This window comes from Pedobacter sp. L105 (genome assembly GCF_009765875.1).
Classification (GTDB): domain Bacteria; phylum Bacteroidota; class Bacteroidia; order Sphingobacteriales; family Sphingobacteriaceae; genus Pedobacter.
In genome coordinates this window covers 325,700-556,385 of sequence record NZ_LMUP01000009.1, presented here as the reverse complement: position 1 = coordinate 556,385, position 230,686 = coordinate 325,700, and the positions used below count along the sequence as shown (strand labels likewise).

Genomic DNA, 230,686 nt, shown 5'->3' with positions numbered 1-230,686 from the left:
CTTTTTACCAGCTGCTAACCATACTTTTGCCTCAGGTCATTCGGGCGAAAGGAACGTTTTCTATCCTCACAGAAGAATCAGACGACCCCGGAATTTAACATAGATAACATTATAACTTAATTATGAAACACATCCTTCATTTAAAATCAAGCATACAAGGTGCAACATCGTACAGCATCAAGCTGGGTCAGGCTATAGTCGAAAAAATTCAGGACAAATATCCGGGCAGTACAATAGAAGAATTAAACCTTGTTGATATTGAAATTCCGCACCTTAACCCTGCTGTTCTCCGTACATTTTTTATTCCCGGAGATCAGCTGACTGAAGAAGAAAAAGAGTCTATTCGCTTTTCAGATGAAGTAGTTAAACAGCTATTGGCAGCAGACATCATCGTCATTGGTGCGCCACTTTATAACTTTACCATTCATACAGCGTTAAAGGCCTGGATTGATCATATTACAAGGGCTGGAATAACTTTTGGTTACGGCGAAAATGGCCCTGTTGGAAAGGTAACAGGAAAAAAAGTTTATGTTGCCATGTCTTCTGGCGGTGTTTATTCAGAGGGCCCGGGTAAAGCCAACGACTTTGTTGCACCTTATTTAAAGGCTTTCCTTGGGTTTTTAGGTATGACGGATCTGACAGTATTCCGTGCTGAAGGATTAAAAGTGCCCGGTGTACAGGAACAGGCTATGCAGAAAGCAATTAACAGCATAAAGATTGAATAAAATCTTTATAGATCGTTTCACCCTATTTTGCAAACAGATAATTTCCCATAGTCACTTCAAAAAAACGGACAGCTCAAGAGGCTGTCCGTTTCTTAAATTCATAAGACCGTAATTAACGGGACTAGTGAGCAGTCTGCCCACCATCAATAATAGTTACGGAACCGTTCATAAAGGATGCCTGTGGTGAGCAAAGGAACAATACCGGATAGGCAATCTCTTCAGGTTCTGCCGGACGAGCCATTGGACTATTGGCCATCAGCGCACTCTTTATTGCCGGATCTGCCAGCCAGCGCTCTGTCATCGGAGTTCTGATTAAACCGGGAGCAATTGCATTGATCCTGATATTTTGGCTTGCATAATCAAGTGCTGCAGATTTTGTCAACCCAACTACACCGTGTTTTGCTGCTGCATAGGGTGCCATACCAGGATCAGCTACTACTCCTGCCACAGAGGCAGTATTAACTATCGCACCGCCGCCCGAAGCCAGCATAGCAGCAATTTCATATTTCATACACAAGAATACACCTTTCAAATCAACGGCAATGGTTTTATCAAAATCAGCTTCTTCCATTTCGGCAAATTTAGCCGTAGGCGGAAGGATACCCGCATTATTGAATGCCATATCTATCCTGCCGAAGTTTTTTACGGCTATGCTGATAAAGTTCTGGACAGATTCGGAGTTTGTAACATCTGTTTTTATAAAAATGGCTTTGCCACCAGCTTTTTCTATCAAGCCAACTGTTTCTTCTGCTGCAGGACTCACATCCCCAATTACCACCTGTGCCCCATTCCTGGCAAAGGCAATTGCAGTAGCCCTACCAATTCCTGTAGCCGCTCCTGTAATTACGACTATCTTCCCTTCGTAACTAAATTTTATTGTTTCCATATATAAATCTGAATTTAACACAGGTAATGCTGTGCATCAGTTGTTTCCAACCGAAACTAACACAGCAAAATTAGGAGTTTGACAGTCGCAAAAATGGTCATATCCAGCCTTTTCGTGATACTTTTAAGATCGAATATGAAGCATTCTGAACTCTTTTGGGGTCAGCTGACTATGATTTTTGAAAAATTTAACAAAGTTAGTGGCTTCATCATAGCCCAAATCGGAAGCAATTTCTTTGATACTTAAGTTAGAATATAACAATTGTCTTTTAGCTTCCAGCAAGATCCTTTCCAAAATGAACTGTTTTGGAGTTATCCCAAGTATCTCTATCGTCGCCAGGCCTAGTCTTTTTTCTGTAAGCAGCATTTGCCCCGCATAAAATACGACATTCTTCTGCACCCTAAATCCCTTCTCCAATAAACTACGAAAAGTTTTTACATAAACCAGACTACTGTTTAGCACCGGTTCAAACCCGTCCGTGGTTATTTTGTTCCTTTCCGAAACCAACAGCAACCCATAAAGAAGATGACGCAGGATATCAGCCCGCAGCACGTGGCTTTCTCCACCAAGCTCTTGATCCATCATAGCCACAAAAGAAGAAAATGCTTTTTCCTGATCACCAAGCTGAATAATGGAATAGGGAAACAGATTATGAAACAATACGTTATTTTCCAGATAAGCCGCATCCTTTTCAGTTCTGTCAAAGAAGCTTTTGTGAAAAACAATCACCTTTCCCTCCTGGTCTTTCCTTGTATCAAATCGTTGTATGGTATCCTCATTAAGAAACAGAACAGTATTTGCAGGCGTTTCTACCTCAATGAAATCAACAATATGTTTAGTATTTCCCTTTTGAAACCAAATAATGGTATAGAAATCTGTGCGATGAAAAGAGGTGATAACCTCCCCAACAGTAGCATATAAATCACTTAATTGATGTACCTCCAGCCCGCTTACCAGCCTTTGCCCAAGTTTAAAATTAATTATAGAGGAACTTTTCATATGATGTTACTAATTGGGTGGCTATTTTAACTCCATGACATCCCACTCACTTAAACTAAGATATTTTAACATATTCTGTTGGCCTGATACCGGTGAAACTCATGAAAACATTACTAAACGTACTGGGACTTTCATAACCGACTTTAGCAGCAACAATGTTGACATTCATGTAAAAGATTATTTACTGTATATACCCCGGCTTCCTCAAAAAACTTTTCCTGCTCATCGGTCTGATCAAAATAGATTGTAAACATCACAATCTGAGAATTATTTGTCCATATTCTATGCGTAGTATGCTTTGTTATCCAGATGAAATGCTCTACCGGAAGAAAATAATGGTTATCATCGGTATAAATGTTTTGGGTGCCTTTTTGAGCATAAATAAATTGTCCTTTATGATGAGCATGAAAAGGGGTATCAATCTCACTTCTTTCTGAAGCAGAACAATAGGCACCAAACTTAAACGTATTGACATCTTCAAATTTTGAATACATAGATAACCGGTTAAAATCGAAAAATATTGACGATAATACGGTCTTAAAACATAGTAAAGGTACTAAATTTAGGATTGGCACGAATGAACAGATATTTGACCAAAGCTATCAAAACGTCATTGGTATTAGCTGGTAAATTTGCTTATTGAAAAGCAGGAACATTTATGTAGATAAAGCTTTTCATTCCCCTATTTTAAAATTAAAAATTACTGTTATGGAAGATTTCTTAGGTTCCCACTTTATTTACACTTACGCAAATGGATGGGAATATGAATTGTACGTTAAAAATGAAGATACGATTGACTATCTTATACAGAGTGGAATGGTTGCCGGACGGTGGGTCAAAGACCAGAAAGTTGATTTGGTTAAATTGACTAAAGGTGTTTTTAAAATTTCATGGACAGAACCAACTGGTACCGCTGTAAGTTTAAACTGGATGCCAGAAGAGAAAAAAATGCATGGTATAATTTTCTTTCCAAAATGGGTTCATGAACATCAAATGCTACCACTGCGAAGCTAAAATAAAGAACATTTTTAAGCCCGACCCGCAATAACCAGGGTATATATAATGGGGACAAATTATAAATTTAAAGTCCTTATCCTAGGCCTGGTTGTTGCGCAACATGGGCACTACCACCCATATAACGATGCTATGCGCAACTAATGAAAGTGCTGCCGTAAACACCAGTATCATCACTTTTTTCGTTGTACTGTCAAAATAGTCAAGAAAAGCAGAACGGCCGGAACCGCTGTAAAGTAGGGCGAGTGCAAAAACAAATAAACCCGTTATCCATAACGTTAAGTGAGAATAAAAATAACGTTTACGGGCAAGTTTGGATTGAGGAAAAGCAGTAAATAATAAGGCTACATGAGCAATAAAAAAGATAATACTGGCTAATATCAAAATGTAGAACATAGGCGTTTAATTTTTACAAATATAAAAACATCCTGATAATTCATAAAAATTCAGCTTAAAAATTGACAATTTCAACAATAAAGGTTGTCAGAGATAAACTTCCACTCTTTTTTTTTGGAATAGAATAATATTTAGTTAAAAGACTTCCTGAAAATGTTTGGTGATATATTCGCATAGCGTTTAAACAACTTGTTAAAAGACTGGGGGTGCTCGAACCCTAATTGATAAGCTATCTCCGCAATAGTTAGCCGGGTGGTACTTAAAATCATTTTGGCCTTTTCAACTAAGCGGTCATGGATTAACTGCTGCGCACTTTGCCCGGTTAAAGACTTCAGCATATCTGTCAGATATCTTGGTGAGACATGAAGATGTTCAGCTACCTCATGAACTGTTGGTATACCACCAAGCTGCTGCGTGAAACGGGCTTCAAGATAGCTATCCATCTGGCTGATCAGGTCATGATGGAGCGCTTTGCGGGTAAGAAATTGCCTGTTGTAAAAACGATTACTATAATTGAGTAACAATTCGATCTGGGAAACCAGCACATCCTGGCTAAACGTATCCATATTGTTCTCCAATTCGGCAGCGATATTTTCAAAGAGGCCGGTGAGTACTTTTTTCTCTTTTTCTGAAAGGAACAATGCTTCGTTTACGGCATAAGAGAAAAAACCATACTGATGGATATTCTTCCCCAACTGGTAATTCCTGATCAGGTCGGCATGAAAACATAAAGTGTAACCGTCCTCATAACAGCTTTCTTCGGAGGACATGGTTATCAATTGATTAGGCGCCAAAAATGCGAGTCCCCCTTCCTCAAAATCATAATGCCCTTGGCCATATTTTATCTGTCCGCCAAAATCCTCTTTAAAAGAAACTTTATAGAAATCCAGCAAAAAACTTCGTCCGGCGTTTGCACGGCTTACCCTGTCGTCATCGTATTTCACCAGCGCCACTAATGGATGCAGCGGTTTAGGCATACCCAGTTCCCGCATAAATGCGGAAATGCTTTTGAAGATAGCAGGTTGTGATTTATCTTTCATGATTTAGGCTAATTTAATGTTTATTTCGTGAGATTATTTGAATTACCACAGAGTGACTTCAACTTTATCCTGCCATTCGAAATTCCCTACTCTCTTCGCTATCAGCCACTGGTTATTCTCCCTAACATATTCATCCTGATAAACAGCACCTATGCAGGTCTTCATTTTTTCGCCATTTTCTATACCGATCAGGGTGACCATACAGTAGCACGTTATTCTTTGGCTACTGTAAGAACAATCTTACCCCGAATGTGCCCATGGGCAGCCCGCTCATGAGCTTTTTGAGCATCGGCAAGCGGAAAGGTACTGTCGATAGCCACACGCACTGTTCCATTATCGAGCAGTTTTGCCAGTTCCTCAAGCTGCGCACCATCTGAGCGCACTTGTGTCATCGACACCGTGATATCCAGCTTTTTGGCCTCCTCAGCGTCGGAAAAACCAAAAAACACCGGAAATAAAGCTCCTCCTGATTTTAACGAGCGTAAGAAACGACTAGTCTCGGCCCCCCCAAGCGTATCGAGTACCAGATCAGCATCGTTGATCATATCCTCAGGACGGTTTTTGGTATAATCGATAAATTCATCGGCGCCAAGATCCCGCAGAAAGGACTCATGGCCGCCGGATGCCACCGCGATGACATGCGCACCTTTCAATTTTGCCAGTTGAACAGCAAAGTGCCCTACTCCCCCTGCGGCACCGTTAATCATTACCTTCCTACCGTCCAGCGGTACCGGATGATGCATTTCGGGTTGAAGCGGGTTTGGGTGATTGTGACCAAGCTCAACCAGGAACTGCCATGCGGTAAGGATAGCCATTGGTACGGCAGCGGCATGGATGTGATCGATGCCATTAGGTTTTTGCGCCAGGTCTGACGCCGGCGCGGCTACATACTCGGCATAAGCAGCGCTCTCCCCATAACTGGGAAAGCGGATCATGCCAAAAACTTCGTCGCCAACGGAAAAGGATTTAACATCCGCAGCTATTGCCGCTACTACGCCTGATACATCTGTTCCCGGAATGGCTGGCAGGGGTATCTCTGGCCTCCAATCTGGGGGAAGCATCTTGTAACCTTCCCGTAAATACCAGTCAGGAGGATTAATGCCAACTGCGTGAACGCGAATAAGTACCTCTCCCGCTTTCAGTTCGGGAACCGGGGCTTTCTCGTAACGTAGTGTTTCAGGGCCTCCAAATTCGTGCAGCCTGATCGCATTCATTACCTTCGCACTTTTAATATTTTCAACTCTGTCTTCAAATTGTTTCATCTTTTTGTATTTTAATTAGCCAATGATATTCAGGGATCAATTTGATGGATAGCTAAAAATTAAATAGCCCTCTTTTTTATCAAATCACTCTCTTCTTGTAGCCCAAAGGTCAGTAAACAGCTAAACCAAAAGTTAGCCTATGCTGTAAAAGATGTAGCCAGAATCACAACAGATTACGATGAGTTGTCAATCATTAAACGAATAAATTCATTTAACTTTGATTATGGCAATGATTAATGACTTCGAAAATTACCTGCGGTCACAAGGCAGGCTCAGCGAAAGCGAAATTTCCATCATGGCTTCACTGGTCATTTCCCGAACGCTTAGTCGTCATGAATTTTTATTACACGAAGGGGAAGTATGCAGCATAAGGTCTTTATTGTGCATACCGTTGTCAGCCTATCGCCAGCAGATGCTCAGGCTCATTTCGGCCCCCTGGCATTTTTGCAGGCGTAGATATTTCTACCTCAAGTCAGTTGACAAGGCAACGTTTAGATTGGCATACAACTGGCCCGGGACTGATTGAGGACCTCGAACAGATAAAGTATTCATAACTGTGTCTCAGTTTTTCTATTATACAAACGCTTTAGCTGCATTAAAGATGCTAAAGCGTTTGTAGCTGGAGATTAACAGATAGAATTTATTTCAAGCTTAGTTTTTCCAGAATAATGACGACTATAAGGCCGGCTTCAGTCCTTCATATTTAACTGTCCAGCTGCCATCTTTAGGAAAACCCGGTGCTGCGCCTGTCGAGCCATCCCAGCCGGCGGCCATCATAGCCACAGCATACAGTAGTCCGCCATTACTTGGAAAATACGGAAAAGGAGAAACTCCCCCACCAGAAAGTCCGTGCTCATCCCAGGTAAAGCCTGGATAGTTTAATAAGAAGTCTACTGCCTTATCGGGGTGGCCCAGGCGCGCTGCAGACATAGCCAGCATAGGAAAATCCCAACCCCAGGTATAGTCAAATTTCCATTTATTTTCTACCGCAGTCAGCGTACTGTCCATTGTTTTCACATCCACTCCATCGCCAGGAAGCATACCATAGGCACCGATTAAAGCAGGATGTTCAAAATTGTAGACAGACCACATATGATAAATATTTTCCCAGGAAACATACTTGCCTTCCTCTTGCGGAAGCGCAGATAAGCCCGCCAGCACTTCTTCATACTTTTTATTTGGAGGTAAGCCCAACCGCTTATCCCACTCCAGGGCCAAACGTAAACCCGTACGCCAATAACTCAACTCAAACGTTGGATTGATTGTGGTTCGCGGGTTGGCATTTTCAGACACCACCTGTAGCGGATAACCTAAAATATAACGTTTTTCACGCTTGTTATATACAGGATAGGAAGCCATGAAATCAGCGGTTCGAAGAACTACGTCCTTCCATTTATCCAGCGTTTGTTTTGTTGGTTTACTCCTGTATTCCAGCTCCGCAAAAAAGATGGGATGAGGCTGCTGCCAGATCAGCAAAGGATTGATTTCATTGGGCCACTCCCATCGCTCATGATCGCCAAGTGTTTTTGGCCAGCGCACACCTGCATAACCTTGTTCCTTTGCTTTAGGTGCATAAAAATTCACATCGCTACGGTAGATGTGGGTTAATTTATCCATTTGAGGCAGTCTGCCCCAAAGTGCATAATGGGCTGCATGCCACCAGATCATCTCAAAGTGGTATTTACCATACCAGCCATTGTTAACCAGGCCGCTTTCCTGTGGAGGTAGCTGACCAGCTTCATTGACCTCCATTAAATATTCTGAAAGCACTATCCGGCGCTCCAGCTCTTTCCATCTCGTATCTTTACTTTGCGATAAGTCAATTGCCCCACCCGATTGCCAGAAGTCCTGCCATTTTTTTATACTGGCTGCTTTTGTACTTTCAAAGGTTACCGGCGGATTAGCGGTTTTATCGTTGTCAAATTCTAAAACTACTTCCAATGATTTTCTGCCCGTTGGCGCAAGCAGAAAGTCATGCGGTTTGCTATTAACGAGTTTTCCGCCGCCCTGCCAATTCAAGCGCACATTAAACTGCGTGCTGTCCAATTGCCGGTGAAACGATGCCTGCGAAGACGAGATCTGCGCCGTTGTTGTATGTTTGTCCGGACTATTAAAGTCGGCCCCGTTACTAAACTCTACGTTTGCAGCATAAGGAAATCTGAGCTCCAGCATCACCTGGCCATCGTTCAGATCTGACGCCTCAATTTTCACTGCTATAGCATCTCTGGAAGGATATCCTATGGTAGTAACTTTTATTTTTTTGCCATCTACCGTAAAATTACTCACCGCAATACCAGTCCATAAATCCAGGTTCTGAACAGGATCTTGTATTTCTTTTAAGGTGACCACCGATCCATCTTTTCTTTTGAATACAAACCCAAGCCTGCCAAGGTTTAACCTTTGAGGGTTTGCCCGCATCCATTGATATAAATCCTGCTCTTTTTCATTTTGAATGTCATAACGTACCTGGCGCCCTTGTGTATCCCATTCACGTCCTTTATATTGGTAAGGATCTGTACCTGCGGGCAGTTTAAATTTATGCCAGCCCCAGTTAGACATTGTATTGGCATCATCGTTAAAAGTTTGAAGCCCCGTAAAATCAAAGCCAAACGCAAATTGCCCGTTTCCAACCTGCGTTGGCCCTTTAGACTCTTTATCAGTAATATGCAGGTTATGACGGCTCACTAAAGCCTTCCGGTCTATTTTTTGGCATAATGCCGGTAATGATGCCCCAATTAGGATTGCTATCATCGCAAATGGCAGTAGCTTTACCATTAATGGTTTTGTTTTTCCGGTCCTTAGCATAAATCTCTTGATCATATTAATAGTTGTAAAAACGGATTGGTTAAATACCTAAGTAAAACTGCCATTTTGGTTTTAACAAACGTTAAGCCGGTCAATTCCAGTTTCCTTATCACTTATTCTCATGCCATTCAAATATCATTAACTTTAAGAGAATAATGAAGTTTTTAAACCTATTGCCTTTATTGGTAACGGGTATCTTTGCTACTACTTTATTTCCTGACTATTCATTCGCTGTTTTGCACTGGTTGCCGAAAGCACATTCACTTAGATAGTCAGCGAATTGTTATAAAATTACGTTATAATTTAACAGACTTGTAAGTTAACTTATCAAGCCTATCTTTGAATTATGAGACCAGTAGTAGTATTAGACAAAATTATGGATACGGCCGACAGGCTGTTCTATGGACAGGGCTTTAATCTAACAGGCATCAATCAAATTATTGAGGAAGCCGGCATTTCTAAGCCATCACTATACAATCACTTCAAATCGAAAAATGACTTGCTTCTTGCCTATATGGATCAGCTTTATGCCAAATGGTTTGCTGATTTAGATACCTATAGTGCCAATTTTGAATCTCCTTTAGAGAAAGTTATAGCTTTATTCGATTACCGGATCAACAGACAAATTACATCAGGATATAAAGGCTGCGCCTGGAATAAAATTGTGAATGAAGTTGCAACATCCGAGTTAGGAGTGTTTGAACGTGCGTCAAAATTTAAGAATGACTTAAGAATTCGAATTGTAAATCTTGTTGGTCAATTAAATCGTCCTATCGATAAACTCTTAAATGATGAAGAGTTGGTCGAGGTGATTTTCTCGGAACTGGAGTCAGGGGTCTTGATGTCTCATATTACAAAATCGAATGATTCACTGGAAAACGCTAAAAATATAGTTCGTAAACTGGTTTAAACAGATAGATACTTATAGTGGAATAATTTATTAATCTTTAAATTTTAAAAATATGCCGTTAATTACTGTAACCTCTTTAAAGGGTAGGACAAAAGAAGAAAAACAAAAAATCGGAGATGCAATTCAAAAGGCTTTGGCTGAAGCCGGCACTCCGGAGGCAGATCGTTTTCAACGTTTTTTTGACATGAACAAAGAAGATCTGATTTATGACAAATCTTACCCGGATATGGTTGAAGAACGATCCGATAAATTCATCATCATTGAAATAATATTCACCATAGGAAAAAGCGAAAAAATTAAAAGAAAGATCCTTACGACACTGAATTCAGAACTTGAAGCGCTATCAATTGCACAAAAAGACGTTTTGGTGATTTTTCAAGAGAATGCCTGGGTAACCTGGGACTATACTGGTGGACAAGTTTTACATGCGTAAATTGCCACTGAAATTGTACTTCCGCTATTCATAATTGGACCGCTTCCTACTTTGTAGCGGAGTAATCATTCAAAACCAATAATTCGACCGTGGGTCGAATTATTGGTTTTGAATATTAACCTGAACCGAAAGTTCGTAGGACCAGAATTTACAAGTTATCCAAAGTCTCGCCGTTTTATACCAGTAAGGGGAATTACAAATGAGTTACCTTTTCCCCTGATAAATACAAATACTCCTTCTCGTCATTGGCAAACACGATACTGTAATTAACCGCAATTTTATTCACTGTTGTCTTTTCTGGCTGAAGTGTAAATGTTCCGGTCTGTACCAATTTACCACTTTTTATACCTTGGCGATTAAAACGTGCTTGTTGCCATATTTTCATTAAAGGTTAACCCTGCTTTCCATGTTAGCTAATCCAAGTCTAGTCCAACTCTAGTCCAAGTTTACTGCATGTTTTTTTTTAATAAACATGGACTAGGGTTGGTAAGATGATCAAATAAATTTGGATTCACTAAGATTTAATATTAACTTAAACTATAACCAAACAATATGTAAAACTTAATAATTCATCATGAAAAACTTTAAGGGGAAGCATAATGAAAAATGGGCGCTCCCCGTATGCAATAACACCCCTATCCTTAGATCCTTATCAAAAAGGATCAACCAGAATAAACACTTTGTTTAAATATTAGCTTGTACAACATTTCGAAAGATCTAAAGATCACTTAAAATTCCTGCCCCCATAGAAAGCATCTTTAGCCGTTTTCATCCCATCTTCCCGCACTTGCGAACGTTTATTCTCCACTGGATAAGGCGAGGATATTATAACTGACTGCGATGAAGTAAGTACGGGTAAATCATCTGCTTCCCGCTGTATCAGTTTGCCAAGCATCTTAGTTAAATCCACACACTTACTTACAATAACATGTACCACCTCTTTTTCACGCTGCAAACGACCTTCAACCATCAATAATTTAGCATGCAAAATTTCTTTTCTATACTTTTCGAACAGCTTTTCAAAAACTACTAAATTAACAAAGCCTGTTTCATCTTCAATGGTGATAAAACAAACCCCGCCAGCAGTTCCGGGTCGCTGACGCACCAAGACCAATCCGGCAACTTTCACCAGTTGTCCGGCAGTTACATCCTGGTTGATTCCATGACAGGATAGCGCACGAAGCATTTCCAGCTGGCCCCGGATAAAACTTACCGGGTGCGCTTTGAGTGAAAGTCCTATAGCAGCATAGTCCTGTACCACATGTTCTCCTTTACTCATTAGCGGTAATTCCACCTGTGTTTCCAACACACTTTCCGAAGGCTGTCCCTTGAACAATTTTTCTGGCATATCCTGTAAGGCAGACACTTCCCAAAGCGCCTTCCTCCGGTCAAAACCCATCGAGCGAAAAGCATCCGCATCGGCCAAACGTTCCAATACAACCAATGATATACCCGCATCACGCAAGGCAGTAATACTCTGGTAACCTTCTCCACGGCCAGCTACCAAACTCTCTATCTCTCCCTCCCTCATTCCATTAACCTGTCTGAAACCTAAACGGACCGCAAAATACTTTCCGGATTTCTCTTCCAGTGAATTGTCCCATTTTGAATAATTTACATCCACCTCCCTTACTTCAACGTTATGCTTTTGTGCATCTATGACAATCTGCGCAGGCTGATAAAAACCCATTGGCATACTGTTTAACAAGGCGGTAGAAAATACATCAGGATAATAGTGCTTTAACCAGCAGGACACATAAACCAGTAAGGCAAAACTTGCCGCATGGCTTTCCGGAAATCCATAACTCCCAAACCCTTCCAGTTGTTTAAAAATTCGTTTTGCAAATTCAGGAGTATAACCTTTACTTACCATACCATCGACCAATTTTTTTTCATACTGGTTCACCAGTCCCTTAAACTTGAAGGTAGCCATACTGCGCCGTAAACCATCTGCTTCAGCTGGCGTAAAGCCAGCTGCGACAATTGCAATTTTCATGGCCTGCTCCTGGAAAAGGGGCACACCACATGTCCTGTGCAAAATTTCATATAGCTCCTTCGACGGATACTCAGTCGGCTCTTCTTTATTGCGCCGTCTTAGATAAGGGTGCACCATATCACCCTGTATAGGTCCCGGACGTACAATGGCCACTTCAATAACCAGGTCGTAAAAACACTCGGGCCGCAGCCTGGGCAACATGGCCATTTGCGCCCGGCTTTCAATCTGAAATACACCTAAGGTATCTGCTGCACTGATCATTTGATAAACTTCCTTATCGTCCTCCGGGATATTGGCTAAAGTAAAGTTCAATCCATAATGGTCGCGGCACAAATCAAAAGCCTTACGGATGCAGGTCAGCATGCCCAGGGCCAGAACATCTACCTTTAAAAATCCCAGGGCATCAATATCATCCTTGTTCCATTCAATATTTGTCCGGTCTGCCATTCGTGCATTCAGGATCGGACACAAATCACTCAGCTTGCCATTGGTCACTACAAATCCCCCGGTATGCTGCCCCAACTGTCTGGGAAACCCCATCATTTGAGCAGTCAAATTCAATGTCTTTTTCAAATGCGGATCATCAGGATTTAATCCCTGTTCCGTTAACCGCTTAGCATCAAACCATTCATCGGTATACTCCCAGAGTGAACCCGAAAGCCTGTCGATCGTATCTGCAGAAAGTCCCATTGCTTTACCCACATCCCGGAAAGCCCCTTTTTGGTGTTGCTGCGTAACTGTTGCAACGATTGCTGCCCGGTCTCTTCCATACTTGTTATAAACGTACTGCATGATTTCTTCACGCCGTTCATGTTCAAAGTCTACATCAATATCAGGAGGTTCATTTCTAACAGAGGAGATGAAACGTTCAAAAAGTAAATCAAACTTCATGGGGTTAACAGAGGTAATTCCCAGACAAAAGCAGATCGCTGAATTAGCAGCAGATCCCCGCCCCTGGCATAAAATCCCCCGGCTGCGCGCCTCACGGACAATATCCTCCACAAAAAGGAAGTAGTTCGCATAATCCATCTCTTTTACAAAGGCCATTTCATGGTTAACCATATTGATTACTTTCTCCGGGATGACTTCACCATAAAACTCATGGCCGCCCTTCCAGGTTAAGTACTCCAATTCTTCCAATGGGCTTCGCCCGCTTTTGTTAATTTCCTCCGGATAAACATATTTCAGTTCATCCAGCGAAAAAGTACAGGCCTCAGCAATCCGCAGGGCGTTTTTAATTGCTTCGGGATGATTGCGGAACAAGCGATATATCTCCGCTACCGGCTTTAAATAACGTTCAGCATTTTGGTGTAAGCGAAAACCGGCCTCCTGAACCGTACATTTCTCACGGACACAGGTTAGGACATCCTGCAACTCCCTTCGCGAAGGTTCATGATAATGCACATCACCTGTGGCTACAACAGGAATAGTAAAACGATCAGCAAGCTGGGAAACCCGAAAGATAAGCTTATCGTCGTTCCCCAGATAGGTACGGGTTGCGGCCAGGGAAAGCTGATTGCCCAGGGCCTCCCGATATTGGGCAATGGAGTCAATAAAAGAATCTTCAAACTCAAAACGCCGGTTTAGTGCGCCGGGCATTACTGCAGTAAACAAAATACCCTTTGCATGTTCATACACATCTGAACGGGAAATGTGACAGGATCCTTTTTCCGCACGCAGATTACCTTTGGTAAGCAATGCCGACAATCTGCCATAAGCCTCAATATTTGTAGGGTAAGCCAGCAGGCTCGGGCCATCCAGCAAATCCAGCCTGCAACCTGGAATCAAATTGATTTGTTTTTCACGGCAGGCCACATGCGCCCTTACTATGCCAGCCAGCGTATTGCGGTCTGTGATCGCTATTTTTTTATATCCTAAAGCAGCCGCCTGATCTACCAGTTCATTTGCATGGGAAGCCCCGCGCAGAAAACTAAAATTAGAGGTTACCTGCAATTCGCTGTATTCCATTTTTCTATTTCTTAAGCAAAAAAACCATGAATGAACCACTTATATTTCTGATTTTCGCCATAGTGCCCCGAACGAAATAACCAGTATCGTTGGCCTTTATCATCTTCCACCTGGTAATAATCCCTATGTTCTCCTTTATCCAGCCACCATTCCCGCTCTATACGTTCGGGTCCGTCGGCCTTAACTACAAAATGCTGTACCCCTTTATAAATAAAAAATTTGGGCGGATGATCCGGGATCAGGGCCATCACTTCTATCGGATCTGGCCGCCCAAGCAATTCTGTTGGGCGGGGCTTTTCCGTTTGCCATGACCTGGCCGGTTTTTCTGTAACGGAAACCGCCACCTGCAATGAACGCTCCGGCCAGTGATGTGCAGCTGGTAAATAACGGTGAATAACATCCAGTCCTACCTTGCCCGCCACCCTATCCAGTAAGCGGATTACACTTTGATCATCCAAACCCGGTTTTGCCGTCCACATGGCTTCCTGCGGCACTTCCGCGTCATCTACCCTGGGGGCATCCAGCACAAAAAGCTCAATCCCCAGCGCAGGCTTGATCTGGTCAATTTTTAATTGGAAAAGTTTAAACAAATGGCTTACGCTATGCGTAGCCCCGCTGGTGCCGATAGCTACCTGCACTACATGACCATCAATACGATATCCGGTCAGTATCCCCGTACGTAATCCCTTACCTTCAGCCTGTAAGCGCTTACATAGATTTTCCAGTAACCTGGTGATAGCAATCTCAATTCCTGTCCGCGTTTTGATCGGCTCTAAACAGGGTAACCTCTCCTGGAATGGCACAGGAACCTGTAAAGGCTGAAGTACTTCCTCTTCAGTACCTAACGCCTGGGCCAGTCGTAATAAAAAATCTTCACCAAAACGCCTGCGGAGTACTGAACGTGGCATGCCAATAAAACTTTTAATCTGGTAAAAACCGAGCTTCTGCAGTTTTATCAGTACAGGCTCTTCCAGCCGAAGCGCTTCGGGAATAAGAGAAAGTAAAGCTTCTGTATGACCGCCTTCAGGAATCAATGGCGTAATTTTACCAAACCGGGACACTGCCCAGGCAGCACCCGGCGTATCGGCAATAGCCAGTCTAACAGAGTAACCTTTACTTTTTAGCCTGGAAATAATTTCTTTAAGGTATTTCTTTTCGCCGCCCCAAAGGTGTGCGCAGCCGCTTACGTCCATCAACAATCCATCCTTTGCGTATTCATCAATGGCTACGATAGGTGAATACCGTACACACCACTCCCCAAGACCGCGGAGCAGTTTTAAAGAACGCCCAGGCTTGTCATCAAGCACCTCCAATCCCGGACAGATCGCTTTGGCATCTGCTGCCCGCATTCCTACCTCAACACCAAAACGCTGTGCTACTGAACTGATAGCGGTAATCAGCATTCGCCCATGGTCAGGCGCTGCAAAAACAAAAGGCACCTCCGCAAGTTCCGGGCGGCGTATAAGCTGCCAGTCTGCCAGAAGATGGCCAAACCATATGGAAACAAAACGTTTTTGCATAAAGTTATCCAATTTTACGATCCTGCCGCTCAGACCATATGCTTTCTTTTTTCAACGGGGCCACATCCACAAAAGCCTCTCCAGCCCATTCCAACACCCAGCTGCCGGGATTCCCATTACGGACTTTTAGTAAATCAACCTGCCAGCGAGGGAAACCCAGACCAGGCATACCTTCCTCAGCATTACTGGGCAATGGACTAATCTGCCATCGTGCAGCAGCAACGGTACTGGTCATTTTACGGGCATCCTTACGCAGGATAAAACCCGTCACTCCGCTTTCTTCTATGGCCAATTGTAATCTCCGCGATTCAATCAGGCTCAACTGGTTGCACTCAGCCACTACAGCGGCAAGCCCTTCACATTTAAGCGCCTCTTCCATGATCCATAGCACCTCTTTTTCTGTTTTCACATCTATAAAAATGACACGTTCAGGTGCTACATTGAATGTTCGTAAAGAAGCTGGAAACAAACGCCTTGACGTGCTGATCCATATACATGCAGCACCGCCCTCCATCAGCACGGCAAGCAATCCAGCAATGAAACCATCACTGGCCGCCGCATGCTCAGAATATACAGTAATGAATTCATGAATCGCCCGTTTGGGAAAAACCCCACCAGGAAAAGCATTTTCTATTACTCCAAGCCCTATCTGCCCGGTAGTAGCTACCGAAACAGGCTTATAACCCTGCCATAGCAGAATATCCTGCTTTAGCTTATACACCAATTCACTTTTCGTTTCCATAAGTTAAAGCTAAAAATAATTACTATTTTTTTTAGTAAATCTTTTTATACAACAAATATAAACTAATTTTGTTAGTATTTTAGGTCATTTAAATATTTGGAGTCGTTAAATCTTAGCAGGGCTTGATTAAATGCACAGCATTGACTAAGGTAATTGAATCATAAATAATTTATTATCAATTAAATACTGAGATGTATTTTAGGGAAGGCTGCAGATCAAGAATAATTTGTATTTCGCTTCAAGCTGAAAAAATAGATTAGCGTAAACACTATTAATGATGAAGAGCGTAATGTATTGAATTACTATTTAAAGCGAAGCAGCCAATTTTGCCATTGCATCATCATACTTAATATCTACATCTTTTGAGGGATAGAATTAATGCTCTTATTCCACAACAGGATGTGGATTATGCGAAAGTTTCAGCAAATATTTTAGATACCACCGGCTTGTTGTCTGGCAAGCCTTTCTTTATTTTTACCGCTTAGATATTTCCTTACTGGGATATCGTAAATTACCATGACCAGGTACGCAAATCCAACTAATAGGATTAGACTGGGTATAATAATAAGGGCTAACTGCATAGCGCCTGGCTTATGACTGGTATAATAGTTACCGAACATCCATAATACAGCATAATGTGTCATGTACAATGGATAAGAGATATTCCCGGAAAATACACAAAGCTTTTTTAAAGCAGGTGTTAACGTAGCCCCTGCACCCAAAGCTACCAGTAATGGAAAATAAAATAGGACTACTAAAAGTTCTGAGAACCAACTCCATTTTGGGAATGGCATAATGAAGGTCAGGAACAATAACACAGCCAGGCTAAAAAACCCCAGCTTGTTTTTGATGATCCAGTTGTAACGATAAATGAGCAATCCTGCTAAAAATGAATAGGATATCCTGGCGCATCCCTCCCAAAAGGTTGGACCGCTCCAGCCGCCCAGTAAATTTCCTGCGCGGTAAGCTACAAAGGAAATGGCCACCGCTGCAATGATAGTGAGCAACAGCAAAAAAACGCGGTTAACCCGATAAAGAACAAATCCGTAAACGATATTGGCAATATATTCCCAAAATAACGACCACGCCGGTGCATTGAAGCTGAACAGGTTAAAACCACGATCTTCCATCGCAGGTAAGGGAATAAGCAGTATGGAACAAAAGAAAGTCAAAATGATTTTACCGGTGCTATACAATTCGGGATGACCACCAAATGGGTCGAACAAAAATGCCAGCAGGCCTAATACCGATCCTGCTATAACCAGCGGCTGCAGTCTGATGATCCTTGCTATAAAAAACTGGAAAGTGCCCATTTTTGCCATACGATTATCATAGGCATATCCGATTACAAATCCCGAAAGGCAGAAGAAAAAATCGACAGCCAAAAAACCATGTCCTATAAAGTTCCTGCCATCATCGCCATATGCCCATTCCATAAAATGAAACGTTACAACAGTCAGGGCAGCAATGCCCCTTAATCCATCGAGAATTTCGAAATGCTGTTTTGGCGGAAGAATCGTCGCGGTAGTTTTGTTTGTATCCATCATAGCTGTTGCCGCAAGCTATCTAAATTATTGGTTCAAACAAAATTGGTTTTTTTTCAAAAGCTATTCGGAGCAGAAGCGAAATGAGTTGCTCAGGTTATAAACCAAAAATTCATATATTTATTTAAAATTTATTGGTTTTACATTTATAATTGAAAGTAAATATGAAATTTTTGTCACTTGAGCCGTTTATTCCATCGGGGAGCAATTTTGAAGGTTCAAAAGAATTTTTCCAGGAATTGGGTTTTCATATCAATTGGGAAGTAGCCGGTTATGTTGGTTTTCAACGTGACGAATGCCGTTTTATACTACAACAATTTGACAATGTAGAATTTGCCCAGAATTTTATGTTAAGCGTGAAAGTTGAGAATGTTGAAGAATTCAGGAATAGCATACTGGACAGCAAATTACCAGAGAAATACGGCATCCGCATTGGGCAGATTATTCAGCAACCTTATGGCATGGAAGTCAATGTAATTGATATTGCAGGAGTTTGCTGGCATTTCGTACAGCAGTAGAATTTTCACAAATACTGAGCATTAGCATAGTGCAGCCTATCAAATCAACCCTGCCCTATGCGCAAAGCCTACCAGCGCAACCCCGTTTGAAGCGCCTGTTTTATCCTGCATATTTTCCCGGTGTCTTTTTACTGTTTTCTCGGAAATATTTAACTTTTCAGCAATCATCTTGTTGCTAAATCCATCACTCATCAAGCAGAGAATCTCCCGCTCTCTTTTAGAGATAAGTGTATCCTCTTCATTGATATAAAACACTTTTCTGAACCTCAGTTGTTCTTCCTGCTCTCCGCTTTTTTCCAGCTTATGCACTGTTTGAATGATCCGTTTGTCTGTGTGAATATCTGTGATATCAACCAATATCCCTACACTGAACAATGGGTGGCCATGATCATCTGAAATGAAAAAGTTTTTCTGGAGAAACTCAACAAATCCTCCTTTTTTACCGCGCACTAAATAGGTATAGGAAAACACATATTCTCTATGCTCTTCTGATGGAATATGATCAAGAATAGCCAACCTGGCGGGAAAAATTTTACAATTGAACAGATCCAGATGCCGAGGATGGATAATTTCCAAGGTTTGTGCTAATCCATTTCTGGTAAAACACTCCGAAGAATAACCGGCAAAATTATCGGTCATGCTTAAGTAACACCTTTTCGTATAATCCAGAATATACGTGTAAGGCATATTGTTCCTAAAGAATGGATAGTTAACAAATGCTGAATTATATAAGCTGACAAGCGCTGAAACTTCCTTGTGCTCCATTTCTCCGGTTTCATGCAGTAATGAATCCAAATAATTTAACCAGGTTTTTATTTTGTTTGAGCGCATCAAAATTAATTGTTTTCTGACCCTATTCAAAAATGGGCATAAAGCCCCATTGCATGATATAAATTTATAAAATAGTTTCGATAATTAACATTTTTAAACAGAAATATTTAACAAATTATTTCAAATAAAAATAACACCTGAAGAAATAGTCTATAAAAAGCATTTTATATCGATTTAGCTATTCTCTTCTACTATAAAGCACAACAGACCGCCTTAAGTATTCACCTTAAAATTAAACCAGATATGTCTTTTAAAAACTCTTTTGACCGCCTCTTTATAAATACCAGCTTTTTTATTTCCCTGATCACCCTTAGCGTCTATTCGCAGGCACAAGAATTGTCGGTATTCAGATCAGTACACACAAGAGTTGGAATTAATACACTGGGGAGTTCCCCAGATAATAACCTATCCCCCAAACAAAATATTTTGAAAGGGAATTACGGCGCATCCACTGGTTTTGTATTTGAATCCGGCAAGATCTTTTATTTCCAGGAAAGCTACCGGGGAACAGAAATGAACTATGGTCTCGACTGGACCTTTGTTTCCCTGAATTACAATGAGATGAACCAATGGAACAAATACGGGAAATTAGCTGTTTCACAGGATTATGCGATCAGAGGTTCGAGGATCACTGCCGCAATTTCTTCTAAAGTTGGCCCGGTGATATCTTTTAATCCGATTGAAAAAGTAGTTGTTGATGTGCGTGCACAGCTTGCCCCTACCTTCAGGCTTTTTGACTTCAGCTATTATGCGAACACGGACACACCTGGCTCAGATTACTTTTCTTTTAAAAATTCGAAGCAGGCAAATAATGACGCTAATCCTGAATCTCTTAAAAACAGGGTTGGATTTGGACTTCAGGAAAATTTCGGGGTCACCATTCGCCGAAACATCATTGGCCTTTCTTTGGATTATATAACTGGAAAAGTGAAAGCCAATTATGAAGCCCGGGATAACAATGTAACTACAAATGGAAAGATAAAGATACCGGCACATCAATTACAAGCAAAAATTTCGGTCTTTTTCTAAATAGTGTTTTTAGAAAAACCGCTAAAAAAGAATTTGGTAATGAATCACTACTTTAAGCAGTTAAATAGCAATCATAAAGAAGATCGTTCAAACCTAAATTGACAGCAGTTATTAAAAGTCGCTTTAGTACAAATAACTGCGAGGAGAATTTTATGAACGATGAATAGATTAAAACATCTTTTGCTACTTTTCCCCTGCTGATCAACATCTAATTGATCTTTCACCAAATATAATTTATGCCTGAAATTACACTTTTGGATTACTTGTTATTGCCATTTTATTTATGGATGATTTATAAGATGGCCTATTATTACCGTGATCGATACTATCCTCAGGGTCATGCCTGCAGACCCTATTTTATACCCGGACTTACCGTAAAAATTGCTGGTGCCGTATTTATTGGCATGTTTTACAATTACTACTATGGCGGAGGCGACACCTTCAATTATCTTTTTCATTCACAGCTCATTAACTCTACCTTTTTGGAGTCTCCTGCTGCCTGGCTAAGGCTGATCACCCATCAGGCAGACGAAAGCAATGGCATTGATGCGAAGGCCTTATCAGCCATGTACTGGTATGACGATCCGGCTACCTACACCACCTCTTGCCTGGGGGCGATGATTGGAATTTTCTGCTTTACCAAATACCTGGTCATTAATATTTTTATTGCCGTCATTTCTTTTACAGGCATGTGGCTGATGTTCATCACCTTTGTGGGGCAGTACCAAAAGCTCATTAAATACATTGCCATAGCTGTTTTATTTATGCCAGGTCCTGTAGTTTGGGGATCCGGCTTATTTAAAGACAGCTTTTGCATGTTTTCCATTGGCTGCTTGATTTATTCCTTTTACATTCTTTTTGAAATCAGAAAGTTTAAAATATGGCTGATATTGTTGTCCCTGGTATCCATTGCTCTATTGGCATTAATTAAAGCTTATATATTGGTTGCCTTGTTCCCATTTTTATTGTTTAAGATCATATTGGTCTATAAAAAGAGAGCTGCTTTAAACCCCAGAAAAAGAGTGGCCTTTTATATAGGCTTTAGCCTCTTTTTATTAGTGGGGATATTTGTACTTAAAAAGTCAGTAGTGTACCTAACGGCTTTTAGTGCAGATAATGTGATGGAAACAGTGGTACGGCAAAAAGATTATCTGTTGCAGGTTTCACTGGACCAGGATGGCTCTGCCTATGATCTGGGAGATTTTGAACCATCCATAGGCGGAATGTCAAGAATGATTGTGCCAGCAGTGAACGTAGCCCTGTTCCGTCCTTATTTATGGGAATCCAGGAGCATTATCCAGTTGTTTAACGCAATGGAATCATTGGGTGTATTATTGTTAACCTTTTATCTGTTATTCAAAAGGAACATCTTTAAAACCCTTAAAAACATTTACCAGGATCCAAACCTTATACTCTGTTTTTTTTTCACATTGGTATTTGCTTTTTTTGTAGGCATATCCAGTTATAATTTCGGTACGCTTTCCCGCTACAAAATACCTTGTACACCATTTTACATGCTCTTTTTAATGATACTGATCTTTAAAGATAAGGCTGAAAAGGGGTTTAAACTTCAGGAAAAAAACTAAGCCATGAGAGTTTGAGCGGGTACAAGAAATATGCCCCCCCATTTACGCATGGCGTCTATTAAAGGTATATAGTTTTGGGTTAAAACCTTTTGAGTCATGGAAACAAGCTGCCAAGAACATAAAGGGAGAAATCATTCAAAATTCGGGGCATTATATTGCAGAAGACCAGTCAAAATTGCTTTTACATGTGTTAATTCCTTTTTTTAAAGTTTAAGCAAATCATGACATGCATTTGGCTCAATAGCTAAATCCATCAACATTTCAGTCATGTTGATGGATTCAGATCGCTTACACTTTCAAATAAGATGTCTACCAATAACTTATATCCAACCGCCTGACGCGTTAATGCGGTCTCCTGTTACCCATCCTGCCGCATCAGAAGCAAGGAATACAACAACTTTAGCTACATCGTCAGGTTGCCCTATACGGCCCAATGGTGTGATTGAAACAACATGTTTTTCCATCTCGCCTCCAAAAAAACCTGCACTATGAGCACCTTCTGTTTCGGTAGCACCGGGAGCAACAGTGTTTACGCGTATTTTACGGGCACCTAGTTCTTTAGCCAATCCTTTAGTTAACGCATCCAATGCAGACTTAGTTGCACTATAGAGACTGCTATTGGGTCCGGGATTTAAACTTGCACCAGAACTGATATTGATGATACTGCCGCCTGTTTCCGGAAAGTAATTTAAGGCCTGCTGTGTGGTGAGGATAGGTCCAAGTACGTTGGTATTAAACTGATTGTGAAAATCTTCCTCAGAGATCCCCTCGATTGGAGCAAATGTGAAAACCCCTGCATTGTTCACTACAATGTCAATGAAGCCATAAGTGTTTTTCGCTAATTCAAAAAGTCTTTTTACGTCTTCCAAATGAGCCACACTCCCCTGAACAGCGATGGCCTCACCGCCATCAGCGATAATTTCCGAAACAACACGATCTGCACCAGCCTGGCTGCTGGCGTAGTTTACCACCACTTTTACCCCTTCCGCTGCAAGCCCCTTAGCTATACCCGCGCCTATTCCTTTAGATGCACCTGTAACAATGGCTACTTTTCCCTTTAATTTTAAATCCATTTTATTTAATTTGAATATTTCTATGAATATTTAATAAATACCCCTTCGGGTACCTATCTATGCTTATTTTTACTAAAGCAATGTTCGGGATTGGTTGATAAATCCACGTGGCCAAATCTCACTTTGCTGTGGTAAAATCTGACCTGGATATGGCGTAACTTATCGAGGTTTAAAATTATATTTAGATTGCAACAAATATTTGCCATGATAGCTACGCCGAAAAAAATTCATATCAATACCATTACGGATTATCACAAACTAGCCGGGCTTCCTACACCAGGTCATCCCTTATTAAGCGTTATAAAATTCGAGGATTTAAAATTAAAGCCTGATAATCAGATCATTAGTATGATCCACAATTTTTATAGTATTGTGTTAAAAAGAGATAATAACAACACATGCAGGTATGGACAAAAGCAGGAAATAACACTTCATCAGGGAGGTTTGCACTTTATGTCACCGAAACAAGTGTTAACCATGGTAGTACATAGTCAGGAATATACTCCTATCGGATGGTTATTGCTCATCCACCCAGATTTTCTTTGGAATACTGCAATTGCGAAAAAAATTAAACAATACGAATTCTTCAGCTATGAAGTTAATGAGAGCCTGGCACTTTCTGTAGATGAAGAAACAACTGTGGTGAACATGATCAAAAATATAAACCAGGAAGTGGCAGATGGTATTGACCTACACAGCAAAGATGTAATTATAGCGCAGATTGAACTATTGCTAGCTTATTCAGAGCGGATTTATAAAAGACTATTCACTTCCGAAAAAAAGAATGAACATAGGATATTGGACCAGCTGGAGATTTTGATAGTTAAATATTTTAAAAGTAACGATCTGATAAAAAATGGAATTCCTACGATACAATATATCGCCGACCAATTACATATCTCTCCAAATTATTTAAGCCGCCTGCTTCAATCCATCACCGGACAGAGCACTAAAAATTATTTACACGACAAGTTAATTGAACTCGCGAAGGAAAAACTGTCTACGACTGAATTATCAGTATCAGAGATAGCCTACGAAATCGGCTTCAAAACTCCCCAATCTTTTAGCAAATTATTTAAAAACAAAACTAAGCTGACACCTTTGGAATTTCGTAAATCATTTAATTAAATATGTGGTCTGACCGATCTCACTTAAATTTTGATCGAATTAGTTATTTATAAAGCGCAATTTTTCAGCCTCCTTTTTAAAAAGGTTCACCTTATCTTCATCATGCTGAACATATTCAGTAATCGTTCCATCCTGGTGTTCCACTGTCATATTCCATCCTGTTGGTACTTCTTTTGGTTTTCTTAAGATCATTACATTTTTCTGTGCTGATAAATAAGCCTGGACCTCCACAATATCATCTACAATCATTGTAATTCTTGTCTTTTTTATATCAGGGAGGACTTCCCAAGTTTTGTTAGTTCCAGCTAACAACAATATACCCTCCAATTGTACTAAAGTTAAGTTTAGTTCTGTGTAATCAAACCTGATAAAGTAATCTTTGTGAAAGAGATCTTCATAAAATTCAACCACTGATGTTAACATGTCAGGGTTGAGGTATATCCGATGCAAGGTCTTTATTGTTTTCATCTCAATATATTATTTCAAGATTAGTATTTTTTGTTTAAAAACATATACCGGATAAATCTGTTTTAGGTATTACCAAATCAATAAGAATAAAACGGTCATGCAATGAAAAAGAATAGTAAATAACCCGATAATATGTTACAAAATTCATCCGCATTTAGCAGCTTTTCTGTAGACGATCTTCAAAAAGCAAAAGATTTTTATCAAAATATTCTTGGTCTTAAGGTAACCGATAACCCAATGGGCCTTATAGAACTACACATCTCAGGCTCCACTCCGGTGATGATTTATCCAAAGCCAAATCACGTTCCTGCCACTTTCACTGTATTGAATTTCCCTGTAGATGACATAGATGCAGCTGCTAAAGAACTGACTGAAAAAGGTGTCCATTTCCAGATTTACGACAAAGAAAATCTAAAAACAGATGAGAATGGAATATCAAGAGGCAATGGCGGACCGAATATCGCGTGGTTTACGGATCCTGCCGGCAATATGCTGTCTATACTAGAAAACAGATAATTTAATCCAGTAATATCAGATCTCGTATTTAAAGGTTGCAAATATAAGTCAACTGAGGTATCATATGATAAATGGCGGTGTACGGTACTGTTAGCACTCAATGATGGCCGCTAACGATATACTCTTTCCTTCCGGTGAAACTTGCCCAGTCACATCATAACCCTCTACAAATATGCCTGTAACCTGGCGCTGGTGGTTAAAGAGTGGCTGTTAAATATACTTCATCCAATAATTTCAAAAATCCCTGATCTCCCATTTCGGGCGAGACTTTTTTAAAGGTTTTACCTATGATATCCTTTTGGGCAGTCAATTGATAACATACTATTGAGGGTCCATGATGCGCACCTCAAACTTTACAAAAAACATTTTAGCTGTTATACTTCTGCTTTTATGTATGATAATTATTTTAGTGAAGCTTTACCAGACGCATATGGAACTGGACCGACTGATCAACAAAAAGAAAAACATAACAGCTGTACTGGTTTAAATTGAAATTAATTCTACCAGGGAATGTTGAATGCTTTAGTCAAGCCTGCATAAAGGATGGGTGGGCACTGGACTGTTCCATCTGCCAATCATTCTATAAAGCCTTGCTACCCTACCAATGAAGCTGAAACTATAAATTGTTTTGAAGCTTTCAGGACCGAGAACAAAATGGAACTCCAACCAGTTACCTATTTGCTCCAATAGTTCTTTGTCTGTGATTTGTTGAGAGTACCACGCAGTTTGATGTTGTTTTTTCGCGGGATGAACTAATCCAAGTAATTGACGATCCAAATAAACTGCAAATATGGAAAACTCATTGTTTAATGGCTCCACAGTTAATTTACCCATATAATTAAGGGTCATTACTTCAATCTCTAAAGTGTTCATTTATATTTTTTTTTAAATAAGAGGCAATATTTGGTCTTTTTTTTATCTACTGCGAACGAAAACGAGACTGTTCTGAATGCTTCTTCAAAGCAATGAAATAAACGTTTCCCTTTTCTTAAGTAACGTCAAAGTTACACAAATATTTGGAACTGAAAAACAAATTTTTCCAAGAATTATCGAATGAGTATATATACGCAAGCAGAAAAAACACAGTTCTTTTTGATGACCTTACCTATAGGTATCAACCATTGTGGTAATATTAAGTTGTATGGTTCATCTTATTTATTGCAGAGGAAATACTGTATAGATCTCAGTACAATTCGTTTTTGCTTAACCTTTTGGAAGGAGTAGAATTTCATGAAATGATCATCGTCTGGTTTATCAACTGCGATTTTGCCGATGTTTATTTGGAATTTGCCATCGATGCCCTGATAGAAATTTCTGCATGAACCAATATCAGCAGATCTATAAAACAATTCTATTGAGCCTGCTTACCCTTTCAGCTGAAGATAAAAATAACATCAAGAAAAATATTGAGGCGCCTGCTCTTGTTCGCTAATTAATTTATACTCCTTCCTTTTCCATTTGCGCGTGTATAATAATGGAGAAGGAAAGGAGTTTTTTATCAGCTATTTTGGTGGAAAAACCAATAAGGGAATAGCTAAACGTTTGGCCATTTTCTGTGTATGACTGCCATTCATCAAACTTTCTATCAAATTATGCCTCCTTGGAACCATAGCCAGTACATCAATATGATCATGTACACATACCCATTCCAAGCCAGCTTCCACACTACTGTTGTTTAAATATTTGTAGAAAATATGAGCATAATCTGCTTTGTTGGAAATCTGCGTTAACAGCTCTTCATTGCGTTGCACAGCTAACGGCGACAAGTCTTTATGTTCTCCCACATAGGTAATTACAATATCGGCATTGATAGGTTTTGCAATTGCAATGAGGGCATAGATATGATCGAGATCGATATTGATCTGCTGTAAATCGGTCGCGAATGCAATTCTATGAATACTGGATTTGGGCGTTGCAGGCGGAACCAGTAACAAAGGCACCTTTGTTTTTGTAATGAGTTGTTGACTATGGTTGTTTAATAAAAAATCCCTTAGGCTGCCACTTTGGTGTGTACCCATTACAATTAAATCAATCTGATGACTTTCAACTGTATTTTCTAACACACTTTCTACTGTCCCGGAACAACATACACTTTTGATCACAGGATTAAAGCCTTCGGCCTGACCTATCTGCTGCAATTTGGTTTGTAAGTTCGTCAATTCCATATCGCTATAGTTTTGTAAGATATCTTCTCCTTCAGCTGACCATGCCACCAAGTCTGACTGTGGTACTTCAGCGGGAACAATGATTGCATTACATAGTACAATATTGGCATCCAGTTGCTTTGCCAGGTGATAGCCAAAATCAGCGGCATAAGTTGAATTAACAGAGAAGTCTGTAGCGAGCAATATATTTTTCATGATACCTGGTGATTTTTGGTTTACACCGTAAATCTCTCCAATTACCTTGTATCTAATAATGACGTCCATCATCAAAAAAAATGATGTTATAACCGAAATCAAATAAATTCTATTTGGCTATAAAAGCTCAAATGGTTTACCTGTCATCTAAAAGTAAAATAGGAAAAATCCGAAAAAGCTGTTCATAAATATTATTCTGCCGGAGAGGGATTAACTTCAGCTTTCTCCATTTTTTCCAGCATACTGATGATCTTATCCAATTTATCCAATTCAATATTATCAAGTCTTGTCATCAGCTCTTCAATTTCTTGTTTTGCGGCAATATTGGTTTTATAATCGTTATCGGCCTGAATACGATCGCGCTGGCTCTGCCGGTTTTGCGCCATCATAATAATGGGAGCCGCATAGGCTGCCTGTGTAGAAAAAAGAAGGTTCAATAGAATAAAGGGATAAACATCCCAGTGATGAACAAATGCAACAACATTAAGGCCCATCCACAGGCAAACGATGATAGTTTGTATAATGATAAAACGCCAGGATCCCATCCCATTGGCCACCGAATCTGCAAGTTTCTGTCCAAACGTAGAGGCTTCCTCATGGTCGTCATGCCATGTTTTCTTTTGTTCCATAAATGGGGCTGATTGAATTTTAAATATATAAAAATTAAACACAGCAACGAAAAACCATGCCAATCACTATAGGGTATACAGGACGGACATTCCCATGAGGAGTGTAAAAATTTAAACTTTATCAGGTTCCAGCTCTTTATAGGATTTATGAACTATGAAATTGAAGAAAAAAGGCAGATAACAGCAGCAATAGATAAAATAAAAAATCAGGTGGATACGCTTATTGATATCTACGAAGAAAAAGAAGAATATGAAATTTGTGATATTTTGCTTCAATACCGGAATGTTGTGTTACCCAGAATAATGGAAAACTATATAAATTAAAGATATTAATTGATTAGTCTTTTATTAGAAGCTTTATCAAGACCAAAATCCCTGTGCAAATACTTTAGCTTCCAGCCCTGGAGCATTTCTTAAGATTTTCCTCAATCCCTGTACCATGGGAATATAGCCTGTAACGTAAATAGAGGAGTAGTCTGACAACATTTTATTTTCAACGAACTGATGTAAAATCTCAAGGCTTTTAGCCTGAGGCTGCATCATCAATTTAAATTCAGGATTAACAGCAGTGAAAGAAGCCGGCGGCGTATATAGTTCATTTAAAAATACAGCTGCTTCAAAGGGATAATTTATACTGTTTGTGAGCTGTTTTAAAGCAAGAAAATGGCCCATTGCACTACCATCGCCCAAACAGAGTATTTTTCCTGTTCTTGCGGGCAATGGTGCCGCATGTGCAGCCGAACACAGCATCGTATCTCCTGCACTGAGATTTTTGGTCCATGAACTTCCATCTCCCTGATGTTCTGTTTCAATGTACAGCGTACATATTCGTTTTTGGACATCCCAGGTTGCCGGCGTATAATCCCTGTATTCAAATTCGCTCACTTTGCACTTTAAACGGGGTATGGTAGTCCACTTTTCCATGTCGATATCGGGTAGATGAAGGTCAATTTCATACATTGATTCCGGCTGCCATTTTCTCACCGCCAATACGAAACCCTTGTGCGTAAAGGCCTTTTCCATTAAATTAAAAACTGCTTTTTTTAAACTATTTGCCATTTTTTATGCTAATTAATATTCAGGGCAGGGAAGGTTAAAACTCTATTTGCCGACAGCACAAAGTAAGCGCAGCAAAAGCTGGCAAACAATGACAGAATGAAAGTAATGAATGGACTAATCACGGTAATGTGCAAACCTTCCATATCATTACTTCCAAAGGAACCATGGTTACTGCCCTTTACAATTCTGTTAACCTTTCTCTATTTAAATTTAAAGTTCACACTTACACTAAATCTTCTTGGCATCATCTGGCTTACATAACTGCCCCAATACAACTTATTGGTAAGGTTGTCCATTTTTAAACTGATGCGGTAAACCGGCTGATCGTAACTTAGTACGGCATTTAATACGGTATAGGATGGCAAATAAAATTCACCTAATGAGCGCGACTGCTGGATATAAGCTTTTCCGTTGTAATTTCCGCCAAAACCCAACCCGAAGCCTTTCAAAGTAGCATCCAGGAAATGATAACTGAACCACAGGTTAGCGGTTTGGGCAGGTCCGGTCCATTGGTGCAGGCCATCCGCATCGGCACTCGTATTAATAGTATAAATATTATTATAAGCATATCCGGCAATCACGTTAAAACCTCTGAATGGGTTGGCGATCACTTCGCTTTCAAATCCTTTGCTAAGCTGTCCGCCATCCTGTACCTGGAACTGTGTTTGTCCCGGCACAAAGCTATTATGGATCACATCACTCACTTTGATATGGTAATAACTCAGCGTACTGCTTAGTTTACCATCGAACAGGTCTATTTTCACTCCACTCTCCCATTGATTGGCCTGGCTCGGTTTGAATGACGAAAAGGTACCATCCGGCTGCTGCGTTGGAGCATTATTACTAAAGCCGTTCATGTAGTTGCCAAACAGGGAAAGTTGTTTCGGAACCAGCTGGTACACCAGTCCGAATTTTGGAGAAAAGGCCGTTTGATTGTATTTTCCTGTAGTTGTACCATCATTGAAATCCTGGTTTCCCCCGCTTACAAAATGATCGGCACGTAAGCTTAGCATTGCCAAAAGGTTATCGGTAAGGTTCAGCACGTCTGAGACGTAAGCACTGTAGATACTTTGCTGTGTCTGGCTTTTACTGTAAGGAACTGTAGCCAAAGCCTGTTCAAGGGAAGCTCTTGTCAGTTCATTGTACCTTGGATCGTTCCCCTTGATACTTACCTGATCGTATCCATAGATCATTGCAGAAGAACTTTTTGTGGTATTGGTAAAATAGTCAAGCCCGATCACTACCCTGTTGCGAAGATTGCCTAGTTTAAAATCGCCATTAAAATTTTGCTGCACTTCCAGATAGTTATAATCTGTGTGCTCATATCCTGGATTGCGGGAAACAACACTGTCACCAACAATGCGATTGTAACTCCAGTAACCTTCAACGGTTGAATTGGTATGGGAAAAAGCAGTTTGAGAAGTCCAGTGATCGGATATTTTATAGTTGACCTTTCCATAAACACTAACAGAAGGATCAGTTTCATACAGATCGTTATTGCTGTATGATTTTTTCCAGTTTATACCCAGGTCGGCGGGATTAGTTTTAGTAAAGGATGCCTCTGGAAACAGACGGTTAAAATCATTTGCTTTTTGGTTGTAGATCTCCGCATCCAATGAAATTGAAAGACGGTCGTTTACCTTGTATAACAGGGATGGCGCAACAAATAACCTCTTGGTAAAACCGGCGTCCTGGAAACTCCCTTCATCATCGTAGGCTATATTAGTGCGCAGGTAAAGTCCTTTTTCTTTATTTAAAGGCGTATTAAAATCTGCCGTGAGGCGACTTAATCCAAATCCACCGGCAGTATAACCTATATCCCCCTGGAACGTTTCAAATGGCTGTTTAGTGATCCTGTTAAGTAAACCGCCAAACGAGGTTAAGCTGCTGCCAAATAAGGTTGCAGACGGGCCTTTAAGTATTTCAATACGCTCAATGTTAGCTACCTCGATACTATTTTCTTTTACATCCTGCAATCCGTTACGCAGATAACTGCTGGTTGCAAATCCTCGCAGGTTAAAGGAATTGGAGCCATTGACCAAGGACTGACTTACACCGGTTACGTTTTTAAGCACATCATTATAACTTACAATCACCTGGTCCTGTAAGAGCTCTTTAGGCACAACATTATATACCTGAGGATTTTCCAGATTTTGCAGGGGCATTTTAGCCACTCCTTCTGTTTCCTTTTGTGCAAACTTGTTATAACCTGAATTGATGGTCACTTCCTGTAATGCCTGGTTATCAATTACCAGAATAAAATCTACATGGCTGGTTTCACCTGCCTTTACAATGATGGCTTTACCCTGCGTAATCATACCAGTATGTTTTACCAGCAGAATATAACTGCCAGACATAATTCCAGAAAGGTAAAAATTGCCATTTGCATCAGTTACAGTACCTTTAGTGGTGTTTTTTAAGATAATGCTTACGTTTTGGGCCGGGCTATTTTCAGTAGTTTTTACCGTTCCACGAATGCCTCCTGTTTGCTGCTGGGAAAAAGCTGGTGCCCCAGCTATAAAGAAAGAAAATGTAAGGACAAACAGGCAAATATTTACCCTTGTACTTAAAGCTTGAACCATATTCCTTAAGGACGTGATCAAACTGACGAATAGTAAGAAAGAATTCATAATTTTGTTAAAATGATTAATTGATTAAAGGATCGGTTAACATTGGCCCGGTGTAAAGTTTGGCGACCAAGCACCGGGCTGCTTTTAAAATTTACAGGTAATTATCCCTTTCAGTGAAGCAACTGCCTCATCTGCCTATGGAGTTCCCAATCGGGAATCAAACAAAAACAAAGAGTTTTTTGAAATCAGGCTGTATATACACTGAATTATTTCCAAACAGGAGTTTGAAAACGGAAAAAGAAACAGGGAACTTGTAAAAATAAATCGTATAGGATACATTTTGAAATAAATTATTGATTAAGGATCGGTTAAATACGGTGTAAGTTTGGCGACCAGGTACCGTTTTCTGTATAGGTATTATCTTTATGGAGGATGATTTACTGCAGAAGATGTCATATAGTGTGAATTGATTTGCGCAAAGTAATGTGTTATTTAGAATAAATCCAAACTAATAACACTATTAATACAGAATTAACGATTACCCATAAAACATGATCAGCAAAACAAAAGAGCTAAAATAAATAATTAATTGCGGTAATTTTTAGATTTAAAGGTAGGCCGGCGATGAAAAAAGCTAAAAAATAAGGCCGCTTCCTTTTAAAGAAGCGGCCTTATGACCGGGAATATTTTCGGTTATTTTATACTTGATTTCAGGTTATACCTTCACAATAACTTTACCCCTGGTCTTACCGCTTTCTACCTGCAGGTGGGCTTTGTCCATTTCATCAAAAGAAAAAGTTTGCGAGACATGTGATTTTACGGCACAGCTTGACAGAAGAGCTGCAATTGCCTTCATATCAGTACCGCTGGATACTACCATTGTTTTTAAACCATTTATTCCTTTTGCAGCAGCTTTTTCTTTCACGTCATCATTGCTGCCTGAAGGGATGCTGACCAGTGTTCCTCCCCTTTTAATGATCTCCAGTGAGCGGTCGATATTTTCCCCGCCAATGGTATCAAGTACCATATCGATATTGCCGACCACTTCTTCAAATTTCTGGCTTTTGTAGTCTATAAATTCATCCAGTCCCAGGCTCATTGCAAAATCTTTATTATAAGCCGAAGAAGTTCCTATGACGTAAGCACCCAAATATTTAGCCATTTGCACTGCATAGTGCCCCACTCCGCCTGATGCGGCATGAACCAAAACCCTGTCGCCTGGTTTTATTTGAGTAAAGCCGGTTAGGTTTTGCCAGGCAGTAAGTGCCGCTAAGGTAGCCGCAGCGGCTTCTTCATGAGAAATATTTGCCGGTTTGAAGGCTAGCTGGTCTGCCGGAGCAGCTACATATTCGGCATAAGCCCTGCCATGCCCCGGAAAATTCACCATACCAAATACTTCATCACCCTCTTTGAAATCAACTGATTTTGAAGCAGTAATAACACCGCTGATATCCCACCCGATAATGATTGGGTCTTCATCTTTAAGCTTTCCTGCAGCGCCCTTGCCAACGCGTGTTTTCACATCCACAGGATTAATACTGATAGTAACAACCTTTACCAATACTTCCCCCTCACTGATGGCCGGAATAGGAATATCTGCTAATTGAAGATTCTCTACACCTCCAAAATCTTTTAAAACAATTGCTTTCATACGCACTTTCTATCTACACAAAACTAAAGATATCCATCATTGTTTTTACACTTTAAAAAAAGGAGATACCGATTACCCAAATTAAATTCGATAGACCTACTTTCAACGTCAATCCGGAACAGGTAACACACCTGCATGGAAAATATATTACACCGATTACACATGGAAAAAGAACCATTGGCTTTAGCCTATTATGAATTAAGAATTTATACGTTCGGCAACGAAAAACAGAAAAAATTGATTGAAGACTTTTACAGCCTGGCCATCCCGGTACTGAATCGGCTGCAGGTTGAAAAAGTTGGGATATTTAACGAAGCCGAACCTTCATCGCCGGGAAAATTGTATGTCCTGCTTCCCTATCAGAACCTGGAACATTTTTCGGTAGTCAATACTGCCCTGGATCAGGATCAGGCTTTTCAAAAAGCAGCAGCGGCTTACCTGGATGCACCTGCCAACGAGCCTGCGTATGAAAGGATAGAAAGTTCCCTGATGAAAGCTTTCAAAAATTTCCCACAGCTAATTGCCCCTGAAAATAAAGGGCAGATTTTTGAGCTCCGCCAGTATCAGAGTGCCACTGAAGCAGCCGGGAAAAAGAAGATTGAGATGTTTAATGACCAGGGAGAAATTGAGATTTTCAAACGCCTCCAGTTTAATCCGGTATTTTGGGGTGAAACGATTATCGGGCCAGAAAGGCCTAACCTAACGTATATGGTAACCTTTGATAACCTGGCCGACAAAGAAGCAAAATGGAAACGGTTTATTGATGATACACAGTGGAAAGAGTTGAGCAGTAAACCAGAATACGCTAATGACCTGCTGATTAACCTGATCACCTCCACTGTGTTGGTTCCGACTTCTTTTTCACAGTTATAAAGTAAAATTGTCAATAGCCGATCCTTAAATAGCCCCCTGTATAGATGCGTCTGTTTTATAAATTTAATGAGACGGCATAACAGGATCATATCATATTGTTCACTAAGGCGACATTTCGCTTCAATTTGGCATGTTTGAATTTTGCAACCATATATTTGATATTTGCTATCTCGGTGTTGGAACAAACACTACCTTTAACCTTACCTAATTCAAGTAAAAATGATAGAAACAAAAGGATATGCAGCGCAAAGCGCTGAAACAGATTTAGCTCCGTGGACTTTTGAGCGCCGCGAAGTTGGCCCGCATGATGTACAGTTCGATATTTTATTTTGCGGTGTTTGCCATTCAGACCTGCACCAGATAAAAAACGACTGGTTTCCGGGTATTTTCCCAATGGTTCCGGGACATGAAATTGTTGGCCGTGTAGTTAAAGTTGGCGACCATGTAACAAAATTCAAAGTTGGCGACCTTGCCGGTACCGGCTGTATGGTTGATTCCTGCCAGGTTTGCGTAAACTGTAAAAAAGACCTTGAACAATATTGTTTAGAGGGAAATACCGCAACCTATAATGGTATGGAGCGTGATGGCTCGTCACCAACTTATGGTGGTTATTCCAACACTATTGTAGTAAGGGAAGAGTTTGTATTACACGTGTCGGATAAATTAGATCTTGCTGCTGTAGCACCGCTATTATGCGCAGGTATCACTACCTATTCTCCTTTAAGACACTGGAAAGTTGGCAAAGGCCATAAACTGGCTGTATTAGGTCTTGGTGGTTTAGGCCACATGGGCGTTAAGTTCGGTGTAGCCTTTGGTGCAGAAGTAACTGTACTGAGTACTTCTCCAAAGAAAGAAGAAGATGCCAAAAAACTGGGTGCACATCATTTTGTAGTGACTACAGATGAAGCGCAGGTCAAAGCTGCTATGGGTACTTTCGACTTTATACTGGATACAGTTTCAGCCCCTCATGATTTTAACATGTACCTGTCTTTACTGGCTACAGATGGTACCCTGATCTGCGTAGGCGTTCCGCCCGAACCAGCAGAAATTGCTGCTTTCAGTTTATTAGGCGGCAGAAAAAGTATTGGTGGTTCTGGTATTGGCGGTATTGCCGAAACTCAGGAAATGCTTGATTTCTGTGCAGAAAATAACATTGTTTCTGAAATAGAAATAATTGACATCAAAAACATTCAACCTTCTTACGAACGTATGGTAAAAGGTGATGTACGCTACAGGTTTGTAATTGACATGGCAACTTTATAAGCTGATTACAATTTATTGGATGAGGGTGCCCCAAAAAGGTACCCTCATTTTTTTTGCTAAAAGGCATCTGCCAAATGCAGATCTAAAAAAATATTATTGAACAGTAGCCAGCAAATCATGCGGATAACCTAAGGAGACAGCACTCAGCTGATCTAATTGACCAATATGTTCAGCTGTTAATTCAATCGATGCAGCAGCTATACCTTCAGTGAGATGTTGCATGGTACGTGCACCAATAATCGGGAAAGCACCTTTTGCCAAAACCCAGGCCAATGCTACCTTCCCCGGTGTTGTACCCAATTCTTCAGCAATGACGAAAAGCTGATCGATAATAGCTTTAGTGACCTCACTTTCCTGGTAATCTGAAGTTGAAGTGAGGTTAATACGCCCGGTTTCGCCCTTGCGGTATTTTCCTGTCAGCAAACCGCCAGCTAAGGGAGAATACATCATTGTTCCCAACCCAAATTGTGCAGCCATAGGTATCAGTTCACGATCGGAAGTGCGCTGCACCAGGTTGTATTCAATCTGACTGGCTGTTAAGCGGGTTAAACTGGCCACCGATGAAACCTTCCATGCAGGAAAGTTTGCTAAACCTGTGTACAGCACCTTTCCGGCATTGACCAAATCCTCCAGCCCTCTTACAATTTCATCCAAGGGAGTTACACCATCGTCATAATGTGGCATGTAGATATCGATATAATCGGTTTTTAAGCGTTTCAGACTGGACTCTACCGCCTGACGCATCGCCTTGCGGTGATTACCGGAATTACTGATTGCCGGGTTGGCTTCATCACTACGGGTATATTTTGTACAAATGATAAAATTACTGCGCTGATGTTCTATAAAATTACCTATAATTTCTTCAGATTGACCAAGCTGATACCGATCGGAAGTATCTATAAAATTTCCTCCGGCATCGGCATAGGCTGTTAAGATCTGCCTGGCCTCTTCGGGGTTTGCCCCATAACCACCTTTTGTTCCAAAATTGGCAGCCCCCATGATGAGTTCACTGGCAGATAAACCAGTTTTTGTGCCGAATAATTTGTACTTCATACTATTGATTTTATGCTGTAAAGTTGAGTATACAGACCATTACATACAAGTACGGCTAAATTTATCTATACCATATAGTATATTCGTATGACCTATATTTGATGATCAAATCAATTGGTCATGTACAAAAAAAAGATACCGGTTTCCATAGATTGCGGGTTACACCTGTTTATAGAAGTAATTAACGGAAAATGGAAAGCTAACCTGATCTGGAGTATATATTCAGGCATTAAACGTCCAGGTGAATTGCATCGAAAGCTACCTCTGGCCTCCAGAAGGGTATTGGATACACAATTGAAACAACTGACCGATCATGGTATCATTCTAAAAACAACCTTTGAAGGATTGCCTTTAAAAGTGGAATATTCCTTAACACCTTTAGGCGAAACATTGATTCCGGCAATTATCTTCACTGCACAATGGGGAGAGAAACACAGGGAACAATTAGAGAAATTGATCTACGTGATAAAGTAAAACACCATAAGCAGGGTTTTATGGTTACAACTCTGACGGTTTTGGTTACTTTTTGAGGTGTTGGATTAGCGAATTTTGTTTCATCAAAAAACACTAATATGAACGATATCAAAGGAAAAGTAGTAGCCATTACCGGTGCCAGCAGCGGAATAGGTGAAGCAATAGCGGTTATGCTTGCCGGTAAGGGTGCAAAAGTGGTATTGGGCGCGCGTCGCGCAGACCGCTTGGAAGTTATAAAAAGCCGTATTGAGCAAGCCGGAGGCGAAGCAGTTTACAGGGCTACAGACATTAAAAAACGTGAAGACCTGACCGCGTTCGTTCAATTGGCTATAGATCAGTATGGCCGATTAGATGTGATTGTAAATAATGCGGGCATTAGTCACCTCTCCCGTATAGATGAATTGCAGGTTGAAGACTGGGAAGAAATGATCGATGTAAACATAAAGGGAACCTTATATGGCATTGCGGCAGCCTTAAAGGTTTTCAAAAAACAGGGTTCGGGCCATATCATCAATATCATATCTACTTCAGGCATTAAAATTGTTCCGCTTCAGGGAGTCTATGCAGGCACAAAGAATGCCGTGCGCACCCTTGCTGAAGCATTACGCCAGGAATCCGAGGGTAAATACAAGGTAACCGGCATTTCTCCTGGTTTTGTGAAAACTGAACTGATAGATGGAGTTAAAGACCCAGTGACCAGAGCTGCATATCAGGAAAGGGCCGATCAGATTGCCATCTCAGCAAACGATATTGCTGCTGGCGTAGTATATGCAATGAGTCAGCCTGACAATGTAGATGTAGGCGATATTGTGATCCGCCCTACTGTACAGGATTAATCTTTTATTGTTACCTTAGAATATTCATGAAAGCACCCGCGCAACAAACCTTAGTATTTAAAAGCATTTCTGAATTGATGCAGAGCTCCGGCCTACCTAAACCTCTGCATCCTTTGGTAGCACTGGTGAACTATAACCAGACCCCAATGAACAGGGAGTACGTGGGTAGAAATTTCCTGATCGATTTTTATAAGATTTCCTTTAAAAAGAATTTTAAGGGGCAGGTAAAATATGGACAGGGCTATTATGATTTTGAGGAAGGCGGACTGGCCTTTCTGGCACCTAATCAACTCGTTACCATGTCTGCCGAGGAAACGAATAATGAAGGATATGCCCTCTATTTTCATGCAGACCTGATCAGGAATTATCCTCTGGGTAAAAACATTCAGTTATATGGTTTCTTTTCTTATGCGGTAACTGAAGCGCTTTTTCTTTCCGATAAGGAAAAGCAGGTGATATCAGGATTGCTTGAAAACATTGCCCTTGAGCTGAATAATAACATCGATCCGTTTAGTCAGGATGTTCTGGTTTCCCAGATCGAACTGCTGCTCAATCACAGCGACCGTTTTTATAACCGTCAGTTTATTACCCGCAAAGCAGTTTATCACGACCTGATTGGAAAAATGGACGTGTATTTGGCCGAGCGCTTTGCGTCCGGCGAATCTACTATAAACGGGCTGCCCACTGTACAGGAGGTAGCTGACCACCTGCAGGTTTCAGCAAGGTATTTAACAGATCTGCTCAAATCATTAACAGGCCTGAGTACACAGCAACGTATCCATAACCAGCTGATGGAAAAAGCAAAGAATATCCTGAGCACCAGTGATCTGAGTATTGCGGAAATTGCCTATCAGCTGGGTTTTGAACATCCCCAATCATTCAACAGGCTGTTTAAACAAAACACCAGCCTCTCTCCCAATGCTTTCCGGCAATCCTTTAATTAAAAACTGTATACTAATACCTTAGATATTCACACCCTATCCATCGGTTCACTTCCAATTTCAGGAACTGGGTGGAGTATAAAAGTCAGGAATGCTTTTTTTAATTTAAAATGCACCTGGGATACCAATGTATAATAACCGGCCATCACACTAAATAAGACTCTTATTTCCTGATCAAAATAAAATTTATCCGCAAAATATTTCCAGTCATTACTGATATATTCTTCAAAGTGCAACTTCATTTGTACGTCCATATCCGCTTGATAAATATCACTTTCCAGGATTAATTTCACTTGTTTTTTAAACGGTACCTCATATTTTTTGACAAGGAACAGGTTATTTCTGATATCGTCAAAAGTGGTTGTGGTGTGCATGAAATATGTACTGCCGATAAGATTTATATACGCTTCCTCCTGAGCCCCAAAGCGGGCAGCTACTGCCTGATAAGCCATCGCCCTCTCCTTGAATCCTTCCATACTTCTCTGTTGTGACGCATGAGCTAAAAAGCATTCAAATATTTTAATGTCTTTAATCCTGAACAACTCTTCGTATTTCCTGATTTCGTCCTCTACATACCTGATCAGGTTATAAGTATCGGCAGCACTATATTTTTTGCCATTATAATCGAAAGTTTTGATCTCCAGGCTGCCGTTAGAAATTCGCTCCATGATTCCCTTATCTGAAATTGAATTATTGAGATTACTCAATTCACCCATAGTATGATCGTCAAACAATTGCTCTATAGACGGTGCCCCGGAAACCGTGACTTGCTCAAAATCATCTGCGGTAAAACCGATATAGGGGTTTCGCGAATCAAAATAGCCTTTGTAGACCGGTGGATAAGAGCTTTCTTCCTCCAGTTTTATATATTCATCTATAAATTCTTTTGATCCGGTAATCTCAGGATTAGTTTCATAAGTAACCTTTTCAAAAAGCCGGGCGGTCATTGCTTCCTGGATCAGCGTTTGATCAACAAGCATATTTATTGCAATGCCCCCATATTCACCCTGAAGGGGTAGGTTTAAACTCATTAATTTCGCCACTCTTTCTTCAATGCTTGGATGGGACGACCATTGATCCTCCAATACCAGTCTTGTCTTTTTCACCTTATTATAAACCTCCATAGAAACTTTGGGAAGTCCATCTTCAATGGGTAAATTCTCCGTTGCGGCTATATGATTTAACACAAAATATTGCTGTGGGTAAAAATTCAGGGTCTTTTGTGAAGCTGCTATTTTAGCGTTATAGTATTTAAAAACAATGGATAAAGATTGATCTGCAAGCCCCAGTCTTAATAATGAACTGGCTAAAGGTGCTGAGCCTGTTACACTGGCGGCAACCGCATCTGCATGAAATTCCATTTCACGGGATAAAGCCATATAGTTCAGGTTCAGTATTTTGTATACGCTGATCAGTACATATTGAATACCGTGGATAATCAGTATCGCGCCCCTGGAGAACAACACAAAATAAGAACTCACATTCGACCAGCGGTTTAAGACCAGATTGTAATTTTCATTATCATATAACATATTATAGATCACCTTGTTCATGTTATATACATAACTTCCCACTTTCATACTTCGCTGAGAAAAGTGCCCAAATTCGTGCGCAAGGACAGCTTTCAATTCTATGGCCGATACTGCATTCATTAATCCTATACCGATCTGCAGGTTCTTCCTAACCGGAAAAAACATACTCCAGAAATTAGAATCATAAAAAACAGATGCATTAACATCTGCACTCAGATATACCTGTTTAGGGAAATTTGTTTTCACCTCATCAACAATTTCATGAATCAGCTTAAACAACTCTGGCTGCTGTTTCTCAGTAATTTTCTGGAGATGGCTCCTGTCTATTTTCTTAGGGCTACTAAATACAAACTTGATTAAGAAGAAGAAAATCATAAACCCCATTCCTAAAAAACCAATTCCAAGCATCAGGGTAACAATCATGAATTTTACAGCGATCAGTCCATAGGCTATAAGTCCGCATAAAAGGATAAGTCCTATACCCATTACAATCAGCAGGAGATAGGTAAATACGAACAAAATTATAGACAGTACAGATCTTATCGCCTTTTTTCTAAAATTTTCAGAAACTTTGAGAGCATTATTTCGCATAAGAATGTTTTCGTCCAAGATAACAAGAATGTTCTCAAAATACAGTTTAAGTTCACCTGCTAATTTATATCCCTCTCAAATTTCTGGGCCTAAGCCCGCAACATGAATTTTATCTTGCTAAAGAATGCTAACGGTTGAATTAGCTCAATTCAGGGTGATCAAACCAGCATTGAGCTTTAAATCATCAGGAACCGGAAATAATATCCATTTTTACAATATGAGGAAAGCAAGTAAACCTTCATATCGTATAATTCTTCGGCATTTGCTGTTCTGGATGGGCATCATCTTGTACGAAGTGGTGAATGAAGGATGGAAATCTAAAGACATCTTTTCTTTTAAGTTGCAGCCTGAATTTATCAGCATCATCCCTATCGCCATGCTGCTTACGTATTTTAATTTTTATGGGCTGATGCCCCTGTTTTACTTCCACAAGAAATTTGCAAGTTATCTGGCGGCATTGGCAGTTTTACTAATTATAGGCGGCTGTTTGCAGCGCTTTTGCAGTTATGCCTTTTGGATACCCTGGGGCAAAGTCAATGATCCGGGCAATTATTATTTACAAATTGAAACCTATTGGAACACCGTTAGAATATTAAGAAATGCTTTTCTGTTTTTTCCAATCATTGCCGTAACCATGCTGATTAAAATCATGCGTAATGCTATGGAACAGGAAAAGAGCCTTCGCAAAATGGAGATAGAAAAATTATCTGCAGAGATCAGCCTGCTAAAAGCTCAGATCAATCCGCATTTCTTTTTTAATACTTTAAACAGTTTGTACGCACTCACTTTAAAAGGGTCTGAAAAGGCATCACAGGTAGTGCTGAGATTATCAGATTTGATGCATTATATGTTGTACGAAGCTAGTGCCAGCAGGGTTTTATTAACGGATGAAATTGAGCACCTTTCAAATTATATACATATTGAAGAAATGAGGTTTGCTGGCCGGATGGAACTTTCTTTCCAATACTCAGGGGATATTGACGACAAATTGATTTCCCCGTTGATCCTGCTACCTTTCATAGAGAATGCTTTTAAACACGGTATTACCAAACAATCGGGATGGATAACCATCAGTATCAATGTAATTGGCCACAGGTTATTTCTAAAGGTAGAAAACAGCTGTGTTACCCCGACCCTTGAAAAACCGGGCGGTTTAGGATTAATTAATGTAAAAAGAAGGCTGGATCTGATTTACGCAGGAGATTATGAATTGGAGCTGAACCAGTATGACGGGGTTTTTGAGGCCGATCTAAAATTAAACTTATGAAGAAAATCAATTGTATCGTTGCAGATGATGAGGAATTGGCAAGAGAAGTGATTGAAAACCATATCGGCAAAATAGATGGATTGCATCTCCTGGCCTCCAGTGCAACAGGCACCGAGGTATATCAGTTGCTTAAAACCCATACGGTAGACCTGCTCTTTCTGGATATCCAGATGCCCGACCTAACGGGTATAGAATTGCTGAGAACGTTAAAAAATCCGCCGCCTGTGATTATGACCACCGCCTACCGGGAATTTGCACTGGAAGGATATGAATTGAATGTTATCGATTACCTGCTTAAACCGGTTTCATTTGATAGATTCCTGAGGGCAATTGATAAATATACTACTATCCGGGATAGTGGAAAAGAGAACGTGGCAGCAGCACCTTTTGCCATAAAAAATGATCCCGATGCCTTTATTTATGTAAGATCAGAGAATAAGATGGTAAGGATTTTACTAAAAGATATTCTTTACATAGAAGGGCTAAAGGAGTATGTGAAAGTACATACCAGAGAGCGTTCGGTAATTACCTATCATAGTTTGACCTATTTTGAAGAAAAACTATCTGTTGAACGGTTTATGCGGATTCACCGCTCTTTTATTATCGCCCTCGGCCAGATCAGTTCCTATTCAATGAGCGAAATTGAGATTGGACAGCAGCATATCCCTATTGGAATTACTTACGCCAAAGAGGTGATTAAAAGACTGGAAGCCAGGCCCTGACACCTGTCATTATATAGTATTATTAAATACACATATGTTATTTAGAAACACCTATTTAGGCTTAGTGATATTCATTTTAAGCTTAACCCCCATACTTTCAACCGCGCAAATAAATCCCCGCTGGATACAGCAGTCAGCAATATCGCCTGATGGCAAATGGATTGCTTTTGAATATCAGGGTAACCTTTTTAAAGTACCTTATCAGGGCGGCAGTGCAATGCAGTTAAGCAGCAATAGTTTTTACACCGGCTATCCGGTATGGAGCCACAATAGCCAGATGATTGCTTTTGCAGCACAACAGAATGGCAATTTTGATGTTTACCTGATGAAAGCTGAAGGAGGGCCGGCAAAAAGGCTAACCTGCAATTCGAGCCGCGATATACCCTCATCTTTTTCTGCAAACGACGCCCAGGTAATTTTTGGCACAGACCGTCATGATGTATATACTTCAGTGAGGTTTCCGGAAGATGACCTTTTTAACAAGTTATATCAGGTCTCCGTAAAAGGCGGTACCAGCATCATGGTCAGCAGTGCCGGAATGGATGATGCACATTTGAATAAAAAGGGAGACCAGTTGATTTTTCAGGACAAAAAAGGAGAGGAAAACAATTACCGTAAACACCATACTTCGTCTGTTACCCGTGATATTTGGACCTATAACCTGACCACAAAAGTTTACCATCAGGTTTCCACTTTCCATGGTGAAGATCTGGAACCGGTTTGGGGACATGGAAATACCATTTATTATCTCAGTGAGAGAAGCGGAACGCTAAACCTGTGCAAAGGATCTGTCAGCGATACAGCAACAGTTAAACAGCTTACACATTTTAAAGATAACCCGGTACGTAACCTTTCCAGAGCGGATAACGGACATTTCGTATTTACCTTTAATGGCGATTTATATTCGCTGACCGAAGGAAAGCAGCCTCAAAAGATCAGTGTTACTTTAGACAGTAAACAGCCTGCAAATTCGGTGATCATGCTACCTGTAAAGGGCGATATCACAGAGATGACTGTTGCTGAAGATGGTAAACAGGTTGCCTTTATATTTCGCGGCGATCTGTTTGTGACTTCTGCAGATGGCACCATGACCAAACAAATTACCAGTACCCCCTACCAGGAACGGAATCCGAAGTTTAGTTCTGATGGTAAAAAGTTACTTTACGCGGTTGAACATCTTCATTCATGGGACATAGAACAGGTTGAGATCAGCACCTCATATTTTTTTAACGCTGAAAAAATTAATACAACCAGTATTTTAGCCAGCGATAAAGATGAATTTGGAGGGGTCTATGCTCCTGACGGCAGCAAGATCGCCTATATAGAAAACCGCGACATACTGAAATGTTATGATTTAAAAACTAAAACAACCCGTACACTGATTCCTGAAGGAGTGAATTTTGCCTCGTCCGATCATGATTACGACTTTAAGTGGTCGCCGGACAGCCAATATCTTCTTGCCCAATCTTCGGAAGGTGGCGGCGGATTTGACAATGAAGTGGTGCTGATTAAAGACGATGGTTCTGGCAAAAGGGTAAATTTAACGCAAAGCGGTTTTAAAGACGACCAGCCGCAATGGGGAATGGATGGCAACATGATGTATTGGTTATCGGATAAAGATGCCAACCGGAGTTTTACCGGTGACAGCCAGAAAGACATTTATGGCTTATATTTTGATCGCGGGACGATTTCCATGCAGCAGGATAAAGATTTCCCCGTGAAAAAACTCAGTACCACTGCTGCAGATATCGCTGGCTCCGCATTGTCTCCAGACGGAGAAAAACTATTTTACCTGGTTAAATATGAAGAGGATTACGACCTGTGGGTAACATCCCTGAAAACACATAAAAACACCCTGGTTGCAAAACTCGATTTGCCTGCGGCAAAAATGCAAATGACCAAAGATGGTAAGTATCTATTTGTATTGAGCCGCGGGAATATCATCAGGATCAGCACAGATCAGGGTATGGTAATACCTTTAGCCATTCATGCGGAAATGGAATTTAATGCTGGGGCAGAAAGGGAATATATATTTAACCACACCTGGCAAATGGTTAGAAAAAGATATATGGACCCGGCACTAAATGGTGTTAACTGGGACAGCGTTTATCAACACTATCACTCTTTTCTCCCCGATATCAGCAATGACGAAGACTTTCTGGTTCTACTCAATGAGTTTTTAGGAGAACTGAACACCTCTCATACACTGGCACGATACAGACCATCTTATGCGCAAAAAGATGAGACGGCAGCAATGGGTTTGCTTTATGATGAAACATGGAAAGGTAAAGGGCTCCTGGTTAAAGAAATCATCAGTAACGGCCCTTTTGATTTTCCTGGTTCAAAAATGAAACCTGATATGATTATTGATAAAATTAATGGAACAAGCCTGACCAGAGCGGCCGACTGGGCCATCAACTTAAATCACCAGTCGGGCAAATCTATACCGGTGAGCTTTCATGATCTTAAAGGTGGCCCTTCATTTATAGAAACAATTGTTCCTGTTAAACCTGAGACAGAAACATATACCTTGCTGTATGACCGCTGGGTAAAAACTATGGAACACCTGACAGATAGTTTATCGGGCGGAAAAATAGGTTATGTTCATATCCGCAGCATGACTGAAGACGGATTCCGGGTTTTATATGACAAGGCATTGGGTAAATACAAAAATAAAGCAGCAATAATTGTAGATACCCGTTTTAACAGGGGCGGTTCGCTACATGATGAACTGACAACCTTTTTAAGCGGAAAAATATACCTGACTGAACGGCGTCAGGGACGTATAACTAATGGCGGTGAACCTATAAAAAAATGGACTAAACCCAGCACAATCCTGATGAGTGAAGGAAATTATTCAGACGCCTTTTTAACACCATACTCCTACAAACTGATGGGAATTGGCAAATTAATAGGGATGCCAGTTCCCGGAACAGGAACAGGTTCATGGTTTGAACAAGAAGTTAATCAGCAGTTATATATCCAGATCGCTACCGCCGGAACTTATGGCCCGGGCGCTACCCATCCCACGGAAAACCATCAACTGGAACCGGATATCAAAGTGAAAAATGATTACCAGCAGATACTCTCTGGTAAAGACCAGCAGTTAGCGGCCGCTGTTCTGGAACTACTGAAAACGGTTCAGGAATAAATAAAAGATTCCATGGTTTCGCAGTTGAAGCCTTCGATGTATAACAACTGGCAGATCGTTTGCGGCTGCAAATCCAGGCTCACAATCCGAAGGATACTGTCGCAATCATCAAGATCAAAATTACATTGGGTAATCAGTGGCAATTCAAGCAATATCGCCTTTAGCCGCTGTACCTGTTTTTGTGTGGCTACGTTGGTTTTAAATATAATAAGGTGTAATTTTCTGTTCATAGCTGCGATAATGTTAAGTACTATAGATAAAGACGATCATCCTGGAAAAACATTTTAAAATTTTTATCAGGATATAATTTTAACCGATGACTGATCCTTTATAATTGCGACAGGAGGTTCCCTGCTTCCCTAACTCCCGCAATTTTTCATGAAATGAATATTTAACCTAAATAAAATACCAAATATTTAAAGAATTATCCTTAATTATGCAAATAAAATAAGAAAATTTGCAATTTTAAACCGATTTAGCAAATATTCTGCAATTATCTATATGTAATCATGAAATATTTCTACACCTTACTTGTATTTGTCCTTTTCACGGGGCTCGTAAATGCCCAGCAAAAACACATTTTTTCCTTTGCCAAAAGCGATTTTGTAATGGATGGCAAGCCATTCCAGATCATTAGCGGTGAAATGCACCCCGCAAGGATTCCGAAAATGTACTGGCGCCACCGTATTCAGATGGCTAAAGCCATGGGATGTAATACAATTGCAGCGTATGTATTCTGGAATTATATTGAAGAAAAAGAAGGTGTTTTTGATTTCGAGTCAGAGAATAGAAATATTGCCGAGTTTGTAAAGATCTGCCAGGAAGAAGGTATGTGGGTACTATTCCGCCCGGGCCCCTATGTTTGCGGTGAATGGGATTTTGGTGGCTTCCCGCCCTATCTCTTAAAAATACCTGATATCAGGTTAAGATGTTTAGACCCACGTTATATGGCTGCTGTAACCCGCTATGTGACCGCGGTTTCTAACCAGATTAAACCATTGTTATGCACCAATGGAGGACCAATTCTTATGGTCCAGGTAGAAAACGAATACGGGAGCTATGGTAATGACAAAGATTATATTAAAGCTTTACATCAGCTTTGGGTAGACAACGGAATCAACGTACCATTTTATACTGCTGATGGCCCTACCCCTTTTATGCTGGAGGCTGGTGCAGTAGACGGCGCTGCTATAGGCCTGGACAGCGGTACAAGTGATGCAGACTTTGCAAATGCAACAAAACAAAATCCCGGGGTACCGGCTTTCAGTTCAGAAACTTATCCGGGATGGCTTACGCACTGGAAAGAAAAATATCAGAAACCAGATCAGGCAGACATTATTAAACAAGTAACCTATTTACTTGAACACAAACGGTCATTTAATTTATACGTGGTTCATGGCGGCACTAACTTTGGCTTTTATGCCGGTGCCAATGCCTTTACACCTACTCAATTCCAGCCGGATATTACCAGTTATGATTATGATGCACCTATCAATGAGCGCGGAGAAGCTACCCCTAAGTATTATGCTTTGCGTGATCTGATTGTTAAGTATACACACCAGAAATTGCCGAAAGTACCTAAACCAACAGCAGTTACCGAGGTTCCATCTTTTACCATGCAGCCTTTTACAAGTATCTGGAATACACTGCCGGCAGCCATCAAATCGCCGCAGGTTAAAACAATGGAAAGCATGGGACAGTATAGCGGCTTTATTGTATACCGTACCAAACTGATTGGCCGCAAAAGTGGCGAACTTACGATTACCGAACCGCATGATTATGCATTAGTATTGTTAAATGGTAAATTGGTTGATTCCGTTTATCGCGATGGCGGCAAGTGGACCATCAAACTGCCAGAGAGCAATGTAAAAGATCCTGTGCTGGAAATTCTGGTGGAGAACATGGGGCATATTAATTTTGCCCAATATTTAATTGACCGCAAAGGAATTACCGACAGGGTTACCCTGGAAGGAATGACCCTGTTCAACTGGGAAATATTTAATCTGCCAATGGATGACAGTTATGTAAGTGCACTTAAATCGAGTCCCCAGGGCGATTTACATGATGGCGTGTTTTTTAAAGGAAGTTTTGAAGTAAAAGCTGCAGCAGATACTTATCTGGATCTGAGCAAATTTAAAAAAGGAGTTATTTGGGTTAACGGGCATAATCTGGGAAGATATTGGAACACAGGCCCGCAGTTTCATTTGTATTGCCCTGCAAACTGGCTGAAGAAAGGTAAAAATGACGTAGTAATCTTTGATTTGCATCAAAAGGTTTCAGCTGATATTTCAGGGGTAAAAACACTGGAATAAAAATCAAATTTACCTCATCTAAAAAAGAGAGATACTAAAACAGTATCTCTCTTTTTTTTACATTTAATTTCACAATACGATATTTTTAATCCCTTTTTAATATGGATCAATGATGTTACATTAACAAAACAAGCTAATTTCAATATTAGGCATAGCTTAATTAGATTTATTACAGATTATATTTGGAACTGTTCTTAATAATGATTTCATTTGCGCCGTTGCTAAATCAACTTATATCCAAATTGTCATCAATATGAAAAAACACTTACTCCTCACCTTAGGAGCGGCGCTTTCATTTGCCGCCTGCAAAAAATCAGATACGCCGGGTAACACTGCTTTATCCACTGACCAGCAATCACAGATTGTAACAAACTATTCTAATATCTTAGAAGCAGGTTATCAAGATTCTTACACTACAGCACTGGCTTTGCAAGTTAAAGTTAATGCATTGATTGCTAATCCTTCAGCGCAGGCTTTAACAGATGCGCAAAATGCATGGCTTGCTGCCCGCGAACCGTATATGCAAACGGAGATGGGACGTTTTTATGGTGGTCCAATTGACGGTGATAGTGGTGATGGGTTGTTAAATTCATGGCCGCTGGATGAAGGTTACATTGATTACCTGGCAGGAGATTCACATGGTTATACAGCTTATCCAACTCCAAATTTCACCTTCGGTATTATCAATATGCCAACTACTTATCCAACCATCGATGAGAATCTGCTGATCGCCAATAATCAGCCGGATGGCGGAACTACCAATGCCAATGGCGACAATGTGGAAGTATCTTCAGGTTATCATGCCATTGAGTTTTTATTATGGGGACAGGATGATACCCCTGCTATCAATAAAATTCCAGGACAGCGCTCTTATAAAGATTACCTTACTACTGCTGCCGCTACTGCTCCAAATGGCGCACGCAGGGCACAATACCTGCAGATTGTTACCCAATTGGTGGTAGACAATTTAAAAACTATGGTGGACGCATGGGCACCTAATGCAACCAATTACCGCAAAACATTCCAGGCTGCACCAGCAACAGCTATTGCTAATATGTTTAACGGCATAGGCCGTTTGGCAAAAGGCGAAATGGCAGGTGAAAGAATGGGTGTTCCTTTAGCCCTTCATGCACAGGAACAAGAACATTCGTGCTTTAGTGACAATACGCACCGCGATCTTTATTTGGATATGCAGGGTATCGTTAATGCTTATAATGGAAAATACACTACCATCAGCGGCACCGTAATTAGTGGCCTGGGATTGAGTGATTATGTGAAAAGCCTTAATCCAGCTGATGATACCAAAATGAAAACCTTGCTGACCAATGCGCAAACAAGTTTACAGGGTATCGAAACCAATAAACCGTTTGACTACCTGATTGATGGCAGTAATGCAGCAGGTAACCTGATTGTACAAAAAGGGGTTACTGATGTTAGTGCCGTTGCAGATTGGGTATCGCAGATTGCGCATGATCTGAATTTGACAAACGTAAACATACCAACTGAAAACGACTAACCAGGTCAGGGACGATTTCCCGGTTCTGAAGAATTTACAGATTAAGTTGCTTTAAAGAATACTAAAGCAACTTGATCTTTTGTGATATATATACTTATAGCTTTTTTATGGTTTCAGGCCGGCAAACCTTGTCCATTATTAGAGCTCTTTTCAACAACCTGAATAAAAATTTGATGTCTGTAAAATCGTATTATAGAAAGCCAATTGTAATGGGTGTAATCAGCTTATTCGTTGTGCTGACCATCTATTTGGAGAGTTGCTCCAAACAGGAGGCTACACCCGCCAGCAGTGATGCAACGCAACTAACCAATGAAGAGTTGCAGGGGGGTGTGAATGGAACGATTAACCTCTCCACCAGCGCTGCCTTTGCACAGCCTATACCGCCAATGCTCACTGCAGATGTGATTAATTTTAAAGTTGGCCGTTCCTTTTTTCATACCAATTGGGTAACCGCGCCCGCATCTACACAAGCAGTAGATGGTTTAGGACCTGTATTTAATACCAGTTCCTGTAACAGCTGCCACGTAGAAGATGGCCGTGGCCGTACCCCTTTTTCTGGTTCAGAACAGCTTACTTCTCTTTTAATGCGCATCAGCAGCCCCGGACAGGACCCGCATGGCGGACCAAATCCAGACCCAGACCTGGGATTACAATTCAGGAATAACTCAATTTTACAGGCTACGCCTGATGGTGAGGTCTATGTGACTTATACTGATCAGGTAGTAACTTATCCCGATGGCTCTACCGTTACTTTAAGGGTACCAGCTTATCAGTTCAAGAACCTGAGAAACGGGCATGCCGTAAATTTTATGTCTTCTCCCCGCATAGCACCGCAGTTAGTGGGCATGGGGCTTTTACAGGCTATCCCTGAAGCAACCTTACTTGCTGGTATTGACGCCAATGACAGCAATCATGATGGCATTACAGGAAAGGCAAATTACGTCTGGAGTGTAGAAAAACAACAAATGGTAATGGGACGTTTTGGCTGGAAGGCAAACGAACCGGATATCCGCCAGCAGGTTGCAGGTGCATTGAGCGCTGATGTAGGGATTACCACGCCTATTTATCCTAATCCTAGTTTATATGGCATAGAACTAACTTTATTCGGCTCCCTGATTAATGGAAGTAATGTGGCAGGGGAAGCCGAGTTACCTGAACCCTTTTTTACCAATACCGTTTTTTATACCGAAGCACTGGCTGTACCGCAAAGAAGAAACTGGACGGATGCTACCATTGTACATGGCAAGGCGCTTTTTGCACAGGTATCCTGTGCTAAATGTCACAACCCTCAATTTAAAACCGGCACTTTCGCCGATGTGCCACTCTTGTCTAATCAGACCATCCATCCTTATACCGATCTACTCTTACATGACATGGGTACCGATCTGGCCGATGGACGTACAGATTACCTTGCATCGGGCAGTGAATGGCGCACGCCTCCTCTTTGGGGCATTGGCCTGGTTAGCCTAGTGAATAATAATAATGGAATGTTCCTTATGCACGATGGTCGCGCCCGTACCATTGAGGAAGCTATTTTATGGCACGGCGGCGAAGCTGCCAATTCAAAACAAGCTTTTACTAAGTTATCAAAAGCCGACCGCGACGCCTTAATCAAATTTGTAAACGACCTTTAATCCTGATATAATGTACATCAATAAAAAAATAATGGCCGCATCTGTGGCAGCTGTGGTATTCGCAGCAGCAGCTTGTTCTAAAAGCACTGATTCCAGTAAATCATCATCTTCGTTATTCGGCAGTTATGACCAGGGTACTATGCTTACTAATGTAGGCAGCACCGTATTACTGGCTGGTATCAACAATTTTTCTACCGGCGCAGCGGCGGATGTAAGTGCCATCAGCGCATTTACAGCGAACCCTAATACCACTACTTTAACCGCTGCCCAGAATGCCTGGATAGCTCTGGCGTTAAACTGGGGAACAGTAGCTCCTTTTAACTTCGGCCCGCTGAATGACAACCTGATATCTGCAACTGTAGATACCTGGCCTGCCAATCCTGCGAAAATAGAAACGGCTATCACCGCCCAGTCTACGGCTTCCAGTGTTGGTGCCGATACAAAGGGACTGAAAGGACTGGAGTATTTGTTGTTCGATAAAACAGGTAATGCCGCCGTGGTGGCAAAATATACTGGTACAGGTGCTGCCAACAGGATCACTTTTTTAAATTCTGTAGCACAGGACCTGGCATCGCAGGCTACTAACCTGCAAAAACAATGGACAGGCGGTTACCTCAATACTTTTGAGAATGCAAAAGGAAATGATGTAAGCAGTTCAGTGAGCCAGGTAGTCAATACGATTTCACTTTACCTTGACGAAGTAAAAAACATGAAGGTAGGAAACCCGATTGGGATGGGCGTAAAAGTAAACGACAACCAGCCACACCCTGACCAGATTGAATACACCATCGCTGAAGAATCACTGCCGGTGATGAAAGCCAATGTACTGGCCATGAAAGCTGCATTTGACGGCGGTTCGGGACAGGGTTTGGATGACCTGCTCAATTATGTGAAAGCACAGAAGAACGGGCAGAACCTCTCAACCGTGGTAGACAGCCAGTTTGATGATGTGATCACAAAAATGAATTTAATCAATTCCCCTTACGCTACAGCTGTAGGCAGTCAGAAACAACAGGTGCAGGATGTATTCGCTTCACTGAAAGTACTAATTGCTTACTTCAAAGTTGATATAGCTAACAACCTGGGCGTTACCATTACATTTGCAGATACCGACGGTGATTAAATCTGGTTTTTTCCATCAATTGTTCAACAAGTTATACGAACCTGTAGATGCTGCTTCACTGGCATTTTTCAGGATCGTATTTGGCAGCGTTATGCTGTTTAGCCAGCTGCGGTTTTTGTATAATGGATGGGTGTATTTACTCTATATTAAACCCAAGTTCTTTTTTAAGTACTATGGTTTTCATTGGATACCGGTACTGCCGGGGAACTGGATTTACGCACCCTGGATAGCGATGGTCATTTGCCTGGTGCTGATTATCCTGGGTAAGTACTACCGTGCAGCTATAACTGCGTTTTTTGTGCTGTTCTCATATACCGAATTATTGGATTTGACCAATTTCCTGAATCATTATTACCTGATCACGCTGTTGTCGTTCATCATGATCTTTCTACCGATGAATGCATCTTTCAGCCTGGATGCCAAACGCTGGCAACAACCGGTTATGGTTCCGCGATGGACGCTTGGTGTATTACGTTTACAGGTAGGAATGGTTTATTTTTTCGCCGGTTTATCCAAGATAAAATATGACTGGCTGATCAGTGCCGAGCCGATGAAAATATGGCTCGGTGCCTGCCAGAGTATTCCTGTTGTGGGTAAATGGCTGGCCATGCCTATTACCGCATACCTGTTTAGCTGGATAGGAATGCTGTTTGACCTGACCGCGGTTTTCTTTTTATTGAATAAAAAGACACGCCCTTATGAGTACATCGTGATTGTTTTGTTTCATGTGATCACGTTATGGCTTTTTTACATCGGTATTTTTCCGCTGGTGATGATGGGCGCAGCGCTGGTGTTTTTCTCTCCGGAATTTCATCGCCGTGTTTTAACAACGTATTGCTCTTTTCTCTCTGAAAGCAGTACAGCCAGCCCTGGTATATTTTTCTTTTCAACAAATAAATATATCTATACCTGCTGTTTCGGGGTATTTTTTTTATGGCAGTTGGTTATGCCCCTGAGGTATTTGTTCTATAAAGGGGATGTATTGTGGACCGAACAGGGCTACCGTTATGCCTGGAATGTAATGCTGATAGAAAAAGACGGTTATGTAGAGTTTTATGTGGAGGACAAATCTACCGGAGAAAGATTTATTGAATACCCTAAAAAATACCTGAGCCCGCTGCAGGAGAGAATGATGAGTACACAGCCGGATATGATTTTACAATACGCATCTTTTCTGGCCGACAAATACCGGATTAAGTTGAAACATCCGGTAGCCGTGTATGCAGATGCTTATGTATCGCTGAATCACAGACCGGGCCAGACTTATATTGATCCAAAAGTTGACCTATCGAAAGAACAGGATAGCTTCTTACCAAAAAATTGGATATTACCCAAAAACTAAATAGATGATTAAAAGATTTACTTTTTTACTTTTTGCTTTGATCTTTTCCCTGGGCGCTTATGCCCAGCAGGTAAACGTTTCCGGGATGGTAAAAGACCAGGTAACGAATACCGGGATTCCTTATGCCACCCTGATTTTCACCAAAACCGCCAGCTGTACCAGTGACAGCCTCGGACATTTTTCTTACCGGCTCGCCGCAGGGAAATACACGATAACGATTAAAGCTGCAGCTTATGGCAGTAAAACGTTTGAATGGAAGGTAGAGGCCGGTAACAGCGAAAAGGTTTTTGAGCTGCCTACGGATGTACGCCAGTTAGGCACAGTGAATATTAAAGGGGTGCAACAGCATCTTTCTGATGTACAGTTGCAAATCCAGACCGCCGGTACCAGCATTTATGCCGGAAAAAAGAATGAACTGATAGATATGAATACTTTATCTGCCAATACTGCGATTAACAGTACGCGGCAGATTTATGCCAAAATACCTGGCGTAAACATTATAGAGAATGATGAAGCAGGTGTATCACTGAGCATTGCCACCCGCGGACTAAACCCTAACCGTACCACAGAGTTTAATTCGAGGCAAAATGGTTATGATATCAGTGCCGATCCAATTGGTTATCCGGAAAACTACTATACCCCTCCCACCGATGCACTGGACGGCATAGAAATTATCCGCGGGGCAGCATCCCTTCAATACGGTACCCAGTTTGCCGGCCTGCTGAATTTTAAATTAAAGCAGGGCCCTACAGATAAACCTATTGATGTGGTGAGCAAACAAACCGTAGGCAGTTATGGCTTTTTTAATTCCTTTAACAGCATTGGCGGTCAGGATAAAAAGTTAAACTATTATGCTTTTTACGATTTTAAACGTGGCGACGGCTGGCGTGATAATACAGGCTTTAATGTACACAACGCATTCATCTCTTTAAAATATGCGCTTACGCCAAAGCTAACCCTGGGCTTTGATTATACTTTTATGTATTACCAGATGCAGCAGCCTGGAGGACTTACTGACGAGGAGTTTAAAGCCAATCCAAGGCAGTCGCTACGCGACAGGAACTGGTTTGCCGCGACATGGAATATCCCGGCGTTAACACTGAATTACGCCATTGATACCAGCAACCTGCTAACTGTAAAAGTGTATTCCCTGATTGCGGACCGGAAAAATGTGGGCAACCTGAGTCCTATCAATTTTATTGATAACCCATCCATACCCCGTACGGTGATGAATGATGATTACCGTAATTATTATATGGAAGCAAGGTATATCCACCATTATGCACTGATTAACAATATACAATCTTCTTTTTTAGCGGGTGTGCGTGCTTACCACGGCGATACGCACCGTACACAGGGTTATAATTACACCGGATCGGATGCTGATTTTACCATGAGGGATAATAACGACCGCCAGATTGATTACCGTTTCCCTTCTTATAACGTGGCTGCATTTGCAGAAAACGTTTTTAAGTTAACGGATAAGTTCTCTGTCATCCCGGGGGCCAGGCTGGAATACATTCAGACCAACGCCAAAGGTTATACCATTCCTGATACCACAATGAATGCTAAAACCCTGGGTAACGAATCACATACCCGTAAGTTTGCACTGTTAGGGTTAGGACTGGATTATAAAGTAAGTCGTAAAACAGATTTATACGCCAACTTCTCCCAAAACTACAGTCCGGTTTCTTTCACGGATATCATCATCTTACAGCCCAATATGAAGGTAGATCCCAACCTGAAAGATGTAAAAGGTTATAATTTTGACCTGGGTTACCGCGGACAGATTAAAAACATAGTGAGTTTTGATGTCAGCGGGTTTTATCTGTTGTATAAAAACAGGATCGGTACTTTGCAGCAGAGCGATGGTGGCAATGCTGTATATCTGTATGAAACCAATATCAGCAATTCCCGCAGCGTGGGTGCCGAAACCTATGCAGAGATCAATCTGTTGCATTTGTTACCACAGTTTCAATACAGTGAATATAAGTTGGCCCTCTTTGGTTCAGTTTCCTATACCAATGCCAGTTATATTGACGTACCATCCGACCGTAAACAGTTTGAAGGCAAAAAGGTAGAGTATGCTGCCCCATGGATTGACCGTTATGGAATAGATTTTTTGTATAAACATATCAGCGGCAGCCTGCAGTATTCTTATACTGATGCAGAGTTTTCTGATGCCACCAATGCCAAGGCTTCCACTGATGGAAATACAGGTATCATTCCCGCCTATCATGTAATGGATGTTACCGCCGCCTACACGTTAAAAAGATGGAAACTATCATTTTCGGTTAACAACCTAACCAATGAGATGTATTTTACCAGGCGCACCACCGGTTTTCCCGGCCCGGGCATCATCCCTTCTGAAGGCAGATCGTTTTATACCACCCTCCAATTTCATTTGTAACTCATTAAATGCCATCAGTATAAATTGCTGATGGCATTTGAACAGTTCATAGGGCAATATGTCCTTTTCACCTTTCTTTTTTCTATGCTTCTTTTTTAGCTGCTGATCTTGCAAATAAAAAAAGATGATGATTAAACTATCGATAGTAACAATTTTTATTGCCATCAGCAGTTATTGTTACGCACAGGATATTCCATTAGCAGGTGCACAATTCAGGTACGATTTGCCTACTCAAATCAAAGGCCAGCCAAGTGGCACCAAAGCCGCGGTTACCGAGCAAAATTATTTTGTCAGCTTTCCATTATTTTCAACTCCTAAAACAAGTTTAAGCACTACTGCAAGATATAGTTTGATGAGTCCCTCTATGCAAAGCGGAGATGTGGCGCCTTCGGATATTTTCGACCACACTTACCAGACACTCTCCATGCGCTTTAATTTGTCGCATAAATTGAATGACCAATGGAACATACAACTGGCGGTTGCCCCAACGCTGAGTTCAGACTTTTCAGAGGGCTTATCAGGTAAGGATATCATTGTGCTCACACAGGTTGTTGCCCGTAAAAGGGTAAGTAGCGATTTCTCGTATGGAATAGGCCTGGGTTATGGAACCAACTTTGGGAAAAAGATGCTCCTGCCAGCTTTACAGCTTGATTATCATGCTAATCAATTTAATGTAGTGGCTTTCCTTCCTTCCAATCTTGCGGTTTATTACAGTACAGCTTCCAATAATCTCCACCTGGGTGGTGCCCTCCATATTGCAGGAGGTTATTATCACATACCGGATGAAGTAGACCAGAATAAAACTATTAACAGGGTAGGTTACAGAAATATAACGATCGGGCCATCCGTTGTCATAAAGATAGCAGGGCCGCTGTATCTTAACCTGGATGGCGGCTATGATTTGTCAAGGAAATTTGCAACTTATAGTGACAATAAAGTATATGATGATTTCACTCCGGCAAAAGGTATGTTTATCCAGGCTGGTATTTCACTTGTGCCCTCACGGATCAAAAGAAAAAAGAATAATTAGCCTATATTTATCCTATGCTTAAGGACTATCAAACCAAAACCGGGATCTATTTTTCCCTATTTGTTGCCCTGATGGGCTGTATCCCCAAGCTGATTTCATTGGATGCAGAAAACTTTCATTCCATCACTGCAACAGTGACCTATGTGTTCTTTAGCCTGTTAATTTGCTGGTATATTCATCAGACTATCCTCAATTACCAGTTTAAAGGAGCCACTATCCACCAATCCAGGTTAAGATTTTTCAGCATTCTTGTGGGTATATTTGTGGTGATCCTGATCAGTTTGTTATATAAGGAAATCTACGGGCTGTATTTTTTTAACGGGAAGATCCTTACAAATGAACAAATGTTGCTGAGTACCTTATTCAGATCTACTGCTATCAGTTCCTTCTGTTTTTTTGCGGTTTTTTACCTGAACACCTATCTGATGCTGCAAACTTCCAGACTGGAGAACGAGTACCTGAAACAAGAACAATTACGGGCACAACTTATTTTGCTGAAGCAGCAGCTCAGTCCGCATTTTCTTTTCAACTCGCTGAGCACCCTAAGGACCATTGCACCCAACCAGGAAACAAAAAACTATGTGACGCAGCTGGCCAATGTTTACCGCTACCTGCTCACTTCTCACGACCAGCAAAAGATTACCCTTAAAGAAGAGGTAGAATTTACCAGGTCGTACCTCTACATTTTACAGGAGCGATTTGAAGAGGCTTTACAAATTACCATAAATATCAATGAAGAACTGTTGAATTATCGTATCCCCCCGGTCTCTTTACAGATACTGCTGGAAAATTCGATTAAACATAATATTATCTCGATGGATGATCCCTTACAGATCAGGATATATACAGATGATTTACAACAGCTGGTGGTAACCAATACCTTTCAGCCTAAAAAGTCTGTAGAAGACAGCAATGGAAAAGGTCTTCAAAACATTAACGAGCGTTATAAGTTGTTAGCGGGAAAAGAAATCAGCGTAATTAACAACAATGCTTTTTTTACCGTAACCTTACCCCTGCTTAAACCATGAACGTACTGATTATTGAAGATGAAATTAAAACAGCAAAAGAGCTCAAAAAGCTGATTGAAGGGATAGATGATGGCATCAGGGTATTAACTATTTTGTCGTCGGTCAAATCTGCGATTCAATGGTTTAAAGAACACCCTGCACCCGACCTGATATTTTCTGATATACAGCTTGCCGATGGGTTAAGCTTTGACATCTATCAGGAGGCAGCAGTTAAGGTGCCCGTGATCTTTTGTACGGCATTTGACGAATATGCGATCAGGGCATTTGAAGCCAATGGGATTGATTACCTACTCAAACCTATTGATGAAGACAAGCTTCATCAAAGCTTAGAGAAATACATGAATTTCAAGAAGTTATTTATTGTTCAACCAGACGACTATAACTTAAAGTTATCGAGTTTAGCCAGCCAGCTGGACCATAGTTTTAAACGTTCTATACTGATTCACTTCCGCGACCAGATCATTCCGGTTAAAACCGCAGGCATCCGTTTTGTGTATACTGCTAACGGGCTGGTGATGCTTACCGACGAACACGACCACCTGTATACAACACAATATACCATGGAACAGATGGAAGCGATGTTAGATCCCAGCCAGTTTTTCAGGGCTAACCGACAGTTCATTATCAACAGGGAGTTCATCCAGAATATCGAACATTATTTCAACCGTCGTTTAGTGGTAAAGGCAAAAGGCGAAACACCCGAAAAAATAATCATAGGCAAAGTAAAATACAGCGATTTTCTCAAATGGATGGAGTTTTAACATAAAACTCACCCTACTGTTTGGTTATGTTCACTGCCCAATTTGTCCAGCTCAATTAACTATTCCCGGTTAAAAGCAGTGACAAGGCTAAGTTTGAATATAATTTAAACAGAATATGAAAGCGATCACAAAAATTACAGCTGTTTTATTGCTGACCCTAATGGTTGTTACAAAGGGCTTATTAGCGCAGTCTACCTCGCCCGACGCCCTGATTGGTGCCTTCCAGACCAAAGATGGCACAGGCATTATCCAGGTTTACAAACAAGGGAACCAATATTTTGGAAAAGTTACGCAGGGTACCAAAAAGACGCCTGTTGGCACTATTGTACTAAGAGAGTTTACTTATTCATCAGGCAAATGGACGGGTAAAATTTATGTACCCGCAAAGGATAAAGTTTTGAATTGCACCATTACACTATCAGGGGCTAATACCATGAACCTCGCGGTAAAAGCAGGTTTGATGGGCAAAGATTTAGTTTGGACCAGAGTTAAATAACCAGATGAACCGTTATTTAATCATATCCGCCTGTTGCTTTTTTTTAAGCGGCAGGACATTAGCCCAGAATAAAGCAGACACCCTGGTAATGGGATCTATACAGGAAGCCATTTCGCTGGCCGTAAAACACAATCCCTCACAGGCCATCTATCAGCAACAGATCCTACAGGCAAAGTATACTTACAAATCAGTAAAAGGGGGATTTTATCCTAGTGCTTCTGCCAGCATTAGCGGCCAGGATAACCTGCACCTGGCAGTTACACCAGTACCGGGCGAGCTGATCGGTAAACCGGGAACAACTTACGACCTTCAATTTGGCAAGAAGTACAATTACAATACCGGGATTAACCTCGGTGAGAATATCTTTAACTGGCAGCTGCTGATGCAAACAGAGATTGCGAAGAACAATGTTAAGCTGAGTGAACTACAGCAGGATGCCTACGTACAAAGCCTCAAAGAACAGGTAGCCAGACTTTACTATACCACACTGATTTCCAAAGCATCCCTGAAAACTAATGTCAAAGATCAGCTGCTCGCAGATAGCCTGGTTATTTTATCTAAACAGCGGCTTCATGCCGGCACCACTGATGAAATAGCTGTAAACCAGGCGATGATCAATTTCAACAATGTAAAACAGAACCGGGCGCAAAGCCAGCAGTTATATGATCAGGGTATAGAAAACCTGAAAATCATACTGGGCACAAAAGCAGAAGATGGAGTTGTATTTGAAGAGTTCATTCAACTGGACTCACTCAGTAAACAGAATAATAATTGGTTAGGAAATGATAAAAACCTCAGCGTTTACGAGCAGCAGGAAGAGGTAGCTATTTTGCAAAGTAAATCTCAACGTTCTGTGGCTTATCCTACCCTATCTGCTTCGGCCTTCTTAGGCGCTCAGCAGTACCGTAACGATTTTGGCTTATCGCTAAGCAGTAACGCCTGGAGTGCCAACCGTTATATCGGTTTAAACCTGAATATCCCGCTGTTTACCGGCTTAACGAATAGCAATAAGTATAAGAGTGCTGTGGTACAGCAAAACATTGCCGCCTTACAGTATACCAATGCCAAACTGCAAAGCTCCATCAATGATCAGCTCCTGCTCAAAAACAACGAGAACTATTTAAATATGGTAAAGGCCGCCCAGCGGAGTTATATCCTGTATTACAACAGCCTGATGCTAAACAGACAAAAGTTCACGGAGGGAATTATCACAATGGACGTTTACCTGAAAGCCTTTCAGGATTACCTGACAGCAGAGAACAATTATTTAAACAATCTTTCGCAGCTATTTTCTATCAGGGCCACCATCCTATCCAGACAATAACCTGCTTTAACCCATATCAACATGAACTATTATCCATTAGTCTTTTTTTGCGCCCTTTTTTTCCTCTTTGGCTGCAAACATAAAAATGAAATTACTCCACAGCGAAAGGAAATTGTGGATGCTGTATTTGGCAGCGGACATATTGAAAATATTAATCAGTATGCAGTGATGGCCAATGCCGAAGGTTATATTAAAACGGTAAATATAAGTGAAGGCGACACGGTAAAAAAAGGACAGGTTTTATACCGGTTGACGAACGACGTGCAAAGAACACAGGTAGAGAATGCCATTGTCAACCTGCGCTTTGCCAAAACCAATACTTCAGCAGTTTCTCCGCAGATTGAACAGCTGAAAATACAAATTGTCCAGGCGCAGGATAAAGCACAGGTAGACTCTACGAATTACGCCCGTTATAAACGTCTGGTAGAAACCAATGCGGTATCAAGGACTGATTATGAAAATGCCGAACTGCAATACCGTTCGTCCGTTTCCAGCCTTAAGGTACTGAAAAAGAACCTGGCCGATTTAAAGCATAACCTAAACCAGAACGTAGATAATGCAAAGGCACAGTATCTTATTCAGCAGCAGAGCAATGATTATTATGACATCACTGCAAAGGCCGATGGGGTTGTAATGAGTATTACCAAAAAAGTGGGCGACTATGTTAAAAAGGGCGACCAGATTGCCGAAGTAGGTGCCGGCCATATCATCGTGAAGTTATATGTGGCCGAAGAAGACATCCAGCGGGTTAAATTAGGGCAGACTGCACTGATCTCTTTAAATAGTAATAACGACAAGGTTTACCCCTCAACCGTTACAAAAATATACCCTTCATTTGATACCAATCAGCAGGCTTTTACTGTAGAAGCCACTTTCAGGGAATTACCTCCCCAGCATCTGAACGGCACGCAACTTCAGGCCAACATTATCATTGAAGAGAAGAAAAATGCGCTGGTGATCCCTTCTTTTTATTTGATGGATGGCGATTATGTATTATCTGGAAAAAATAAGATCAAAGTAAAAGTAGGCATACTAACATTGGAATGGACTGAAATTTTAAGTGGTTTAACTGAAAATGAGGCTTTAACCCAACCAAAATCATGAGACTGAGCACCAATTACAAGATCGCCTATGTACATTTAACGTCCAGCGTAAAACAAACTATTGTGGCTTTGATGGGTGTGGTGTTTGGTATCTCCATGTACATTTTCCTGAATAGCTTTGTTTCCGGCACCAATGATACACAAACCACACTGGCCTTTACTTCACTAGCCCATATCCGTATCTATAATGACGGCCCTGCGGATCATACCAACCTGCTGAAATTAGCCTACGGGAATCAGATTGCCGGCAATATCAGGAACCCCAAGGTGATCCAGTATACACAGGGTATTAAAAATACCGGGGCCATCATTGACCTGGTGAGGAAACAGCCTGAGGTAACAGGCATTACCCCACAGGTAAACATCAACGTATTTTTCCGGAATAGCGGCAATAAGATCAATGGCAATTTATCTGGCGTGGATGTGAATAATGAGAACAAGCTATTTAATATTTCCAGTTATATGGTCCAGGGGAAATGGAACGATTTACAATACCGCCCTGATGGTTTGATCATAGGTACCGACCTGGCACATACACTGAGTTTGCATGTGGATGATAATATCAATGTGCTGACATCCGATGGGGTCTCCAAGAATTATAAGATTATTGGCACCTTCCAGACCAATGTAAAGTCAGTAGATAAAACCAAGGCCTATCTCAATATTACTGCAGCCAGGCAGTTGCTTTCCGAGAACCAGGATTACGTTACGGATTTGCAGGTCAACATACAGAATTACCAGAAAACAGCACCGGTAGAGGCCAGAATAGCACCAGTAATCCCCTACAAAGTAGAAAGCTGGCAGGAATCTAACCAGCAGCTACAGGCCGCTTCTTCTTTAAGGAATATCATCTCCATAGCGGTATCACTCACCATTTTAACAGTAGCGGGTTTTGGGATCTACAACATTATGAATATGACCATTAACGAAAAGATCAAGGAAATAGCGATACTGAAAGCCATGGGATTTTCAAGCGGAGACATCACGTCGATATTTTTAACACAGGCCATCGTGATTGGCATCCTTGGCGGTTTGATTGGTATGATTACCGGTTTTATTATTGCCCAGATCATTAACCACATCCCCTTTAAAATGGCGGGAATGAACCATTTACCGATGAGTTACAACTTAAGCGATTACCTGCTGGCTTTCATATTTGGCCTGATCACTACGCTCATTGCCGGATATCTGCCAGCGCTAAAGGCTTCAAAGATCGATCCGGTAGATATTATTAGAGGATAATTATGGAAAACAACATCGCCCTGAAGGCAAATCATATCATTAAACATTTTTACCAGCCCGAACCATTTAAAGTATTAAAAGACCTGAGCTTTGAGGTAAAAACAGGTGAGTTTTTAACCCTTACCGGGAAATCCGGTTCGGGCAAATCAACGCTGCTTTATGTGCTTTCTACTATGGATACCGACTATGAAGGAGAGCTAAGCATCAATGGAAACAAATTAACAGGGCAAACCAGAAATCAACTGGCAGCCTTTAGGAATGAGCACATCGGTTTTGTTTTCCAGTTCCACTACTTGTTGCTGGAATTCAATGTACTCGATAACATCATGCTGCCGGCATTAAAACTAAATAAAAAGAGCCGCGAAGAAATTGAAGCCAAAGCTTACGCTAATTTAAAACTATTGGGCATGGAAGAGCAGGCCCTTAAAATGGCCAGTAAGCTTTCCGGCGGGCAGCAGCAGCGCGTAGCCATTGCCCGTGCATTGATCAATGACCCTTCCATCATTATGGGGGATGAGCCGACAGGTAACCTGGATTCCAAAAATACACAGATCGTGTTTGATATCTTTAAGGAACTGGCACACGAAAGGGGACAAACAATTATAGCGGTAACGCATGATGATGATTTTGCGAAAAACAGCGACAGGATTATTGAAATGAGCGACGGGATTATACTCTAAATTTAATGTGATGGCTAATCCTATGAATTATTGCTAAGTGTTGTATATTAGCTTATAGCGAATGTAAGTAGTAACAATCAGCAAATGAAAACAACCATCAGCATCTCAGCAACCATTCATGCTCCTATAGAAAAAGTCTGGGAGAACTGGACAAGCCCCAAGGCTATTACCAAATGGCATACCGCATCACCCGACTGGCATACCCCAAAAGCTGAACAGGATCTCCAGCCCGGAGGTAAGTTCAGTTACCGCATGGAAGCTAAAGACGGAAGTTTTGGCTTTGATTTTAGCGGTGTTTTTGACGAGGTGAAACCCGATAAGTATCTGGAATACACATTAGATGATGATCGGAAGATAAAAGTTAACTTTACCATCAAAGGGAATGAAACACATATCGACCAGAGCTTTGAAGCAGAGGAAACCAACCCTGTTGAAATGCAGCGCGGCGGCTGGCAGGGCATCCTGGATAATTTTAAGCATTACGTGGAAAACCTGAAAGATTAAATTAATAGCATAGCGCATTGTAAAATAAACAGCTCATGAATAATTCAATTTATCCCTGCCTTGTATTAAAAGGCAAAGTTGCGGAAGCAGCCGATTTTTACCTGGATGTTTTTGGTGAAGGAAAAGTTGTGCATACCTCCCCTTTTGTAATCCTATTAGCGTTAAGCGGACAAAACCTGATGCTCCTTAATGATGGGCCGTCGTCCCTGCCCAATCCGGCTATTTCATTTATGGTGATCAGTGAAAGTCCTGAAGAAACAGAGGCTTACTGGAACAAACTAATAGTTAAGGGTAAGGCTTTGATGCCGCTGGACAGTTACGACTGGAGCAGCAAATATGGATGGGTGGCAGATCAATATGGGGTTTCATGGCAACTGTATACCGGCGGCAGGAACAGCGGCAACCAAAAATTCTGTCCTACCCTTATGTTTACGGGAACTGGTGCAGGGAAAGCTGCGGAAGCAATTCAATTTTACACCTCGTTATTTCCGCAATCGACGCTGGAAGGTATCATGAAATATGCCGAAGAAGATGGTGATATCACTGGTTTTGTAAAACATGGCCAGTTTAAGATCAATAATTTCACAATAATGGCAATGGATAGTTCGGCTGCACATGGTTTTAGTTTCAACGAAGCAGTATCACTGGTAGTAAACTGCGATACTCAAGCCGAAATTGATATGTATTGGGAGCAACTGAGCGCTAACGGCGGTAAAGAGGTAGCCTGCGGCTGGCTGACGGACAGATATGGCATCAGCTGGCAGGTTGTACCCGGAGAATTAGGAAAGCTGCTTACAGATCCGGAAAAGGGAGAGCGGGCAATACAGGCGCTGATGAAGATGAAAAAACTGGTTATCGCCGATTTGGAAAATGCCCGACCGTGCATATTGTCACTCTATTTCGCTGACTACCAATGAGGTGTCAAACACTACATTTCTAACATATTGATATTCAAATTTGTAAACATTTTACTACACATTAAAAATTAAATAGCTATAAATAAGATACTTACACATATTTCTTGTAAACATTTCCAATTAAGTCCGTGATTAAGTTTTCAAATATGTAATTTTGAATCAGTCCATTTATCATTATCATTTAAACTTATATCTATGAAAGCCGCGGCCCCATCAACTCTAAAAACTACTTATACTTCTGATGAAGCTTACCAGAAATCGCTTGATTATTTTAAAGGAGATGATCTGGCGGCAAGGGTTTGGGTGAATAAATATGCACTCAAAGATTCTTATGGAAATATCTACGAAGGCAACCCAGACGATATGCACCACAGGATTGCAGGTGAAATTGCACGGATAGAATCACGTTATCCAAATCCATTGTCTGAAAATGAGATTTTTGAGCTGATCAGGAATTTTAAATATATTATCCCGCAGGGAAGCCCAATGACGGGTATTGGTAACCCCTATCAGATTGCCTCTTTATCCAATTGTTTTGTAATTGGCAACGATGGAGATTCTGATTCTTATGGCGGGATCATGAAGATAGACCAGGAACAGGTACAATTGATGAAAAGAAGAGGTGGTGTAGGCCATGACTTGTCACACATCCGTCCTAAAGGTTCTCCGGTAAAAAATTCAGCATTGACGTCTACAGGTATTGTTCCTTTTATGGAACGCTTTTCCAATTCTACACGTGAGGTTGCACAGGACGGAAGAAGAGGCGCTCTGATGCTTTCTGTAGCGATAAAACATCCGGATTCGGAGGATTTTATTGATGCAAAAATGGAGCAGGGCAAAGTGACAGGAGCTAACGTTTCTGTACGTATTGATGATGAGTTCATGAAAGCGGTTGAAGCCGGAACAGCTTATCAGCAGCAATATCCTATCGACAGTAAAAACCCTTTATATAAAAAAGAAATAGATCCTTCGTCCCTTTGGAAAAAGATTGTTCACAACGCATGGCAGTCTGCCGAGCCGGGAATTTTATTCTGGGATACCATTATCCGTGAGTCTGTACCGGATTGTTATGCCGACCTGGGTTATAAGACCGTTTCTACCAATCCATGCGGAGAGATACCGTTATGTCCATATGATTCCTGCCGGTTACTGGCAATCAACCTGTTCTCTTATGTAGAGAACCCTTTCACCAAAAATGCGAGTTTTAACTGGGAATTGTTCAAAAAACACATCCATTCTGCACAACGTATGATGGATGATATCATTGACCTGGAACTTGAAAAAATTGATGCCATCCTGCTTAAGATTGCGGAAGATCCGGAAGGCGAAGAGTTAAAACGTACTGAAAAGAATTTATGGTTAAATATTCAAACTAAAGCCAACGAAGGCAGAAGAACAGGTATTGGCATTACTGCTGAAGGAGATATGCTGGCTGCGATGGGCTTACGTTATGGAAGTGATGAAGGTTCTGAATTTGCAGTTGAAATACACAAGACCATTGCTATCGAAGCTTATAGGGCATCAGTAAGTGCAGCAAAAGAAAGAGGCGCCTTTGCTATATTCGACGCAGAGCGTGAAAAGAACAACCCGTTTATCCTTCGCTTAAAAGAAGCAGATGCACAATTGTATTATGAGATGCTGGAATATGGCAGACGTAACATTGCTTTGCTAACCATCGCCCCTACCGGAACAACCAGCTTAATGTCGCAAACCAGCTCGGGAATAGAGCCGGTATTTATGCCCGTTTATAAAAGAAGAAGAAAAGTAAATCCTAATGATAAAGATGCACGCGTTGATTTTATTGATGAAGTAGGTGATTCATGGGAAGAATATGTAGTTTTCCACCATCGCTTTAAGCAATGGATGGAAGTGAACGGCCATGACCTGACAAAAAATTATGCACAAAAGGAACTGGATGACCTGGTAGCACAGTCTCCATATTACAAATCTACATCCAATGATGTTGACTACCTGAAAAAAGTGCAAATGCAGGGAGACATCCAGAAATGGATTGACCACTCGATCAGTGTAACCATCAATATGCCAGCTGATGTAACGGAAGAAATTGTTGGAGATTTATACATGGCAGCATGGAAAGCAGGATGTAAAGGTGTAACGGTATACAGGGACGGATCACGTTCGGGAGTATTGATTGCCAATACGGAAACTAAAACTGCTACTGAGACCGCAGATTCTTTAGCTTTTCCAACAACCAGACCAACGGTACTGGAAGCTGAAATTGTACGTTTTCAAAACAGCAGGGACAAATGGATTGCCTTTATCGGGTTGATTGAAGGCAAACCTTATGAAATTTTTACGGGTTTTGCTGATGATGAGGATGGTATCCTGATCCCGAGATGGGTGAATGATGGCGTAATCATAAAAAACCGTGAAGCTGATGGCGGATCACGTTATGATTTTCAGTATAAAAATAAACGTGGACATAAAACTACAATTGAAGGCTTATCCTATAAGTTTAACCCGGAATACTGGAATTATGCGAAATTAATTTCAAGTACATTAAGACATGGAATGCCTATTGTAAGTGTAGTGGACCTGATCAACAGCCTTCAGCTGGACGAAGCAATCAATACCTGGAAGAATGGTGTGGCACGTGCCTTAAAAAGATATGTACCGGATGGCACAGAAGCAAAGAAACAGCAATGTCAGAATTGTAATTCAACGAACCTGCATTACCAGGAAGGCTGTTTAACCTGCAACGACTGCGGTTCTTCAAAATGCGGATAAGCTAAAAACCGTTCATTTTAGATACGATCCTTAGCCTGGGCTAAGGATCGTTTTTTTTAAGATTTTTTTACTGCAGGAGCGGTTCCCGAAATACCTAATTTTGCTTTAACAGCATCAGTAACATCATCGCCACCTTCCCAGGCCAATACATTACTGGCACCTTGTTGTGAAGAGATATCAAATACATAAGCGATTTTCTTCTCTTTAGCTACAGCTTTAACAGCAGCAATGAATTTGGTTTGCAAAGGGGCTCCCAGTTCATTCTGTTTAGCAGCCAATTCCTGTTCTGCTTTTTGACCAGCTTCACTAATATGCTGTTTGATGGCATCAAGCTCGGCGCTCATTGTTTCCAGTTCTTTACTTACAACATCTTTATTTGCCGCACTTAACGTTTTGTTCTTGGCCACTGCAGCCTGATATTTGGTGGCATAATCGGCTTTCAGCTTCTCAATTTCAGCTTTTTTTGTATTTTGAAGTGCTTCTAAAGTGGCAGACATGGTTTTTGCCTCAGGCATGCTGGAAAAAATTGCCTGAGAATCTAAATGCCCGATTTTTTGCTGTGCATTGGAAATGTTAACAGCAAATAACAGTCCGGCTGTGATAAAAAATACATTCATTAATTTTTTCATACATCATTGTTTTTTAGTGATAGATTATAGTTATCGGCCTAAAGTAGACAAATATTTAAGTTTTCCAGCCTTTTAGCCGGTATTAATAGATTTTTTTTAATTTCATTTTAATACTAATCTAATTCCATAGAAGAAATTTATAGTAATTATAGATTATATTTATACACTTATTGAACTCGTCGCAACAATATCCGGGAGGATAATACCGTTAGCTAACGATACACACAAATCTATGAATATGAATAACAAAAGTCGCCACAAATGGATGTGGTGCATGCTCCTGGGCATTTCAACAGGAATCTATAGCTGTAGTTCCGATAATATGTCTGGAACTAAACCCAACACACCTGCAAATTCATCGGTACAAAGAATTCTCTTTGTGGGAGATAGCTTTACCCATGGGAGATACACCCCCGTTCGATATTATCATTCTGGCCGAACTGACAGAATAACATCAGGATCGGCATTAGTCTATGACGACAACTATGGTGAAACCGGGACACGTAAAGAACTGGAGGCAGGTCCTTATGGTGGCATACCTGGCATTTTTGCCGAGTTTGCCTATGAATCCGGGCTGAATTATGATGTCCATATTGAAGCGATCTCAGAAACCAGCTTGGAGAACAACTTTAATGCTGCATCCAGCGTAATCGTACAATCTAAATGGAATGCAGTTGTATTGCAGGAATTGAGTTTAAAACCCCTGCCCTATGCTTTAACGGCAGATAAAATCAGTGATCCAAGCAACTTCTGTGCAAGCGTCCAAACCATAGAAAAAGCAGTTCATGGAGCTTCCTCGGCAGCAAAACTTTATCTGTATGAGCCATGGCCCCGCGCTGATCTTGCTGAAACTTTAAGTGGTGGCGATCCTTCCGCAACAGGTTTTAACACCAGTTACGCTGCTAATCTTTCTGCCCTGGCAAATGCTAACCACAATGCCTACTATAGCGCAGCGCAACATGATGGAAATATTGCCGGCGTAGCCCCTGCTGGTGATGCCTGGGTAAACGCATGGGCAACAACCATCGCTAATTCAAATCCTTACCTGGCTGGTTCTAATCTGCCTGTATTATGGTATGGCTTAAATAACGTAAATGACCCCAAAATAACCAAACCGGATTACCTTCATCCGAGCATTTATGGGGCCTACTTAAGCGGACTGGTATTATTTCAGCAGATCACAGGAACTGACGTACGCACGCTTGGCGGACAGGAAAAAGCAGCCCGAACATTTGGTATTTCCAGTGCAATTGCTGTTCAGCTACAACAGGTGGCTTGGCAGACGGTAACTGAGGAGAGCTCGCAGCCTATTAACCAGACTGTAGACCCCTGCACGATAGGAAAAGGGGCTTAATACGCTTTAACTAAAATTGAAAAAGCAGCTTAGGCGATTAAAACTATCTTCAATTCTCCTAAGCTGCTTTATCCTATATGATTGCGTTAATTACCTGCCTTAATAATTTGGATACCCTTAGGAGCCGTGACATCGATATTGATCTTGCCATTGGCTAATTTGGTATCTTTTATCTTTACTATACCCAAAGGTGTTGGAAAGGTACCTTCTGCATAATTAAGGTCACCTAAATGAGGTTCAATTTTAATTACCGTACAGCCAGGTGCCATTACCTTAACGCCCAAAACATATTCTGTTAACCAGGGCGTAGGGCCTGACGACCAGCCGTGGCATAAGCTATGCCTGAAACCTTTGTAACAGAATGCGCCATAATCGCCATGAATATCCTTTTTACCTTCAGGTACGAGTTCATCGATTCTGGAAGCATCAGGCAACCAGTCTATATTAAAATCTTCCCAAAAAGTTGTGGCACCAAGAGACAGCATTGGTCCCCAGTAATTTTTGATAGCATCTATCGCACCCTGGTAATCGCCGGCTTTGGCCTTAGCCTGAAGCATGTAATAACCGAAAAACGTAGAATAATTATGTACACCACCTGCAGAAAGTACCTTATTTGCTTTATCGGCCGGCATTAAACCGGATAGAGAAAGCAGGGCTGCCGCCTGTTTTGAGTTACCGGCATCAGGAACATTTTTTTTCAGGCGTTCTACTGCTGCTTTACATTGGGCTGCAGTAGCAGGATCTTTCAGCATCACTGATAATTCGGCACCTGCATTCAGCGTCATGACCAGCATGGCTTGCAAACCAGCATGTATAGCTTTAGGATCGGTGCTTGATGGCCAGTCTAAAAACCGGGTTCCATCATTGAGGCTTTCACTGTTGTTGGCATCAATTTTTTGAATATATTGGTTAAGCAAGGTTTTTAGGTAAGCCTTTTGCTGATTCAGATATTTCAGGTCACCATTGTGCATGTACCAGTCATGCTGTATCAGTATCCACCACATCGAGTAAGATATCATGCCATTCATATACTCTGGCAGCGGGGTGATATCCCTCGCCAAATCAAGACTTTTAGGAACCACATCGCTATTGCCGAAAACTGCCGCTATAGTTGATGTTTCGGGATGCATATCTCCTACCCAAACCAGCCGGTCGCGTTTGATGCCGTCCCATAAATAATCCTGCATATTCAAATGAACGGTATAGGCACCAGTCATCCAGATCTTATTTAGCAATGTATCGCTGCATTTGAACGAACCCAGGTAGGGAATATCCCTGAAAACAAATATTGCACGGGCTTCTTTTAGTTTAAGCTCGGCATTGTCATCTACGAGGTCAATCCTTACAAACCTGAAACCTGTGTTTCCCACTTCCAGTTTACCTAACCACGGTAAAGATATAATGAAATCGCGCATGGCATGGTCGTTCGTAGCGCCATGAAGGGTATCGATACTGCTCATCGCTTCACTTGCAGACTCCCCGAAGCGGATACGCACCCGCACAGGTTTCCCTCCTCTGGACCGGTCGGTAACCAGTTGCAGACCTCCATGCAGTTCCCTTCCAAAGTCGAGCAGTATTCCGGCTTTGCCTTTTTCATCATTGTGCATAACACACAAATTCTGTCCGGAAAGATCGGCCTGACCATCACCCGGCTGGAGCAACCTTTCTGCATTTTTAATATGGGTAGAGGCATCGGGCGTTTGCCATAGTATTTTTACTGGAGACAGATAGCGGCGTACGGTTTCTTCCTTTTGCACATCTTTAAGATGAGTACCGGCAAAAACCGGCGGCAACTGTGCGTAGGTATTTTTTACCAGAAGGGCAGCTGTAAAAAGCAAATAAGCAGATAATTTATTCATATGAATGTGTTAAGGCAGACAATAAAGTTGCCTGGGTTTTTACCAATTTTGGCTTAATTTAATTTTTTAATCCAGATATTTTTAACGGCCACTTTGGTGATCTGTTCGATCTCGATACCAATGTAACCGGCTTGGTTATTAGATGATCCAGGATCATCATCAATCATTACGGCCATTACCTGACCATTCAGGATATGGATAAAAACCCCGCCCCTTGCAATAACGGTATATTCGTTCCAGCCGTTGAGCTTTACACCTTTGGCCAGGTCCATGATATCGCCAATGTTTCCCATCAGGCGCTTACTTTTCAATCCGTAACCTTCTACTACCTGTCCGCGCCAGGCCAGGATACGCATGGGTGTATTTTCAGAATAAAACTGCCCGGTCCAATATTTTTCTGAAGGCCAGAAGTCGGCCTGAGGACCAGTCATCATCCAGTTTAAATTAACCGGCCCTAAGCTGGTGGGGATTGGACGTAACCATGGCACTCCGGTCTGGCTTCTATATTGTATCCCACTACCACCTTTCCCTTCCACTTTGATTTCAAATTTAAGTGTGAAATCTTTGGCTTTCATAGCCTTATAAGCAATATAACTATTACCGCTTGGGTTCTCTTTTGTAGATTCTCCTACGATAGCCCCATCTTCCACTCTCCAGAACCTGGGATTGCCATCCCAGCCTGTTAAGTCTTTTCCATTAAACAGAGAAACGTAACCCTCATGATCGTTAAAATCCATTGGGGCCGGCTGCGTAAATCCAGGAACATTAGGAATAGTTTTAACGGCTACAGCCGGACTCTGCGCTGAAACTGCCATAAAAGACATCACCAGACAAGTAGCTAATACGATTTTTCTAGTATTGAACAGAATTTCCATTAGTATATGTTTTTATATCCCTATAAAGCTAATATGATAATTTTAAATTTCAAGATCACAATAGTTTCATAAGGATATCATTTAATATTTTATGAGGTCAATTTTCACAGGGCCTAACAGTCCTGATGATTGCAAGCCATTTTTAGGATTAGGGCCAAATAAAACTGATGTTTTTCTTTGATCTGGCGGCAGTTTACTGTCACCCACCAGGCGGTTTACCCAGGTATTGACCACTTTTATGTCCAGTGTATTTTTTCCGGATTTGAGTGCTTTGGTAATATCAATCTGGTATGGTGGCGTCCAGGCCCCTCCCATTTCAACGCCGTTTACACTTACTTTGGCAATGGCCCTGGCTATGCCCAGATCAATGATATAATTTGTTCCTTTTTCCACTTGGCTCATTTTAAAGGTAGTGTGATAAGTTGCGCTGCCTGAATAATATTTTATACTATCATTTGAATTAAGCGACCAATCGGTTAAGGTATTGAACACTACAGGTTTTACCGGTCCACGTTTGGCAGGATCAAAGCTAACCAGCCATGGCTGGCTAAGCGTTATTGTTTTTTCCGGAGCAGGATAATTTGACTTTGCATCTTCATGCTGAGCAGCGTTCTTTCTGAAGATCACAAATGCGCTTTCATAAGGGGCAAGTTGCATAGGCACTGCTGTAGTAGAAGCATTTTGCTGGTATGAAGGAAGATTGCGCATTGTGCCTGTAACTGCATTCCATAATTCGGGGCTTTTTCCGGTGATGCGGAATGCGGTTTGAATATTAACCGGTACATTTTTCTGATTGGATACAAAATAAATAGACCCGTCCTGTAATTGACGATGTATAAACAAAATGGAGTCACTCTGGGTAATTTTAAGATCTGGAACAACTTTGATCAGGGCAAATGCTTCTTCCATTCCCATACCACTTAATACTAGTCCTTTACCATAATGGTTTACCTTTACCGTCGTGCCGTCTATCTTACCCCAAAGTTCGTCAGCCATGTTTTGCACCTCCTGATCGGCCTTAGGATAGTCTTTCAAGCTGGGAGACTGATCTGGCTTTGGCCCCAGGATTACGGCCCCCTGCTGTACAAGGTCTTTTAACTTTGCTAGTAACTCGGGACGAATGGTATGTAGTTTTGGCAGTACCAAAATACTATAACTAATGCCGTTTGGTAAAACCAGCTTACCATCTTTTACTGCTAAGGTACTTTTGATGATGTCACCATTGATGTAATCAAAGGAATAACCCTGCGGTAATGCGGGATCTGTTACACCGGTCATTTTCGGTGCATCTTCACCGATGAAATAAGCCGCATCGGCAACATATTGCCCCTGCTGCAGCATAAAATTACAGCGTTTGGAGTATTTAAGGAATACATCCATATCAAAAAACCAGGTATTTAAGCGGTTAAATTCTACGCCAAACCAAGCGGTTATACCAGGTAATACTTTATCGTCAGGCTGCTGAATATATACATGGAGCAGGGTATTGTTTATCCCTTCTGTAAAGAAACGGTCGCCGCGTTTTTTAAACATCGCTGGGTAACGTGAAAACGGATTACCTGCAGCGGTAAATGACTCTGCCGATACTTTTATTTTTCCGTAAATATGTGCCGATGAAGAGGCTGCCCGGTTCTCGATATCCCCAAGATCCCCTTCGCTCCAGAATTCACCGCCGATCTCATCCGACTGACCGCCATACTGTAAGAATTCACCGGGGTAACCCCAGTGTCCATAGTTTTCCAGCCAGGTAGTTAAACCATGCTCATGACTAATTTCTCTTAAGCCGCCAACATACTTAAAGGAAACATCATCCGCAATGAGGCGTCTTAAATCCCATAAGAACCGGTCGGACAGATCTTCGCTGCCTACCACTTTCCCCTGTAATACCGGAATATAGGGTGTTGGGTCGTAATTATATTTTTGTTTGAACTCGGTGATCAGCTCATCAGTCCAGTTCTGGCTACCGGTTTCATAACTGTCTTCAACGGTAACCTTCCAGGTTTTCCTGTCTTCAGCTGGAATACGTTTGAGGATCTGCCCTAAAAATGCGTCAAAATGTTCTGCAATATGTGTCTTACTCATTTTGTCCACTTCCAAACCACGCCCTTCGAGAGGTGCCGGAGCATTGGTCACGTTGGTGGGTGTCATTCCGCTTCTCTCTATCACCCAATTACCTGCAGGCACTTTCCAGTTCAGTGTACCGTCAGCAGACATGTACTTAGAGATATCGATCACTTTAGCAGGATCAATACTATAAGGAGACGTTTCTACGGGTTGCGGCAGCCATTGGTAGGCCTCCCAAAAAGGATGCGGTGTAGGCCACATTTTGGCCAGTGTTTTTTCAATATAATCTTCTACCACAGGTGTAGCAGACAATTTGAGTTCGGTAATACCGGAATTGGCAGATATGTTGGTGAGCACCAGCCTGAAACTGCTGGAAGTAGTTGGCGGAATAGAGATTGCCGCAGGGCCAAATGGCGTAAAACCAACATTTAATGCAGGATTAGAGCGGTCTATAGAAAAATGTTTTACCGTTATCCAGGCATCATTGATTTTAGCCTGAATATCTCCTGCAAAATTTACAGCCTGTGCTGTTGTTCTAATCACTACACTGCGGACAGTATAAGGTGAGCTGGTATTGATGTCTAATGCAAATTGCTGATTTTTAATCAGGTGAACAGCGGTTGCCTCATTATGATCTATCAGGTTATTCAGGGAATCAACAGCCGGTACAGCAGAGAGTTTTGGTTTTAAAGCACTGATATCGGTATCATAATCATTAGCAACAGGGTAAGCCAATACTTTTACATCCTGAAAATTTACCTGCGGCTGCACTAATTTTTTATGAAAGATAAAGGGGCCTTTTACTGTCACCTCCGACGAAGTAAGGTAACGCATGGCCTGTTCGGGTTTTATCCATGGGCCGCCCGACTGGCTCCAGCCAGGACTGTTAAAAAGACCTATTTCAATGTTTAAGCGGGTTGCCGTTTTAAGCGCGGTATGCATAATATCCCACCATTCTTCAGACATGAATTTAACCTTGCCATCAGGAACATCATCCAAACCTATGTTACCAATAAATGCCCTGTTGATACCCACCTTTTTCATGGCTTCCAGATCTTTGACCACTCCTTCTTTTGAAATGTTGCCAGATATCCAGTACCAGTAAACACTGGTTTGAACCGCATCAGGAATAGTGATGAAGCCGGTTTCAACAGTCTTAAAATTTGAAGAAGAAATGGCTGTCCCGACAGGAATATTTTGCGCTTTTGAGCCGGTCACCAAAACACTTAACAAGAGAACAGAGGCACCTATTGTTCTTAATAATAGCATAAATTAAATCGTTACTTGGTTGTTGTTATAATTTTCAATCGAAAAATAGCAATGCCCAAAGTAACTATTTAAAATTAATAATTACCAAAGTAACTCTATCAGTACATTAGGCATTTAGAAATACTTTTACGACCTGAAGATTTATAACAAGAAAGTATATATAGCAGCTTGTTCATGATCCCTGGTAAATAGGAACCCAATTGTAAACTATCCACTAATCGCTTTCGCAATCCCAAAAGCCGCAGCAGCGGCCAGCGCACCAATAATTACTACCTTAATTGCACCTGAAAAAGCCGGCTGTCCCGTTAATTTACTTTTAAAATAGCCGAATATGAATAGGCAGATTAAAGTAAAAGTACAGGAGTAATATAAAGCAATCTGAGAATTATCTATAAAAATATAAGGTGATAAAGGAATAATCCCTCCAATGATGTATGAAACACCAATGGTAAGCGCACTTTTGGTAGCCCTGCCCGCATCAGGTTCCTGCAAACCGAGTTCATAACTCATCATAAATTCTACCCACTTATCTTTATCCTTTGCCATCTCATCCGCAATCTTATGTTGAAGGGCATCTGATAAACCAAAACCCGCAAAGATTTCCCGTACTTCAACTTTTTCCTCTTCCGGCACCCGTTCTACCTCTTCATATTCACGTTTCAACTCAGCATAATAATGATCGGCATCGGTACGCCCGGCTAGAAAACCACCTAATCCCATTGCTATACTGCCCGCTACAATTTCCGCCAGCCCTGCAGTAACAACAATACCTGATGAATTAACTGCCCCGCTTAAGCCTGCCGCCAGGGCGAAGGGAACGGTTAAACCATCAGACATACCAATCACGATATCCCTGATAGTTTCCGAGCTGGTGATATGTTTTTCCTTGTGCATTATTGTTTACCTCCATTAATCATATCAGATACAATTCCACTGCCTGATTTTTTCTCGGCCAGAATTACCCCTGCCACATGTAAGAGCACAAAAACAATGATCAGGTACATACAAAAACCATGAAAGTTTTTAACAGCATGTAATATACTTTTTGGCAGGCCAAACTGATCCCCGAAAGCAAGTGTAAGACCTGTGCCAACCATTATCGCCAGCAGCATATAAAATATAATATACAAAATTTTGACGACCAGGTCATGTTTTGCCGGTTCTCTGTTCTTGTTAATGACAAAATAATCGCTGTAAACAACCTTAAGTTTATACAAGAATTTTTGATCGCTGCGCAGGAATAATTCCTGGAAAATCCTGAACAAAAACAAAGCAGCCAATGCATAGCCAAAGTAAATATGTATTCCCCAAACTTTATCTTCCAGGGTATGCAGAATTGATTTCCCCTGTACTGTTGAGCGAATAGACGGGTCTTCAAATAAAGTAGAATTGATCACTACAGTAACAAGTGATCCGGTAATGATTAACGCATTCATCCAGTGCCAAAAACGGATGGCCGCAGAATGTTTTTTGATATGCTGCTCATTTTCTACATCCCGGCGAATAGGTTCGATCGTTGGCATAAATTATCCTTTATTTAAACTTTAAATTCAGCGTCACAATGTTTGAAGTCAGCGCGGTTGACCTCGTATAATGTCCATATCTCAATTCCAGCATACTTAAATGCTGCCAGCCAAATACCCCCTTTGGTGGAGAAAACCTGATTCCGGCACCATAAAAATCACTGTTTAAAGTAGATAGATCATAATCGCTGGTATAATATTTATCATTGGGATTATGCTCCCCGTAAGGCGCAAAATATCTGGTACCTGTTTGGTTATTATAGCGATAGAATGGACTTATAGAAAAGAAAGAGCTTAGTTTAACCGGAATTTCCAGTTCGGCGGTATGTGCTCGAACGCCCCAGTTATCCATATAATACCTGTAAAAGGTACGGATAATAAATCGATCATCGAGGAAATAGTTAAATCTTGCAGAGATGGGCAATTTATAGCGGCTTCCAGGTAAGTTCTCTATTCTTTCTGATCCATCTGTAAAATAATCACGCTGATAATCAGTGGCCAGCAGGCCATGCTGATAACTTGGTTCAACCACGAATAATGCCTGCAAGCGTTGATTGATTACCTGTGAAATAGAAAATGAAGCACTAAAAGAATTTCGCGGCGCAGATGGGTATTTCAAATTTTCATGATCTGCGTCAAATCCCGGCCCCGTATAACCTGGCCGCAATTCTACCGGTAAAATCACCTTCCAGGTATCGAGGAAAGCCTGCAGTTTAACATCAAATTGTGTATTTTTATCTTTTGATAAGCGTGTCAGGTTAAAGGCACCACCAAAAGATTGGTAATCAAATTCTTTAGAAAAAGATCCAGTAAATCCGAAAGAATTACCTGTAGTTTCATTGGATTGTGTCCAGTTTAAGGAAGGATAGACACGTGTATCCGACATAGAAGCAGAAGAGATAGTACTTGGATCTATTTTATCTGATGAAGCTGAAGTGTAATGATCTACTCCCAGTTCAAAAAGAAAAGTATTTTTTCTGCCACGCTGGTTAAATTTGGAGAGCTGCAGATCAAAGGTATTAGCAAAGTCGGTTAGCTTTTCAGTCCCGATACCTCCGGTTACTGCCGAGTGATCCCCATCCTGATGATAATATGCAGATACGAAGTTAATCTCATCCACCTGAAGTTTACGGCTATGATAATTGGTAGTGTCACTAGGTGTTGTTTGCGGTTTGGTCTGCGCATGTGTGCTTAATATACCCAGGTAAAGTAGCGCGATATGTAAAAAAAGTTTTTTCATGTTCGATAGATTACATTAGTTACAGCCACAACCACCACCACTCTTACCACCATTGGCACCTGAGCCCGCTTCACGATAAAGCTGAAAGCTTTGTTCAAACTTCTGGGCTTTACGGGCGGATAAAGCCATTTCGCTATCGTTGAGCCTATTTTTTTGATAAGGTTTAACAGTACTGCAGGCACTAAGTAAACTCAATGCAACCAACCCCATGCCTATTAAGGCGGGTACTTTTCCAGGGAATTTCATATCACTATTTTATGTTTATATTTTTTGATGTATATATCTCACCGGCATCATCTATGATTACGCAGGCTACATGCTGCAATTGGTTAATCAGATCAAGTCCAACTTTTACTCCCATCACGGTTACCGGCGTAGCCAGCGCATCGGCCAGCTCTGCACTTTGACAAAGAATGCTCACACTTTTTATCCCGCTTACCGGCAAACCTGTTTTAGGATCTATGGTATGAGAGTATCTTTTGCCATTGATAGTCGCATATTTCTCATAATTTCCTGAGGTTGCGATCGCTGCATTGCTCATATTCATTGCTGAGAATGGTTTTGTACGTTCATCGGGATCAGCAATGCCTACTGTCCATGGCTTTCCGTTTAATTGTGTACCCCAGGTGATGAGGTCGCCCGCAGCATTCACAATTCCGCTCTCTATACCTTTCGACTTTAAAATCTGCCTGGCCCGGTCGGCTGCATATCCTTTCCCTATTCCACCAAAACCAATGCGCATTCCCTTGTTTTTTAATAATACTGTAGACTTTGACTGATTGATCACTACATTTTGATAATTGATCAGGTCTACCGACTGCAAAGCCGTTTCGGCATCTGGCAGAGTGGTCATATTAATATCGAAGTTCCAGAGGCTGGTATCAATGGAACCATAGGTAATATCAAATGCACCCTGTGTTAAAGCAGATATTTTTAACGACCGCTGGATCAACTGAATCACCTCCTCGTCTACCTTAACAGGTTTTATACCTGCATGCTGGTTAATCAGATTAGTCTGACTATCTTCTTTAAAGGTTGACAGCAATGCTTCAATTCTTTGAACTTCTATAATGGCCGCATTTATTGCCTCATCTCCCTTTATCTGATCTTCAGCAACCACGGTGAACTCAAAGCGGTTCCCCATCAATTTCAAAATCTTGCTGCAGGATACTTTCTCTTTCATAGTTATTTCTTCGGTGTAAGATCTGCGATCTCCTGAACAAACTTTTCTGGTGTTTCATTTGGATAACCTTCCCAGGCTTTGATTACTTTACCGTTATCGTCGATCAAAAGTGTATATGGAAATATCCCGTTATTATTATAACGATCGGCCAATGCCTCATTTAACTTTACCTGCGCTGCCGGCAACTGGTTCTTTTTTTGTCTTGGAAAATCTGCACGGACCAGAATGAGATGATCGGTGGCATATTGCTCAAATGCGCTGGATTCCAATATCTCTTTCCTTAGACGAATACATGGGCCACACCAGTCGGTCCCCGAAAAATTAACCAGGATTAATTTATGCGATGCAACAGCCTGTTGCCGGGCCTCATTAAAATCACCCAGCCAAAGGGCAGGAAGTGGAAGGAAATAAAACAATAATAAAAGCAGTGTTTTCATCGGGTTATAAATTTGCTAGGTGTTTGGATTGAACTCAACTTCAAAAGTGTGCAAGTGATACCGATAATGGTATTGCAGCTGAAAGTGCTCGCGGTTACAGATCTGTTTTAAGATGGCAAGCCCAAGTCCTGTGCCTTCTGATGAAGCATCTTTATGAAACCTTTCAAAGATCACGTCTTCATCTAATTTCAGATAGTCACTGGTATTACTAAAGGCCAGCGTATTTTTAGCCAGTGAGATTTTAATCAGTCCACCCTCCTTATTGTGCCTGATAGCATTACTAAACAGGTTATTGACCAGAATATCTAACAATTGCCTGCTGGTAGATAAATAAAAGGGATTTAAATCCAGATCTATGATTAGTTTTCTTTTATAAATCAGTTCCTGGAAGAAGGCTAATTTCTCTTCCACCATATCTTTGACGTTAATTTCTTCGATGTCGAGCTGCGAATTGTTGTCAATTTTTACCAGTAACAACAACGACTGATTTAACTTCGTTAGTTTAGATGTTGCCTTATATAAGTCGCCCAGGGTCTCACTTTCTGTAGCCCCTAAATGATTGGACTGTAGCATGGTATCCAATTTAGAATTGATTACTGCCAGAGGTGTCATCATTTCATGGGAAGCATTTTCAGTAAACAGTTTAATCTCCTTATAATCAGACCGTACCTTCGATGAAAGATTTGCAATAGCATCATTCAATTCCCTGAATTCTATGGTAGGTGAGATCACTTCATCAAATGGTTCTTCACGATTTACGTTAAAGGCTTTAATATTAATCAATAACTGTCTGAACGGACTCCAAAGCCGGTTGATCATGACCCTGTTAATTCCCAAAAGAATAACCAGCAATAAGGAAACCGGAAGAATAATAATCAGGCAGATGGTCCTGATCTCCTCCTGTCGTTCTACCTTGGATGACATAATTAAAACACGGTACGCCTGATGGTTAAAGCTGATATCTGCCTGGAGATACCTTGCCGTTTCCATGATTCGCTTTTTAGGATTATAATACACAGTATCTGCAAAAAAACTTCTGCCATTGGCCACTTTTATTTTTTTGTATTCTGCAACCAGATCATCAAATGAAGTAGGTGCAGGAAGAATATTTTTCACATTGGTAAAATCATTCACTTCCATCAGCTCCTCTGTTAAACCATCATCCATCTGTTTGTTGAGATAATAGGTAAGTGTTTGGTAGAAAAGAAACCCTATAATGATCAATCCAATGAAGTTGGTGATGAGCAAAATCCTGTTGTAGCGGGTAAACAGCTTCATAACTCAGCAAATTTATACCCTACCCCATAAACAGAATGGAAGTATTCTTTACAGCCCGCATCCAACAGCTTCTTCTTTATATTTTTGATATGTGTGTAGATAAAATCAAAACTATCTGCCATATCTGCATCATCGCCCCATATATGCGAAGCTGCTGCTGCCTTGGATATGACTTTCTTTTTATTGGCAATAAAATACAGCAGCAGATCGAATTCTTTCCGTGTAAAGTATACTACTTTGTCGTTTACTTTAACTTCTTTGGTTTGGAGATCAATTTCTATCTCGTTAAAAACGATCAGATTATTTCCTGCAAAATTGCTTCTTCTCACAATGGCCAGAATTCTCGCATTCAGCTCTGATAAATGAAAAGGCTTAATCAGATAGTCATCAGCACCCAGACTTAATCCTTCAATCCGCTGATCTACCGCATCCCTGGCAGTGATGATCATTACGCCATCAGTCTTATTTAATTTTTTAAGATGTCTTAACAATTCCAGACCGTCTCCATCGGGCAGAGTGAGGTCCAGCAGCACACAATCATAAGTGTTCATACTTATTTTTTGATAAGCACTTTCATAGGTAGGCGCGCAATCACAAGTATTGCCTTCAGCATTCAAATATTGCTGGATACTTTTTTGCAAGCTCAGTTCGTCCTCGATGATCAGCACTTTCATAGTGCCAATATCAGTGTGAATTTTGAAGACATTTTGTAGTTATCAATTTATTTTAATTTTTTTCCTGCACCAAGCCAGGCTCCAATATCTCCTCAGGATTTAACCCTATTATTGCAAGAATTTTCTATGATGCAGAATATTAAGATTAGTTTTAGGAACTCTTTGATTTATATATGAAATCTAGTAAAAAAAGCGAGAAAGAAATAGCAGCAGCTTATGTACTGCAAAAAGTTCAGCCGGCATTGCTTGGTTTGATGGATGGATCAGTATCTACTCTCGCTCCCCTATTTGCGGCGGCAGGCTTAACCCACCAAACCAACAAAGCTTTTTTTGTTGGCTTAGCCGCATCCCTGGGTGCGGGGATCAGCATGGGTTTGGCTGAGGCCTTATCAGATGATGGCTTAGTAAGCGGACGGGGAAACCCTGTAAAAAGAGGATTTATAACCGGGGCAGCAACGGCTTTAGGAGGAATGCTCCATACGCTGCCTTTTTTAATACAGGATATTAATTCTGCATTACATATGGCTTATGTTGTGGTAGCTATAGAGTTGGTAACCATCGCTATTATCAGATACAAATTCATGAAATCTCCATTATGGTCTACCATTTTCCAGGTTATCGTAGGCGGTGGTATTGTATTTTTACTAGGGATCTGGTTAGGTAAGCTGGGGGTTACTGAATAGTTAATCCTTTATTCTATATGACTCAACTGGCGCGCTGGCAACAATTCCATGGCTCAAGGCCCTTCATCGCAAGGGTGAAATTATCAGTTTCTTAAGTTTTTTGAAGACAGGTTCCCTGCTCATGACCTCAGCGTTATTATTTGCTGTCGCTTTAATCGGCTTGCCTGATATGTCAGCTGACCGTCAGCATATTCCCTTTTCCTAATAAAAATTTGACGAAAAATGCAAAATTCTTTTAATATGTCGTTAATATTGGACAAACACGCTTGAAAGGAATCAAAATCTAGCTGTTTTTGATAGCAATTAATTGCTCTGAGCCCGTTTCAAGTACCTCCTGTCTGATCAGGGGTTATTTTTACATTTAATCATGAATAAGATGAAAAACGGAAAAATTAGAAGAGATTTTAGTATCGGGGGTAAATTAACTGTTAATCGTTTAGGTTATGGTACAAAACAAATTACCCAAAAAGGTTTATCAGAAGAACCTCTTCTTAGAAAAGAAGCCTTAAAAGTTTTAAAACATGCTGTAAAATCAGGTGTTAATTTTATCGCGACAGCCGACAGCCACGGCCAGCATGTAGCTGAAGAACTAATTACAGAAGCGTTATATCCCTACCAAATGAACCTGGTGTTTGGAATAAAAGGCGGAATAGTAAGATCGGACCTGGAAGAAAGCCTTCACCGGCTAAAAGTAGGCTCCGTAGATCTTTACCAGTTAGATCGCGTAAACCCCGAAGATGCTGAAGCGACATTTGAATTATTAAAAAATGCGCAGATTGATAAAAAGATCAAACACATAGGTTTATCGGAGGTAACAATAGATCAAATTAAGCAGGCGCAGCGACATTTTGATGTAGCATTCGTCCAAAATGAATATAGCATTGATAACCGTAAATGGGAAGATGTGTTGGAATTTACAAAGCAGCACAATATCGCTTTTATTCCTTCTCCAGCATTAAACGAAGATCATGTAAAAGGTAAAGCTACACTGCAAAAAATAGCCGATAAGCATCAGGTTAGGCCAGAGCAAATTGCGCTTAGCTGGCTTCTACAACATTCCGATAACATTTTGCTGATTCCGGGAACTTCCCATTTGGAACATTTGGAAGAAAACCTGAATATAGAGTCAATTGAGCTTAGCGAAGAAGATCTTTATGAATTGGATTCGATTCATACACTTAGCGACATTTCGGTTTAAGATTATTGTTCATACAAGCACCTTTAAACTACAGCTAAGGTGCTTGTATTGAATATTGCCAAGATTTAAAAATACAGTTGTATTCCTGCGGTATAACCCATATAAAATCCGCAGAAGTTTTGTCCGTTGTTTCTGCTCCAGCTGGAAATATAAGTTTTAGTCATATTCCTTCCCTCTTCCGAATCGGTTGTAATATAATTGATAGAAGGCCCCCCAAACAGTTCCAGCGAAGGACTAATCCTGAAAGCAGGTATCAAGCGGAAGGTGGATTTGAAGTAATTTTCGTTGTGTTTAAAGCCTTCAAGATTGCTGGTTACCAGTTCGGTATTTAAACCGAATGACCGGATTTTCAAAATATGGGCACCCAATCCCGCTTCATAAGCATATTTGCTCCTTTTATTATTTATATTATAGCCTAAGCCCAAAATTCCGTAGATAAGTTTGCCCCCAGACCTGAAGGTTATTAGAGTGGTTTGGTTTTCATCGATAGTTAGCGCCAGGCTTTTCTCCGCATTTTTAGCGATATTGATAAAACCGATCTGTGTTCCCGCACTATCAGCAATATTGATGAACCCAATCTGGGTACCATTGGATTTCTTAGCTTTGTTCATAAATGCCGATAACTGTATGCCCTGTAAATCACGACAAAGGTTCATAAAACCTGCTATCTGCAGGGAATGTACATCACCTTCTTTGTTGAGGAAACCTGCGATCTGAGCGCCGACGCTACGGGCAGATAGATTAGCAAATCCGGCAATACCTGTCCCCTTACCCCCCTGGTAGGTATTCAGGAAACCGGCAACCAGCACACCATTTGCATTTTCACCAATATGGTTTGAAAAACCAGTTATCTGCATGCCTGACGCATCGTGGTGAACGATAGTTGAAAGCCCGGCAAAACTCATTCCGCGTTCTGAGGCAGAAACACCGGCAATCAGGTTCAGTGAAAAGTTATTGGTGTCTTTCGGAGCTGTTGTTCCATTGCTACTGACCGGATAAACAAAACCAATATTCTTTTTGGCACGGATGCCTTGCTGGGCAAGGCTACTCCCTCCGGAAAACAGTAAAGCTAAAAGTGTCATCACTTTTACAGGCGATAGGTTAAGGCAGTTTTTGTAAGGTTTGAAATTCATATCAGTGTTTTTTATGTACTGGTGTAACACGCTATGAGAATTATACCCCTACGCGGCAATCAAAATATTTTATCGTATCGTGTTTTTCACTTTACCAGAAAATATTTTCTTTCCGCATAAGGGTAAACGAATAACAGCGTGTTTCAAGGGAAATGACAAACATGAAAAAACTATTCTTTCTTACTACTATGATGGGTATACTGGGTTCAGGAGTGATGGCCCAGGTTTCAGATTCAACGGCTACAGGTCTTACACAAAATATCAGGGGAACAATTACTGATAAAAACTCAGGATTAGCCCTTGCCGGAGTTACCATTACATTAAACGACAACCAAACAAAAAGTGCAGTTTCTACTGCCAAAGGATACTTTCGATTAACGGGCATCCTGGTGGGCAGGCATCACCTGGAAGTTACCCGCGTGGGTTATCAAACGGTTATCTTATCCGATTTGCTGGTGATTGCCGGTAAGGAGGCAGAAGTAAACGTTGAAATGGAAACGGCCAGCAAGCAACTCAATGAGGTTGCTGTTAGCGCTACCTCCGGCAAAAAACCATTAAACCTGATGGCCATGTCAAGCGGACGTTCTTTTTCTCCTGAAGAAACCAACCGTTACGCAGGTGCAATGTTCGATCCGGCAAGGATGGCACAAAGTTTTGCAGGTGTAGTTGCGGGTGGTGATAACAATGAAATTATTGTAAGGGGCAACTCTCCGATGAGCCTGCAATGGAGACTGGAAGGGATTGAGATTATCAGTCCTAACCATTTTGGCGGACAAGGGTCTTCGGGCGGGGCGGTTAGCATGTTAAATTCTACTGTTTTAGGTACTTCAGATTTTTATACCGGTGCCGTACCTGCCGAATATAATAACGCCACAGCTGGTGTGTTTGACCTTAAGTTTAGAAAAGGGAATACCGATAAACCGGAATATGCTTTTACTGTGGGGGTATTGGGTGCAGGGACAACCCTGGAAGGCCCCTTTAAAAAAGGAGGTGATGCATCCTATCTGATCAGTTATCGATATTCTGCCCTCGACCTTTTGCAGAAGCTGGGGGTGAATGTAAGTTCAGGAAGCGGGGTACCCAGATACCAGGATCTTTCATTTAATTTTGTTGTTCCCACAAAAGGCACAGGTACATTCTCACTTTTCGGAATTGGCGGACTGGGAGGACTAACGGATAATGCAAAACATGATTTTACCCAATGGGATGAACGTACTGATGCAGACAACAGCAATTTAACTTATAGTGCGGGAAGCATAGGCCTGAAGCATGTGTATATTGCTAACAGCAAATTATATATTAATAATATCATTTCATATTCCGGAGACCGCAGCGTGAGCAGCACGGATACACTAACAAAATCATATCAGGCCAGCGCGATACAAAGAAGTCATTATGATAATGGCGCCATCCGTTATGCGGGAACTGTCAACTACCAGGTAAATGCTTCCAATACTATCCGCACAGGATTAAATGCCAGCCTTTTAAGTTATAATTTGTACGACCTGGAATATAAAAAAGAGAGTAATGGATTGGAAGAAATTTTGAATCAACAAGGCAATGCACATACTTTTGATGCCTATATAGAAAACAAACATCAATTTAAAGGCGGCGTTTCTATCAATACAGGTGTACACGCCAATTACTTCAACTTAAGTAATACCTGGTCGGTTGAGCCCCGCGTTGGTGTAAATTGGCAGGTAACACCAGATCAGCTGCTTACCTTTGCCTCCGGTGAATACAGCAGGCTGGAACCCTTATCTTATTATTTTGCCAGGGGTGTTTCGTCCGGCGAAACCACCAATGCCAAACTCTCTCCTACAAAATCAGCACAGTTGGTAATGGGATACGAGAAGCAGTTTTCCGGCCGCTTAAAGTTTAAAACCGAAATCTATTATCAGCATTTATCCAACGTTCCTGTTTCCAGTGATCCGGCCAGTAATTTCTCTTTACTGAATGTGTCAGACAACTCCGCAATTGAGTCGGTCGATTATACGTCCCTGGTAAATAAAGGAACAGGTAAAAACTATGGGCTGGAGCTATCCCTGGAAAAATCAATGAGCAATGGGTATTATGTTATGATTACCTCTACCCTATTTAATTCCAAATTCACCGCACTGAGCGGGCAGGAATTTAACAGTACTTTTGACACCCGTTATGTAGGCAACCTGATAGCAGGAAAAGAATGGGCAACTGGTAAAAACAATAAAAATATATTTGGTTTGAATGGTAAACTGATTTATGCCGGGGGCAGAAAATATTCACCTATCAATCTTCAGGAATCACTGAAGCTGGACGAACAGGTAATTGATGAGTCGAAGGTGAATACATTAACTGCTGATCCTTATATTCGCGTTGACTTTTCTGCCAGTTATCGCATCAACAAGAAAAAGACAAGTCATTTTATTCTTTTGGATATACAAAATTTGCTGAACAGAGAAAATAATCTGGGCTTATGGTATAATCCAAGCAAAAGGGATGTAGAACTGAATAAATGGATAGGTATTTTTCCTACCCTCAATTACCGTATAGAATTTTAATTGTCAGAGAAGATTTACCCTTTATTGATCATATTTTGGATTTAAAGAACGAACAGCTTATTCCCTTACTGCTTTCAGGAGACGAAACGACTTTTGAGCGCGTATATAAGCATTTCCTAAAACCACTGCATGTGTATGCGATCACCATGCTGAAGGATGAAGAGGTAGCGAAGGGAATGGTACAGAATATATTTTTAAAATTGTGGGAACGCAGGGATACACTAAACTTTAGCGGTTCTATACAGGCTTACCTCTATGGAGCGGTTTATCATGAATGCCTTAATTATCTGCGGCATGAAAAAGTTAAGGTAAATCATCAGGACCACCTCATTTATACCATGAAAGATAAAAGCGAAGGTAGTGCAGGAATGGAGTTACTTGACCTGAAAGAGAAATTGCAGCAGGCATTGAGCGAGCTGCCTGAAAAATGCCGTACTATTTTTCAGCTCAGCAGGTTTGAGGAGTTGAAGTACCAGCAAATAGCCGATGAGTTAGGGATCTCTATTAAAACCGTAGAAGCGCAAATGGGCAAAGCACTGAGGATACTGAGGATTAAACTGGTAGATTATCTGCCTTTAATGATTTGGTTAACCAGCCACCACTATCACCTATTTAAATAGAAAAACAATGGACGAATTATTAGCAAAATATATGCTGGGTGAGGCAACAGCCGCTGAAATTGAAGCGGTTGACAGATGGGTTTTTGCCAGTGAAGATAACCTGAAGTATTTTACGCATTTCAAGTTGATATGGGAAACCAGCAGGGGATTGAAGATAGAAAGCAATTTAAATACGGATGATTCATGGGCCGAGTTTAAGCAACTAACAGAAAGAAAGAACCAACCTGAAGTGATCATCAGACCTATAAACACCTATCAACGATGGATGAAAATTGCCGCCATATGGATAGCAATTATGGGTATCAGCGGCTTAATGTATACTTTTTTACAAGCCGGGCAGCCCCGCTTATTGACCCTTCAAAGCTATCAAACCGTGAAGACCGACACACTTTCGGATGGCTCTATCGTTACTTTAAATAAAAATTCTTTATTAACTTATCCTGAGAAATTTAAGGGAGATACCAGAGAGATTAAGTTGACTACCGGTGAAGCATTTTTCATGGTTGCACACAATAAATCTAAACCTTTTATCATCCATCTTGATGATGCAATTGTTAAGGTAGTAGGTACATCTTTTAATATCAAAAAAACAAATGCCCATGCAGAAGTTATTGTTGAAAGCGGCATTGTGCAGGTGATCCATAAAAAAGTTATCATCAGGTTAAAACCACAGGAAAAGGCAGATATAGATTACAAATCAGGTAAACTGACCAGAGGAACGAGTACTGACAAATTATACAATTATTACCGCACACAAGAGTTTGTTGCCAATAAAACCCCGCTGTGGCGTATCGTAAAGGTGCTGAACAGCGTGTATCATGTGAATATCGAAATTGCAGACCAGAAGCTGGCTGCAAGAACACTGACCACTACATTTAAGACAGATTCTTTAGACAAAATATTGGCTATTATTGCCGAAACATTTAATGCCCGTATTGTACATCAGCCCGGAAAGATCATTATTCAATAGTTTGTTTTACATGAAATATACCCACTTTGCCTTTTGTTTGGTTGTTTTGTTCCTTAGCCTGTTAACAGCGGATATAAAAGCACAAAATAATTTAGACAGAAATATTACCCTGAATGTAAAACAGGCGAAGCTTTCGGAGCTGCTAAGCCTAATTGGAAAAAGTGGTGGTTTTTATTTTTCCTATAGCAGTGACCAGATCAGGGCCGACAGTTTGGTTACCCTTTCGGCAGACCATAGTACGGTGAGGAATTTATTAGATGGTATATTCAAAGGTAACGTAGACTATAAAGAGTCGCCTGGTTATATTATCCTTCGTCCTGCGCCAAACAGGTTATCCTTAAGACCAGACACCACATCCGGCAAAGAGAATAATTATTACATCACCGGTTATGTGGTAGATGACCGCACCGGCCTGGGCATCCCGAATGCCAGCGTTTATGAAAAAAGATTACTGGTATCTACCCTGACGAATAATAAGGGATTTTTCAGCATCAGAATTAAGAGCGACGGACAGATTACACTTACAGTGAGCAAGGAGTTTTATAAAGATGCCAGTGTAAATTTTTTAAGTGATGTGACCATATCTTTAAAACAGCATAATTCTTATTACAGCGGGGAAAGCGCTTCAGACAGGACAGAAAGAAACTGGCTGGGAAGGATATTCATTTCTTCAAGGGCGAGGATGCAGAGATTAAACCTGGGCGGTTTTATCACTTCTGTTCCCTTTCAGACTTCCTTTTTACCGGGTTTAAGCAGCCATGGAATGATGAGCAGCCAGGTAGTAAACCACTATTCCCTGAATGTATTAGGGGGCTATACCGCGGGGCTGGATGGCATAGAGCTAGGAGGTTTGTTTAACCTAAATAAACAGGATGCCCAATATGTACAGGCGGCAGGTCTTTTTAATGTAGTAGGCGGGAATTTTAAAGGCGTAGAGTTAGCAGGAATCAGTAATACCGTCTTAAAAAATGTAAATGGTTTACAGGCAGCTGGTATTTATAATCTGGCTAAAGATAGTATCACCGGAATGCAGCTAGCAGGAATAATGAACATCAGCAATGAAGTTAATGGTTTTCAGGCAGCGGGGATACTCAATAAATCCCACCTCATGACAGGCGTATCCTTCGGTCTTGTGAATATTACCGATACACTGGACGGTTATGCAATAGGACTGCTTAACTTATCCCGAAATGGTTATCATCAGTTATTGGTTTATTCCAATGAAGTGACAACGGCAAACCTGGCCTTTAAAACTGGTAATGGCAAACTTTACGCTGTAATTTCTACCGGGGCACATCTGGGTAATCACCTCAACTATTATAGCTTTGGACTGGGTATAGGCCATGATTTCATCTTCAATCAACACTATTACCTATCTACCGAGATTGCTTCCCAGTCCTTACTATCAGGGCAATGGAATGATCAGCATCAGATCTTCAAATTCAATACGCTATTCAATGTAAAAACGGGGACTACATTCAGTTTTTTTGCCGGGCCGTCATTTAACCTGTATCATCTGCAAAAAGGTGAAGAGAATGCCGAAGACAGAGAAATCATCTGCAATAAAATTGGGCTAATGAACCTGGGTAAAAGCAACAGGGGCTGGATTGGATGGAGCGTGGGATTATCATTTTAATTGTTCCGTTTCTTTTTGCATCAGCTTGATCTCTGTTTTTTCTTTTGAAATATCCTGACGGATCAGTCCAAATAAACTCATGTAAACATTAGCTATCCAAACCAGTGAAAAGCCGCCTATAATATAACCTCTCCAGTCGTCAAGCATCAAATGGTAACTGGTTAAAAAGAGAAATAAAATAGTCACGTAGTGGCTAAAGCAGTATTCGCAGGTAAAAAGATAGAAGAATTTTCTTTCCATCAGTGTTTTACCCTGCTGGCTTCTTTTCACACAATATTCCCTGGGTTCCCGGAATACCTCTTCGTGGGTAACGGTCCATGCGATACAGGCAATCGGTATCGCCAGTATAAAAAGACAGATGATCTGCATAAAGAATGTTGTCATATTTTTTTTGAATGCAAAATAATAACGGATCAGGCCCCTCATTGTTTTAACAATAAAATGCGTGGATTTTTTCTAATTTATGCCTAATCCATCATAGAAAATATGATCTTCATCAACAATATGCTAATTTCATGGATATGTCTCTTCAATGATACCTAATCAGCAAGTAAAATCTAAATATTTTGCAATTAAGTGTCAAAATTTAGTGCAAATTTGAGATTATAAACCAAATTTTATATCATCAAATGCTGCTCAAAAAAATTGCACCCCTATCCGCCTTTGTTTTATTCGCTTTAACCGCAAACGCACAAGTGTATAAAGATCCTAAAGCACCCGTTCAGGAAAGAGTCGCGGATCTGTTGAAAAGAATGACGCTGGAAGAAAAGGTAGGCCAGATGAGCATGTCTTCTTTAGGTGAATCCACAAAAGGAACTATTGCCTTTGGTGTGTTGGAAAGTCCTTTTATCAGTGCAAAAGGAGTTGCCAAACAGTCTGTCATTGCTAAAAGATATGCAATGGAAAAAACACGACTGGGAATCCCGCCGATTCAGATTGGAGAGTGCCTTCATGGTCAGCTGGCAGCCGGGGCAACGGTATTTCCACAATCAATTGCCCAGGGAAGTACCTGGAACCCTGCGCTGATTGAACAGATGGGTTCTGTAATTGCTTACGAAGCTTCTACTTCTGGTGTCGACCAAGCCCTTTCTCCCCTGTTCGACCTTATCAGGGACCCTCGTTATGGCCGTGTGGAAGAATGCTTTTCAGAAGATCCTTACCTTGTGGGCCAGTTGGGTTCTGCTTTTGTAAGGGGCATGCAGGGCGATCCGCAGCAAACTAAAACTAAAATAGCTGCCAATAAGGTCATGTGTACGGCCAAACATTTTGCTGCTTACAGTATACCAATAGCCGGCGTTAACCTGGCACCTGCCGAAGTTGGCGAAAGGGAATTACGTTCTATGTTTTTAGCGCCTTTCCGGGAAGCTGTTGAAAAAGCAAATATCTATTCTTTGATGCCCTCTTACAATGAAATTGATGGTATACCTGCCCATAGCAACCAGTTTCTGCTGAGACAGGTGTTGAGAAACGAATGGAACTTTCAGGGATATATTTTCTCTGATTACGGTGCCCTGGGGCAATTATATAATTTTCACCACGTAGCGAAATCACAAGCCGATGCCGCCGTGATGGCTATAGCTGCAGGTGTAGACCTGGAAGCTTCACGTCCTGAGGTTTATGCCCACCTGATCGAACTGGTTAAAGCAGGCAAAGTAAAGGAATCTCAAATTGACAGTTCTGTGGTCAGGATCCTGACCGCAAAATTCAAAGCAGGTTTATTTGAAAAGGCACTGCCTGATACCTTAAAATTAAAAGAACGATTACATACTCCGCAGCACATTCAGCTTTCACAACAGATTGCCGAAGAGTCTATCGTGTTACTAAAAAATGATAAAAACACTTTACCACTGAATAGCAGCAAAATTAAATCATTGGCGGTAATCGGGCCAAATGCCGATAAGGTACAGTATGGCGATTACAGCTTTACCCGTGACAATAGATCTGGCGTTACCGTACTGGGCGGTATCAAACAATTGGCAGGAAACAGTGTGAAGATTAATTACTCCAAAGGCTGTGAGCTGTCTGGTTTAGACAAAAGCGGATTTGATGAAGCAGTAAAAGCTGCTGAAGGAAGCGATGCTGTTGTAGTAGTGCTGGGAACAACCAGTGTAGTTTTTTCTGGTATCGGCTGGAACGGCCAGGCCGGGGCTGATGAACCTAAAGATCCTTTTACCTGTGGTGAAGGATATGACGTAACCGATATTAACCCGCAAGGCGTTCAGCGTGAATTGTTACAGGCGCTGTATAAAACAGGTAAACCAATTATTTTAGTATTGGTGCAGGGACGTCCATGGAGCATTAGCTGGGAGAAAGAAAATCTGCCTGCCATAGTTGAGGCCTGGTATCCCGGTGAGCGCGGCGGTACTGCTGTCGCCAATATTCTATTTGGAAAAGTAAATCCTTCCGGAAGGTTAAACATGACCATTCCTCAGTCAACGGGTCATATCCCTGCCTACTACAATTATGTCAATTCTGCCAAAGGAATTAACCGTCATCATGGAACAATAGAAAATCCGGGACAGGATTATGTGTATTCATCAACCGATGCTTTATTTTCTTTTGGTTACGGATTAAGTTACACCACCTTCCAATACGATAACCTGAAGGTTTCCAAACCTGTTTTCGGAAAAAATGAAGACGTCAATATAACTGTTGATGTGAAAAATACGGGTAGCGTAACTGGAAAAGAAGTAGTTCAACTCTATCTGGGAAATAAGGTAAATTCAGTAAGCACACCTGTTATGGCTTTAAAGCGATTCAGTAAAATAACGCTTAAACCGGGTGAGATAAAAACAGTTTCCTTTAGTATTAATCCTGCAGATATTGCGATCTGGAACAGGAGTATGAAACTCGTTACAGAACCAGGAACATTTGATGTGATGATAGGACGATCGGCAGACGATGTAGTGCTGAAGAAACAACTGGAATATAGAGATTAAGCTTAATGTTTGAATGGAACCAGGTGCATTATCCTATTTTGATGCATCTGGTTCCACCATAATGTGATACAATTATTATTTATTTCATGTAGTTAGATCGCGGATTTTGCTTTTCCACAGATGGAACTTATTATAAAGGTTGTCAAAATCCAAAGGCTTACTGATGTAATCGTCCATACCAGCTTCCAGACATGCAATCCTGTCTTTTTCGTAAGCGGCAGCGGTCATGGCTATGATCACCGGTCCTTTATCCCCATAGCGCTTTACAATATTGCGTGTGGCATCAAACCCATCCATTTCGGGCATTTGTAAGTCCATGAAAATCATATCATAATGCTGTCTTTCCAAAGAAGCTAAAACCTCTAATCCATTAGAGACTACATCGCAGCTGTAACCTATATTTTTAAAAGCCCTGATCACGATTTTTTGATTGATCAGGTTATCTTCGGCAATTAGAATACTTATTTTTTCAATGTCCTCAGCGATAGCAGGGGCCGTCTGTTTAATAAGCGGTTCAAATTTTTCTTCTGAAGGCTGTTCGGAAAGAACCTGAATCAGCATCTTTTGAAAATAGTTTGGTTTAATGGGCTTATCCTGAATAGCGGCAAATAAATCGCTATCAGCCTTTTCATGAGCCGGAAAGTATCCCGCCGAACTAAACAACACCAGGGGAACCTTATATGTTTTCTTGATTTCGCGGGCTACTTCTATCCCATTTTGATCAGGCATCAGCAAGTCAATCACCACTATATCATATTGCTTTTCTGCTAAAGCTTTAAGGCACTGTAAACCGCTTTCGCAGGTATCGGCATGCATACCCCACTGCTCGCAATGAATCTTAAGAATGCGCAGGTTGGTAGGGTTATCATCAACGATCAGAACCCATTTGTCACCGAGGCTTTTTGGAGCCGGAGGTACATAAGTTTTTATTTCTGCTGCAGCATTTACCTCAATCGTAAATTTAAATGTAGTACCTACATTAACCTCGCTTTCTACCCAGATACGGCCGTTCATAATTTGCACGAGCCGATCACTTATGGCCAGTCCGAGACCAGTTCCTCCATATTTGCGGGTAGTTGAAGCATCCACCTGGGAGAAAGAATTAAACAACTTATATATCTTATCGGCAGGAATACCAATGCCCGAATCTTTTACAGCGAATTCAAGAATATATTTGTTCCCCTCCTTTTTATTAACACTGATACTGGTTAACACTTCACCTCTATCAGTAAACTTAATGGCATTAGACACCAGGTTAACAATGATCTGGCGGATCCGCGTAATATCTCCTATAATTTCATGCGGCACATCAGGATCAATCATGTACAGGAGATCCAATTGTTTATCCTGTGCCCTAACAGCCAGCAGATCGTAGGTTTCTTCAATTACACGGTGTATAAAAAATGGATGTTCTTCCAGTTCCATCTTGCCCGACTCAATCTTGGAAAAATCGAGGATTTCGTTGATGATCTCCAGCAGCGAATCGGCACTAACCCTGATCGAACGAACGTAATCTTCCTGTTCATCTGTGAGAAGGGTGCTACCCAACAAACTGGTCATTCCCATCACACCATTCATGGGCGTTCTTATTTCGTGGCTCATGTTAGCCAGAAACTCAGACTTGGCCCTATTCTGTTCTTCGGCAAGGCTTGTCTTTTCTTCCAGTTCAGTATTTAACTCATTTAAATGCTGATCTACAATATACTTATCAGTGATATCTTCAAAAACCCAAAGCATGCCGCTGGTATGTGCCGATATGGTAGGCATACAACTTACGCAAAGAACTAAGATTTCGGGAACGGAATAGATCCAATGCCAGTTATCTATTCTTTTATCCTTTGACTGAAAAAGTTCCTGCCCGCGTTTAAGTATTTCAGCTTTATTATCAGCAGCTGTGCGCAAACGCTGCATAGCAGGCGCCAGTTGTTGCGGAGAAACATTCCCTCCGGGAATGGCAAACAATTTTGAAGCCTGGTCGTTAACCCAGCTGTTCTGCCCGGAGTCGTCAACAAATACAATACTTTGTGGTACCGCCTGTAAAATAGAGTTGAAACGAAGCCTTAATTCTTCGAGCGAATAGTGAGTGCGTGAAAGTTTTATCGTTTCCTTTATACTTGACAAACAGGCGTCAATAAACTCCCTGAAGTCTTCATTAAAATCAAACTCCTTATCCCAGATTAATAAAATGCCGCCCCTCACGTCGATTTCACTTACCGGCAATATGGCAACAGCAGAAGGGTTTTTTAGCCAGCTCAGTAAATCTTTATCCAGCTGTGCTGAAGGCCGATCAAAGTATAAGGGATCATACTTCTCCTTTGCAACTTTTAAAATTGACGGATCAATCAACTCCTCACTGGTCAGATTATCATGAAAGATCGCACGGGCGGTTATTTCATCTTCTTTCCTTACGATTATTACACGGTCGGCCTCTGCAAGATGCTTCAACTGAACCATATTTTTCTTCATGATTGTTGTCCATTCCTCATAGACATCAATCCCCCGCTTCTGCCCGATAAAATTGAGGGCTCTTTTTGCCCAATTGATAGCTATTTGATTCAGTTCCATCATAGCTATATAAACGCTTTAATTGCTGAAACTATTTCCTGTGGTGCACTAATATGTGGGAAATGTCCTATTGCGTTCACATACTTCAGTTTACTTTTTACTATATTTTTGTGGAGGTATTCCGCAACTACACCTGGTACCGCAATGTCGTCATGGCTCTGGATCAGTAAAGTTTCTTTTTGCAGCTTTCCCAGTTCACTTCTTATATCAGATTCAAATATAACTTTAGAAACCGCCAGCGCTATATCAGGCCGAATGTCGGCTAATGTTTTAGCAAAGCTTTCGCTCAATTCAGGCTTGTCCGGATTATTCATCGCCGCTGCTGAAAAGCCACTTACCCAGGCATAATAGTTATTGGTCATGTTTTCATACATATCATTAAGCGCTTCCTGGGTAAAACCTCCGGTATAGTTTTCATCATTCAGATATCTGGGGGATGCACCTATAAATACCATTTTTGAGAAATACTGTGGTGCTTTAATTGCAGCAAGCAGCGAAATCATCGAGCTTACTGAGTGCGCAATCACGATCACATCTTTCAATTCCAGTTCTGCGATGATCGTTAGCAGGTCATCGGCATAAGGTGCGAGATTATTGTATTTTAAAGGGCTGTATGCTTTTGGATCGGCATGCCCGCCACCTGCATTGTCGTATAAGATCAATCTGTAATCCTCTTCAAAGGCTTTTTTTACGGTATCCCATGATGTTGTATCAGTACCAAAGCCATTTGCAAAAATGAGGGTCAAGGCTGAATCAGTATTACCTTCTATAGTGACGTTATTTTTTTTCAGGGAAGCAGAAATCATATACTAGTTTATTAACTGTAATCAGAAAATTACAGGCGAAAAGTACCCATTATTTTCCAAGTACAAACTCTTCAGCATGCTGTTTAAACATTTTATAGCGCCTGGTTGTAACTTATTACAGTGCTTTTATCATAGGGAAAATTTTATGCTTTTGAATATCAGGTTCACTCAGCTATGTTTAATCATCATTATAGCTCAACACTTCTGATTTTTAAGGATTGTATAGTTTGAACTCATTATTCGTTATACTCCTGGACAAAAAATTTCAAAGCAATACTGGCCTGAAATATGGAATTCACCTTTCTATTGTAACTGTTGGCTGGATTTTTTTACATTGCGAACCGTTAATGCCCGGTACCTTAAAATATCAATTTCTATGATCGATCATCAATTATTTGCGGAATTAGTTGCCATCAGGCGTCAGTTACATCAACATCCTGAGCTGGGTTTTAAAGAATTTAAAACATCTGCTTTAGTACAGAAACACCTCCAAAGTTTATCTATTCCATTTGAAACTATAGTTGAAACGGGAATTATAGCTACTCTACAAAGAGGAGAAGGACCAACAATTGTACTGCGCGCCGATATGGATGCTCTTCCTATTCAGGAAGGGGCCGACTTTGATTTCCATTCTGTAAATGAAGGGGTAATGCATGCCTGTGGTCATGACCTTCACACAGCTATGTTGTTGGGAGCTGCCAGTCAGTTAAAGGATATACCATTTGAAGGAACGGTAAAGCTGGTTTTTCAACCATCTGAAGAAGGAAATGCGAGAAGCCCTGAAAAGGGCAAATCAGGTGGACAGATCATTGCTGAAAGTGGTAAACTGGATGGCGCGAGTGCTGCTTTGGGCCTGCATGTTCATCCCCTCCTGCCTGTTGGAAAATTAGGCTACAGAAATGGTGAATCATTGGCCAATGTGAGTAATTTCTCTATCCGGATAAATGGAAAAGGAGGACATCCGGGTGCAATGGAACATGTGACTGACCCCGTGATGATCAGCGGGCATCTTATTGTAGCTGCGCAATCATTGATTTCACACACTGCTCCTACTGAACCCGCGGTAATCGCTTTTACCCACGTACAGAGTCTGGCAGAGCCTAGCTTTAACGTTATTCCGCTAACTGTACTGCTCCAGGGATCACTGAGGGTTTTAAATATAGATACTTATCAAAAGCTTGTAGAAAAATTAAAACAACTGATTAGAGGCCTGGAAATTTCATTTGGATGCCAGATAGAACTGGATTTCAGTGCTTATTATCCTAGTTTGCTTAATGACGAAGGTATACATCAAAAATTGGCTGCCGTACAGGACAGGATATTTGGAAAAGCCAATGTATTTGAAGGTGCAGCACAATTAATTGGAGAGGATTTTTCTTTTTATTCCAGATTAATGCCTGCTCATTTTTACTTTCTTGGTGCAAAAACAAATGAGAATGACACCTATTTCCTGCACCACCCAAAAGTGACTTTTAATGAAGAAGCGATGAAATATGGTGCTGCATTTCTGGCTGAAGGCGCTGTAGACCTGATCAATAGTTTTAAATAGGCTACTTTTGAAGATGATCACGGATATAGAAAAACCCTATACATTTTTATATAGGGTTTTTTACAAAACAAAAATCACATCAATAATAGATCAATGACGTTTGACACGCTGATTTAAATTGATCAGGTCATTTATATTTATCCTTGGTTTAATCACTATTTTGTTTAATGAATTTATAGGTTCTTTTAACATATCATGTGATTGGGTAATTATAGATCCTGCAACAGCTTTCATCTTCATCAATTTATCTTCAGTCATGATTACGGGCAATTTCCATTTTAATATTTCAGTAGAAAATTCCAGGATTTCTGCTGTCGTTTTTCCTTCTCTTATCATAAAATGACCAGCTGATTGATACCGATAAATAAATATAGTCGTTTAAACCGCAGAAAAATTATAAAAGTTTAATAATCAGCTAGATATATTTATATTATCCTTGCGGTTAAGACCTTTATAATAAATAGGATAGTTTTGAGCAGATCTTTTCTTAAAACCTGACGAGCAAATCCATAGCAGCAGTATACTGATCTTTTTTCGTTCCATTGTCATAAGGAGTTACACCATCTGCATAAGCCCTTTCATAGCGCACTTCGGGCCGAACCCTGATATATTTTGTGAAATAATGCACAAACCCTATGGTATGACTTGAGTACCAGGTGGCGTAACCTGTTCTTCCTGCCTGGGGATCATTCAGGAAATCATTGCGTACTGACAAATAATCTTTAGCAGAGAATTTGGTTTCAAAGTAGTTTACAATGCCTACCGCGTTTTCAGTTCCGGGAATGAGCGTTCCGGGGCCGACTCCCGGATAAAATGATTGTGCGGGGCCATTGATTACCGTTCCTCCGGTTAAAGCATGGTATTGCCACATGTAATAAGCCTCTGTCATGGTATGGAAGGTTTCATTAAACCGATGTCCCCATGTGGCAACTACCATTTGCAAGTCGTCGTGCTGGTTTTTATAATCACCGCTGCCCAGGGAATTGATGCCGGCATAGATAGAATCGTCATTATTGTGTGATACCCAGCGCGCCATCAACAGGCCGTTGATCTGAGCAGAATTACTCCACGGTGCCATATCATTGCCCGCGTGAACACCTACTTCCAGCTGCCAGTAAGATCCCAGCTTAAATGTTGCCTGTATGCCTGTAAATGTAAAAGGGTCTACAGTAAACATCAGGGAATGGGAATACAAATAGTTGTCTGTTGCCCATTGTGCTTCGATATCTGCCGGAGATATAAACCTCCCTATTTTGAGGATCATGCCATCTGCTATTTTTGGAAAATAGATCAAACTGTACATCTCTGATGGGTCAAATCCATATTTATTGTTGTGTGCCAGCAGCTGATTACTAAAGTAACCTTTAGCCAGTGTAAACCTGTAATCGGTTCCAAAAATGGTAGTGAATAGAAAACCAAAGGAGATATGATCGGTTTGTACCGTATTCGGCTGCATATCCAGTTTAATTCCTACCTGATCTAGCACTACTGAATTGGGAACTAAATCATACGAAGTTGGGAAATTGGAGTGTTTTGACGTACTTAAATTTCCTCCGGCATCGGCCCAGCCATATATTTTCAATCTGCTGTTGGTTAGCCCCAATAAATTGGTGAGCGGATAATTTGGCGCAGTTGCATCAGCACCTATTAGTGGGGCACCATCCCAGTCTGAACCAGGGAAAGGCGGGGCGCTTATCGGTGAAGGAAGGGAACGTTTCACAGTATCTTGTTTAATCCTGATAGTGGGAGATCCCTGCTGGGCATACAGATTAAACGTTATAGTTACCATGGCAACCAGGAGCAGTTGTTTTTTCAATTTTTTAGGGATTAGATGCTTTAATAAACAGAAATTTTTATTCCGAATAAAAATGGCACATACGAAATATGTGCCATACCTAAAACCAATACGTAAAATACTGATCTAATGAAAGTTACTATAAATAAAATTAAACCATCTCGTCAAACCCTACCAAATTGGAAGGGTATATTCTCATAACGGCATAAATATCTTAAACAGCCGCCACTATCCCATCGCACTATTCAGTGCTATTATAGCCGTTTTGAAATGCTCACGTGCAACTAAAAACTGGATATTTACTTTACGCAAGGCAAACCCTGCACTTTTAATGTTGATACCTTTTTCCGTAAGGGCATAAGCACTTTTGGCCAGTAAACCTGGCTGATCCATATTGGATCCCAGCAGACATACCATGGCAACTTTTTCTACGGTAACTTTTTCAAAGTTATTTTCCAGGTCGCTGATCAATTTTTTATCAAAATCACGCTCCCAGATCACAATAGATATGCTATTGGCACTGGTTGCCTTAAAGGTATAACTTATATGATGGTTATAAAATATCTGCATGATCTGCAGGTCACTGCCTACATTGCCTACCATTAAAGGATCGTAAACATCGATGATCAGCAGTTTATCTGTCCCGGTGATCAGTTCCACACGTTTATGCTCACAGACAAATTCGCGGGTGATCAGCGTACCGGGATGTGATGGTTCAAATGTATTTTTAATACGCAGGTTAATACCGCTGATTTCCAAAGGTTTTGATGCTTTAGGGTGAATAGCTTCCATCCCTACATCCGCGAGCTGATCGGCAATATCATAATTGGTATACCCTACAGGTTTGCAATTTTCTATGCCCACCATTGCAGGATCGGCAGTAGAAAGATGATATTCCTTATGGATAACCGCTTCTGCAGGTTTTAAAATTTCAGCAATTTTGCTAAAGGTAACCTCAGAGTAGCCCCTGTCAAATTCACGCATAATTCCCTCTGTTCCTTTGGCATAACCCGTAACAATACAGATCGTTTGCTTCAGTTTTACGTTTTTGAATGCATGTTTGATACGCTGATCAATGGTATAGGCCAGATGATCTCCAAAACCACTAAGGTCAATCAGCTGTGCATTGATCCCCCTGTTCTGAAGAATATTGGTAAAGTTAAAAGCAGAATGGCTTTCACCTATGGAGGCCAGTATTTCACGTGCTGCCTGCAGTATCCCCTCTTTACTCACATAACCTGAAGCCAGTATATTAGCCAGATTCTCCAAATATTTTTGCGCTTCGGTAATATGTTGTTCTATAAACTGATCTGCAATAGTTAGGTCGAGTCCCAGTGCCACATACTTTTTATTGATAGACTTTAACTCAGCAATCAGGTTTTTTAACGGGCGATGAAAGTTTTGGTATTTAGCAATACGGTGATAAACCCCGGGTTTTCCTGTTTTTTTATTTTCAAGCAATAGATCAGTTACCCCCGAAAATGCAGATACTACAAATACCCTATTGTATAACTGATCTCCTGTACGTTCAAATAAAATGATATTTTTAATTACATCCTGCAGGGCACTCATAGAAGTCCCGCCTATCTTTTCCACTGTTAACATAGCATAATCTTGTTTTTGACAGGCCAACAGCCCATTATCGCTTTTTTTACGCCGCTAAGCTATAAATTTTACGATAAATCCAAATATTATTTGCTCGATTAGGCTAAATAGCAAGATTAACTAATCATCCAGAAAAATTAAAAAACATGAAAACTGCTTTGTGTTAGTACAATTTTAACATCGGCAATTGTTAACTCTCCAGATCTTTAACCACTTCTTCCCCAAGAGTTTTTTTATTGCTTTTTTTCCAGAATTGTTTACCTCTTCGATGCACCATAGGAATATCATCCCCCAATAATCTGCCCCACGGTTTTAAATCATCTATGCGGTCAAATATGATTTTGATAATGGCAAGAAAAGGAATGGATAAAAACATGCCGGAAATTCCCCACAAGGCGCCACCCAGCAATACAATAATAATAGAAACCAGCGCATTGATCTGTACTTTTGAAGATACAATGTTAGGTACCAGAAAGTTATTGTCTATAAACTGAATAATGGCATAAGCCCCTATAATCCCCAACTGAGTAGAATAGCCATCTTTTGTAATTGTAGCCATTAAAACAGGGAGAAGGATGGCGATGATTCCACCCAGGTAAGGGATCATATTTAACAGCGCCCCCAGCACACCAAACAAAATGGCATATTTTACGCCCAGGATAAGTAAGGCAGTGGAATTTAGTGTAGCGACAATTGCGGCTTCAATTAACAAACCCACCATATAACCCTGAATAGCCATTTTAGTCTCGCTCAATACGTCTGCTACCTTCCTGCTATGTTCCTCGGCAAAAACTTCATACAAGAAATTTAATATCCTGGTTTTATTCCATAGGAGTAAAAAGACGTAAACTGGTATGAGCACCACCACACCCAGAATACCCAGTGCAGTTCCAAGTGTCTGAGCGATCACAGCCTTACTGCTGTTCATTGCCTCATTCAATAATTGCATTTGTTTTTGAACATCTATACCAAAATCCTGCTGCAGCCAATTTTGTCCCTCTACCAGCAAATGATTGAATTTTTGGGTGAGTAGAGGGGCACTTTCTCCAAACTGTGCAATTTGCGAAGAAAGGAAAAATATAAGTCCGGCAATCAGGACCAGGGCAATAAACATGGCCAGAATAATAGCCATCATCTTAGGCATTTTAAATCTCAAAAATCTATTGACCAATGGATTGAGTAATATACTGATGATAAGCGCAAATGCCAAAGGGGTAAGAATATCCCTGAGATTGAGTAGCGTATAAGTGAGCAAAATTAAACCAAAAAGTACTACAGTACTTTTAATGAAAAAGGGATATTCTTTATTTGGCATATTTTGGATAACACTATTATATCAGATATGTTTGATGAACAGTAGCAATAGTTTGGATAATTTATTAACAATTTATTATCAAATACAGGCAAATAAAAAAATCCGGGAACCCTATATTTGTCGTACGTGTTTATTAAAAATTGAAATTATTTTTCTTATCTTACACCCCTCTTCTAAAACTATAGATGATAAAGCCAAAGAATATCAAATTATTTTCTTCAATAAATATTCCTAAAGTATATATTTATAGGCGGGCAATAAATGCCCATATTTACAGTTATATATGTATAGCAACAAAGCTCTTCCGGTTTTCCAGCATTTTAATGTTTAATCCGCGGAACGTTTTTAACCAAATCTGCCAATAAGGACAATTCTACGTTTCACACACCCATTAAATAGATAAAAATGCCATTCTTAGATCACGTATTACAACCGCCTTCTTATGGCTGGAAAGATGAACAGGGAAAGCTAGTCAGACCTAGTAACAGACAAATCTTTAAAGAGTTTTTTTCAAGGCTAAATATTTTTAAAGACCGTAAAAACTGGCTGCCCTTTTTTAGCTGGCTTAAAGTGTTGTGCCTTGCACCTTTCTTTTTTATATTTGTTTTTAACTACTTAAGCTGGTGGACATTTCTTGCCGCTTTCGTATACAGCATGATCGTTATGGGTACCCATGGTACGATATGGCATCATCGCTATTGCACCCATGGAGCTTATACTTTCCGCAATAAATTCTGGCGTTTTTTTACACAGAACTTAACCGTAAATGTTATTCCTGAAGAAATTTATGTGATATCACACCATGTTCATCATTCTAAATCTGACGAACCAGGTGATCCTTATAATGCACAGGCTGGTTTCCTGTACTGTTTTTTAGCCGATGTAAATCATCAGCCTATTGCTAAAGATTTAAGCGAATCTGACTATGGACGGGTAAAAAAGTTAATGTGTCATACTGGTGTTACCGCAAATACTTACGCACAATATCAAAAATGGGGATCTTACGTTAATCCACTCAATGCTATACTTTCATGGGGGTTAAACTGGGCCTTCTGGTATACCGTATTTTACCTGATAGGCGGAAACGCATTGGCCTGCAGTCTTTTTGGAGCCGCTGCATTCTGGGCAGTTGGTGTACGTACCTTCAATTATGAAGGACATGCCAAAGGTGAAGATAAACAGCGTGAAGGAACAGATTTTAGTATGAATGACAATTCGATCAACCAGCTTTGGCCGGGCTTCGTTGCCGGCGAATGGCATAACAATCACCATTTATACCCTAAAAGTGCAAGAAGCGGGTTTAAACCCCATCAGGTAGATATGGCCTGGTATTATATCAAAATGATGAATGTGCTGGGCGCTGTAACAAGTTATAAAGATTCTAAAAAGGACTTTTATGAGCGTTATCATTTACCATATTTATTGCAGAAAAAAGAAAAAGCAGCTTTTGCCGCTGGTAAGACTCCAGTTGAGGTGATCCTTCCAGTTAAAGTGATCCTTCCTATATCAAAAGCCGGTTTATCTTAAATCAGCATTTTATTTAAGATCGTATGATTGGTTGCACCAATCATACGATCTTTCTTTCCAGAAAACAAATTCAAATGTATTTGTAACAAAAACCAAATGTTGTAGTCAAAGATTTACATAAAATCATTGCTATGAACTGGAAGAGCCTTTTTACCCCAAACACTGAAGGTAACCCACCGAAAAAATCAAAAAAACGTGAATGGTTAAATGCTATAGTGTTTGCTGCAGTTGCCGCCACATTAATTCGCGGGTTAATCTTTTCGGCTTACGCCATTCCTTCAGGTTCAATGGAAGGCACCCTGCTTACCGGCGACTATTTATTTGTCAGCAAGATCAGCTATGGTCCCAGAATGCCTTTTACACCGATAGCTAATCCCTTTTTAGAATCTACGATTACAAAATATCACTTTAAAACATACTGGGATGGCATTAAATTTCCCTACCTGCGCTTACCAGGTTTTACCAATATCAAAAAAGGCGATATCGTTGTATTTAATAAACCGGAAGAGGCAGATCCCGCGTATGATAAACCTGTAGATGTAAGGACCAACCTGATTAAACGCTGCCAGGCCACGCCGGGTGATATATTGACCATTGTTAACTCACAGGTATTTATCAATGGAAAGGCGGCACCCAATGCGGAAAAAGCACAGACTTCGTATGACGTAAAGGGAGATATCACCCAGATTAATCCCCAGGTGTTTCAGGATATGGGTATTGAGATCCGCCAGCAAACGGGGACCGACACCTATGAAATGATCATTCCAAATGCGGCTTTAGCCACTTTTAAAAGCTATTCTGTGATAAAAAGTATAATACCGGCAATAGAACCTGCCGGTCAATATGACGCCGAAATTTTTCCGCATAACAACAGGTTTAAATGGAATGAAGATAATTTCGGTCCGCTGGTTTTACCAAAAAAAGGATGGATAGTTCAATTGAATGACTCTACCCTGGTATTATATCGCAGGGCTATTGAGTTGTACGAAAACAATAAAGTAGCTGTAAACGGGAGCGACATCCTGATCAATGGTAAAAAAGCGAGCAGCTACACTTTTAAAATGAATTATTACTGGATGATGGGCGATAACCGCCATAATTCCCTGGATTCACGTTTCTGGGGTTATGTACCGGAAGACCATGTTATTGGGAAAGCTATGCTCACCTGGATGAGCGTGGATTCTTCAGGACATTTTCTGAATAAGATTAGATGGGACCGTATTTTAAAACCTATCAACTAGACTTTATTTCTTTTAGAATTATATTGGTTCGATCAATGATAAAATAAATCAAAATATCGTTTAATGTATTTCCAATGCGCTTTTTTGCGCTGGAAATCATAATATGTTAATGATTAGTTGACATTGCCGTTACATGACTAAGCTTTCTTTGCGACAAATATCGCATTGATGAAAAAAACACTTACTCTTTTCCTGCTAACCTTTTGTTATTTTGTCAGTTTCGCCGCTGGCACCTCTTCAGTCAAGGGTATAGTAACAGATAAAACTACTGGCGACCCGATGATCGGTGCCATGGTAATCTTAAAAAATAAGGACGGATATTCCAGATCCGTAAGCACCGGTCTGGACGGAAGTTTTAATTTTAAAAATGTGCCTGAAGGCCATTTAGAAATTGAAGTAAAATATGTCTCTTATGCTCAATCTGAAGAGAACTTTGATTTAAAAAGAGGTGAAGAACGCTTTTTTAAAGTTCAGCTGGAAAGTAAGGTCAACAGTTTAACAGATGTAACTATTAATGCGAGAGCAGACAGTGGAAGCGATAAGAGCGCACGACGCCTGGTTCAAAAGTCAGACCAGGTAATTAATGTGGTATCCGCTAAAACCATTGAACTATCTCCTGATATTACCGTAGCCAATGTTACACAGCGTGTATCCGGAGTAACTATAGAAAGAAGCAACAATGGTGAAGGCCAGTATGCGATCATCCGTGGAATGGAAAAGCGATATACCTATACGCTGATTGACGGTTTTAAAATTCCAAGTCCGGATAATAAAAACCGCTACGTTCCTCTAGACATTTTCCCTGCCGACCTGATCAGCAGACTGGAAGTATATAAGTCATTAACGCCGGCAATGGAAGGTGATGCTATCGCAGGTGCCATCAATCTGGTGTTGAAAGATGCACCGGATAAATTTACTGTATGGGCTAATTTGGGTGCAGGCCTTTCTCAAAGTGTTGCCGATCGTGGTTTTACCGAGTTTGGCAACAATTCGTCAACCTATCGTTCGCCACGGATCAATAACGGCGATAACTACAATGCAACTATTGGCGATTTTTCTAATAACCCCCTGCATTTTTCCAATTCAAAATTACCTATCGGAACCATTGCCGGCCTGAGTATTGGCGGCAGAACCACGAATAAAAAATTCGGTGCGCTGGTTTCTTTAAGTTATCAGAATATATATAAAAATACCAATGGAGTTTTCTTTCAGACAGATGTTGATCCTGTTAGTAATGCCCCGCTGGTTACAGATATACAAAGAAGAGTTTATAGTACGCAACAGGAACGTACAAGTGTAATTACCAGATTTGACTATCAATTTAACAAGAATAATAAAATCAGCTTAGATGCTGCTTATATCGATCTGGCACAAAACCAGTACCGTTATACCTCTGATACCAGTTTAACCTTAGCGCGTACAGGAATGGGTCAGGGACGTGTAACAGAAAGCCCAAGAAGTATACGCAACGTACAAAACATCTATAATTTCAATATTCATGGAGATCACCACATCACTGATCAGCTGAGTGTAAACTGGACAGCTATTTATTCCAAAGCTACAGCTAATGAAAACCGCTACGACCTGAGCTTAATTACAGGCAGAACTTTACAGGCTGATGGCTCAGTAGCGCAGCAGCCTGTTACGGTTGACGCACTGAAAGGTCAGGGTCAAACCTTTGCCTACAATTCGGATCAGGATAAAAGCGGTTACCTGAATTTTGTTTATACACCGGAGATTGCCAATACCAAAGTTGAGTTCACTGCCGGCGGAATGTACCGCCATAAAACACGAAGCAGTACCTTTGATGATTATACCTTAGGCCTTCCCCTTAACAATTCTACGCAAACTTTTAACGGAAATGTAGATAATAATACTTTCGCTGTATCTACCCTTCAGGGAACAGCAACAGATCCGCTTAATTATGATTTCACTGAAAATATCGGTGCAGCCTATGCGCAATTTAAATTTACCATTGGCAAATTGCAAACTGTAGGTGGTGTACGTTATGAAAATACAGATCAGAGCTGGACAGATGCACTGCCGGTAACGCAATTGGGAAAAACAGGATCTATAAAATATTATGATTTTCTGCCTAGCGTGAATTTCAAATATATGCTTAGCGACCAGCAGAACCTGCGTGCTTCTTATTATTCGGCCATCAGCAGGCCCAACTTTTATGAATTGATACCACATACCAGCGGAGATCCTGACGCAGATTACCAGGAAGTGGGTAACCCTTATTTGAAACATGCAACTTCTGATAACTATGATTTGCGTTATGAGTTTTTCCCAAAAGCCCTTGATCAATTTTTAGCCGGAGTATTTTATAAAAAGATCAATGATCCTATTGAGTATTCTTTAATTAATAATGGACTGGGTTATGTTTCTGAAGCAGGCAATTTTGGTACCGCCCATAATTATGGTTTTGAACTGGATGCAACTAAATACATCAGTCGCTTTGGGGTCAGGGCAAATTATGCCTTTACCCAATCCAGCATCACCACCACTAAAAGACAGGATTTTAAAGACGCAAATGGAAATAATACCTTCAGAACAGTAGATCAGAGCCGCCCGCTCCAAGGCCAGTCTAAAAACACAGGTAATTTATCCCTTCTATATAAAGATTCCAAAAGTGGTTTTGATGCGCAGGTATCTGCAGTGTATACCGGAGAACGAATCAACAGCGTATCGGCTTACCTGGATAATGATGTATGGCAAAAAGGGTTTGTGACACTGGATTTTTCTGCAGAGAAAAGAATATTTAAAAACTTCTATATCTACGGAAAAGCAACCAATTTATTAAACACACCTTATCAGTTGTTTATCAAATTACCTTATCCGGCATTAGCAGCTCCTGGTGCAAGCGGACAGGCGGTTGAATATCAGCAGGCAGGAAAGGACACTTTTGTACGTAGGGATACCTACCAGCAATATTATATACTTGGTTTGCACTATAAATTATAATCCACAGAGATGAAAAATATATTTGTTAAATTAATTGTTGCATCTGGCTTTACCCTGATGCTCAATGCATGTCATAAAGAAGAAGTAGTTCATATTTCACAACCGTTGGTGTCAACTGCAAATGCCATTACTACCGACACCCTAAAAGGTACAATTAAAGGAACACTACTGACCGGAAAAACTTATTATTTCAGCAGTGACCTCACCGTAAATGATGGTGACACTTTATTATTACAAAGCGGCGTCCATCTGATTGCTATAGGCGATGGGTTAACTCCTGCCACCAGTCCGGAGATATTTATGCACGGTACTTTTATCAGTTTAGGTACAAAGGACAATCCTAACTACATTACTGTTAAAAACGCAGCAGATCTGCACACACAGGCAGCTGCGCAAAAATACGACAATGTTCTTTTGGGCTGGTGGGGAGGCATTACCTGCACCCCAGCTGCTGCAACAAGTACGCATCCAAACCCACAGGGCGGTGATGCAATCATTAAATGGACACATATTGAATTTGGCGGCGGCCCTGCAGGTGCAAGCGACGATCAGTCATTTTACACTTCAGGCTCTCCACGCTACAATATCTATTATGCCAATATCACTAAAAACCTGATCATTGAAGATTCGTGGTTTTTTGGTTCTAAAGATGATAATGTGCGTACCGCGGGGGGAAAAGTAAGTATCATGAGGAATACTTTTGAACTTTGTGGCGGTGTAGGCGGTGAGTTTTTTAACATGAAAAGCGGAACTGTTGGCGACCTGGCTTACAACATGTTTATTGGTGCAGCTACCAACTCGTTAAAGGCTTCTGATGCGGGAACTACAGGTGTTCAGTGCCATGTAAATATGTACAACAATACGATGGTCAATGGTGGTTTCAGACAAACTAAAACCGGGCGCGGCGGATCTATTGATTTTGAGAAAAGTGCCCGTGGAAGTATCTATAATAATCTGATCGTCAACTGCCGTTTCGGTGTACGTATCACCAGTGATGCTGATGTAAAGAATGTTGCTTATAACAACCAGTTATATTATGGTTACTCCCCTGCTCTTGTACAACAGTTCTATTCTTTAGATGGTATCGGAGTAAAACAATCGGGAGATATATTATCCACTACCCCTCAGGATAACAATCCAATGTTTTACGGATATGATGTAAACCTGTTTAATTTTACCACTAACCCTGGTCCTGTAAATGCCAGCATACAACCTTATAATGTAATTGCCATATCCGGCAGTAATTTTAAATTGCTTGCAGCATCTCCTGGAATAGGTAAAGGAAAAACTGACATTACACCCTTAAGTTCTGTTACCACTACAGGCACTTATGGAACAACGATCACCTTACCCGGAAAAGACATAGGGGCCTATCAAAATGACGGTACCGGTAACCAGCACTAATCTCTAAGTATATTCATATCGGATGACCAAAATAGTAAAGTTATTATGTTTAAGCTGCATGATTAGTCATGCAGCTTTTTCACAGGATTGTGCCAGCGTTTATTTAGGAACAAAAACGCTTTATGCTGCTCCTGAACAAAAAAGCACCGCTTTACCTGGCGGTTATACACCTGTATTTATAAACCATATAGGCCGTCATGGGGCGAGGCACCTGACTAAAGAAGTAAAAAAAACCTCTGCCTGGCTGCTGCTGCTTAAAGCCGACAGTGCAGGCGCTCTAACCAAAACAGGACAAGGGTTAAAACAAATGGTTTTAGCCTTGGATAAGGTAGAAACAGATCATATTGAGTCTATATCAGCGGAAGGTAAAGCAGAGTTAAAGGCAATAGGTGAAAGAATGCAACTTGCTAACAGCAATCTGTTTGGTCAGTCTTTAAAAATAAATATTGGAATAACCAATAAAAAAAGGACCAAACAAAGTGCCAGCGCTTTTCTTACCGGATTCAAAGCTAAATCAACTATCAGTAAATATATAGATGATACTGACCTTCGTTTTTATGATCTGGCACCTGCCTACCTGGAATTTGAACAGCAAGGCCCCTGGATACCTTTATTCGATGCGCTTCAAAAAGAGGAACGATTTGAACAGCTCAGTAAAGAACTCGCAGGAAAGATCTTTACCGCCGATTTTACTGCACAGCTTTCAGCAAAACAGCTAAAAAAAATGACCACTGAAATTTATGGCTTTGCTTCGATCGTCTATTCTTTACAGGCTGAAATTGAAGAGGCAGGATTGAAAACCTCAGATTTAAATTTCAGGTCACTGTTTAGCTGTGATGAATTAGAAAGATTAGGTAAAATCGACGACGCCAGCGACTTTTTCAAAAAAGGCCCGGGTATGGACGTAAATGGTATCCAGGTACGTATTGCAGTGCCCCTGCTCATCAATTTTATTACGACTACCGATGAGTTTATAACCACAGGCAAATATGATCTGCAACTGCGTTTTGCACATGCAGAAACAGTATCCCCATTTGCTGCTTTACTGGGAATTAGTTCCGCAGATCAGGCTACGCAGGACTATAAAATGATCAGCAGTAAATGGAAAGCTGCTTCAGTAGCTCCACTAAGTGCAAACATTCAATGGATCCTGTACAAAAAAGCAAATTCCACAGACTATTTGGTGAAAGTATTACTCAACGAAAAAGATGTTCATATCAGCGGGTTGGAAACTAAAACATTTCCTTACTACAACTATAGGGAGCTAAAAAATCTATACCTCACTAAATTAAAAATCTGGGGAGTGAAACTCAATGATGATATGAGTTTATACTTAAAAGAAATATCTTCAAAATAATTCAGCCATTCTCCCTGAACATAAAAAAGTCCCGCTGACCTTTTGACCAGCGGGACTTTTTTATGATTTTATCGACTAATTACGAATGTATTTCACTGTATTGCCTCCACGACCGAGACTATTAAATACCCTAAATGAAAGATTAGCTGTCTCAGGAAGATCTGCTGTATATAGCTTACTGGTTACGGTCGGCTCAGAACCATCTTCGGTATAGCGGATGATCAAACCCGGATACTGGACATTTACTTTCACTCTGCCATCCTGTGTGATAAAACCAACGGTAGGAATACGATAGCCAAAACCACCAGCATAATGGTTTAACCTGGAAAGTTCCCTTTTTCCCAATATGTTAACAAAGTCAGACCAGGACTGCTGGTAAAATTCTTCTGCTTTAACCGTATCCTGTTCAGTGGCCCAGGCAGGATCAGCCGCCCAGCTGCGTTCTGCCAAACCAAATAGTTTTGGCAGCATCAGGTATTCAAATCTTGCCGGAGTAGTGATGATTTCGCTCCATAAAGGGGCCTGTATCCCAACGATATTGGATTTTCCAAATTCTGTTAAACGTTCTTTATCTTTAAAATAATCCATGCTCAGAGGCTGGCCCCGTTCATTTTCTTTCTGGTTCTTGTAATAATCCAGCGGAATAAAACTGAAAGGTTTATCTACATCCACATGACCTCCCCAGTACTGGCCTGGTTCGGCATAACTATCATTGTAAGACAGATCGAGATATAGATTTGTCACATTGGTCAGTACAACTTTGTATCCGGCATTTGCCAGTTTATAAGCCAGATCTTCATTGCCGCCAATATTGTTCCATACTTCTGTATGTAGATTTTCATTTGATAAACGGGTATCCAGTACCATTTTCTTTCTGCCATCTACCGTAGCCTTTTTAAGTCCTGTTTCTTCCCAGGCCGACAAATAAAGGCCACGCTGCTTAAGCATCAGATTTACTTTATTAAAATAATAATACCAAAGGTCGTCAACCCCGTTTATGGATGGGTCTTGCTGAAGTAAGGCCGTTACAGCAGGAGATTTTTCCCAAACACCTGCCGGAACTTCATCTCCCCCAAAATGTATCGTTTGTAAAGGAGCGCCCGCTTCTTTGTACATGGCAATTACTTCATCTGTTACTTTTTGAAGAAACTGATAGACAGAAGGCAGTGCCGGGTTGATCACATTATCGCTCCAGCCCTGTACAGAACGGTATACCGACTGATCATTTAAGTCAACCAGCAAATATTTTTTTGCGTCTTCAGTTTTTCCGCTGGCCATCAGCCTGGAATATCTTGCATTCATAGATTTGATAGCGGCCCTTGCATGTCCCGGACTTTCAAATTCAGGAATAACTTTAACATGCCTTACAGTAGCATATTTCAATATCTCAATATAGTCGGCTTTACTTAGAAAACCACTGCCGGATGTTTTGCCCACTTCAGGACCAGATCCATAAGATGGGTATAAACTATTTTTTTCATCCAGGGTGTGTCCACGCTGTCCGCCAACAGATGTCAATTCAGGCAGTCCTGGTATCTCAATTCTCCATCCTTCGTCATCATTTAAATGAAGGTGTAACACGTTAATTTTGTAAAACGATATCAGATCGATCACTTTTATAATCTCCTTCTTTTGTTGAAAGTTACGGGCCAGGTCCATCATAAACGCACGGTATGCATAACGCGGGTTGTCTTTGATTTCCAGTCCGGGAATTTTTACTGACGCCTGCTTTTTACCCCAGGAGTTTGCGGGAAGCAAAACTTTGAGCGACTGTATGCCATAAAAAATCCCTGCATTTCCTGCAGCACTGATCACAATTTTGCCAGGGCTTACGCTCAATTCATAAGCCTCATCGCCTTTAAGCTCCTTCTTTTGCAGCATAATCAGGTTCCCTGTCTTATTATTGGTGACCAGAGGTTTAATCCCCGTAGCTTTTGCTATCTCTTCCGAAAGGTAAGCTGCTTCTTTAACGAAGTCGTTGCCACCTGTTATTTTCACCTGTGCATTGAGGTTGAAAAATCCTGAGGTCCTGGTATAACTTGCGGGGCTTGGAAATACAGGAATCAGCTGCCCTTCAGGAAGATCATTTACCCCAACATTCTGACGGTATTGTTTTTCAGCCAGCAATTTGTCCCTTTTTTCATCATCAATTAAAGATTTATTTTCCGAATGAATAGCTATTCCCTGCGAAGGGTCATTATCAAATACGATATAAAAACCTTTTGGGAAATCAGTTATATTTTTAAGCTCCCTGGACAACAGTTTAACGGTTAAAGATGAATTTGCGGGTATGCCTTTAAATGATGTTAAAGGATGTAATTTGACAAAATCTCCATTTACCATTTCCACCAGGGTCATGGAAGTATCCGCATCCGCATTGTGAGGGATAGCACCATTGAAATAAATAGACCATCCGGAAGCGGGTAATTTCTTAGTTCCTTTATTGCTAATGGTGAGTAGAGAGAGCATTTCTCCCTTACCCTTATAATTGTTTTCTGAAAGTTCCCAGGAAATACTCAAATGAGGACCATCAGATCCTGCTTTTTTTTGGGTAAAACCAGGATGGATAAAATAAATAAAAAGAAACGCCAGCGCTAAACTCTTCTTCATGAGGTTTAAAAAATTAAGGATAATAGTTGATTAGCTAATACTAAACAATAAATTGCTAATTTCAAAACGTTCATGAATATAAAGGGAGTTTCCTTTTAGTAGCCCTTCACCAGATGATTAATTTATTTTCAGCCAGCCTGTGATACTCATTCGCGGCTTATTGGTGAGCATAACTTCGTGTTCCAGTTCACTGCTTTTGAAAAACACACTTTTGCCGTTTAGGGGTGTTATGCTCTGGATATTATCCGAATGATGGATACATAATTCTCCTCCGTCATTTTCCATCCAGTCGGCATTGAGATACATAATCATTGAATATTGCCTGCTGGGATTATTTCCAAACTGATCTATATGTTTTTTATAAAAACTTCCCTCTTCGTATAAGGCATAGTGAAATTCATATCCCGTAATACCTGTGTAACAGGTTTTGTTTAAATAACTTACAAAACGATCCATCAGGTCAAAAAAATCATTTTCATAAATGTTATGATGACTTCTGTCCAGCCAATAGATCTTATCGCTTCTTACGAGTTTGTTATGTACAACTAAAGTGTCGTTTCCTGTTCCCGCAGACAGCAACAGTTTTTCTTTATATAATGCTTTTAAATTTTCTTTGAGGTGGGCCGCCAGGGCTTCACTTAGAAAATTTTCTGCTATGCCTACTCTATTGTCTATAAAACTATCAATGAGGGTATTAAAGATCTTTTCCAATAAGACTTGATGAAATATTTGACGGATTGTCAATATTTCATCAAGGTAACCTTAATTAATGGTATTATCATTAAAGCTTTTCTATTTCAGCAATAGAAAGTTTAGTATAATCTGCTATTTGCTGAATAGACATATCGCTCTTTTTCATTTCGCCAGCAATTTCCAGGGCTTTTTTAAGCTCTCCTTTTTTAAAGCCCTTTTCCAAACCCTTTTCCAAACCTTGTTTTAGCCCTTCTTCTGTGGCGATTTCTTTTGCATAGTCCATGGCATTTTGATAATCCCATTCTGCTTTTATTCCAAAATCAAACATTTCTTTTTCCTCCTTTGTTAAATTTGCTATTTCAGCTATCTTAAATACCTTTTTAAAAATCCCCTGATTTAATGAAGCAGGTATCTTTTCCAAATGACCCATATGTTTTAAAAGATATAGCCATTTATCCAAGTCCGTTTCTAAATCACATTCATATCTTACAAATTTAGATAATTCTATAAACTTATAAAACAATTTATCGTAAAAGATTTCTCCTGTCCCCTTATAATTTAAGGAGACGTTATGTTGATACTGGTCATGGGCACTATCTTCAAAACAAAATTCGAGTATAGCGATCAAATGAACTTCTTTGAGTTTGATATTCCAATGATCCCTTCCTCGTGGCAGCTGTTCATTAATTAAACGTGAAGTATAAAAAACTGCCCTATCTCTAAAATTAGGCTGTTTTGCCCGTTGCATTTCTATAATGAACTGCTCACCGTTCTTACCTGTACAGAGCAAGTCAAAAAGAACTTTTTTCAATTGCCTTTGATCTGCCCCGTGTTCTGTAGGGCTGTAAACCAAATCAATAATTTCCTTTTCCCCCTTAAATAACTGATTCAAAAAATCAATCAGAATATCTTTGTTTTTTTCTTTTCCAAATATATGTTTAAAGCCAAAATCCGTCATAGGATCGATAAACCTGGTATTGTTATATTCCATAAATTAAAATTATTCTTCTAACTTAATTCATAATATACTTCACTAGTTAGTTTAATCTAAAATTAACTACAAAAATATAACAGGTATATACTATAGCCAGAAAGTTTTTATTATTATTGTATCCTGTCAATAAATGACTTTTGTATTTCAAAGAAAAGATGCAAGTTTGCCTAAATTTTTAGAATTTAGCCGAATGAGTGATCAAAAAGGATTTACAACCACTATATTACACTCCGACCGTCTTTTAAAACCAGAGTTCGGAGCTTTGCATCAGCCTGTACATACCGCAGTAACATGGGGATATGACGACGTAAGAGGGCTGGTAGACGTGTTTCAAAATAAAGCAAAAGGTTATGCCTATTCCAGACAAGGAAATCCAACTGTTACCGCATTAGAAGTTAAGGTAACACAGATGGAACAGGGAATGGCAACAGTGGCATTTTCAACTGGTATGGCAGCGATTACAGCTACACTCTCATCACTAATGAAAGCGGGTGATCATATTATTGCCAGCGCTTTCATGTTTGGCAACACACGTAATGTAATGCAGACCTTTATTGATCTTGGCCTGGAAATTTCATTTGCAGATCCTACCGACGTAAATAATTTCAAAGACCTTTTGCAGGAAAATACCAGATTGGTATTTGTAGAAACGGTAGCCAATCCTGCTACACAAATAGCTGATCTGGATGGAATTGGCAAATTCTGCGAAGAAAACAACTTAGTTTATGTTGTGGATAATACAATGACTTCCCCTTACTTGTTCCGCCCTAAAAAAGTAAAAGCAAGCCTGGTGATCAATTCATTAACAAAATATATTGGCGGTCACGGTAACGCTCTTGGAGGCAGTGTAACTGATACCGGACTATTCAACTGGGTAACTTTCCCTAATATCGCTCCTGTATTACGTGAACAGATCAAACCTGCACTTTTGGGTATTACACAAATCAGGAAAAGAGGGCTTCGCGACGGAGGAGGAACGCTTTCCCCTGAAGCGGCGCATAGTATTTCAGTAGGTTCGGAAACTATAGCTTTAAGATTGGAACGTGCCTGCAATAATGCAACAGCACTATCAGAATTCCTGAACGCCCACCCTCTGGTAAGTAAAGTATATTATCCGGGATTAATCGATCATCCGCAACATGACCGTGCTTCCGAACTGTTTCGCAACTATGGCGGATTAATGAGTTTTGCACTGAATGACAGAGTTGACACTTTCGCCTTTTTGAACGAACTGAAACTGGTTATTAAATCCAGTAATCTTGGTGATACCAGAACACTGGCTATTCCTGTGGCCCATACCATATTTTTTGAACTTGGAGCAGCCCGACGTGCTGAAATGGGGATTCCTGATTCAATGATCCGCCTATCTGTAGGAATTGAAGATATTGAGGATCTGATAGCAGACTTTCAGCATGCGCTTGAAGTTTCTATGCCTTAACACATATATAACAGGTTGTTATTATTCATAACAACCTGTTAAAACTACCTCCCTTAAGCCCTTTCCGGACACTTTCTCTCTGTAAAAATAATATTACAAACATTAGTGCAACACTATTGCATTTTTAATGCATCTTTGCTGCATCAACGAATCAGACGATTTAAACAAATGATAAGGGTAAATTATTACATGAGGAATTCTATTGCCCGTTCCCGTACGTCGTGGTTTATACTGTTTTGTTTTTTACTGGGCCAATATATTGTTCTTTCGCATCATCATCCTTCCGCTTCGAAAGTAGCAGTCTATACGATTTCAAAGCATACCTCATCCAGTCAGATTGTTAGCCAAAAGTGCAGTTTATGTGATATGAAGCACCATATACATATGGCGATTCTGGAAGATACCCTACCAATCCTTCTTCCTATTATTTGCACTATACATTTCATTCGTCATTACGATTATAAAGGAATAGCCCTGATACTTTCAGCGGGCCGGTCTCCCCCGTTTTTTAAACTATAACTTTTTTTTACACTATTTACCACTAATTGCAACCCTCGGGCTGCTTATACTGGTCTATATTGCTGTGTTATTTTTTAAAAATTCCTCATAAATTATCAATGAAATCAAAATTATTTATACTCTATATTTTATCATTTTTTTTGCTGGCAGCTCATGCTTCAGCCAAATCTCCCATAGCAGAAGAAGTAATCGCCGGTACGTTAAGCGGAACAATTACGGACAAAGCTGACGGACGCCCTATCCCTGGAGTAACGGTATCCATTCCTGATTTAAGAAATGGCGCCCTGACCAATAATCAGGGTAAATATATTTTAAAACACGTACCAAAAGGTATTTACCTGATACAGATAAGTTATGTAGGTTATGCTACGATCACTGAAAAGGTTGATCTTTCCAAGACCAGTGTATTAGATCTTCAGCTACAATCTTCAGCAATTGAAGCTGGTGAGGTTATCATTACGGGTGTAACTAAAGCTACCGAATTAAAAAGAAGCCCTATTCCAATTGTTGCAGTTGATAAAAAGTTTATTGAAGAACGTGCAGGCGCAGGAAACATCATCGATGCCATTGCCAATGTACCGGGAGTAAGCGCCGTTACAACCGGCCCTAACGTTTCTAAACCATTTATTCATGGATTAGGATATAACAGGGTAGTAACTATGGTGGATGGAATTCGTCAGGAGGGCCAGCAATGGGGAGATGAGCACGGTATTGAAGTTGACCAAAATGGAGTTGACCGCATAGAAGTGATTAAAGGGCCCGCAAGTTTGGCTTATGGTTCTGATGCCATTGGTGGTGTAGTTAACCTGATATCTCCATCTCCTGTTCCGGAAGGAAAAATATTGGGATCAGTACAGGGAGTTTATGGTACTAACCAGGGCCTCATGAACGGTTCATTCAGGCTTCAGGGCAATCAGAATGGCCTGGTTTGGGGAACGGTATTGTCTTCTAAAGAAGCAAAAGATTACCAGAATGACCATGATGGCCGTGTTTATGGAACAGGTTATAAAGAAACTGATGCCAAGGCAATGATCGGGCTAAACAAAGCATGGGGATATTCTTATTTAAATGCCTCTTTATTTGATGACAAACAGGAGATTCCTGATGGAAGCCGCGATTCTGTAAGCCGTAAATTTACCAGCCAGGTTACAGATGACGACCTAAGCCGTCCAATTGTTCCTTCATCAGTATTAAATTCTTACAAAATTACACCTCTGTATCAGCGCGTACAGTTATACCGTATCTATAGCAACAGTAATTTTATCGTAGGTAACGGCAACCTGATCGTTAACCTGGGTTATCAATACAGTCACAGGAGAGAATTTACACACCCTACCGATGAAAGTGAACCAGGCCTGAACCTGAATTTAAAGACCTGGACTTATGATACCAAGTACAATTTCACCCTTGGTGATAACTACGAAACCTCACTTGGTGTAAATGGTATGTACCAGTCGAACACGCTGGGTGAAGGTACAGATTTTCCCATACCAGCTTATCACCAGTTTGATATAGGCCCATTCTTTGTCATTAAAAAAACTTACGGAAAGGTCGACATATCTGCAGGTGCGAGATATGACGTTCGTACCTTTACAGGACAGGCTGCTTACATCGATACGGCTGTAGCAAACTATCCTAAACTCTATACCGGTAGCAACCCTACTACTGCCGCAAATGTAGTTTCGCAGTTTGATCCGCTGAAAAAAACCTTCTCAGGTTTCTCCGGTAGTGCCGGTGCTACTTATAATATATCTGATGCATTCCTGATTAAAGGAAATATCGCAAGAGGTTTTAGGGCACCAAGTATCGCAGAATTGTCTGCTAATGGCGCTGATCCAGGGTCTCAGATTTATCATACAGGAAATGCAGATTTTAAGCCTGAATTTAGTTTACAGGAAGATATAGGTGCGTTCCTTACACTGCCTGGCGTTTCTGCGAGCGTAGAAGTATTTAATAACGATCTAAGCAATTACATTTTCCAGGAGCAGGTTCTAAATGCTAATGGAACACCGCTGCTTACCCAGGGATATAACACTTTTACCTATGTACAAAGTAAAGCACGTATTTACGGCGGCGAGGTTAGTTTAGATGTACATCCATTAAAGTGGCTGCACTTTCAAAACTCTGTTAGTTTAACTTACGGTATTAATAAGGGAACAGGTGGTTCAGTTCCCGACAGCTTGAAATACCTGCCCTTTATTCCACCATTGCATACGCATTCAGAATTGAGAGGTAACTTTACCAGAGGGTTTGGCAGATTGAAAAATCTTTACGCATTTATTGGTTTTGATCACTATGATGCACAAGACCGCTATTTTTCTGCTTATGGTACAGAAACTTATACTGCCGGATACAACCTGGTCAGCGCCGGCTTGGGAGGAAATTTAACTGACAAAAACGGTACAACCCGGTTAAGTTTATTCATAGAGGGCACTAACTTAACAAATGTAAATTACCAGTCGAACATGAGCAGGTTAAAGTATTTTGACAATGCCAATGTACAATCTGGTGTACAGCCAGGTATTTTTAATATGGGAAGGAATATCACATTTAAAGTGATTGTTCCTTTTGACCTCTCTCCAAAAAGTAAAATTTAAATAGGGATCTCAAATAAAAGATGCGGCTTACGGCCGCATTTTTTATTTGAGATCAATTAAAAATCCTCTTCTTTTTTAAAGATTACATAGAGGTGTTCAGAGGAAGTTTTTCCTGTCAGGTTTTTAGTTTTTCTTTATGTAGCTTTACTTATAACCTAATAAAGCAGCTATGAACCTGCGTAAGATTAGTCTCATAAACAGCCAGAAATCTTTAGCAAGCTCTATAACCGTTAAAATAAACATATGCTTATGAAAACTATTTTGATACCCGTAGACTTCTCTGAAACATCTAAAAACGCCATTGAATACGCTGCAAATTTGACTTTAGATATAGAGGTAGACCGGATTATACTTCTGAAAAGCTTTAACACTAACTTTTATGCAGAGTTATTGCCTTCGCCTGATTATATACAAAAAACCACAGAAGAGCTCAATGAAGAAAGACGAGTTGTTATAGAGCAATTGAAATCTCTTGGGAAAGAACTTCAGGACCATTCTAAGTCAGCCATTAAGGTAGAAACAGCTATTAGCGAACAGTCACTTCTCCGGTCTTTACGACAAATTATCAAGGATGAGAAACCAGACCTTCTTATTGTTGGCAGTGACAATCTATTAACGCAAAGTTATATTGGCGCGCAGCTGATAGCTATTGTAAGAACAACCACTATCCCCACACTGATCGTTCCATCAACTTTTAAGTACGAACAGATTAAAAAGGCGCTGATTCCCTGCGATTTTAAAGTTCTTTCGCGCCTTGATAGTTTAAAAAATATGGCCGATCCACTGAAATGGATAAAACCTGAACTCAATATACTAAATGTTGATCCGGATCTGGATCACCTGGCCCATGAAGAAGATGTGGATATACTAAAAGAATTTATGGAAGGTTACCATTATAAAATTCACTACTCTGAAGATCCAAATATCGTACATGGAATACTTGAATTTACCAAAAAAAATGAAGTGCAGCTCATGATAGCGCTTCCAGGAAAATACAGTTTCTTTTACAATTTCACTCACAGCAGCATTACAGAGGCAATTACATTGAATTCACTACTACCGGTATTGATATTAAAATAAAAAGCTGCAATGAAGCACACCAGTTAAAAACAAGATATTAATATCTTATTAATTGATAAGATGTCAAAAAAAAAGCAGACTGTCTTTGGTCTTTGGACAGCCTGCTTTTTTTATAATAACCAATTATTTTCTAATTATCCGGGTGTGCTTTACCATTGTGACATGTAACACAATTTACAGCAAGGACTGCTTTGGCATCATAGGGTACATTGACATGAAAATATTTTTTATTAATACGGCTGGTCATCTTCATCATATTTCTAGCCATTTCTTTTTCCGGTTTTTCATCACTATCGAAATCTAAACGTGTAGGATCGTCTTTTTTCGCAGCATGGCAAAAGTTACATTTTACACCAAGTGCTACATTAAAACCCTCCATAACCTTATGCAGGTCTTCATGACTGATATTCTTTGGAAGAATTTTCAGATTACCACCTTTTTTTTCTGGCGGAGGCATAAATGCACTCATCATAATCACTGTGAGAACTAAAACCGACAGAATAACACTTGTTCTTAACCGCATAATAATTTATTTGAATACCCTAATATAGAACTTGTAACACCTAATTACCAAGAATTGTCTCATTAATGTCACACGATTGAGCTAATTTATAATTGTTCTATTTTATTAACCTGATTTCAACATGGTATAAAGGTCCGTTCGGGATTAAATCAATTGAATTACAATTTATTATCATATAAATCGAATGTAAAATAGAAATCGGCTTTGCCATCGTTAACTATTATAGTGATAGATGAATTGTTTGTAAAGAAAAGCAGGATTAGCTTATTACAGATGCTTTAGCACTAGATGTACCAATATATTTTAGTTGTAGTCAAAGTTAAAATTAGCAGGGTATCCACACCAGGTTCACATAGGGTTGACATACCCCCTACCTATGTCAACCCTATGTGAAACCCCTGTTAAACCTATGTGAAAGGTATGTCGGCCTGCAACTTAACACGATCTGTCTTATACTGAGATTAGTAGAAGACACCTAGTGTATAAAATCCTAAAGTAACTATACAGGCTTCATGAGTTTACTTAAGTATTTCCTGTCAGTTACAGCACATCCAATAATTATATCATCAAATTCTAATTCAAAAGGGCATAATTATAAATTTAAAATAAATAGTATTTACACTCCTATAAGTTGTAAATTTACGTAAGCATAAAGTATAAACACACTAACTATTAAGTACTTAAACAAAAAAAATAATGAACAAAGCCTTTTTAGCTTTAGGTGTATTGATTTGTATGCCTTTTGCAAGTATATGCACAAAAAAGACCAATTATCCGGCTAAAGATAAACTGGAATACCATCTCAGCTGGGATGGGCAATCATCCACTTTAAAGGTAAGCCTGGATTACATCCCTGCAAATAAAGATAGCACCGTATTTATTTATGGTTCGCCAGAATTTGGCGGGCAAACTGACATTTTTAAAATAGTGCAAAACATCAATTGCAATTCTTCGGACAGCTTAAAAATCAATTCGCAGGAACATCAAATAACAATCTATCACTCGGATGTAGAACCTAAAAGGATTAACTATGAAATTAACGGGCAACTGGTTAACAATCCTAAACGGGCGATATACGATGAGTTGTTCCGACCGGTAATTACTGAGAAAACAATGTATATGGTAGGCTGCTTTTTTATGATGAACCCCACTGAACAAAAAGTTTCATCATTCAGCATCCAGTGGGATTCTTTTCCTGAACATTTTCCATACTTTATTTCTACCGAACCGGAGAGCAGCCCATTGAAAAAACAAATCATAACTATGAGCAAAAAAGAAGAAGTACTTTTTGTAATGGGGCCCGATCTTTTAATTAATAAATATAGCGTACATGGTATTCCCTATTATTCTATTACGTCGAAAAGAGATACTATGAATAATTTATCATCAGAGCTGATGCCATTCTTTAAATCTTATTTCCCGGATATCAGGGATTTCTGGCAGGACGACCATGCTCCTTACTATTATATATGTACGCTGCCTTTGTTTTCAACCAATCAATCCATGGCCGGCGGATTTGGATGCGGGCCAGGGTTTATGATGAAATATACCGGGAAATTTGATGACTGGAATAAAAAAATAATTGCCCACGAAACTGCCCATAACTGGATAGGACAAACTATGGTATTGGGAAAGAACAGCTTTGAACACCAATGGTTTGGTGAGGGATTTAATGATTACGTAATGCTCTTGAACTTAATTAAATCGGATATGATTGATCAAACAGGCTTTCTGCATTATCTTAACACAGATATGTTTCTTAAACACTATACGAGCCCTGCAAGAGAGGCAAAGAACGACTCTATAGCACCAAATTACTGGAGAAATGACGACTATGAAAAACTGCCTTATAGAAGAGGTTTTATCTTTGCATTTTATCTGGATAACAAGATTCGTATGGCTTCCGAAGGACATCAATCCATTAGGGATGTACTTTTAGCCTTATTAGAAAAAAACAGGGAGATCAGATCGGCAGATCCCTGCGCAAATTTAAGCCTCAATGATTTTATTACCATAACAGCTTATTATTTACCTCATGAACAACTGCAACAAGAAATAGAAAACTATCTAATTCAGGGTAACCTTATAGATTTTAGAAATGTAAAATTGATCAGGGAATTTAAGGTCAATTATCGGAATGATGTGCCTGTGCTGGAAATCAGTGACAATATAAATCTAAAAAAGAGCTTTAGCTGGTAATTCAATAGTTAGTTACCCCGGCATGCCCTGCTGTTATGTTCAAGAATTGGAATATAACAACAGGGCGATCATTTAGTGATTCTTTCTGATACTATTGCGCTTTTGGAGGATGAGCAATTCCCCATTTTTCATTTGGCTCAGCCCCCATTTCCAGCTCCAGTTTTCCTCCTTTAAGTAATTCCTGAGCAGGAAACCAGAACGATTCCAATGGTTTTCCATTTAATAAGGCATGCTGTATATACTTATTCTCCCTTGAAACATAATGTGCCTCTATGACGAAGGTGTCTCCCCTTCCATATTGCCTGTTAAGATGGATGATGACCTTAGGAAATATTGGACTGCCTATTTCATAAATAGGATTTGCACTGGCCCCGCCATCAGTTTGAAAAAGTCCAAGTGCATTCATGATAAACCAGGAGCTCATCTGCCCCTGATCTTCATCGCCCAGGTAAGCATTGGAGACATCATAACCATAAAAACGATCCACAATAGCCCTGCTCCACTTTTGTGTTAGCCAGGGCCTTTTAACCCAGTTGAACAGAAAAGCAAAATGCATTGACTGTTCATTTCCCTGAATGACCGGATAATCCCAATACTGATCTCCAGGAGCATTAAAACGTAGTTTGAAGCTTTCTCCAAATCCCCAGGTAAGCCGATCTATAAACCGATCCGGTCCTATAGCCGCCGCAAGTCCTGGTATATCCTGCGGCACATAATAAGTAAGCTGCCAGGCATTTCCCTCTACATAATGCTCGTTGGCGCCAGACTTAAAAGGATCAAAGTCAGGAAACCAACTGCCATCAGATTTCTTTAACCGTGCATAACCCGTTTCTTTATCTATGATATTTTTCCAATAACCAGACCTTTCTTTGTAGTGCAGATAGGCATCATTTTTACCCAGTGATTTGGCAAATTGGGATACCGTCCAGTCGTCATAGGCATATTCCAGTGTATTCGAAAACCGCCCCTTGTCATACGGAACATATTTATATTTCAGATAAGCTTCCAGATCTTCATTTCCCGCAAAACCTGCTTCTCCAACTTTCTGTGCCGGAGTAGTCTGCATTTTATCCACAGCAGTAAATGCTTTCTCTGCGTCAAAATCACGGATTCCCATTTGGTATGCACCTGCAATTAAGGGGATTTCATGCTCTGCAACCATCACCGGAATATAATTCATTCCTGCCGGTCCTTTTGCCAGCCACCCATTGGCATCATACATTGCCAATTCTGATTTCACCCATTTAGACGACCATTCTGGAGTTGCCAGATTCCAGAACTGGTTGAGGTTCCAAAAGGTATTCCAGAAAGCATCACCACCCATAGCAAGAGAATTTGGATCTGTAAGCTGCTGAATTCTTTTTGAGGCATCTACCCATCGTCCATCTACATCACTCCAGATATTGCGGCTGGCCAGTGCCCTGAACATATTACTGTAAAACCTCATCTTTTCCCGGCGGTCGTTACTGGTGATCTCCAGTCGCCCAAGCAATTTCTGCCATGTTTCTTTCTGGCCATTGCGGACCCCATTGAAACTCCAGTTATAAGGTTTTGTAACTTCTTCAGCTAAATTCAGGCCTGCATTCTCTATGCTTACCAGTGATATTCCGGTTCTCGCCTGTATGACCTGGTTTTCCCTCGTATCAAACTCAACATAAGCCCCCGCATTTCCGGGATCTTTTACCTGAAGAATATCCTTACTACCCACTTTTTGATTAATCCAGGTACCAAATTTTTTAATCGGGCGATCAAATTCAATCACGAAATGGACAGTATAATTCTGATCTACTCCTCCCGACCAGGCGTTGCGGGTATACTGCCTGCTGGATCCTTCGATACGATAATCGCTTACCTTTTTAAGCGTTACTTCCTTCAGGTCATAATCATATTCTGCAGGAATTTTTAGATCGATCATCACCCGGGCATTTTCCGTCTTAGGATAGGTGTAACGCTGAAAACTGCATCGTGTGGTGGCCGTAAGTTCTGCTTTAATATGGTAATCGGTGAGCATTACTTTGTAATACCCTAAAGGGCTTTCCTCACTTGACTTATCAATTTGTGAGCGGTAGCCACCACCTTTTTTACGCTCGTCGCCAATTTTGGTTTGCAAAGGTCCGGTGGTAGGCATCATACCTAACCCTGCCATAGTCCATTCATGAATATGGCTAAAAGTACCGATACTTTCAAAAGTAGGATCATAACCTCCCATCCATCCGGAATTTTGGTTATCAGGACTCAATTTTACCAGGCCGAAAGGCATCCATGGCCCCGGGGCAATCATCCATCGGGAATGTGCAGCGCCCAGCTTTGTATCTACATAGTCGACAGCTGACGCAACTTTATGAGGTGCACGCTCCACCTGTCCGCTTTCAAGAAGTATTCCATTGCAGAAAACTTCATATTTGCTTTTCTTTCGCTGGGTAACAGCGGGCATAGGCACTTCATAATCGTAACGTGCTGAATCAGGATTGCTTGTAAAAACAATATTTCCATCCAGTTTGACAGTTAACTTTGGTTTTCCTGTTAAATGCTGTATAGCTACCAGCAGGGGCTGAAAACGTTTTCCATCCTGTTGTATTTCGTAATCTGCAACTTTAACACTTCTCAAAAAGATATTTTTAGGGACAATTAGATTTAAACCTTCCGGCCCGGTCAGTTTCACCTGGTCAAATACCAGCCAGGCCCCATCAAGTGAAGTCAGCTGAATTTCATTGCCTCCCTGATGTAATAAATTATGAGGAACAGGGATATTGATCTGATAGGTTTTTGTATCCTTTAAATCGCTTTCAATTGCACGGCTAACCCTTCCCTGGGGTAGCTGAAATATAAATGATTTTCCATTGATCAACACCTTTAGCAATGGCGGCAAATTGCCGTGATAACCTAAAATATCAACAATAAAATTGCAATCCCCTTTTTCCGGAAGCCGTGTTATACCGAAAAGAATGTTTAGCACCTGTGACCTGATTCCTGAAGTTGGCCCTGTACCGCCCCATACATCTTTGGGACCTGGCAATACGTAAGGCCAGTCCTTTTCAGCAGTGGAAAATCCAACCAGGTAATAACGGTCTTCCCATCCAAAATCATGATCTAAAAAATGCAGATACCCTGATGGTGCCAACGCCATGCCAGCACTACTATGATCTGCCTTGCCAATTTCCCAAATAACTTTTTGTTGCCCAAAAACCGAAGCTGCAGTAAGGCACAAAGCAATCACCAGAATTCCTAAATTCTTATTCATATGTACAAACATAATAATTATTATTAAAAACATCATTATTGATATAAATATCTTTCAAATAGCTGTAAAACAATTCAAAATCATACATTACAGAATATTATATAAATGTATATACATATTAATTAATTGTTTTATACTTAGAAAAGGATTGCCACGGTAAAATCATTTCTACTGTTTAATCCTGTAATCGTTAGTTATCCCTGTTATTCTTATTATTTTTATAACACATAAGAATAATGGATATTAATTTACCGGTTTTAAATACACTTGCAGGATCAAAAGATCATTCATCCCCAGTCCATAAACTTGCTGCAGTTATAGATGGTTTTGCCATATCCCTGGAAAGGGATAGTGTTTATGATGGTATACCTGCAAAAACCGATGATTATGAATTGGTTTTTTGTTTGAGCGGAAGTTACAAAAGAACAATAGGTCATTTTGTATTTGATGTTTATCCTCATTCTATACACCTTGTTTCCCCCGCATATATCCATTCCAGTGAACAATCATCTGAGGATCTGTTGTTATACCGCATTCAGTTTAAAAAAGAATTCCTGACCACTAATTTTCTAAAGGAAAATATTTTAGATAACCTGTTGGACGTTAACCCTGACTATCCCCCAATTTATGGTGTATCCGAAAAAAGCTTTATCTCCATCAAAGCTTTATATGAAAAGATAAAACACGAGAGCGTGGAAGAAAATGCTTTTCATTTGCCCCTGATCAAACTGATGGTAATGGAATTACTTTATGAGATGAACAGGGCATGTGAAAAATGCCTGTTAAACTCAACCCGGCATTTGAGCAGACAATATCAACTGGTTAACCAGTTCAAAAAACTGGTACAGGACCGTTTCTTAAATTTGAAAACCGTACAGGAGTATGCAAACCTTCTTTTTGTGTCTTCAAAATACCTCACTGAAATCGTTAAAAGTGAAACCGGCCAGAATGCACTGCATGTAATTCACAACCGTCTTTTCCTGGAAGCGCAATATTTATTATCCTCTTCGGGATTAAGTGTAAAAGAAATAGCAGAACAGCTAAACTTTGATAACAGCTCCCACTTCAGCCGCTTCTTTAAACGCTTCGCCGGGGTTAATCCTTCAGAGTTTAAAAGCCGGTAAACCCCTCTGTTTCCTTTCTCATGACACTGCCGTGATCGCATAAAGTGATAAACGGAAAAATTGGTCTTTCTAACCGATTTATTGGTATTGATAGGCCTTCAGATCGGTCTTACCTTTGACTTGTCAATAAGAAACAACAGATCATGAAATCAGAAAACTTACAAAACCTCAAAAGCAAATTACTTCCAATTTATTTTGGAATCTATAATATCTTAACCATTATCTACAGATAATATAAAAACAACAGTACGATCTTATATAAATACAATCATGAAAAATTCAATTAAAATTAGTGTTTTAGCTTTATCATTATTATCAGTTTTTACTATCAATGCAAATGCACAAGACGGCACGCCTAAATCAACGACTGACGGATCTGGAATCAGATTAAGTATAGGTCTTGATGCCGGATTACCACTAGGTAAATTAAAAAACAATTACAACTGGAGTGGAGGTGCTTCCGTTGAGGCCGATATGCCAATTATCAGAGATCAGTTCTACTATACAGTTAAAGCCGGTTTTACCGATGTATTTGCCAGTAACACAACTACAGCTCCGGATATGCAATTGATTCCTGTTAAAGCTGGTTTGAAATACTTCTTTATTAAAAATGTGTATGTACAAGGTGAAGCAGGTGCCGCATTTGTAACCAACAAAACAAGTTTAGGTTATACCAAAGCTGCTGCATTTGTATATGAGCCACAAATTGGCGTGTTATTTAACGTAGGTGGTAAAAATAGTATCGATGCAGGTGTTAATTATCAGAACATCGGCGAGTTTTATGACAATGGTACCCACAGCGGTATATTGGGATTAAGGGTAGCTTATTCTTTTGGTCTATAATTAAACCTGCTTTTGCAGGCGCCATTTCATTACCTCTACAGTCTATTGACAATAGAAAAAGGCAGCCCCTCAGCAAAAGGGACTGCCATTTGTTATTTCAGCTAAGCTAAAATGGTAAATTCTGTTTCACCATCGGTATTTACACCCAGGTTAAACTGGAAACTGTGATTGATCAATATATCTTTGATCAATGTAAGGCCTATCCCCTGTCCATCAGTCTTGGTACTAAAAAAAGGACTGAATAACTTCGGCATCAATTCTTCTGATATTCCTTTACCATTGTCTCTGATGGTTAGTTGCCGGGGCAGGTTTGCTGTTATAAATACAATCCTTCCACCTGCTGTCTGGTCGATAGCCTCTATAGCGTTTTTAACAATATTGATCAGTACCTGTTCCATTTGCAGCTGATCTGCGTTGATTTCAAGGGGGATAAGAGGAAAATCATAGACAAAGGTTATTCCTTTTATTCTGGCACTCTCAGCTAATAAAGTGGTGACCGAAAAGATCATCTCCTGTACATTCAACGATACTTTATGAGGTTCGGGCAGGCGCACCACATCTGCCAGGTTACGCATAAATTTATTCAGGTTATTATTCCGTTCTATGGCTACCTCCAGCGCATTAATTAAACTGCCCGCTGTTTCAGTTTCCTGATACCAGGTAGAGGCAGATTGTAAAATAGAATTTACGGGACCGATCGTATTATTTACTTCATGTGCCATCATTCGGATCACATTTCCATAAGCCTTTTTTTCTGCTTCCTGCAATTCTGTAGTCAGCTCCTGAACAATGATAAAACGTCTTGGAAAACCCTGATCGATAAATTCCGAAACCTGTATTTTATAGGTTTCAGCACCATGAAGGGTAACACCCTGTTTATGCTCCTGCAGCAAATTAGCTATTGCATTATAAATAGGGTGATCAATATCTTTCAGCAGCCAGCCTTCTATGGTAATGGTATGCGCCATCCTTTTCACTGCAGGATTTACTTGTTGTATCCTGTTGTCGTGATCCAGAATAACTATACCTACCGGTGAATTAATAATCAGCTTTTCTAAAAAAAAGTGTTGCTGTTGTTGCTGAGTCCTTTCTTTACGTAATTCTTCTATCATTTGGTTGTATACCCTGATCAGCTGATCCATTTCCAGCATGCCAACTTCTACCAGTTTCACGTTAAAATCCCTATCCTTTATCGCCTGTGCACCATTTACCAACAATTTCAAGGGCCTGATCATCTGGTTAAACAGTTGCCAGGAAATCAATAAAGAACCAAAAATGACAAGTTCGGCCAGAATAAAAAACAATTTAGATTCCTGAAAAATATAAAAGCTCATGCCTAGTGCTATCCCATGTACGGCAATAACAAAAAGCAGGTATTTAGTCCGAAGTTTTATCATAAGGTATATTATATTTATCCAGGCGCCTGTATAATGCACTTCGTGTTAAGCCTAACGCCACTGCTGCCTTACTGATACGGTGATGGTGAAACTGCAAAGCTCTTTTGATCATCAGAATTTCCGTTTCTTCGAGCGTAAGGCTGCCTACTTCGGGTAACTGAGGCTCAACAGACTTAAATACCGAGCCTTCCAATTGAGATTTAAAGTCTTCAATATCCAGCTGTGACGACCTGCTCACCAGAACAGATCTTTCCACGATATTTTTCAGCTGCCTGATATTACCCGGCAGCGGCAGTTGTTTTAACCATTTCATCGCCCCTGGCGTAATGCTAATCTCCTTGCGGTTATAAAGTTCTTTAAGGTTAGCGGTCATAAAATCTACCAGTAAAGGGATATCACTGTTCCTTTCTCTTAATGGAGGTAGTTTTAGTGTAATCAGATTAATCCGGTATAAAAGATCCTCTCTGAAAGTGCCTTTAGCTACCATCTCGGTTAGGTTTTTATTGGTTGCACAGATTACCCTGATATCTACTGTTTTTGTTCTGCTGCTTCCCAGAACTTCAAAAGTCCTGTCCTGTAACACCCTGAGCAGTTTTACCTGGCTGCCTGCATCCAGATCGCCTATTTCATCCAAAAATATCGTTCCCTTATTAGCCATTTCAAACCTTCCTATACGGTCGGTACGTGCATCTGTAAAAGCCCCCCTTACATGACCAAACATCTCGCTTTCAAACAAAGAAGTAGAAATACCGCCCAGATTTACTTTTATAAAAGACCGGTTACGGCGCAGGCTGTTGTGGTGTATGGCTTCGGCAATCAACTCCTTTCCAGTACCACTTTCTCCGGTGATCAGTACCGAAGCATCTGTTTGAGCAACCCTGCCTGCTATTTCCAGCAGGTTTAGCATTTTCTCGTCCTCTGCGATTATAGATTGAAAATCATATTGTTTATCCAGTTGCTTACGCGACGAAGGTTTACCTCCGGCATGCTGCAAATCGAGCAATGTTTTTACGGATTGCAGCAAATAATCATTATTCCAGGGTTTATTGATAAAATCATTAGCCCCCAGTTTCATTCCTTCTACAGCCAGTTCAATACTAGCCCAGCCAGTAATCAGGATAACCGGAACCGCAGCATTTAATTCCCTGATCTGTTTCAGTAAATGCATTCCCTCTCTGCCACTGGTTGCAATAGAAAAATTGAGATCCAGGATAATCAGAGAGATCTTTTCTTTACTCATGATCAAAAGGGCTTCGTTTGCTGTAGCAGCAGCCACCACAGCATATTTCTTTTGTTCCAGCAAAAGTAAAAGGGAAGTACGTACAGCTATATCATCATCTATGATCAGGATCATCTATTTTTATTATAAATCAAAAATATCGTTAATCTTCATGTAATGCAACTGCCGGATGAATCGAAGCCGCGTGTTTTCCAGGATAAAGCGCGCAAAATATAACCAAAAGATAAATAAATACAATTGAAAGGAACAGGGAAGTCAGATAAATAGGAGCCGGAAGATCAAAAACATGTAACAAAGGAAACTGAATGGCAAAGAAAGATCCAATGATCAGGGAAAAAGTTGCCAGTACTAATGCTTCTCCAACCAATTGAGAAGAGACACTAAATGCGCTGGCGCCAATAGCCCTGCGTAAACCAATTTCCCCCCTGCGTTTACTGATGTTATACCACAATACACCAAATAATCCTAATGCTACGTTGAAGATCAGGAAACTAGAAATGATCATTAAAATAATCATCGGAATTAACACTTCCAGATTTTTTTTCCTTCTGGCTTCAGTTAAATGGCCTATTTCTACATTACTGCCCTTGGATGAATTTGCAATGAGCTTGTAAACCTTACTTTCAAAATTGGCGTCTGCATCAGGAGAAACTTTAAGGAGTATTGTACTCATGTAGGCAACACTTCCGGTATCACTAATGGTATACATTTTTGGGCCTGGCGCCAGAAAATCACCTTTATCTTTCATATCTTCAACTACTCCAATAATTTTCAACTGATTTTCGTTTTTATTACCTAAAACCGTACCTACAGGATTTTTAATCATCAATTTTTCTACTGCCACCTGATTGATCACAATGGGAGAATATTTAACTGCTCTATCTTGGTTTTCAAACCATCTTCCACTAACTAGCTTTAAGCCAAGTACTTTTCCATAAGATGTTTCACCTCTGTACATATCAACTCTGGAGACATCATGATGGAGATAAGATAGACCACTCATTGTAGATGAATTAGAAAATGGAGTATTATTGCCGGTATAACTCACTGCTTTTATTTGAGGTAAAGAAAGCAAGGCATTTTTAAGGTTTTCATGAACCAATAACAGTGAATCTTTATTTTTTGACAACCCTGTAGAACCAATGTTTACAGTCCATACGTTTTCATAAGTCATACCTGCAGGTTTTTTATAATTCCGGTAGAAATTCACCAGTAAAGTAAATACCGCAAAAGTGACGATAAAAGAGATAAAGATTTCTGAAATCAATAAGAAGTTTTCCTTCTTTTTATTCCAGATCAATTTGAATAGATGCCTTAACATAGTAGTTCTTTTAATTTGATTAATTATTTGCTTTTAATGCGGTAACCACATTTAGTTTAGACATTCTCCATGCCGGGTATACACCAGATAACAGACCAAAAATCAGGCATGCCAACAAACCATAGAACAGCACAGTCAGATTAATATGCATCTTCAGATTTGGAACAATCTCAGCACTATTGATGAGATAAATCACTATTGATGAAAGGACAATCCCCAATACACCACCAAGAAAGGTTAAGATTAAATTTTCTACAATGAATTGATACGTAAGGGTCTTACTGGATGCTCCAAAGGCTTTCCTTACCCCTATTTCAGATGACCTTTCCATAATACGGCTGATATTGATATTGACCAGATTGATGGTTGGCAGCAGCATAAAGAAAAAGATGAACAGGCCGAAATAAAAATATAGTGTACTCAATCCATTATCAGGTTCCGAAGAAAGACTACGGCTGTAGCCCTCCAGGTAATAATCCGCATAACTATTGATCACATTCATATTATCTTCTGTTTTATCAATAGGTAGTTTTTTAACCATCTCCAAATATTCTGCCTTGATCTTCGGAAGATCGGTCTTTGAATCTGCCAGCATAGTAGCAGAAAAACCGCCCATCAAATTACGGGTTTTAAGATCCTGCTTAGATAACGTATAGGGAAGGTAAAGATCTGCATAACAGTAAAAGTCTAAATAGGGAGCTGTTTTTACCACACCAGTAACCCTATATTTTATATCATTCGCTTCCAGATATTTCCCTGTTGCCAGAACATTTTTGCCAAAATAATTATCCCTTGCATCTTCTGAGATGACCACTACATGATCTGCATTTTTCAATTCCTGTTGATTATAGGGTTTACCTTCTATAAACTGAAATTGGTAAACTTCCCAATAGGCAATATTTGTATATTTCTGTTCGAAAACTATCTTCTTATTATTTTGATAAGCATTGGTATTCTCAGCCTCCGTATAGATTGCCAGCTTATAAGGGGTTTTTAAGGTAGAAACATAATGCTGATAAAAATATAAGGTAGGTGAACCTCCATTGAAATAATCATTTTTTGTCGACCTGAATATCATTTTATTGATATACAATTCTCTATCCCTGTTTATATCAGGATAAGAAGGACTGAGCAAATGATCTAGAAAAGAAGTCAGCACAATCAGGATGGTCAGTGTGAAACTGATACCAAACAGACTAATGAAAGTAAAAAACTTCCTCCTTTTTAATACAGCAATCGCGATTTTAAAGTAATTTTTGAGCATAATTATAAAGATTATAATACCTGTGAACCATCAAACAAACGTACCAGGCGATGGGTGCGCTGCGCCATATTTGCATCATGGGTAACCATCACAATGGTGGTGCCGTCTACCCTGTTTAATTCCAGCAGGATGTTCATAATTTCGTCGCCCATTGCACTGTCCAGATTACCCGTAGGCTCATCAGCAAGAATGATCTCCGGACGGCCAACAATTGCCCTTGCTATCGCTACGCGCTGTCTTTGCCCGCCAGATAATTGTGTAGGAAAATGTTTGATCCTGTTGCCTAAACCTACTTTGATCAATGCTTCAGTGGCCCGCTCTTTACGTTCTTTAGCTGTGGATTTCCGGTATAACAGAGGTAATTCTACATTGTCCAGCACTTGCAGGTCGTTGATCAGGTGATAACTCTGAAAAATAAAGCCAATCTTACTGTTTCTGAAATGTGCCAGTTGTGCATCTGGCATTTGCTGTGTTGTTTGACGGTCGATTAAAACATCCCCCCTGGATGGCATATCCAGCAGTCCCATCAAATTGAGCAGGGTACTTTTACCGCAACCTGATGGCCCCATAATAGACAGGAACTCTCCCTTTTCCACATGAAGGCTAATGTTATTTAAAGCCAGTGTTTCAATCGTATCCGTACGGTAAACTTTTTCAATATTGTTTAGTTGTATCATATCATCAAATTAATTAGCGTTATAAGTTATCTTTTGATCTTTTTCAAAGTCGTATAGGGAAAGGTAGCGAAGCTGATAATAAGCTCCCCAGAAATCTTTTAAGGAGTTAATGTTATCACGTTTGGCCTGGTCATTTTCCTGGAAAGCGATGCTCAGGTCGGTGATACTCAAATTCCCCAATACATAGCGTTCTTTAGCAATCTGGTATTTTTCTGCGGCAATCTCTTCTGCTTTTGCCGTGAGCACTAATTGTCCCTGCATCATGTCAAATAAATTAACCTCTGTGATGATCTTCTGTGTGAATATCTGCTTGTCCTGCTCTACTGAATACTGTGTAAATTTTTGGTTGGCCTGTGCTGTTTTTGTCCTTGCCTTTTGCCTCCCCCAGTCTAAAATAGGAATAGTTAAGGTGAGCTCTACCAACTGCTGGTCTTGCGGCGACTGATACACCTGCCCAATCTTTACCGCACTTTTAGAAAAGCCCAGTGCCGTATTTAAATTGGCATTCAGGCCATTATCTCCTTTAGCTTTAGCTACATCCCGTTTGGCTTCTTCCAGCCGCCGCCCAAAAGCGATCGCGTCAGACCTATTCTGAAATGCCTCCGCCAGTGCTTTTTCCGCACCAATTTTCATATCAATAGTAGATTTAGGCATCAGCAACCTAATCCCGCCTGTAGTTTGCAGGCCGGTATAAGCTTTCAGGTCGAAAGTGGACTGTTCCATATCCCTTCTGGCTATACCTACAGCCTTTTGTGCCTTCAGTTCTTCCAGTTGCAATTGCAGGATCTCATTCCGGGTAATTTTTCCCATCTCAAATTTTGTATCGGCAATCTGCATAATGCTCCTGGTGTTTTTGAGATTGGTTTCTGCAATCTGCAGATCAACCTGTGCCAGCAGCAAAGCAAAAAAATAATCACTGGCAGTCATGGCAATCTGTTCCATCGATTCTATATAAGCCTGCTGACTTTCGCTTAATTTAAGCGGCTCTATACGTTTGTCCCATTTCAGCTGGTTAAACTGGAACAACGGCTGGGTGTAAGCTATTCCGTAAGGTGCTCCATTATATAAACTGGTGTGATCACTAAAATTATCATAGCGCTGCAGGCTGGAAGTACCGGATATTGTTCCTCCGGTTTGTGTTACCTGCTGGCTAAAAGCGAGCGCAAGGGAAGAATTATTGTTATTTACGGATTGAAAGACAGTTGTTCCATCTGGCTGGATCACGGCAACGGAAGACTTGGTGTATCCTGGTAAAGTTCCGCTCAGCGACAACTGTGGCTGATAATTTGATTTATAGGTCATCCATTCCCAATAATGTGTTTCTTTTAATGTTGCAGCCTGTTTAGAGGCAATAGACCTGTCCTTAGCCATAGCTACAACCTCCTGTAAATTAAGGTTCAGTGTATCCTGGGCATGCAGACTAAAATGATTAAAAACTACCATTAAAAAAATAAGACAGAAAGTAAAATAGAGTTTCATAGCTAAGGTTGTATTTTAATTTCGCTACTGTTCTTAAATTCGCTCATATCTGAGGTAATGATCACATCACCTGGTTTAACCTGATCCTTCAGTTCTACATAATCAAAATTACTCAGCCCTGTTTGCACCAACTTTTTCTCAGCCATCCCATCCTTTACCACATAAATATATTCTGCCCTTCCCCCTTTAAAAGCCGGACCGTTAGTTACCCGCAAAACATGATGGTGATGTGCAGTCACCAAAAATACATCTGCTTTTAAATTTGGCCTGAACAGCTTACTATTGCGGTCGTCAGGCTGGATATCAAAAGAGACCACTCCATTTTGTACGGCAGGGTAAATATTAACCACCTTTCCCCGTACCTGCAAATCATTGATGCGGATAATCGCTGTCATACCGTTCCTTAACTGATCAATGTAGCTATCGGAAATTGTTCCTTTTATTTTAAAACTGGACAGATCGGCGATGCGCGCGATGACCTCACCAGGCTGTATTGCAGCGCCAATATTTTTATTTACCCAGGTAACCACGCCGCTTCTGCCGGCTAATACATCTGCCTGTTTTAATTTTCGGGATAACTCGGTAAGTTCATTCTGCTGTATACTTGCCGCCAGCTCTACCTCTTTGATTTGCAGGCGCATCGTCTGCTGTTTATTGGAAATCTCATTTTCCAGCTGCTTTTTCTCCAGCTGTGCTACCTGCAGGTTGAGTTCTGCCTGTTCAATATCTTCCCTTGTGCCCCCGCCAGCCTTCAACAGACGTTTTGCATTTTCTACTGCAGCTTTTAAGCTATTGATACGTAACTGCTTAATTGCATTGTTGGATTTGATATCATAGAAACTCTTATCAAGGTCAAGCTTAATTTTACGGATATCATTTTGTTTGGATTCCAGCTGGAACTTCAGCTTACTATATTCCATCTGTGTGGCAGACTTATCCAGGGTAAGAATTGACTGCCCTGCTTTAACAGGTGCGCCGGCATCTATTAATACTTTTTGAATAGAAGCACTGATAGGGCTGCTGATCACTTCTTCAAATTCCGGAAGAACTTCCCCTGCAGCATTAACCGTATTTTCCATCTCTCCCCATTCCACTGTTGACGTAATGATCTGGGATCTGGTTAATGTGGAAGCGAAAGCAGAACGCAAACACCATATAGAAACAGCCAATAGTACAATACCAGAAAAAATATAAATTACATTTTTCCTTTTTCTGGCAATGACTACGTGTTGTTCTATATTGCTATCCATAACGAATGATTTAACCATTCAATTCAAAGGACATGCCACGCATAAACGGCTACAATACAGTAATTTACAAATTTTACAGGTTTTAAAAACGTCCGGTATCGGACAAGCTGTTCTATATCGGCACAAAATATAGGTCTACACAAAAGTTCATGTCCGCAATAGAAGTAAAAATTAAAAATTACTGTGCAGCGTTACCGAATCCAGCACAACATCCGGGTTTTGGCTAAGCTGTTCACGGAACAGGCGCAACAATTTAGGATAATACACCAAATGTTCCTCATAATTTTCTATAACAAAATCAAGGTCAATGTTATCATAAACATTTACCCAATTACCGGCTACCAAGACCTCCATCAACGGATGTAGCGCATATAGTCCTTTTTTAAGTCTTACAAATAATTTTTTATTCCCCGACCCTTCCCTATTCAATTCATTTTTACTCAAAACGGAAGAAATATAAGCCTGTCTGGTTCTGTATTCAGGAACAATATGATCAGCTATATGGTCAAAAAACTCCATAAAATCTGCCGTCTGGAAACCGGGGAAAATTGAGTGCGGTTCAATATTATGGGGCTGGCCTAAACGGTTACAGCCATTTGCAAGGTGCATAGACATCGTTACCAGCATCATATTGAGCATGACAAACTCGGCCTGGTGATTGCCGATCTTCACCAGCTGGTTATTGATCTTTACCTTTATACTTTCTGGTTTCAGCTGATGGTAAAATTCATTCAGTATGCCCGGATCATTTCCCGGATACACGTATTTCTGGCGTAAAACTAATTGAAAAGCATTTCTCCCTAAATTATCCTCCAGATCTACTTTAGCCTCATTTTCTAAAAGATAATGCATTATCTTCTTCGAATTCATCATCACACTGCACATCAATGGAGTTAAATTCACCTCATTTCTAAAGTCCATTCCATACTTCATTAGATGGGGTTCCAGGCCTTTAAGGTTATCCAGAAAAAATAAATTGATCAATCCTAAATTAATTTCTGCGTCGCCGGTGGTTACCCAATCCCTTGCCAGACGATATTTTAGGTTGGCCAGAGGGACGCCATACTTTCTAAAATTATATAAAACGATATAAAAATAAAACCTGTCTTTAGCTTTCTTATTGTACACTTCAGGATTTAAGGCTTGTGCCAGTAACTCAGGAAAATCTTTCCGGGTGGTTACCTGCCACGTTACGGGTTTAAGCTGCAGTATCTGTTCCCTTATGGCATCGGCCTGCTCCTGCTTGCCCTGCATTTCCAGTCGCCTGGCTTCCTGCTGCCATTCATCCTTACTTGAAGTTTGATTGGTTAACGAAGATTCCTGCTTAAAATCTATCAGTCCCAATAAGCCTAGTAAAGCATGATTCTTATTTGCTTCGATCATGAACAGGTTTTTCACCGCCCTGGTAATCCCCACATATAAAGAATTCACATAAAACTTATACTCTTCGAGCGATTTATCAGCCTTATCCCTGGCCCTTGCAAAAGTAAGGTTTTCAGGAAGCAGGTCATCTTTTGTTACTCCCCGCGTTAACTCCCTGAATTCACTATCATAAGTAGAGATCGTATTGTAAAGGATAATATTTTCATACTCTAATCCCTTGGCTTCCTGTATAGAAAAAAGTAAGGGGGTACCATAAAACTTTCTTGCCGCAGCTTTATCCTCATTTCTAAGTACCAGCACTGCAAACTTTGTAGACAAGTTGGTTTTTGAATTAAGCTCTATGTTGGTCTTGTTATTATTTTCCAGATATTCTACCTTACCTGTCTGGTTAGAATTAGGGATCACCAAATAGTTACTTTCCTTATCGATAGAACCGAACCTGGCATTTTTGATCAGCAGAAGCTGATTGGCCAAAGCTGTTACTTCTGGGGTATTCCTGTAATTGGTTGCCAGTACCCTGATAATGTTAGCTTTCAGGTCCTGCTTATAAAAAAGGGTTTTCACCTGTGCCCAGGAAAAGAAATTAGGATGAACAATCTGGTTGGCATCACCGCAGAGTACAAAATTTGCCGGATGGCGAAGTGACTTTAAGATCAGCATCAGCTGTACATTGGTCAGGTCCTGTACTTCATCAACGATTACATAATCGTATATAGGCTTTACCTGATGCAGCAGCTCAAAAGAAACAATATTACTATCAAAATACTCACCTCTAGCTATCCATGCCAAATATTTCGTAAACAGATCATAGACCTGCCCGCGTTCGGCAATAGAAAAAATAGATTGCTTAATGCCTAGTGCCAGGTACTCATCCAGTGAAAGCCAGGCTTTATCTATCATTGAACCTGTGATCACCCCTTTAAATTCTTCGAATATCCTATAGGCATCTTTAATTTTATGGCTTTGGGTATACCTGGATATCCAGCGTTCAAAATTGATGAAATCGGCCTCTCTGCCGGGCGGCATAGAGATTGTCGACAAATATTCATAAAAGGACAGAAAGGAAACTTCCTGCAAATCGTTTTCATAACCAAATGAAGAATACAAATGGCCTGCATTTTCCACCAGGTAAGAAGAAAGCGTGGTATACAATACGTTACCTTTCAACATCTTAAGCTTCTCCAGAGTTAAAGCTGTTTTACCACTTCCGGCAGAGCCGATGATGATGCCCGGAGCCGGGAGAAAAAGTATTTCTTCCTGCATTTCATCAAAAGAAAGGATCTTGTCCAGTAAATGAAAGGAATTTTTTCGGGGATTGATATAACTTACCGCCCGCATTTCTGATTCAGGTATATCCGCTTCGGCATATAACGGAACCAGTTTATTTTCATCTAACTTTGCGCCATTCAGAAATTTCGATTTTTCGTAAGTATGATTATGGATAACTTCGAGAATGAAAATGTAAGTTTCACCCTTATATCTTCCAATCTCAAACAATAAGCGGTTGGTATCATCCAGTTTTGCCCGGTAATAACCATTGCTCATCTTCTTCGCATCGGCGGCAGGGAAATCACCTGCTGCCAGGAATTTACTCACCTTATCTATTTTCTCACCCAGCTTACCCGGATTCAAATCATCATAAACAAGGACTTTCATAAATGGCAGATTTTAATTTAAACAACATAATCAATTGTAAAATTATTAAAATTCTATTTATAAAAAAAGCTTAACCGAATTTAAGTCTTTAATACAGAATTATATATGCTGATCAGTTTATCTGCATGAAGTGCAGGACTATATTTTTTTTGGTATGTTTTCCTGGCATTTTCACGGTAAATAGCCTTTTCCTCGTCAGGCAACGCCTCATAATATTCTACCTTAGCACGCAGGTCTTTATCATTATTGGTTTCAAACCTCAGGCCATTATATCCGTCATCTACCATATTTTTAATATTCCCCAGGTCGGACGCTATTACAGGTGTTCCCTTAGAAAAGGCCTCAGCGATCACCATTCCAAAGGGTTCAAACCACAAGGTAGGAAAAATCAGGGCGCTGGCATGTTCCATCATATTAAAAACATCCTCTTTAGGTTTACGCCCCATATAACGAATATTTGGGTAATGCTGTCCGTAACCTTTAATCAGAGGCACCAAAGGGCCTTCCCCCACTACCTTTAAAAAAATTCCGTTATCAGCAAAAGCCTCCAGCATTGCCGGAATACCTTTATCATAAGTTAGAGTACCCACGTATAGATAATAACTTTCATCTTTTTCAATCTGTCCATCCGGATAGGTAAAACTAAAATTAGGTTTAATTACCATACGGTCTGCTATGCTTTTTAGCTTAGACTGTTCAAAAATATTTTTCGCAAATTCACTGTACACAATAAAGCGGTCTACCTTGTTCCATGTTCCAAGCAGATGGTGCAACAGCATAGAAAATGAAAGCCATAGACTGCTGGAATAGGAATTCATAAACATTCCCTGTTTAATTGCTTCTACAGGAAAACGCTGGTTTATGGAATCCATAAATAACTTCTCATTATAAAAGAGGTTACCTGTAGGACACAGGAGCCTGTAATCATGCAAAGTGGATACGATTGGAAGTTTAAAATGCTTCACGGCATAAATTACCGAAGCAGAACCTGCAAAATGAAGGTTATGAATATGGACAACATCTGGCTTAAAAGCCCGGATCTTTCTTTTTGTAAGCCGGTAAGATCTAAAATTAAATGGAAGCTGAAGCTGATCCAGATGGGGTTTTCTACTTTCATTGTTAAAAATAAGGACTTCTGCTGTTATACCATGGCTCCGCAGCAGTTCGATCTGATTGGCTACTACACTATCTTCCCCGCCCCTGAAAATATAGTGGGTGTGTATAAATAATACTTTCATTCACAAGTTATTTCACCAGTTCATTGCAATTAACTGGTTGAATTAAACATTAATTATATTTGGTTCGGTTACCTACGTATTTATTTAAAACCTGGATCTATTAAAGCTCAGTAAAATTATCGGACGGAAATAGCGAAATTTCAAAAGCAGTATTTATTGTTTTCAATTCGGGTGTTTTCCAAATTAAAGCAAGTAATTACCTCATAACCAACATATCACGTTAAATCAAGCAATTAATGTTATAAAACCCATCAATCCCGCTACTAAAATCTGATGCTGCTAGAAAGAAAAAACGATTGAGCTAAACACCAAACTAATAGATGGTCAAACTAATTTTAAAATTTTAACGTTTAATCGTAAATTTGAAGTCAAAAGAACTTATTCTGATGTCCTACATAGATAAAAAACAAATTTCATTCAAAACCATACTTACTGCGCTCATCCTGTTCAGTTCCTGTTCTATATATGGGCAGACTGATTCTACGGTTAAACAATTAGTACCTACCCCTGCTCCTGTTCCAGGTAAGCCAATGCTTATTTTTGTTGATGCCGGCCACGGCGGTCAGGATGGTGCTACACGCGGATTATTTTCTAAGGAAAAAGACGTGGCTTTAATGGTAGCCCTTCAACTAGGACAGACTATTGAAAAAGAAATTCCAAACTCCAAAGTAATGTATACCCGTACCGAGGATGTATTTATCCCACTGTATGAGCGGATAGATATGGCAAACAGGGCTCATGCCGATCTGTTTATCTCTATCCATTGTAACTCTATGCCTGCAAGTATGAGGGGCAGAACAAACGTTACCGGCGTAGAAACTATTGTTTCGGGTTCCGGAAGACTGGGTCAGCAGGATGTAGCGATCAGGGAGAATGCTTCTATCTTATTGGAAAAGGACTACAAAGATAAATATGAGGGATATGACCCGAATGATCCGGAGAGTTTTATCATTATGTCATTAATGAAATATGCTTATCGCAAACAAAGTATTAAACTGGCTACATTGATCCAGCAGCAGTATATCAAAACCGGACGTGTAGACCGTGGCGTAAAAGAGCAGAGCCTTGCGGTACTGGCTAAGGCAGGTATGCCTGCTGTGCTAACTGAGATTGGTTTTATTAGTAATCCGGGTGAAGAAGAATATATCAACTCAGCGGCTGGCAGGGAAGAAATTGTTCAGAATATCACCAGCGCCATTATGGAATACAACAAGGAGATGATTGTTAATTAAAATTTAACAAAAAAAAACCCGGAGTCATGAACCCCGGGTTTATCTACCTGCTCAGCAGCAGGCAAAGATAGCCTTAAGTATTATCCTTAAATCTTTTCAGTATCCTTCTTCCCAGATCAAAAGTTAACCTGAAAGCCTCCTGGTTGCTGAACTTATTCTGTGTATCGCTATGTATACTCAAGATAAACTGACCTTTAATATGGTGGTATAAAAACGGTGTATACATCAGGTCGAGCCTGTTATAGCGTTTCTGTGAGTAAAAGGCGTCTCCATAAGTAATATTAGATCCATGCCCTGCATAAAACTCATCAAATGCCGCAAAGCGGTGGTAACCGGCATATACACTGGCCACAAACCCTTTTTTCAACTGGATACCGTCTAATCCTCTTGTTCTTTCAATAGAAGTCATTCCACCTGCCTCAACAGATAACGAATCCAATCCTGTTTTACTGGTCAGGTCTAAACCCAACCTGATCTGCGCGCCCCCATTATCAATGATATAATCATCAGGTAAAGTGATGGCAGCATGGGCATCATGCAACATGAAAAAATAATGAGAAATATAAAATGGGCCCGACAAGCTGGGTTTGTACTTACCTTCAAAACCAAACAGGAACTGTTCACGGTTTACATCGGTCTGGCGGCTTACCCAGTCAATCCAGCCGGTTTCACTAAAATGGTCGTTATGATAACGGGCCAGCAAACCCTGGATATTAGGGCGGTAATATTGCAGCGTATCGGAAAGCAGTGCCCTTGGATAATTATCTATCAAACCTTCTCTCGGGAACTCTCCTGCATCAAACAGCCACTTAGAACTCTCAAACTTATAATATGCTACCGGATCTACCTTTAAGAAATAAGGGGCACCGCCAAACTCATGTATACCATTGGCACCAACAATAAAATGGTTGAGGCTGTCTAAATTCAAACCGAAGTCCAATGCCAGGCGCGTACCTGAAAAGGTATGGGAACGCGAAAGAAAGTCTTTATACTCACGGTTGTCCATAAAGCCCAAACCGTTAAAATTCATATCTACACTCTCCTGTGCTAAGGAAACAGTAGTTGTTAAAGCCAAAATAAAAAGGAGCAGGTAACATTTTCTAATCATAGTGCAATTATAATTAAATAAGCGATTAGTATCACCTCTTACTTGGAAATACATTTGTCATTTCAGCTCCAGAATCCCTGCACGTTAATCGTACCCTTAAAATCACTGCATCGTTTCAGATACTTCCTCAGCTGCACTGACGTAGCTGTATGACCGGCTATATAAACTATTTCATCGGTTAAGCATTGTTCTTTTAACCACGAAAGTAAGGCAGTATCGCATTTTTTTTCCTTTAGGGCTTCTAAACTACTGTCAAAATATTCTGTAAATTCACTGGCATGTGCTTCATTATTAAAACTTACAGCTCCATAAATCGTTTCATGACCATTGGTTAATTGTTTCAAAGCAAGAAAATGTCCTACACTGCTGCTATCCCCCAGACACAGGATTTTTTTTCCAGGCACAGGCTGATGGGCTGTAGCCTTAATGCCCAAATAAAAGATTTGGTCGCCCCTTTTCAAAGAAGCAGCCCACTTACTTCCGCGGCTATTTTGTGAAGCACTTATACATAAAGTACAGGTATGCGTTTCTTCCTCCCATAAAGCAGGTGTATAATCACGATAGGTGTAATCTGCCACCTTTACCTTGATGTACTGTACGCTGTTCCAGTTTTCCATATTTACATCAGGCAAATGCAGGTCTATTTCAAAAAAAGTATTCAGGTTCCAGTTTCGTACCGCTAAAACCTTGCCTTTTTTAAGCATTCTGCTTTCCAAAACAGAAAATGCTTTCTTTTTAATCGTATTCATCCTAAAAATTTTACACAAAAAAACAGTAAAAACAGGCGTTTATCAAGAGATAATAACAGGTTAAGGTTGGACTTTTAGCGGTAACCTGTTCGAACGAAAAAGGTTCATAATCAATTAAAATAACGGATATTAACAAAGTCTATCCAATAGGCTGGTTTAAACTTTAAGTATGAAATTATTAAGGTCTGAATTCTTTATCAATGAAAGAATAACGTTTTATAAAAGCCGAATATAAAGCAAGTACCAAGCTTATCAAAGGCAGTCCTTTCCCCCGCGATATTGCTTTCTGAATTGCAATGGCGAACAGCCAGCAACTTTAGCAAACAACCTGGAAAAATAAGTATGATCTTCGTATCCTAATGAAAATGCAATCTCTTTCACATTCATATCACTATAATACAATAAACGTTTGGCTTCAAGGATAATCTCCTGATGTATCCAATAACCTACCGGGAAGCCGGTTATAGATTTTACGGCTTCAGTGAGATAAGATAACGAAAGATATAAAGCCTCTGCATATTCGGCCGGGCTTTTAAGGGTTTTAAATTGACTGCTCAACAACCTTTTGAACTCTCGTGTAATGATCTCCGGTCTTGGGTTTCGCTTATCTTTAATAGGTTCATTGGCCTCATAAACTGCCGCCACCATACCGATATAAGCGGAAGCCAAAGAATGTAGTATCTGATCATTTATTCCTTGCTGTAAAGGCTGTTGATATACATCATATAACAATTCAACACTGCGGGAAATCTGTCTGGCCTGATCCGGTAGGGGCTCAAGCGATTGATGGTGTAAAACCAGTTTTTCAAAAATGTCGCGGTACTTCAGGTCTACCAGAGAAGTATCAATTGCCATAAAAAAAAAGCTGGATTGATGAACAATATTTATTTCATGCACTTGTCCGGGCATCAGATAATGCACGGCAAAACCATTTACCTCTATCTTTTTAAAGTCTATTACAAATTCTGAATACCCGCATTCCTGAAGTATAAAAATATAATGATCGTCTCTATGGGCCTCCATACGTTCAAAACCAGTGTTATCCGTACTGAAAAAACGTTTCATATAGATGCCCAGGCCTGTAGTTTCCTTGAGCTTATGAACCGGTATTTTTGCAGATTTTTGATTTAGTTTACGCACGGTTAAACATAGTACATTTCCTATTAAAATCAAATATTTAAGCAATTGCGTGGTCTCATTTTTTACATCGCTCATTCTATTAACAGAAATGACAATAACGATAGAATATATTTCCTTCATTTTAAAATAAATTTTTAAATATCATTAAAAGAGGCATATTTGTTTATTAATTAAAATAAATAAAAACAAAGAGAACCTTGCCAGAATTTGGGGATGCTATCTCCAACCTGAAACTACAGAAAATGGTTTATTATGCATAAGGGTTTCATTCAGCACTTTATGAACAACCTATGTTGAAGACATTATCATGGCATGGGAACACGGTCCGGTAGTAGAATGCAGGTCAACTGTAAAATCCCACAAGCGTTGATGCAAACCTTTTTTAAAATCTTATATAGCCAAATTTTGCAATAACACTTCCTGGCTTGCGTTTAGGATTTAAAATAATGTTATAGCTCAAACATTCTTCATGAAAAACATAATGCGTGCCCTGCTCTTATTCTTTTTCTACTCCTCCCCTTTGGCAATTTATGCGCAACAAACTTTACACACTGATCTTAACTTAAAATACCTGATCAAAGAACCAGCGGTTAAAACAGCTAAATCGCCTCTAATCATATTACTGCATGGTTTTGGCAGCAACGAAACCGACTTGTTCGATCTTGCAGCTAGTTTTCCGAAAAATTTCATCGTAGTATCTGCCCGTGCCCCAATGAGTTTAGGACCAGATGCCTATCAATGGTTTGGCAATAAAACAGTCAAGGGCGTTACCGAGGGAGACGAAGGAGATCTGAAGCGCAGCAGAAATAAAATTAAAATCTTCATTGTGGCCATTGTAAAACAATATCATGCAGATCCTTCCCAGGTATATCTCTGTGGGTTTAGCCAGGGGGCGATGATGAGTTATGAAGTGGGCCTTACCTCTCCGGGACTGCTAAAGGGAATTGCGCCTTTAAGCGGCAGGATTTTCGATTCGTTAAAACCTGAAGTTAAAAAATCGGCATCGCTTGGCCACTTAAAAGCTTTCATTGGTCATGGCGATGCCGATAATAGAGTTGATCCTGTTTCTGCTACCCATGCAGCAGCTTACTTAAAAAAAATGGGTATGCTACCCTCGCTTCATTTTTATAAAGGAATGAGTCATTCCATTAGCGACAGTGAAATACAGGATCTCGTCAAATGGCTTTAGAATTACAGGACAATACTGTCAATTCCTTTTTCCAAAGCAGTTTCCATTATACCGGGAACAGCTGTACCTTCTACACGAAATACAGAAATATCGCTTATACCAATAAAACCAAAATAAGCTTTTAAGAAAGGCACTACGAAATCATAAGGCTGCATAGGTCCTTCAGAATAAACACCTCCCGACGCAACAGCAATGTAAAGCTTTTTACCGTTAATCAATCCCCTGGGGCCGTTCTCGTCATAAGTAAAGGTCTCTCCTTTCCTGCTGATATGGTCAATCCAGGCTTTCAGTGTAGAGGGAATGCCGAAATTGTATAAGGGGGCATCAATCACAATAATATCTGCATCTTTAATTTCTTTGATCGCGGCATCAGAATGTTTAATGGCTTCAAGGTCTTGCGGCGTCCTGCTATCTTCAGGAGTAAAAAATGAAGTCAGGTGAGCTTCTTCCAAATGAGGAAACTGTTTTTTGACAAGGTTGCTTTCCGTAACCGTACTGCCTGGATAAGCAGCTATTATTTTATCCACGATTGCATTACCTAATTTAATGCTGAATGAACTATCGCCCCGTGGGCTTGAAATGATATGAAGTATTTTTTTCATAATATTTTATTGCTAAATTTTTTATAAGACAAACTTAGCTATCTTAGCTATGGATATGATACTACTATCCCAAAGGATAGCGGTATCCTTTGGGATAGTTACCTATATTTGAACCAATTATGGAAACGCAAAAAGAAAACACCACTGCCTTGACACGCCCTTTTATTGATCCCAATGTTACTCAGGCAGCCTGCAATGGGGCTATTCATGCGGTTAAAGATGCTTTATATGTATTGAACGGTAAATGGAAACTTCCGTTAATTGTTTCCTTAATGGATGGGCCAAAGCGCTTCAATGAAATACAGCGTGCCCTGGGGGAAATCACGCCTAAAATTTTATCCAAAGAACTCAGGGAACTGGAGCTCAATGAATTTGTGCTGCGCAAAGTATTTTCCACAGTTCCGGTTACTGTTACGTATGAACTAACCCCATATAGCGGCTCCTTAAGCAAAGTATTGGAAGAACTAAGAAACTGGGGAACAGAGCACAGAGAAAGGATTGTAACCAGCAGACGCCAATCTATTTCGGTCGAGAAATAAATTAATTACTCTTTTTGTTGTTTTTAAAATTTTACAATTAAATTGTATCACAATAAAAACATCAGGATGAAAATAGCGCTCACATCTATTTTGCTTTTCATCTGCTCCATCTCTTTTGCAGAAAAATCATTCCTGTTACTGGCGACGACAGAGTTGAACCACTTAGTATTGTTTTCAGGCTCGCAGGAAATCCAGAATACAATACCAACTTCGCAAAAAGCTATGTTGATGATATCAATAATTACTTTGGCAGGTACAAGTCCTACGCTGTAGTTGGATACGCCAAAAAACTGGCTGAAGAAAAAGGAATCGGTTATTCGAAGGTCATGTTCCTGGCCGTTCATTTAACCTCGTCCAATAACAGATTCTATCTAATCAAAGAAAAAGAAAATACCCTTGAATATTAAGATAATAATGCACAACAGATTGATTCATCAATACGGGAAATCACCATCAATTTTGATAGTGAATTAATGGCAGTGATTCAGTAAGTCCGGATTAACTTCTACCTGGCCATAAATGCACTGAACTAGCCACAGATTAATACAAAAAGCACATCTCATCATCATCTTCAATTAATTATCCGATCTAAAAACACGTATTAATCTCCCCATGCTTCAGGTATAAATACGCCATTGGGTTAAAACGTGTCATCTACCTTTAGTCAGTATTAGAATATAGTATTTCTATTATAAGGTGAATTGTGTGGATAAAAAATGATAAATGAAAGGAAGAGATGAATTTACCTATAAACAGGCCGACATTATCAAAGACCTGCTAAAATCTTCCCGGGAAGTTGACAAGGCAGAGCAGAAGGTAATAAGTTTTGAGCTTAACCAGTTGCATCAATTTTTCATTTCAGACTTTACAGATTCACGCAGAGGGTTCACCACCGATAATTTTGATGAATTGGTTTCATCAGGAAAAATAACCATAAAAGACTAATCCGTCTCTCCATGATACCTGAAAAAGAGAAAAAAAAATTGATCACTATCCTGTCCAGATCTCATCAGATTGAAAAATATGACGAGGTGAATCTGGAGATCACTAAAAATTTATATAAAGAATATGGGGTCATTATTAGGAAATTATACTGGAAAGAGCCCAATGTTTTTGGCAATTTTTACAGATATGACCTATCTGAAATTAAAAGCCGTATTAAAGAAGTAAATGAACAAGAATATCATGATGCCAAACAGGAAAGCTTCATTTCTTTTAAAGCTCAGTTAGAACAGTCCATTACAAGCTCCATAGAATACATTACCAATTATATTCTCCAGGAATAAGCCAGCCTCTGCCAAAAGTAGCGATTTACCAATTCTGTTACCTGCCCATTATTGTACGAACAAATACAATCCGGGTTTGTTAAGAGATTTCTATGTCTAAATCATCTACTATGAAAAAACAAGAAGAACTATATCAGGAAGCGAATAAACCCATTGAAAACAGCAGACGCAATTTTATAAAAGTAGCCGGGATAGGATTGGCTGCAACCACCCTTCTGAATACAGCCCTGCCGTCTGCGGCACATGCCCAAACAAATAGAGGTGACCAGGCAATTGACGAAACCGACCCGGTAAAACTTAAAGAGATTAACGATGCCAGTGAAAAACCAACCGGAGCGATACCCAGTGCCCTCCGGCCAGCCAAACGTATAGGTTATGCCATCGTTGGCCTCGGCCATTTATCCTTAAACCAGATCTTACCGGGAATGGTGAAATGTAAATTTTCCAAACCTGTGGCTTTGGTAAGCGGAGATGCGGCAAAAGCACAAAAAGTAGCTTTACAATATGGTATCAATCCAAAAAATATTTATAACTATCAGAACTTCGATGAGATTAAGAACAACCCAGAAATCGATGTAGTCTATATCGTGCTGCCTAATGCTATGCACGAAGAATTTACTGTACGGGCGGCCAAAGCAGGTAAACACATCCTCTGCGAAAAACCAATGTCAGTTTCTTCTGCTTCGGCAGCGCGGATGATTGCTGCCTGTAAAAAATCCGACCGTAAGCTGATGATCGCTTACCGTATACAATACGAACCCAATAGCCACCAGGTGATGAAATGGACGCGCGGTGAACAGTTTGGAAAAGTACGTGTAATTGATGCATTCAATGCCCAAAACATTGGCGATCCGGAACAATGGCGTTTAAAAAAGGCATTATCCGGCGGCGGTTCACTGCCTGATATAGGGTTGTATAACTTGAACACCTCAAGATTTATTTTAGGCGAAGAACCTGAAATGGTTGTTGCTTCTACTTATTCTACCCCAGGTGATATCAGGTTTAAAGAAGTAGAAGAAACAGTAATGTTTCAGCTGTTCTTCCCCAGCGGGGCCATATCCAACAATACGTGTTCCTATGGCATCCACGAATCAAGGTATTACCGGTGTAATGCAAATAAAGGGGCACACTTTGGTGTAGATAATGCATTTACTTATAATGGCCTGCAACTTAAATTATCACAGGTACAGGGTAAAATGGAGCTAAAAAGCGAACCTTCCTTAGGGCCGGAAAAAGATCAGTTTACACTGGAAATAGATCACATGTCTGACTGCGTTTTACACAACAAAACACCCTTTACCCCCGGCGAAGAAGGCCTTCAGGATCATAAACTCATGGAAGCAATTTACGAATCTGCCAGAACACAGCGGCCAGTGAAATTAGAAAAGATCACCGGGCTTGATGTTTTTAGAGGAACGCGGCCAGTAGAGCAGCAATAACATTCATTAGCAAATTACCTATTAATTTATATAGATAAATCGATATATTTGGTTAAAGTCATCTATAAAAGCCTCTTAAATACGGCATAGTATTCGAAAATGAAGGATAGCCGAAAAACCCTGCTCATTACCTTAACCCTTGGAATTTTAACGGCTATCAGCTCCATATCGATAGACCTATATCTGCCAGCGTTTCCCGTAATGGCGGCTTATTTTCAGGTACCTATTGTACGTATAGAAACTACTGTTACCCTCTTCCTCTTTGGAATGTGTTTCGGACAGCTGATCATTGGTCCGCTGTCCGATATATGGGGAAGAAAAATCCCTTTAAGGATAGGCATGGCTATTTATGTGGTTTGCAGCATTTGCTGTATGCTTACCCACTCTTATCTTCTTTTTTTAGGTTTAAGATTTATTCAGGGTCTTGCCGGGAGTTCCTGTCAGGTAATTTCCCGGGCACTGGTCAGCGACCTCTACAAGGGGAGACAGGCAGCGCAAATATTTAGCCTGTTACAGATCCTGATGGGTATTTCCCCTATCATAGCCCCAATTATCGGAGGTTTACTGGCTGAAACCAATACCTGGAAATATCTGTTTTTGATTATGGCTATCGTCTCGGGAGTTGGCTTAATTGGTTGTGTTACTATTCTTCCCGAAGGGAAATTAGCGTTATTAAATAAATCGGTCAAACTTCGGTCTATAGGTTCGGCTTACCGTTATTGTATCAAAAGTCCTGCTTTTATCAATTATGCCCTGGTAAGAGCTGTCAGCAACAGTGCAGCTTTTTCTTTTGTTACAGCGTCACCATTTGTACTTACTCAAATTTACAAGTTAAGTAAAGGGCAGTTTGGCTTTGTTTTCTCTGGTTTTGCACTGGGCATCATTTTTATCGGATTTATCAATAACCGTTTACTACTTAAATCAGACATCAAAACAATTATTAGAAATGCTATTATTGTACAGCTGCTTGCAGGACTTGCGGCTATTCTTGTTGTTTATTTCAATGGCTCCCTTTTGCTGTTACTCGTTCCGGTTTTTATATTTCTGGCTATGCTCAGTTTTATTTTATCAAATTCTACGGCCTTATACCTGAATGCTGTTTCTTCGCATGGCGGCGCCGCTTCTGCCTTGGTAGGGTCTATGAGTTACCTTTCTGCCTTTTTGATTACATCTCTGCTTAGCTTGCTGTATAATAAAACGGCCTATCCTATGCTTTTAATGATGATTGCATGTGCTATGGTAGCCATTGGCTGTTTACTTTACAGGAGACGCTGAGTTGATATGCAGTTTTTTCACCAGCCAGGGCAATGTAAGCCCCTGACCTATTAAAGTAAACAGAACTACCATAATGGAAATAAAAACAATTGCACTGCGAAATGGAAAGGGGCTGCCATCGCCTAGCGTATGTGGTAAACCAATGGCGATAGCCAGGGAAACGATCCCCCTCATGCCAGACCAGCTTATGATCAGGCTATTTTTAAAATCAAGCAGTACATTTTCAGTGATCTTATGTTTCTTCTTTTGAAAAGCTTTCTGCAAATTAAGCTGTTGCAAAAACACCCTTGCTATACGGATAGTTAACGCGACCAGCGTGATGACGAAGGCATAGCCCACATAAGGATAAATATCATTTTGAGGAATATTTTTAGCAATATAAGGAAACTGTAATCCGATCAGGATAAAGATCAATCCGTTGAGCAGGAATACAATCACGTCCCATATACCTTTAGATTGCAGCCTTAGCTCCGGTTTTACCACTTTCTGTTTACCCAGATAAGAAATCCCAATTCCCAGTGTCACCACCGCAATCACACCAGAAACATGCAGTTGTTCGGCCACCAGATAAGTAACAAATGGCATCAGCAACAAAAAGCCCATCGTTACCGGTGGATTATGATTTACCCTGCTTAAGATAGCACCCAGAACCCTCATCATGACAAATCCTACCAGAAACCCGCCAACCATCAGGATGCCAAACTCCAGGGAGGCTTTCCAGAATACAAAAGCCGTTCCCGTTACCGCAGCTACTGCAAAACGGTAAACTACCAGTGCCGAAGCATCATTTACCAGGCTCTCCCCTTCCAGGATCGTATTTGTATTATTTGATATGCCTAAACCTTTGGTGATGCTCATGGCAGCTACTGCATCTGTAGCCGAAAGAATAGCCCCTAAAACAAAAGAAAGCGGCCAGGCCATTCCTTCAATCATATAATGCGCCACAGCTGCAATACCAAGCGCAGTAAAAAAAACCAGTGAGATAGACAATGTGCCAATGGTATTGATATTGGCTTTAAACTCATTAAATGAGATATGAAAAGCTGCATCATATAAAAGCGGTGGCAGGAAAATCAGGAAAACTATTTCAGAATTTAATTCAATATTCGGAAGCATAGGGATAAAGCCAATCCCTATACCGGCAATGATCAGTAAAATTGGATATGGCAGTTTGATCTTATCGGCCACTGCCGAAAGGCCAATCATAATAACCAGAATAAAAATAACAATACTATAATTTTCCATACCCTTTAAATAACATCAGACCTGCAGCACCTTCCACAAAACTAATATTATTAATCACATTGGCGGGATGGCACCTAATAATATCGCTGATAATATTTACAAGAAATTGGGCATAATAGCGATGGCTTCCTTTAAACGAATGATAGAGTTTATCTCTCCGGTAGCCCAGGGCTCAGATTTATGGTTTACTGTTTGTGACCAGGTTTTAAATGAGTTACGGGGCGATATATGCAACAGTCCATCTGTTCCCTTTTCCATATATTTATCAGGATTACCCGCCCAATGAATCGTTTGCAACTGCCCTGGTTTAAACCAGATAATGTATTCTCTCTTTTTCCTGTTCAGGAATGATACCATCATGCCACTACAAATATCACTGTAAGCAAGCGCGGCCGGATAGTGTAAAGAAAGATGGTCCGTATTAAAATTTACAGCCAAATCGCTTTTTGACAACCACTTGAGCAATTGCTTAATTTGGCTGTCATGAGGTAGAATTCCTAATTTCGTTATTTGACCTTCGCAAACTAATAGTACTCCGCTTACGTCGGCAATATCGAGCAGGGTAACGTCATTATTGGTCAAAGCCTTTATCATATCTGAACTCTCCAGCAGTATTAACGTTAATTCTTTAAGGCTGTTTTTAAACTTGTCATCAACAAACAGGCTTTGTTCATTTTGCTTAAAATCCAGCACAGCAGATAAAATCTGACCGGTAAGTTTAGCAGATTCCCTTGCTGTATAATCAACAAAGCAGGGTGTATAATTATGACAGGCAATTAACCCCCAGAGTTCGCTATTATAGATCAGGGAAATACTAAAACTGGAAGCCACGCCCATGTTTTTTAAATACTGAATATGGATTGGTGATACGGCGCGAAGCTGTGCATTGGTTAAATCCAGCGGTTCAGCATCTGCAATATTGGTCACGATTTTTGAAGGGATGCTGTTCACATCAACAATTTGCCTGACAAGGTTAATCTTATACATTTCCCTCGCCTGCTTTGGGATATCTGAAGCCGGATAATGAAGCCCGATCCATGGTTCCAACCCATCATTTTTAGCTTCACACAGCACCTCTCCGTGTCCGTCTTCAGCAAAGCGATAGATCATTACCCGGTCAAAGTGAATAATATCTTTCACCTGTTTTACCGACCTGTTCATTATATAGTAGAGATCCTTGTACGATGCAATTTCCGCAATTTCACGCTTACCTATCTTATGTGGTTTTAACTTTACGATTAAAGAAGCAGGTTCAAATTCAAGGAGCAAATACTCACCAGAAACTGATATAATTAAATGATAAGCGATACCTCGTATATTGATAAGATGAGGATTAATTTGGGGAATACTATTCTTCCTTTCTTTACTGGTTAGCAGGTTGATCATGGAATCCAGATCGGCTGTATTTCCCACTGCCAACTGCAGGCTTTGTAATGACTTACCCAGGAAATCTGTGGCAGTACAATTTAAGAAATCACTAATATTCTCACTTAAAAAGCTGATGATCCCGTTTTTATCGATAACAATTAAAAAACCATGTGACTGGATTTTTCCTGGAATATGAATAAGCTCACGATCACAATTACTTAAATCTACTTGCAAATCAGCCATATTCAGGATATTAGTATCTCCAAATATCAATTAATTAAATGGCGATAAGCAATTTATCGTTAACTAAATGTTTAAACTTAGAATAAAAAGCTATAAACACCCTATATTTAACATACAATGCTAAGTTGTTCAGGCCGAACAAAAAATACGGGTAACATGGTCTGCTATTAAAAGCAATTATCCTTCTACCTGTTCAACATCATCTTTTGGTTCCCAAAGCTCGATGATATTTCCCTCAGGATCGAGTATATGGACAAACTTGCCATAATCGTATGCTGCAATTTCATCAACAATAGTCACGTTTTCCTTTTTTAATTCATCTACCAGTGCTGCGATATTTTCCACCCTGTAGTTAATCATAAATGGCTTGGTCGATGGGCTGAAGTATTTGGTATCCTGTGGAAAGGTAGACCATGTTGTAGATCCTTTTTTTGAAGGATCATCGGCGTCCCGCCATTCAAACGTTGTTCCGTATTCACTGGTATCCAATCCTAGGTTTTTGGCATACCATTCATTCATACCTTTTGGATTATCAGATTTAAAAAATACGCCACCAAGCCCTGTTACTTTTTTCATATTTAGACGTGTTATATAATTAATATTTAAATTGATGAAAAGCGATATATCATATTGGAAATCAACGTCACAAACAGCAGTTAACATCAGTGAAATTTCTCTCTATATACACCCTTTCAAGCAATTTCCATCTATTTTTGGACATTACCAAATCTGTTTTCAAACCTTCTGTTAATGCTGACAGCAATTTCAAGTTATATCTATCGAGACAAAAAATAGCTGATTATTAAGCAATTGAGCTTTCAGGGGGCAATAAAATCTGCATTTGTTGATTCTGGAATGATCTCCTGGAAGCTTAAAAGAAAAAGGATACAAAACAATGATCTGCTAAATCATATTAAATACCTTTTAGCTTCATAATACGTGTTACAGAGAACATATATTCATCTGCCTGACACCCTAAGTATAGTGGCCTCAGGCAGATGAATTTAAGAAATTGATTAGGCTTCATTTTCAGGAAAATCTGCACCCAGGGAAAGGTCTTTCCATGCGTTAAAATTTTCTTTCAACTCATCGATCTTCTTAAAGGCCAAATCAAAAGCGGGCTTGCCTAATAATAAACGCAGCTGATGGTCTTTTGCTTCCACAGCCTTGATGATGGCTTCACTTCCTCTAACCGGGTCACCTATTTGTTTACCGCTATTGTCTTTGGCTGCTTTCATGCGCACACCTACGGTTTCATCATAAGCAGGTATTTTTGAATGGGTATCAGAAGTTGAGCGTCCTGACCAGTCGGTACGGAATGGCCCTGGTTCAACAATTAATACCTTAACACCAAATGGCGCGACTTCTTTAGAAAGCGATTCAGATAAACCTTCTACCGCAAACTTAGTGGCGTGGTAATAACCTGTAGAAGTAAAGGCCATTAAACCGCCAATAGAAGAGAAATTAACGATATGACCGCTTTTACTTTCACGCATTGCGGGTAACACTGCCTGTATCACATTCACCAACCCAAAAAAGTTAGTTTCAAATTGTGCCCTTATCTTATCTTCTTCACCTTCTTCGATACTGGTGAAATAACCATAACCGGCGTTATTAACTAATACATCAATCTGACCAAAGGTCTCTTGTGCTTTGGTTACTGCAGCCTTAACCTGATCTTTTTTGGTAACATCCAGGGCAATTACCAAAGAAGTATTTTCATATCCTTCTACAATATCTTTTACCTGATCAGCATTTCTTGCTGTTACAACTGCATTCCATCCTCTTTTTAATATCAGTTTGGCCAGTTCTCTCCCAAAACCTGTAGAGCAACCGGTAATAAACCAAACCGGGTTATTTGTTTTTTCCATGATTGTAAATTTAATCTTTATTATAAACGGTATAGTCTTAATGACTGCTGTTACAACACAGAACCCGGATTTCTGTTTGTAACTTTAAAAGTACTTACAGGAAAAAATATAATATGATTATCCAATCATTTCATAATTGGTCTTCATTGCAATTATAATGGATGTTAATTAAATGTTTCCAATATTTTCCGGTATTTTTTATTCTTTACAACAACCAGAGCATCACGTAAGATCTCCCCATCATTATCATTAAACCTGGCGCAATAATGGTTAAATAAAAGAATGATCATCTTATCCTTCAAAACGGCATTGTATATCCTCTTCACCCTTTCATAAACAATATGATAATCGACAGTCTTAAAATCCATTAAAACTTCTGTTTTTATCTTTTCAAGCATAAAAAGAGCATATTCCTTAGAATCGGATAAAACACGATCAGGAATATTTCTTGTAAAGTCAAATTTATAATTATCTGAAAAGTTCTTCGATAACTGTTCAAAGCCTAACAAATCTTTTTTATAGAGTTGATCATGTAATTTAACCTGTAAATCAGAATACAGATATTTGCCCAGGCTTCCCAATACATCGGCATGCAATAAATGATAAGAATAATCTGACATTTCTGGCTGGTACTTTTCTATTAAATCATATAATAAGTTGGTATATCTTAACGGTTTGTTACCTGCCTGATGCTGATTATCATTTGCAAATTCTGGCAGCACTTTAACCATATCCGTTTCTTTAGCATATAGAAATTCATTCTGACATCTGTACTTTGCAGAACCTAAGCCGGAAAAGTCAAGATCATAAATATTGGGTACATCCGTTTTACTTATCTTAATTCTAACGCGGTCGCCCGGCTCAAAATGAAATTCCCTGGCCACCGTTACATCCATTAGATATCCCGTTAACAACAATGAAAAATATAAAGCTCCGGATTGATCTTTCAATTCGAAGATATAAGTGTTATCTATACCAGATCTTGCGTGTATTATTGTTTTCCCCTTATCTGACAAGTCATATTGGTCTATCCCTTTCTCATAAAGCGCTAGAAATGGTTTGCTGGTTATCCCCTCTTCCAAAACCACTTCAAATAGTATATTCTTTGCAGACAATGTGCCTTTAGCAGGACTACCTTTGGCGACTTCACTCAATAAAACCGGTGCAGGGGTTAAATTTAAAATGGATTTCATAAGTGTTCATTTTAAGCGTTAGTATTTATGAATTTGCTGTAATTCGCTGTTGAAATTATTACACAGCTTGAACCAGCTGGTATGGCCTTTCTTTTGGATTGCGCTAGCGCAGGACGGTTTAAACAAGAATTACTCAATAGAATAAGGAGCAGAATGACTCCTTCTCTGGGCGAAAATTTCAGACATAGTAATTCCCTTAAGCGATTTTTTGCTTTCATTTTTTGAGAATTTTAAAGGTTATTTTGGAAAGATCAGAAGGTTTTTACAGGTAAATAGGAAAAAATACACAGCGGCCGGTACGTATTACCAGTAACCAACCTAAATTGCCCGACCGCGTGTGTATTCAATGTCAATCAGGGGGTTCGATAATGTTTTTGAATGAATGGATAGGGTTAATTCTCATTGTAGTATATATTTAGTTTTCCAAAAATTGGACAAAGCATGGCCATTACGGCTTTTTAGATCGTTTTATTAATAACTTAGCCAGAAAAAAAAGATACTTTTTAATTAGTTAACTCCAGACAGAAATAAGTCAGCTAGGATTTTTAGGTTTTTTCGCAAATAGCACTTCAAAGCGACTTAAGCCTGCTGGTAATGCGAATAACTTGATTTTTAAATTTTTCATAATTCAATATTATTATATACATACATATCGAACCTTGAAAGCTTAAAGGAAATAGAAAAATGGACTACTCCCGTACCACAATGACACCCCCTAGGATAGGTGAAACTAAAAGTTTCTTAAGCACATGATACGGGGAGTAACCCATTTTCTATTATACAAAGATAAAGAAAACGGGTACTCTTACCATACTTTGCGCGCTTTTAGATTTCCTAGGTCTGTCATTGCAAAGTTTCTTTGGCCGAAATACCTTATAAAAGTGTACTACTTTCAATTCTTATAAAGCAAAGATATAATTCTGAATTCAAAATAACAAATAAATCGTTACAAATGAAGACAGATTTCTATTCTTTTTTGTTCTGATGGAAGAGAACGATCAGGAAAGGGCTAACATAATTGGCTCGCAAATAGAATCATTGCTTAAACAATCCGGCATTAGCATTATTGGGTTATCCTACGCTACCAACATCTCTTTAAATCATTTGAGAACCATTAAGAAAGGAAAATTTCTAATTACTGGTAAAACAGCCGGAAAAATTGCTGATTTTTTTGAAATCCCAATCGCAGAACTATTTTCGTCACACCCGATCCAACTTCCCAATTGGAAAAATATCAGTACGATTCGAGAATTCTATAATGATAATCAACATAACCCTAAATTTTTTGAAGGAAGGAAAGGGGAAAACAGTGTAAAGTATTTTTTAACGGAGAAGTTATTACCAAGCGGCTATTTACATGAAAATAGAGAGGTGTACCAAGTAAAAGCCTTTGCCAAAGATCAGTTCAATCAGGATTTTACCAGCAAAGAACTTTCTAGAGAATTGAGTAGGTTAGCCGATTCCGGAGAGCTGAATAAAGAGGATAAGACTGGGAAAAAAAGTAGTTTTTTGTACAAGCATAAAAACAAATAGAATTCCAGAAAGCAATATTACTTCTTATCTTCCAGATAAAATCAAGTACAAATTTTCAATACATATATTATTGTCTTTGATATACAAAGTAATGAAAAGATTAGCCAGAAAAGAATTTGGCACTCAAATGAAAAAATTTCGAGCTATTGCCGGGGTTTCCCAAGATGACCCTGCTAAAGCTATTGGGAGAAACCAATCCTACATGGTATCTTTTGAAAATGGTGATCACAGTATTGGAATTGATTTTATGAAAGAAATCAGTGCTTATTTTGGAGTTAAGTTTTATGATTTTGCTAATCCGGATTTCCCAATTCCAAGCAAAAGGGAACTACGCAAAAAACATAAAGGAATATCTAAATATTATTAATTTTGACTCCAGCTATGTTGATCAGGAAGCAACTCCCGGATATGCCAGAAACCTGGATATATATTTGGCATCCGACAAACTTTCTGAGCCTAAGACTTCCTGTCAGATTGCAGCTGAATACACAGAAAGGTTTTCAGAGAACATTTTACCGAGTAAAGTAACTGATATTTTGAAACGTAATCCAAGAAACAAATTAGTTGATATTTATAAGTCTGATGGAAGAAAGGCTAATATATATAAATTGAAAAAACGCAAGTAATTATAACATTGCATATTCAAATATTGACCAAGTTTATCTCCTCATCGCCGTACTTACAGGTGATTTGTACAATTGCGCCGAACGCTGTGGTGTTCTGCTGCATTGCCCTAATGCAACATAAATCAGTACAAAAATAACTATAGTTGACAGACAACCGCCGCCTAATTTTTTGGCTCCCCAGCCTGCAATAATTGTTTTGAAAAATGAGTTCATAAAATTTAGATTTCTCACACAACACCATTCTTCAGATTTAGTTTAATATCCCGAACAATTAAAATGATATGCTGTTAATACAATTCTATGTAATTAATAAATACGGTGTAGTAAATAAAATACATTTTTTCATTTTGATATATTGAACCTAATCCTATTTTACACCGTTAAAGACGTTATAACGGCTATTAATTACAACTTTTCGGTGTATGGCCGGATTATTTCCTATATGCAAATAATAATTTTTCATAGTCCCTTATAAACTTAAAAAACCTGCAAATAAATCAGGGATGAAATTTGACCAGCACATATTTATCTAATCGCTCTAACACAACACCTATGGATTTACAACAAATCAAAACGCAGCCGTTCCATGTTAAACTGGCAACAGTTTTATTTAGCCTGGTCACTTTATGTTACATCACCATTGTAGCAAAGGAAATCTTATCTCCTTTGATTTTCTCCTGTCTGTTTTCTATCCTTCTGTTGCCTTTTGCTTCCTTTTTGGAACGGAAAATAAAACTTCCGCGAAGCGCTGCATCTATGATTTCTATTCTTTCGCTATTAGGCTGCATAGCCCTGATCTTGTACATTGTAGGATCGCAGTTATCAGATCTGGGGAACGATTGGCCACAATTTCAACAGCAACTGCTTAAAACGCTGGATAACGTTCGGGATTGGGTAGCCGCTACCTTCCATGTAAATGCCAATAAACAATTGAACTACGTAAATTCTGCAACCAGTAAAATGATGGCCTCAGGAACTACGGTTATAGGCGCCACACTATTGTCTTTATCTTCCTTGCTCCTGTTTTTTGTTTTTACTTTTATCTACACATTCTTCTTTCTGTTATACAGGAAACTGATTATGAAATTTTTATTGTCTGTATTCCTGGATGAAAATTCCAATGTAGTGCATGACATTATTGAGAAGGTACAGCATATGATTAGAAAGTATATCATTGGTTTACTCATAGAGATGGCCATTGTTTCTACTGTAGTCTGCCTGGTGTTCTGGTTACTGGGTATCAAGTATGCCATTTTATTGGGGCTGCTGACCGGTCTGTTTAATATTATACCTTATATAGGCATCTTTTCTGCCCTGGTGATTAGTTCCCTCGTTACCTTCGCAACGGCTACAGCGGTTTCTAAAGTGATAATGGTGGCCGCTACATTAGTAGTTACACACCTGGTAGACAGCAATGTGCTTCTGCCAGTGGTAGTAGGCTCTAAAGTCAGGATCAATGCGCTGGTAACTGTATTGGGAGTAATCATTGGAGAAATGATCTGGGGCATCCCTGGTATGTTTCTTTCCATTCCAGTAGTTGCGGTGCTCAAAATTATTTTCGACCGTGTAGATGGCTTAAAACCCTGGGGTATTATTCTTGGAGATGAAGATTACAAACCAAGTAAACTGGCCACAAAACTGGAAACCAGGAAAAAATAATAGACGCAGATATAAAGAAATAGCCATTATTACACTACCCCAGTGTAATAATGGCTAGCTGTTTTGAGAAGATCTATTCCGCTGATGAATCTTCTTTTTTAATGACCAGCGTACCTTCAGTTTGTACCGGTCTGTTTGAACCCGTACCATTGGTATCAGGCAATTTTTCTTCCTCATTTTTACTGACGAGCTGATCTAATTGGGTAGTAGGGTTAACATCATCCTGATTGTGCAGCTTCGCATTATCTTGCTCTTCCATATCGTTATTTTTTTAGTTAAACACTCCCGGCTAAATAGTGTTTCAAAAAAACCGGCACAAAAGGATAAAAAAGCGCCCGAAGAGCAAGAGAGCAATCCTGCTTATTGTAACAGGCAGGCATGAATAAATTTCTCTAACTGTTCATCCATTGCCTTATTTTTATCTATTAATTTATGGATAGTAATCTCTTCCGGGGTAACCGTTACATGATAAAGTTCGGTGCCATGCACATCCTGAATGGAAGTAGAATCTTCTGTAAGACCGTAACTTAATGCCTTCTTGTACTTTATTCCTTCTTTTAGGAATTGAGGAAATGTACTTTTTAAAATATCGTACAATAACTTTGCGGGGATCTTTTTTATATTTCTAAATGTTGTCATCTCGGGAGCTGTTAATTTCTTTTAAAAACCCACAACCGGTTAAGGTTGCGGGTCATGTTTCTCATCAACAAAGTTTCTCGCTCCTTCATTAATGAATAGATACTAAATAAACATGTTTTATAAACCGGATGATGAACGTATGCCGGATAAATTTGTTCCGGATAATATTTAAATTCATACACCCTAAAGTTGTGCAGAAAATAGTATTGTAAAAAGCTATACATCACAGAAGCCTTAACAAATGATATTAAGGCTTCTGTATAAGAAAAAAATTTTGTCCTTATAAAGGAAGATACTTATCCGGCCTTTACTGTAATAAATTCAATCAGGTTCTCTTCCAGTAATTCTGTATTGTAATTCCCTTCTGTTGCAAGGTTAACGATCTCAATATTATCATCAGATATAGTTAGCGTAAATACAATCTCTTCAATAATTTCAGGAAAATGAATATTAATTACATCAGCAACATGTGCATACTCTATACTTAAGTTTGCATCCAGTGCAGCATTAATATAATCGGCAAATTCTTTTTTTAAAATATCATATAATGATTCAGGGCTAAGTGCCGGCAGGTTTTCTATAGTTATCATATTGTTTTTCTTAAGATAACCAATAATAATGCCTGATTGTTTAAACTGACCCTGCCGATAACCCTTACTGATCCTTTAATTCTATCCATACAGGAGCGTGGTCACTTGTCTTTTCCCAGCCACGCACATCAAGGTTTACTCCACCGGCCACCAAACGGCTGTCAAGCTCCGGGTTTAACAGAAAATGATCAATACGCAGTCCTGCATTTCTGCCATAGGCATTGCGGAAATAATCAAAAAAGGTATAAATGGTTTCTCCGCGATAGAGCTTACGGATGGCATCTGTCCATCCCTGTGCGATAAGTGTATGGAAAGCAGAGCGGACTTCAGGCCTGAACAGGGCATCAGTAACCCATCTTTCTGGTTTATACGCATCAAGCTCTGTAGGTATTACATTATAATCGCCTGTTAATACTACTGGCTTTCCTGATGCCAGCAATGTAGCAGCATGAACGGTAAATTGTTTAAACCAGCGTAATTTATAATCAAATTTTGGCCCGGGAGCAGGATTGCCATTGGGTAGATACAAGCAGCCCACTACAATGCCATTGACTATCGCTTCGATATAACGGCTCTGCGTATCGTCAGGATCTATGGGCAGCCCTCTTCTCACCTCTTTGATATCGCCGCTGCGCGACAAAATAGCTACACCGTTCCAGCTTTTTTGCCCATGCCAGATGGCATGATAACCTGCATCCTGTATTGCTTTTTCAGGGAATTTGTCCTGCGGTGCTTTGAGTTCCTGTAAACAAACAATATCTGGTGCGGTTTCTTCGAGCCAGCGAAGCAATACAGGCAAACGTCCGTTTATTCCATTGACGTTATAAGTGGCGATCTTCATGTTTTATATTTATACCAGAACAAGCCGGTAGTAAAAAAGTTGGCCAGGGCTTTAAGATTAAGCTTCTTCTGGTTTTTTTATAGGAATTAATAGCTGATAAGGCTCAATTTTTAACTCTTCAGCAATGATGGCCACAGAGGAAGATGAAATGTCAACTAACCCGGCTTCATAACGGGAAATTGAGGTAGGTTCCATGTCACAAAGTATAGCCAGCTTTTCCTGACTAAGCCCCATCTTCAAACGATACATACGAATATTCGCACCAATGATAACAAGTATCCCCGGGTGTTTTTTTCTTTTATATCCTTGTTTAGCCATATGATGGCTACTAAAGAATGGAATAATTGCTGATTAACTCATGTAGTATACTATATTATTTGTAATTTTTGCAGTAATTTTACATTACCAAATAATAAATATTATGAAAGAGTTAAATAAATCAGAATACAAAATAATCAAGAGAGTACTGCACCAAAATAATGTCGATCTGGTATTTACTTTTCTTGGAAAATCAGATAATGAGTTTTATAATCCTAATAATCCGGAACAGAAAAAATATACAGTTGGCTGGGAATTTAAACCAGAAAGAATTAAACAGTTGTTGCTCAGATATGGTGTGGAAGAGTTAACCGGCGACCTCAAAATAGCTTATCGGGTAGTATACGAGGATACACTTTTTGAAATAAAAAAGCTGGTAACAAAATCGCAGTATGCAGAGTTATTAAAGTACATGGATGATTATATTGAAGTCTCTGTCTATAGCTGCATCAATATTGATAGTTTATTAAACAAAATCAGATAATCTGTTCAGTTTATATTGATGATGCTTTGCCACATCTTTTCACTTACGACATCGTTGAATAAAAGCGCCCAATTCGTCAGCAAACAGATTAACTTCTGTTGTGGTACCTTTCCAAATAGGACTGTTTGAATCGTGATGCACCCCATCCACAAACAGGTGTCCTATATCGGTACCGTCCCAGGTTATTTTATACTGGCCAGAGTCATCTTCAGGCTCCTGAATGATGATATCTTTTCCATCAATCTTATAATGATACTTATCTATAGTTATACTACAAAATAAAAGGCATTTTGTGATTTACTTTCAGACATATTTCACGTTAAATTAATCATATACCTTAAACGTTGATTGTTATGCTTTAAATCAGAAGAGTAAAATAAGATTTACTAACTTTATCGTCACAATAACAAGATGAGTTTTCACGTTGCAAATGAGAGATCGTTATTGATCATATTACTGAGATTTTTAAATGAACAATCAATATCAGATTTTCACCGACCAGGAGTTGCTGGAAATCTTAACCTTATCCCCTAATGCTACAGCTGTTTACACATCTGAACAGCTGATTATCCAACTGGCAAATCATGCCATGCTTAACATATGGGGAAGGGATAAAAATGTGATTGGCATCCCACTGATAGAAGCCCTTCCCGAATTAGAAGGACAGCCTTTTATAGATATTCTCAAAAATGTATGGAATACAGGTATTACTTATCAAAATGTAAATACCCCGGCAAACCTTATGATCGATGGAAACCTGAAAACCTTTTATTATGATTTTATCTATCGCGCGGTTAAAAACGACAGTGGAAAGGTAAAATGCATTTTGCATACCGCTACAGATGTAACTGAGCGCAATCTTAATCATCAAACCCTGGCACAGGCAAGAAATACTTTTGATGCTTTAGAAACTGAACAGGCATTAAACGAGGAACTGATGGCTGCCAATGAAGAGCTAAATTCTATCAATGAAGAAATGCTCAATATGCAGCAAAGCCTGATGGATCTTAATAATGAACTGGAACAACGTGTAGCCGACCGTGTGAGAGATCTTGCAGAAAGTGAAAAACAGCTGGAGGAAATTTTAAACCAGATGCCTGCCCCTGTTGTGGTACTACGTGGTTCAAATCAGGTGATAGAACTCACCAACCAGTCCATCCTCTCCTTCTGGAATAAAACAAAAGAGGAAGTAATTGGGAAACCAATGTTAACGGTATTCCCTGAATTAAGGAGCCAGCCTTTTCCCGGACAATGGAAACAGGTTCTTGAAACGGGAAATGCCATCGCTAACAGGGAAACACCTGTAATATTTAATAAGGAAGATATTGGGCCAAAGCGTTTTTTTGTAGACTACTATTATCAGCCTTTAACTGATTATAGCGGAAAAAGAACAGCGGTATTAGCTACTGTTATTGATGTGACAGACAAAGTAGAATCCAGGAAAAAACTGGAAGAAAGCGAATCTAAATTGCTCGACATGAATGATGAACTGTCAACCTTAAATGAGGAAATGGCAGCAAATAATGAAGAGCTGATCACCATTAATGAAGATCTGTCGCAAACCAGGGAAAGCCTGCTGAAGACCATCAATAAAGTAGCCAAAAGTGAAGCCCGCTTCCGCTTCCTGGTTCAGCAAGCCCCGGTAGCGATCTGCATTTTAAATGGCAGGGAACTGATCGTAGAATCTGTTAATGATATGATGCTGGACATATTTGGCAAATCAACCGATATTATTGGTAAAACATATGCAGAAGCCCTTCCCGAATTTGAAGACCAGCCCTATTTAAAGCTCCTTGATGAAACCTTTATTACAGGGAAACCCTATTTTGGCAATGAGGCTAAAACTGTGTTTGAACATAATGGCGAATTAAAAACCGGTTACTACGATTTTATCTTTCAACCTATACAGGATGAGCAGGATATAACAACTACCATTATGGTTGTAGCGGTAGACGTAACAGAGAAATTGCTTTCCAGAACACAGCTGCAAAGAACAGAAGAAATGCTTCGTTTCTCCGTAGAAGCAGCCAATGTAGGTACCTGGCACCTCAATCATAAAACCAGGGAATTTTTTGTATCTGCACAGCTTAAAAAATTGTTCGGTTATGAAACAGAGGCCGATTTATCCTATGAGCAGGCTGTATCGCATATTCCCGAATCGCACCGTTATGAAGTGATCAGGGCTATAGGATCAAATAATTCAAGTGATTCCAGTTACAATATCGAATTTCCTATCCTGGCCGCCGGTGAAGAAAACTTACGCTGGGTAAAAGCTCTAGGTAAATTCGATTTAGAAAGCGATGGCAGCTTCAACCATTTTTCGGGCGTAGTTATGGATATCACCGAACAAAAAGAAGATGAGCTGCGCAAAAATGATTTTATTGGAATGGTAAGCCACGAGCTGAAAACCCCTTTAACATCATTGAATGGCTATACGCAGATATTGCTTCAGAAAGCACAAAAATCGGAAGACAGATTTAACATCAGTGCCCTGGAAAAAGTGACTTCACAGATTAAAAAGATGACTTCCATGATCAATGGCTTTTTAAATATATCACGCCTTGAATCTGGTAAAATACACTTGCAGAAAGAACGTTTTTTCTTCGATAAACTCATCGAAGAACTGGTAGAAGAAACACAGCTTACTACTCCTACGCATCAAATCACAATCGTCAAATCTGCACACGTGGAGATTTTTGCAGATCGTGATAAAATAGGCTCTGTGATCTCTAACCTGCTGAGCAATGCCGTCAAGTACTCCCCACAGGCAAAAGATATAGAAGTTATCTGTGAAGTAAAAGAAAAGCAGGTACGGTTTAGTGTTAAAGATTATGGAATGGGCATCAACCCGCATGATCTGGAGAAGTTGTTTGACCGGTTTTATCGTGTAGAAGGCAACCAAACTCAACATATTTCGGGCTTTGGGATAGGCTTGTACCTAAGTGCTGAAATCATAGAGCGCCACCACGGAAATATTGCAGTGACCAGTGAAATAGGAAAAGGCTCTACTTTTTATTTTAACCTGCCGCTTAACTAAAATATAAATTCATTCGCCAAATATGCTCAGGTAAGCAATCATTTAGGAATAATTATTGACATTTTGAATAAAATACTTGAAGAGATCAGCGCCGAATTGGTGAAAGAAAAGTAATCTGCTTCTTTGAAAACCACTCCTAACACTATCCCGTAAGTCTCGTTAACCAAATCTACTTTAAAAGCTTATGGACGAGTATACTATTGCTGTAAAACACATTGATAAACCTACATTAAAAGGTATAGTTTGCTTCTTAGCCGATGCGAAGTACGACGAAAGGGATATTGCAAACGACGAGCACCGCTCAAAGACTATGTGCTGGATTGGTCATCAGGAAATTATTGAAAGGGAAATCTTAGAAGCCGGAAATGTGCAGAAAGTAATTAATGATGAAATCAGCCAGTTCAGACATGATTTTAGCGATGTAGTGCAAGAACTTTACCGTATTGGAAGGTATTCACAGGTACAGGAAATGATGACTTTAATAGAAGAATTTATTAGTGGTGCTATTGAAAATATGTATGACTAATTTTTTAACAATACTTCAAGCTCAGGATGATACTGGGAAGTTAAAAACTCAGTAATATCAAATTCAGCTAATTCATACCGGTAAAATGGATCTTCCTGAATGATCTTTTCTACTTCTGCTGTAGTATTGGCCAGTGCCAGTATAATGCCTCCTGTCCTTGGAACCTTACGCCCCGACGCCAAAAACACATTCTTTTTGTAGTACTTCTTCAAATATTTAACATGCGCTGTCATATGCTGATCAAGCTCATCCAGTGGCACGATGTACGTAAGATTGATAATGAACATAAAAAATTCGCGGTGAAAAGAAAAGGAAGCGTCTTTTAAGATACTTCCCTTTCAGTTTTTCATAAGATAGATATTTGTTACAAAGCATGAATGATGCCAAAAATGATTTCTGCAATTCCTTTTGTATCAGCAATGCTATAAATAAAGCCAAAAAAAAACTTATATTAGGGAATACCGAATTAATGTATGGAAAGACGATTAGTCATTAAACAAGTGCTGATTATGGCTGGCGGGCTAGCTTTGCTCCCCTCCTGTTTAAAGGAAGCGGGAAAATCTACTATCCTGCTGAAGCGGATCAGCATAAATCTGGATCAGGAAAACCTGCTGGCTGAAGTTGCTGAAACAATGATCCCCAAAACAGACACACCTGGTGCCAGGGAATTGAATGTTCACCTTTATGTTCTCAAAATGCTGGACGATTGTTACGAAGAAACCGACCAGAAAAAGTTCATAGCCGGTATAGAACAGTTTAATGATCATGTTTACGATAAAACAACTAAATCGTTTAACAAGCTATCTGTTCTTCAGCGCCAATCAATCTTAACGGAACTGGAAAACAATAAAAAAATATCTCCCGAACTGGCCGCTTTTTATACGATAATGAAACAGCGGACCATTAAAGGTTACCTGAATTCACAGTATGTAATGACCAATCTGGTGAAATGGGAATTGGTTCCCGGCCGCTATAACGGTTATTTCCCTGCTAAAACCGCTTAATTAGAAAACATGTCAAACATTAATATAGATGCGGCCAAGGCCAATACTTTTGATGCTATTATTATAGGATCCGGAATAAGCGGAGGCTGGGCTGCAAAAGAATTTACAGAAAAGGGATTAAAAACATTGGTGCTGGAAAGAGGCCGTGATGTACAGCATATCAAAGACTATCCTACAACCAATATGTACCCCTATGAATTTGCCCATAAGGGCGAAGTAGAACTGGCTATTAAAAAGGAAAACCCAATTGTAAGCAGGTGTTATGCCTTTAGGGAAGATGCCATGCATTTTATGGTAAAAGATAAAGAACATCCTTATGTACAGGAAAAACCCTTCGACTGGATCAGGGGTTATCAGGTAGGTGGAAAGTCGTTACTCTGGGCCAGGCAGACACAGCGTTGGAGCGACTTCGATTTTGAAGGACCGGCAAGGGATGATTTTGCCGTAGACTGGCCTATCCGTTATAAAGATATAGCACCCTGGTATAGTTATGCAGAAAAGTTTGCAGGGATCTCAGGTAACAGGGATGGACTAAGCGAGCTGCCCGACGGTGAATTTCTTCCCGCTTTTCCGTTGAATGCTGCCGAAGATTATTTCAAGGGAGTAATTAAAAGTAAATATAACAACCGACATGTGATCAGCGCAAGATGTGCACACCTGTCAAAACCTAATCAGATTCACCTGGATCAGGGCCGCGCAAAATGCCAGAACAGGATACTTTGCCAGAGAGGATGCCCTTTTGGCGGATACTTTAGCAGCAATGCCTCTACCCTGCCATGGGCGGCTAAAACAGGCCACTTAACCCTGAAACCATTTTCAGTGGTAGAATCGGTCATCTATGATGATGCTAAAGGCAAAGTCACCGGCGTAAGGGTAGTTGATGCCCATACTAAAGTCACTACAGAATATTATGCAAAGGTTGTTTTTATCAATGCCGGTGCTTTAAACACGAATTTGATTTTATTAAACTCCACTTCTAAAAGGTTTCCTCATGGTTTGGGAAATGACAACGGGGTATTAGGCAAATATGTAGCTTTTCACAATTACAGTGCCCGTATAAGTGCAGAATATGATGGATTAAAACAGTTTACCACAGATGGCAGAAATCCTGCAGGAGGCGGTTATATACCGAGGTTCAGAAATGTATTTAAACAGGAAACGAACTTTAAAAGAGGATATGCCGCAGGGTTTAGCGCAGGCAGATATTCAGAAAGCAATACTGATGGTGTAGGCCCCGGACTCAAAAACAGCCTGCTCCATGCCCCGCTGGGCCCATGGGAAGTAGGCTCTCATATGATGGGGGAAACCATTCCTAAAGAAAGCAATTTTGTGAGCCTGAGCAGCGAAAAAAAGGACGACTGGGGCATTCCTCAGCTCAATATCTCTGTAGATTATGATGAAAATGATGCCCTGATGAAAAAGGATTATATAGAGCAGCTCACAGAAATGTTTACCGAAGCTGGCTTTAAAAATATCAAACCTAATATTGAAGGGCAGTCGCCAGGACTGGATATCCACGAAATGGGCGGTGCAAGAATGGGTCACGATCCAAAAACATCAATTTTAAATAAATGGAACCAGCTGCATACCTGCCCTAATGTATTTGTAACCGATGGAGCCTGCATGACTTCAACCTCTACGCAAAACCCTTCCCTTACCTACATGGCCTTAACCGCCAGGGCGGTTGATTATGCGGTTAGTGCAATGAGCAAAGGCGAAATAGCTTAATTATTCCACTGAAAAGGCACAATCAAGTATTAAGGTAATCATTAATTGTTTACCTTAATACTCATATCACCACACGTGCCGTTCGGCATACGGCGGTTCATTAAACATTAACAGCGCTTTGCGGTGATTATAGCTTTGAGACTTAATAGACCAGATGAGATTTTGCTCCAGGACGCTCCAATTGATTATAGAACAACTATTTTATGATATTAGATACCTTTGAAAACTAGTTTAACGTAACATCAAGGTAAACTGAATACCGCCCGTAAGACTCATAAAATGGCTTAAAAACGACATCGTCAATCTTAAACTGTAATTGCTTAGGATCACCTTCAATTGACTTACCTATATTTTCAGCATTCAGGGTTACTTTACGCCAGTCTTTTCTTGCTTCAGGCTCCTGAGCTGCCAGCAATATCGGTCCGTAAAACAAACTGGCTATGTTCTGCTGATCCATTACCGGATCCAAATGAAACTGGAAGGGCATCTTCAATTCTACAGTATCACCATCTTTCCATTTGCGGCTTATTTTCAGGTAACTACCAGGCTTAGCATCCACTTTTTGTTCCTTACCATTAATCTGTACAAAAAATCCTTTGGTAGCCCAGCCTGGTACACGCACATTAAGATCAAATTTCCCATTCCCTTTAATTGTTAAACGGGTATGATCTTCCTTTGGATAATCTGTTGTCTGCTCTACCGTTACCTGGCGTTCTGTCCATTCTACTTTAGAGGGTATGTACAGGTTCACATAAAGCGCCTGGTTATCCTTACTTTTAAAATAAATTGAGTTTTGCAGTTTGGTGCTACTCTCCAGTGCTGTACCGTTGCAACAGGTAAAGCCCGTCATATTAGGATTACCAAATTGTTTGGCTGCCCCTGCTCTGAGTGATATATGATAAGTGTTAGCAGGAGTATTCTCGGCTACTGAAGCCAGAATATCATTGTACAACGCACGCTCGTAATAATCCATTAACTCTGCACGCTGATCAAAGAGAAACAGGTTGCCGGTCAACTTCAACATATTATAAGTGGCACAGGTTTCGTTCTGCCCTCCTTCAGAAAAACCGTTTTCATACAATGTTGCCGGCTGATTCACAAAACATTCTGCATTGGCAGGATTACGTGCACCTGCCACTCCCCCAATGCTGTACATGTAGTCATTGGTCATCTTATACCAGAAGTTATCGGCCACTTTGTAATAATCCGGGTTATGGCCAACATTGTACATTTCGATACTTCCAACAATTTGAGGTATATGTTGATTGGCATGCAGGCCGCGGAAAATATCAACATTTTTGGCCAGTCCGCTTGAATGTGCTGTATCGCCATAAAATACTTTGATATTATCAAATAATTGTGCTGTTTTCAGGTACTTCTGATCGCCAGTAATCTTGTACAGACGGGCCATGGATTCGTTCATACCACCAAACTCACCGGCTATATAGGTATTCCACATCTTTATCAGCGTTTCCTGGGGTAACTTGCTTAATCGGGCATATACCCAGTCACTCATGTTGGTAGCTATTGCAAGCGCTTTTTTATTACCGGTCACATCATACACCTCTATCAGGCCTGCTAATATTTTATGTAAAGTATAATAAGGTGCCCAAACCTGGTTCTTCTGTCCACCATACTTGGCACCGTTTTCTAACATGATAAACTGATCAGGAGGATAAGCGCTGATGAACCCTTTCCCCCAATTCTGATAATCGGTACGGATACCCTCGGCACTCAAATCTGAATCAAAATCTGATTTCCCGGGGCCATGTGGAACAGCCGTTGGATCAGATACATATGTACCGCCTGCTTTTACCGGCTTTCCTGACAATTCTGATAAATCGTATAATGTGTTTACCATATACTCCATTTTTGCAGAGAAATTGGCCTGAAGTGCCTTATCGTATCCTGTGCTGGCATAAGCTTGCGCAATTGCTGTAAGATAATGACCTGTGGCATGCCCCCTTAATTTGGTATCCTCGCTGTCCCAAACCCCCAAAGGTTTAGCGCCCGCAGGTTGTTTCTGGCCAAAAGCATCGCGGAACATATAAAGAAAGGAATTGGGATCTGTTTGAGCCAATGTTTTTAGAAACTTATCGCGGTTTTCGATAAACTTCGTTTCATGGCCATCAGCATCGGTTTCCAGAGAAACGTGGTTCAAATCAAACGCTGCCAGCCTGATCACTGGCGTACTTGATTTTTTTGAATTTTTTACCGTGACAAATGCCTTTGGTTGAAAATCCGTTCCTGGAATACGCCCCGTAATGGTATAACTTCCGGCTTTAAGAACAGTAGTGTTATTGGTAGGTAAAGGCCAAAGCACACGTACAAGGGGACCCTTCATGTCATTCTTGTAAGTTCCCTGCACATAACTTGGTAACCGTGGCAAATCTCCCAATGCTGTTTCTACGTTTACATCAGCTACGTGAACTAAATATTTATTATAAAGCTCTGCGTCTGTTGGTGAAAAATGTTGCAGATCATCTTCACGTTTACCAACATGTACCTTACTTGTAGCCGTGCCACTTTGGGCGTTATTAAAAATTCCGGCCACCTGAGCGTTATTCAGGGGAACACGGTAGATTCTAAAATCATGTATCAGGGCATTGAGATTAGGATCTCCAGGTGTTAGCGACTTTCCGATATAAAGCAGCTTTTTTTCTCCCTCCTGCTGATCTAATACTCCTGTTAACTCCCCTGGAATATTCCTGGCTTCACCCATACGTTTACCATCAACATAGATAATCATAGATTTTGAAGGAATGTCTATCACTATAACCAGGTGAACCCACTTATTTAATACTATAGCAGGAGAAACTACTCCATTAGTATTGTCCTTTACTGCTGTAATCAATGTCTGAAAGCCTTGCTGGGATTTTGTTCCAACCGGGGCTGCAAAAAAATGTTTGGCGGCATCACTTCCAAAATCAAAAAAGCGCTGGCCAGGCTGGTTAGAACGCAGGTATATCCATCCCGATATACTCAGGGATTCCAGATCTGTTAATGCGTCTCCCGGTAGCGTAACAAAAGCGCCGCTACCTCCGGAGAGCGACAAAACTTTCCCAAACCGTTCATCGGTAACAAATTTAACTTCGTTACCCTCGAATTTGCCGTGCAGGTTATTGCGTGACCAGTCTTTAACATCCCCATTAAACACATAACGTGCAATCATTCCAGTTTCACCAATCCCATCCAATATCTGGTCTCCGTTTTGTGCCTTAGCGGTGCTCAAAACACTGGTAAAAACACCAACAAACAGGGTAAAACGCAAGAATACTATATATATCTTCATATTTTGAGGGATAGTTTATGGTTTATTAATGGCTATAAAACTAAGAAGGATTCGCTTGCTTCTATATATCTATTTTACCTAATAACCACACGATATTAACAGGTATGCTATTCAAAAACATTTACAGTTAAGGCCCCGTCAGTCTAAACGATAAGACCGCTTACAAATGGATTCATTTATTCCTAGATGTAAGCAAAAAAATAATAGGTACCAAGAATAGCTTATTGATCCAATAATCTTCTGTGGTAATTTATCTGTCCCAGATGATAAGTTAGATGAGTGGTTAAATGTACCAATAGATACTCCGTTGATGTCATGGTATCAAAGATCATTATCGGATATTCTTTGTCTAATTCTTCCCGGGTCAGCTTACTGAGTGAACTACTAACAATTGAAATTGTTTCATCAATTTTTTCCAATAATTCAGATTTTGGGACATCCTTTATCGAGAATTCAAGTTCCCTGTTTCTTACATATTCGATTTTTCCAAGTTCCCTTCCGATGTACGTGTTTAGATTTCCAACTAAATGCAGGCAAAGATTACCCGCTGAGTTGGAAATTCCTCCATCAATTTTCCAGATGTTACTTTCATCGTTGTATGAATCGATCTCTTTATATAGCCGTTGTAAATCCCTTGTAAATAGTATTATTAGTGTTTCTAAGATCATTTTGTTTGATGTTTTTCCAACCACAGCTGGTACCTTTTTTCTAAAAATTCTTTTCCGATTATCTACGCTACCATCACCTTACCGTCAAGATCACCCTTCATATGGTTCCAGCTGTTACGCAAATATAGCGACATGTCATAGTTTTTCCAATGCGTAAAAACTTGGTATCAATTTCTCCGGTGAGATAATTAGATATACGTAATGGCTGGCCATCGCCCCAAAGCGCAACTGTCATCCAGACAAACAACACATGAAATATAGATATTTTTTATTAATCCTCTTCTTCCGCACTGCCAGACAATTTGGATTCCAAATAGAAAGCACCTTTATTAGCTATTTTTACCCCGACAGGTAGTTTTATCAATGGTTTAATTTCAATATAACCCAGCGCCGTAACACCAGTAGTCACCTCTATCTTTTTGAAATTGACCGATTGATTAAGCCCAGCACCCTTTTCATCTATAGCTGCCACAAAAATAAACTGTTTCCCCTGCGAGCGGACTACAGCATCAATAGGAACAGCTGATGTTAAATGGCTTCCTGTGCTAATTAAAGCAGTAACGTACATGCCTGGAATGAGGTTATGATGCCTGGAATTGTTGATTACAGCATGAACAATCACACCTTTACTTTCATTTTCAAATGATTTGTTAATTCCATTGATCTGACCTGTAATCAACTGGTTATCCTGATTAGTAAGCTGAAAGTTCACCTTCTGTCCTACTTTTACCTGCATCAGGTCCTTTTCAAAAACAGTGAGGTCGCAGTGTATCTTAGAATTATCCACTACCTCCATAATCGATGTTCCCGGTTGCACGAAAGCACCTGTATTGATGCGAATTTGGCCAACAGTTCCATTGATTGGTGAAAGAACAGGGAATTGTGAGACCACATGACCAGTGGAGATTTTATTTGGTGATATACCCAATTGTAAAAGCTGGCTTTCATAAGCTGTCAATCTTGAACGTTCGGCATGATAGGTTGCCTGCGACGACTGAAAAGATTTTCCTGTACCTGCACCTGCCGCTTTTAGTTGTGTCTGCCGGTCATATTCTGCCTCCACGTAAGCAAAATTGTTTTTTGCAGTTAGATAGTCCTGCTGAATTTTTATCAGGTCCTGGTTATTGATCATAGCCAAAACCTGGCCCCGGCTAACTTGCTGTCCTTCTAATACGTTGATATGGCCAATAATGCCCCCTGATAGGATGCTCACATCGGCTTTATTCTGAGGGGGTACAGCAAGTTGTCCGTTTGCCTTAACTACGGCATCAAGATTTTTTTGTTCAATCTGTCCGGTGTCTATACCTACCGATTGCATTTGTTGCCGGGTAAGCGTAATAAAACCACTCTTTTTTTTATCTGTTACCGCTGGTTTTTCTTCCTGCCCCGTTTCGTTTTTAGTTTTGTTCCCAGAGCAGGAAACCATCATTGCCACACACAAAATGAGGGCAATTGCTTTGTATTTTATAATTTGCATTTTATTCTCCTTTAATAAATTGAATTTGAATAGCAGACTGATTTAACCGGCTAACCGCCTCTATATAAGAAAGCTTGATCTGTACAGCTGCTGACACATTTTGTATATATTCTATGTAACCGATCTCACCCAGGTTAAATGAAACCTGCGCTATCCGCAATTGTTCGTCTGCCTGTTGTAGTCCTCCCCCTGCATAATAATCTACCGATTGTTTGTATTTCTGATAGATTTGTAACTCTTGTGCGTATTGCAGTTTTACCTGTGACTTTGTAACTTCAAAGTTGGTTTGCGCTATTTGTGCGGCCAGTTGCTCAGACTTAATTCTGGAACGGTTAGCCCCATAGAATATCGGCAGGGCTACCCCTACCTGTATGCCTGCTATGCGGGTGCCCTGCGAATAATTTCGATTAATGTTTGCCGGATTAAAACCGGAAACAACAAGCTGCTGATTGTACCCTAAAGTAAAATCAGGAAGTCCTTTGGATTTTTCTACAGCAATACGTGCTTTAGCCACCTCAATATTTTGCCTATTCAGGTTTACCTGCGGATTATTGGATACACGAATTGAGTCTAAAAGAACAGCCATAGTAATTTGTCGTTTATCTCTCCCAATGGTGAGCGGCTCTGTTGTATTCAGCAATTGCTGTAACACCAGTTCATTACTAACCAAATCCATTTGTACGCCAACTTTCAAGGTTTGTACCTGCAGGTATTGATTATTGGCAATGATTAGCTCCAGGCGTGATGTTTCCCCGGTTTTAAATCTAACCTGGGCTTTTTTAACGAATCCACTGTAGATGCTGTCCTGATAATTCAGTATATACAGCATCTCCCGGTTTAGCAGATAAGCATACCAGGCACTTCTTACCTGGCGGACAATCTCTGAACGGGTAATATTACTTGATTTATCAGCCAGAGTGGCTTGCTGATTGAGCAGCTTACGCTGATTTTTATATAATCCCGGCCAAGCTATATTCTGGGTAATACCAATAGAGTTATCCATATTACCACCACTGGTGGGATCTTGTGTAACCAGGAACTCGGTTTTAGCTAAATCTGTTCCAGATTTCTGCAAAGCCCTGGCTTGTTCAACTGATAACAGGGATGAACGAATTTGCAAGTTATTACTGATGGCTTTTGCAATCGCACTATCCAACGTTAATGGCTGTTTGTTTTGCGCATAAACGGAGTTTTGGGTGAGTAAAACTAAACTGCATACCGTTAATAACATGATCAGTGCTTTGGGCAATTTGATTTCCCTGACTTCTTTACGGTTAAACAACAGATATAGACATGGCAACACAAAAAGCGTTAAAAAGGTTGCAGTAAGCAAACCGCCAATCACCACAGTGGCCAGAGGCCTTTGTACTTCGGCACCCGCACTGGAAGAAAGCGCCATGGGAAGAAATCCTAAGGAAGCAACTGATGCAGTCATGAGTACCGGCCGCAGCCTTGTCTGGGTGCCTTGCAATACCCGGTCATAAATATTTTCTACTCCTTCGTCCTTCAGCTGGTTAAAGTAACCGATCAACACAATGCCGTTTAGAACGGCAACCCCAAATAGTGCAATGAAACCGACACCGGCTGATATGCTGAATGGCATACCTGTAATGATCAGCGCTGCAATTCCTCCCATTGAAGCAAGAGGCACCGCTGTAAAAATCAGCAGGCTTTCTTTGACGGAACGAAACGTTACGTATAAAAGCAAAAGAATAAATAATAAGGCAGCTGGTACCGCAAAAGCCAATCTTCCTTTTGCAGCCTGCAGGTTTTGAAACTGCCCGCCATAAGTTAAATAATACCCGCTGGGCAAATGGAATTTTTTATCCAGAATACCCTGTATTTCTTTTACGGTAGTTTCTACGTCTCTGCCCGTTACATTAAAGCCAACATATATCCGTCGTCTTCCGTCTTCTCTGGAAACCTGTGCTGGTGCATCTTTAAAACCAATATCAGCGACCTGACTTAAAGGAACTTTATTTCCTGATGGCAGGGGGATCAGTAAATTTTCAACTCCGGATATATTTTCCCTTAGGTTACGGTTTAAACGGAGTACCAGGTCAAAGCGTTTTTCCCCTTCAAAAACAACACCCGCTACGTTTCCGGCAAATGCAGTTTTTAATATCATGTTCACCTCACTGATATTTAAGCCATATTGGGCCATTTTATCCCTGTTATAAACGACCTGAATTTGTGGAAGGCCGCTTACCTTTTCGATATAAGGTTCACTCACTCCCTTTACGGGTGTTAAAAGTTTTGCTAATTTTTCTGCCTGCATGGCAAGGATATCCAGGTCGTCGCCATAGATTTTTATCGCCACATCCTGGCGGATACCGGTCATCAGTTCATTAAACCGCATTTGCATAGGCTGTGATATATCTACATTTATACCTGGGATAACAGAAAGTGTGTTTTCCATTTTCGCCATCATTTCTGCCCTGGTCTTTGCCGTTTTCCATTCCCCTTTCGGCTTCATGGCAAGCATCATATCGCCCCTCTCCATCGGCATCGGATCGGTGGGGATTTCTGAACTTCCAATGCGGGTAACCGCTTGTTTAATCTCAGGAAATTGATCTTTTAGTAATTTTTCGGCCTTTCCAAATGTTTTGACAACTTCGGATAGCGAAGTACCCTGCATCATAGATATTTCAACCGTTAAATCCCCTTCTTCGAGTGTGGGGATAAATTCACCGCCCATCCTGCTAAATGCCCAGATAGAAATACCAAATAGTAAAAAAACAACAGTTACCGTCAACACTTTTACTTTCAAAATATGTATCAATGCCCATTTGTAAATTCGCTGCAAAAATTCAATGATACGATCTGAAATATTTCTTTTAGGAGCAGTCTGCCTGCTTAAAAACAAGGCACTAACCATAGGTACATAGGTGAGTGAAAGAATAAAGGCGCCTAATATGGCAAACGCTACGGTTTCGGCCATTGGCCTGAACATTTTTCCTTCTATACCAACCAGAGATAATAAGGGAAGATAAACAATGAGGATAATGATCTGTCCAAACGCTGCAGATTTCATCAGTTTGCCGGCACTATCCCGTACTTCCACGTCCATTTGTTCAGCACTAAGTTTTTCTACTCCTTCTTGTTGATAACGGCCTGTTGTAATATGATGGACAACACTCTCTACAATGATGACAGCGCCATCAATAATTAACCCAAAGTCAATTGCCCCCAGGCTCATCAAATTTCCGGATACACCAAACAGCCGCATCATGGAAAAGGCAAATAACATGGCCAGAGGGATAACAGAGGCCACTACCAAACCAGCACGAAGATTACCCAGGAGCAGCACCAATACGAATATCACAATAAGTGCACCTTCCAGCAGGTTGCGTTTAACCGTATCAATTGCACGTCCAACGAGTTCAGTACGGTCAATAAAAGGTTCAATTACAACACCTTCCGGGAGCGATTTCTGCACCTGAACCATTCGCTCCTTTACATTTTGAATCACCTGGCTAAAATTCTCACCTTTAAGCATTAACGTAACCCCGGCAACAACTTCACCTTCTCCGTTACGGGTTACCGCACCATATCGGGTTGCGTTTCCAAATTGAACATCTGCCACATCCCGGATAAGAATTGGCGAACCCTTTATATTTTTAACCACGATTTTTCTGATATCATCAAGATTTTGAACCTGCCCAAGGCCCCGGATAAAATAGGCGTTATTTTGCTGTTCAATATAAGAGCCACCCGTATTTTCATTGTTTTTTTTCAGCGCTTCATAGATTTCAGGAATGGTTAAACCCAGCGCATTCAGCCTGTCGTTATCTAAAGCAACCTCGTACTGCTTTACATAACCGCCCCATCCGCTTACTTCTGCAACACCAACAGTTCCTGCCAGCTGATTTCTTACCAGCCAATCTTGGATAGTGCGTAAATCCATAGCACTATACTTCTTTTCGTAACCTTTTTTTGTATGGATAACATACTGGTATATTTCGCCCAGACCGGTAGTGATTGGGGCCAGCATAGGTTCACCTAAACCATCCGGAATACTGTTTTCAGCTTCTTTCAGCTGGGCGTTGACCTGTGCCCTTGCCCAGTATATATCTACATTATCTTTAAAAACAATGGTAATCACTGAAATTCCGGATCGGGAAATTGACCGTTTTTCAATAATGCCGGCAATGTTTGCCATGGATAATTCTATGGGAGCTGTAATAAACTGCTCTACCTCCTGCGCACCCAGACTGGGTGCTTGTGTAATGATCTGTACCTGGTTATTGGTAATATCGGGCTGTGCATCTACAGGGAGATGATAAGCAGAATATATCCCCGCGAGTATCAGCAACAGGGTCATCATTCCGATAGTTACCTTGTTCGCGATAGAGAACGAGATAATTTTATCAAACATAAAAAAATTAGGTTAATAGAAGATTTACAACCGATTGTGATCACACAAGGATTGTTTACAATTGAATCTGAATATTAACTAAATTGAGGGGGCTGCCAGATGGCAATGACTTGTTTTTGAGTTGCGGGAATGGCATATTCCGGATAGGAGAAAACGGTAACGTGCGTAAAAAAAACCAAAGATGATTCTGCTACCAATTGCCTGGCAGCTGAGCAACAGCTGCAATTACAAAACGGTGGGCAACTTTCCTGACTGTGAGCCTGATCAGTGGATTGTGGTTTTTGAAACGTAACCTGAACCACATTGACAGACATATCTTCCCTATCCTGGCAAGGTAAAACAGCCAGTATGGTAAAATATATACTTATCAATAACGCAAGGTATTTCATTACGGCAAAGCTAATGAAAACAAATTAAGATTATTCAATATCAAAATTGACATTTTTTTGAAATGATGTTATACCTGGATGTACAGAACTTACGTTATCCGCTCCGTTGAATTGCAACACCCTGCTTTTCGATACCACTCAAATTCATATTGAAAATGCGTTATCTATGGCGCTCAAATAAAACAAAAGAAGCGTAGCGGCATCCACCAACTACGCTTTCACTATTAACTATTTACCTAAATTCTTAATTACTTTATATGCCGCATTATAACTTCTTAAGGTTGGTTATCGATCTCACTTTTCCGGAAGTAATACCAGCCTGATATAATTTTCGCCACTTAAATATTTTTTAGCCATTATTTTTACATCAACTGGTTTTACTGAATCCAGTAAAGTATTGTAGTTATTGACGTCGTTTAAATTCTGATCATTCTGCAACTGTCCGCTCAAATAGCTTAGCCAAAAATTATTGTTTTTTAACTGCGGTTCAAAGCTGTTTTTTTCCTCTGCCCGCCATTTGTCAATATTTGTTTGTAGCGGCCCATCAGTTCTTAGTTTTTCAATTTCATTCAAAGTTGAGGCGATTAATTTCTCTACGTTTTGAGGTGCACAGCCAAAATGAATCAAAAAACTATACCGTTGTTGCGGGAATATGGTGGTGTTTTCCTGTACACCCGGGCTATATACACCACCTTCATCCTCACGTAAACGCTCCAAAAGTCGTATTTCCAGTGTTTCCTTTAAAGCATCCATCTTCAAATTATTACCCGGGCTGTAATCATATTTCCCGGCAAAAACCAGGGTAACTTCGGCTTTAGGCTCGTTGCCTTTGTAAACAGTTTTTTCAATCTTACCCGCAGGCGCATGAATATTCAGGTCTTTTGCCTGTTCATGCCGACCAGTTGATGGTAAGGAACCCAGATATTTTTCGAGAAGAGGTTTGATGGTATTCAGATCAATATTACCCACAAAAGTGAACGTAAAGTTACCTGCATCGGCAAAACGCTCTTTATAGATCTGGAATGCCTTATCCAGGTTCACCTGCTCCAGCTTTTGTAAACTTGGCCCGGTTCTGCGAATATTGTAATTTGCTAAAACGGCTGTTGCAGTATCGCTGTATACGCTATTAGGGTCGCTGCTCCGATTGGCTAAACTTGCTTTGGAGCGTGCCATAATTCCCTGAAAAATAGTGGTATCCTTACGGGGTTCGGTGAAATAACCATAGATCATTTGCATAGCCGTTTCCAGGTCGCCCGTAGTTGAACCACCGTTTATCCCTTCAAAGCGCTCGCTGATGAATGGCGTTACGCCTAATTGTTTTCCTTCCAGGTATTTGCTTAGTTCCCGGGTGTTATAATTACCCAGCCCCCCTGATGAAATGATACCGGCCGCACTGGCTGCCGACTGGTAATCAGCATCAGGATGTAATGAAGTCCCTCCCGATGCAAATCCATTAAAAATAACCTGGTTATTTTTAAAGTTGGTTGGTTTTAATAACACTTTCACCCCGTTACTTAAGGTAATGGTTGTAATATTAAGTTCAGCATCCAGCTTTTCGCTTTTAATTTTACCGGGAACAGGCAAGGCATTTAATAACGGCTTTTCGTTGATCTCATCTTTATAAGGTGCAAGCATTTCTGCGTTTACTTCGTCAAGCCATCCGTTTACGGTCGCTTCATTAGGGAGGCCTATTTTATCCTTTTCCGGAGCCAGGATTAATATATCACGGTTAGTATTGGTAATAACCATCGCCGCCAGGCTATTCACATCGTTGAGGGTAATTCCAGGCAGGTCATTTTTAACCAGTTGGTATTCCTTTTCAATTCCAGGCGCAGCCTCGCCTTTTAAAAAGTAAGCCTGGTACTCATTTACATAACTGGCAGAGTTGGTTTTATTTTTTTCCTTCAGGCTATTTTCCATAACATTCAAATAGGATACTTTGGCCCGTTCCAGTTCTGTTGCAGTAAAACCAAAACGTTTTAATCTTTCTGTTTCCCGCCAAACGGCCTTCAAACCTTTTTCCAGTTCACCGGGTTTGGCTCTTAAATCAACATTATAACTATCAACACCGCCCATAAAACCAGAAATACCTGCACTACCTGAAATAAAGGGCGCATCGGCTTGTCTCTGTAATTCTGCATATCTTCCCTGTAACATTTGATTAAAAACCCCCTGAATCAAAGCAGTGCGATAATCAGCGGCTGTTTTTAATCCGGGGGCCAGATGTTTGATCACAATTTGCACTTCCGTTGAGGTCATTTCCTTATCAGTTACCGCTATAAACTGATTCTTTCCGGTTAGGGGCACTGCATACTTGGTACGTACTTTTTCATGCAATGGGTTCTTCAAACTAACAAACTGCTGTTTTATTGCCGCTTCTGCCTGAATGACGTCAATATCTCCAACAACAATTATTGCCTGCAAATCTGGCCTGTACCAATCGTTATAAAAACGTGCAATCGCCGGGCGTTTGAAATTATTCAGTACGGTATCCACACCAATTGGGATGCGTGACGCATACCTCGAGTTATTAAGGATCACAGGCCAGGTTTGCCGCTGCATCCTTTCTTCCGCACCTTTACCAAGGCGTTCTTCTTCTAAAACCACGCCTCGTTCCTTATCTATCTCAACTGGATCTAACAGGGCCCCATTTGCCCAGTCGCGCATAATCTCCAGTCCCCCTTTTAATAAGTCGGGTTTGTCTGAAGGGATTGGCAGTTCATAAACCGTTTCATCAAAACTGGTATAAGCGTTGATATCTGCGCCAAAACGTACACCTGCTTTTTGCAAATAATCTACCAGCTCATTATGGGGGAAATGTTTAGTACCGTTAAAGCTCATATGTTCCATAAAATGAGCCAGGCCCCGTTGGTCTTCGTCTTCCAGCACCGACCCAACTTTATTTACCAGATACATCATTACCCTGTTTTTAGGCTCTTCATTATGCCTGATGTAATACGTAAAGCCATTGGATAATTTGCCCGTGCGTACTGCCGGATCTAGGGCCAAAGCCTCCTCTTTTTTTAATGCTTTTGCCTTATCTTGCTGTGCAACTGCGCTAAAGGAGATAAGGGAAATACATAGCAGTGCAGGCAATCTGCGTACTGCGTAAAATCTAAATTGCATATATTGATTTTATAATTGATTAGTTTATCAGATCGTTATCTTTTTCAAGCATTTCCAGTATCCCCTCATTTTCAATGATCATCATGCCATGGCGGTCGCTTGAAATGCCCGGCTGCAATTGATAAGTATAGGTGGGGATTGTACCGTTCATGATGGTAGGGAGATAAAGTGCCTGGAGATTGTTATGGTGTCTTAGTGCTTCCCCAGCTTCTATGATATGTGTAGAGATAATAAACAAACAATTGCGGTATTCGCTGAAAGCTGCCGTTATTGCCAGTGTGGCATCATAAGCATCTTTTACATTGGTACCCTTAAACAATTCATCAAATATGATCACCAGATCTTTACCCATACTTACTTCTTCCGCTACCTTCTTTACCCTTAATACCTCCGCATAAAAATGACTATAACCCATTTCCAGACTATCCGGCACGTTAATAGAAGAGTAAATTCCCTGTTTTACAGAAAACTTCATATCATTTGCCGCAACCGGGAAACCCATATGGGCCAGGTAAACGTTAACCCCAAAGGTTTTCATAAATGTAGACTTGCCGGCCATGTTCGCTCCCGTTAAAAAGATCATATTACTATGCTGGTTAAAGGATACCGGATTAGTTACCGCCTTGTCGATATTCGGATGCCTTAATCCACTTGCCAGGAAGCAGTTGTCCTCTTTTGGCAAAGCTATTGCATAACTGAAGCCCTTTATTTTGGCTATATCAGCAATGGTTATATATACATCCAGCTGGTAAAATATCTCCACCACGGTTTTTAAGGCGGATTTCATCGTATGTCTTAACAGATGGTGGTACCGGGCAAATTTCTGCAACGTCAATGGAGTAGCACTCGTTTGTTCTCCTTTTAGCCAATCCAGTTTGCGGTCATTCAACATGTTTTTTACGGTCAACAGTTCATCGTAAAACGGATGAGATTGTTTTGCTTTTTCACCATCTTGTACCAACCTGTTAATGAAGGTTTTGCAGTTATTCAATAAAGCTATGGTGAGCTGTAAGCCGCTTTGGAGATTTGCATAGTCTTCATCCCGCACTATGGCGGCCTGTATTTTTTTCCTGGTCAGGCTGAGCAGCGTTGCCGCGTAATTTTTTTCGCCAGTGCCACTGAGGTAGTTCTCCATGACATCGAACTGTTCACTGCCAAACGGGAAGACGATTGGATTGCTATGAAAATATTTAAAAATATGACTACGTTTATTGATGGTTTCAGGATCAGTAAGCGGGAACTGGAACATCGTTTGGAGCAGTTGTTCCCCTCCTGCTGTCTTTACCTTGTTGAACAGGCTGAAGATCGATTGCTGCTTGTACTTGCCCAGCACGTTCAGGTCTTCCAGTGTTTGTTTATCGACTATAAAACTCATCAGTTGTCTCCTTTCTTGTTTTTTAAAAGTTCCAGAATGCCTTCATTTTTGATGATGATCATCCCGTGCCGGTCGTCGGTTATTCCGTCTTCCAGGGTGTAAGTATATTCTGGCGTGACCCCTTTCATCCTGGTGGGCAGGTATTTAAAACTGATATTATCCAATTCCTTAAGTACCTCTCCCGCCTCTATGATATGTGTGGAGATAACAAATACGCTGCTGCGCTTTTTTGCAAATGCTGTGGTAATGGCTATTGTAGCTTCATGGGCATCTTTAACATTGGTACCTCTGAACAGTTCATCAAAAATTACAAAGATGTTCCTGCCGGTGCTCAGTTCTTTGGCAATCTTCTTTAAACGTAATACCTCTGCAAAAAAGTGGCTGGCGCCTATGCCCAGGTTATCCGGCAAATTGATCGTTGTAAAGATGCCGTCCAGCACTGAGAATTGCATCCGCCCGGCAGCTACAGGGAAGCCCATATGCGCCAGGTACATCGTTATCCCCAGCGATTTCATAAATGTGGACTTACCAGCCATATTTGCCCCTGTTAAAAAGACCACGTTACTATCAGGGCTAATGTGGATGGTATTGGCTAACGCATTCTTTAGTTGCGGATGGTAAAATCCTTCTATTTTGATGACATGCTCTTCTTTGGGCAGGGCCTTTGGGAAAACAAAATTACGTTCGGTGGCTACCCTGGCAACGGTTATATAAACATCTAATTGATAAATGTACTTCAGTAACTGCTGAACGGTTTCCCGGTACTGAAACCTCAGCGTTAAATCGTAGGCGGCTAGTTTCTCATGGGGCAGCTTATGCTTTGTGTTTTCCTTTAACAGTAAACTTATAGGTACTGTGTTTAAAATTGCGAAGATTTTGGTAGTCCCTTCATCTCTTATAAAAGGGCTCTCTGTTAACAGCAGGCTATCCTTTATCAGGGTGTGTAACTGCTGAATAATTTCAGTTAAAGCGCTAACCCCGTTAACTATCTGCTTATAATCGGCATTTGGGGCAACCAGATTGGTCAGCATTTTTTCCAGAGATGGTTTTTCTGTTTCCAGCTTCGTCCTTTCGTCGTTATTCGCCAAATATTGCTCTGCCTGGTCAAACAGTTCGGAGCTAAAGGGGAACCGGGCTTTTACATTTTTCAGGTAGCTGATCTTTTCAATGCGCGCATTTATAACCTCCGCATCCGAAAGCGGATACTGGAACAGTTCTTCTAACAGCCTGGATCCGTTAACTGTTGAGGTACGGTTGAACAGGGAAAGGATAGAATCCGTTCCCTGTTTGCCATAGATATTCAGGTCTTCCTGCGTTTGTTTGTCTGTTGTAAATAACATACTTATTTCCTTTTACGGCGGATTAAAAAGATGGAACCGAAAATGAGGATGAGGCCGGGTATAACGTATATATAGATAATCTTTAAGAAAGCCATGTGGCTGGTACTTGCCGTTACCGAATTGTCTTTAGCCTCCGGGCGCAGGGTGTCTACAGGATACTTGCCATAATCTAACCAGCTGAATAAAGCGGTACTTAAATAAAAGTTGACTACCTGGGGTTCAAACCTGTTTAATTCTGAATTGCTTATAAAGTCAGCATCCCCGCTAATAATGATGCGTTGTTCCTTACCATTAATTTGCCGCGTTAAAGCTAATGCAGTGCTAAATATTTCCTTAGGAGTATTGTTTTGTTCAGGTTGTAACTTTGCACCATTAATTGCGACAGTATGGGGATAACCTCCATTAGGGCGGGCCCCTTCTTTCCTATTAACAATATCCAGATCAGGATTACGCCTCATGGTATTAGTCACAGCTCCTGCTTTGGTGACCAACAATGGTTGCGCATGAAATCCACTGGTATCGTGTGCAATTATGCCGGCCACACCATTCATAGAAACAGGCAAAGTATCCAGTGACATGTTGTCCAATATTTTTGAAAAACCAATGGGAGATTTTGTTAACTGCGCCAGCACCAATGTAGGCGAATAATCCACACTGGACTGTTCAAGCATACCATTCATCAGCTGCACGCCAAATGTTTTGAGCAATGGGTTTAATATCTGCTGCCTGCCCGGCTCTCCGGCAATCAATAAGTTGCCGCCTTTAGCAGCATAAGCCTTAATTTTTTGTAATGCTGCTGCGCTCAATTCAATTTGTGGGTCGGCAATTACTAACTCTGCTAAATTGTCTGGAATGTCCTGACTGTTTAATGAAAGCAAATCAATGTTAAAGCCCTGGTTGATCAATGCGTTGCGGAATGTTTTGTCGGTGGTTATTGTTTTGTATTCCCTGTCCCCTTTTTTACCGTTTTCGCGTTCCCCATCACCTGTTACAAAACCTATTACAGGCATATCAGCTTGTAAAAGTCGTTTAAAGGCCGCTGAAACTTCGGTTTCACCAGGCCAAACCTGCTGGTCATTGAAAACCCTTAAAAATGTAGACCTCCCTTTGTAGGTTAGTTTCATTACAAACCTGTTCATCTCAGGCTTCAGGTCAATTTCTTTTTTGATCTGTTCTGGTGTTTCCAGGATAGACATATCCAGGTCACTTCCATTGGCCCTCTGTTCTGCGATTTGCTTTATTGTTTTGCCTTTGTACCCATCAAAAATATTGTAAGCTAAAGCTAATGGCATATCATAGTAATTCACATAATGAAATTTTATACCCGGCTTAAACCGCAAATAAGGTTCCCATCTTTTTAAATAATTGTTGCGTTGATCAGGTAACCCGACATAAGATTTATCATCCAAAAAATTACTATAAGCTGTAACCTCTAATTGGTCATCCCCCAGTTCCTTAATGATTTTCTGTGCATTTGGGGTAAGTGTATTGCTTTGATTTACGGTAGTATCCCAGTAACCAATAAGCCCCGGACGGGAAGTAACATAACTGATCACTAAAGCGGAAACAATAATAGCAATATAGCGTCCGGCAGGGATAAACCATGGTTTCGTTTCACGCCCGGATTGTAATTTGTATATGGTTAATCCCAGGAATATATAGTTAATCACTATAAAATAAACCACATCATTAGTAGTAATCAACCCGCCCAGCATGCGATGGGTACGGCCGGAAAGGGACAGGATATAAGTAAGGTCCCTGACAAAGCCGATGCCCTGCCATAAGCTGCCGATATAACTTAGGATACCGATCATTACAAAGGTGCTTAGCGCAGCCACTATCTGGTAACTCGTTAAACTGGACATAAAAAGCCCGATAGACGAATAAGCGCATAATAACAGGTAAAAACCAAATGCGGCTGCCAAAAGCATTCCCCAATCTGCAAACTTGATATCAAAAATACCGGCTATGATAAAAATGCCAATTACTGCTAACAGGATAAGGCTGTATAACATCATAGCCAAGTATTTGCCGAAAACAATTTCCCTGATTTTTACCGGAGAAGAATACAGCAGGCTAATGGTGCTGCCATTGATTTCCCGGCTGATAAGGCCCATAGTTAACAATGGAATGTACAAATAGAGGTTTTGCATGATTCCTTCAAATAATCCCGAAGGACTGGTGAATACACTAGCTGTCAATTGCTTCATGTACTGCAAACCCATACCGCCCATTTCTTGTCTGATCGCGAATTGGTTTATCAATTTGGTGTAAGAAACTGCGCATTCGACCATAAAAGCAATGGTTAAAAACCAGGCTATAGGAGAATAGAACAAGTTGCGAAGTTCCGCTATTGCTATTTTTAAAATTAATTTCATTACAGTGAAGGATTAGGATTGCTTTGATTTTGTAGATAACTGCTTAAAAATTTCATCAAGGGCTGTTTTATCAAGATTAATCTCTCTCAAATGCCAATCGTTATGCACGCTTGCGGCTATCAGCCGCTCTGTAATTTCCCGGTCGCCGGTAAAATATACACGGGCTTGCCGTTCCGTTAAAAATTCCACTTTCTCTACGCCGGATATCTTCAATATTTCGGTTGCTGATGGCGGGTTTTCCATTTGCATCAGCACACTATGTGGTTCTACGTAATTATTAAAGGCATCCATCGTATCGGAAAAAACAATTTTACCATCGGCTATCATTTTTATCTCTTTGCATAACATCTGCACTTCAGATAAAATATGTGATGAAAAAATAACGGCATGTTCTACGGCGATGTCTTTGATCAGCATCCGCACTTCCGTAATCTGGTTTGGATCGAGCCCATTTGTTGGCTCATCCATGACTACCAGTTTTGGTTTATGGATGATGGCCTGCGCAATCCCTACCCGCTGGCGGTAACCGCCCGACAAATTTTTGATCAGCCTGCTGCCGAAATGTGATATGCCGCAACGATCTTTTGCCTCCTCCACGGCAGTCTTAACACTCCTGCTAGCCATTTTGCGTAGTTCGGCGGTGTAAGTGAGGTATTCATCTACCGTCAGGTCCAGGTATAATGGTGCGTGCTGTGGAAGGAAGCCGATTTGCCTTTTAGCCAGCTCGGGGTTTTTACGGATATCAATACCGTCAATCAGAATAGTACCTTCTGTTTGATTCAAAACACCACACATGATATTCATGGTGGTAGATTTACCCGCGCCGTTTGAACCAAGCAGTCCCAGTATCCCGGTCCTGTTTATGTCCAGGTTTATGTCTCGAATGGCCCAGCTGCTACTATATCGGTGCGATAAGTTCTTGATAGTCAAAATTGAATTTTCCATATTTAATTTTTTGAAATAAAATAGCCACCGGGGGAATATCAATGATATCCCCCGACTTGATCGAGGTGTTTAATTCAGGAATTTATTACTTAATTATAGCCCGGATTTTGTACCAGCGTACTGTTTAATATTAATTGCGCCTGTGGCAGAGGGTACATAGCATCATAACCCTGATAGCCAGGTAAAAAAGCTCCAGCTTTTCCGGTCCTGATCAAATCAAACCACCTGTTGCCCCATTCAAAACACAGTTCTGTTCGCCTTTCCCTGGCAATGGCTGCCAGGACAGCCGCCTGAGAAGTTGTATTATTGGTAATAGGACCTAAACCCGCTCTGGCACGTATAGTATTCACATCCGCCAAAGCGACACCCAAATTATTAAGTTCTGCGGCAGCTTCGGCACGGATCAGATAAATTTCCCCTAACCTGAATATCATATAATCCGTAGCAGGAGTAGTTGGTACTTTATCCTTATATTTATAAGGGTAAGATAAATTCTGTCCATTTATGTTCACTGTATTGATCCATGTTTGAAGGCGTTTGTCTCCTGGTTCAAATTGATTTAATAAAGAGTCTGTGATTATATAAGTAGGTGCCTCGGAACTGTCATTAGGTATAAAAGCTCCTGCTTCTGCAGTTCCCTGAAAGGTATTTGAATTTGGCAATTGCCAAATGGCCTCATTACTTCCATCAAGAAATACACTGTTGAGGTCGGAATTTAAACTATAATTACCCGATCTGATGATCGAATCGGCTTCATTATAAGCCGCCTGCCATTTGCCCTGATATAAATGAACTTTAGCAAGCAAGGCTTGTGCTGCATACAGGTTTGGACGGGCCCTTCCATCCGAAGAATAGCTGGCCGGTAATTTTTTAACGGCATCATTAAGGTCTGTCAATATCTGGGTATAAACAGCAGCCGAAGAAGCCCGGGGTAAGTTAGCAGTCGCCTTATAATTAATAGAAGTTACTAAAGGTACCCCGCCAAACAAATTAACCAGGTTAAAATAATAAAAAGCACGGGTAACTTCCATTTCTCCTGTAATCTGTTTGACAAATGAAGGTGACAAATTAGCGTTATTGGTTATGCCATTGAGTACATCATTTATCTGGTACATTCCCTGAAAAGGTGATTGCCATAAAGCAACTACCTGGCTATTGAGCTGATTTAAAGTAAAGCTGTAAAATTCTGCCTGATCCTTCACACCAGGGGAAATTTCATGAGCAGAAAGCGATGTGCTCAGGGTAAAATTCGCATCGTTATAACCAAAACCCTGCCCGCCAGCATAAGTATATACACCAACAACGGCAGAAATGGTTGTTGTACTATCTTTAAATTGTTCTGCCCTGGTAATTTGCGATGGTGGATTAGCCGGTATTTCAATTAATTTTTTGCAGGAAAAAAGTGTGCTGATGGCAATTAACAAACCACCGGCCAGCATTTTATGATGAATAGTAAATAGATTTTTCATGATGATAATCGTCTATAGTTGAAAGCTTAAACCAAACGCTATAATACGTTGCAGCGGGAAAGAAGTATAATTACCGGGTTGTTCCGGGTCACCTATTTTATAATTTGTAAAAGTGAACAGGTTTTGAGCGCTTACATAAATGCTGGCATTCCTGATATTAATTTTTTTAACCCAGGCATCAGGCAGGGCATAAGATAAAGCTGCTGTTTTAACCCTCAAATAAGTATCATTGCTGAAGGCCCCGCTAGACTGTGAGAAAGTCCCTATAGCACTAATTGCAGCACCATTGGCCTGAAAGCTACTTACCAGTCGTTGAAGGCTGGCCTGGTCGCCCGGAGCTGTCCAATATTTACCTAATAAGTAGGCAGGTTCATTATTTTGTCCACCCGGAAAACCGCTGGAATTATAAAAGGCGGAAAGATAATTAGGTGCATCGCCGCTGGAAAACTGGCAAAAAACATAGAGGCTGAAATGTTTATAGTTGAAAGTATTACCTATACCCCCCATGTAGTTAGTTTCCCTATTACCAATCACAGTTTCATCTCCACCAATTGCAGCTGTTCCATACTTAGGGCTGGAGGTAACGTTTCCGTTTTTATCATAAAACTCAAACAGCCCGGTAGTAGGGTTTACATCTTTATACTTGTAGCCAATAATGACAGATGTAGGTTGGCCTATAACGTATTGCTGGGAATAAGAAGAGGCCGCCAGGTTAGGAAATGAAAGCAGCTTATTCCGGTTGAACGTGATATTAAAATTACTTGTCCAGGTAAAATCCTTAGTTTTTATGTTAGTTGAAGTTGCTGTAAATTCCCATCCTTTGTTTTGAACGGTGGAATTTTGATTTTCATATACCGTTGGAAATCCGCTTTGTATGGCCAATGGGTAATCAACCAGCTGGTCACCTTCCCGATCCCTGTAATAGGTAGCATTTAACAACAAGCGGTTATTAAAAAAACCAAAGTCTGCTGCCAGGTTCAATGATTTTTTTGTTGCCCAGCTAAAATCAGGATTATACAGGTTGTAGGGAAAGCCCTGCGGAATGTTCTGGAAAGGGGCTACACCAGCGGCTGTTGAATACAATGCCTGATAGTTATAAGCCTTTGAAGCATCACTTCCTGTTGTTCCATAACTTCCGGACAGCTTACCATAACTAAAAAAAGGAAGGGCTTCCTTGAATGCCTTCTCTTCAGAAAATATCCAGCCTGCTCCTACAGAACCAAAATTACCGAACTGGCGGCCGGGCCCAAAATTACTGGAACCATCCCTTGTGCCCGAAACCTGAATGATGTATTTCTGATCGTAAACATATTTAAGGCGTGAACGTATCGCAACGTATTTAATGATATTTGCCTGATCAAAAGGGTATTGAGTTGAAGCTCCATTAACGGAATTCAGGAAATTATCATTCGAATAACCATATGCCTGATCCTGAAAGGCATCGGTTATATTTTTTTTGTAGGTCGCTCCCAATAAGGCGGTTAATACCCCCTTGCCAATAGATTTGTTATAATTTATCTGAGGTTCAATATTAATAATTTGAGCGGAGGTGTTAGCAAAAGCTGCAGCACGCACAATATCTGATGCCGGATCCTGAGCTGTTGCAGGGTTTATAGAATGCTCTGTGCCGGTATTGTGATTATAACCAAGGTTAGCAGCAATTGATAGTCCGTCAAATATCTTATAGTTAAGATTAAGGGCAGTGTTAAAATTATAATTTGCCACATTGGAAGGTTGTAGTAATGAGCTGTAAAAGTTATTGGAATTTAAAGGCACGCCCTTGTAATTCCAGACTAAATTGCCAGAAGGATCTAACAGATTAGGCAAATTTGGAGGCAAAGCTACATCCTGGCTGCCGCCATAACTTGCGGAGTTATTTTGATCGTATCCATAGTCGGTAATCAGATCGAGGGTAAAGCGCTTATCTGCCGAGTTATTGTGGAACGCGCTATGCAGGGTATATCTCTGGTCTGAAAAATCACCTGGATAATTGTAACCGGAACGTGTATAACCTGTAGAAACAATAAAGGTATTATTAGCGTTACCACCCGATATGCTGGCATGCATGTCTGTATTATAAGTCGAATTTCCCTGGATGATTTTCTGCCAGTTGGTATATTTATTTTGATCAAAAATTGTTAGATCGGGTGCATAGCTCAAATAATCGCCAGGATTGCTGGTAGGTGTAATATTGTCTACAGCATAAGCATTTTTTCTTAACTGCAGGTACTGTTGCGTGTTTAACAGCTGCACCGGCTTGGCCACACTATTATACTGTGTATTAAGGCTTACGTTAATGGTTGTTTTTCCGGGTTTTCCTTTTTTGGTAGTGATCAAAACGACACCATTCGCACCTTGTGAACCGTAAATAGAGGTTGCATCGGCATCCTTGAGGATAGTGATACTTTCTATATCATTAGGATTAATGTTACTAAAAGGACTAACGCCTGTTGCCTGGCCCAGACCACCCGAAATAGATGCTGCATTAGCAAGATTAGATAATTGATTAATATTAGTATTTCCTGCGGCAAAGGGAACGCCATCGATTATAAAAAGAGGCTGATCATAAGGTTTATTGGCAAAGGTATTGTTACTCAGCGTGTTTTGGCCACGCACCTGAACCAGTACTGTTGAGCCAGGAGCACCATTCTGGGCTGTAACATTTAAACCCGGAGCCAGGCCTTCCATGGCAAGCAAGGGGTTGATTACCGGCTGCTTTTCTATTTGTTCGGCGCTGATAGATGCAACTGCCCCAACACTAAAACGTTTTGTATCGGAACCATAAGCTATAATCCGAACCTGATCAAGAGAAGAAACTGACGCATGTAACCTCAGCACCAGATTTAAATCCTTGCCTTCTGTTTCTAATTTGCGCTCCAGTTTATCATACCCTATATAGGTAATGACTAAAGTATAATTACCCTGGGCTACCGACGGGATGTTGAAATTTCCCTTGTTATCGCTTATTGCACTATACTTTGTATCCTTTAAAGTTACTACTGCCCCAATGAGGGGTTCACCGATGCTGTCTATAATTTTACCATGAATAGCTGTCTGGACTCCAAGGAGTTTGGTGGCTTTATCTTTCAGGTTATCAAATAAGGAGGGTTCCTTTTTTCGGGAAACCGCTACAGATTTGTCTTCAATTTTATAATCCAGGGGCTGATCATTAAAAATCATTTTCAAAACATCATTCAATTCCATGTTTTTTACATCGATCGTTACTGGTCTGGCGGTCTGTATCGTAGTTGTGGTATAAGCGAAATCGTAACCAGTCTGATGCCTGATTTGTATAAAGATGTTGGTTAATGACGAATTTCTTTCAGACAAGGTTACCTTTTGCGCCAGGGTATTGGCGTTCACCTGCATTAGGGCTAAAAATAGCATCAGGGCGGTTAATTTCATGAACAAAAAGAGTTTTCTTGCGAAGCCTGGGGGCACCACAAAGTGTTCTGGGTAAATTTTGTACATTTGCTAGGTTAGGTTTGTGCGTTTCGCCTTTAGGTTTCGAAGACAGGAGGCTGGCGCGGTTCTTAAATGGTTTAGTTAATTGTTTGAGCAATCCTTTCAAAGTCATCTGGTTACAGCCAGGTGACTTTCATTTTTGCAGAATCAGGTAGGTAATAATTTATTGTATAACGGTTACCCTCCTTCCTTCAATTTTAAAGTGTACACCTTTTGTATTTTCGAGTATGTGTAAAATAGCACTGATGTTCTTTGTACGGCTGATCCTTGCATTGAAACCATCATTTGTCATTTCACCTTCGTAATCAACTTCGATATTATACCAGCGCGAAAGTTGCCGCATAACAGATTGAATGTTATCATTCTCAAAATAAAAATCGCCGTTTTTCCAGGCGGTATATTTTTCGATATTAACAGCTTTAATTTGATTACCATCACTCTGCTGCCCTGGTTCAAGAAATGTATGATTTACTTTAATTTTTCCTTCGATAAGTGTTGTTTCGGTAGTTGGGTCATCCGCGTAGGCCTTTACATTAAAAGTAGTACCAATATCTTGGATAATTTGTTTTTCGGTTTGAACTTTAAAAGGCTGTGCGGCATTATGCACCACTTCAAAATAAGCTTCCCCTATAATTTTCACCATTCTTTCTTTTCCACTGAACCTGGTTGGAAAAGTGATAGAGGATTTGGCATTTAACCATACTTTAGTTCCATCAGCCAATAACAATGGATAAGGTGATTGTTCTCCTGTTGCTGTAGACAAGGTATTATAAGCAGTTGCTTCTGCCTTAGCCTGCAAGTTTGTGGTATAAGTAATACCATTGTTAATGTTGACAGCAGTATTTCCTTGTGCAAGTGTCCGGTACAGTCCTTTATTTAATATAATTTTTTGACCATTTGCTAAAGTTAAGGTCGCCTGATTGTGACCAGGAGAAACATCATTTTTATACACCGTTTGCCCCACCTCTTGTTTCTGGAGGAAATAGTAACCTGCGAACGACATGCACAATAGAATTGAAGCCGCAGCTGCATACCGTGTCCATAAACGTCTGGTGATATGGCTGGAAAGATGCTTATCGATTTTTTCGTTTATGCGATGTTCAATTAAACTTTTAAGCTCATCCGCATTTCCCATATCTGCATCATTCCATTCGCTTAAAGATTGATAGGTATTGAACCAGGCTTGATAAAGACGAATGTCCTGATCACTGGCGCTGGCGTCCCTTATTCTTTCAACAAGCCTTAGAAAATCTTTTTTTGTCATCGTTGCCTGGCGGGATAATTTCCGCTTTCATCTGTAAGGCGAAAAAAAGAGTGCTACCCCCCAAAGGATTCGAAAATTTTTATTAAAAATGCTTTATCATAAACAAATAATAGAATTTGACCGTGTTTTAAAGGAAGAAAAGCCACAAAGAGTGTTGATCCATTGAAATCCGGAGCTTTTTTAAAGCAATGGTGATCTGATTTTCAACTGTTTTTTCCGAAATACCTAATTTATCGGCAATTTCCCGGTTAGATAATTGTTCATTTCTACTCAATTCAAATATTAACCTGGCACGTTCAGGCAATTTTTTACTCATTTGAATAATCACTAACTTCAATTCTTTGAGTTCCAAAGGATCATCGTCAATTGACAATTGTATTTTATCCAGCTCATTCAGATCCACAAAACATCCTTCGCGAACTTTATTGCTTCGCAGTATGTCGGTGACTTTATATTTAACGGCAGCCCTCAGGTAAGATGGCACGGAATTGATCTGTAATGACGACCGGTGGTCCCACAACCAAACAAATACATCCTGGATAACCTCCATGCATGATTCCTGATCACGAAGCACGTTCCACGCAATTTGATATAGTGATTGCCAATAGCGACGGTATAACTCGCTAAATGCCGCCCTATCATTATCCCCTATTCGGGTAAGGATTTCCTGATCGGATAAGGCATTTGCTTGGGACATGAGGCGTCCAATATACAAAATTTTGATATGAAATTAAAATAGCTGATTAAATTAGCTTTCCTGCAAATTGCCGGCAAAAAGTGATTTAAGCTATAAATGAATCACCTGGTTAATCTGCCTTATCAAAAAATGAAATCGTCCCCGAGGGTTAAAACGTAGCAGGTCATAGACATTGATACAACAGCAATTTGAATAGGCTAATCACTAAAATTTCTTTTTATTGATAATATCCATAAACACATCCCTGAATTTTTCGCTGACAGGAATTTTTTTACCAGCGATGTATACATGGTTATCTTCAATTTTATCCAGCTGTTCATAGTTAATGATATAAGAGTTATGCACCCTTAAAAAAGGCAGGTTAAGTTGTGCTTCTATATCTTTTAACCGACGGTATATCAAAAGCTTTTCTTTACTTGTAACCAAACCTACATAATCTTTCTCCCCTTCGAAATACAGGATATCCTTCAGCACTATTTTCCGTATTGTTTTTCCTGATTTGAAGAAAAAAGACTCCTGTCCCGTATCCGCATTTTGCGTTTGCACGGGTTCCTGTTTAAAGAAAAACTTTTCAATTTTTTGGACAGCTGCCAAAAACCGTTTTAACGTGATCGGTTTTAGCAGGTAATCAATTGTTTGAAACCCATAACTTTCAAAGGCATACTCTGAATATGCCGTGGTAAAAATAATTTTAGTAGAGATGGGCAACAAGGCAGCCAGTTCAATGCCTGTGAGCTGGGGCATGTTGATATCGAGAAAGACAAAATCGACCTTGTTATCTTTTAAAAATGCTAGAGCCTCCAGGGCATTATAACATTTGGCTTGCAGGGTCCAGGTTGTACTTTGCTTAATCAGTAGTTCCAGCAAATCAACAGCATCGGGTTCATCGTCAATAATTATGCAGTTTAAGTTCATAAAAGTGGAATTTTTAGAAATGCGTTATACAACCCTTCTTCTTTATCAATTTTCAATTCAAATTTCGTCCCATATAGGATTTTGAGCCTATGGGTCAAATTGGCTATTCCAAATCCATTATTCTGGTTGGCTGTTATGGAGGCTATTATATGATTTGAAGTCTTAAAAAGCAGATAACCATCGTCCTGGATCAGTGAAATTGTAATCTGGTTTTGCTTCCGGGATTTGTCTATACCGTGTTTAAAAATATTCTCGATGAATGTCATGAGCAGCATCGGGGGAATGCGAAGTTCCGGGTCATAAGCTTTCTCAAAATCAATAGTTGCACCGTAGCGGATACGGATTTTTTCGAGCGCCATATAATTTTCAATAAATGCTACTTCAGTGGCTATTGGCACTACATCTTTAGGGCTTTCATCAACAAAATAACGCATGATGTCTGAAAGCTGCTCTATCAAACCTGCTGATACAGGATCGACTTTGTAAACTTTGTAGTATATATTATTCAAGGTATTGAACAGAAAATGAGGCTGTACCTGTGATTTGAGTAAATTTAGCTCGGCCTGGCTTTTTTGCAATATAATTTCTTCTGTTTGCTGCTTTAAAGTAAAATAGGCAATAGCAATTCGAAAAACGAAACTAAGCACAAAGATCAAAATCCCGCCAGGAACATATTCGAGCAACATCGGTAAATTTACAGGTTCTTTTTTTAATAATAAAAAATACTGATTGAGTTCCATTGAAGCAAAACCCCGCAAAAGCCCTGTTGAAACCAGAAGAATGATCACCAAAAGGCTATACTGAACAAACTTTCTTTTCTCATAAAACAGAGGATAAAGGATTAGAATATTACCGTAGATGATAATTGCATAGGAACTTGTATTTACGAAGGCGTATATTACTGATTTCCCAAAACCATCCATCGGCAGCCAGGAGAAAAACAGGATTAGCAAAACTGCTATCCATAACAATATCTGAAGTTGAATTACACCTAATTTATATTTTCCTATTTGCATTAGAATTTGCTTTACTTAAAAATAACGTATAGGCCTATAACAAGGTATAAATTATTTGTCGTGAACTATTTATAAATCCGGTTTACAAACCGCTTTAAACAAAAATACCAACCTTTTCACCTGATTAAACATTGTTTTATACCATTAGGTTAGTTTTCTCTGCCAATGCCTGAAAAATTCAGGTAAAATATTTGGTCGAATAAATAGCCCTTCTGGTTGAAAATAGAAACAATTGTGCCGAAAAGATTATCGGAAACAATTTGTAAAAGACAGCTTTGACCATCAAAAAATAAATTCATGAAAAAACTAAAAAAAATGTACCTGCTTTTAATTGCTGTGACCCTATCAGCAACGGCCTTTTCCCAAACTCCAAAACCACGGTTGAGCCCGCCCGCAACAGCAACCGGAAAGGTGGGTGATGCTACAATTACCATTCATTACAGTAGTCCTTCTGTAAAGGGAAGAAAAATATTCAGCGGCTTAGTGCCCTATGATACAGTTTGGCGTGCAGGCGCAAATGAAGCAACAACTTTTGAAACTGATAAGGACATTAAAATTGCGCACAAACTTTTACCGGCAGGTAAGTACGGCTTTTTCCTTATTCCAAAAGAAAATGGTAAATGGATAGCTATCTTTAATAAAGTCCCTAATCAGTGGGGAGCTTTTAAATACGATGCAACTAAAGATCAGCTTAGGGTAGAGGTAAAAACAAGTGCCTTACCAGAGCAACAGGAAATGCTCACTTATACCATTACGCCAAAAGGATTTTTATTGAATTGGGATAAACAGTCTGTATTCGTTCCTGTGCGTTAAAGCTGTCTTTGAACTTTGTTATAAAGCGGTTCAAATTGAGCCTCGCCACCTTCATGCTTTGGGCTTTTTCCAGCCATTTTAACGCCCAAAACAAAGGTTAAATAACAGGTTCAAAGACGCACAAACGGATAAAGCAGTCGCTTAAGCGACTGCTTTTTTTACAAATCAAATCTTTTAAAGACAATTTCAAAAGCAGGTAAACAAATAGTGTTATTGTCAAATTTTTAAGCTTGGACGCTCCATGCCAGGAAAATATCATGGCGAGCAAAAGAGCTATTTATCGGTCAGGGATACTTACATCTGAATTCAATTTATAACTTTCCTTAATCACCGCTTCGTTAACTGCTCTAACCCTATTCATTTCCATTTTCTCATAAAGCCGGTCGTAGGTTAACAGTCCGTTAACCTCATGTTCAACATCTGTGGTTTGCGTATACACGGCCACACTTAAGCCCTTATATTTCATCAATTGTTCAACTTCATCCAGCAAAAACACATATCTGTCTGTGAGGCTGGTTTTAGTTGCTTCGTAGTCGTAGGCATTATTTTCTACCGGCCACATATGGCCCCGGACAAACAATCCAACTCCGCCAAATTCGCCTAAAGAGGCCGCACGATGTTCGTCGGGTTGTGAAGCCCCATACGGACCTACATAAATGTGCGTATCTACATAATCGCCATTGCCCGGATCGCCATATGCCTTTTGATAGGGTGGATTATTATTAAAACCAGAATTGCCGTTAACCAGCCTGGACGGATCATATTTCTTGATCCAGTTGGTTATATTTTTCACGTCAAATGCCCCCCAGTTTTCATTAAAAGGTACCCAGGTAATGATGGAGGGAGAGTTATAATGGTCGTCAATGAGCAGCTTAAGTTCTTTTCTGTATTCCGTTCGTGTTTTGGTGGTATCTTCGTTTTGATACCATATGGCCGGCATATCCTGCCATACCAGCAAGCCCAGCTTATCAGCCCAGTAATAAAACCGCTGAGGCTCAGTTTTCATGTGTTTTCTAATGAGGTTGTACCCGGCTTTTTTTGTAAACTCGACATCAAATTTCAATGCTTCTTCTGTTGGAGCAGTCAATATCCCATCTGGCCAGTACCCCTGATCAAGCAATCCAAGTTGCATGATAAATTTCCCATTGATCAATGGCCTGATAATGCCGTTAACCTTACCTAATTTGATATCCCGCATTCCGAAATAGCTGGTTACTTTATCGGTAACACTACCATGAGCATCTTCCAGGGTGATGTTAAGATCATATAAAAAAGGTTCATCCGGCGACCAGAGTTTTGGTGTTTTTATGGGCAGGTAAAAGTAGGTGGCATTTACTGATTCCGACCGGGCAACAACCTTTTTCCCATCAATTGCTTCCGCAATTACTTTTCCTCCTCCTTCTGTGTTTACCAATACTTTTAAACGGCTGTTGGCAAGATCGGGAAGCAAACGGATATTCTTTATGTAGGTTTTATTAACTGGTTCTAACCATACAGTTTGCCATATTCCGGAGCAGAAAGTATAGTCACCGCGGGGTCCGCTTTTACCAGAGGGCACCTTGCCGTCATTCAAGTCCTGTACGGCAACAACCAGACTGTTATTTCCTTTTTTCAAGTAAGGAGTAATGTTAAAGCTGAAAGCATCATAATTTCCGGCATGTGCACCAGCCTTATGGCCATTAACAAATAGTGTGGTGTGGTGGGCAGCGGCATCAAAATGAAGGATTACCTGCTTATTTGCCCAGTCTGCCGGAACCTCAAAATTACGGTGATACCACATATTAATTTCCTGCTTACGCTGAATACCCGATAATACTGACTCAGGACAATAAGGCACCTTAATGACTTCTTTTTTGCCGTCGAAGGATATTGGCGTAAGAGGCTCATATGCACTTGCAATATCTTTCCCTCCCCTATAGTCCCATTCACCATTCAAACACTTCCAGTCTTTACGTTCTAACTGTGGCCTGGGGTATTCTGCAAAAGGGACTGAAGCCTCCAGGGCCGATTTGGTCCACTGTGTAGGCAAGAGGGCTTTTTGCGCAAATGAAACAGACGTAGAACTAATGATAAGGAATAGAATGAAAAATTGGAGGATCTGACTTTTATATCTGAATAGAATTACTTTCATCAATGATTGGATTTGGTTACTGATTTAATTCCAATATAGATAACACTTATAAAGAAAAGGTCATTAAATTGTCATGTAGGTCAGGTTTTTTATGAGATAACCTGAATTTTTATTTGATTTTCAATAAATCGAAAAACCGTATGCAGGAATGCAATTAAAAAAAGTTAAAAATCAATAAAAACGAGAAAACACTAGAGGTTTAGAACCATTTGTTTAACTTACCCACAAATTATCGAGGCTTTTGCGTCAGCATTTGCCCTTAATAATCACCTAAAACCAAATGTAATGAAAAATACAATTCTAATCCCGGTTGTACAAACAGCACTACAAGGAACATCTTTTGTCCAAACAACACAGCACTTTCACAGTTTACTTAGCATTTCATAATTCAGGTTGAACATGGAAAATATCCAGATTAAGAAGACCGGTACCGTTTACGACGCAGTTGTAGTGGGCTCGGGAGCTGGCGGAGGTATGGCCGCCTACACGCTTGCACATGCAGGCCTCAAAGTACTGATGCTTGAAGCAGGGGCTTATTTTGATCCCCGAACAGACTCCCATCAGTTAAAATGGGCATGGGAATCAGCCCGCCGCGGCGCAGGTACAACAAGGCCTTTCGGCGATTTTGATGCTGCTTATGGCGGCTGGCAATTAGACGGAGAACCTTATACCACCAAAGATGGTACCGAGTTTGAATGGTTTCGCGCCCGTATGCTAGGAGGCCGAACTAATCATTGGGGCAGAATATCCTTACGCATGGGGCCTGCAGATTTTAAACCAACAGACGGACTAACCGACCCCTGGCCCATTACGTATAACGAGCTAAAACCTTTTTATGACAAGGTAGACCGCATGATCGGTATCTATGGAACAGTTGAAAATATTGAAAGTGAGCCAGACGGAATATTCCTTCCACCCCCAAAACCACGTCTCAATGAACTTTTCATTAAACAGGGTGCAACCAAAGCCGGGGTAAAAGTTATTACAGGCCGGGGTGCGGTACTGACAGAAGCACTGAAAGACAATAACGACCGCGGTGCCTGCTTTTACTGCGGACAATGCGGCCGTGCCTGTAAAGTTTACGGAGATTTCTCTTCCTCATCCTGCCTGGTGATCCCGGCAGTGAAAACGGGCAACCTTAAATTGGTTACCAACGCGATGGTTCGCGAGGTACTTACAGACAAAGAAGGGCGTGCAACCGGAGTTTCTTATGTAGACCGCAACACCCTCGAAGAATACCAGGTCAACGCAAAATTAGTTATCCTGGGTGCAAGCGCAGGAGAATCAGCCCGCTTATTACTCAATTCCAAATCGGAAGCACATCCTGGCGGATTAGCGAACAGCAGTGGCGTGGTAGGCAAATACCTCCATGACAGTACCGGCTCCAGTGCTGGTGGTTTCCTTCCCCAATTGATGGATCGTAAACGCTATAATGAAGATGGTGTGGGCAGCGTCCATATCTATTCACCCTGGTGGCTGGATAATAAAAAATTGAATTTCCCCCGCGGTTATCATATTGAATATGGCGGCGGTATGCACATGCCCACTTATGGTTTTGGCGGCAACATACAAGATATGAACGGGGCCGTGCCGGGCCGTGATGGCAAAAAGAAAGATGGTGGTGGTTATGGTGTGGGCCTAAAAGATGACTACCGCAGGTTTTACGGTACCCAGATTGGCATGGCCGGTCGTGGAACAGCCATTGCCCGGGCAGACAACTTCTGCGAGATTGATCCTAATGGCGTAGTTGATAAGTATGGAATCCCGGTATTGCGCTTCCATTATAAATGGACCAATGACGAGATCAACCAGGCTAAACACATGCAAGAAACTTTCCAGGAAGTGATGCACAATATGGGTGCTATTCATGGCAAAATGCAGGGTCCTGAAACCAACTATGGTTTGGAGGCACCAGGAAAAATTATTCACGAAGTTGGAACCGTAAGGATGGGCAACGATCCTAAAAAATCTGCCCTGAATAAGTATTGCCAGGCGCATGATTGCGAGAACCTTTTTGTGGTAGATGCTTCCCCATTTGTACAACAAGGCGATAAAAATGCCACCTGGACGATTCTTGCACTCAGCATGCGCACTGCGGAATATATTTTGGCACAACGTAAAAAACTTAACGTATAAATCATGAACAGACGCGAATCCCTTAAAGCCATAGGTATAGGAACCATAACAACCGGATTGCTGGTTGGCGTTGGCTGTAACCTGAGCGACGACAAAAAAGTACCAACAGCTGAGACCGCGGCCACAAAAGCCGTTCCCGGTCGTATGCCGGAAGAAGTTGAGCGTGAGAATAAACTATTGCAGGATAAGTATTTTGATGTCCATGAAATGGCTACCATCACCATGCTTGCAGATCTCATTATTCCAAAGGATAAACACTCCGGTAGTGCATCAGATGCTAAAGTTCCAGAATTTATTGAGTTCATTGTGAAGGATATCCCTGCACATCAATTGCCCATGCGCGGTGGTTTGAAATGGCTGGACCTGCAATGCCTCAACCGATTTAATAACCCATTTATCAAATGTGAACCTGCGCAACAAATAGAAATGCTTGACGAGATTGCTTATCCGGCAAAAGCAAAACCGGAGATGGCGCAGGGAGTAGCTTTCTTTAACCGCATGCGTGATCTGACCTCCTCTGGTTTCTGGAGCAGTGAAATGGGCACAAAAGACATTGGCTACGCAGGCAACGCACCCAATAGATGGACTGGAGTACCTGCGGATGTGCTAAAGCAATATGGAATGGAAAATGTAAAAATCTGATTAGCAGGAAATATGACCTTGCGAAAGGTATTTAGATTTTCATGGAGAAGGTTTTCATGTATAGGAGAAAAAAAACAATCTATTAATTATAATTGAGCTGGACAAAAAACCTGCCGTTGACACGCGACAAATAAAAGCCGCTGCAGTTTACAAGCTACAGCGGCCATTTATCAGAAAGTCGTGATAATGGAATTTGGTAATGTTATTTTTTCTCGATCCAGGATTTCAGATCTGCCACTTCTTCCTTACCGGTACGATGTTCCATGTCATACTCATGATACTCCATCAAGGGCAACATTTCGCGCAGATATGCACTCGCTTCATGCGCATAGTGTAGTGGCAGTATAGTATCCCTGGTTCCGTGTGCAATGAATATCCTTAGTTTCTGAAGCAGCGGGCCAGCTTTGATCAATGGTTTAACTTCCGGTAAGAGGCGACTACTGAGGATGAATATTCCAGTTAGTTTCTGCGGAAAGGTTAGACCTACACTGTATGACATAATACCTCCCTGACTAAAACCGCCCACGTACACATTATTTTGATCGATAGAATAACGCTCAATCAACTGAGAAATGAAGGTATTTAACACCAATCTACTTTTTTCGGCCTGCTCGGCATTGATAAGGGGTTTACCCAAATGATGAGCAAGTTCAAACCAGGTATACCTTCCCGGAGATAACATGTAAGGTGCCCTTGCCGATACGATAATGTATCCTTCCGGCAAGCTATCTTTCAGTTGAAAGAGATCATCCTCATTGCTGCCTATACCATGTAACAACAATATTAATCCATGCTTTTGAGCTGTTTTTGCAGGCTCATATATTTTATAGCTGAGCATCAGCTCTTCTCCTTTTAGTGTTTCTATTTTATGTTCCATAATCTCTAAATTTCATCCAATCTGAACGGAGCGCATACTCAGGCTTGCAAATTGATAACCCTCATAAATATGACTGATAGGTTCGTCGCCGTATAACATTCCCATTGAATAGATCAGGGGAAGATAATGCTCATTGGTTGGCACCGCCAGTCTGGCACCCTCACCAGTATAATTGATCAGCGCATTTATATCACGCCCATCAATCTGCTTTTTAACATTGGCATCAAACTCCAGGTTCCAGTCATAAGGTTTTGCATCGATATCTTTAAAATTCATCATGCTCACGTTATGTACAATATTCCCGCTGCAAAGAATTAAAACTCCTTTTTTTCGCAGTTCTTTCAGCTGCCCCGCCAGTTGAAAATGAAATAAAGGTGTTTTGGTATAATCCATGCTCATCTCAAAAACAGGTACACTCCCATCCGGCCAGATATATTTAAGTACCGTCCAGGCACCATGATCCAAACCCATTTGTTTATCTTCCTTTACATCGGTAAGGCTAACCATTTCTATCAATGATCTGGCGAGCCCGGGGTGTCCGGCCGACGGATAATTAAATTCGTATAGCTCATCGGGGAAACCACCAAAATCATGAATTGTACGTGGATTTTGACTTACACTTACGTAGGTGCCCACCGTTTCCCAGTGTGCCGATATCACTAACACAGCATTAGGTTTTTCAATTCGCCTGCCCAATGCAGCAAGCATACGGGTAAAGTCATTGTCCCAAACTGCATTCATTGGATTACCATGACCAATAAAAAGTACGGGGGATAAATTAGCCCTTGATTTAAATTGGCTGGCAATATGGTGCAAATCCTGTAGCTGCATATTCATACAAGCAAAATTCTGGAAAAGCATCATGGCTTTTCCTAACACAGGATAAGAAATGAACTTAACACAAGTTAAGTTCATTTCTTACGCTCATCACTGTTAACCCCCATTTCGGAATGGCTTAGGAAAGATTCAATTTATGGTTTTATTACAGATTTTAGAAGCTTGAAATTAAATCGGTTAACGGCAACCAGCCACAGATATATCCCGCTGATCAGCACAACAATGGCAACCAGATCAAACAGCACCCAGATAACTTTTAGTGGTTTGTTTATAGGCTGACTTCATCGAAATGGCTATGACAATCACTGATTTGGCTACGTTCGTCTCGCATGCGATAGGGAGATTTGTTAAAAAGAAACGAACAATGAAATATATTATAACAGGATCTCTGGGACATATCAGCAAGCCACTTGCCAACGACTTAATACAAAAGGGCCATTCAGTAACGGTGATCAGCAGTAACCCCGCTAAACAAAAGGATATTGAGACCATTGGCGCAACAGCAGCAATTGGCTCAATTGAAGATGTCAGTTTTTTATCGAAAACATTTACCGGTGCCGATGCGGTTTATACCATGCTGCCACCGTTTAAATTTGAAGAAAACCCAAATCTTGATGCAAGGGAAGAAGCCCGCAGACTTACAACTAATTATGTTGCGGCCATTCGGCAGTCAGGGGTGAAAAAAGTAGTTCACCTCAGCAGTATCGGAGCACATACGGATAAGGGAAACGGATTGCTGGCCTTTCATTTTATTGCAGAAGCGGTTTTAAACCAATTACCTGACGAGGTAAGTGTTACCTTTATGCGACCTGTAGGGTTTTATTATAATCTATACCAGTTTATGGATATTGTTAAAGGAGAAGGTTTTCTGAAAGGTTTTATAGGCCTGTTTATGACCCTTCGGTATTATGGTTTAATGGGTTTACTGCAAGGAAAAAAAGGCCTTATCATATCTAACTATGGAGCCGAAGATAAAATGCCCTGGGTTTCGCCCATCGATATCGCATCTGCAATCTCAGAAGAATTAACCAGTCCTTTAACCATGCGCAAAGTGCGTTATGCAGCAAGTGAAGAACTGACCTGCAGTCAGATTGCAACTACTATTGGAGTGGCTATAGGTAAACCATATTTGAAATGGGTAACTACCAGCGATAAACAAATGCTGGATGCATTAATTAAGTTTAAAATGCCGCTGGGCCTTGCAAATGATATTGTAGAAATGAATGCGAGCATGCGTAACGGCGGCATACTATTTGAAGATTATTATAAAAATAAACCAGCTTTAGGCAAAGTGAAAATAAAAGATTTTGCAAAGGAATTCGCAAACGTTTATCATTCCAAATAGATCATTTCTTCAGAAAAATATGCAGCCATTTCAGATCAAAACCATTAGTGAATATCACAAGGCTTTGGGGATTGCCAGCCCCGAGCATCCGCAGGTAAGCGTGATCAGCCTGGATGAGTTTAAACCACCGGTCGGCAATAGCAGGATAAGCGTAATCTTTGATTTTTATATTATTTCGCTGAAAAGAAATTTAGAGGGTACAATCAAGTATTCCTATGGTCAGCAGCGTTATGATTTTGATGAGGGCGTTATGTTTTTTATTTCTCCAAAACAGGTATTTTCATTTGATGCTGATCAAAATTTTAGAAGTTCGGGATGGATGTTGCTGGTACATCCCGATCTGCTTTGGAATTCATCGCTGGCAAAAACTATAAAACAATATGAATTCTTTAACTATTCTGTAAATGAAGCCCTCTTTCTCTCAGAGAAGGAGGATGCAACCATTGCGGGTATTGTTCAGCTGATAAAACAGGAATATCACGCCAACATTGATAAATTCAGTCAGGGTTTGATCGTTGCGCAAATTGAACTGTTGCTGCAGTATTGCGACCGGTTTTACAACCGACAGTTTTTGACCAGAAAAATAAGCAGCCATCAGATCCTTAATCGAGTGGAAGATATACTTGCGGGATATTTTAATAGCAATGACCTGAACAAAAAGGGATTGCCAACGGTACAATTTATTGCAGAACTTTTAAACCTATCACCGGGCTATTTAAGCGCATTGCTAAAATCTTTGACCGGTCAGAATACGCAGCAGCATATTCATGGCAAGCTTATCGAGAAAGCAAAAGAAAAATTATCCGGCACGGATCTTTCGATTAGCGAAATCGCTTATGAATTGGGTTTTGAACATCCACCCTCTTTCAGCAAATTATTTAAAAGCAAAACCAATTTTTCGCCATTGGAATTCAGGGCTACATTTAATTGACATCCAATATCTTTAAAATAGTATGATTGATTTTTTAGCTATATCTTCCCCAGTCACATTAAATCCAATTTGATTCGATAATAGTAAAAGGTTTGGCAGGAAACACAATTAAACGGAAGTTATTCCTGAGTGCAATCGTTAAAATTCAGATGCATGAGATTCTCAGCGATAAATGTATGTTGAGCCGTACAGATATATAAATTGAGCCACCAGAGAAAGCTCCCGCTGCATATAATATTCATCTTTGTACCGTTACTTATATAAAAATGACGGCAATGATAAAAATAAATCTCGGCAAAAACGGCCCGCTGGTATCTAAACTCGGATTAGGATGCATGCGCATGTCATCGGTTTGGGGCGGTCCTGTAAACAATGAAAGTGAAAGTATTGCTACTATTCAGTCTGCATTGGATAGTGGTATAAATTTTTTAAATACCGGTGATTTTTATGGCGCTGGCCACAACGAACTGCTGATAGGCAAAGCTATTAAAGGCCGGAGGGACGATGCTTTCATCAGTGTCAAATTCGGGGCAATGAGGGATAACGGCCAGCGGCTTGGACTGGATCTACGCCCTATCGCTATTAAAAACTTCATCAACTATTCTCTGGTTCGTTTGGGAATAGATACCATTGATCTTTATCAGCCCTGCAGACTGGACAACAGTGTTCCGCTGGAAGATGTGATCGGAACTATCGCCGACCTGATCAAAGAAGGAAAGGTGCGCTATCTCGGCGTTTCTGAAATCACTGCCGATCAACTGCGTCAGGCCAATAGCATACATCCTGTTACAGCGTTGGAAATAGGTTATTCATTAGCAGATCGTCAAATAGAAAACGGTCTTCTGCCAACGGCAAAAGAGCTAGGTGTAGGCGTAGTAGCCTTTGCCAATACTGCCGAAGGATTGCTTACGGGTGAGATGAAAGCGCCATTACCAGCCAATGCCTACCAGAATCAGTTCCCTCGTTTTCAGGGAGAGAACCTGGTAAAAAACCTGGAGAAAGTCGAGGTATTAAAAGAAATGGCAAAGGACAAGGGGTTCACACCTACCCAACTGGCAATTGCCTGGGTTAATGCACAGGGTGATCATATCGTCCCATTGGTAAGCATGAGCCGCAGATCCCGATTGCCGGAAAACATACAGGCAATGGAAATAGAGTTTAATTCTGAAGAGATGAATATCCTGAACACAAATTTTGCTTCAGGCTCATTACTTGGCGGCACCTATCTGCAACGTTAACAGGCCGGGGCTTGCCAATTAGCCCCGCCTATTTAATATCTTTACATAATCACAAATCCGACAATTCAGAGGAAGAAGCTTCGCTGGGTTTAAGCGGATTTTCGAAAACATTCGATATGCCACCCCGGCATTGGCCCCAGGAGAAAGAGCTGATAGAAGCCCCCTATCTTATGGGAAAAAAGAACAGGAGGTCATTTCCAATAACTCTTATCATAGTGATAAAAGAAAACTAATTTTGAAACATCCTGTGCTGAATTGTATAGATTCGAGTATTTTTTATAACATGATAAATGGTTTTACCGGGAAATTTGAAAAGTCTAATGCAAATGGTAAATATTCAGGTTCCCGAAATCTTAACGAAACATAAACAGTTACAGACTGCAGATTTTTCTTTCGTTTACTACAATGAATACAAACCTGTTGGAAGGAACCTAATTTCTTTTAATCATTATGCAGTTAGTTTTATACTTAGCGGACAAAAGGAGCTTTACCGTGATGCATCATGTACGCTTATTGGCGAACATGATGCTGTTCTCATACCCAATGGAAATGCAATTATAGCCGAAAGAAGATTAAATGCTGAAAAATATAGTAGCCTGGTTATCTTTTTGTTCCAAAATTAGCCGAGGATTTTTTATTAAAACATACTGCGAAACAAAATAACAATAGAAATGGGCTAATTGAAAACGAAACCTTCCTTAAATTTCATCAGACACCATATATTTCAGAATACATAAATGTATTAATCCATTTAATTGAAAAACAGATTCCGGTACAACCAACTTTATTGCTGCATAAATTAGAAGAACTTTTTTTGATATTATTGGAAAAATTCCCTGTAGAATTTGTTCAGATATTTAAACCCGATAGCGTCAGCAAAGACAATATGTTGAGACAAATCGTAGAAAAAAACATCTTAAACAAGCTGACATTAAATGAGCTGGCATTTCTTTCTAATCGCAGTCTTGCAAAATTTAAACCGGATTTCGAAAAAGAGTATGGTGTTTCACCAGGCAAGTACATCAGGGAAAGAAAACTTGATATTGCAGCGCACGCTATTGGTGAAGGTAACGCGCTCAGTCATATATCCACACTTCTGCACAAACATTTACATTAAAAAGCCAGGATCTTAGCGGTCAGTTTACCAGTACGTTTTTAGCTAAAACTTTAGGTTGTAATGGCGAAAATAAATCGCCACAGCTGGCATGGAATGATGCCCCTCCGGAAACAAAAAGCTTTGCTGTCACCATGTATGATCTGGATGCACCAACTGGTAGCGGCTGGTGGCACTGGGTAGTATTTGATATTCCTAACAATTTAAATGAATTGATAGAGGACGCAGGAAGTGTACAAAAGCCCTTACTGCCGAAAGGAATTATTCAAAGTTTAACAGATTTTGGGAAAATTGGTTACAACGGGCCTTATCCGCCTGAGAATGATAAGCCTCATGCTTATTTAATTACGGTATATGCCTTAAAAACAACTCACCTTGGCGTTGATAAAAACACTACCCCGGCATTAGTCGGATTTGTAATCAATCAAAATTTGTTGGCAAAAGCATCCTTAATCGTTTATAGTAAAAGATAATATTTATTTTGCGTAACGCTTGGATATGCCACGCAGCAGCTCAAAGCACATATTGAAGCTGCCATCAACGCCGGCGGAACAAAAGGACAGATAGTAGAAGTTATCTTGCAAATGCTTTTTTACGCAGGAGGTGCTGCCACCAGTAATGCGCTGGGAACACCTAAAGAAATCTTCAATAATTCTCACTAAACAATTCCGGCCATTGTAATGTACGGTGCATAAAATGCTGAATTAAAGAGTCCTGTATAATCAATATACAGGCTCTTTAAGTTGTGGATTTATCCCCTCAATTTCGCGCTCAGCAATTTGATGAACCTCTTGATCAACCAGAGTCCGACCGCTTTATCTGTATAACGTTGGCCTACCCTTTTTTATTTATAATCTGAAATCAGATGGGTTTTAAAGTATCTGCGTTTTTGTTTAATAAAAATTTAGAGAATAAAACAGTAATGATGAGAGCAAGTATGCCTGTACAAAGCAGGCTGGCAGGGGCGCCGATATGTTTAGATACAAAACCTATTAGAAGACTGCCCAAAGGCAGCATTCCGTAAACAGCTGTGGTTAAATAACTAATCACTCTTCCTCTCATGTGTTTGTCAGATTCGATTTGTATGATGGTATTGCTAACCGCTGTCTGCGACATGGTGCCGAAACCACAACACACTGCAAATACCATGGCTATAGGGAAATAGCTGAAACGGGAAAATAAGATAAGCCCTGTACCCAGGATAAGTGTATTAAAAAATAACACCTTTTTTAGATTAGCTCCTGGCTTAAGTGAAGCCAGGAAATAGGCGCCGCTAACCGCCCCCAGGCCAATAAAGCTGCTGATATAGCCAAAAGTAGCAGCATTGCCCTTAAAGATAACTTTTGCAAATACTGGTAAGAGTGTATTATAAGGCAACACCAAAAAACTGGTAAGGGCCAGCATAAGAATCACCATGCCAATAGAAGGGGTCCGTTTGAGATAGGCGTACCCTTCTATATATTCTGTTTTTAAACTTCTTGTTATCCCAGTGGGAACAAATGCCGGCAATTTCATTAATAATAGTGAGACGATGACACATAAGAAACTAAAGGCATTTAACAAGAAACAAATTCCGGCACCAAATTTAACCAGCACCAGGCCTGATAAAGCCGGCCCTGCCAAACGCGCAAGGTTGTTCATAGATGAGTTAAGTGCGATGGCGTTTGGCAGATCTTCTTTATCAGTTATCATCTCATGTACCATTGGCAGCCGTGCTGGTACATCAAAGGCGTTACTTATACCAAGTACTACGCTAAGTGCAAGTATTTCCCATACCGTATAATGTCCCCAAATTACCAGCAAAGCGAGCAGAATACCCTGTACCATAGCTGTTGACTGTGTAATCATTACAATTTTATAACGGTTAAACCGATCTGAGATAATTCCGCCATAAAGTGAAAAAAGAAACGAAGGAAATTGGGAAGCAAATACTGAAATGCCAAGCATAAAGGTGGAATGCGTCATCGTATAAATTATCCAGCTAACTGCTGCACGCTGCATCCAGGTACCGATCTGAGAAACAGACTGTCCACAAAAATACAAGCGGTAATTGCGGCTACGGAACGCCCTAAAAGTATTTATTTTCATATTTTTAAACCATTTGACACATTACGTAATATGTCGATAGTAAAACAAATTTTTTTATTTCTTCAATCCGTTCATCAAGGCATTTATCAAGACTTTCACTGTAATTTCTATGCCGGAAAAATCATCTTCAATGATCATTTCCCTCTTTAAGCCATGTAAACTACTCAGCAATACATAAACAAGTGTTTCCAGTTCTTCGACAGGTATGACTTTCAATTCCCCTTTTTCAATTGCCTCATTTAAAACCCTGGTCAATAAGGAACTTTCTAAATTGAAGATTCGTTTGTGGATGATGCGTTTTACTTTGGTATACCGAGACATTTCATCTGAATCCATGCCAGAATCAGCAGCATTATACAGCTCTTTTCTTCTTTTTGCCAGCCTCAACCTGGTCAAATAAAACGCCCCGATCTTTTTTTCGATGGTTGAAGCCAATTCTACTGATTCGCGGATCTCAGTAATCATCTTCCTGATCGCAATATCCATCACGGCAATGAATATCTCTTCCTTATTTTTATAATAATAATAAAGCGAACTCCGCCCCTTACCTATGGCTTTCGCCAGATCATCCATATTGACCTTATTAAATCCATGAACCAAAAATAAGGTCTGGGCCGACTGTATGATTTGTTCCTGAACTATATCATCCTTTATAGAATCGGTTTCAGACATAGAATTTAGAATTATTTATACAAAGATACTATTTTATCGACAAATAACAGAAAACGTCGAACTAGATATCAATATGAAAATTTAATTATAGAGAATTATCGCGCAATAAAGCTGTGTCAAAAAAGAACTTACCGGATCTGAAGAATTTTTGTGTTATTCAAATCCCATTATTATGGTATAAATTTTGATCCGGCTTCGTTCAATTTACATCTCCATCATTATCTGTTAATTGAATTGTATTCTTCATCAGTTACACGGTCTAACCAATTTACCGGGCCTACGGGAGAATTATTAGTGATCACGATATGGGTAAAACTGCTGTCATGCGCTGCACCGTGCCAATGCTCTACATCAACCGGAATCACTACTACATCACCTTTTGCCAGTTTCCTTGCAGGCTCCCCTCTTTCCTGATAATAACCCTTCCCATTTAAAACTAACAAGATTTGTCCTGTCGCATGGGTATGCCAGTTGTTGCGGCAGCCAGGTTCAAAAACCACGTTACCAATAGAATAAGTACCAGTCTGGTCTTTGGGCACTAATATATTCACCCAGGCAGTACCATTAAAATAATCTGCGGGTCCCTGGTTCCCTCTTGGAAAAATTTCATTATCATCTGTAATATTCATGGTCTCTATTTTATATTTTTAAGTTGTTATCGTTTTTCAATTTTCAGCGGTATAAATAAATTGGCACATTAAATAGAATTAATCTTTTCAAAGTGATCTCAATTGAGCATCCGGTATTCATTTGGCGTAACACCTGTATGCTGTTTAAAAGAACGTGCGAAATGCTGGGGATATTTGAAGCCTAATTCATAAGCGATCTCACTCACTGACCTGGAAGTATCAAATATCCTATCTTTCGCTATCTCCATTGTTTTGAGTTGAATATGCTCTTGTGCGGATTTTCCTGTTTCTTTTTTGATCAGGTCGCCGAAATAATTTGCCGAGAGGTTTAGCTGATCAGCGCAGTAACCAACAGATGGCAAACCAATATCCCTGGGTTTAGCTGAATTGAAATACGCGTTCAGCAATTCCTCAAATTTTTGTAAGATACCTTTATTCACGTTTTCACGGGTGATAAACTGCCGGTCGTAAAAACGGACGCAATAATTTAACAGCAACTCGATATTACTTACAATTAATGTTTTGCTGTGCTTATCAATGCCGCGTTCCAATTCGTACCTGATCTTCGCATAACAGTCAAAAATAGTCTTCCGCTCACTCTCAGAAAGGTGCAACGCCTCATGCACTTCGTAAGAAAAGAAGTTATAGTCAGCGATGTGCCGTCCCAGGGATGTACCTCTAAGCAGATCCGGGTGAAATGCTAAAGCATGGCCCTTTGGTTGATAATGTTCAACATTGTTCTCTACACCTATCACTTGCCCGGGCCCAACAAATACTAACGTTCCTTCTTCGTAATCGTAATAATTACAACCATAATGCAGGTCGCCACATTTGATTTCTTTAAGAAACACGGTATAGAAGCCATAACTGATTCGTCGGTTAAACCTTTTATCCGCTTTTGAAAGGTCAACCACATTAACCAGCGGATGTAAAGTTTCATTGTTATTGGCCGCGTTAAACTGACCAACTGTGTCAATTCTAATTACATTCTCCATGCTCTATGCTTTTATCTTATTCAAAGATAGGCTATCAAATAACGACTTTTATGGGCCCAACCCCAAATCGGTAATAATGGTAGGTATTGCAGTAATCCGTATACGTTACGAACCAAATTTTGAGCTGATATTTGTAAAGTCAGAAAATTGAACACCTGTAGAATAGACTATCATATGATAAAAACAAGAAAATTAGGAAATAGCGGACTGGAAGTATCTGCATTAGGCTTAGGTTGTATGGGCCTAAGCTTTGGTTATGGCCCGGCAACAGAAAAAGACCAAGGTATAAAGCTAATCAGAGAGGCTTATGAACAAGGCATCACTTTTTTTGATACAGCTGAGGCTTATGGCATTGCAAATGAAGAACTAGTTGGCGAAGCATTGGCGCCTTTTAGAAAAGAAGTAGTGATTGCAACCAAATTCGGATTTCTGGATGGTGATTCGCAAAAAGGGTTGGACAGTCGTCCTGAACGGATCAAACAAGTAGTTGAAAATTCTTTAAAAAATTTAAAAACAGATGTGATCGATTTGATCTATCAACATCGCGTTGACCCGAATGTTCCGATGGAAGATGTTGCCGGTACGGTAAAAGATTTAATTGCGGAAGGAAAAGTAAAATACTTCGGTCTTTCAGAAGCCGGTGTTACCTCTATCCGTAAAGCCCACGCAGTACAACCTGTAACTGCCTTACAAAGCGAATATTCAATTTGGTGGAGAGAACCAGAATTAGAAATCATACCAACTTTAGAGGAACTTGGAATTGGTTTTGTTCCTTTCAGTCCTTTAGGTAAAGGATTTTTAACAGGGGCTATCAACCAAAACACACAATTTGATGGTAAAGATTTTCGCAATATTCTACCTCGTTTTTCTGAAGAAAACAGAAAAGCAAACCAGGCATTGGTAGAATTATTAAAAAACATTGCTGCAGATAAAAACGCTACGCCTGCACAGATTGCATTGGGGTGGCTACTGGCGCAAAGGCCCTGGATAGTTCCAATTCCCGGTACCACAAAATCACATCGTTTAACAGAAAATATCAATGGGGCATCGGTTGATTTATCATTAGCAGACGTTAAGGCAATTGATGAAGCTTTTGCCAAAACCAATGTACAAGGGGATCGCTATCCCGCTCATCTGCAAAACAGAGTGGGCAAGTAAAAACACCTTATTAAACAGAAAATGAAAAATTTCAATTATTAGTGCCGATGGTGGTATAGTTCAGTGCAGTAGGTGCCATGCCAAACTTTTTCTTGAAGGAATAGGAGAAGTGTGACAAGCTTTCAAAGCCCAGGTCGAGGTAAATGGCCGAGGGTTTTTGATGTTTGGTTTCGATAAGGTGCTTCGCTTCGTTCAATCGCTTGTCCTGCAGCCAATGACGGGGCGGAGCACCAAATGTTTTCAGAAAATCGCGTTTAAAAGCTGCCAGGCTACGTCCGGTAAGCTGCGCGAATTTTTCAATGGGAACGTTGAAATGAAAGTTACTGAGCATGAACCTTTGCAGGTCTATCTTATGAGGTTCCGAAAAGTCGAACAAAAAGTTGCGAAGTCCCGGTAGGGCAAGCAGTAATAATTTAACTCCTTCTTTCACTTTCAGGATGCCCATTTCGTCTGTCATAGTTGCTCCCGAGCTTCGGGCGTATGGAACAATAGATTGAAAATATCCCTGCAGAAATTCGTTAGATGGAATTAAGATATTTGGCAGACCGATATATTTCCGGTCTGCTTCTAGTTTTTCTTCTAACACGATCTTGCACAGCAGGTCCTCCTGCAGGGAGATCACGATTGTTTCATAGTTCCCTCCGGGTACCGGTGTTTTGGTGAGCGTACCCAATTGATTTTTGCCGATCAGCAGCATCTCCCCTCCGTTCATCGATATGCTTTGACCGGAGGTTTCCAGGATCAACTGTCCTGAAACCTGAAATATCAGGGTATGGTGGTTCCATAAACATACTTTCTCTTTCCGCTCAGCAGATAGGTAAGAGTAGAAGATCACGCCGGGGAGAATTTCTGTTGGACTGGTCATTTAACGTTGTAAGTAAGTGCCGCCACGTATAGCGCCTATTGCAAAAGTAGTGTTTAAGATGTTCATTTCTTGCGGTGTAAATACAATATCCATCGCTGCAATATTTTCCGGCAGGCGCGACCTACGGCTCATGCTTACCAAAGGCATCACATGATCTCCCTGCTCCTTCACCCAGGCAATCGCAACCTGTGTTGGCGTATAACCTTTATCGCTGGCTAATTGCTTTAATACTTCTACTTTATCCAGATTATTGACTAAGTTTTCGCCCTGGAAACGAGAGAAATGGTTACGGTAGTCATTTTCTGCAAGCGGTGCTTTCATTTCACCGGTCAATAAACCCTCGGCAGTATTGGCGAAGGCCACTATGCCGATGCCTAATTCTTTTGCTGTAGGAAGCAGCTCGATTTCCATTTGACGATCGGCCAGCGAATAGCCGATCTCCAGCGCGCTGATGGGGTGAATGCCATTGGCTGTACGAAGTTGTTCGGCCGTAATTTCCGATACCCCAATGTGTCGCACTTTACCTTCTTTAATCAGATCGGCGACCGTTCCAATGATGTCTTCTACCGGCACGCTGTTGTCCATTCGGCTGGGCTGATAGAGATCAATGGTTTCTACCCCCAAACGGGTCAGGGAATAATTTATGAAATTCTTGATAGCAACAGGCCTCAGATCCATTCCCAGCCACTGGCCATTGTGAAAGATAGCACCGAATTTTACGCTGATGAAGGCATCGTCGCGCCTTCCTTTTATGGCTTTGCCTATCAGCATTTCATTATGACCGGCACCGTAAAAGTCTCCGGTGTTCAAAAAGTTGATACCATTATCCAGGGCTTCATGAATTGTAGCGATACTTTCTGTTTCGTCAGGTGTAGGACCGCCCCAGATAGAAGACATACGCATACAGCCTAAACCAAGTTTGGATACGAACGGGCCATTTTGACCCAACTGAATTTCTTTAATGTTTTTCATGATACAAAAATGAGACTTTCAAGCACAGAACAGTTGCTTCCACGGCTCATATCTTTTGCCTGTACGGCTCACCGTTTTGATGTTTTGATAAGCTTGATTATTCAAATTTGATTTACTTAAAAAATGATTATTTTGTCAATGCACTGTATATCAATACGCTTAATCAATGTTTAAAAAAAAAAGACTGACTTAAATTCACTGATTACATCATCCTCCTGGTAACATTAAAATATAAACTGATAAAACTATGAAAACAATTAAACGTCTCTTGATTTCCAATTTGCTGGTTATGTCTTTCATTGGTACGGTAAAAGCAGCGCTTATTCCGGCTAACCCGCCATCAAATTTCAAACACCAGTTCGCTACCGTAAACGGCGTTAAAATCCATTACGTTATCGGCGGTAATGGTGAGCCTCTCCTGCTGGTACATGGTTTTGGTCAGAACTGATACATGTGGAACAGGTTGTTACCAGAATTATCCAAACACTTTACTGTGATAGCACCTGATCTGAGGGGTGTTGGTGAATCAGACAAACCTGACGACGGCTAAGAACACATTACCTTGCCGGCCATGATATTGGATTAATGGTGGCCTATGCTGACGCGGCCCAGTTTCCTGGAAGTGTGAAAAAGCTCGTTTTAATGGATGCATTGCTACCTGGAATAGAACCCGTATGGAGCCAGATAAAAGCCCAGGCCTGGTGGTTCGGCTTTTTTGCACAACCGCATGCAGGAGAATTGATTTCAGGAAAGGCAGGCCTGCTTCTGACCGATTTCTGGCCAGTGGTAGGGTTTAAAAAAAATGCTTTTAGTGCCACAGAGCGCAATGAATTTATTCGTGCCTATTCAACACCCGGCGCAACAACCGGTGCGTTCCATTGGTTTGGCTATTTTGACCTGGACGCTAAAGACAATATTCAGTTTGCAAAGCATAAATTATCAATGCCGGTATTGGCTATGGGCTCGGATCATTTTGCAGCCCCATATCTCGCTACGCACATCAAACTGGTTGCTGTTAATGTCAGGGAGTCTGTGATTAAAAATTCGGGACACTGGGTTGTTCAGGAAAACACACCTCAGGTACAGCATGATCTTCTGGCCTTCCTATTAAGATGATGTAAACGAATTTTGGTCTGCTTTTTTATCTTTAGTTGCAAGACATAAAAAAGCAGACCAAAATACAACTAAAGCAAGCCCACCAATAAATTGGCCTCAACCTTACCCTAATCCTTTTGCAATAGCAGATCTTATTTTCAATACCTCTAATAAAATTACTTTACACTCGTTTTTTATATTATCTGGAACCCAAATGTAAGTGATAATAGACATTCTCCCCCATCATTCTGGGGAAGTATTCTGGCATTTGTTCACTGTCCAGACGTTCAAATCCATTCTTTTCATAGAACCTATGGGCCGCCTTCAGCATATCAACTGTTCCGAGATAAATATCTGTAATCCCCTTGAGTATACAATGATTCATCAGCGTATCAAGCAATAGTTGTGCAGCTCCGGTTTCTTTGCCCCTATATTCTTTTTTTACAAACATTTTTCTTACTGCACAGGCATGATGTCCGGTGTAGATCATTGCAATAGTTCCGATCAATTCTTCATTGTTCCAGGCACCCCAGAACCCACCTCCCGCTTGGTGATAGTGTGTTTCTATATCTAAGAGATCTGGCTGGCCTTCCAAAGTAACCGGCACATTAAATTCTATCTGTTGAATAGGCAGGATAAGGTCAAGAATCTGCTTTTGGGTATTATTAAAAATAGGAGTAATTTTTATTTCTAACATGGTGATAATAATTTTAGTTCAAATATACGTAGCCTGCTACATACATTCAAAATAAAATAGAAAATATTATACCCAAGCTTTGTTTTTTCGGCCTTACTGGAATTTATTTTTGTCTTTCGCAAACCTTGGTAAACTGATCTTCAATTCTTCTGCCTTTGATAAGACGTCGTGGCAATAAGATCGTAACTCCTCAACATTTGAGTGCCCTGTAAATATTTGCTTCACAGATGGTAAAAATTTAATAACCCCTTTCATTATAAAACTTAACAACCAGGGAGGTAAACTAAAGGCTTTTAATTCTGAATTTCCCTTTAGATCCACACTTCGGGCTTTTAAAAGGGGAATTAATTCTTTGCTGTTTAAAATTACATTTTCCCAATATTTTGTAGTCCGCATATCAATAAGCGACTCCATGCCTGTCGTTGATTTCAAATTTTCAAGGTGTAGCGCAGCATTAAATGCAAAATGAGCAAACAGCCAGGAACGAAAATCTTCAATTTCTTTGATCCTAAACCCCGATGATCTGAACAAATCCATGACTGCTAATCCTCGCTGGGTTTGCGCTGTTTTAAAAGTGCCCATGTTGACTATGCCAAACAAAGAGCAATTTAATACTCCTTTTTTATCGAACCCGCCGCCTGCCTGTGGAAAGCCCCAAACCAATTGGCTCAATGGCAAATGTGCTGTTTGCGCTAATGGCTCTTCCCAAAAATTATTGAAGATCAACAGGGTTGCCTTGCCAATTTTATCTGCCAGGAAATCAGCTGCTTTTTTAAATTGATAATGTTGAACACTCACCATTATTAAGTCATAATTGTGATTTGAATCTAAATCTTCTCTCAGCGTGATATTCCAATTTTCATTTACTAAAATACCCTTAATTTTTTTTCTTGCATCTAACATTTTCAAAACAAGGGTGTTCCCAAATTCTGCCTTTCTACCTGGTCTTACATAAAACTCAACGGTATGACCTGCTTTTTCAAAAGCCCAGCCGTACTGCACCGAAATTACGCCGCGTCCAAACATTAATATCTTCATTTTTTCTATCATTATTTGGCTAAAGTAGTTTAACTTCGGTAAGTATTATATATTAGTATACTTAAGTATACCGACATCCGCTTCCCCTTATGTACCAAAATATCAAGACTATAATAGATTTGAAAAAATGCAAGCCGGAAGAAGGTTTAGCGTTATTGGAAATTTTAAATGTTTTTTCAGGAAAATGGAAAATACTCATTTTGGGCGCTTTATATACACAGGAGATTCGATTTACGGAAATAAAGAAATTGATACCAGCTATAACTTCCCGCATGCTTTCCAGGGAACTCAAAGACCTTGAAATGAGTGGCTTGGTTAAGCGGACTGTTGACGATTCCGGGCGCGTATTGATAAAATATGAGCTGACTGAATCAGCAAAAGGTCTAAGCGAAATAGGTTTAATGGAATGGGCACTTGAGCATAGAAAGATCAGCAAAGCTAATCTGGGTGTTTCCTAACCAAACAGATACAAGTCAACTAGATCAAGTTTTCAACGTGATCTAAAACGTAACACGCTTCCCATTTTTCCATACCTATCCTGGAGTAGTATCCTACCGCTTTTGGTGCTGCAAGTAAGATAAGTTTTGCCTGGGGAGTTCTTGCCTTAGTGATGCGGATCAGCTCCTTACCGATGCCCGTTTTCTGATACGCCTGATCCACGGCCAAGTCTGAAAGATAAGTGCAGTACACAAAGTCAGTAAGCGACCTGGAAATACCGATCAGTTTTCCATTATCGCGCGCCGTTGCGATTAGATTAGCAAATTTAAGCATTTCAGCAAGTCGCTCAGGCTCTTCTACCGGCCTTCTTTCCGCCAATGTAGAGTTAACTAAGACTTCTCTAAATTCTTCGGTGGTAATTGTTTCTTCAATCTGATAAGTAATCATGTCCTTGTCTGTTTGTACTGTGGTTTAAAAAATGTAGTAATGATCTACGTCTTAAATTAAAAGAAATTGGCCACTTAGCAAAGCATGCATTGACACAGCATGCGACGATCCGAGGCTATTTTAAATCCTAACCTATTCTAATGCATCATAAAAGATTCATTAGAATAGGTATGTAAATCCGAACTTGTACAACAATAGATATCACAAATTCTCGTCTAAGTTAGTACATAGATTGGTAAACTCTGTTTTATTTGAAAGTCGATAATAATGTTGCAAGCTCGGCAGGCATGCTGATCATGGCATCATGGCCGGTGTTAAGCTCATAATATTTCCATGCCTTGCTCTTTTTGGCCTGATCAGCAAACTGTTCAAGCACTGCTAATTCTGGATTTCGACAGGCAATATAAATCAGGGGTAAATGATTGCCATAAGGATGTTTTAAAACCAAAGGCTGGGTAAATGTTTTGTAAGGCTGACTGGTTAAACGGTCGTTTGTCCATCGAACGGCGATGCTGTCTGTTAGACCGAACCATGAACTTGATGGGGATGGAATACTCAGTCCCTGATCAAAATCCATAGCTGTTTTTGTAAATAAATCCTGACTTTCCTTAGGATTTAGAGAGAGTGCACTCTGGCCATTATCTACCAGTAAGGCATCAAGATATACCAGCTTTTCCAGCCGCTCCGGAATCCTGTCTGCCACACCAGTAATAACTGCGCCAGCATAGCTATGCCCAACCAGGATTACATGATGAAGGTCTTCCGCTATTATTAGGTTTACAATATCCGTAATATGGGTATTCAAATCAACATCTTTATTCAACATGTTTTTGTGTTCACCCAGCCCGCTAAGTGTAGGTGTATAGACAAGATCTCCTTCAGCACGAAGTTTTTCACTTACTTTCTGCCAGCACCAGCCACCATGCCAGGCACCATGTACCAGCACAAAAACAGGTTGCTGCGATTTATTTTGCGCATTAGAGCTGATTGTGCTACCCACTATGCATATTACCAGAAGATAAAAGGAGATTGATTTAACTATTGTAGTTTTCATATTAATTATTTTTGTGCAAACGTAGCTTTTACAGAAAACAGCCACAATAACTCACCCCAAAGTGAGCCGACCAATAATTTTAACTATGGCAAGTAAACTAAAAAATGGCACCAGCAATGCTTGTAATATTCAGATCCTACATAAGTCATGTGAGGTGAATGAAACATTAAGGAACATCAGTCCAAGATGGAAAATGCAGATCTTACACAGCATAAAACAGGGGACAAATCAATTCAGTTTATTAAAATTAGCTTTCCCCTCTATTTCTGATCAGATATTAGCTAAACGGCTGTCAGAATTAATGGTGGATGAACTTGTAGATAAAACAACGATACAGGATACCGTACCTCAACAGATAACCTATACCACTACAAAAAAAGGAGAGGAACTACTTAAAATTATAAATGACCTGCACCAATGGGAGATAAGTTGGCAGATACTTTAAATTTATAATAGTTATTAAATCAGCCTGTTATCTTTTTTAATTCAATAAGCAAAAGCCGTCCCATTGTCTTTCATTTTTTGAAATTTATGTATAAAATGAAATCCCCTGGCATTTTGTTGCAGGGGATTTCAATCTAACCTAAAATTCCCAGATTACCTTAGGGTAACTAACTAAATTCAACCCTGATAGTGCTATTCTTCAAAACGGCTACGTAACCATCCATTTTAGTGAATTTTTAGTTGCATGAAATACTCAATTTTGTCAAAGAAAGGTCTATGTAGTCTTTTCTCTTAAAATGAATAACTATGGACATAGAAAAATTTATCGAAGAGTGGATTTCGGTTAGCAACAGTTATGATACAGCAAAATATTTAGAGTTCTATACGGAAAATGCCGTTTTGGACGATCCTTCTGTTGGCAGGAAATTTAACAAAAAAAAAGGTATAAGGGAATATTTTGAAAGCTACTTTATCGGTTATAAAACACAAGTCAAAAAAGTGGAACTCATTGTAAAAGATGATCATCAGGCACATTTAGAGGTCGAGTTTACAGGAGATTTTCCTGAAGGTAAGCTCGGGGGAACTTTTGATTTTAAGTTTAATGGCGGAAAGATTGAATTTGTATTAGCAGATCTGATTTAGCTTTTATCTGGGCATGCCCTTCATTAAGTCCTTTGCAAAAGCGCTTAGTGAAGTCGTGTTCAATTGTAAAAGAAAGGGCAATTGTAATAGAAGCTGCCCTTTTTTTACAATTGAACACTGAACCTACCCTATTTTAATTCCAGACCATGGTATTTTCAGGGGTTTATATAACCTTCAATACGTAAATTTAAATTGTAAATGTTAATCTGTTATTCAAATCCTGGCTAGCTAAATGAATTTCTAAAATCAAGTGGCGATACATTTGTTTTTTTCTTGAACATTCTGTTAAATGATTGTGGATGTTCAAAGCCTAGTTTATAGGCAATCTCACTGATCGATAAATTAGATATAGATAACAGCTCCTTAGCCCTTTCAATCAATTTCTCATGAATATGCTGCTGCGTATTCTGCCCTGTTGTGGTCCTTAACATATCACTAAGATAATGTGGGGAAACATTTAGCGGGCTGGCGAGTTGGGCCACGGTCGGTAAACCGGTCAGCGATGGTTGGTCGCCATTAAAGTATTCAGATAATAACGAGTCAAAGCGTACCAGTAAATCACTGCTTCCGGTTTTTCGTGTAATAAATTGCCTGGTATAAAAACGTTTACTGTAATTCAGGAGTAGCTCCACCTGTGAGACAAGAACGTCCTGGCTGATCTGATCAATAGCAGATTCAAGTTCGGCACCTATGTTTTCAAATATTCCTATAATCACCTTCTTTTCTCTATCAGAAAGGTATAAAGCCTCTGTTACCGAGTACTCAAAAAACCATAGTTCTTAATGTTTTGCCCAAGGGGATGCCCCAGAATAAAATCGGGATGGATAAGTAACGTATAACCTCCATAGTCTGCTTCGTCTTCTACCGCAGTGATTACCTGGTTAGGCGAAAAAAATGACAATCCCCCTTCGTCAAAGTCATAATGGCTTTGCCCATATTTTATTTTTCCTATAAAATTCCTCTTGTAGGAAATTTTATAAAAATTGAATACCATTCCCTTTTGTAAATCTGCTGTATCAGCTTTGACATCACCATAGTCCACCAAACTGATCAGCGGATGCAGTGGTTTGGGTAGTCCAAGCGCCTGATGCAACGCCGAAATAGAGTTAAATAAAATCGGTTGTTTTGTTGGTGTTTTCATATTGAAAAGGCTAAAAAGAATAGAGGAAAATATGTTCCCTCTATCCTTATCATCAAATTTAAACTGTAACTGCTTTATATGGGCTTTGCAGGTTAAGGTAAGCTCTCAGTTCTATACGAAAGGCTTCCGGCCCCTGTGCAAGTCGTTTAGCATATATCCGTACTGCATCGTTTCCTGCGGGATAAGTTAACTGATCTTTTCCATCGGTTGCAGCACAGTAAACCACTTCTGCTATCACATCCGGATTAGTAAATTCCATCAGAGTGCCATCCTGAAACCCTTCCATCATTTTCGCCATTGTGGCCGCATAGGCCTTATCCTCTGTTACTTGCATTGCTTTGGTAAATTCCGTCTTAATCCCTCCAGGAGCCACATTTTTGATGCCTATACCAAATTGCGCAAGGTCATAAGACATACTTTCTGCGAGTCCTTGTAATGCCCATTTTGAGGCATTGTAAATAGCAGACTGCGGGTTGGATGTTAAACCGCACAACGAGGTGGTGTTAATAAACAAACCACCCTGTTTACTTTTAAAGTAAGGAATAAATTCCTGAATAACCCAAACTGTTCCAAAAAAATTAGTTTCAAATTGTGCCCTGATCTGCTCTTCGCTATTGGATTCTACCGGACCAATCAGCCCGAAGCCTGCATTGTTAAAAACAACATCTATGTCGCCCAAGCTGATGGCTCGTTGTACCGTTTGCCTGATTTGTTCAATGTTGGTAATATCAAGAGGCAGCAAGGTTACATTTTCCAAATGATTTAATTCCGTCTCCTGCTCTGGCTTGCGCATAGTAGCAATTACTTTCCATCCCTGGGCATGAAATAATTTAGCAGTTGATTTGCCTAATCCGGTTGATGCACCGGTGATAAAAATAGTCTTCATAGTTTCGGTTGTTATTTACATCACAAAGGTGCAGCGCTTCAGATTTTATAATTTAACTAAATCGGACGGGATCGTAACCAAAATGAAGATAGCCTCCAAATGAATACCCTGTTCTCGCGCATAACCCCCGCTATGGAAGCGATGCTATTGATGTTTCTTGATATGAAATACTATTAAATCAATTTATTTTATATTTCCATCCGCATCAAGCTCAATTATAGTATAGCCTGATTTTTGCAGACCGGGCATTATTTTTTCTTTATCACCAACTACTAAAATCGCCATTTTGCCAACGTTCAGGTATTTCCTGGCCAGTTCGTCAATTTCAGCTTTGCTAATGCCGGTCAGTATCTTGTTTTCTTCAGTTATAAAACCGGGTTTTAAGTCATATTGTTGTATGCGTGCCAGGAACCCTGCTTTCTGATCATTGGTTTCATATTTCCGCGCATCAGCCTGGCCTATTGAACTTTTTGTGAACGTCAATTCATCCGGTGTAATCCCATGATCTGCATAGTCCCTGATATCTTTTATAAACTCAGTTACAGCACTATCAGTCGATGAAGCCCTTACTGCCGACGAGGCAGTGAAAACGCCGCCAGATTTGCCTGATGAAAATCCCGAATCTGCACCATACGTCCATCCTTTTTCTTCGCGCAGGTCGATATTTAAACGACTATTAAATCCGCCGCCTAACGGATAGTTCGCAATACCCAAACGATAATAAGTACCTGTAGCATCGTAATTCAAGCCGGTTAGGTAACCAATACGGATCTCTGATTGTGCTGCGTGTGGCATATCAACCAGGTACAAAGTATTTTCAGGAAGTTGGTTTGCCGCTAAATTTGCTGCGGGAACATCCACTTGTTTTTCCTTCCAGCTGTTTAAAAATTCCAGCTTACCTTTAATGCCTTCTTCACTAACATTACCTACCACAACAAGTGATGCCACGTTGGGGGCAAAATACTTATCGTAATAAGCCTGCACATCAGTTAGGGTTATATGCTGAATGGTTTTTTCATTACCGGATAAGCCGTAGGTGCGAATGTTGTCCTTACCATACAGAATTTTACCATAAAGGACGCTTGCAACATTGGCCGGTTGGGTTTTGGCGGTTTGAAAACCCTGGATAGCCTGCTTCTTTATGCGGTCAAGCGATTCCTGTGTAAACTTAGGATGCAACAAACGTTCCTGCAGTAAGGCTAGGGTAGCATCGAGGTTTTTAGATACGGTATAAACGTAAAATGATGTTTCTTCGGCAGATGCAAACACGTAGATACTGCTACCTAATTTTTCAAGTGCCGCGCCCATTTTTTCAGCTGTATAACTTTGCGTTTCATCATTTAACATCTGCCCTACAATGTTTGGCAAACCTGCTTTTGACGGATCGATAGAAGCCATTAAACCACCGCCTTTTATAGAAAGCGTTAAGCTGATTTGAGGTATCTCGTTGGTAAAGGAACCAATCATTTTGATACCATTAGGTGTTTTGGCTGTCCAGAAAGCCGGTACTTTAATCGTAGGGTTTGGACCTGCCGGAGGTTGAACATTACGGTCGTAACTGTCTTTGGCTTTATGGTACATAAGCCCGGCATAACCGTAATCAGGTGCTGTATATCCATTTTTTTCAACAGTGTAATTATCAGGTGCAACTGGCTTAATTGGACTGCCCTTAGGCAATATACTTAAAATTACTGATGCTTTCCCTTTAATATACTGTGAATAAACACGCATTACATCGGCTTTTGTAACCTTCCGAATATCATCCATTTTTTTACCGATCTGGTTTGGATTACCGGTAAAAGTCTGATCTTCGGCCAGTTCATTTACCTTTCCTGAAACGCTTGCCAGGGAGTTGATAAAGCTGGACTCTGCCTTACCTTTAAAGCGGGCAAGGTCGTCATCAGTAATACCGTTCTTTTCAAATTCGGCAAATGATGAGTCAATCATCGCTTTCATCTCCGCTAACGTTCCCCCCGGATAAGGTACCACTTGAATGGAAATATCGCCTGCCAGTTCGTTATTTTCAGAGGTCATAGAAGCTTGCGTGGCTTTCCTGGTCTTAGTGAAATTTTTGTAAAGGATTGAGTTCTTGCCCTGGCCGATGATTAATGATAATGCACGGAGCGCGGCAGCATCTTTATCGAATAATTTCACGCCTGGATAGTCAATAT

At 40.3% G+C, this 230,686-nt stretch carries 195 protein-coding genes and 2 pseudogenes; 89 read left to right on the top strand and 108 right to left on the bottom strand.

Features of this window, described 5'->3' with window-relative positions:
- Nucleotides 1-122: 122 nt before the first annotated feature.
- Nucleotides 123-725 (top strand): FMN-dependent NADH-azoreductase, encoded by a 603-nt coding sequence (locus GSQ84_RS20735; protein WP_158799251.1) that lies wholly within the window; start codon nt 123-125, stop codon nt 723-725.
- A 121-nt stretch (nt 726-846) separates the two neighbouring features.
- Here GSQ84_RS20735 and GSQ84_RS20730 read toward each other — a convergent pair whose 3' ends face one another.
- The 4 genes from GSQ84_RS20730 to GSQ84_RS20720 form a co-directional block, all read right to left on the bottom strand.
- Complete coding sequence (locus GSQ84_RS20730) at nt 847-1,611, bottom strand: SDR family NAD(P)-dependent oxidoreductase (protein WP_158799250.1); 765 nt, start codon at nt 1,609-1,611, stop codon at nt 847-849.
- Between the two features lie 123 nt (nt 1,612-1,734).
- Nucleotides 1,735-2,610, bottom strand: coding sequence for a helix-turn-helix domain-containing protein (locus tag GSQ84_RS20725; RefSeq protein ID WP_158799249.1), 876 nt, complete (start codon nt 2,608-2,610; stop codon nt 1,735-1,737).
- A gap of 55 nt (nt 2,611-2,665) precedes the next feature.
- Nucleotides 2,666-2,779, bottom strand: coding sequence for a helix-turn-helix domain-containing protein (locus GSQ84_RS28475; RefSeq protein ID WP_371416411.1), 114 nt, complete (start codon nt 2,777-2,779; stop codon nt 2,666-2,668).
- Nucleotides 2,754-3,104 carry an AraC family ligand binding domain-containing protein gene (locus tag GSQ84_RS20720; protein ID WP_158799248.1) on the bottom strand — a complete coding sequence of 117 codons (351 nt, stop codon included), beginning with the start codon at nt 3,102-3,104 and terminating at the stop codon, nt 2,754-2,756. Before GSQ84_RS20720 ends, GSQ84_RS28475 begins: the two co-directional genes overlap by 26 nt.
- 214 nt (nt 3,105-3,318) lie before the next feature.
- Here GSQ84_RS20720 and GSQ84_RS20715 point away from each other — a divergent pair, with 214 nt between their 5' ends.
- Entirely contained in the window at nt 3,319-3,624 is a 306-nt protein-coding gene (locus GSQ84_RS20715; protein WP_158799247.1) for a phenolic acid decarboxylase, read from the top strand.
- An 81-nt stretch (nt 3,625-3,705) separates the two neighbouring features.
- On the opposite strand, the gene GSQ84_RS20710 is transcribed toward GSQ84_RS20715, so the two are convergent.
- The 5 genes from GSQ84_RS20710 to GSQ84_RS20690 all read right to left on the bottom strand — a co-directional run bounded on the left by GSQ84_RS20710 (nt 3,706) and on the right by GSQ84_RS20690 (nt 9,073).
- On the bottom strand, nt 3,706-4,020 hold the full coding sequence (locus tag GSQ84_RS20710) for a hypothetical protein (protein WP_158799246.1): 315 nt from the start codon (nt 4,018-4,020) through the stop codon (nt 3,706-3,708).
- Nucleotides 4,021-4,151: 131 nt separating this feature from the next.
- Complete coding sequence (locus GSQ84_RS20705) at nt 4,152-5,060, bottom strand: AraC family transcriptional regulator (RefSeq protein ID WP_158799245.1); 909 nt, start codon at nt 5,058-5,060, stop codon at nt 4,152-4,154.
- A gap of 42 nt (nt 5,061-5,102) precedes the next feature.
- A complete protein-coding gene (locus tag GSQ84_RS20700; RefSeq protein WP_158799244.1) occupies nt 5,103-5,261 on the bottom strand; it encodes a hypothetical protein in 159 nt (52 codons plus the stop codon).
- An 11-nt stretch (nt 5,262-5,272) separates the two neighbouring features.
- Nucleotides 5,273-6,322 (bottom strand): NADP-dependent oxidoreductase, encoded by a 1,050-nt coding sequence (locus GSQ84_RS20695; protein ID WP_158799243.1) that lies wholly within the window; start codon nt 6,320-6,322, stop codon nt 5,273-5,275.
- A gap of 675 nt (nt 6,323-6,997) precedes the next feature.
- Nucleotides 6,998-9,073 carry a hypothetical protein gene (locus GSQ84_RS20690; RefSeq protein ID WP_158799242.1) on the bottom strand — a complete coding sequence of 692 codons (2,076 nt, stop codon included), beginning with the start codon at nt 9,071-9,073 and terminating at the stop codon, nt 6,998-7,000.
- 400 nt (nt 9,074-9,473) lie between these two features.
- Here GSQ84_RS20690 and GSQ84_RS20685 point away from each other — a divergent pair, with 400 nt between their 5' ends.
- Together GSQ84_RS20685 and GSQ84_RS20680 are read left to right on the top strand one after the other, a co-directional pair.
- Complete coding sequence (locus GSQ84_RS20685; RefSeq protein WP_158799241.1) at nt 9,474-10,037, top strand: TetR/AcrR family transcriptional regulator; 564 nt, start codon at nt 9,474-9,476, stop codon at nt 10,035-10,037.
- 52 nt (nt 10,038-10,089) lie between these two features.
- Nucleotides 10,090-10,470 (top strand): tautomerase family protein, encoded by a 381-nt coding sequence (locus tag GSQ84_RS20680; RefSeq protein WP_158799240.1) that lies wholly within the window; start codon nt 10,090-10,092, stop codon nt 10,468-10,470.
- A gap of 724 nt (nt 10,471-11,194) precedes the next feature.
- Here the strand turns inward: GSQ84_RS20680 and GSQ84_RS20670 are convergent.
- The 4 genes from GSQ84_RS20670 to GSQ84_RS20655 form a co-directional block, all read right to left on the bottom strand.
- Entirely contained in the window at nt 11,195-14,434 is a 3,240-nt protein-coding gene (locus GSQ84_RS20670; protein ID WP_158799238.1) for an error-prone DNA polymerase, read from the bottom strand.
- 11 nt (nt 14,435-14,445) lie between these two features.
- Nucleotides 14,446-15,954, bottom strand: a complete 1,509-nt coding sequence (locus GSQ84_RS20665; protein WP_158799237.1) for a DNA polymerase Y family protein — start codon at nt 15,952-15,954, stop codon at nt 14,446-14,448.
- A gap of 4 nt (nt 15,955-15,958) precedes the next feature.
- Nucleotides 15,959-16,696, bottom strand: coding sequence for an ImuA family protein (locus tag GSQ84_RS20660; protein ID WP_158799236.1), 738 nt, complete (start codon nt 16,694-16,696; stop codon nt 15,959-15,961).
- 431 nt (nt 16,697-17,127) lie between these two features.
- A complete protein-coding gene (locus tag GSQ84_RS20655; protein ID WP_158799389.1) occupies nt 17,128-18,240 on the bottom strand; it encodes an acyltransferase in 1,113 nt (370 codons plus the stop codon).
- A gap of 164 nt (nt 18,241-18,404) precedes the next feature.
- Between GSQ84_RS20655 and GSQ84_RS20650 the strand changes: the two genes are divergently transcribed.
- On the top strand, nt 18,405-18,758 hold the full coding sequence (locus GSQ84_RS20650; RefSeq protein WP_158799235.1) for a hypothetical protein: 354 nt from the start codon (nt 18,405-18,407) through the stop codon (nt 18,756-18,758).
- Between the two features lie 39 nt (nt 18,759-18,797).
- Here the strand turns inward: GSQ84_RS20650 and GSQ84_RS20645 are convergent, their stop codons facing one another.
- On the bottom strand, nt 18,798-19,589 hold the full coding sequence (locus GSQ84_RS20645; RefSeq protein ID WP_158799234.1) for a response regulator transcription factor: 792 nt from the start codon (nt 19,587-19,589) through the stop codon (nt 18,798-18,800).
- 243 nt (nt 19,590-19,832) lie between these two features.
- On the opposite strand from GSQ84_RS20645, the gene GSQ84_RS20640 reads away from it, so the two are divergent.
- On the top strand, nt 19,833-20,618 hold the full coding sequence (locus tag GSQ84_RS20640) for a hypothetical protein (RefSeq protein WP_158799233.1): 786 nt from the start codon (nt 19,833-19,835) through the stop codon (nt 20,616-20,618).
- A 236-nt stretch (nt 20,619-20,854) separates the two neighbouring features.
- Nucleotides 20,855-22,204, top strand: coding sequence for a hypothetical protein (locus GSQ84_RS20635; protein WP_158799232.1), 1,350 nt, complete (start codon nt 20,855-20,857; stop codon nt 22,202-22,204).
- A 320-nt stretch (nt 22,205-22,524) separates the two neighbouring features.
- Here GSQ84_RS20635 and GSQ84_RS20630 read toward each other — a convergent pair whose 3' ends face one another.
- Entirely contained in the window at nt 22,525-23,277 is a 753-nt protein-coding gene (locus GSQ84_RS20630; protein ID WP_158799231.1) for an SDR family NAD(P)-dependent oxidoreductase, read from the bottom strand.
- Between the two features lie 186 nt (nt 23,278-23,463).
- Between GSQ84_RS20630 and GSQ84_RS20625 the strand changes: the two genes are divergently transcribed.
- On the top strand, nt 23,464-24,405 hold the full coding sequence (locus tag GSQ84_RS20625) for an AraC family transcriptional regulator (RefSeq protein WP_254070937.1): 942 nt from the start codon (nt 23,464-23,466) through the stop codon (nt 24,403-24,405).
- Nucleotides 24,406-24,444: 39 nt separating this feature from the next.
- Here the strand turns inward: GSQ84_RS20625 and GSQ84_RS20620 are convergent, their stop codons facing one another.
- Nucleotides 24,445-24,873 carry a VOC family protein gene (locus GSQ84_RS20620; protein ID WP_158799230.1) on the bottom strand — a complete coding sequence of 143 codons (429 nt, stop codon included), beginning with the start codon at nt 24,871-24,873 and terminating at the stop codon, nt 24,445-24,447.
- Nucleotides 24,874-25,005: 132 nt separating this feature from the next.
- Here GSQ84_RS20620 and GSQ84_RS20615 point away from each other — a divergent pair, with 132 nt between their 5' ends.
- On the top strand, nt 25,006-25,389 hold the full coding sequence (locus GSQ84_RS20615) for a VOC family protein (RefSeq protein WP_158799229.1): 384 nt from the start codon (nt 25,006-25,008) through the stop codon (nt 25,387-25,389).
- Between the two features lie 522 nt (nt 25,390-25,911).
- Here the strand turns inward: GSQ84_RS20615 and GSQ84_RS20610 are convergent.
- From GSQ84_RS20610 to GSQ84_RS20600, 3 genes are all read right to left on the bottom strand, one after another.
- Nucleotides 25,912-26,262, bottom strand: coding sequence for a hypothetical protein (locus GSQ84_RS20610; RefSeq protein WP_158799228.1), 351 nt, complete (start codon nt 26,260-26,262; stop codon nt 25,912-25,914).
- Nucleotides 26,263-26,891: 629 nt separating this feature from the next.
- Nucleotides 26,892-27,749, bottom strand: a complete 858-nt coding sequence (locus tag GSQ84_RS20605; RefSeq protein ID WP_158799227.1) for a universal stress protein — start codon at nt 27,747-27,749, stop codon at nt 26,892-26,894.
- A gap of 191 nt (nt 27,750-27,940) precedes the next feature.
- Nucleotides 27,941-28,378: a DUF1003 domain-containing protein gene (locus GSQ84_RS20600; protein WP_158799226.1), complete on the bottom strand. Its 438-nt coding sequence runs from the start codon at nt 28,376-28,378 to the stop codon at nt 27,941-27,943.
- Nucleotides 28,379-28,525: 147 nt separating this feature from the next.
- Here GSQ84_RS20600 and GSQ84_RS20595 point away from each other — a divergent pair, with 147 nt between their 5' ends.
- Nucleotides 28,526-28,702, top strand: coding sequence for a hypothetical protein (locus GSQ84_RS20595; RefSeq protein ID WP_158799225.1), 177 nt, complete (start codon nt 28,526-28,528; stop codon nt 28,700-28,702).
- Nucleotides 28,703-28,738: 36 nt separating this feature from the next.
- Here the strand turns inward: GSQ84_RS20595 and GSQ84_RS20590 are convergent, their stop codons facing one another.
- From GSQ84_RS20590 to GSQ84_RS20580, 3 genes are all read right to left on the bottom strand, one after another.
- Nucleotides 28,739-29,437 (bottom strand): siderophore-interacting protein, encoded by a 699-nt coding sequence (locus tag GSQ84_RS20590; protein WP_158799224.1) that lies wholly within the window; start codon nt 29,435-29,437, stop codon nt 28,739-28,741.
- A gap of 200 nt (nt 29,438-29,637) precedes the next feature.
- On the bottom strand, nt 29,638-32,067 hold the full coding sequence (locus tag GSQ84_RS20585; RefSeq protein WP_158799223.1) for a TonB-dependent receptor: 2,430 nt from the start codon (nt 32,065-32,067) through the stop codon (nt 29,638-29,640).
- A gap of 655 nt (nt 32,068-32,722) precedes the next feature.
- Nucleotides 32,723-33,658 carry an NADP-dependent oxidoreductase gene (locus tag GSQ84_RS20580; RefSeq protein ID WP_158799222.1) on the bottom strand — a complete coding sequence of 312 codons (936 nt, stop codon included), beginning with the start codon at nt 33,656-33,658 and terminating at the stop codon, nt 32,723-32,725.
- 162 nt (nt 33,659-33,820) lie between these two features.
- Here GSQ84_RS20580 and GSQ84_RS20575 point away from each other — a divergent pair, with 162 nt between their 5' ends.
- Nucleotides 33,821-34,531: an NIPSNAP family protein gene (locus tag GSQ84_RS20575; RefSeq protein WP_158799221.1), complete on the top strand. Its 711-nt coding sequence runs from the start codon at nt 33,821-33,823 to the stop codon at nt 34,529-34,531.
- Between the two features lie 219 nt (nt 34,532-34,750).
- Entirely contained in the window at nt 34,751-35,794 is a 1,044-nt protein-coding gene (locus GSQ84_RS20570) for an NAD(P)-dependent alcohol dehydrogenase (RefSeq protein ID WP_158799220.1), read from the top strand.
- Nucleotides 35,795-35,887: 93 nt separating this feature from the next.
- On the opposite strand, the gene GSQ84_RS20565 is transcribed toward GSQ84_RS20570, so the two are convergent.
- Entirely contained in the window at nt 35,888-36,847 is a 960-nt protein-coding gene (locus tag GSQ84_RS20565; protein WP_158799219.1) for an aldo/keto reductase, read from the bottom strand.
- Between the two features lie 120 nt (nt 36,848-36,967).
- On the opposite strand from GSQ84_RS20565, the gene GSQ84_RS20560 reads away from it, so the two are divergent.
- The 3 genes from GSQ84_RS20560 to GSQ84_RS20550 all read left to right on the top strand — a co-directional run bounded on the left by GSQ84_RS20560 (nt 36,968) and on the right by GSQ84_RS20550 (nt 39,101).
- Nucleotides 36,968-37,321: a helix-turn-helix domain-containing protein gene (locus tag GSQ84_RS20560; RefSeq protein ID WP_158799218.1), complete on the top strand. Its 354-nt coding sequence runs from the start codon at nt 36,968-36,970 to the stop codon at nt 37,319-37,321.
- A 98-nt stretch (nt 37,322-37,419) separates the two neighbouring features.
- On the top strand, nt 37,420-38,157 hold the full coding sequence (locus GSQ84_RS20555) for an SDR family oxidoreductase (protein WP_158799217.1): 738 nt from the start codon (nt 37,420-37,422) through the stop codon (nt 38,155-38,157).
- Nucleotides 38,158-38,183: 26 nt separating this feature from the next.
- Nucleotides 38,184-39,101, top strand: a complete 918-nt coding sequence (locus tag GSQ84_RS20550; RefSeq protein ID WP_158799216.1) for an AraC family transcriptional regulator — start codon at nt 38,184-38,186, stop codon at nt 39,099-39,101.
- A 26-nt stretch (nt 39,102-39,127) separates the two neighbouring features.
- On the opposite strand, the gene GSQ84_RS20545 is transcribed toward GSQ84_RS20550, so the two are convergent.
- Entirely contained in the window at nt 39,128-41,149 is a 2,022-nt protein-coding gene (locus GSQ84_RS20545) for a M48 family metallopeptidase (RefSeq protein WP_216849001.1), read from the bottom strand.
- Between the two features lie 196 nt (nt 41,150-41,345).
- On the opposite strand from GSQ84_RS20545, the gene GSQ84_RS20540 reads away from it, so the two are divergent.
- Genes GSQ84_RS20540 through GSQ84_RS20530 form a run of 3 tightly spaced genes read left to right on the top strand, consistent with a single transcriptional unit; the run spans nt 41,346 to nt 46,361 of the window.
- Nucleotides 41,346-42,488 carry a sensor histidine kinase gene (locus tag GSQ84_RS20540; RefSeq protein WP_158799214.1) on the top strand — a complete coding sequence of 381 codons (1,143 nt, stop codon included), beginning with the start codon at nt 41,346-41,348 and terminating at the stop codon, nt 42,486-42,488.
- Nucleotides 42,485-43,210 (top strand): LytTR family DNA-binding domain-containing protein, encoded by a 726-nt coding sequence (locus GSQ84_RS20535; protein WP_158799213.1) that lies wholly within the window; start codon nt 42,485-42,487, stop codon nt 43,208-43,210. The genes GSQ84_RS20540 and GSQ84_RS20535 overlap by 4 nt, the downstream gene beginning before the upstream one ends.
- Before the next feature lie 34 nt (nt 43,211-43,244).
- Entirely contained in the window at nt 43,245-46,361 is a 3,117-nt protein-coding gene (locus GSQ84_RS20530) for a S41 family peptidase (protein ID WP_158799212.1), read from the top strand.
- Here GSQ84_RS20530 and GSQ84_RS20525 read toward each other — a convergent pair.
- Nucleotides 46,352-46,591: a hypothetical protein gene (locus tag GSQ84_RS20525; protein WP_158799211.1), complete on the bottom strand. Its 240-nt coding sequence runs from the start codon at nt 46,589-46,591 to the stop codon at nt 46,352-46,354. The two genes, GSQ84_RS20530 and GSQ84_RS20525, sit on opposite strands and share 10 nt — an antisense overlap.
- Nucleotides 46,592-46,870: 279 nt before the next feature.
- Between GSQ84_RS20525 and GSQ84_RS20520 the strand changes: the two genes are divergently transcribed.
- From GSQ84_RS20520 to GSQ84_RS20440, 17 genes are all read left to right on the top strand, one after another.
- Complete coding sequence (locus tag GSQ84_RS20520; RefSeq protein ID WP_158799210.1) at nt 46,871-48,673, top strand: beta-galactosidase family protein; 1,803 nt, start codon at nt 46,871-46,873, stop codon at nt 48,671-48,673.
- A gap of 253 nt (nt 48,674-48,926) precedes the next feature.
- A complete protein-coding gene (locus GSQ84_RS20515) occupies nt 48,927-50,189 on the top strand; it encodes an imelysin family protein (protein ID WP_158799209.1) in 1,263 nt (420 codons plus the stop codon).
- Between the two features lie 173 nt (nt 50,190-50,362).
- A complete protein-coding gene (locus tag GSQ84_RS20510) occupies nt 50,363-51,823 on the top strand; it encodes a di-heme oxidoredictase family protein (protein ID WP_158799208.1) in 1,461 nt (486 codons plus the stop codon).
- 10 nt (nt 51,824-51,833) lie between these two features.
- Nucleotides 51,834-52,946 (top strand): imelysin family protein, encoded by a 1,113-nt coding sequence (locus tag GSQ84_RS20505; RefSeq protein ID WP_158799207.1) that lies wholly within the window; start codon nt 51,834-51,836, stop codon nt 52,944-52,946.
- Nucleotides 52,924-54,288 (top strand): HTTM domain-containing protein, encoded by a 1,365-nt coding sequence (locus tag GSQ84_RS20500; RefSeq protein ID WP_158799206.1) that lies wholly within the window; start codon nt 52,924-52,926, stop codon nt 54,286-54,288. The genes GSQ84_RS20505 and GSQ84_RS20500 overlap by 23 nt, the downstream gene beginning before the upstream one ends.
- 4 nt (nt 54,289-54,292) lie before the next feature.
- Nucleotides 54,293-56,698: a TonB-dependent receptor domain-containing protein gene (locus GSQ84_RS20495; RefSeq protein WP_158799205.1), complete on the top strand. Its 2,406-nt coding sequence runs from the start codon at nt 54,293-54,295 to the stop codon at nt 56,696-56,698.
- 124 nt (nt 56,699-56,822) lie between these two features.
- The gene (locus GSQ84_RS20490; RefSeq protein WP_158799204.1) at nt 56,823-57,728 is read left to right on the top strand and encodes a DUF6268 family outer membrane beta-barrel protein; all 906 of its coding nucleotides are present in this window, start codon (nt 56,823-56,825) and stop codon (nt 57,726-57,728) included.
- Nucleotides 57,729-57,742: 14 nt separating this feature from the next.
- Nucleotides 57,743-58,756, top strand: coding sequence for a sensor histidine kinase (locus tag GSQ84_RS20485; RefSeq protein WP_158799203.1), 1,014 nt, complete (start codon nt 57,743-57,745; stop codon nt 58,754-58,756).
- Complete coding sequence (locus tag GSQ84_RS20480; protein ID WP_158799202.1) at nt 58,753-59,517, top strand: LytTR family DNA-binding domain-containing protein; 765 nt, start codon at nt 58,753-58,755, stop codon at nt 59,515-59,517. The genes GSQ84_RS20485 and GSQ84_RS20480 overlap by 4 nt, the downstream gene beginning before the upstream one ends.
- Nucleotides 59,518-59,632: 115 nt before the next feature.
- On the top strand, nt 59,633-60,013 hold the full coding sequence (locus GSQ84_RS20475) for a DUF2147 domain-containing protein (RefSeq protein ID WP_158799201.1): 381 nt from the start codon (nt 59,633-59,635) through the stop codon (nt 60,011-60,013).
- A 4-nt stretch (nt 60,014-60,017) separates the two neighbouring features.
- Complete coding sequence (locus GSQ84_RS20470) at nt 60,018-61,337, top strand: TolC family protein (RefSeq protein WP_158799200.1); 1,320 nt, start codon at nt 60,018-60,020, stop codon at nt 61,335-61,337.
- 21 nt (nt 61,338-61,358) lie between these two features.
- Nucleotides 61,359-62,441, top strand: coding sequence for an efflux RND transporter periplasmic adaptor subunit (locus GSQ84_RS20465; RefSeq protein ID WP_158799199.1), 1,083 nt, complete (start codon nt 61,359-61,361; stop codon nt 62,439-62,441).
- Nucleotides 62,438-63,682 (top strand): FtsX-like permease family protein, encoded by a 1,245-nt coding sequence (locus tag GSQ84_RS20460; protein ID WP_158799198.1) that lies wholly within the window; start codon nt 62,438-62,440, stop codon nt 63,680-63,682. The genes GSQ84_RS20465 and GSQ84_RS20460 overlap by 4 nt, the downstream gene beginning before the upstream one ends.
- 2 nt (nt 63,683-63,684) lie before the next feature.
- Nucleotides 63,685-64,362, top strand: a complete 678-nt coding sequence (locus tag GSQ84_RS20455) for an ABC transporter ATP-binding protein (protein WP_158799197.1) — start codon at nt 63,685-63,687, stop codon at nt 64,360-64,362.
- Between the two features lie 84 nt (nt 64,363-64,446).
- On the top strand, nt 64,447-64,866 hold the full coding sequence (locus GSQ84_RS20450; protein ID WP_158799196.1) for an SRPBCC family protein: 420 nt from the start codon (nt 64,447-64,449) through the stop codon (nt 64,864-64,866).
- Between the two features lie 35 nt (nt 64,867-64,901).
- Nucleotides 64,902-65,783, top strand: a complete 882-nt coding sequence (locus tag GSQ84_RS20445; RefSeq protein WP_158799195.1) for a VOC family protein — start codon at nt 64,902-64,904, stop codon at nt 65,781-65,783.
- Between the two features lie 195 nt (nt 65,784-65,978).
- A complete protein-coding gene (locus tag GSQ84_RS20440; protein WP_158799194.1) occupies nt 65,979-68,531 on the top strand; it encodes an adenosylcobalamin-dependent ribonucleoside-diphosphate reductase in 2,553 nt (850 codons plus the stop codon).
- A gap of 56 nt (nt 68,532-68,587) precedes the next feature.
- On the opposite strand, the gene GSQ84_RS20435 is transcribed toward GSQ84_RS20440, so the two are convergent.
- Nucleotides 68,588-69,160, bottom strand: coding sequence for an OmpH family outer membrane protein (locus GSQ84_RS20435; protein ID WP_158799193.1), 573 nt, complete (start codon nt 69,158-69,160; stop codon nt 68,588-68,590).
- A 238-nt stretch (nt 69,161-69,398) separates the two neighbouring features.
- Between GSQ84_RS20435 and GSQ84_RS20430 the strand changes: the two genes are divergently transcribed.
- A complete protein-coding gene (locus GSQ84_RS20430) occupies nt 69,399-70,514 on the top strand; it encodes a hypothetical protein (protein ID WP_158799192.1) in 1,116 nt (371 codons plus the stop codon).
- Nucleotides 70,515-70,600: 86 nt separating this feature from the next.
- On the opposite strand, the gene GSQ84_RS20425 is transcribed toward GSQ84_RS20430, so the two are convergent.
- The 11 genes from GSQ84_RS20425 to GSQ84_RS20375 all read right to left on the bottom strand — a co-directional run bounded on the left by GSQ84_RS20425 (nt 70,601) and on the right by GSQ84_RS20375 (nt 82,916).
- On the bottom strand, nt 70,601-72,373 hold the full coding sequence (locus GSQ84_RS20425; protein ID WP_158799191.1) for an alpha-L-rhamnosidase: 1,773 nt from the start codon (nt 72,371-72,373) through the stop codon (nt 70,601-70,603).
- A gap of 53 nt (nt 72,374-72,426) precedes the next feature.
- Nucleotides 72,427-73,248 (bottom strand): DUF1080 domain-containing protein, encoded by an 822-nt coding sequence (locus GSQ84_RS20420; RefSeq protein ID WP_216849000.1) that lies wholly within the window; start codon nt 73,246-73,248, stop codon nt 72,427-72,429.
- Between the two features lie 81 nt (nt 73,249-73,329).
- A complete protein-coding gene (locus tag GSQ84_RS20415; protein ID WP_158799190.1) occupies nt 73,330-76,581 on the bottom strand; it encodes a glycosyl hydrolase in 3,252 nt (1,083 codons plus the stop codon).
- Nucleotides 76,582-76,788: 207 nt separating this feature from the next.
- Nucleotides 76,789-77,475, bottom strand: a complete 687-nt coding sequence (locus GSQ84_RS20410) for a VIT1/CCC1 transporter family protein (protein WP_158799189.1) — start codon at nt 77,473-77,475, stop codon at nt 76,789-76,791.
- On the bottom strand, nt 77,475-78,104 hold the full coding sequence (locus GSQ84_RS20405; protein ID WP_158799188.1) for a cytochrome b/b6 domain-containing protein: 630 nt from the start codon (nt 78,102-78,104) through the stop codon (nt 77,475-77,477). The genes GSQ84_RS20410 and GSQ84_RS20405 overlap by 1 nt, the downstream gene beginning before the upstream one ends.
- A 10-nt stretch (nt 78,105-78,114) precedes the next feature.
- Nucleotides 78,115-79,344, bottom strand: a complete 1,230-nt coding sequence (locus GSQ84_RS20400; protein WP_158799187.1) for a DUF3570 domain-containing protein — start codon at nt 79,342-79,344, stop codon at nt 78,115-78,117.
- Between the two features lie 15 nt (nt 79,345-79,359).
- Nucleotides 79,360-79,590 (bottom strand): DUF4266 domain-containing protein, encoded by a 231-nt coding sequence (locus GSQ84_RS20395; protein WP_158799186.1) that lies wholly within the window; start codon nt 79,588-79,590, stop codon nt 79,360-79,362.
- 4 nt (nt 79,591-79,594) lie between these two features.
- Nucleotides 79,595-80,527, bottom strand: coding sequence for an FAD:protein FMN transferase (locus tag GSQ84_RS20390; RefSeq protein ID WP_158799185.1), 933 nt, complete (start codon nt 80,525-80,527; stop codon nt 79,595-79,597).
- 2 nt (nt 80,528-80,529) lie between these two features.
- A complete protein-coding gene (locus GSQ84_RS20385) occupies nt 80,530-80,964 on the bottom strand; it encodes a thioredoxin family protein (protein ID WP_158799184.1) in 435 nt (144 codons plus the stop codon).
- A 15-nt stretch (nt 80,965-80,979) separates the two neighbouring features.
- On the bottom strand, nt 80,980-82,242 hold the full coding sequence (locus GSQ84_RS20380) for a HAMP domain-containing sensor histidine kinase (RefSeq protein WP_216848999.1): 1,263 nt from the start codon (nt 82,240-82,242) through the stop codon (nt 80,980-80,982).
- Nucleotides 82,239-82,916 (bottom strand): response regulator transcription factor, encoded by a 678-nt coding sequence (locus GSQ84_RS20375; RefSeq protein ID WP_158799183.1) that lies wholly within the window; start codon nt 82,914-82,916, stop codon nt 82,239-82,241. The genes GSQ84_RS20380 and GSQ84_RS20375 overlap by 4 nt, the downstream gene beginning before the upstream one ends.
- Before the next feature lie 173 nt (nt 82,917-83,089).
- Between GSQ84_RS20375 and GSQ84_RS20370 the strand changes: the two genes are divergently transcribed.
- Nucleotides 83,090-83,599 carry a VIT1/CCC1 transporter family protein gene (locus GSQ84_RS20370; RefSeq protein WP_158799182.1) on the top strand — a complete coding sequence of 170 codons (510 nt, stop codon included), beginning with the start codon at nt 83,090-83,092 and terminating at the stop codon, nt 83,597-83,599.
- Nucleotides 83,600-83,975: 376 nt separating this feature from the next.
- Nucleotides 83,976-84,797 carry an aldo/keto reductase gene (locus tag GSQ84_RS20365; RefSeq protein WP_158799181.1) on the top strand — a complete coding sequence of 274 codons (822 nt, stop codon included), beginning with the start codon at nt 83,976-83,978 and terminating at the stop codon, nt 84,795-84,797.
- 65 nt (nt 84,798-84,862) lie between these two features.
- Here the strand turns inward: GSQ84_RS20365 and GSQ84_RS20360 are convergent, their stop codons facing one another.
- Complete coding sequence (locus tag GSQ84_RS20360) at nt 84,863-85,930, bottom strand: hypothetical protein (protein ID WP_158799180.1); 1,068 nt, start codon at nt 85,928-85,930, stop codon at nt 84,863-84,865.
- 161 nt (nt 85,931-86,091) lie between these two features.
- On the opposite strand from GSQ84_RS20360, the gene GSQ84_RS20355 reads away from it, so the two are divergent.
- The 4 genes from GSQ84_RS20355 to GSQ84_RS20340 are packed head-to-tail and all read left to right on the top strand — an operon-like array spanning nt 86,092 to nt 91,696.
- The gene (locus tag GSQ84_RS20355; RefSeq protein WP_254070936.1) at nt 86,092-88,470 is read left to right on the top strand and encodes a TonB-dependent receptor; all 2,379 of its coding nucleotides are present in this window, start codon (nt 86,092-86,094) and stop codon (nt 88,468-88,470) included.
- 35 nt (nt 88,471-88,505) lie between these two features.
- On the top strand, nt 88,506-89,090 hold the full coding sequence (locus tag GSQ84_RS20350) for an RNA polymerase sigma-70 factor (RefSeq protein ID WP_254070935.1): 585 nt from the start codon (nt 88,506-88,508) through the stop codon (nt 89,088-89,090).
- A gap of 7 nt (nt 89,091-89,097) precedes the next feature.
- On the top strand, nt 89,098-90,060 hold the full coding sequence (locus GSQ84_RS20345) for a FecR family protein (RefSeq protein ID WP_158799178.1): 963 nt from the start codon (nt 89,098-89,100) through the stop codon (nt 90,058-90,060).
- A gap of 10 nt (nt 90,061-90,070) precedes the next feature.
- Nucleotides 90,071-91,696: a carboxypeptidase-like regulatory domain-containing protein gene (locus tag GSQ84_RS20340; RefSeq protein WP_158799177.1), complete on the top strand. Its 1,626-nt coding sequence runs from the start codon at nt 90,071-90,073 to the stop codon at nt 91,694-91,696.
- On the opposite strand, the gene GSQ84_RS20335 is transcribed toward GSQ84_RS20340, so the two are convergent.
- Nucleotides 91,688-92,080: a hypothetical protein gene (locus GSQ84_RS20335; RefSeq protein ID WP_254070934.1), complete on the bottom strand. Its 393-nt coding sequence runs from the start codon at nt 92,078-92,080 to the stop codon at nt 91,688-91,690. The genes GSQ84_RS20340 and GSQ84_RS20335 overlap by 9 nt on opposite strands.
- A 245-nt stretch (nt 92,081-92,325) precedes the next feature.
- Here GSQ84_RS20335 and GSQ84_RS20330 point away from each other — a divergent pair, with 245 nt between their 5' ends.
- Nucleotides 92,326-94,635 (top strand): glycoside hydrolase family 3 N-terminal domain-containing protein, encoded by a 2,310-nt coding sequence (locus GSQ84_RS20330; RefSeq protein ID WP_158799176.1) that lies wholly within the window; start codon nt 92,326-92,328, stop codon nt 94,633-94,635.
- An 84-nt stretch (nt 94,636-94,719) separates the two neighbouring features.
- Here GSQ84_RS20330 and GSQ84_RS20325 read toward each other — a convergent pair whose 3' ends face one another.
- Nucleotides 94,720-97,203, bottom strand: coding sequence for a response regulator (locus tag GSQ84_RS20325; protein WP_158799175.1), 2,484 nt, complete (start codon nt 97,201-97,203; stop codon nt 94,720-94,722).
- A 2-nt stretch (nt 97,204-97,205) separates the two neighbouring features.
- The gene (locus tag GSQ84_RS20320) at nt 97,206-98,006 is read right to left on the bottom strand and encodes an alpha/beta fold hydrolase (RefSeq protein WP_158799174.1); all 801 of its coding nucleotides are present in this window, start codon (nt 98,004-98,006) and stop codon (nt 97,206-97,208) included.
- A gap of 376 nt (nt 98,007-98,382) precedes the next feature.
- On the opposite strand from GSQ84_RS20320, the gene GSQ84_RS20315 reads away from it, so the two are divergent.
- Entirely contained in the window at nt 98,383-99,555 is a 1,173-nt protein-coding gene (locus tag GSQ84_RS20315; RefSeq protein ID WP_158799173.1) for a M20 family metallopeptidase, read from the top strand.
- A 90-nt stretch (nt 99,556-99,645) separates the two neighbouring features.
- Here the strand turns inward: GSQ84_RS20315 and GSQ84_RS20310 are convergent, their stop codons facing one another.
- The 4 genes from GSQ84_RS20310 to GSQ84_RS20295 all read right to left on the bottom strand — a co-directional run bounded on the left by GSQ84_RS20310 (nt 99,646) and on the right by GSQ84_RS20295 (nt 104,270).
- A complete protein-coding gene (locus GSQ84_RS20310) occupies nt 99,646-99,891 on the bottom strand; it encodes a hypothetical protein (protein ID WP_158799172.1) in 246 nt (81 codons plus the stop codon).
- Between the two features lie 151 nt (nt 99,892-100,042).
- Nucleotides 100,043-101,371, bottom strand: coding sequence for an outer membrane beta-barrel protein (locus GSQ84_RS20305; RefSeq protein WP_158799171.1), 1,329 nt, complete (start codon nt 101,369-101,371; stop codon nt 100,043-100,045).
- Between the two features lie 207 nt (nt 101,372-101,578).
- Nucleotides 101,579-102,955, bottom strand: a complete 1,377-nt coding sequence (locus GSQ84_RS20300; RefSeq protein ID WP_158799170.1) for an aspartate kinase — start codon at nt 102,953-102,955, stop codon at nt 101,579-101,581.
- A 190-nt stretch (nt 102,956-103,145) separates the two neighbouring features.
- Nucleotides 103,146-104,270, bottom strand: a complete 1,125-nt coding sequence (locus GSQ84_RS20295; RefSeq protein WP_158799169.1) for an AI-2E family transporter — start codon at nt 104,268-104,270, stop codon at nt 103,146-103,148.
- 405 nt (nt 104,271-104,675) lie between these two features.
- Here GSQ84_RS20295 and GSQ84_RS20290 point away from each other — a divergent pair, with 405 nt between their 5' ends.
- The 5 genes from GSQ84_RS20290 to GSQ84_RS20270 all read left to right on the top strand — a co-directional run bounded on the left by GSQ84_RS20290 (nt 104,676) and on the right by GSQ84_RS20270 (nt 112,766).
- On the top strand, nt 104,676-105,797 hold the full coding sequence (locus GSQ84_RS20290) for a fatty acid desaturase (RefSeq protein ID WP_158799168.1): 1,122 nt from the start codon (nt 104,676-104,678) through the stop codon (nt 105,795-105,797).
- Nucleotides 105,798-105,928: 131 nt separating this feature from the next.
- On the top strand, nt 105,929-107,038 hold the full coding sequence (lepB, locus tag GSQ84_RS20285; RefSeq protein ID WP_158799167.1) for a signal peptidase I: 1,110 nt from the start codon (nt 105,929-105,931) through the stop codon (nt 107,036-107,038).
- 168 nt (nt 107,039-107,206) lie between these two features.
- On the top strand, nt 107,207-110,005 hold the full coding sequence (locus GSQ84_RS20280; protein WP_158799166.1) for a TonB-dependent receptor domain-containing protein: 2,799 nt from the start codon (nt 107,207-107,209) through the stop codon (nt 110,003-110,005).
- Nucleotides 110,006-110,014: 9 nt separating this feature from the next.
- Nucleotides 110,015-111,409, top strand: a complete 1,395-nt coding sequence (locus GSQ84_RS20275) for a hypothetical protein (protein ID WP_158799165.1) — start codon at nt 110,015-110,017, stop codon at nt 111,407-111,409.
- A 22-nt stretch (nt 111,410-111,431) separates the two neighbouring features.
- Nucleotides 111,432-112,766, top strand: a complete 1,335-nt coding sequence (locus GSQ84_RS20270; protein WP_158799164.1) for a histidine-type phosphatase — start codon at nt 111,432-111,434, stop codon at nt 112,764-112,766.
- Nucleotides 112,767-112,841: 75 nt separating this feature from the next.
- Here GSQ84_RS20270 and GSQ84_RS20265 read toward each other — a convergent pair whose 3' ends face one another.
- From GSQ84_RS20265 to GSQ84_RS20255, 3 genes are all read right to left on the bottom strand, one after another.
- Nucleotides 112,842-115,376, bottom strand: coding sequence for a family 20 glycosylhydrolase (locus GSQ84_RS20265; protein WP_158799163.1), 2,535 nt, complete (start codon nt 115,374-115,376; stop codon nt 112,842-112,844).
- Nucleotides 115,377-115,493: 117 nt separating this feature from the next.
- Nucleotides 115,494-116,087 (bottom strand): 2OG-Fe(II) oxygenase, encoded by a 594-nt coding sequence (locus GSQ84_RS20260; RefSeq protein WP_158799162.1) that lies wholly within the window; start codon nt 116,085-116,087, stop codon nt 115,494-115,496.
- A 70-nt stretch (nt 116,088-116,157) separates the two neighbouring features.
- The gene (locus tag GSQ84_RS20255) at nt 116,158-117,060 is read right to left on the bottom strand and encodes an Rpn family recombination-promoting nuclease/putative transposase (protein WP_158799161.1); all 903 of its coding nucleotides are present in this window, start codon (nt 117,058-117,060) and stop codon (nt 116,158-116,160) included.
- A 193-nt stretch (nt 117,061-117,253) separates the two neighbouring features.
- On the opposite strand from GSQ84_RS20255, the gene GSQ84_RS20250 reads away from it, so the two are divergent.
- The 3 genes from GSQ84_RS20250 (at nt 117,254) to GSQ84_RS20240 (ending at nt 122,697) form a co-directional block, all read left to right on the top strand.
- Nucleotides 117,254-118,501, top strand: a complete 1,248-nt coding sequence (locus GSQ84_RS20250; protein WP_158799160.1) for a cystathionine gamma-synthase family protein — start codon at nt 117,254-117,256, stop codon at nt 118,499-118,501.
- Between the two features lie 617 nt (nt 118,502-119,118).
- Complete coding sequence (locus GSQ84_RS20245) at nt 119,119-121,617, top strand: TonB-dependent receptor (RefSeq protein WP_158799159.1); 2,499 nt, start codon at nt 119,119-119,121, stop codon at nt 121,615-121,617.
- Nucleotides 121,618-121,866: 249 nt separating this feature from the next.
- Complete coding sequence (locus GSQ84_RS20240; protein WP_158799158.1) at nt 121,867-122,697, top strand: universal stress protein; 831 nt, start codon at nt 121,867-121,869, stop codon at nt 122,695-122,697.
- A 130-nt stretch (nt 122,698-122,827) separates the two neighbouring features.
- Here GSQ84_RS20240 and GSQ84_RS20235 read toward each other — a convergent pair whose 3' ends face one another.
- Complete coding sequence (locus GSQ84_RS20235; RefSeq protein ID WP_158799157.1) at nt 122,828-123,220, bottom strand: c-type cytochrome; 393 nt, start codon at nt 123,218-123,220, stop codon at nt 122,828-122,830.
- A gap of 696 nt (nt 123,221-123,916) precedes the next feature.
- Between GSQ84_RS20235 and GSQ84_RS20230 the strand changes: the two genes are divergently transcribed.
- Nucleotides 123,917-125,419, top strand: a complete 1,503-nt coding sequence (locus GSQ84_RS20230) for a M1 family aminopeptidase (protein ID WP_158799156.1) — start codon at nt 123,917-123,919, stop codon at nt 125,417-125,419.
- A 91-nt stretch (nt 125,420-125,510) separates the two neighbouring features.
- Here GSQ84_RS20230 and GSQ84_RS20225 read toward each other — a convergent pair whose 3' ends face one another.
- Entirely contained in the window at nt 125,511-128,660 is a 3,150-nt protein-coding gene (locus GSQ84_RS20225; protein ID WP_158799155.1) for a GH92 family glycosyl hydrolase, read from the bottom strand.
- Nucleotides 128,661-128,896: 236 nt separating this feature from the next.
- Here GSQ84_RS20225 and GSQ84_RS20220 point away from each other — a divergent pair, with 236 nt between their 5' ends.
- Both GSQ84_RS20220 and GSQ84_RS20215 read left to right on the top strand, forming a co-directional pair.
- Nucleotides 128,897-129,784, top strand: coding sequence for a helix-turn-helix domain-containing protein (locus GSQ84_RS20220; RefSeq protein WP_158799154.1), 888 nt, complete (start codon nt 128,897-128,899; stop codon nt 129,782-129,784).
- A gap of 270 nt (nt 129,785-130,054) precedes the next feature.
- The gene (locus tag GSQ84_RS20215) at nt 130,055-130,627 is read left to right on the top strand and encodes an outer membrane beta-barrel protein (protein ID WP_158799153.1); all 573 of its coding nucleotides are present in this window, start codon (nt 130,055-130,057) and stop codon (nt 130,625-130,627) included.
- A 101-nt stretch (nt 130,628-130,728) separates the two neighbouring features.
- Here the strand turns inward: GSQ84_RS20215 and GSQ84_RS20210 are convergent, their stop codons facing one another.
- The 9 genes from GSQ84_RS20210 to GSQ84_RS20170 all read right to left on the bottom strand — a co-directional run bounded on the left by GSQ84_RS20210 (nt 130,729) and on the right by GSQ84_RS20170 (nt 143,532).
- Nucleotides 130,729-132,024, bottom strand: coding sequence for a PAS domain-containing sensor histidine kinase (locus GSQ84_RS20210; RefSeq protein ID WP_254070933.1), 1,296 nt, complete (start codon nt 132,022-132,024; stop codon nt 130,729-130,731).
- Nucleotides 132,005-133,378, bottom strand: coding sequence for a sigma-54 dependent transcriptional regulator (locus GSQ84_RS20205; RefSeq protein WP_158799152.1), 1,374 nt, complete (start codon nt 133,376-133,378; stop codon nt 132,005-132,007). The genes GSQ84_RS20210 and GSQ84_RS20205 overlap by 20 nt, the downstream gene beginning before the upstream one ends.
- Before the next feature lie 28 nt (nt 133,379-133,406).
- Entirely contained in the window at nt 133,407-134,585 is a 1,179-nt protein-coding gene (locus GSQ84_RS20200; protein WP_158799151.1) for an ABC transporter permease, read from the bottom strand.
- Nucleotides 134,586-134,604: 19 nt separating this feature from the next.
- Complete coding sequence (locus tag GSQ84_RS20195; RefSeq protein ID WP_158799150.1) at nt 134,605-135,849, bottom strand: ABC transporter permease; 1,245 nt, start codon at nt 135,847-135,849, stop codon at nt 134,605-134,607.
- 11 nt (nt 135,850-135,860) lie between these two features.
- Nucleotides 135,861-136,526, bottom strand: coding sequence for an ABC transporter ATP-binding protein (locus GSQ84_RS20190; protein ID WP_158799149.1), 666 nt, complete (start codon nt 136,524-136,526; stop codon nt 135,861-135,863).
- Between the two features lie 9 nt (nt 136,527-136,535).
- Nucleotides 136,536-138,005: a TolC family protein gene (locus tag GSQ84_RS20185; protein ID WP_158799148.1), complete on the bottom strand. Its 1,470-nt coding sequence runs from the start codon at nt 138,003-138,005 to the stop codon at nt 136,536-136,538.
- Nucleotides 138,006-138,007: 2 nt separating this feature from the next.
- On the bottom strand, nt 138,008-139,255 hold the full coding sequence (locus GSQ84_RS20180) for an efflux RND transporter periplasmic adaptor subunit (RefSeq protein WP_158799147.1): 1,248 nt from the start codon (nt 139,253-139,255) through the stop codon (nt 138,008-138,010).
- Nucleotides 139,256-139,426: 171 nt separating this feature from the next.
- The gene (locus tag GSQ84_RS20175; RefSeq protein WP_158799146.1) at nt 139,427-142,294 is read right to left on the bottom strand and encodes a UvrD-helicase domain-containing protein; all 2,868 of its coding nucleotides are present in this window, start codon (nt 142,292-142,294) and stop codon (nt 139,427-139,429) included.
- 80 nt (nt 142,295-142,374) lie between these two features.
- Nucleotides 142,375-143,532: a glycosyltransferase family 4 protein gene (locus GSQ84_RS20170; RefSeq protein WP_158799145.1), complete on the bottom strand. Its 1,158-nt coding sequence runs from the start codon at nt 143,530-143,532 to the stop codon at nt 142,375-142,377.
- 386 nt (nt 143,533-143,918) lie between these two features.
- On the opposite strand from GSQ84_RS20170, the gene GSQ84_RS20165 reads away from it, so the two are divergent.
- Nucleotides 143,919-144,764, top strand: a complete 846-nt coding sequence (locus tag GSQ84_RS20165) for an N-acetylmuramoyl-L-alanine amidase (RefSeq protein ID WP_158799144.1) — start codon at nt 143,919-143,921, stop codon at nt 144,762-144,764.
- 73 nt (nt 144,765-144,837) lie between these two features.
- Here the strand turns inward: GSQ84_RS20165 and GSQ84_RS20160 are convergent, their stop codons facing one another.
- The 3 genes from GSQ84_RS20160 to GSQ84_RS20150 form a co-directional block, all read right to left on the bottom strand.
- Nucleotides 144,838-145,872, bottom strand: coding sequence for a hypothetical protein (locus GSQ84_RS20160; RefSeq protein ID WP_158799143.1), 1,035 nt, complete (start codon nt 145,870-145,872; stop codon nt 144,838-144,840).
- Between the two features lie 62 nt (nt 145,873-145,934).
- The gene (locus tag GSQ84_RS20155) at nt 145,935-146,621 is read right to left on the bottom strand and encodes a hypothetical protein (RefSeq protein WP_158799142.1); all 687 of its coding nucleotides are present in this window, start codon (nt 146,619-146,621) and stop codon (nt 145,935-145,937) included.
- A gap of 252 nt (nt 146,622-146,873) precedes the next feature.
- Complete coding sequence (locus GSQ84_RS20150; protein WP_158799141.1) at nt 146,874-147,881, bottom strand: AraC family transcriptional regulator; 1,008 nt, start codon at nt 147,879-147,881, stop codon at nt 146,874-146,876.
- 349 nt (nt 147,882-148,230) lie between these two features.
- Between GSQ84_RS20150 and GSQ84_RS20145 the strand changes: the two genes are divergently transcribed.
- On the top strand, nt 148,231-148,950 hold the full coding sequence (locus tag GSQ84_RS20145; RefSeq protein ID WP_158799140.1) for an alpha/beta hydrolase: 720 nt from the start codon (nt 148,231-148,233) through the stop codon (nt 148,948-148,950).
- A 2-nt stretch (nt 148,951-148,952) separates the two neighbouring features.
- Here GSQ84_RS20145 and GSQ84_RS20140 read toward each other — a convergent pair whose 3' ends face one another.
- Entirely contained in the window at nt 148,953-149,552 is a 600-nt protein-coding gene (locus tag GSQ84_RS20140; RefSeq protein ID WP_158799139.1) for an FMN-dependent NADH-azoreductase, read from the bottom strand.
- Nucleotides 149,553-149,671: 119 nt separating this feature from the next.
- Here GSQ84_RS20140 and GSQ84_RS20135 point away from each other — a divergent pair, with 119 nt between their 5' ends.
- From GSQ84_RS20135 to GSQ84_RS20110, 6 genes are all read left to right on the top strand, one after another.
- Nucleotides 149,672-150,091 (top strand): helix-turn-helix domain-containing protein, encoded by a 420-nt coding sequence (locus GSQ84_RS20135; protein ID WP_158799138.1) that lies wholly within the window; start codon nt 149,672-149,674, stop codon nt 150,089-150,091.
- A gap of 83 nt (nt 150,092-150,174) precedes the next feature.
- On the top strand, nt 150,175-150,498 hold the full coding sequence (locus GSQ84_RS28470) for a DUF4932 domain-containing protein (protein WP_158799382.1): 324 nt from the start codon (nt 150,175-150,177) through the stop codon (nt 150,496-150,498).
- A gap of 316 nt (nt 150,499-150,814) precedes the next feature.
- Complete coding sequence (locus tag GSQ84_RS20125; RefSeq protein WP_158799137.1) at nt 150,815-151,036, top strand: hypothetical protein; 222 nt, start codon at nt 150,815-150,817, stop codon at nt 151,034-151,036.
- Nucleotides 151,037-151,047: 11 nt separating this feature from the next.
- On the top strand, nt 151,048-151,377 hold the full coding sequence (locus GSQ84_RS20120; protein WP_158799136.1) for a hypothetical protein: 330 nt from the start codon (nt 151,048-151,050) through the stop codon (nt 151,375-151,377).
- 110 nt (nt 151,378-151,487) lie between these two features.
- Nucleotides 151,488-152,816 (top strand): Gfo/Idh/MocA family protein, encoded by a 1,329-nt coding sequence (locus GSQ84_RS20115; protein ID WP_158799135.1) that lies wholly within the window; start codon nt 151,488-151,490, stop codon nt 152,814-152,816.
- Nucleotides 152,817-152,915: 99 nt separating this feature from the next.
- Nucleotides 152,916-154,091 carry a multidrug effflux MFS transporter gene (locus tag GSQ84_RS20110; RefSeq protein ID WP_158799134.1) on the top strand — a complete coding sequence of 392 codons (1,176 nt, stop codon included), beginning with the start codon at nt 152,916-152,918 and terminating at the stop codon, nt 154,089-154,091.
- Here GSQ84_RS20110 and GSQ84_RS20105 read toward each other — a convergent pair.
- From GSQ84_RS20105 to GSQ84_RS20085, 5 genes are all read right to left on the bottom strand, one after another.
- A complete protein-coding gene (locus GSQ84_RS20105; RefSeq protein WP_158799133.1) occupies nt 154,071-155,336 on the bottom strand; it encodes a Na+/H+ antiporter in 1,266 nt (421 codons plus the stop codon). The two genes, GSQ84_RS20110 and GSQ84_RS20105, sit on opposite strands and share 21 nt — an antisense overlap.
- A gap of 96 nt (nt 155,337-155,432) precedes the next feature.
- On the bottom strand, nt 155,433-156,947 hold the full coding sequence (locus GSQ84_RS20100) for a GAF domain-containing protein (RefSeq protein WP_158799132.1): 1,515 nt from the start codon (nt 156,945-156,947) through the stop codon (nt 155,433-155,435).
- Nucleotides 156,948-157,124: 177 nt separating this feature from the next.
- Nucleotides 157,125-157,523, bottom strand: a complete 399-nt coding sequence (locus GSQ84_RS20095; RefSeq protein ID WP_158799131.1) for a VOC family protein — start codon at nt 157,521-157,523, stop codon at nt 157,125-157,127.
- A gap of 440 nt (nt 157,524-157,963) precedes the next feature.
- On the bottom strand, nt 157,964-158,818 hold the full coding sequence (locus tag GSQ84_RS20090; protein WP_158799130.1) for an oxidoreductase: 855 nt from the start codon (nt 158,816-158,818) through the stop codon (nt 157,964-157,966).
- A gap of 164 nt (nt 158,819-158,982) precedes the next feature.
- Nucleotides 158,983-160,011, bottom strand: coding sequence for a hypothetical protein (locus GSQ84_RS20085; RefSeq protein WP_158799129.1), 1,029 nt, complete (start codon nt 160,009-160,011; stop codon nt 158,983-158,985).
- A 984-nt stretch (nt 160,012-160,995) separates the two neighbouring features.
- Between GSQ84_RS20085 and GSQ84_RS20080 the strand changes: the two genes are divergently transcribed.
- Together GSQ84_RS20080 and GSQ84_RS20075 are read left to right on the top strand one after the other, a co-directional pair.
- On the top strand, nt 160,996-161,544 hold the full coding sequence (locus GSQ84_RS20080; protein ID WP_158799128.1) for a helix-turn-helix domain-containing protein: 549 nt from the start codon (nt 160,996-160,998) through the stop codon (nt 161,542-161,544).
- Nucleotides 161,545-161,635: 91 nt separating this feature from the next.
- Nucleotides 161,636-161,911, top strand: coding sequence for a helix-turn-helix transcriptional regulator (locus GSQ84_RS20075; protein ID WP_158799127.1), 276 nt, complete (start codon nt 161,636-161,638; stop codon nt 161,909-161,911).
- A gap of 292 nt (nt 161,912-162,203) precedes the next feature.
- On the opposite strand, the gene GSQ84_RS20070 is transcribed toward GSQ84_RS20075, so the two are convergent.
- Complete coding sequence (locus tag GSQ84_RS20070) at nt 162,204-162,383, bottom strand: hypothetical protein (protein WP_158799126.1); 180 nt, start codon at nt 162,381-162,383, stop codon at nt 162,204-162,206.
- 339 nt (nt 162,384-162,722) lie between these two features.
- On the opposite strand from GSQ84_RS20070, the gene GSQ84_RS20065 reads away from it, so the two are divergent.
- Nucleotides 162,723-163,829 carry an AI-2E family transporter gene (locus tag GSQ84_RS20065; protein ID WP_158799125.1) on the top strand — a complete coding sequence of 369 codons (1,107 nt, stop codon included), beginning with the start codon at nt 162,723-162,725 and terminating at the stop codon, nt 163,827-163,829.
- A 73-nt stretch (nt 163,830-163,902) separates the two neighbouring features.
- Here the strand turns inward: GSQ84_RS20065 and GSQ84_RS20060 are convergent, their stop codons facing one another.
- From GSQ84_RS20060 to GSQ84_RS20040, 5 genes are all read right to left on the bottom strand, one after another.
- Nucleotides 163,903-164,088 carry a hypothetical protein gene (locus GSQ84_RS20060; protein ID WP_158799124.1) on the bottom strand — a complete coding sequence of 62 codons (186 nt, stop codon included), beginning with the start codon at nt 164,086-164,088 and terminating at the stop codon, nt 163,903-163,905.
- A gap of 101 nt (nt 164,089-164,189) precedes the next feature.
- The gene (locus GSQ84_RS20055; protein ID WP_158799123.1) at nt 164,190-164,468 is read right to left on the bottom strand and encodes a hypothetical protein; all 279 of its coding nucleotides are present in this window, start codon (nt 164,466-164,468) and stop codon (nt 164,190-164,192) included.
- Between the two features lie 296 nt (nt 164,469-164,764).
- A complete protein-coding gene (locus GSQ84_RS20050; RefSeq protein WP_158799122.1) occupies nt 164,765-165,058 on the bottom strand; it encodes a hypothetical protein in 294 nt (97 codons plus the stop codon).
- Nucleotides 165,059-165,122: 64 nt separating this feature from the next.
- Nucleotides 165,123-165,899 carry an exodeoxyribonuclease III gene (gene xth, locus GSQ84_RS20045; RefSeq protein ID WP_158799121.1) on the bottom strand — a complete coding sequence of 259 codons (777 nt, stop codon included), beginning with the start codon at nt 165,897-165,899 and terminating at the stop codon, nt 165,123-165,125.
- Between the two features lie 57 nt (nt 165,900-165,956).
- Entirely contained in the window at nt 165,957-166,217 is a 261-nt protein-coding gene (locus GSQ84_RS20040) for a helix-turn-helix domain-containing protein (protein ID WP_158799120.1), read from the bottom strand.
- 103 nt (nt 166,218-166,320) lie between these two features.
- Between GSQ84_RS20040 and GSQ84_RS20035 the strand changes: the two genes are divergently transcribed.
- The 3 genes from GSQ84_RS20035 to GSQ84_RS20025 all read left to right on the top strand — a co-directional run bounded on the left by GSQ84_RS20035 (nt 166,321) and on the right by GSQ84_RS20025 (nt 170,264).
- Entirely contained in the window at nt 166,321-166,701 is a 381-nt protein-coding gene (locus GSQ84_RS20035) for a hypothetical protein (RefSeq protein ID WP_158799119.1), read from the top strand.
- 469 nt (nt 166,702-167,170) lie between these two features.
- The gene (locus GSQ84_RS20030) at nt 167,171-169,738 is read left to right on the top strand and encodes an ATP-binding protein (RefSeq protein WP_158799118.1); all 2,568 of its coding nucleotides are present in this window, start codon (nt 167,171-167,173) and stop codon (nt 169,736-169,738) included.
- A gap of 184 nt (nt 169,739-169,922) precedes the next feature.
- A complete protein-coding gene (locus GSQ84_RS20025) occupies nt 169,923-170,264 on the top strand; it encodes a hypothetical protein (RefSeq protein ID WP_158799117.1) in 342 nt (113 codons plus the stop codon).
- Here the strand turns inward: GSQ84_RS20025 and GSQ84_RS20020 are convergent.
- A complete protein-coding gene (locus tag GSQ84_RS20020; protein ID WP_158799116.1) occupies nt 170,261-170,551 on the bottom strand; it encodes a YciI family protein in 291 nt (96 codons plus the stop codon). The two genes, GSQ84_RS20025 and GSQ84_RS20020, sit on opposite strands and share 4 nt — an antisense overlap.
- A 186-nt stretch (nt 170,552-170,737) precedes the next feature.
- Here GSQ84_RS20020 and GSQ84_RS20015 point away from each other — a divergent pair, with 186 nt between their 5' ends.
- Together GSQ84_RS20015 and GSQ84_RS20010 are read left to right on the top strand one after the other, a co-directional pair.
- A complete protein-coding gene (locus GSQ84_RS20015; protein ID WP_158799115.1) occupies nt 170,738-171,268 on the top strand; it encodes a gluconate 2-dehydrogenase subunit 3 family protein in 531 nt (176 codons plus the stop codon).
- Between the two features lie 9 nt (nt 171,269-171,277).
- The gene (locus tag GSQ84_RS20010) at nt 171,278-172,996 is read left to right on the top strand and encodes a GMC oxidoreductase (protein WP_158799114.1); all 1,719 of its coding nucleotides are present in this window, start codon (nt 171,278-171,280) and stop codon (nt 172,994-172,996) included.
- A 226-nt stretch (nt 172,997-173,222) separates the two neighbouring features.
- Here the strand turns inward: GSQ84_RS20010 and GSQ84_RS20005 are convergent, their stop codons facing one another.
- The 16 genes from GSQ84_RS20005 to GSQ84_RS19935 all read right to left on the bottom strand — a co-directional run bounded on the left by GSQ84_RS20005 (nt 173,223) and on the right by GSQ84_RS19935 (nt 201,190).
- Nucleotides 173,223-176,288, bottom strand: a complete 3,066-nt coding sequence (locus GSQ84_RS20005; protein WP_158799113.1) for a beta-L-arabinofuranosidase domain-containing protein — start codon at nt 176,286-176,288, stop codon at nt 173,223-173,225.
- 221 nt (nt 176,289-176,509) lie between these two features.
- Nucleotides 176,510-176,956, bottom strand: coding sequence for a DinB family protein (locus GSQ84_RS20000; protein WP_158799112.1), 447 nt, complete (start codon nt 176,954-176,956; stop codon nt 176,510-176,512).
- 271 nt (nt 176,957-177,227) lie between these two features.
- A complete protein-coding gene (locus GSQ84_RS19995) occupies nt 177,228-178,433 on the bottom strand; it encodes an efflux RND transporter periplasmic adaptor subunit (RefSeq protein ID WP_158799111.1) in 1,206 nt (401 codons plus the stop codon).
- 1 nt (nt 178,434) lies between these two features.
- Nucleotides 178,435-182,811, bottom strand: coding sequence for a CusA/CzcA family heavy metal efflux RND transporter (locus GSQ84_RS19990; protein WP_158799110.1), 4,377 nt, complete (start codon nt 182,809-182,811; stop codon nt 178,435-178,437).
- A 74-nt stretch (nt 182,812-182,885) separates the two neighbouring features.
- The gene (locus GSQ84_RS28465; protein ID WP_371416407.1) at nt 182,886-183,200 is read right to left on the bottom strand and encodes a DUF6660 family protein; all 315 of its coding nucleotides are present in this window, start codon (nt 183,198-183,200) and stop codon (nt 182,886-182,888) included.
- A 294-nt stretch (nt 183,201-183,494) separates the two neighbouring features.
- The gene (locus GSQ84_RS19985) at nt 183,495-186,326 is read right to left on the bottom strand and encodes a pitrilysin family protein (RefSeq protein WP_158799109.1); all 2,832 of its coding nucleotides are present in this window, start codon (nt 186,324-186,326) and stop codon (nt 183,495-183,497) included.
- A 19-nt stretch (nt 186,327-186,345) separates the two neighbouring features.
- Complete coding sequence (locus GSQ84_RS19980) at nt 186,346-187,701, bottom strand: DNA mismatch repair protein (protein WP_158799108.1); 1,356 nt, start codon at nt 187,699-187,701, stop codon at nt 186,346-186,348.
- On the bottom strand, nt 187,701-189,041 hold the full coding sequence (locus GSQ84_RS19975; protein ID WP_158799107.1) for a DNA mismatch repair protein: 1,341 nt from the start codon (nt 189,039-189,041) through the stop codon (nt 187,701-187,703). Before GSQ84_RS19975 ends, GSQ84_RS19980 begins: the two co-directional genes overlap by 1 nt.
- Before the next feature lie 2 nt (nt 189,042-189,043).
- A complete protein-coding gene (locus GSQ84_RS19970) occupies nt 189,044-191,419 on the bottom strand; it encodes a Gldg family protein (RefSeq protein ID WP_158799106.1) in 2,376 nt (791 codons plus the stop codon).
- Nucleotides 191,420-191,431: 12 nt separating this feature from the next.
- A complete protein-coding gene (locus tag GSQ84_RS19965) occupies nt 191,432-192,364 on the bottom strand; it encodes an ABC transporter ATP-binding protein (RefSeq protein ID WP_158799105.1) in 933 nt (310 codons plus the stop codon).
- An 89-nt stretch (nt 192,365-192,453) separates the two neighbouring features.
- The gene (locus tag GSQ84_RS19960; protein WP_158799104.1) at nt 192,454-193,833 is read right to left on the bottom strand and encodes a RagB/SusD family nutrient uptake outer membrane protein; all 1,380 of its coding nucleotides are present in this window, start codon (nt 193,831-193,833) and stop codon (nt 192,454-192,456) included.
- A 12-nt stretch (nt 193,834-193,845) separates the two neighbouring features.
- The gene (locus GSQ84_RS19955; RefSeq protein WP_254070931.1) at nt 193,846-197,238 is read right to left on the bottom strand and encodes a SusC/RagA family TonB-linked outer membrane protein; all 3,393 of its coding nucleotides are present in this window, start codon (nt 197,236-197,238) and stop codon (nt 193,846-193,848) included.
- Between the two features lie 223 nt (nt 197,239-197,461).
- Entirely contained in the window at nt 197,462-198,562 is a 1,101-nt protein-coding gene (locus GSQ84_RS19950) for a FecR family protein (protein ID WP_158799102.1), read from the bottom strand.
- Between the two features lie 127 nt (nt 198,563-198,689).
- Entirely contained in the window at nt 198,690-199,259 is a 570-nt protein-coding gene (locus GSQ84_RS19945) for an RNA polymerase sigma-70 factor (protein WP_158799101.1), read from the bottom strand.
- 204 nt (nt 199,260-199,463) lie between these two features.
- Nucleotides 199,464-200,174, bottom strand: coding sequence for a LytTR family DNA-binding domain-containing protein (locus tag GSQ84_RS19940; RefSeq protein WP_158799100.1), 711 nt, complete (start codon nt 200,172-200,174; stop codon nt 199,464-199,466).
- Entirely contained in the window at nt 200,171-201,190 is a 1,020-nt protein-coding gene (locus GSQ84_RS19935; RefSeq protein ID WP_158799099.1) for a sensor histidine kinase, read from the bottom strand. The genes GSQ84_RS19940 and GSQ84_RS19935 overlap by 4 nt, the downstream gene beginning before the upstream one ends.
- A 297-nt stretch (nt 201,191-201,487) precedes the next feature.
- Between GSQ84_RS19935 and GSQ84_RS19930 the strand changes: the two genes are divergently transcribed.
- Nucleotides 201,488-202,003, top strand: a complete 516-nt coding sequence (locus GSQ84_RS19930) for a DUF2911 domain-containing protein (protein WP_158799098.1) — start codon at nt 201,488-201,490, stop codon at nt 202,001-202,003.
- Between the two features lie 277 nt (nt 202,004-202,280).
- Here the strand turns inward: GSQ84_RS19930 and GSQ84_RS19925 are convergent, their stop codons facing one another.
- On the bottom strand, nt 202,281-204,134 hold the full coding sequence (locus GSQ84_RS19925) for a glycoside hydrolase family 2 protein (protein WP_158799097.1): 1,854 nt from the start codon (nt 204,132-204,134) through the stop codon (nt 202,281-202,283).
- 399 nt (nt 204,135-204,533) lie between these two features.
- On the opposite strand from GSQ84_RS19925, the gene GSQ84_RS19920 reads away from it, so the two are divergent.
- Together GSQ84_RS19920 and GSQ84_RS19915 are read left to right on the top strand one after the other, a co-directional pair.
- Nucleotides 204,534-206,270, top strand: coding sequence for a GMC family oxidoreductase (locus GSQ84_RS19920; protein WP_158799096.1), 1,737 nt, complete (start codon nt 204,534-204,536; stop codon nt 206,268-206,270).
- 3 nt (nt 206,271-206,273) lie between these two features.
- The gene (locus GSQ84_RS19915) at nt 206,274-206,912 is read left to right on the top strand and encodes a gluconate 2-dehydrogenase subunit 3 family protein (protein ID WP_158799095.1); all 639 of its coding nucleotides are present in this window, start codon (nt 206,274-206,276) and stop codon (nt 206,910-206,912) included.
- A gap of 202 nt (nt 206,913-207,114) precedes the next feature.
- On the opposite strand, the gene GSQ84_RS19910 is transcribed toward GSQ84_RS19915, so the two are convergent.
- Nucleotides 207,115-207,789: an alpha/beta hydrolase gene (locus GSQ84_RS19910; protein ID WP_158799094.1), complete on the bottom strand. Its 675-nt coding sequence runs from the start codon at nt 207,787-207,789 to the stop codon at nt 207,115-207,117.
- 12 nt (nt 207,790-207,801) lie between these two features.
- Nucleotides 207,802-208,704 (bottom strand): 4,5-DOPA dioxygenase extradiol, encoded by a 903-nt coding sequence (gene ygiD, locus GSQ84_RS19905; protein WP_216848998.1) that lies wholly within the window; start codon nt 208,702-208,704, stop codon nt 207,802-207,804.
- Between the two features lie 286 nt (nt 208,705-208,990).
- Between ygiD and GSQ84_RS19900 the strand changes: the two genes are divergently transcribed.
- The 8 genes and pseudogenes from GSQ84_RS19900 to GSQ84_RS28455 form a co-directional block, all read left to right on the top strand.
- The gene (locus tag GSQ84_RS19900) at nt 208,991-209,971 is read left to right on the top strand and encodes an NAD(P)H-binding protein (RefSeq protein ID WP_158799093.1); all 981 of its coding nucleotides are present in this window, start codon (nt 208,991-208,993) and stop codon (nt 209,969-209,971) included.
- 19 nt (nt 209,972-209,990) lie between these two features.
- On the top strand, nt 209,991-210,902 hold the full coding sequence (locus GSQ84_RS19895) for an AraC family transcriptional regulator (protein WP_158799092.1): 912 nt from the start codon (nt 209,991-209,993) through the stop codon (nt 210,900-210,902).
- Nucleotides 210,903-211,177: 275 nt separating this feature from the next.
- On the top strand, nt 211,178-212,140 hold the full coding sequence (locus GSQ84_RS19890) for an aldo/keto reductase (RefSeq protein ID WP_254070930.1): 963 nt from the start codon (nt 211,178-211,180) through the stop codon (nt 212,138-212,140).
- A 326-nt stretch (nt 212,141-212,466) separates the two neighbouring features.
- Nucleotides 212,467-212,763: a hypothetical protein gene (locus GSQ84_RS19885; protein ID WP_158799090.1), complete on the top strand. Its 297-nt coding sequence runs from the start codon at nt 212,467-212,469 to the stop codon at nt 212,761-212,763.
- Nucleotides 212,764-212,819: 56 nt separating this feature from the next.
- Nucleotides 212,820-212,912 (top strand): annotated as a pseudogene (locus tag GSQ84_RS28460) (hypothetical protein); the annotation flags it as partial.
- Nucleotides 212,913-212,927: 15 nt separating this feature from the next.
- Nucleotides 212,928-213,257, top strand: a complete 330-nt coding sequence (locus tag GSQ84_RS19880) for an AraC family transcriptional regulator (protein ID WP_158799089.1) — start codon at nt 212,928-212,930, stop codon at nt 213,255-213,257.
- The gene (locus tag GSQ84_RS19875; RefSeq protein WP_158799380.1) at nt 213,227-213,727 is read left to right on the top strand and encodes a YbhB/YbcL family Raf kinase inhibitor-like protein; all 501 of its coding nucleotides are present in this window, start codon (nt 213,227-213,229) and stop codon (nt 213,725-213,727) included. Before GSQ84_RS19880 ends, GSQ84_RS19875 begins: the two co-directional genes overlap by 31 nt.
- A gap of 42 nt (nt 213,728-213,769) precedes the next feature.
- Nucleotides 213,770-213,916, top strand: a pseudogene (locus GSQ84_RS28455) (carboxymuconolactone decarboxylase family protein); the annotation flags it as partial.
- A 199-nt stretch (nt 213,917-214,115) separates the two neighbouring features.
- On the opposite strand, the gene GSQ84_RS19865 reads toward GSQ84_RS28455, so the two are convergent.
- The 4 genes from GSQ84_RS19865 to GSQ84_RS19850 form a co-directional block, all read right to left on the bottom strand.
- On the bottom strand, nt 214,116-215,342 hold the full coding sequence (locus GSQ84_RS19865) for an MFS transporter (protein WP_158799088.1): 1,227 nt from the start codon (nt 215,340-215,342) through the stop codon (nt 214,116-214,118).
- Between the two features lie 54 nt (nt 215,343-215,396).
- Complete coding sequence (locus GSQ84_RS19860) at nt 215,397-216,014, bottom strand: TetR/AcrR family transcriptional regulator (protein ID WP_158799087.1); 618 nt, start codon at nt 216,012-216,014, stop codon at nt 215,397-215,399.
- A 218-nt stretch (nt 216,015-216,232) separates the two neighbouring features.
- Nucleotides 216,233-216,643, bottom strand: a complete 411-nt coding sequence (locus GSQ84_RS19855) for a cupin domain-containing protein (protein WP_158799086.1) — start codon at nt 216,641-216,643, stop codon at nt 216,233-216,235.
- Between the two features lie 98 nt (nt 216,644-216,741).
- Complete coding sequence (locus GSQ84_RS19850) at nt 216,742-217,638, bottom strand: AraC family transcriptional regulator (RefSeq protein ID WP_158799085.1); 897 nt, start codon at nt 217,636-217,638, stop codon at nt 216,742-216,744.
- A 177-nt stretch (nt 217,639-217,815) separates the two neighbouring features.
- On the opposite strand from GSQ84_RS19850, the gene GSQ84_RS19845 reads away from it, so the two are divergent.
- Nucleotides 217,816-218,796 carry an aldo/keto reductase gene (locus GSQ84_RS19845; protein WP_158799378.1) on the top strand — a complete coding sequence of 327 codons (981 nt, stop codon included), beginning with the start codon at nt 217,816-217,818 and terminating at the stop codon, nt 218,794-218,796.
- A 31-nt stretch (nt 218,797-218,827) separates the two neighbouring features.
- Here GSQ84_RS19845 and GSQ84_RS19840 read toward each other — a convergent pair whose 3' ends face one another.
- Both GSQ84_RS19840 and GSQ84_RS19835 read right to left on the bottom strand, forming a co-directional pair.
- Entirely contained in the window at nt 218,828-219,661 is an 834-nt protein-coding gene (locus GSQ84_RS19840; RefSeq protein WP_158799084.1) for an AraC family transcriptional regulator, read from the bottom strand.
- The gene (locus GSQ84_RS19835; RefSeq protein ID WP_158799083.1) at nt 219,662-220,633 is read right to left on the bottom strand and encodes an aldo/keto reductase; all 972 of its coding nucleotides are present in this window, start codon (nt 220,631-220,633) and stop codon (nt 219,662-219,664) included.
- Between the two features lie 247 nt (nt 220,634-220,880).
- Here GSQ84_RS19835 and GSQ84_RS27940 point away from each other — a divergent pair, with 247 nt between their 5' ends.
- The 3 genes from GSQ84_RS27940 to GSQ84_RS27935 are packed head-to-tail and all read left to right on the top strand — an operon-like array spanning nt 220,881 to nt 221,749.
- The gene (locus GSQ84_RS27940; protein WP_216848997.1) at nt 220,881-221,081 is read left to right on the top strand and encodes an alpha/beta fold hydrolase; all 201 of its coding nucleotides are present in this window, start codon (nt 220,881-220,883) and stop codon (nt 221,079-221,081) included.
- A gap of 3 nt (nt 221,082-221,084) precedes the next feature.
- Complete coding sequence (locus GSQ84_RS28450; protein ID WP_371416406.1) at nt 221,085-221,183, top strand: alpha/beta fold hydrolase; 99 nt, start codon at nt 221,085-221,087, stop codon at nt 221,181-221,183.
- A gap of 35 nt (nt 221,184-221,218) precedes the next feature.
- Complete coding sequence (locus GSQ84_RS27935) at nt 221,219-221,749, top strand: alpha/beta hydrolase (protein ID WP_216848996.1); 531 nt, start codon at nt 221,219-221,221, stop codon at nt 221,747-221,749.
- A 178-nt stretch (nt 221,750-221,927) separates the two neighbouring features.
- Here GSQ84_RS27935 and GSQ84_RS19825 read toward each other — a convergent pair whose 3' ends face one another.
- Both GSQ84_RS19825 and GSQ84_RS19820 read right to left on the bottom strand, forming a co-directional pair.
- A complete protein-coding gene (locus GSQ84_RS19825; RefSeq protein ID WP_158799082.1) occupies nt 221,928-222,425 on the bottom strand; it encodes a GNAT family N-acetyltransferase in 498 nt (165 codons plus the stop codon).
- Nucleotides 222,426-222,518: 93 nt separating this feature from the next.
- Nucleotides 222,519-223,475 carry a ketopantoate reductase family protein gene (locus GSQ84_RS19820; RefSeq protein WP_158799081.1) on the bottom strand — a complete coding sequence of 319 codons (957 nt, stop codon included), beginning with the start codon at nt 223,473-223,475 and terminating at the stop codon, nt 222,519-222,521.
- A 107-nt stretch (nt 223,476-223,582) separates the two neighbouring features.
- On the opposite strand from GSQ84_RS19820, the gene GSQ84_RS19815 reads away from it, so the two are divergent.
- Nucleotides 223,583-223,921 (top strand): helix-turn-helix domain-containing protein, encoded by a 339-nt coding sequence (locus tag GSQ84_RS19815; RefSeq protein ID WP_216848995.1) that lies wholly within the window; start codon nt 223,583-223,585, stop codon nt 223,919-223,921.
- 19 nt (nt 223,922-223,940) lie between these two features.
- On the opposite strand, the gene GSQ84_RS19810 is transcribed toward GSQ84_RS19815, so the two are convergent.
- Together GSQ84_RS19810 and GSQ84_RS19805 are read right to left on the bottom strand one after the other, a co-directional pair.
- Nucleotides 223,941-224,348 carry a GNAT family N-acetyltransferase gene (locus GSQ84_RS19810; protein WP_158799079.1) on the bottom strand — a complete coding sequence of 136 codons (408 nt, stop codon included), beginning with the start codon at nt 224,346-224,348 and terminating at the stop codon, nt 223,941-223,943.
- A gap of 247 nt (nt 224,349-224,595) precedes the next feature.
- Nucleotides 224,596-225,402 (bottom strand): alpha/beta fold hydrolase, encoded by an 807-nt coding sequence (locus GSQ84_RS19805; RefSeq protein ID WP_158799078.1) that lies wholly within the window; start codon nt 225,400-225,402, stop codon nt 224,596-224,598.
- Nucleotides 225,403-225,487: 85 nt separating this feature from the next.
- Between GSQ84_RS19805 and GSQ84_RS19800 the strand changes: the two genes are divergently transcribed.
- Entirely contained in the window at nt 225,488-225,847 is a 360-nt protein-coding gene (locus GSQ84_RS19800) for a helix-turn-helix domain-containing protein (RefSeq protein WP_158799077.1), read from the top strand.
- A 305-nt stretch (nt 225,848-226,152) separates the two neighbouring features.
- Nucleotides 226,153-226,488: a nuclear transport factor 2 family protein gene (locus tag GSQ84_RS19795; RefSeq protein WP_158799076.1), complete on the top strand. Its 336-nt coding sequence runs from the start codon at nt 226,153-226,155 to the stop codon at nt 226,486-226,488.
- A 224-nt stretch (nt 226,489-226,712) separates the two neighbouring features.
- Here GSQ84_RS19795 and GSQ84_RS28445 read toward each other — a convergent pair whose 3' ends face one another.
- The 4 genes from GSQ84_RS28445 to GSQ84_RS19780 form a co-directional block, all read right to left on the bottom strand.
- Nucleotides 226,713-227,204 carry a helix-turn-helix domain-containing protein gene (locus tag GSQ84_RS28445; protein ID WP_371416405.1) on the bottom strand — a complete coding sequence of 164 codons (492 nt, stop codon included), beginning with the start codon at nt 227,202-227,204 and terminating at the stop codon, nt 226,713-226,715.
- A 35-nt stretch (nt 227,205-227,239) separates the two neighbouring features.
- Nucleotides 227,240-227,629, bottom strand: coding sequence for a hypothetical protein (locus tag GSQ84_RS28440; protein ID WP_371416404.1), 390 nt, complete (start codon nt 227,627-227,629; stop codon nt 227,240-227,242).
- A 58-nt stretch (nt 227,630-227,687) separates the two neighbouring features.
- Nucleotides 227,688-228,515, bottom strand: coding sequence for an SDR family oxidoreductase (locus tag GSQ84_RS19785; protein WP_158799075.1), 828 nt, complete (start codon nt 228,513-228,515; stop codon nt 227,688-227,690).
- Nucleotides 228,516-228,698: 183 nt separating this feature from the next.
- A partial coding sequence (locus GSQ84_RS19780; protein ID WP_254070927.1) for a pitrilysin family protein occupies nt 228,699-230,686 on the bottom strand: 1,988 nt, incomplete at its 5' end.

Excerpts from the sequence above, each read along its gene's own strand:
- GSQ84_RS20735 (WP_158799251.1), top strand. The coding sequence starts at position 123 with ATGAAACACATCCTTCATTTAAAATCAAGCATACAAGGTGCAACATCG.
- GSQ84_RS20730 (WP_158799250.1), bottom strand. The coding sequence starts at position 1,611 with ATGGAAACAATAAAATTTAGTTACGAAGGGAAGATAGTCGTAATTACA.
- GSQ84_RS20725 (WP_158799249.1), bottom strand. The coding sequence starts at position 2,610 with ATGAAAAGTTCCTCTATAATTAATTTTAAACTTGGGCAAAGGCTGGTA.
- GSQ84_RS28475 (WP_371416411.1), bottom strand. The coding sequence starts at position 2,779 with ATGAATGTCAACATTGTTGCTGCTAAAGTCGGTTATGAAAGTCCCAGT.
- GSQ84_RS20720 (WP_158799248.1), bottom strand. The coding sequence starts at position 3,104 with ATGTATTCAAAATTTGAAGATGTCAATACGTTTAAGTTTGGTGCCTAT.
- GSQ84_RS20715 (WP_158799247.1), top strand. The coding sequence starts at position 3,319 with ATGGAAGATTTCTTAGGTTCCCACTTTATTTACACTTACGCAAATGGA.
- GSQ84_RS20710 (WP_158799246.1), bottom strand. The coding sequence starts at position 4,020 with ATGTTCTACATTTTGATATTAGCCAGTATTATCTTTTTTATTGCTCAT.
- GSQ84_RS20705 (WP_158799245.1), bottom strand. The coding sequence starts at position 5,060 with ATGAAAGATAAATCACAACCTGCTATCTTCAAAAGCATTTCCGCATTT.
- GSQ84_RS20700 (WP_158799244.1), bottom strand. The coding sequence starts at position 5,261 with ATGGTCACCCTGATCGGTATAGAAAATGGCGAAAAAATGAAGACCTGC.
- GSQ84_RS20695 (WP_158799243.1), bottom strand. The coding sequence starts at position 6,322 with ATGAAACAATTTGAAGACAGAGTTGAAAATATTAAAAGTGCGAAGGTA.
- GSQ84_RS20690 (WP_158799242.1), bottom strand. The coding sequence starts at position 9,073 with ATGATAGCAATCCTAATTGGGGCATCATTACCGGCATTATGCCAAAAA.
- GSQ84_RS20685 (WP_158799241.1), top strand. The coding sequence starts at position 9,474 with ATGAGACCAGTAGTAGTATTAGACAAAATTATGGATACGGCCGACAGG.
- GSQ84_RS20680 (WP_158799240.1), top strand. The coding sequence starts at position 10,090 with ATGCCGTTAATTACTGTAACCTCTTTAAAGGGTAGGACAAAAGAAGAA.
- GSQ84_RS20670 (WP_158799238.1), bottom strand. The coding sequence starts at position 14,434 with ATGGAATACAGCGAATTGCAGGTAACCTCTAATTTTAGTTTTCTGCGC.
- GSQ84_RS20665 (WP_158799237.1), bottom strand. The coding sequence starts at position 15,954 with ATGCAAAAACGTTTTGTTTCCATATGGTTTGGCCATCTTCTGGCAGAC.
- GSQ84_RS20660 (WP_158799236.1), bottom strand. The coding sequence starts at position 16,696 with ATGGAAACGAAAAGTGAATTGGTGTATAAGCTAAAGCAGGATATTCTG.
- GSQ84_RS20655 (WP_158799389.1), bottom strand. The coding sequence starts at position 18,240 with ATGGATACAAACAAAACTACCGCGACGATTCTTCCGCCAAAACAGCAT.
- GSQ84_RS20650 (WP_158799235.1), top strand. The coding sequence starts at position 18,405 with ATGAAATTTTTGTCACTTGAGCCGTTTATTCCATCGGGGAGCAATTTT.
- GSQ84_RS20645 (WP_158799234.1), bottom strand. The coding sequence starts at position 19,589 with ATGCGCTCAAACAAAATAAAAACCTGGTTAAATTATTTGGATTCATTA.
- GSQ84_RS20640 (WP_158799233.1), top strand. The coding sequence starts at position 19,833 with ATGTCTTTTAAAAACTCTTTTGACCGCCTCTTTATAAATACCAGCTTT.
- GSQ84_RS20635 (WP_158799232.1), top strand. The coding sequence starts at position 20,855 with ATGCCTGAAATTACACTTTTGGATTACTTGTTATTGCCATTTTATTTA.
- GSQ84_RS20630 (WP_158799231.1), bottom strand. The coding sequence starts at position 23,277 with ATGGATTTAAAATTAAAGGGAAAAGTAGCCATTGTTACAGGTGCATCT.
- GSQ84_RS20620 (WP_158799230.1), bottom strand. The coding sequence starts at position 24,873 with ATGAAAACAATAAAGACCTTGCATCGGATATACCTCAACCCTGACATG.
- GSQ84_RS20615 (WP_158799229.1), top strand. The coding sequence starts at position 25,006 with ATGTTACAAAATTCATCCGCATTTAGCAGCTTTTCTGTAGACGATCTT.
- GSQ84_RS20610 (WP_158799228.1), bottom strand. The coding sequence starts at position 26,262 with ATGAACACTTTAGAGATTGAAGTAATGACCCTTAATTATATGGGTAAA.
- GSQ84_RS20605 (WP_158799227.1), bottom strand. The coding sequence starts at position 27,749 with ATGAAAAATATATTGCTCGCTACAGACTTCTCTGTTAATTCAACTTAT.
- GSQ84_RS20600 (WP_158799226.1), bottom strand. The coding sequence starts at position 28,378 with ATGGAACAAAAGAAAACATGGCATGACGACCATGAGGAAGCCTCTACG.
- GSQ84_RS20595 (WP_158799225.1), top strand. The coding sequence starts at position 28,526 with ATGAACTATGAAATTGAAGAAAAAAGGCAGATAACAGCAGCAATAGAT.
- GSQ84_RS20590 (WP_158799224.1), bottom strand. The coding sequence starts at position 29,437 with ATGGCAAATAGTTTAAAAAAAGCAGTTTTTAATTTAATGGAAAAGGCC.
- GSQ84_RS20585 (WP_158799223.1), bottom strand. The coding sequence starts at position 32,067 with ATGAATTCTTTCTTACTATTCGTCAGTTTGATCACGTCCTTAAGGAAT.
- GSQ84_RS20580 (WP_158799222.1), bottom strand. The coding sequence starts at position 33,658 with ATGAAAGCAATTGTTTTAAAAGATTTTGGAGGTGTAGAGAATCTTCAA.
- GSQ84_RS20575 (WP_158799221.1), top strand. The coding sequence starts at position 33,821 with ATGGAAAAAGAACCATTGGCTTTAGCCTATTATGAATTAAGAATTTAT.
- GSQ84_RS20570 (WP_158799220.1), top strand. The coding sequence starts at position 34,751 with ATGATAGAAACAAAAGGATATGCAGCGCAAAGCGCTGAAACAGATTTA.
- GSQ84_RS20565 (WP_158799219.1), bottom strand. The coding sequence starts at position 36,847 with ATGAAGTACAAATTATTCGGCACAAAAACTGGTTTATCTGCCAGTGAA.
- GSQ84_RS20560 (WP_158799218.1), top strand. The coding sequence starts at position 36,968 with ATGTACAAAAAAAAGATACCGGTTTCCATAGATTGCGGGTTACACCTG.
- GSQ84_RS20555 (WP_158799217.1), top strand. The coding sequence starts at position 37,420 with ATGAACGATATCAAAGGAAAAGTAGTAGCCATTACCGGTGCCAGCAGC.
- GSQ84_RS20550 (WP_158799216.1), top strand. The coding sequence starts at position 38,184 with ATGAAAGCACCCGCGCAACAAACCTTAGTATTTAAAAGCATTTCTGAA.
- GSQ84_RS20540 (WP_158799214.1), top strand. The coding sequence starts at position 41,346 with ATGCTAACGGTTGAATTAGCTCAATTCAGGGTGATCAAACCAGCATTG.
- GSQ84_RS20535 (WP_158799213.1), top strand. The coding sequence starts at position 42,485 with ATGAAGAAAATCAATTGTATCGTTGCAGATGATGAGGAATTGGCAAGA.
- GSQ84_RS20530 (WP_158799212.1), top strand. The coding sequence starts at position 43,245 with ATGTTATTTAGAAACACCTATTTAGGCTTAGTGATATTCATTTTAAGC.
- GSQ84_RS20525 (WP_158799211.1), bottom strand. The coding sequence starts at position 46,591 with ATGAACAGAAAATTACACCTTATTATATTTAAAACCAACGTAGCCACA.
- GSQ84_RS20520 (WP_158799210.1), top strand. The coding sequence starts at position 46,871 with ATGAAATATTTCTACACCTTACTTGTATTTGTCCTTTTCACGGGGCTC.
- GSQ84_RS20515 (WP_158799209.1), top strand. The coding sequence starts at position 48,927 with ATGAAAAAACACTTACTCCTCACCTTAGGAGCGGCGCTTTCATTTGCC.
- GSQ84_RS20510 (WP_158799208.1), top strand. The coding sequence starts at position 50,363 with ATGTCTGTAAAATCGTATTATAGAAAGCCAATTGTAATGGGTGTAATC.
- GSQ84_RS20505 (WP_158799207.1), top strand. The coding sequence starts at position 51,834 with ATGTACATCAATAAAAAAATAATGGCCGCATCTGTGGCAGCTGTGGTA.
- GSQ84_RS20495 (WP_158799205.1), top strand. The coding sequence starts at position 54,293 with ATGATTAAAAGATTTACTTTTTTACTTTTTGCTTTGATCTTTTCCCTG.
- GSQ84_RS20490 (WP_158799204.1), top strand. The coding sequence starts at position 56,823 with ATGATGATTAAACTATCGATAGTAACAATTTTTATTGCCATCAGCAGT.
- GSQ84_RS20485 (WP_158799203.1), top strand. The coding sequence starts at position 57,743 with ATGCTTAAGGACTATCAAACCAAAACCGGGATCTATTTTTCCCTATTT.
- GSQ84_RS20480 (WP_158799202.1), top strand. The coding sequence starts at position 58,753 with ATGAACGTACTGATTATTGAAGATGAAATTAAAACAGCAAAAGAGCTC.
- GSQ84_RS20475 (WP_158799201.1), top strand. The coding sequence starts at position 59,633 with ATGAAAGCGATCACAAAAATTACAGCTGTTTTATTGCTGACCCTAATG.
- GSQ84_RS20470 (WP_158799200.1), top strand. The coding sequence starts at position 60,018 with ATGAACCGTTATTTAATCATATCCGCCTGTTGCTTTTTTTTAAGCGGC.
- GSQ84_RS20465 (WP_158799199.1), top strand. The coding sequence starts at position 61,359 with ATGAACTATTATCCATTAGTCTTTTTTTGCGCCCTTTTTTTCCTCTTT.
- GSQ84_RS20460 (WP_158799198.1), top strand. The coding sequence starts at position 62,438 with ATGAGACTGAGCACCAATTACAAGATCGCCTATGTACATTTAACGTCC.
- GSQ84_RS20455 (WP_158799197.1), top strand. The coding sequence starts at position 63,685 with ATGGAAAACAACATCGCCCTGAAGGCAAATCATATCATTAAACATTTT.
- GSQ84_RS20450 (WP_158799196.1), top strand. The coding sequence starts at position 64,447 with ATGAAAACAACCATCAGCATCTCAGCAACCATTCATGCTCCTATAGAA.
- GSQ84_RS20445 (WP_158799195.1), top strand. The coding sequence starts at position 64,902 with ATGAATAATTCAATTTATCCCTGCCTTGTATTAAAAGGCAAAGTTGCG.
- GSQ84_RS20440 (WP_158799194.1), top strand. The coding sequence starts at position 65,979 with ATGAAAGCCGCGGCCCCATCAACTCTAAAAACTACTTATACTTCTGAT.
- GSQ84_RS20435 (WP_158799193.1), bottom strand. The coding sequence starts at position 69,160 with ATGAAAAAATTAATGAATGTATTTTTTATCACAGCCGGACTGTTATTT.
- GSQ84_RS20430 (WP_158799192.1), top strand. The coding sequence starts at position 69,399 with ATGAATAACAAAAGTCGCCACAAATGGATGTGGTGCATGCTCCTGGGC.
- GSQ84_RS20425 (WP_158799191.1), bottom strand. The coding sequence starts at position 72,373 with ATGAATAAATTATCTGCTTATTTGCTTTTTACAGCTGCCCTTCTGGTA.
- GSQ84_RS20420 (WP_216849000.1), bottom strand. The coding sequence starts at position 73,248 with ATGGAAATTCTGTTCAATACTAGAAAAATCGTATTAGCTACTTGTCTG.
- GSQ84_RS20415 (WP_158799190.1), bottom strand. The coding sequence starts at position 76,581 with ATGCTATTATTAAGAACAATAGGTGCCTCTGTTCTCTTGTTAAGTGTT.
- GSQ84_RS20410 (WP_158799189.1), bottom strand. The coding sequence starts at position 77,475 with ATGCACAAGGAAAAACATATCACCAGCTCGGAAACTATCAGGGATATC.
- GSQ84_RS20405 (WP_158799188.1), bottom strand. The coding sequence starts at position 78,104 with ATGCCAACGATCGAACCTATTCGCCGGGATGTAGAAAATGAGCAGCAT.
- GSQ84_RS20400 (WP_158799187.1), bottom strand. The coding sequence starts at position 79,344 with ATGAAAAAACTTTTTTTACATATCGCGCTACTTTACCTGGGTATATTA.
- GSQ84_RS20395 (WP_158799186.1), bottom strand. The coding sequence starts at position 79,590 with ATGAAATTCCCTGGAAAAGTACCCGCCTTAATAGGCATGGGGTTGGTT.
- GSQ84_RS20390 (WP_158799185.1), bottom strand. The coding sequence starts at position 80,527 with ATGAAAGAGAAAGTATCCTGCAGCAAGATTTTGAAATTGATGGGGAAC.
- GSQ84_RS20385 (WP_158799184.1), bottom strand. The coding sequence starts at position 80,964 with ATGAAAACACTGCTTTTATTATTGTTTTATTTCCTTCCACTTCCTGCC.
- GSQ84_RS20380 (WP_216848999.1), bottom strand. The coding sequence starts at position 82,242 with ATGAAGCTGTTTACCCGCTACAACAGGATTTTGCTCATCACCAACTTC.
- GSQ84_RS20375 (WP_158799183.1), bottom strand. The coding sequence starts at position 82,916 with ATGAAAGTGCTGATCATCGAGGACGAACTGAGCTTGCAAAAAAGTATC.
- GSQ84_RS20370 (WP_158799182.1), top strand. The coding sequence starts at position 83,090 with ATGAAATCTAGTAAAAAAAGCGAGAAAGAAATAGCAGCAGCTTATGTA.
- GSQ84_RS20365 (WP_158799181.1), top strand. The coding sequence starts at position 83,976 with ATGAAAAACGGAAAAATTAGAAGAGATTTTAGTATCGGGGGTAAATTA.
- GSQ84_RS20360 (WP_158799180.1), bottom strand. The coding sequence starts at position 85,930 with ATGAATTTCAAACCTTACAAAAACTGCCTTAACCTATCGCCTGTAAAA.
- GSQ84_RS20355 (WP_254070936.1), top strand. The coding sequence starts at position 86,092 with ATGAAAAAACTATTCTTTCTTACTACTATGATGGGTATACTGGGTTCA.
- GSQ84_RS20345 (WP_158799178.1), top strand. The coding sequence starts at position 89,098 with ATGGACGAATTATTAGCAAAATATATGCTGGGTGAGGCAACAGCCGCT.
- GSQ84_RS20340 (WP_158799177.1), top strand. The coding sequence starts at position 90,071 with ATGAAATATACCCACTTTGCCTTTTGTTTGGTTGTTTTGTTCCTTAGC.
- GSQ84_RS20335 (WP_254070934.1), bottom strand. The coding sequence starts at position 92,080 with ATGACAACATTCTTTATGCAGATCATCTGTCTTTTTATACTGGCGATA.
- GSQ84_RS20330 (WP_158799176.1), top strand. The coding sequence starts at position 92,326 with ATGCTGCTCAAAAAAATTGCACCCCTATCCGCCTTTGTTTTATTCGCT.
- GSQ84_RS20325 (WP_158799175.1), bottom strand. The coding sequence starts at position 97,203 with ATGATGGAACTGAATCAAATAGCTATCAATTGGGCAAAAAGAGCCCTC.
- GSQ84_RS20320 (WP_158799174.1), bottom strand. The coding sequence starts at position 98,006 with ATGATTTCTGCTTCCCTGAAAAAAAATAACGTCACTATAGAAGGTAAT.
- GSQ84_RS20315 (WP_158799173.1), top strand. The coding sequence starts at position 98,383 with ATGATCGATCATCAATTATTTGCGGAATTAGTTGCCATCAGGCGTCAG.
- GSQ84_RS20310 (WP_158799172.1), bottom strand. The coding sequence starts at position 99,891 with ATGATAAGAGAAGGAAAAACGACAGCAGAAATCCTGGAATTTTCTACT.
- GSQ84_RS20300 (WP_158799170.1), bottom strand. The coding sequence starts at position 102,955 with ATGTTAACAGTGGAAAAGATAGGCGGGACTTCTATGAGTGCCCTGCAG.
- GSQ84_RS20295 (WP_158799169.1), bottom strand. The coding sequence starts at position 104,270 with ATGCCAAATAAAGAATATCCCTTTTTCATTAAAAGTACTGTAGTACTT.
- GSQ84_RS20290 (WP_158799168.1), top strand. The coding sequence starts at position 104,676 with ATGCCATTCTTAGATCACGTATTACAACCGCCTTCTTATGGCTGGAAA.
- lepB (WP_158799167.1), top strand. The coding sequence starts at position 105,929 with ATGAACTGGAAGAGCCTTTTTACCCCAAACACTGAAGGTAACCCACCG.
- GSQ84_RS20280 (WP_158799166.1), top strand. The coding sequence starts at position 107,207 with ATGAAAAAAACACTTACTCTTTTCCTGCTAACCTTTTGTTATTTTGTC.
- GSQ84_RS20275 (WP_158799165.1), top strand. The coding sequence starts at position 110,015 with ATGAAAAATATATTTGTTAAATTAATTGTTGCATCTGGCTTTACCCTG.
- GSQ84_RS20270 (WP_158799164.1), top strand. The coding sequence starts at position 111,432 with ATGACCAAAATAGTAAAGTTATTATGTTTAAGCTGCATGATTAGTCAT.
- GSQ84_RS20265 (WP_158799163.1), bottom strand. The coding sequence starts at position 115,376 with ATGAAGAAGAGTTTAGCGCTGGCGTTTCTTTTTATTTATTTTATCCAT.
- GSQ84_RS20255 (WP_158799161.1), bottom strand. The coding sequence starts at position 117,060 with ATGGAATATAACAATACCAGGTTTATCGATCCTATGACGGATTTTGGC.
- GSQ84_RS20250 (WP_158799160.1), top strand. The coding sequence starts at position 117,254 with ATGAGTGATCAAAAAGGATTTACAACCACTATATTACACTCCGACCGT.
- GSQ84_RS20245 (WP_158799159.1), top strand. The coding sequence starts at position 119,119 with ATGAAATCAAAATTATTTATACTCTATATTTTATCATTTTTTTTGCTG.
- GSQ84_RS20240 (WP_158799158.1), top strand. The coding sequence starts at position 121,867 with ATGAAAACTATTTTGATACCCGTAGACTTCTCTGAAACATCTAAAAAC.
- GSQ84_RS20235 (WP_158799157.1), bottom strand. The coding sequence starts at position 123,220 with ATGCGGTTAAGAACAAGTGTTATTCTGTCGGTTTTAGTTCTCACAGTG.
- GSQ84_RS20230 (WP_158799156.1), top strand. The coding sequence starts at position 123,917 with ATGAACAAAGCCTTTTTAGCTTTAGGTGTATTGATTTGTATGCCTTTT.
- GSQ84_RS20225 (WP_158799155.1), bottom strand. The coding sequence starts at position 128,660 with ATGAATAAGAATTTAGGAATTCTGGTGATTGCTTTGTGCCTTACTGCA.
- GSQ84_RS20220 (WP_158799154.1), top strand. The coding sequence starts at position 128,897 with ATGGATATTAATTTACCGGTTTTAAATACACTTGCAGGATCAAAAGAT.
- GSQ84_RS20215 (WP_158799153.1), top strand. The coding sequence starts at position 130,055 with ATGAAAAATTCAATTAAAATTAGTGTTTTAGCTTTATCATTATTATCA.
- GSQ84_RS20210 (WP_254070933.1), bottom strand. The coding sequence starts at position 132,024 with ATGATAAAACTTCGGACTAAATACCTGCTTTTTGTTATTGCCGTACAT.
- GSQ84_RS20205 (WP_158799152.1), bottom strand. The coding sequence starts at position 133,378 with ATGATCCTGATCATAGATGATGATATAGCTGTACGTACTTCCCTTTTA.
- GSQ84_RS20200 (WP_158799151.1), bottom strand. The coding sequence starts at position 134,585 with ATGTTAAGGCATCTATTCAAATTGATCTGGAATAAAAAGAAGGAAAAC.
- GSQ84_RS20195 (WP_158799150.1), bottom strand. The coding sequence starts at position 135,849 with ATGCTCAAAAATTACTTTAAAATCGCGATTGCTGTATTAAAAAGGAGG.
- GSQ84_RS20190 (WP_158799149.1), bottom strand. The coding sequence starts at position 136,526 with ATGATACAACTAAACAATATTGAAAAAGTTTACCGTACGGATACGATT.
- GSQ84_RS20185 (WP_158799148.1), bottom strand. The coding sequence starts at position 138,005 with ATGAAACTCTATTTTACTTTCTGTCTTATTTTTTTAATGGTAGTTTTT.
- GSQ84_RS20180 (WP_158799147.1), bottom strand. The coding sequence starts at position 139,255 with ATGGATAGCAATATAGAACAACACGTAGTCATTGCCAGAAAAAGGAAA.
- GSQ84_RS20175 (WP_158799146.1), bottom strand. The coding sequence starts at position 142,294 with ATGAAAGTCCTTGTTTATGATGATTTGAATCCGGGTAAGCTGGGTGAG.
- GSQ84_RS20170 (WP_158799145.1), bottom strand. The coding sequence starts at position 143,532 with ATGAAAGTATTATTTATACACACCCACTATATTTTCAGGGGCGGGGAA.
- GSQ84_RS20165 (WP_158799144.1), top strand. The coding sequence starts at position 143,919 with ATGTCCTACATAGATAAAAAACAAATTTCATTCAAAACCATACTTACT.
- GSQ84_RS20160 (WP_158799143.1), bottom strand. The coding sequence starts at position 145,872 with ATGATTAGAAAATGTTACCTGCTCCTTTTTATTTTGGCTTTAACAACT.
- GSQ84_RS20155 (WP_158799142.1), bottom strand. The coding sequence starts at position 146,621 with ATGAATACGATTAAAAAGAAAGCATTTTCTGTTTTGGAAAGCAGAATG.
- GSQ84_RS20150 (WP_158799141.1), bottom strand. The coding sequence starts at position 147,881 with ATGAAGGAAATATATTCTATCGTTATTGTCATTTCTGTTAATAGAATG.
- GSQ84_RS20145 (WP_158799140.1), top strand. The coding sequence starts at position 148,231 with ATGAAAAACATAATGCGTGCCCTGCTCTTATTCTTTTTCTACTCCTCC.
- GSQ84_RS20140 (WP_158799139.1), bottom strand. The coding sequence starts at position 149,552 with ATGAAAAAAATACTTCATATCATTTCAAGCCCACGGGGCGATAGTTCA.
- GSQ84_RS20135 (WP_158799138.1), top strand. The coding sequence starts at position 149,672 with ATGGAAACGCAAAAAGAAAACACCACTGCCTTGACACGCCCTTTTATT.
- GSQ84_RS20125 (WP_158799137.1), top strand. The coding sequence starts at position 150,815 with ATGAAAGGAAGAGATGAATTTACCTATAAACAGGCCGACATTATCAAA.
- GSQ84_RS20120 (WP_158799136.1), top strand. The coding sequence starts at position 151,048 with ATGATACCTGAAAAAGAGAAAAAAAAATTGATCACTATCCTGTCCAGA.
- GSQ84_RS20115 (WP_158799135.1), top strand. The coding sequence starts at position 151,488 with ATGAAAAAACAAGAAGAACTATATCAGGAAGCGAATAAACCCATTGAA.
- GSQ84_RS20110 (WP_158799134.1), top strand. The coding sequence starts at position 152,916 with ATGAAGGATAGCCGAAAAACCCTGCTCATTACCTTAACCCTTGGAATT.
- GSQ84_RS20105 (WP_158799133.1), bottom strand. The coding sequence starts at position 155,336 with ATGGAAAATTATAGTATTGTTATTTTTATTCTGGTTATTATGATTGGC.
- GSQ84_RS20100 (WP_158799132.1), bottom strand. The coding sequence starts at position 156,947 with ATGGCTGATTTGCAAGTAGATTTAAGTAATTGTGATCGTGAGCTTATT.
- GSQ84_RS20095 (WP_158799131.1), bottom strand. The coding sequence starts at position 157,523 with ATGAAAAAAGTAACAGGGCTTGGTGGCGTATTTTTTAAATCTGATAAT.
- GSQ84_RS20090 (WP_158799130.1), bottom strand. The coding sequence starts at position 158,818 with ATGGAAAAAACAAATAACCCGGTTTGGTTTATTACCGGTTGCTCTACA.
- GSQ84_RS20085 (WP_158799129.1), bottom strand. The coding sequence starts at position 160,011 with ATGAAATCCATTTTAAATTTAACCCCTGCACCGGTTTTATTGAGTGAA.
- GSQ84_RS20080 (WP_158799128.1), top strand. The coding sequence starts at position 160,996 with ATGGAAGAGAACGATCAGGAAAGGGCTAACATAATTGGCTCGCAAATA.
- GSQ84_RS20075 (WP_158799127.1), top strand. The coding sequence starts at position 161,636 with ATGAAAAGATTAGCCAGAAAAGAATTTGGCACTCAAATGAAAAAATTT.
- GSQ84_RS20070 (WP_158799126.1), bottom strand. The coding sequence starts at position 162,383 with ATGAACTCATTTTTCAAAACAATTATTGCAGGCTGGGGAGCCAAAAAA.
- GSQ84_RS20065 (WP_158799125.1), top strand. The coding sequence starts at position 162,723 with ATGGATTTACAACAAATCAAAACGCAGCCGTTCCATGTTAAACTGGCA.
- GSQ84_RS20060 (WP_158799124.1), bottom strand. The coding sequence starts at position 164,088 with ATGGAAGAGCAAGATAATGCGAAGCTGCACAATCAGGATGATGTTAAC.
- GSQ84_RS20055 (WP_158799123.1), bottom strand. The coding sequence starts at position 164,468 with ATGACAACATTTAGAAATATAAAAAAGATCCCCGCAAAGTTATTGTAC.
- GSQ84_RS20050 (WP_158799122.1), bottom strand. The coding sequence starts at position 165,058 with ATGATAACTATAGAAAACCTGCCGGCACTTAGCCCTGAATCATTATAT.
- xth (WP_158799121.1), bottom strand. The coding sequence starts at position 165,899 with ATGAAGATCGCCACTTATAACGTCAATGGAATAAACGGACGTTTGCCT.
- GSQ84_RS20040 (WP_158799120.1), bottom strand. The coding sequence starts at position 166,217 with ATGGCTAAACAAGGATATAAAAGAAAAAAACACCCGGGGATACTTGTT.
- GSQ84_RS20035 (WP_158799119.1), top strand. The coding sequence starts at position 166,321 with ATGAAAGAGTTAAATAAATCAGAATACAAAATAATCAAGAGAGTACTG.
- GSQ84_RS20030 (WP_158799118.1), top strand. The coding sequence starts at position 167,171 with ATGAACAATCAATATCAGATTTTCACCGACCAGGAGTTGCTGGAAATC.
- GSQ84_RS20025 (WP_158799117.1), top strand. The coding sequence starts at position 169,923 with ATGGACGAGTATACTATTGCTGTAAAACACATTGATAAACCTACATTA.
- GSQ84_RS20020 (WP_158799116.1), bottom strand. The coding sequence starts at position 170,551 with ATGTTCATTATCAATCTTACGTACATCGTGCCACTGGATGAGCTTGAT.
- GSQ84_RS20015 (WP_158799115.1), top strand. The coding sequence starts at position 170,738 with ATGGAAAGACGATTAGTCATTAAACAAGTGCTGATTATGGCTGGCGGG.
- GSQ84_RS20010 (WP_158799114.1), top strand. The coding sequence starts at position 171,278 with ATGTCAAACATTAATATAGATGCGGCCAAGGCCAATACTTTTGATGCT.
- GSQ84_RS20005 (WP_158799113.1), bottom strand. The coding sequence starts at position 176,288 with ATGAAGATATATATAGTATTCTTGCGTTTTACCCTGTTTGTTGGTGTT.
- GSQ84_RS20000 (WP_158799112.1), bottom strand. The coding sequence starts at position 176,956 with ATGATCTTAGAAACACTAATAATACTATTTACAAGGGATTTACAACGG.
- GSQ84_RS19995 (WP_158799111.1), bottom strand. The coding sequence starts at position 178,433 with ATGCAAATTATAAAATACAAAGCAATTGCCCTCATTTTGTGTGTGGCA.
- GSQ84_RS19990 (WP_158799110.1), bottom strand. The coding sequence starts at position 182,811 with ATGTTTGATAAAATTATCTCGTTCTCTATCGCGAACAAGGTAACTATC.
- GSQ84_RS28465 (WP_371416407.1), bottom strand. The coding sequence starts at position 183,200 with ATGAAATACCTTGCGTTATTGATAAGTATATATTTTACCATACTGGCT.
- GSQ84_RS19985 (WP_158799109.1), bottom strand. The coding sequence starts at position 186,326 with ATGCAATTTAGATTTTACGCAGTACGCAGATTGCCTGCACTGCTATGT.
- GSQ84_RS19980 (WP_158799108.1), bottom strand. The coding sequence starts at position 187,701 with ATGAGTTTTATAGTCGATAAACAAACACTGGAAGACCTGAACGTGCTG.
- GSQ84_RS19975 (WP_158799107.1), bottom strand. The coding sequence starts at position 189,041 with ATGTTATTTACAACAGACAAACAAACGCAGGAAGACCTGAATATCTAT.
- GSQ84_RS19970 (WP_158799106.1), bottom strand. The coding sequence starts at position 191,419 with ATGAAATTAATTTTAAAAATAGCAATAGCGGAACTTCGCAACTTGTTC.
- GSQ84_RS19965 (WP_158799105.1), bottom strand. The coding sequence starts at position 192,364 with ATGGAAAATTCAATTTTGACTATCAAGAACTTATCGCACCGATATAGT.
- GSQ84_RS19960 (WP_158799104.1), bottom strand. The coding sequence starts at position 193,833 with ATGAAAAATCTATTTACTATTCATCATAAAATGCTGGCCGGTGGTTTG.
- GSQ84_RS19955 (WP_254070931.1), bottom strand. The coding sequence starts at position 197,238 with ATGAAATTAACCGCCCTGATGCTATTTTTAGCCCTAATGCAGGTGAAC.
- GSQ84_RS19950 (WP_158799102.1), bottom strand. The coding sequence starts at position 198,562 with ATGACAAAAAAAGATTTTCTAAGGCTTGTTGAAAGAATAAGGGACGCC.
- GSQ84_RS19945 (WP_158799101.1), bottom strand. The coding sequence starts at position 199,259 with ATGTCCCAAGCAAATGCCTTATCCGATCAGGAAATCCTTACCCGAATA.
- GSQ84_RS19940 (WP_158799100.1), bottom strand. The coding sequence starts at position 200,174 with ATGAACTTAAACTGCATAATTATTGACGATGAACCCGATGCTGTTGAT.
- GSQ84_RS19935 (WP_158799099.1), bottom strand. The coding sequence starts at position 201,190 with ATGCAAATAGGAAAATATAAATTAGGTGTAATTCAACTTCAGATATTG.
- GSQ84_RS19930 (WP_158799098.1), top strand. The coding sequence starts at position 201,488 with ATGAAAAAACTAAAAAAAATGTACCTGCTTTTAATTGCTGTGACCCTA.
- GSQ84_RS19925 (WP_158799097.1), bottom strand. The coding sequence starts at position 204,134 with ATGAAAGTAATTCTATTCAGATATAAAAGTCAGATCCTCCAATTTTTC.
- GSQ84_RS19920 (WP_158799096.1), top strand. The coding sequence starts at position 204,534 with ATGGAAAATATCCAGATTAAGAAGACCGGTACCGTTTACGACGCAGTT.
- GSQ84_RS19915 (WP_158799095.1), top strand. The coding sequence starts at position 206,274 with ATGAACAGACGCGAATCCCTTAAAGCCATAGGTATAGGAACCATAACA.
- GSQ84_RS19910 (WP_158799094.1), bottom strand. The coding sequence starts at position 207,789 with ATGGAACATAAAATAGAAACACTAAAAGGAGAAGAGCTGATGCTCAGC.
- ygiD (WP_216848998.1), bottom strand. The coding sequence starts at position 208,704 with ATGAACTTAACTTGTGTTAAGTTCATTTCTTATCCTGTGTTAGGAAAA.
- GSQ84_RS19900 (WP_158799093.1), top strand. The coding sequence starts at position 208,991 with ATGAAATATATTATAACAGGATCTCTGGGACATATCAGCAAGCCACTT.
- GSQ84_RS19895 (WP_158799092.1), top strand. The coding sequence starts at position 209,991 with ATGCAGCCATTTCAGATCAAAACCATTAGTGAATATCACAAGGCTTTG.
- GSQ84_RS19890 (WP_254070930.1), top strand. The coding sequence starts at position 211,178 with ATGATAAAAATAAATCTCGGCAAAAACGGCCCGCTGGTATCTAAACTC.
- GSQ84_RS19885 (WP_158799090.1), top strand. The coding sequence starts at position 212,467 with ATGGTAAATATTCAGGTTCCCGAAATCTTAACGAAACATAAACAGTTA.
- GSQ84_RS19865 (WP_158799088.1), bottom strand. The coding sequence starts at position 215,342 with ATGAAAATAAATACTTTTAGGGCGTTCCGTAGCCGCAATTACCGCTTG.
- GSQ84_RS19860 (WP_158799087.1), bottom strand. The coding sequence starts at position 216,014 with ATGTCTGAAACCGATTCTATAAAGGATGATATAGTTCAGGAACAAATC.
- GSQ84_RS19855 (WP_158799086.1), bottom strand. The coding sequence starts at position 216,643 with ATGAATATTACAGATGATAATGAAATTTTTCCAAGAGGGAACCAGGGA.
- GSQ84_RS19850 (WP_158799085.1), bottom strand. The coding sequence starts at position 217,638 with ATGGAGAATGTAATTAGAATTGACACAGTTGGTCAGTTTAACGCGGCC.
- GSQ84_RS19840 (WP_158799084.1), bottom strand. The coding sequence starts at position 219,661 with ATGACCAGTCCAACAGAAATTCTCCCCGGCGTGATCTTCTACTCTTAC.
- GSQ84_RS19835 (WP_158799083.1), bottom strand. The coding sequence starts at position 220,633 with ATGAAAAACATTAAAGAAATTCAGTTGGGTCAAAATGGCCCGTTCGTA.
- GSQ84_RS27940 (WP_216848997.1), top strand. The coding sequence starts at position 220,881 with ATGAAAACAATTAAACGTCTCTTGATTTCCAATTTGCTGGTTATGTCT.
- GSQ84_RS28450 (WP_371416406.1), top strand. The coding sequence starts at position 221,085 with ATGTGGAACAGGTTGTTACCAGAATTATCCAAACACTTTACTGTGATA.
- GSQ84_RS27935 (WP_216848996.1), top strand. The coding sequence starts at position 221,219 with ATGGTGGCCTATGCTGACGCGGCCCAGTTTCCTGGAAGTGTGAAAAAG.
- GSQ84_RS19825 (WP_158799082.1), bottom strand. The coding sequence starts at position 222,425 with ATGTTAGAAATAAAAATTACTCCTATTTTTAATAATACCCAAAAGCAG.
- GSQ84_RS19820 (WP_158799081.1), bottom strand. The coding sequence starts at position 223,475 with ATGATAGAAAAAATGAAGATATTAATGTTTGGACGCGGCGTAATTTCG.
- GSQ84_RS19810 (WP_158799079.1), bottom strand. The coding sequence starts at position 224,348 with ATGATTACTTATCAGATTGAAGAAACAATTACCACCGAAGAATTTAGA.
- GSQ84_RS19805 (WP_158799078.1), bottom strand. The coding sequence starts at position 225,402 with ATGAAAACTACAATAGTTAAATCAATCTCCTTTTATCTTCTGGTAATA.
- GSQ84_RS19800 (WP_158799077.1), top strand. The coding sequence starts at position 225,488 with ATGGCAAGTAAACTAAAAAATGGCACCAGCAATGCTTGTAATATTCAG.
- GSQ84_RS19795 (WP_158799076.1), top strand. The coding sequence starts at position 226,153 with ATGGACATAGAAAAATTTATCGAAGAGTGGATTTCGGTTAGCAACAGT.
- GSQ84_RS28440 (WP_371416404.1), bottom strand. The coding sequence starts at position 227,629 with ATGAAAACACCAACAAAACAACCGATTTTATTTAACTCTATTTCGGCG.
- GSQ84_RS19785 (WP_158799075.1), bottom strand. The coding sequence starts at position 228,515 with ATGAAGACTATTTTTATCACCGGTGCATCAACCGGATTAGGCAAATCA.